Here is a 173,974-nt window from a genome sequence, read left to right as displayed (position 1 = left end):
CCCCCGCATCCAATCAGTAGCTCTACCTCTAATAAACTAGAACACGACGCTGTACCTAAATACATTTCGGGGAGTACGAGCTATTTCCCAGTTTGATTGGCCTTTCACCCCTACCCTCAGGTCATCCGAAGTCTTTTCAACGACAACCGGTTCGGTCCTCCACGCTGTGTTACCAGCGCTTCAACCTGCCCAAGGGTAGATCACCAGGTTTCGCGTCTACTACTACTTACTATAACGCCCTATTAAGACTCGCTTTCGCTACGAATTCGCATCTGAAATGCTTATCCTCGCAAGTAAAAGTAACTCGTAGGCTCATTATGCAAAAGGCACGCCGTCACCCTAATGGGCTCCGACCGCTTGTAAGCGTATGGTTTCAGGGTCTTTTTCACTCCGTTATTCACGGTTCTTTTCACCTTTCCCTCACGGTACTAGTTCACTATCGGTCTCTCAGGAGTATTTAGCCTTACCGGATGGTCCCGGCAAATTCAGACAGGGTTCCACGTGCCCCGCCCTACTCAGGATTTCCCTATGATTTATTATACGTTACCTATACGCGACTTTCACGCTCTATGATGTGATTTTCCAAACACTTCTAGTTCCATATAACAACCAATATCGGGTCCTACAACCCCCATATTGCCGTAACAATATAGGTTTGGGCTATTCCAATTTCGCTCGCCACTACTCTCGGAATCACTTTTGTTTTCTTCTCCTCCGCCTACTTAGATGTTTCAGTTCAGCGGGTTCGCCTCCTTAACAGGATACTGCACCTTCAATGCAGTGGGTTGCCCCATTCGGATATCTGCGGATCAAATCGTATGTGCCAATCCCCGCAGCTTTTCGCAGCTTATCACGTCCTTCTTCGCCTCTGAGAGCCTAGGCATCCCCCATACGCCCTTACATAACTTATTGCGCTTGTAGTTGTTTTGCTATTGCAAAACATACCTCGTTCTCTTTGATTCTTTATTTATTTCTCGATTTAATCAATCTTATTTGATCTCTCGTGTTTTTTATCCCAATATGTCAATGAACTCTTTATAGCTTTCCGCTATTAGCCATTAGCTAAAGGCTTTAAGCATTATGTGGAGAATAAGGGAGTCGAACCCTTGACCTCCTGCGTGCAAGGCAGGCGCTCTAGCCAGCTGAGCTAATTCCCCATTAATATAGGTATTAGGGGTTAGGCAATAGGGAATAGTTTATATCAATCCCAAAACTCTTACCTATCTTAAAAGCAACAACCTCTAAAATTTCCTTTCATTCTATTTGTATGAACTTTTTAGCTTTTAGCTATTGGATATTAGCCATTAGCTATCTGCTCTGTAGTCCCAGGCAGACTCGAACTGCCGACCTCTACATTATCAGTGTAGCGCTCTAACCAGCTGAGCTATGAGACTGCATCTTTTTAGCTATTAGCCATCAGCAAATAGCAATTAGTCTATATAACTTCTAAACACTAATCACTAACCTCTAATTAGCCTAGAAATATCGACTGCACAAGATTTAAAGAATACCCTACAATTACTCTCGTAAAGGCATTTCTCTAGAAAGGAGGTGTTCCAGCCGCACCTTCCGGTACGGCTACCTTGTTACGACTTAGCCCCAGTCACTAGTTTTACCCTAGGCAGCTCCTTGCGGCAACCGACTTCAGGTACCCCCAGCTTCCATGGCTTGACGGGCGGTGTGTACAAGGCCCGGGAACGTATTCACCGGATCATGGCTGATATCCGATTACTAGCGATTCCAGCTTCACGGAGTCGAGTTGCAGACTCCGATCCGAACTGTGACCGGCTTTATAGATTCGCTCCTGCTCACGCAGTGGCTGCTCGCTGTACCGGCCATTGTAGCACGTGTGTAGCCCAAGATGTAAGGGCCGTGATGATTTGACGTCATCCCCACCTTCCTCACGGTTTGCACCGGCAGTCCCGTTAGAGTGCTCGACTTAACTCGCTAGCAACTAACAGCAGGGGTTGCGCTCGTTATAGGACTTAACCTGACACCTCACGGCACGAGCTGACGACAACCATGCAGCACCTTGAAAAACGTCCGAAGAAATACCTATCTCTAGGTACGTCGTTTCCCATTTAAACCTTGGTAAGGTTCCTCGCGTATCATCGAATTAAACCACATGCTCCACCGCTTGTGCGGGCCCCCGTCAATTCCTTTGAGTTTCACACTTGCGTGCGTACTCCCCAGGTGGGATACTTATCACTTTCGCTTAGCCACTCAGTCCGAAAACCAAACAGCTAGTATCCATCGTTTACAGCGTGGACTACCAGGGTATCTAATCCTGTTCGCTCCCCACGCTTTCGTCCATCAGCGTCAATCGGTCGTTAGTAACATGCCTTCGCAATCGGTGTTCTGTGTAATATCTATGCATTTCACCGCTACACTACACATTCCAGCTACTTCACAACTATTCAAGACATACAGTTTCAAAGGCAGTTACTCAGTTGAGCTCAGTGCTTTCACCTCTGACTTATACGCCCGCCTACGGACCCTTTAAACCCAATGATTCCGGATAACGCTCGCATCCTCCGTATTACCGCGGCTGCTGGCACGGAGTTAGCCGATGCTTATTCATACAGTACCGTCATCAATCTACTCGTAGACCTTATTCTTCCTGTATAAAAGCAGTTTACAACCCATAAGGCCGTCATCCTGCACGCGGCATGGCTGGATCAGTCTTCCGACCATTGTCCAATATTCCTCACTGCTGCCTCCCGTAGGAGTCTGGTCCGTGTCTCAGTACCAGTGTGGGGGACATCCCTCTCAGAACCCCTACCCATCGTAGCCTTGGTGTGCCGTTACCACTCCAACTAGCTAATGGGACGCGTACTCATCTTTTACCACCGTAGCTTTAATTATTTAATGATGCCATAAAATAATACTATAAGGTATTAATCCAAATTTCTTCGGGCTATCCCTTAGTAAAAGGTAGATTGTACACGTGTTACGCACCCGTACGCCGGTCTAGGGAGAGCAAGCTCTCCTTACCCCTCGACTTGCATGTGTTAGGCCTGCCGCTAGCGTTCATCCTGAGCCAGGATCAAACTCTTCATCGTTAAAAATCTTTAATATCGTAACCTTTAACAAATAAGTAATCGACTCTTAGGATAATTCTTTAAATCTTATTCTTGTGCTGTCAACAATTTTTTCAATGAACTTTATTACTCTTCGCTTTTAGCTACTAGCTAACAGCTATTAGCTCTCAAAGCGGGTGCAAAGATAATAACTTTTTACCTTTACTTCCAAATTTTTTTTCAAAATATTTTTTTGAACTTTTCGCTTCGCGCTGTAAGCTATACGCCACAAGCTAATAGCTAACTGCTTTTCGAAAGCGGGTGCAAAAGTAATACTTTTTTTTCTAAACTACAAAAACTTTTGCAAACTTTTTTTCAAAATATTTTCTTGAACTTTTCGCTTCGCGCTGTAAGCTATACGCCATAAGCTAATAGCTAACCGCCTTTCCAAAGCGGGTGCAAAAGTAATACTTTTTTCTAAACTACCAAAACTTTTGCAAACTTTTTTCAAAATATTTTTTTGAGCGTTTTGCTTTGTGCTGTAAGCTATATGCTATAAGCTAATAGCTAACCGCCTTCCAAAGCGGGTGCAAAAGTAATACTTTTTATTTAACCACCAAAAGTTTTACAAACTTTTTTGGAACTTTTTTTACCCATTATTTTTAAACCATTATATATCAAGGAAATAAAATACATTTGTTTTATTAAACATTTCTTAATTATCAAGGCTCTAAAAGTAGTTCTTGATTATTTTACATTTACAGAATTTATAAAACTATCTTTTTCAGCAACTGCTCGCGGACTATCATTCATCAACACACATTCAAAGGCTATAATTCGTCCGCGAATAAATAAAGCCAATTTGGCTCTCCCTGAAACATCACCCGTAGCAGGATTCACAGCTCTATATTCCATTTTTCTACCATAAAACTTTCCTTTTTTTATTTCCTGCACTTGTACTTTATTTCCTATACTCGCCATAGCTCCCTTTACGAAATTATTTAAAAAACTATCGGCAATAGTTTTTTTATCCGCTTCTGAAAACTTTTGCTCTGCTATCATATATTCCGCACGTTGAGGCAAATCTACTATTTGCACCATAAAAATCACATTTTCAGTTTTAGAGATATAACTACGATACCCTTCAACAGTTGTATACTCTGGTTTATTTGGAAAAGTAACAAAAATACCATTCTCTACTTCTTTTCTTACTTGGGCAAAAAGCCCCATTGAAAATAAGAAGAATACAACGCTTAATTTGTTTTTCATAGAATTATTTTTAATCAATTTATTAGGTTGAACATTGCCTTACAAAATACATTCAGTTATTATTTAAAATTCGAAATTTGTAGCACTACTTCCTCCTTGTCTTTTAGAATCTCCTGTTTCTATTTCCCAAGTATAAGAAGTGTCATAGCCTACACAACATCCCGCATCAGCTCTAAAATACATATTTCCTTTTTTCATAAGTAGTTGAAAGCTCTGTCTATCCTTCTTAAAGCCCCATCCTAAGCCTTGTTCTACAAGTTCTGCATAACTCCAAGTATTCCAACCAAAAGGGGCTTTTGTTACCTTATAACCTTGCTTTAATTTCATTTTTATGGTATTTGAAATAAACTCAGCTATTGAGGCTTTATGCTCAGAACTACCTTTAATGGTAATTGAAACAGGTTTGTAATTATCATTCATTTTAATAGTTACAATTCCTTGAAGGTCGCCTTGTGGAGTGAACAAGGTAATATTATCTGAATCTTTATATTTTTCATAAAGTTTATCTATTTCGGATTTCGTTGCCGAAGTTTTTTTATTTTGACCATTTACATAACCTGTAAATATAGCTAATGTTATGAATAAAATTATCTTTTTCATTGTTATAAAATTTTGAAGTTATCTACATACTCCACACGAACCACCGCTATTACAATGTTTACAATATTTGCAGTTTTTACAGGCTTTACAATTTTTAGCTCCTACACATTTTGCACAACATTCATCTTTGACGGTTTCTCGAACCCCCATATAAGCAGTAGCTCCCAATGAAACCACTAAACTCATAATCAATACTATTTTTTTCATTTTTCACCTCTATTTCTTTTTCTAAACGCCTTAATTATTAAATATATCACCCCAACAATAAGCGATAACATCAATAATTTCCCTAAAAAGTAGCCTATTACATAACCTAAATTATACGTATCCATAACTATTATTTATTTTAATTTTAGTGTATTTTTTAAATGATTAAAGTGTTGTTTTAGTTGTGTGGGAGATTTTGCAAATACCATTATCGTATAAGCCACATTGTTATAAAAAAATGCAATGTGTTTTGCATAAATCTGGTCTTCTTGTGAATTTAAATCAGCTATAATAGCTTCTTGACCTAAAAAATTTTGCCATTGATAGTTAAGCGTACCCGAATTTTTAATCGCTTTTAAAAAGTCTTTTTGTTCTGATTTATTTCTAAATGAAATTTCTCGTGTGGCAAATGTATATCCAAACCTTTGTTTTTCATTTACATAAGAATAATTATTTGAACTGTTTTTAGGTTCATAATAATTTTCTACCTCTGTGCAATCACAACTAAAATCAAAATGTTTTGCTTGAATCTTTTTCTGTGCATTTACACAGATAGAAAACCATATTAGCGTTATAAATAAGATTTTATACTTCATATTACTTCATTTTATTTAAAAATTCACAGGCTTGTTCTAATTGTCCTTCTTCGCAAGCCTCAATTAACCATTCGATTGCTTTTTCGGCAGATTGTTTAACGCCTTTTCCGTCTCGATAGGCAAGAGCCAAATAAAATTGAGCCTCGGCATTGCCTTGCCCAGCTGATTTTTGATACCAATACACCGCCTGTTGATACGATTGAGCCACGCCTACCCCTTGATAATAAGCATTCCCTAAATTGAGTTGAGCGTGAGCGTTGCCTAACTCTGCCGACTTTTGATACCAAAACAAGGCTTCGGTGTTTGATTGCTCAACGCCTTTTCCTTTTTTATAGGCATCACCCAAGTTAAGTTGAGCATAAGTGTTATCTTGTTCGGCTGATTTTTTCCACCAGTAGATACCTTGCTGATACGATTGAGCCACACCCACCCCTTGATAATAAGCACTCCCTAAATTGAGTTGAGCGTGGGCATTGCCTAACTCTGCTGATTTTATCCACCAATATACCGCCTTTTCATAGGATTGGGCTACGCCCGTTCCTTCAAAATAAGCAAATGCTAAATCGAACTGAGCATCGGCATTGCCTTTCTCAGCTTTTTCTGTCAAAGTGCTTATGTCTTGTCCGTAAGACAAAACTGTTATTAAAGCACTTATGGTCAATAGCATATTTTTCATCTTTTATAAAATTAGACGTTATTCTATATAATTCATTTACAAATAAAAACTTACTTGCTTTTAATTTTATTAAACATACGGCAAGCTTCCTCTTCTCCTTGTTCACAAGCTTTTCCTAACCAATACGTAGCCTGTTCATACGATTGAGTTACGCCTTCTCCCTTATAGTAAGCAAGTGCTAATAGATATTGTGCATCGGCATTTCCCTGTTCCGCTGATTTCCTAACCCAATATACTGCCTGTTCATACGATTGAGTTACGCCTTCTCCCTTATAGTAAGCAAGTGCTAATAGATATTGTGCATCGGCATTTCCCTGTTCCGCTGATTTCCTAACCCAATATACTGCCTGTTCATACGATTGAGGGACACCTTGTCCATAATAGTAAGCAGTTCCTAAGGCAACTTGCGCTCGGGCATTTCCTTGCTCTGCCGATTTTCGTAGCCAATATATTGCCTTTTCATACGATTGGGCTACGCCTACTCCAAAATAGTAAGCAAGTCCTAAAAAATCTTGTGCGTTGGCATTACCTTGCTCGGCTGATTTTGTCCACCAATATACTGCCTTTTCGGAAGATTGTGCTACGCCTTTTCCTTCATCGTAAGCCTTTCCTAAATGATATTGTGCTGCGGTATTACCCTGCTCGGCTGATTTTGTCCACCAATATACTGCCTTTTCGGAAGATTGTGCTACGCCTTTTCCTTCATCGTAAGCCTTTCCTAAATGATATTGTGCATCCGCATTGTCCTGTTCCGCTGATTTTCTCCACCAATATACTGCCTTTTCGTATGATTGTACTACGCCTTCTCCTTTATCGTAAGCATTTCCTAAATGATATTGTGCATAGACATCGCCTTGATTGGCTGATTTTCTCCACCAATATACTGCCTTTTCGTATGATTGAGCTACACCTTCTCCTCTATAATAATTAGCCCCTAAGAGTACTTGTGACTTAGCATGCCCCTGTTCTGCTGATTTTTGATACCAATATACCGCCTTTTCATACGATTGAGCCACACTTGTTCCCCCAAGATAAGCAACCCCTAAAACATATTGTGCATGAATATTTCCCTGTTCCGCCGATTTTGTCAACCAATACACCGCCTTTTCGGGTGATTGAGCTACACCTTCTCCCTCATAATAAGCATTTCCTAAACGATATTGTGCATCGGCATCGCCTTGCTCGGCTGATTTTTGAAACCAAAATAGTGCCTTTTTATATGATTGTGCTACGCCTTCTCCCTTATAATAAAGGAACCCTAAATTATGTTGTGCTTCAGCATCTCCCTGTTCTGCCGATTTTGTCAACCAATATACTGCCTGTTCGTACGATTGAGATACACCTTCTCCGTTATAGTAAGCATTTCCCAAATTATTTTGTGCATCAGTATTTCCCTGTTCTGCTGATTTTGTCCACCAATACACCGCCTCTTCGTACGATTTTGCGATGCCTTTTCCCATATAATAAACATTTCCTAAAATATATTGTGCAAGGGCATTGCCCTGTTCCGCTGATTTTCTCCACCAATATACTGCCTTTTCGGAAGATTGTGCTACGCCTTCTCCTTTATCGTAAGCAACGCCTAATTTACATTGTGCTTCGGCATTGCCTTTATTTGCTTTTTCTGTCAAAGTGTTTATGTCTTGTCCGTAAGACAAAACTGTTATTAAAGCACTTATGGTCAATAGCATATTTTTCATCTTTTATAAAATTAGAGTTATTCTATATAATTCATTTACAAATAAAAACTTACTTGCTTTTAATTTTATTAAACATACGGCAAGCTTCCTCTTCTCCTTGTTCACAAGCTTTTCCTAACCAATACGTAGCCTGTTCATACGATTGAGTTACGCCTTCTCCCTTATAGTAAGCAAGTGCTAATACATATTGTGCATCGGCATTTCCCTGTTCCGCTGATTTCCTAACCCAATATACTGCCTGTTCATACGATTGAGTTACGCCTTCTCCCTTATAGTAAGCAAGTGCTAATACATATTGTGCATCGGCATTTCCCTGTTCCGCTGATTTCCTAACCCAATATACTGCCTGTTCATACGATTGAGGGACACCTTGTCCATAATAGTAAGCAGCTCCTAAGGCAGCTTGTGCTCGGGCATTTCCTTGTTCTACTGATTTTCGTAGCCAATATACCGACTGTTCATACGACTGTTCTACAACAGCTCCCTTATAGTAAGTAATCCCTAATTCATATTGTGCGTCGGCATTTCCCTGTTCCGCTGATTTTCTCCACCAATATACTGCCTGTTCATAGGATTGTGTTACACCTTCCCCATTGTAATAAGCATTTCCTAAAATATATTGTATATTCATATTTTCTCTTTGCTCTGCCGATTTTGTCCACCAATATACAGCCTTTTCGTGTGATTGAGTCACACCTAATCCAAAACGGTAAGCAATTCCTAAAATATCTTGTGCATCCGCATTCCCCTGTTCCGCTGATTTTATTAACCAATATACTGCCTGTTCATAGGACTTAGCCACGCCTTTCCCTTCAAAATAAGCACTTCCCAAATTATATTGTGCAATAGCGTCTCCTTTTTGAGCTTTTTTCTCGATTTCTTCAATATCATTTTGCCCATAAGATAAAGAAGTAATTGCCATCATTAGTGATAAAACTATCTTTTTCATTTTTTACATCTATTTCTTTTAAATTTATCCCTACTCTATTACAGGCTTTTCGGGTTTGCCTTTTCTTTTTAGTTCCCCTTTTTTGGTGTTAAATAAATAGTTACTTTATTAGTTCTTTCTGTTGGTATGAGCCATTTTTTTAAACTTTCAACTTGGTCTAAAACCTTTTTTTCTTCATTATTTTCTAATTCAGAAATGATTTCTATCTTTTCATCAGACATTTTTAATTTTATCTTGCTCAATTTTTCATAATCCTTAATTCTTTTATAAGGTTCAATAGTGTCAATCAAACATAAGAAGAAAAAGAAAGGATATTCTTCTAACGTAATTTTATACTTATCTCCTAACGAATGATCAAATATAAGTTCATCCATACCATATTTTCTATATTTCCCTTGGTCATTTTTATCACCAAACCAAATATTATGTGCCAAAATATTCCACGCACAGAAATTATATATATCTTCTAATCCTTGCTCCCAATTAAAGGTAGCATCGCCTGACAGCTCAGTCCAATACCTTATCTTACAGAGACTATGAAACATTAAATAAGCTGCGGTAATCCCGTGATCATTCTTTCCTCCTTCTCTTATTCTATAATCGTAATATTTTGGGTGAATTTCTTTATAAAAAGGAGGGATACCTTCTACTTCTTTTAAATCGGAAGTTTTATTTTTTAATTCTTCTAACGAAATATACTTTATTCCTGTACTTTTTTCAATCGCATATCCTAAATCGTGGAATAGACAAGTCAAAAACCAAACAAATGTAAACAGACGATTATCTGATGATATTTTCAATTTTTTTATAAGCTCTCCAAGCTGTTTGTCTATCAAATCTTTAATTTTTTCATTGTTTTGATAGATATAATGCCCTATGAAAAATGTAGAAACTATATGTGTAGCTCTATCTTCTATCTTATCAATCTCTTCGTTAAGTGCATTTTCCTCCTTGCCCGAAAGTTTAATAAAGTTTTTGATAAACTCCTTGCTTTCTTCAATACTCAACATCGGATTTTCTGTAAATTCTTCTTTTCCTTTATAGTAATTCCAATTTTGTTGTTGAAATGTTTGGTCAATTGCATCTTTAAAACTAATTGATTTCATCATTTGTTATTTTACTTCTACTCTGTTGCAAATCTTAAACACACCTTATTAGTACCTTTTTTTTATTTCATTTAATACCTCACAAGCTCTGTCAGACCCCTCTTCACAAGCCTTACGTAACAATTCTATGGATTTTTTTACAGAACGTCTTACACCATCTCCATTGATATAAGCAATTCCTAAATTAGTTTGAGCTTCTACTATTCCTTGTTCTGCTGCTTTTTCCCACCAATACACTGCTTGTTTATAAGATTGCTCCACTCCTTCTCCCTCATAATAAGCAAGTCCCAAAACACTTTGAGCACTTGCATCATTTTGTTGTGCTGCTTTTTTCCACCAATATACTGCTTGAGTGTAGGATTTTTTTACTCCATTTCCATAATAGTAAAGAATTCCTAAATTATATTGGGCAGAGACATAATCTTGTTCAGCTGCTTTCTTATACCAATATGCAGCCTGTTCATAAGATTGTTCTACTCCCTCTCCTCTCTCATAAGCAACTCCCATATTAAATTGAGCTTTTGGGTACCCCAACTCAGCTCCTTTTATCGTAAGATTTATATCTTGTCCGTAAAACAAAACGGTCATTAAAATGTTTATAATCAATATTATCTTTTTCATTGTTTTAAAATTTAAAATTCCCCCTACTCTGTTACAGGCTTTTCGGGTTACGCCTTGTTTATACTTATCACCTAAAAGAACATGTCTTTTCCTTAGAAACAAATTTGGAATACCTCTATTCAAAAATTTTCTTGTACCACTCGCCTACATCTTTTCGTATCATATCATAATATTTATAAAGATAAAGAGCTAAATCAAAATTGGCTCTTTTATCTTTGTACTCATTGATCGTAAAATATCCATAAAAATTACCTTGTTTATCCACAATTACAGGAGGATTACTTGCATATTTATTCCAAGGAGATGTATCCGAATACTGACTTCCATAATTTCCGTATTGATTCCATATAGAATTAGAATTGTATGAGTTTCCATATTCTCCATATTTATTCCATATAGAATCTGAGTCATAATGATCACAATTCAAACAACCCAAATAGACATCGTGGTTTTTTCCTCCATAGATATGTAAAGTTTGAGCAGAGATACTCCCTGTAACAAGTAACAGCAAATAGATTATCTTTTTCATATACTACTTTCTTTTAGGTACATAGGTTTTATTTCCGTTACTATTGATATAATACTGCCCTCCACGACTTCCTGTGCGAATGGTCTGTCCCGAACCATAATTATATGCCCCTGAGGAATAGTCCTTAGCACGATAGCCTGAACTTCCTGTATAATAATTGGTATTTCCTTTGGTAGAAAAATTATCGTGATTAGTTTTGTTAATATCGGTTTTGTAGTGAGGTACTACATAAGTACCATTCGATTTTTGATACCCTCTTTGGTAACGTACACTTTGAGCTGAAACCATCATTGTCACAGCTATAAATAAAAACAAGGTTAAAATTATCTTTTTCATTGTATAACTTTTTAAAATTTCCCCTACTCTCTTACAGGCTTTTCGGGTTACGCCTTTCTTATTATTGACACTTGTAAAATAAATCTTAAAATTTAAAATAGGTATTTTAATTTTTTTCTGGTTTTAGAAGTGAATTAAATTATACTGTATTCCTATACCAACATAAGGTAGAAAATCTCCTTTATAATTTATGCCATAAGATAAATTAGGACCTACACCCCATCTTTTTATAATAGGTTTTTCATTATTAAGTTTATAATAACTTCTTATGGCTTCTGTAGTTGTATAAGGATTTTTATCAAACACTTCTACATATCTACCTTTTTTATCCTTTTTATGAACTATAGATAAATCATTTTTTATATTTACATTTACTCCTGTAGAATCTCTATAAGATATTATTGAACCATATACCCAACCATTAAAATCATAATTAACTTTTCTAATAGCATTATCATCTTTTACTATAACTTCTTTTATAATAGTGTCTACCTTAGTAATTATTTTAGGCTTCTGAATGGATTGCAATTTTTTAACTAATGCCTGCAAATGTTCAATTTCTTTGTTAAGAGATTGTATTTCAAAAGTATCTTTCTCTACAAGAATGGTAGTTTGATTTTCAGAAAGCGATTCTTTCTTTGCTTTTAGCAAATCTTGTAATGTTTTTATTTGTACAGAATTTGTTTCATATTTTTCTTTATATTGACTACAGCTTCTATACGAAAGCAAACAGAAAACAACTGCAATGACCAAAATACCGATTGAAAATGTATTATTGTATTTCATAACATGAGTTATTTATAGTTAACATGTAAAATTAATCACAAATGACAAATTGCACTGATTGTTCATTGTTCATTAAAAATTTGTCCATTCTTCTGTTGTTTATCCACCCAAGCTCTACCCAAGGTGTATCCAAGCTCGGGAGGAGGAAAGTTCAAGGTTCAAAGTTCAAGGTTCAAGGTTCAAGGTTCAAGGTTTAAAGTTAAAGGTTTAAAGTTAAAGGGCTGAACCTTGAACTTTGAACGGGCGAAGCCTCTCAAACCCTTGCTTATAAGTTTTTGGTTGCCTCAGTGGTATTGGCAGGTATATCGGTTGCTCGTACTACAATTTTGTCACCTGAAAGGTCTGCATTGGTTTGCGTAGCGGTATAGACCCAATCCAACCCATTATCCACTGCATTGCCTTCTTCCAGCAACGAACCATCGGAATTGTAGATATGTACCGTTACCGAAGCTACTTTGAAATCATCATAGGCTCTAACTTTAATGGTATCGCCTACCTGACCCGCATAGTCCGAAAGGTCAATCTGCTCAATCTTTGGAGCTTGTAACATATCGGCTACCGCTACGTTATAGGCAGTTACTCCTTGCTTTTTATCGGCTACTGATTGATATTCTTCCTTAACAGTAGGATTTTTGAGTGCCGTTTTGGCATAGATAGTTGCTTGTTGAAATTTTGCCATTTGTTCCTTTACCTTTTCGGAGGTAATCGCTTTCTTAGTAGGTTTTTGAGAAACTATCGTTTTTCCGTTACGCTGACTGAACACGAGCATATTACCTACTTTTCCACTTAGTCCGTGTGTGATGATGTTGTTTTTAGATTCTGCCATTGCTTTATGTTTTTTTTGTTAATTTCAGAAAGTTAGGGAATTAGAAAATCAGGAGATTAGAAATTAGGATTTTTAGGAATTAATAGAAAACGTTCCTTTAAGGAAAATAAAAAATCCGCTTGATGGAGATTGCTCTCCATCAAGCGGATTTATATTACAGAGTGTAGTAACTACACTATTTTGGCTGTTTAAGTGCTGTGCTGTGCTGTGCTGTGCTGTGCTGTGCTGTGCTGTGCTGTGCTGTGCTGTGCTGTGCTGTGCTGTGCTAAGGCACGTACAAATATACTGATTTTATGTGAATTACACAAGTTTTTCATAATATTTTTTTCTAAGTTAGGTGTATTTTATCTCCTATAATGAAAATAGACTTCCTAAATCTACGTTAGTGTTCAAAAAAGGAGGACAATTTTCTATAAGAGATTTTGCATGGGACAAAGCTAATTATTTTTTATTAACAAAACAATAGTTAATTCCCATGTAGAATGTTAAAATTTATATGAATATTTATTAGTCGGATTTCCAAAGTAGAATGGTTAGATGTCCCAAAATTCATATAAAAACACTATTTCAAAGGATTTAATCACAACTATCCGAAACTTTTATTTTAAAAGTTTCGGATAGTTGTGATTTGTAATGAAAAAATAACCAAAACTGATAACACTTTTATATCTCAACAATAAGTTTAAAGCTATCAGCAAATAATACCTAAGTAAAAAGTTTAACATTTAAAAATACTGCTATTTTCCACGACAATGAAGCAAAATTTACAGATAAAAACTTTTCTTGGCACGAGTGAAAATGCGGTGAAATGACAGATTTATATAGCTTTGATTTGCTATCTTCTGTTGGAGTTAATTAAGCGATTTTATAGCGATAAAAAGACGGCATTTAGTAATTTTTGCGAGAAAATAAGGGTCTGTCCGATGCACTATCTGACGCTGAATTATGTTTGCAACGAACTGAAACCCACCGTAAAAAAAGTGAAAAAACCACCCGAAAACACAGGTTGTGTTATAAAAAGTATGATGGTAGTTTTGATTGTCAGGCTGAGCGTAGTCGAAGCCTCGTAATTACAGGGCTTCGACTACGCTCAGCCTGACAGAAATATCCACTTTATTAAAGGTATCATACTTTTTACAACACTTTCAAAAAACACACTTTTTGACAGAGATAATTCCGCACAACAAACAAGTCTGCCCTTATAAATAAAGGTTGACAAGGTTTTTTATGAGTTTTCAAAAAACTTTCGGACAGCTGTGATTTGGCATATGTATATTTATCAGGCATAAGTTTTTCTTTATACTGCTATAAGAAAATTTTATACCTATATAAAACATTTCAATATGAAAGCCGATGGTATACTTAATTTAAAATTGTAACTTTGCGAACATAATAAATTTAAAAAAACAGAATAATATGTCTTTCGTAGGAAAAAAATTCCCAAACTTTGCGGTGAACGCTATGAGCGATTTGGGAGATACGTTTAAAATTAACGTATATGAAGAAGCAGTAAATGATAAGAAAAAAGTGCTATTGTTTTGGTATCCAAAGGATTTCACATTTGTTTGTCCAACCGAGTTACATGCTTTTCAAGAGGCTTTAGCTGAATTTGAAAAAAGAAACGTGAAAGTAATTGGAGCTTCGTGTGATACAGCTGAGGTTCACTTTGCTTGGTTAAACACACCTAAAGACAATGGAGGAATTGAGGGGGTTACTTACCCTATTTTAGCAGATTCAAACCGTAATTTGGCTCGTGCATTGGACATTTTGGATTCCAGAGAAGTTTATGATGAGGTAGCTGACACTTATCTGCAAGAAGGTGATGACGTACCTTACCGAGCTACTTACTTGATTGATGAGGACGGAAAAGTGTTTCATGAGAGTATAAACGATATGCCATTAGGTCGTAACGTGAAAGAGTATATTCGTTTGGTGGATGCTTACACCCATGTTCAAAAGCACGGAGAGGTTTGTCCTGCAAACTGGGAGGAAGGAAAAGAAGCAATGAACGCTAATCGAGATGGTGTTGCAGAATATTTAAAATCACACTAAAATGCAAGAATTAGCTCAAGATAATCTACAGGAAGTTGTTGCTTCAAATGATGTCGTTTTTGTTCAATATGGAGCAGGATGGTGTGGGAATTGCAAAATCATGAAGCCTAAATTCAAAAAATATGCTTCGGAAACTGCTGACGCGGTGTTTGTTTACGTGGATGCTGAGAAATTCCCTAATTCACGTCAATTAGCAAAAGTGGACAATTTGCCAACCTTTGCAGCCTTCAAAAAAGGTGCGTTGGTGAATCAAATTCAAACAAACAAGGCTGAATCCTTAAAACAGTTCATCGATGAGATTACCGCTAATTAAACATATGGTGCAATTCATCAGTGAAAATGACCAAGATTATGTTCATGAAACCATTGAGACACTTGAAAATTTAATAGAGTGTGATCATCTCAAAGATGAGGAGTTGGACGTAATTGGCGAATTGCTATCAAATTTTTATGGAGCCATTGAGGTTGACACTATGATTAAGGAGGGAATGCCCCAAAAAGAGGCACTCAACAGTTTTATGAAACGTGTTGTGGGGGCTATTGACAAGTAAGTAGCTATTGTAAATCACACAGTATTTTGTATCTTTGCCCTAGAAAAATATTCCTTTTTTTGAATCAAAAAAGAGGTAAAGAGATGAAATGTTTGTATAATTGCGTTGTATATAGTAAATAATAAAAAGGGAAAAGAGAGAGTCAAATGGATTCTTTCTTTTTCTTGTTTTTCAAACGTATATATTTAGTATAAAATAATTGTAAAATGAAAAAAAATTTATTATCAGTTAGTTTGCTTGTTGCACTTGTTTTTGGGAGTTGTACAGGAAACAAATCGCAAACTGGCAGTACGTCTGTAGAAAGTAGTACAGAATCTATCGTAGAAGTTGTGGAGCTTCCTGAAGAAATTAGTATCACACAATCAGAAGATGATATTCAGGTGTATACCGTAAAAATCGGAAACGACCCAGATAAAAGCCATCTTACGGCATCTTTCCCTATTACGGCATACGATTTCGTCAATAAAAATGAAAAGTCTTTTACGGAAAAACTTATAACCGAGTTTAAAACTGCAGCTAAAGATTATCAGGATTCTGAAACTTCGGTTTTGGATTTTAATCAACATTTTGAAGTAAAGTACCATTCCGAAGATTTTTTAATATTCCTTTATGAAAGAAATGTTTCCTATGGGAATAACTACGACAATAGCCATTTTGTTTCTGTTTTTAATTTAAAAGACAAGAAAAAAATGGAGCCTGTGGATTTTTTCAAAAATCAAGAAAGTTTTGAAAAGTTTGCTTCAGAAGTAAATCTTATTGCTACTGATTTGGTAAAGAAAAGAATTTACGAAGATACTAATTATGCTAATGACGGGGAACGCGAACAGGTTTTGGAATCGTCCAAAGATATGATTCAAGAAGGAACAGCCCCTACTTCAGCGAATTACGACGCTTTGTTTTTTGACCAAAAAGGAGAGTGGTATTTACTTTTTGATAAGTATCAAATTGCTAGTGGAGCTATGGGAGATTTTTCTGTAAAAATTCCACAGGATTTGGTAAATAAATACATGAATGAAACCTTTTTAAAAATTTTCAAAAAAGAAGATATTGTTGAACAATCTGCTGGAATAGAGGTTTCTGAGCCTAAATATTCGGAAGTGGATTGTTCCAAAGTACCGTGTGTGGCTCTTACTTTTGATGACGGACCTTCGGTGTATACAGCCCAGTTGTTGGACGCTCTTAAAGAAGAAAATGTAAAAGCAACTTTTTTTGTGTTAGGAAAATCTTCATCAGTACAAAAACAGACTATTAAACGTATGGCAGAGGAGGGACATAATATCGGAAATCACTCGTACGACCATAAAGATTTTCGTAAAATTTCAAGAGAAGAAGCTGAGCGTCAAATTCAATTAACAGACGAAGTTATTGCAGGGATTACAGGTCAAAAACCCAGATACTTTCGTTTTCCCTACGGGGCTCATACTAAAGAGAACTTAGAGATGGTGGGCAGACCTGTAATTATGTGGAATGTAGACCCTTTGGATTGGAAACATCGTGAAGTAAACCGAGTAGCAGAAGCTATGTCAAAAGCATCTCCAATGGGAATCATATTGGCTCACGATATTCACAAAACAACTGTGCAATCCATTCCTCAGGTGATTAAAAATTTGAAATCACAAGGATATCATATCGTTTCCCTTGATGATCTTTTTCGTCATAAAGAACTTCAAAACGGTCACACGTACTCCAGTGGGAAGTAATTTTTTTATACATCAATTTGATTAACAAAGATTTTAACCCTTTCTTTATCAACAAATTGAAACAGTTTAAATACCTATAAAGATGAGTACTCAATTATTTTATAGGTATTTAAACTATAAAAAATCTGTGGAAATATGCCTTTTTTAGAGAACAAAATACGATTGTTCGGTAATAAGAAAAGATAGGGAATTTTTACAAAATTCTTTATGCTACTCAAAATACAATAAAATCTCAAAATTGTACACTCCTATTCCATAGCACTTTGTTTAGCAGCTACCAAAAAAACATTTTGAAATATGCTAATAAATAATTTCCAAAGAATTAAAGCAGATCCACAAAACTTTGCTATGAGAATAGGTTTTCATCAATAACATGGATGTCGTTTTTTTGAATTTATTTCAAAAAAGCAAGGAAAAAACGCTTAAAAATTTGTATCTTTGCACCCCAATAGGGTTTATTTTATGTTTTTTGTAATAAATCAGTAAAAGTAAAATTAGCAATGAGATACAAATTTATTACTACGCTCTTTTTTGCATGTTTTCAGCTACTTTTTCCACAAGAAAACTTCAAAACACATCTAAAAACCAATGATTTAACAAGCGTTTTTTCTGCCAGTTCGTTGCAGTGGTCTATTCCTGTTTCACCTTCCGAAAAAGTCAATTTGCAATGGTACGAACGTAAAACTTCGTTCACCGAGAAGGAAGGTATCCGCACTTTCGTAGGATATGAAGGTGACTTGTTCGTAGCAACTCTGTCCATTTCAAAAGCAGGAGATGATATATCAGGAGATTTCACTTGGAAAGAACATCAATGGAAGATAGCAACCACTAATGATGGTTACCTTTTTATTTCGAAAGAGCATTCCGAAGGAGAATGTGGAGGCTGCCACAACGGACATTGTGGTACGCATAGCGATAAAAAATCCCTTCGAGGTCGCTTAACTGCCAGACCAGAAAAAAATGTTCGTAAAATCCCTACAGACAATGCGCTACGTGTGTTTCGTTTAGCCGTATTGGTGGATAAATATTATTATGACAGATATTATGGAAGCAAGGATGCTGTAAAAAGTTTTTGGAGTAGATTAGAAATTGCTCTTAACGAATACTACATTAGAGAAATAGGCATTAAACTTCAAATTGTGAATGATGATAGGCTTATCATTGATTCCAGTAAAGAAAAAGTTTTTGATGGAGAACTTTCTAACAAAATTTTAAATAAATCTACTGCGGCATTAGTAAAATTTTTATGATTAAGTTTGCGAAAAAAGAATGGACTTTGTAGATTTTTTGAGAGAGATGTTGGGTATTACAGATGATTTTGCGATCACTTCGATAGTAAAAGACGAAGAAAATAAGATCATTAAAATTCACTTGAAATACCTTAACACCCATTTTGTTAAAGAAGGAAAGCGTTACAAACTGTATGATACCACCCCCGAGCGAGAGTGGCAACATTTAAATTGGTTTGACTATCGGTGTTACTTGGTTTGCAGTCTACCTCGTTACCTTTCTAAGGATGGTAAGCCTAAGGTTATCGATATTCATTTTGCACCTAAATACAAGGGATACACGCATTTATTCGCCGCCAAAGTCATAGAGACTTTACATAAAGTAAAGGTACAAAACACCGTTGCAGAACTGATGCATACCACCCCATATATGATAAGAAGCATTATGGAATCAGCCGTAGAAAAAGCACTTTTGGAACGAGGAGAAGTAAATGATTTAGAGAATGTTAGCTTAGACGAAAAAGCATATTCTCACGGACATAAATACGCTACAATTCTTATCGATAGCGATAAAAATTGTGTAGTAGAAATGACCGAAGGTAGAAAGGAAAAAAATGTAAAAGCCTTGTTTTTCAGTGTTAATTCACAAGAGAAACAGCCCTCCCTAAAAAGGGTAAATATGGATATGTGGAAACCTTATATAAACGCTATTAAGGATATAGCTCCCCAAGCGATGATTGTACACGATAAGTTTCATCTATTCAAGAAGTTATCCGAAGCCATTGATAAGACCAGAAGAAAAGAGGTAAAAGAAACCGAATTGCTTAAAGGACAGAAATACACCGTATTAAAGAGCGAAGAAAATCGTACAGAAGAGCAACAAAGAGCCTTTGAGCAAATGCTTAGTGAGAATTTACTTACGGCAAAGGCGTGGCAAATACGAGAGAATTTCAAGTATTTGTTTAGTTTAAAAGATGGTATAGCAATCAATTACGAGCTATGGAAAAATAATGCAATAAGTCAATCCATAACCGCTGTAAATGAAGTGATAAAGACCTTTGATAATCATTTACAAGGGATTATCAATGCGATAGTTACTCAAACATCCAGCGGGAAGCACGAAAATATGAATGGAAAAATACAATCCGTTATTTCAAAAGCAAGAGGATTCTTAAACTTTGAGCGTTTCAGAATAAACACCCTCTTTTACTTCGGTAATCTCAAGTTTAGCTCACAAAAAAATTAGTAATGCCAAATATTTATTTGATGAAATATTATATCTATCTCATTTTTAGCTTTATCAGTTTTGGGCAAGTGGTTTTTGCACAAGAAACGATTAAAACATCAACAAAAGCCATTGATGTAATTCATTTATTTTCAGCAGGAAATAAGATTGAATGGGCAGTGCCTATATCTAAAAATGAGAAAATTTTATTACAGTGGGAAGAACGACATACTTCATTTACTCAAAGTGAGGGCATTCGTTCGTTTGTGGGGTATCACGATAAAAATTTAATCGCGGTTATTTCTATTTTGAATGGAACCATTTCGGGAAATATTCGTTGGAAAGAAAAAGAAATCGTTTTAAAAACGTCGGAAGAAGGCTTTCTAATCTTGTACACTGAAAGTTCCAATCACAAATGCGGTACGTGTGCTAACGGACATTGTCATTCTGAAAAACCTTCCACCAAACGTCCTGTACTTCTGTCAGGTTCGAACACCTCAACGCCCTCCATTCCCAACACAAATGTACTTAGAGTCTATCGATTAGCGATGGCAATCAGTTATGAATATTTTTCGGATACATATGTTGGCTTTAGTAGTAAGGTGGAAGAAGTGAAAACGTTTTGGGCTACCAAAGAAATGGAACTCAATGAGGCATATACGCGTGATTTGGGTATCCGATTTGAAATTGTAAAGGATGAAAATCTAATTTCGAAACAAAAAGATGAAATTTCTAATAAGAGTGCAAGTTATATTATTAACAATGCCACAAGAATAATCAGTTCAAAAATAGGCGAAAAAAACTATGATTTAGGAATATACATAGCCAAAGTTACAGAAGTAGCAGGACTTGCGTATTTAGAAAATGCCTACAAAACGGAAAAGGCTGCGGCGGTGGCTTTGGTCTCTCGTTCCGTTATTATGCACGAAATAGGACATTTATTTGGGGCAAGACATACGTTTGCTTTTACTATTAATAGACTTATTGACCCTGCCAGTGATAAAACAGAAATACTGACAGGACAGTCCATAATGTCGTATGGAAATCCTCGGGATTTTTTTTCCTTACGAAGCATACAAATGATTCGAGAAAAGTTGGTAAACGTACCTTATTTTTCGGACACCAATCGAACTCAAAAAGTAGGTAACAATTCGTTAGTGACTAATTTTCCGTACGGAATAGCTATTCAAAATCAACCTCCTACTATTGACAAAACGAAAATAAAAGCAAGTTATAAAATTCCGAAAGAGACTTTTTTTCAGTTTTATATTCCTGCTCAAGACCCTGAAAATAAGCCTTTGTTGTACGCAGCCCATCAGACGGATATTCGCAGAGGGGCTGAACGCTCAATAGCCAGTTTTTTAACACGAAAAGCCACTAGTAGCAACCCTGTTACATTTCAAACAGAATACAGCGAAAAATCTCGTAATTTGGTACATAATACGACGCCTAATGCCGTAGGTACGTTTACTTTTTGGTTGGGCGTGAGTGATGCACAACCTCAGCAAACCAGCGATTATATCAGTCAGTACGATATGGCTCAAACCCAAGTGATTATTGAGGAAGGAATACCTTTTAAAATTACTTCTTTAATGGAAAAAAATTATAAAGGAGGGGAAGATGTCCAGCTTACTTGGAGTGTAGATGAACAAATTTTTAACAAAAACACTAGCAGAGTTCGAATTTTGCTTTCGGACGATTTTGGAAAAACGTTTAAATACACTTTGGTTGCTTCTACGGAAAATGATGGAAATCATACCGTAAAACTACCAAATGTATCGGTAAATACCATTGCTTTTGGAGGACAAAAACCAGATGTATCAGCAGGAGTTATAAAAATAGAAGAAATTGATGGTATTGCTTATGCGCTTACCACTTTCGACCCTAAGAAAGGAGGTTTTACAATTACTCGTGACCCTTCTTTGCCTGAAACACTTGTATTTACAAAAACTCCTAAAACCTCACTTTCCGCTACTTGTGATGCTGTTCCAGATGCGGATAATTCGCAGTTTGAAACCAGTGGTTGTGATTTGGTAAACATTACGCACATCGATACAAAAATAAACGGAAGCTGTGCTAATACGTACACTATTAAACGTGTGTATACAGCAACAGGCTGCGGTCAATCGGTTAATTTTGAACAAACTATTTTTGTAAGAGATGATAAATCACCTGTATTCAAAGAACCTTTACCAACCAATGTTTCGGTGGAAGAAAGTAAAGTCCCAACACAAGTTGATTTAACGGCTACGGATAATTGTTCCGAAAATATTCAGGTGACCAAGAGCCGAGAAGAAAGGCAAGAAAACGGGAACAAAGTAATCATTTACAAATGGGAGGCTTCCGATGATTGTGGAAATAAAGTTACTCACACACAGAAAATTACTGTTATTCCGTCAGAAATCAATTTTGTGGGCGAATTGCCTAAGAATTTGACAATTTCCTGCGAAAAAGAAATTCCGTCAGTTCCTACATTGCAAGTATCGGGCAATTGCAATCCGAAAGCGGTTTATAATGGAGAAACAAAATCCAACGAAAAATGTAAAAATGATTACGTATTAACACGCTCTTGGACAGCTACTAACGACTGCGGAAAATCTATTACACATACACAGGTAATTACCATAAAAGATGATGTAAAACCTACATTTTCAGGAACTTTACCAACCGATATTTCTGTGGAGGAAAATAAAGTTCCAGCACAAGTTGATTTAACGGCTACGGATAATTGCTCTGAAAAGGTTGAAGTTGTTAAAAGCCAAGAAGAAAGGCAAGAAAACGGAAATAAAGTAATCATCTATAAATGGGAGGCTTCCGATGATTGTGAAAATAAAGCTACTTACACACAGAAAGTTACCATTATTCCTTTGGAAATACAATTCATAGGAGAATTACCTAAGAATTTGACAATTTCCTGCGAAAAAGAAATTCCGTCAGTTCCTACATTGCAAGTATCGGGCAATTGTAATCCGAAAGTGGTTTATAATGGAGAAACAAAATCCAACGAAAAATGTAAAAATGATTACGTATTAACACGCTCTTGGACAGCTACTAACGATTGTGGAAAATCTATTACGCATACTCAAATCATTACGATAAAAGATGATGTAAAACCTGTATTTTCAGGAACTTTACCTGCTGATATTTCGGTAGAAGAAAACAATATTCCAACACAAATAGATTTAACCGCTACGAATAATTGTTCTGAAAATATTCAAGTGACAAAGAGTCAAGAAGAAAAGCAAGAAAACGGAAATAAAGTAATCATCTATAAATGGGAGGCTTCCGATGATTGTGAAAATAAAGTTACTCACACACAAAAAATTACTGTTGTTCCATCAGAAATCAATTTTGTGGGCGAATTGCCTAAAAATATGACTGTTACTTGTGAAAAAGAAATTCCGTCAGTTCCTACATTGCAAATATCGGGCAATTGTAATCCGAAAGTGGTTTATAATGGAGAAACAAAATCCAACGAAAAATGTAAAAATGATTACGTATTAACACACTCTTGGACAGCTACTAACGATTGTGGAAAATCCATTACACATACTCAAATCATTACCATAAAAGACGATGTAAAACCTGTGTTTTCAGGAACTTTACCTGCTGATATTTCGGTAGAAGAAAACAAAATCCCAGAACAGATGGATTTAACCGCTACGGACAACTGTTCCGAAAAAGTTCAAGTTATCAAATCAAAAGAAGAAAAACAGGAGGGAGAGAACAAAGTAATTACATATAAGTGGGAGGTTTCCGATGAATGTGGAAATAAAGCTACTCATACACAAAAAGTTACTGTTATTCCGTCAGAAATCATTTTTGTAGGAGAATTGCCTAAAAATATGACAGTTACTTGCGAAAAAGAAATTCCAACAGTTTCTACTTTGAGCGCATCAGGCAATTGTAATCCAAAAGTGATTTATAACGGACAGACAAAATCCAACGAGAAATGTAAAAATGATTATGTGTTAACACGCTCTTGGACAGCAACTAACGATTGCGGAAAATCCATTACGCATATTCAAATCATTACGATAAAAGATGAGGTAAAACCTACATTTTCAGGAACTTTACCTGCTGATATTTCTGTGGAAGAAAACAATATTCCAACACAAATAGATTTAACCGCTACGGATAATTGCTCTGAAAATATTCAAGTAACCAAGAGCCAAGAAGAAAAGGAAGAAAACGGAAATAAAGTAATCATTTACAAATGGGAGGCTTCCGATGATTGTGGGAATAAAGTTACTCACGAACAGAAAGTTACCATTAAAAAATCTTCACAGCCCACACCGCCTAATGGTGGCTCTGAAATAGAAAAAGAAATGATTGTTTACAATGGGGTTTCTATCGAGTCAGGTTCGGAGAATTACTTGAAGTTTGAACCTATCGAGAATTATAAAAATCTTCAAATTGAGATTTTTAACGAATTAGGTCAGAAAGTGTATGAATCGAAAAACTACCAAAAAAATGGAGAAGTTTTCCGAGGATATGCTAACGTGAAAGGAGTTTTCCGAAAAGGCAAACGTCTTCCCACAGGAACGTATTTCTATGTGCTGAAATATCAAGACATTACAGGAGAATCAAATATAAAACAAGGCTATTTGTTTGTAAGATAATCATTATGTCTTCTAAAAAACACCTGAAGAACAATCAATCACATAAGATCAATAATAAAATGAAAAATATACGTCGTTTTTTAATATTTATCGTGCTATTTGGGCAATCGGTCTTTTCACAAGAGCAATTTAAAACCTCTTTGAAAGTGGAGCAAGTGCGACAGCAGTTCTCAAAAGGTGGCAAAATTTCGTGGGCAGTTCCGATTTCGCAAAGGAAAACCTTGTCTGTAGTTTGGCAAGAACGTCCAAACTCTTTGGCAGGTATCCAAACTTTTGTAGGTTACAAAGAAGATGAGCTTATAGGGATGCTGTCGATAGACGCTACTTCGGTGTCGGGAAATTTTAATTACGATGGAAGCACTTACAAAATAACTTCAGAAAAAAGGAATATAGTTGTTGTTAAGGAAGATGAAGACCAACACCAATGCGGTTTGTGTGCTTCTCATAAAGCAACTTCCAAAACCCAAAGACCCACAGGAAATGGTACGCCAGATGTATGCACTCCGAACACTCACGGATATTTGGACAACCATTGTTTGGATAATATTCAAATCTACACCGATGGAGTGTTGCGTATTTATCGATTGGCATTGCTTATCAATTACAACAAATTTGCAGGGGAGTTCCAAAGTGATAAAACCGCCGTACGCAGGTTTTGGGCAGAAACGGAAGCCTTTGCCAATGAACTTTATGTACGTGCTGTTGCCGTAAAATTCAAAATTGTAGACGATGATCGGCTTATTTTGGATACGCCCGAAAAAGAGGTGTTAAAAGAGTATCATTCGGGCACATCTATGCTTGAAAACCAACGCAGTACTCAGGCAATGAATACGGTGATAAGTCCAGAAGATTACGATGTAGGGCTAATCATAACCTTCCTACCTTGGGTAAATGGACAAGCTGCCTTAGATGCAGTGTTTGAGGAACACACCAAAGCCGATGGGGTAGTTGGTCGTGGAGCTCCCAGTACTGTTGCCCACGAGTTGGGGCATATGTTTGGAGCTGACCATACGCACAATACCCAAGATTCGGGCAAGGTAGAACCCGAAAGTGGGAGGTCGATTATGGGGTATGGGCATAGTTTTCCTCGTGATTTCTTTACCTTGTACAGCGTACACTCCATACGCAAGGGACTAACCCATAGTGCTGTGTATTTTTCCGATGAGCAACGTACACAAAAGGTAATACTCAGCAGGGGCAAAAATCCTGTTTATGGGATAAAAACTCAAAATCGCCGTCCAGTGATTGATGCCTCTGACCTGAAACCAAAATACGTAATTCCGAAAAACACCTTTTTTCAGTTTCGTATTAACGCTTCTGACCCTGATAACGATAAACTGCTCTATGCCGCCCATCAAACCGATATACGTTTGCAAACCAATCCGTCTAATGCCGTATATTATTCAGCCAAGCCGAGTTATAACAACTTGATACGTTTTCAAAAAGAATACAAAAGCAATAGGGTAGATGAATTCCCGAGCGTAACGGGTGGTATTTACCGTTTTTGGTTGGCGGTAAGCGATGGTATTTTAGGAACAGAGGCACTGACCAACCAAACCCACGCCACGCATTACGATATGGTAAAGACCGATGTAGAGGTAAAAAACACAACACCTTTTCGGATAAATCCTGCTTTAAAAAAACAATACGGAGCAGGAGAGGAGGTTACCTTGCGTTGGGATGTGGCAACCGATGTTTTTGGTACAGATAGCAGGGTGCGTATTTTGCTTTCCGATGATTTTGGTCAAACCTTTAAGCATATTATCACTCCCGAAGCCCCTAACAACGGAACGTTTACCTTTACAATGCCACATATTCCCGTAGGAAAAACGGGCAATCAAGGGCACGGGCTTATCAAAATAGAGGTGATTGACCACATTGCCTATGCCCTAAGTGAGCATAATCCTTACAACGGAGGCTTTGAGGTCGTTCCTTCTCAAATTGTTTTTGAAAACTTACCTGAACCCACCATTTCAGCACTTGAAGGGGCTATTCCAGAGCCACATTCCGTACAGGCAAGAACCAGCTGTAACGGACAGGCACAGGTGCAGGTAGCCGATGTACGCGAAGCAAACCGAATCAAACGTACCTTTACAGCAGTGGACGATTGCCAAAACAGGGCAATTTTCGTTCAGTATATTTTTGTGAAAGAAGATGTGCCGCCTTTGCAATTTGTAGGCAATCTTCCGCAAGATAGGGTATATCACTGCGATAACACCTTTGATAAGGCAGTGCCTAATGTACAGGTTACAGGAGGGAAGTCGCCCCAAATTACCCTAACACAAACCCGAATGGAATCGGATTATCATATCAATTACATTCTCAAACGCACGTGGCGGGTTACCGACCCTGTCGCTGCTCCCATTGAGCATACCCAATTGGTGTTTGTGTATGACAATACCAACCCCATTTTAGTTACTCAACCCAATGATATTGTTGTAAATGATGATGTTCAGGCTTATACCTATGCTGAAATCCCTCCTGTTGCCTTTGATAATTGTGGCAATCAATTGCAGTGGAGAAAGCCTATTTCGCCAGATTATACCTTCGGAGCTAATGGGCTTGAATCCATATTAGTAACTTGGGAAGCCCGAGACGGTACGGACAATCCTACGCGGGTTACTCAGAAAATTATTGTCGATAAAAATCATACGGATATTTATTTTCAAAATCTACCTGCCGATATGCAACTCTCTTGTAAAGACGGAGTCCCCTCGGCGGATATTGAGCTAAAAGTAGTTAATTGTGCTTCGGCAGAGGTAACACATACCGAAAATCAAACTTGGGAAGGAAATAAAAAAATCATCACTCGGGTCTATACGGCTACGGGCTGTGGTAAAACCTTGTCAGCAACCCAACGCATTGTAGTTACCGATGACGAAGCTCCTGTATTTACGGGAGATTTGCCTTTATCGGTGGAAGTGGCAACCACTGCCGAAGTTCCTCCCTTAGAAGATTTGACTGCTACGGACAACTGTTTTCAGGGATGTACGGGGCAACAAGTGGTAATAACAACCCAGTCCGACCCCCGAAATCAAGAATATTACAACACGTGGGAAGTTGTAGGTAACCAAAACTGCGTAAAGTCGGTGCCTGTAACCAAAGAGAGAAAGCAAAGTCTTGATGGTAAAACCCTTACCGATACGTGGACGGCTACCGATGAATTTGGCAACACACAAACCTATACTCGTATTATCAAAGTGGCTTCGGCAGATGTACCCACAATGGCATTTGTCAATTTTCCCAAAGATATAAATTTGCCTTGTAACGGTGTCTTACCACAGGCTGAAAATATAAGTATTTCGGGCTGTGAAAACGCTACTGTTACCCACACTGACGAACTGACAGGCAATTGTAAAGATGGCAAAACGGTAGTTCGCACCTATACGGCTTCCGGTTGTAGGCAAACCATTTCACAAAAACAGACCATTACCATTGCGGGGGACAATGAAGCTCCTACTTTTTCGGGTACGCTTCCGCAAGATGTTTCAATTACTGAAAATCAAACAATTCCTACACAAGAGGAACTAACCGCTACGGACAATTGTTCGCAAAGGGTTCAAGTAACCAAGAGCCAAGAGGAAAGGCAAGAAAACGGAAATAAAATAGTTATTTACCGATGGACGGCAACAGACGATTGCGGAAATGAAAAAAGGCATAGCCAAACCATTACCATCGTCCCCGCTCCGAAAATAAGTTTTATAAATTTTCCTACGGACGTGAATTTATCCTGCGGAGAAGATAAACCCCAAGCGGAAACCAAGCTACCAATTTCGGGTTGTGGGGGAACTACTGAAATTGCAGTAACCCATACCGACACCGAAACAGGCGATTGCAAAACAGGTAAAACCATCGAACGTACTTATACGGCTTCGGCTTGTGGGCAAACCATTTCACAAAAACAAACCATTACCATTGCGGGGGACAATGAAGCACCTACTTTTTCGGGTACGCGTCCGAAAGATATTTCGGTTGTTGAAGGTCAGAAAATTCCTACACAAGGGGAACTAACCGCTACGGACAATTGTTCGCAAAGGGTTCAAGTAGCCAAGAGCCAAGAGGAAAGGCAAGAAAGCGGAAATAAAATAATCATTTACCGATGGACGGCAACGGACGATTGCGGAAATGAAAAAAGGCACAGCCAAACCATTACCATCGTCCCCGCTCCGAAAATAAGTTTTATAAATTTCCCTACGGACGTGAATTTATCTTGCGGAAAAGCCAAACCCCAAGCGGAAACCAAGCTACCAATTTCGGGTTGTGAGGGAACTACTGAAATTGCAGTAACCCATACCGACACCGAAACAGGCGATTGCAAAACAGGCAAAACCATCGAACGTACTTATACGGCTTCGGCTTGTGGGCAAACTATTTCACAAAAACAGACCATTACCATTGCGGGGGATAGTGAAGCCCCTACTTTTTCGGGTACGCGTCCGAAAGATATTTCGGTTGTTGAAGGTCAGAAAATTCCTACACAAGGGGAACTAACCGCTACGGACAATTGTTCGCAAAGGGTTCAAGTAGCCAAGAGCCAAGAGGAAAGGCAAGAAAGCGGAAATAAAATAGTTATTTACCGATGGACGGCAACGGACGAATGTGGAAATACATTTGAATATGCTCAAAAAATAACTGTTTTGCCAAAAAGTACAGGTGGAGGAGATAATAATCAAGGTGGAGGGAACAGCCCTTCCAATGAAGATATTATTGTGTATAATGGTGTTTTTGTTGAAGAAGCATCGGATAATTACCTAAGAATCGCCCCAATTGAGCGTTATACGGACTTGTATATCGAAATTTTTAACGAGTTGGGTCAGAAAGTATTCCAAGCCAAAGACTATCAACGCAAAGGCGGTGTTTTCAGGGGGTATGCCAACGTGAAAGGCGTAGTGGGCAAGGGCAAACGTTTGCCATCAGGTACGTATTTTTACGTGTTGAAATACAAAAACCAAGATAAAAAAATGCATCAAAAATCGGGATACTTATATGTGAGGTAAATTCACGGTCGTGTTATAAAAAGTATGATAAAAGTTCTGATTGTCAGGCTGAGCAAAGCCTGCGAAAGCAGGGTATGTGACGAAGCTTTGTAATTATAGGGCTTCGACTACGCTCAGCCTGACAGACGCTCTCTTTTTTAAGACATCATACTTTTTACATCACCTCCAAATTCACATTTTGTTTAATGAAAAACTATAAATCAATGAGATATAATTTAATTACTATTTTATGCTTTTTGTTTTTCCAGCAATTGTTTGCACAGGTAAAAACATCGGAGGTTGTTCAACTATTTTCGAAAGGAGGCGAGGTTTCGTGGGAAATTTCAGTTGATAACAGCCCCAAACAAACGTTGCTTTGGCAGGAACGCCCCAATTCTATCAAGGGGATAAAAACCTTTGTGTGCTATCAAAATGGCGAGATGATAGGTGTTTTGTCAGCTGATAGTCAAGGAGTTTCTGGGAATTTGAAACTCTTGGGCAAATCGTATGACATTACTTCGCAGGACAATAATGTTATTTTTAAGCAAGAAGCAACAAAAGAGGGGAAATGTGGTACTTGTTGTGGAGGCGGAGAACATTCGCACACGGCACGTCCTGTGGCTCGTCCGCAAGGAGAAGGATTAAATCAGGAAAATGAAATTTTTAAATTGCACAGCGTTCGCTCCGATGGGGTGTTGCGGGTGTATCGCTTAGCATTGCTCATTACGTACAAGTATTTTTCGGATAAATTCGAACAAGATGTTGAGGAAGTAAGGAAATTTTGGGCAAGTACGGAGGCTTTTCTCAACGAGTTATACCACAGAGATGTATCGGTACGATTTGAGATAGTCAACGATGAAAGACTTATTTACAAAACCAGTAGTGCAGATCCGTTTTACTACATCAGAAGAGCTCGTCAAATACACGACAGGGGAACCACTGAAATTAATAAATTAATATCAGAGGATGATTACGATGTTGGGGTGGTTATTCACCCACAAACAGAAAATACGTATGGATTAGGAACCACTGGTGGGGTCTATGAAAAAAAAAGTAAAGCACTGTGCTTTGCTGTTGCCAGTAGATCAACTATTGCTCACGAGATTGGGCATTTGTTCGGTTCGCTTCATACTTTTACCACCGGAGGGAGTCAGACGTATTATTCCGAACCTAATCGAGGGATGTCGGTAATGGGATATAATTCGCGTTCCACGGGTGATTATTTTTCATTAGTAAGTATTGCTGTTATCAGAAAAAGGTTGTCGAGCGTAGGCTATTATACAGACGAAGAACGTACACAACTTATAAAAGGAGTGGAGCATATTGAAGGCACTACGAATGTTCCTTACGGGGTTAAGCCCAGTAATACAGCTCCAATCATCAACACGGCAAAAATCAAAAAAGAATATACATTGCCACACAGTACGTTTTTTCAGTTTTATATTCCAACACAGGATGCGGAGCAACAAAAGCTATACTACTACGCCCACCAAGTGGGTGGGAAAAATTTTCCGTATTTCGATTATGGTTCGGCAAAGTTTTTAGCTTTAAAACCCACGCAAACGGGCAGAGTTGCCTTTGAGAGAAGTTACTACCGAAGAGATTTAAGTTTGGTACAAAACTCTTCTCCAACTGCTACGGGCACGTATCATTTTTGGTTGGCGGTAAACGATGCCGACTTAGCTAACGACTCACACGGGGTTTTGTATGACCAAGCGTACACCAAAGTAAATATCGTCAATGGAACACCTTTTAAAATCAAGGACGGGTATAAGAACAAGTATTCCGCAGGGGAAAAAGTTACTTTTACGTGGGATGTAGATAATAATGTTTTTGCAAACGATAGTAAAGTACGTATTTTAATGTCGGACGATTTTGGTGAAACCTATAAATATACGCTTGTGGAATCAACAGACAATGACGGAAGTGCCGAAGTTACCATTCCACATATTACTTTGGGAAGGAAACCCCAATTCGGAACAATCACTTCTGGCTTGGGAATTATTAAAATTGAAGTAATTGACCATATTGCCCACGATATAACGGATAACAATCCTAATAATGGAGGTTTTGAAATTGAGGCTTCGCAAGTTACTTTTCAAAACACGCCCGAACCTACCATCGAGGTAAAAGAGGGGCAAATTCCTGAAAAAGCTGATGTTACAGCAGTTTCTACCTGTGGAGGCGGTTCGCAGCCCATAACTCCAACCTATCAGGAGGAAAAAACCGATACGCTCATCACCCGTACTTGGACAGCTTCCGATAATTGTAGTAATACAGCAACTTTTGTGCAGTATATTCACGTTCGGAAAAATCATCCCTTATCTTTTGTTGAGGCACTGCCTGAAAATCAAGTAATCTTGTACGGGCAAAACGTTCCTCAGGCGGCTACCTTAACCGTAAGCGGAGGTTGCCAAACCCCCGAGGTGAAATTTTCGCAAACCGAATTATATGGGCAATGTCTTAGAACCATCACCCGTATTTGGACGGCAGTCAGCCAATGCTCCGACCCTATTTCGCATACACAAATCATCAATGTCATCGACAACATTCCGCCTACCTTTATAGGAACATTGCCCGATGCCAACCTACACGTGAGTGATGAAAGTCAAGTGCCAATGCAAGAAAATATTTCGGTGATTGATAAACTTTCCGAAAATAAAAGAAATGATGGGTATCCTTTTAACGCAGAAAAATTCGAAGAAAGGATAAAGGACGAGCAAGGACGATTGGTAAAAGTGATTTACCGATGGAGAGCCAATGATCTTTGTTATAATGTGGTGGAACATACACAAACCATAACCATAGGTTCGAACCAACAAGTAGCGTTTGCCAACTTCCCTGCTAATGTGAATTTATCTTGCGGAAAAGCCAAACCCCAAGCGGAAACCAAGCTACCAATTTCGGGTTGTGAGGGAACTACTGAAATTGCAGTAACCCATACCGACACCGAAACGGGCGATTGTAAAACAGGTAAAACCATCGAACGTACTTACACAGGAGAGGCTTGTGGGCAAACCATTTCACAAAAACAGACTATTACCATTGCAGGGGATAATGAAGCTCCCGTTTTTTCAGAAGAATTACCAAAAAATATTTCGATTAATGAAAATCAAGCAGTACCAACGCAGGTAAATTTGACCGCTACGGACAATTGTTCTGCTGTTCAAGTTGCTAAGAGCCAAGAAAACAAGGTAGAAAACGGAAATAAAGTAATTATTTACCGATGGACAGCAACAGACACTTGTGGAAACGAAACAAAACACAGCCAAACCATTACTATTACTCCTGTACTGAAAATAGCTTTTATAAATTTCCTCGCGGATGTGAATTTGTCTTGTGGAAAAGATAAACCCCAAGCGGAAACCAAGCTACAAATTTCGGGTTGTGGGGGGGGGACTACTGAAATTGCAGTAACCCATACCGACACCGAAACAGGCGATTGCAAAACAGGCAAAACCATCGAACGTATCTATGAAGGAGAGGCTTGCGGGCAAACCATTTCCAAAAAACAGACCATTACCATTGCGGGGGATAGTGAAGCACCTACTTTTTCGAGTACGCTTCCGCAAGATATTTCGGTTGTTGAAGGTCAGAAAATTCCTACACAGGAGGAGCTAACCGCTACGGACAATTGTTCGCAAAGGGTTCAAATAGCCAAGAGCCAAGAGGAAAGGCAAGAAAATGGAAATAAAATAGTTATTTACCGATGGACAGCAACGGACGATTGCGGAAATGAAAAAAGGCACAGCCAAACCATTACCATCGTCCCCGCTCCGAAAATAAGTTTTATAAATTTCCCTACGGACGTGAATTTATCCTGCGGAGAAGATAAACCTCAAGCGGAAACCAAGCTACCAATTTCGGGTTGTGAGGGGACTACTGAAATTTCGGTAACTCATACCGACACAGAAACAGGCGATTGCAAAACAGGTAAAACGATTGTGCGTACCTATACAGCAACCATTTGCGGACAAACGATTTCCCAAAAACAGACCATTACCATTGCAGGGGATAATGAAGTTCCCGTTTTTTCAGAAGAATTACCAAAAGATATTTCGATTACTGAAAATCAAGCAGTACCAACGCATATAAATTTAACCGCTACGGATAATTGTTCTGCTGTTCAAGTGACCAAGAGCCAAGAAAACAAGGTAGAAAACGGAAATAAAATAATTATTTACCGATGGACAGCAACAGACGTTTGTGGAAACGAAACAAAACACAGCCAAACCATTACCATTACTCCTGCACCGAAAGTAACTTTTATAAATTTTCCCGCGGATGTGAATTTGTCTTGTGGAAAAGATAAACCTCAAGTAGAGAGCAAATTACAGGTTTCCAATTGTAATGGAACTACTGAAATTTCGGTAACCCATACCGACACAGAAACAGGCGATTGTAAAACAGGTAAAACGATTGTACGTACCTATACGGCAACCGTTTGCGGACAAACGATTTCCCAAAAACAGACTATTACCATTGCAGGAGATAATGAGGCTCCCGTTTTTTCAGGAGAATTACCAAAAGATATTTCGATTAATGAAAATCAGGAAGTGCCAACGCAAGAAACGCTAACCGCTACGGATAATTGTTCTGAAAAGGTTCAAGTAATTAAAAGCCAAGAAGAAAGGGAAGAAAACGGAAATAAAGTAATCATTTATAAATGGGAGGCTTCTGATGAATGTGGAAATAAAGTTCTTCACGAACAGAAAGTTACGATACGAAAAACTTCACAACCTACACCTCCTACCGGTGGAGTGCAACCACCTACAGGAACAGAGCCGACCCAAGAAATAATTGTTTACAATGGTGTTTCTACCGAGTCAGGTTCCGAGAATTACTTGAAATTTGAGCCTATCGAAAATTATAAAAATCTTCAAATTGAGATTTTTAACGAATTAGGTCAGAAAGTGTATGAATCGAAAAATTACCAAAAAAATGGCGAAGTTTTCCGAGGATATGCCAATGTAAAAGGAGTTTTCCGAAAAGGTAAACGTCTTCCAACAGGAACGTATTTCTATGTATTTAAATATCAAACCATTACAGGAGAATCTAACACAAAACAAGGATATTTATATGTAAGATAATATTATAACGGCTGTCCGAAAAAGTACATTTTAAACAAAAGTATATTTATAACACATTGATTATTAAGGATTATTTTTAAAATTATCAAAATTAGGCTTTTCGAACAGAATCCTAATTTTACAAAAATGATAAAACATGTTATATTTGCAAAAAAATAAATGAAATATGAAACATCTTGCCTTTGTACTCCTTTTAGTAGGACTTTCTCAGACTTTTGCCCAAACCGATACTTCGGGGAGAACTCTTCACCGAGCAACTCCCGAAATGAAAACCAAACTCCAACACACCAAACTGAAAGTAGGCTTTAACTTTGAGAATCAAACCCTAAATGGTGAGGAATGGCTCACGGCTTCGCCTTATTTTTATGCCACCGATAGCCTGATTTTAGATGCCAAATCAATGCTCATCCACGAGGTAAAACTCAATGACCAACCGCTGAAATATGCCTATGAAAACGATTTTCTGAAAATAAAATTGGATAAAATCTATCAGAAAAACGAAAACTACACCGTGTACATTCGCTATACGGCACAGCCTGAAAAAGCCATTGAAAAAGAGGGAGCAAGAAGTGATGCCAAAGGGTTGTATTTCATCAATCCGAAAGGCGAAATTCCCAATGTGCCTACCCAAATTTGGACACAGGGGCAGAGCGAATCTTCATCGTGCTGGTTTCCTACCATCGACCGACCCAACCAAAAAACCACACAAGAAATTTATATGACCGTTCCTGATAAGTTCGTAACGCTGTCCAACGGCGTATTAAAATCATCTATAAAAGAAGTAAATCACTTACGCACAGACCATTGGGTGATGGACAAACCTCACGCTCCGTATCTGTTTTTTATGGGCGTGGGTGATTTTGCCGTAGTGAAAGACACCCCGTGGCGAGGCACCATTCCCGTGGATTATTATGTGGAAAAAGAATACGAATCGGTCGCCAAAAAAATCTTTGGTCATACGGCGGAAATGATGGAATTTTACTCTAAAAAATTCGGTTATGATTTTCCTTGGCAGAAATACGCCCAAATGGTGGTTCGTGATTTTGTGGCAGGGGCAATGGAAAATACTACAGCCGTAAGCCACGCCGAATCTGCCCATCAATCGAGCGAGGTTTTAGCAGATGAAAATCATTGGGAAGCCATCATCGCCCACGAAATGGGACATCATTGGTTCGGAAACTTGGTAACCACCGAGAGCTGGGCAAACCTCACCATCAACGAATCTTTTGCCAATTATGCCGAATATCTGTGGTTCGAGTACAAATACGGAAAAGATGCAGCCGACTATCATCTTAATGATAAAATAGAACAATACCGCCACCGCTCAACGGATTTTCTGAAAAATCTGGTGCGTTTTGGGTACGATGATAAGGAAGATATGTTCGATTTGGTGTCGTACAACAAAGGCGGTGCAATTCTGCATATGCTTCGCGATTATTTGGGCGATGAGGCTTTTTTTCAAGGAATTACAGATTTTTTAAAAACCTATGAATTTGGCACAGGAGAAGCCCATCAGCTAAGACTTTCCTTTGAAAAAGTCAGCGGAAAAGACCTCAATTGGTTTTTCAATCAGTGGTTTTTCTCTCACGGACATCCTTTGGTAACCATTGAAAAAAATTACGATGCAAAGACGCAAAAAGTCCATCTGAAAATCATTCAAAATCAAGAGGAAGACCTCCTTTTTGAATTTCCTTTGGAAGTGGATATTTATGAAAACGGGACTTACCACCGACACCAAGTTTGGGTAAAAGCTCAAAAGGAAAACGAATTTTATTTTTCGGCGAAGAAAAACCCTAATTTGGTGAATATCAATCCGAGAGGTGTTCTTATTTTGGTAGAAGAATCGTACAAAACTCCTGCCGAATATACTTTTCAGTACCAACACGCCAAAGATTTCAAAAGCAGATGGCAAGCAGTAGAATTTGCAGAAGAAAATCAGGATAATCCATTGCTAATGAAAGCGATAAAAGACCCTTTCTATCAAGTTCGAATTAAAGCATTGAATGCTTTGGCAGGTCAGAAATTGAGCAAAAAAGAATTTGCCGAGATAGAAAAAATTGCCAAAACCGACCCAAAAAATTTGGTAAAATCGGCAGCAATGTGGACTTTGGCAGCGACCCAAAACCGAAAATATTTACCTGTTTTCGAAAACGCTTTGGGCGTACATTCGGCAGCCATACAAAATGCAGCACTCAACGGCATCGGCAAAATAGACCCTACACGAGCTAAAAACTTCCTATTAAAATCCGCTCCCGAAAATTTCACTTCCGACCAATTGGTTTGGGTATTTTCCGTAATCGTGGACAACAAAATGGAGAAATATTTACCGAAAGTGCTTCCGTACATCATTTATTATCCGTTCATAGAAAAGGACAACCCGAAACAAGCTGAAATTTTCCGCAAGGGCTACCTGTGGGCAATGAGTTTAGACGATAAGGCTTTGGTAGAAATCATTGCCAAATCTTTCAGAGCGGCGGCTCCGTATTCCGACAAAGGTTCAGAAGCCAACAAAGCCACCATCAGAGTTCTAGACGAGGGCATCGCCGCCAAACGAAAACTCAGTCCAACTGCCTCCGTGCAACAACAAATACAGCTATTGGAAGAAGTAAAAGCCTTGTTTTAATCGGGAAAAATTCCTTTAGTAGGGCTTTTGAAACGGGTTTAAAGCAACTTTAAACCAAGTAAAATAATTCAATGGAGCAATATCAAGTTTTGAGGTGTTGCTCCTTTTTTTGATTTTTCTTCACTTGAATAAGCTGTAATTGGTAATGTTTCATCAAAGGAAAGACCAATTTTTATGAATGAGGTTCTTCTACTTCTTTTGCACTATTTTGTCATTTTTTTGTAATGTTCCTCATAACCTGCAACTTTAAATAGTTCAGCAAAAGCATCTTTGAAATCCTGATAATTGAACTCTTTTATATCAAAGATATTGAGTTCCACACTTAACTACATATCAAATTCCGGTGATGAACAGGTTTCTTCTCAATCATTCGTTTGATGAGATTATTGAATATATTATCTTTCGATTGAGAACGGTTAATTCGGTATGAAAATTCAGCCAAATATCTATCCATATTGAAATCTGAAACTCGACAATAAATCGTTCTCAACCAACTTTTTACTTGGTGTATTATGGTATGTAAAATAGGGAAATTCTTCCCTTTATTACTCGGTATTTGTTTGATATTGAAATCTTTAATAGGTCTGTAACCTTTCCAATCATCAGTGGTCACTTGGGCGGATTTATCAATATGTTTATCAAAAATTGTCCGTAATGATTTGGCAGAATAATCTTCTATTTTATTAGCATAGAATCGTTTAACCTTCCCATCATCAGTTAGTTCTATGGCACAAACAATCTTTTTTTTCTTTGAATCGTAACTCCTACCTTGTTTGCCATCTTCTTTCCCTCCCACAGTAAACTCGTCCACTTGAACTTGACCATTCATTTTATGTAATTCATTGGATTTCATTGCTTCACGAACTTTGTGCATAAACAATCGAGCCGTATTTTCGGTAATTCCATAACGAACAGACATTTGTAAAGCTGATAGGTTTTTAGTGGTTGCACACATCTCAAAACAAATAAAAAAAGCCTTACGAAGCCCGAATTTTACTTTGTGAAAAAGTGTTCCTGCCGTAGGGCTTTCCGTATCAGAACAAATGTTACAAGTTCTTGAAAAATCCTTGCGGATTTGGCTTTTTGTATGCCCACATTTACGACAAACAAAGCCTTTTTCCCACTTCCAATGAGCTAAATATTCTTCACAATCTAAGTCGGTTTTGAAGCGTTCAGTGAACTCTAAAAGATTTTGACCGTTAAAAATTTCCATAACTACCTGATTTTATGAACTGCAAATATATGAAATTATATGAGGAACTCAACAAAGATATTTTGTCCTAACGAATGGGACTCTCTATTTATATACCTATAAAACGCCTGAAATCTATTATCTTTCAATGGTTCTTGTAGGAAAAAGTTATTCAAGTCTTTTTTTTCAACAAAGTTGAAGAAATATTCAATTATGTTTCTCATACAGTTAGCTATCAATGCGGGATGTTGAGATTCATCTTTTATGATATACCAATAGGCTTGGTAGTCATTTTGAATTTCTTCATATTTCATAGTAACAAACGAACTACCATCTTCGTTTTTTGAAAGACGAAAAAGGCTTTGTGTTTCCTTTCTTTCATCGTGTTTGGTTTCAGTAATTTCATAAAAGAAATACAAACTATGAGTTAGGATAAATATCTGTTCGTATTTAAATTCCCATTGAGTAATTTTCTCTCCTGTTTCCTTATCTTTTATTGTTTTTTTCTTTCCAAAAAATTCGTTTTTGATTAATCTCCCAATGTTGAAGACATAAATATGTGAAAGACTCGAAATTGGATCATCAATTACTATGATTTTCTTTTTTTCTATCTCTGTTGCCTCTTTTTTACCTCTACATAATTCAAGAAAATATAGGAAGCTAATAATCATTTTTTCTCCTTCACTTAAAGAACGAAAAATACCATTTTCATTCTCTCCTCTAACTATTTTATACCGATTATCAGAATGTTTTTTTATCTCAAAATCAGTAATTCCTAAATCAATTAAACCATTTTTTATGTTTTTGATGGCTTCGTCAATATTCACAGTTTGCTTTTGTTGCTCTGAAATAATTGTATTTTGAAAAGTAATTTTATCTGTAATATCTTTTAATTCTGAACTTAAGGTATCCGTCTTATTTTTTGAAATTATTTTATCATTTTTGAAAGAACTGATGGTTTGATCATAATTCCAACGCATTATTTCCCAAAAATCTGTTCTTATTTTCTCTCTTACAGCTGTTATTTGTTCTATATTTTTATTATGCTCATCAATAAGTGAATTGATTTTTTGAATAATTGCGTTTAATTCCTGAAGTGCTTTTTCAGAACTATTAAGCACTATAGGAACACTTGGTGTTTTTATTTTATTCTCAATTTGCTTTTTATTATCCTCCAGTATTTTTGAAAAAGCGTTGTATTTAATTTCGAAGTCTTTTTTGTATTCTTCAAATTTTGGATTAGTTTCAAATGTAGCTTTGTTTGGAATTGATAAAATTCCATTTGAATATTCTTCTAAAAATGTATTTAGATAATTTATGTCTGCCTCGTAAGAAGCATCAAAATAGTTTTTAATATTTTCTATCAATTCATTTGAAATGGTTTTTTCCTGACAAAACGGACAAATAGAATTTTCTTGTATTTGTTTTTCAGGTAAGTACTGTAAACCTGATTTAATCCAATCAGCATTTCCCAGTTGTTTAATCAGTTCTGAAATTGAGCTGTTTTCATTACCTACGATCTGTTTGCTAAGCAATTTTTCTGTTTCTATATTTTGTGGAGAAAATGTTATCTGAGGTAAATTTGAGTATTTTTGAGCATTATCCCCAGATATTGACTGTAATTTATTCTTTAAATCGTCAATACTTTTTGTTGGTTTTATCGTTGGTTTGGACAAGCTAATAATATGTTCAAATAGATTATCTTTCGAACCCTTATATCCCCCTAAACAAAATTCTAAGACTCTATCACCACCGCTATAATCTGTTTTGATTTTCCAAATCGTATTTTTAGCCGTTTCGTACTTCTGAGCGATTTCTTTTTCTTCATTACTAAGTTCCTTTTCTTTTTCGGTCTTTTGATTTTTAAGTTTTTCAATCTCTTTTCGAGCATCAGAAATTTTGGTTTCCGCCTCCTTATTCTCTTCTGAAAGCGTAAAAATTCCTTTTAGATTTTCCACTTCAAAAAAATTATCTTGAATAAAAGATTGATTGTAAACAAGTATTTCGTGATTTTCTCCTAATCCCTCAATTGAACAATTTTTGTACTCTTCATCTGTTTTTTTGTACAAATAGTCTGATAATGTACTTTTTCCTGTACCATTCAAGCCATAAATAAGGTTTATCTTTTTGTCTGTTTCTAAAACTGTAGGCTTTTTATAGCTTGCTACTTTGTCTATGCTTATTTTAGTTATCATTTTAAATTTCTTAAGTATGAAAAAACAAAATGCTTCTTAATATAATTTTGCGAAAATAGAAAAAATTCATAAAGAATACTTTTTCTTAATTCATTTTCTTCACCCTACTCATCCAATATTTACTCATTCCGAGCACTGAGGCAGTTCGGAACCAAGGCTTGTATATAATCGATAAATTTTTCCATTGTTATAATCTGTGAAATTGAGGTTTCAGCAAAAGTAAAGTGTTTTTGTTACATACTGAAATATTTAATCTCTTGATTCCAAAACCATTCAAAACTTGATACCTTTGCAAAAAAAAACAGCTAATCAAAAATGAATCTCCATACGATTTTTACGGAAAACTTTTCCTTGGAAAAGGAAATCGTAATCCCAAGAGGAGCGTTTTTAAAAACGCCCGATACGAAAGACACGCATATTTATCTTGTAAAAGAAAGGAGTTTGAAAATCGGATATTTTGTGAGCAAACTAATGCAAAAAGTTCCTCTTTTGACTCTCTATTGGGGCATCGCGAAACTGTACCTCGTACAAATTTCGGTAGTATCCGTTTTCGAGTTTCAAAAGTTCGTCATGTTTACCCATTTCTACGATTTTTCCTTTATCGAGTACAATGATTTTGTCTGCTTTTTTCACTGTTGTTAATCGGTGAGCGATGATGATGGAAGTACGTCCTTGAGTGATTTTTTCTGTGGCTTCCTGTATCAGTCTTTCGGAATGTGAATCGACGGATGAGGTGGCTTCATCAAGGATAAGTATCTGAGGTTTATTTACATAGGCACGAAGAAAGGCGATGAGTTGTCGCTGTCCTGCCGAAAGCATGGTACCTCGTTCTTTGACGTTATAGTGGTAGCCGTTTGGCAATTGCATAAAGAAATCATGTACTCCAATGCTCTTTGCAGCTTCGATTACTTCTGCTTCCGTGATATTCGTATTTCCGAGGGTAATATTGTTCAAAATACTGTCCGCAAATAGCAGTACATCTTGTAGTACGACTGCAATATGACTACGCAACGATGTTAACTGAACATCCTTTATGTTTGTATTATCAATATAGATTGCCCCTGCTTTAATATCATAAAATCGATTTAACAGATTGATAATCGTACTTTTACCTGCTCCCGTAGCCCCGACGATAGCAATGGTTTCACCTTGTTGCACCTCAAAACTGATTCCATGCAAAATTTCCTCTCCTTCAACATATTCAAAGTATACATCTTCAAAACGTATTTGCCCTTTAACTTCTGTAAGAATTGTAGTACCATTAACTTCACTGTCTTGTGTCGATTCCAAAATTGCAAACACACGTTGCGATGCTATGATTCCCATCTGCAAGGTATTGAACTTATCGGCAATATGTCGCAACGGACGAAAAAGCATCTGTGTCAGTTGAATGAATAAGAAAATAGTCCCTAAATCAAAAGTACGTTCAGTAACAGCGTTATAACCTCCATACCATACAATTAACGCAATGGTTACGGATACCGCCAAATCCCCAACAGGAAAGAAAATAGAGTTGTACCAAATGGTTCGTAACCACGCTTTTTTATGTTTTTCGTTGATGGCTTTGAACTTATCTAACTCGACTCCTTCTTGGGAAAATAATTGCAATATTTTGATTCCTGAAATACGTTCCTGCACGAACGAATTCAGATTTGCCACCTCTTTCCGCACTTCCACAAAGGCTGATTTCATCGATTTTTGAAACCAACGTGTCATGTATAAAATGAAAGGCATTGTAACAAAAGATATGAGTGCTAATCGCCAATCAATCACAAACATAACTACTGAAATCACTACCATTTTCAGCAGATCACTCACAATTTCAAACAACCCTGAGCTAAAAACCTCACCGATACGTTCCGTGTCATTCACCGTACGAGTAACCAACACTCCTACCGATGATTTATCATAGTATTTCATTTTGAAACCCAGCAAGTGAGCAAACAATTTTTTACGAATATCACGAATAACGGATTGTCCTGTCCAATTAGCAAAATAAGAAAATAAAAACTGAATGAACACCTCTAAAAGTAGTAGTCCTAATAAAATATAAGTAACAACCAACAATCCTTCATAATTTTTAGCCGTAATATAGTCATCAATAGCTATTTTTATCATATACGGTTGGGCAGCAGAAAGTATTGATGCCATTATGGCAAAAAGAGCTACAAGAAAAAACGTAAGACGGTAAGGTTTTACAAATTGATATAATTGTATTAAAGTTTGTTTATTATTTTGATGTATTTTTGACATTTTCTTACTTCATTTAAGAAATCATATTAAATAAGTTATCTTAAAATTTTGATTACAAGCTCTTTAAGTAAATCAGATTGTGACATGTTTACCGAACCAACTCCTTTACTTTTCATATCAATTTCTCGCAACTTTTCAATGATTCCACTGACAGTTTTCATTGGATAGTTCCGAGCAGCAATGTGATATTCTTTCACAAAATATGGGTTTTTACCGAGAACCTTTGCCACATTTTGGTCAGATTGATCCGTAAGTCCGTGATAAGCTAGTAATTCTTGAAAAAAAGTATAGAGTGTTCCAAGTGTAACCACAATTGGGTTATCTTTCGGATTATCAGCAAAGTAGTTAATAATACGCATGGTTTTCAACTCATCACGCTCACCTAAAGCTCTACGAAGTTCAAAATTGTTAAAATCCTTACTGATTCCTATATTTTTTTCAATTATCTCAGGAGTAATTTCTGAGTTTTGTGGTACAATGATAGTTAACTTATCCAATTCATTAGCTATACGACTCAAATCGGTTCCTAAAAATTCCACCAACATTTGAGTTGCTTTGGGTTGTATTGTATATTTTTTTTCTTTTAACACTTCTGAAATCCAAGGAATTACGTCTTTTTCATAAAGTTTTTTACTCTCAAGAAGCACACCGTTTTTTGCTAAACTCTTAACAAGTTTTTTGCGTTTATCCAAAGTTTTGTACTTGTAGCACATTACTAAAACCGTAGTAGGTGTACAATTCTCAACATAAGGAACCAAATCTTCAATAGAATTCCCTAAATTTTGAGCTTCTTTAACTATTATTACCTGATGAGAAGCCATCATTGGGAAGCGTTTGGCATTATTCACAATATCGCTTACCGACACATCTTGCCCATAGAGTATCATTTGATTAAACCCCTTTTCATCTTCCGATAGTACGTTGTTTTCGATATAGTTAGCAATTTCATCGATGAAATAGGGCTCATCTCCCATTAGGAAATAAATAGGGGCAATCTGTCCTTTTTTTATATTTGCGATAATGGATTTAGATTCTTTCATTTGTAGATAAATAGTAGAGTGCAAAGATAGTGAAAACTTCTTCGCAAACCCTCGCTGATTTCTAAAAATGTATATTAGGCTTCTAACAAAACAAAAAGGCCAACAAACAAAAGTTGTTAGCCTTTTTTATTATTCTTTCAAACTAATGATTACATCATTCCAGGCATTCCTCCGCCCATTGGTGGCATTCCTGCTCCTGCTTTCTCATCTTTTATATCAACCAAAGCACATTCAGTTGTTAAAATCATTCCTGCTACAGAAGCTGCATTTTCCAACGCTACGCGAGTTACTTTTTTAGGGTCAATGATTCCTGCTTTGAACATATCAGCGTATTGATCTGTTTTGGCATTATATCCAAATGTGTCACGCGATGATTCCGTCACTTTAGCTACAACTACTGAACCTTCAACACCGGCATTTTCCACAATCGTTCTCAATGGAGCTTCCAATGATTTTGCTACTATTTGGATTCCTGTTGCTTCATCTGCATTCACAGGTTTAAGTTTTGCTAAAACAGATTTTGCACGAAGTAAAGCAATTCCTCCACCAGCTACGATACCTTCTTCAACAGCAGCACGAGTTGCGTGAAGAGCATCATCAACGCGGTCTTTTTTCTCTTTCATCTCTACTTCCGAAGCAGCACCAACGTAAAGAACAGCTACACCTCCAGAAAGTTTTGCTAAACGCTCTTGCAATTTTTCACGGTCATAATCAGAAGTTGTTACTTCAATTTGAGCTTTAATCTGATTTACACGAGCTTTTATTTGTTCAGCATCACCAGCTCCATTTACAACAGTTGTATTATCTTTGTCGATAGAAACTTTTTCTGCTGTACCAAGCATATCGATAGTTGCATTTTCAAGAGTAAATCCTCTTTCTTCAGCGATAACTGTTCCTCCTGTTAAGATAGCGATATCTTCCAACATTGCTTTTCTTCTGTCACCAAATCCAGGAGCTTTTACAGCTGCAATGCGAAGTGTACCTCTCAATTTATTAACTACCAATGTAGCTAAAGCCTCTCCGTCAATGTCTTCTGCAATGATTAACAACGGCTTACCTGATTGAGCAACAGGCTCTAACACAGGAAGTAAGTCTTTCATTGTGGAGATTTTCTTATCGTACAATAAGATGTAAGGTCTGTCCAATTCAGCAACCATTTTCTCTGAATCTGTCACGAAGTAAGGAGATAAATATCCTCTATCGAACTGCATTCCTTCCACCACATCTACGTAAGTGTCAGTACCTTTAGCCTCTTCAACAGTGATAACACCTTCTTTTCCTACTTTTTCGAAAGCAGCAGCAATCAACTCACCGATAGTATCGTCGTTGTTTGCTGAAATAGATGCTACTTGACGAATTTTCTCAGAAGAAGAGCCAACTTCTTTGGCTTGTTTTGCTAAATTCTCAACGATTTTTGTAACAGCTTTGTCAATTCCGCGTTTCAAATCCATCGGGTTTGCACCAGCAGCAACGTTTTTCAAACCTTCTTTAACGATGGCTTGAGCCAAAACAGTGGCAGTAGTAGTTCCGTCACCTGCCAAATCATTGGTTTTTGAAGCAACTTCTTTTACCATTTGAGCTCCCATATTTTCAAGAGCATCTTCTAGCTCAACTTCTTTTGCTACAGTTACACCATCTTTGGTAATATGAGGAGAACCAAATGATTTACTGATAATTACATTTCTTCCTTTCGGACCTAAAGTAACTTTTACTGCGTTTGCTAATGCGTCAACGCCACGTTTTAAGCCTTCGCGGGCTTCTATATCAAATTTTATTTCTTTTGCCATTTTTATTTCTTTGCTTTTAGCGGTTAGCTTTTGGCCATTAGCTTTCCGCAGATTATTTTATTAATTTATTACGTAATGATACTAATTGTTTTTTGATTAAGATTAAGTCATTATTCAAGATTTCAAAATTATCTTGGCTGATGTAACCCAAATCCTTTGCTAATAACAATTGATTTTCAGCTTCATTTGATGAACCAAGAGCAATATTGATAAAAATTGCGAATTCTTTTTCGGAAACTCTGCCCGCTCCTTCCGATATGTTATACGAAATGGATGCAAAAGATCTTCTTATTTGTGAAGTGAGTCCAAAAATTTCTTCTTTTGGAAAGTTTTTAGTGACTTGATAAATATTTAAAACCAAGCTGTGGCTTAACTGCCAAACTACAAATTTTTTGAAATCTCTCATTTTATTTTGGTTCTTGCTAATAGCTAAAAGCCAACAGCCAACAGCAATGTTTAAATCACTGCCAAAACATCATTCTCTCTCATAATGAGATAATCTTTCCCTTCTAATTTAAGTTCAGTTCCTGCATATTTACCATAAAGGACTACATCTCCTACTTTCAAGGTAATAGGATTGTCTTTTGTTCCTGCTCCTACCGCAACCACAGTACCTTTTTGTGGTTTTTCTTTTGCAGTGTCAGGAATGATAATACCTGATGCCGTAGTGGTCTCAGCTACCGCTGGTTCAATGACAACTCGGTCAGCCAACGGTCGAATATTTACTTTTGCCATATTTTTATATTATTTTTGTGTTTAAATTTTATTTGCTTAAAGTCAGAAAGTATGCCAAATTAAAATATACTGACATAAAGTCAGTTTACTGCCCAAAACATTCCTCTCTTGATATTTTATTCAACTTCCTTAAATTCTGAGAAAAATCCGAAAAGCACCTTACAAAAATGCGAGGTGCTTGTAAAATAGATAAGACTTTTATACTTCTTTTAGTTCGCTGTTTCAGAAGTAGTTCCCGGTTGCTCTGAGCTGTTAGCAGGGGCATTCAAGATGTTATTTTCAATCGGAGCTCCGTCTAATAATCTTGAATCAGAATCTGTTCCTGTTTTGGACTGTAACAAAGTGTTAGCAATCAAAATCAAAGCTGCCAAAAGCGTTGCAAAAGTCCAAGTACTACGCTCTAAAAAGTCACCTGTTTTTTTAACTCCTCCAACTACTTGTGTGTTACCACCAAATGTTGAAGAAAGTCCCCCTCCTTTTGGATTTTGAACCATAATAACCAATCCAAGTAGCAAACATACTACTACGATAAGAACTAAAAAAATGTTGAATGCTGTCATTTTTTATAAATTATTTTGTTGTAAATTTTTTATTTTTTGTATTTGGGCTGCAAAGTAAGCACTTTTTTCTGGATTTTTCAAAATTAATATTTCATAAGCCTGAATTGCTAACTTAAATTTTCGCTGATTTACGTAAACCTGAGCTAATGTTTCGGTCATCAGTTGCTGTGGATCACTCTTAACTTCATCAGCTAAATTCACGTTTGACACATAATCTTTTGACGGCTCTATTTTAGGATTATTTTCCAAAAATTTGTCAATGAGACGAAACTTTTCTGCTATCTTATCCTCCTTATTTTCAATCTGTTTGTCATGATCTCGTTGCAAAACCTCGTTTTCTTCGGAAATTTGCTCTATCCACTTAGGAATAGACTCAAATGGCTTGCCCGTTTGTTTGTTTTGTTCTTCTTGAGATGAAGTTGTTTTAGCCTCTTGCTTGGGGACGAAGGTTGGATTAAAATCTTCCATTTTCCCAAATGGATTTGCAAAATTTTGATCTTGCTTTTCATTTTTTGGAATTTGAGGCATAAAATTCGGCACATGTGAGAATCCTTCTTGTCGCTTTGGAGGATTCATTGACTGTGGCTGTTGTGGTAAAATCACTGGTTGAGACAGCGGAATTTCTTGTTGTGAGGGCTTAACTATCGATTGTGGCTGCTCAATTCTACGTTCAAACAATTGCCTTGTAAATTCTTGAATTTGAGTGTTTTTGTCTGTTGAATGAATAAAATCATATAAAATGGAACGGTCCAACACGTGAACCGATGCTAATTTTAGTGCTTTGGAATAACGGTAATCTCCTTGTGTATGCAACAACTTCAGTTGCAACATTCGAGCCGCTTGAAAAAATGGATATTCCTGCACGATGTTATCTAACTCGTGTGCTTGCCGTTCATTAATGGTATGCGGATTTTTTAATATTTCAACAAACTCTTTGACAGTCATTGCGTTACCAATCTGCTAATGAGGCGTTAAAGATATCCTGAGTGATACGTTCAAAAATTTCAGGGATGGCTGTTCCTTTTACGGCACTGAGTTGACTATTCCCTGGATAGTCATAGTAATGAGAAAAACGTTTTTCAAAATCTTTATTCTCTTCGGTGTTGTTTGTGAAACGCACATTAACCGAAATTGTCAATCGGTTTTGGGCTGCTGTTTGTTGAGCTGTTGCCGTCATTGGGGCAATACTGAAATCAATAATTTCGCCCTCGTAAACCAAATCAGCATTCCGATCGGTCAAAGACAAATTGGTCTGATTGTTAATCAAATCCTGTAGTGCAATAGTGAAATCCCTATCTAAGCCAGGCTCTACAATGGGAGCATCATTACGAAAAAAATTCACTTGAAAGGTTTTCGCGTTTCCAGTACTACCTCCCGTAAAATTGTAAATTCCACAGCTAACCATGGCTGTTAGACACAGGGCAAATATCAAAAACTTTCTCATCAATCTACCTAAATAAGTTTCGCAAGGTACACCTTTTTTTTAAATTACACAAGATGTGATGCAAAAAATAGGCGCAAAAAATAAGGATTCATAGTGTTTGTTTTACTTTTTGTTGTATTTTTGCAACTAACAATTATTCCTGAATACAAATCCATGTCACTTCAAAAACATACAACCTTATTTGTTCGTCTTCTGCAAAAAGTGTTTTTTTTGTTGTTTTTCGTTTTATTTTCACTTGGAGGAACGGCTCAAAATAAACAGAAAGAGTTGGAAGAACGCAAAAAAGCACTCATTGAACAGATAAAACAGATGTCTGTACTGCGTTCACAACAGGCAAAACAGCATAAATCGACCGTTTTGCAGATTGAAGAAACCAATGAAAAAATCCAGATGCGCTCACGCCTTATTCAAATTACACAACAACAGGCAAATTTACTGTCGAAAGAAATTGATGAAAACGAAAAACAATTGGGCTCACTCAAAAAAGATTTGGATTTTCACAAATCAGAATACGCTAAACTCATCGAACAATCGTACAAAAGCAAATCCTCTCAAAATCGATTGATGTTTTTATTATCGTCGGAAAGCTTTTGGCAGGGATACAAACGTTTATCCTACATGAAGCAATATGTGGATTATCGGAAGAAACAGGTTTTTCTCATTCAAGACAAGTCGAAAAGAATCAAGGAAGTAAACCAAAAATTGGTTTCGCAACACCAAGAGAAAAAGGTAGTTTTGGAGGAAAATCGGCAAGAACAACAAACCCTTAAAGGTGAAAAAAAACAACTAGAGGAGTTAGCAACAACCATACGCAAAAAAGAGCGTGATTATGAAAAACAAATCCGAGAAAAACAAAAACAAGCTGATGCAATTGACCGAGAAATTCAACGATTAATTCGCCTAGCCATTATCGAAGCAAATCGAAAAGAGCGAGAGCGATTGGCAAAAAACAACAAAAACGCGAAATCTTCATCAGAAAACGCGGTTTTTATGCTTACACCTGAATCAAAAAAAGTTGCTGATAGTTTTGAGGCTAATAAAGGAAATTTGATTTGGCCTGTGGTGAAAGGATATAAATCACAAGGCTTCGGGGAGTATAGCGACCCTGTGTACCCAAGTTTGAAACACTACAATAATGGGGTAACCATAGCTACTGAACCTGGGGCTGAAGCAAGGGTAGTCTTTGAAGGTGAAGTGTCTGCTATTCAGTCTATTCCAGGAAGTAATAAAGTGGTACAGGTACGACACGGAAATTATATAACCATCTATTATAACCTAACTGATGTATATGTAAAAAAAGGAGATAAAGTCAAAGCTCGTGATTTTTTAGGAAAAATATTCACCGACAAAAACGGAAAAACGGAAATGAAATTCTTCCTTTATAAAAATACAACTCGTTTAAATCCAGAATTTTGGATACATAAAATGTAAGAAAATGATAAAAAGAATTGTAAATAGAATTACTAATAATCCTTTTATTAAACTATTAAAAACTTCGGGAATGGAATTCATGGATGATAATTGCCTCAAATTGAGTGCATCACTGTCCTATTCTACCATATTTGCATTGCCCTCATTAGCTATTTTGTTAATCTCTTCCGTAGGACTGTTTCATGATTCCAGAGAGGTTTCGGATGAATTCTTCCTACAGATAGCCAATTTGGTAGGCGAAAAATCGGCAGAGCAAATACAAGAAGTCATATTAAACATGAACTTTGATGGGTCAAATCAAATTGCTTATTGGGTAAGTATTGGAACTCTGTTGTTTACCGCATCAGCTGTTTTTGCGGAAATTCAAAGTTCTATCAACTATATTTGGGAACTAAAGGCTAAACCTAAAAAAGGAATAATCAGATTCATTATCAATCGATTACTTTCTTTTGCCATGATTGGAGCCTTAGGGTTTGTACTATTAGTGAGCTTGATTATCAATACGGTCATCGACCTCCTATCTAGGCAACTTGTTAGATTATTTTCTGAAAATACGGTTTATATTGCTCAACTAATTAATGTTGGTATCGTATTTTTGATCGTGACAATCATCTTTAGCTTTATATTCAAAACACTCCCCGATGGAAAACTAAAGTGGAAAGATACGTTTATCGGCGCAGCTTTCACTTCTGTTTTGTTTATGTTGGGTAAATTCATTATTGGAAATTATTTGGTAAATACAGCTAAATTAGACGTTTACGGGGCTGCAGGTTCAATTTTAGTATTGTTGCTTTGGGTTTATTACTCAGCAATGATTCTCTATTTTGGAGCTGTTTTCACGAAAAACTACTCCGAGCAGTACGGAACTCCTATTGAGCCAAGCAATTACTCTGTACGAGTAATCATAAAAACGGAGGAAGTTACCTATGCAAAAGAGAAAAATAAATCAGCCTAAGGAAAATGACTTGAAGATTATCTTACCTTCTGCAATTGATCTGTGCATTTATTTTTTTTATAATCGGATGCTTTTGGGAGAAATGAGCCTTTCAAAGTCGGAAAAGTAAAATATTAAAAAAAACATGGTTATTTTATATACAATAAGTATCTACTTTTTAGGATTTATTTTGCATATAGTAGCATTGTTTAATCCCAAAATACGCCTCTTTATCAATGGAAGAAAGGATGTTTTTGACATATTACAGTCAAAAATAGCTAAAAATCAGGATTATGTATGGGTTCATGTTGCCTCTCTTGGTGAGTTTGAGCAAGGATTGCCTGTGATTAAAGAACTCCGAAAACATTATAAGATTGTGGTGACTTTCTTTTCTCCTTCAGGTTATGAAGTACGGAAGAATAGTCCTGAAGCTGATGTGATTGTCTATTTACCATTGGACACACCTCGGAATACAAGAAAATTCATAGATATTATACAGCCCAAGATGGCTGTCTTCGTGAAATATGAGTTCTGGTATCACTATCTTATTACTCTGAAAAAGAGGAATGTACCTACTTTCTTATTGTCAGGAATATTCCGTGAAAAGCAGATTTTTTTCAAGCCTTACGGTGGCATGATGCGCAATGCACTACATTGCTTTAGCCATTTTTTTGTACAAAATCAAAAATCAAAACAATTATTACAATCGATTGGTTTTAAAAATATTACAGTTAGTGGAGATACACGATTTGACCGAGTTACTGAAATTCTACATCGAGATAATCACTTGGATTTCATTGAAAAATTTGTAGGTAACTCCCTCTGCGTGGTATTTGGCAGCTCTTGGGAAGAGGACGAAAGTATCTATGTGGATATAATCAACTCAGGCAAGGAAAACGTAAAATATATCATAGCACCTCATGATATACATACTGAAAAAATTAATGCTTTACGAGAAAAAATACACCTGAAAAGCGTTTTGTTCTCTGAGAAAAAAGACTTTAACACATCTGATTTTCAAGTGTATATTCTAGATACGGTGGGTATTCTAACCAAGGTGTATAGCTATGCAGATATTGCTTATGTGGGAGGGGGTATGGGCAACAGTGGTCTGCATAATGTTTTAGAACCTGCTGTGTTTGGAATTCCAGTCATCATCGGGAAGAATTATGAAAAGTTTAATGAAGCTAAAAAATTGGTTGAAAAAGGTGGAGTCATTTCTGTAGATAGTAGTAAAAAACTCCAAAAAGTATTATTCTCACTAATTGATTCTCCCATTAGACGAGCTGAGATAGGAAATATTAATAGAACATACATCCAAAATCAAAGTGGAGCAACTCAAAAGTTTATGAATTTCGTTAAAAAAACATATGTAAATCAGATAGTTATAAAAATTAACACTTTTTAAGATTGATTTTTTTTGATTATTTGTTGCAGAAATCAAAATTTGTTGTACCTTTGCAATCGCAAATCAGAAATGAAAACAAATTCCTCCTTAGCTCAGTTGGTTAGAGCATCTGACTGTTAATCAGAGGGTCACTGGTTCAAGTCCAGTAGGGGGAGCAAAGAAAATCAAGCACTTACAGAAATGTAAGTGCTTTTTTTATTTTTTCGTGTGAAATACAGACGTGTTTGTCTAAAAAACTATTTTCAAAAGGACGTAATTTGCTTGTTTTGAAAGAGGTTGTAAACTTCCAAAACTAAGCCTAGAATAGGCTATACGCATACATAATGTCCAACGTTTTTCAGTGTCTTTCAACGTCTTGTGACCCCGTTTTTCTCTTCTTTAATAATGCTTACAATCCCAAAAATAGTTTTTCGGCTTATGCAAGACATTTTTCAGCGAACACTTCTCAATTCTATAAAATTCTTCTTCAAAAAGAATTGATGTTTTCAAAAAACATAAATAAATTATAGCGGTTTTATTCGGATTCTTTTCAAGTCATTTTCTTTTAAATGAAAACCTTTATGCTAAGTGATATTTTTTTATTTCAAAGAGAATTTGCTCCGATGTAGGAGTGTCGTGATAAGTGATTTCTTTCAAATAAAATCCGAAAATAAGTGAGTTTTCTCATTGCTGAGAAGAATTTTTACTGTACTTTCTCTCTTTGAGGAGAATCTTTATCTTTTAGGAAAACAATATTTCTCATTCCCACAAATTCGTATGTAGTTCTTGATTTTAGGTGATACAACTCAATGGTTTGGTCATTAATTACTCGTAGTTCAAAAACCTCTGTATCGCGACCGTACAGCAAAATCAATCGTTTAACATCTTTAAAGTTAGTACTTTCAATGCGGTATGTTCCAAATCCGATTAAGTTACTGTTGTAAAGCGAATGTTTAGTTTCAAAGGCATATGCTCCTTTATTATTAAAAAAGAATAAAAAGTTTTCTTGATCAAACGGATTTTCTAATCCCTGCACACTAGTATGTGATTTTTGCCAAAATTCATACTCTTGCAGAAAATATGCGATATTATCGAAAAATAATTGATTGTAGTCAAATTTAGCTTTTCGGTAGCCGATCAATCGATATACTGCATCGGAATCCAAATCAATCAGATCAATTTCATTGGAAGATATTTGTACTACTTTGAAGTGGAAAACACCATCTCTGTCGTGCGAAATGGTCAGATGATCACCCGAAGTATTGTAACGACCAATCCTAAGACCATAGCCGTTCCCTATAGTGCCTAATCCTACCAAATTGTTATTTGCAGTCACTTCCGTGTTGTAGTGAAATGTCATTGTAAAGGCACGGCTAAGCATCGGAATACGAGCATTACCCATTGTTTGATTAATATCAATATGCCACAAATCAAATGAATGTAAAAACTCATGCAAATGTAGTCTATTGTCGTATTTGTCGTCCACAGAGCAACTTGACAGAGTTAGTAACATTAAAATAGGTATGATGAATATTTTTTTCATATCACAACGTATTAAGTAATTCTTTCTTAAATCGTTATATCAATAGGTATGCCAAAGTTGGAGGTGATTATTTTTTTTACAGTTCGCAAATCTATCATTTTTTTCGTATATTTGCCTATTACAATTCTATTTTTCATTACATTATGAAACAGTTTCGTTTTGCATTATCCTTGCGGAAATCAACTATATTTAAAACTTTCCTCTTTTTGGTGGCCTTAATTTTAATTGTCCAAGTGTTTCCAAAAAAAGCTAAATTTAAATATGAATTCCAGAAAGGTAAGCCATGGCAACATGAAACGCTCTACGCTCCATTTGATTTCTCTTTGAAGAAATCGGACGAACAAATCACAGCTGAAAAACGTGCAATAGAAGAGAAATCTGTGGTTTACTATAAAAAGGACACCACTGTTTCCCAAATTTCACAAGTAAAATTTGATGACAGAAAAAATCAGTACTTCCGGAATATTTCACAAGAGAAAAAAGAGAAGTTATTCAGCAAAGGTGCGGATTTTTTGAAATTTGCATATCAAAATGGAGTAATGATTTCTTCAGAATATGTCAAAGGAAGCAACCTAACGATGATTCAGCACAATAATGAAGTTTGTGAGTTGCCGATTGAACAGGTATTCTTTTTGGATGAATTAAATGCCAAAATCCGTGATTTTTTTGAAGAGAATGAATACGCTAATTTTACAGATGCATATTATGATTTATTTTTCGAAGTTCTGCAACCCGATATTAAAATTGATCAGAATTTCACACAAAAAGCCTTGGAGGAAAACCTTAAAGAAATTGTTTATACACGTGGATGGATAAAACAAGGTCAACTTATTATCGCCAAAGGAGAAATGATTGAGGGTGAAAAACTGAATGCTCTTAATTCGTTACAAGCTGAATATCAGTCAGAAAACTGGAATCAAAGCAACTACTATTGGTCGTTACTTGGCTATTATGTTTTGGTTGGGATGGTACTATTTCTAATGGGATTGTATTTGCGAATTTATGAACGCAAAATATTCAAGAACAACACTAAAATTTCAGTAATTCTGTTTAGTGTGTTGTCAATAATTTTGTTGGTAAGTTTCATCGCTCATCGGTTTCCAGACTACATTTATTTGGTACCTGTAGGGATTATTGTGCTGATTCTCAAGTCATTTTTTGATTTGAGAACGGTTATTTTTGTTTTTATAGTTACTGTTTTACTATTGGGCTTTGTTGCTCCAAATAGTTTCCAATTTATTGTAATTCAGATTATTGCAGCATTAACAATTATTATTACCCCAAAAGGACTACATTACCGATTGAATAGTTTTGTGTCGGCAGCTCTCATAACGGGAACCTATTTGATAACTTATATTGCTTTTCATTTTATCACAGAAGGAAGTTATCAGAATATAGACATTTCTTTGCTTACACTCTTTATTCTCAATGGGATAGGAATTCTTTTTTCCCAACCATTGACCTACATTTATGAAAAAGTATTTGGATTAGTGTCCGATGTTTCACTCTTAGAGTTGAGCGACACCAATTCCAAATTGTTACGAGAACTTTCCGACAAAGCACCGGGAACTTTTCAACATTCGATGCAAGTAGCCAATTTAGCTGAAGCCGCCGCAGCCAAGATTGGAGGTAACACTCTATTGGTTCGTGTAGGAGCATTATATCATGACATAGGAAAGATGCTAAATCCAATTTATTTTATTGAAAATCAAAAAACAAGCATTAATCCACATGATAAGTTATCTCCTTTGCAAAGTGCAAAAATTATTATTAATCACGTAACTGATGGTGTGGAATTAGCCCGAAAAAATAAACTACCAAAGCGAGTGATTGATTTCATACGTTCGCACCACGGAACAACACTCACGTACTATTTTTATAAAAAGGAACAAGAGCTGAATCCAGATTGTCAAGAAGCAGATTTTAGATATCCCGGTCCAGCTCCTTTTTCAAAGGAAACCGCTATTTTAATGATGGCAGATTCTGTTGAGGCTGCTACAAAAAGTCTCAAAAATCCAACTTACCAAATGATAGACGAGTTTGTAGATAAAATCATTAAAAAGCAATTGGATGAAAATCAGTTTGCTAACGCAGATATTACACTTAGAGAAATCGAAAAGGTAAAGCAAGTCTTTAAAAATAAATTAACGAACATTTATCACGTTCGAATCGCTTACCCAGAGTAGAAAGATTGTATCTCTTAGGAAATTTAGTAAACAAAAACGTTATTTGTATTTTTTTCAGGTAAGAACATTTTATTTTGCGGATAAGAATCTTTCTTCTATTTTTGCTTACTTGAAAAATGACTATGGAAGATACAAATAAAAATCAAGAGCTACGCAGGGGGCTATCCAACAGACACATACAGCTTATTGCTTTGGGAGGAGCTATTGGCACAGGACTTTTTTTAGGTATTGGTTCAGCCGCTGTTCTGGCTGGGCCTTCCGTTATTTTGGGCTATGCCTTGGCAGGCATTATAGCCTTTTTCATTATGCGACAGTTGGGGGAGATGGTAGTTGAAGAACCAGTTTCAGGATCGTTCTCCTATTTTGCCTATAAATACTGGGGAAATTTTGCAGGTTATATCTCAGGATGGAATTACTGGGTGTTGTACATTTTGGTTTCCATGGCTGAACTCACTGCCATTGGTGTTTACGTCCGCTATTGGTGGCCCGAAATCCCGTTATGGGCATCAAGCGGATTTTTCTTCTTAGCCATAACGGCACTCAATTTAGGTTCGGTAAAATTATTTGGGGAGGCCGAATTTTGGTTTGCTATTGTGAAAGTAATCGCGATCATTGCCATGATTCTATTTGGAACCTACTTGCTTTTATCAGGTACAGGTGGAGCAGAAGCTACGGTTGAAAATTTGGTAAATAACGGTGGTTTTTTTCCGAAAGGATGGTTTGAAAAAACTGACAGTGGCTACCAAGGACTTTTAGCTGTGATGGCAATCATTATGTTCTCCTTCGGTGGGTTGGAACTCATCGGAATTACTGCCGCTGAAGCCGAAAATCCAGAGAAGAACATTCCCAAAGCTACCAATCAGGTGATTTACAGGATATTAATTTTTTACATTGGAGCGTTGATAATCCTTTTCTCATTAGCTCCGTGGGAAACTATTACTACGAACACAAGTCCCTTTGTGACGGTTTTTGATAATTTGAAAGGATTGAATTTCTCTCTTTTTGGGAAAGAACATTCGGTTACTCATTTGATTGCTAATGCGTTGAATATTATAGTTTTAACAGCTGCTCTTTCCGTTTATAATTCTTCAGTTTATAGTAACAGTCGTATGCTTTACGGGCTTTCTGAGCAGGGCAATGCACCAAAATTTTTGAAGCATCTGAGTAAAAACGCTGTTCCAATCCGAGCTATCATAGTATCGAGTTGCTTCGTAGCGTTGTGCGTTATCATCAATAAATTTGTACCTGAACAGGCATTTAATATTTTGATGTCGTTGGTAGTTTCATGCTTGATTATCAATTGGGTGATGATTTCATTTACCCATATAAAATTCCGAAAAGTAAAAAACCAAGAACAAGTAAAAGTTAAATTCCCATCAATTTTATATCCTTTTTCTAACTATGTGTCTATTGCTTTTTTGACAGCTATTTTAGGCGTGATGACCCTAACGGGGATGTTGCTTTCTGTGCTATTGATTCCCGTTTGGATTGGAGTTTTAGGACTTAGCTATTTTGTAATCAAGAGGTCGTCAGATAGAAAAAAGACACGTAATAAATCAACCAATTTTAATTAGATTTTCTAGAATTTCAGTAAGTTTTTGTTTTATAAATTTTCGGATATATGTTCAACATCAATCGTTGCTGAATGATCTAATTTGCTTATTTGTTTAAAAAACATCTTATAACTTTTTCCAAAATTAGAGAAAGCTATATGTATTTTTTTCTTACCTTTGCCCTTATCGGCAATGGTTTTCACACGAATCATCTGTTAGTAATTCAAATTATTTTACAAACTCAGTGTGAGAATAAAAATATCCTATGAAAAAAGTAAAATATTATTACGACCCAGAAACGCTTTCTTACAAGCGTATTGCAAGTAAAAAGCGAACAAAGATTAGAAATATTATCCTTTTCTTGGTAGCTTCGGCTCTCTTTGGAGGGATTACGATGTTTCTGATGATAAATATGCGTTTTTTTTATACTCCTCGAGAACTTTCATTGCAACGAGAAGTAAAGCAATATGAAACCCAATACCAAATCCTAAATAAAAAAATGGAACAAATGGAAGAGGTGTTAGCCAATATTCAGGAGAGAGACAACAATATGTATCGTTTGTATTTTGATGTAGCTCCTATTCCTGAAGAGCAACGAAAAAGTGGTTTTGGAGGAATAAATCGCTATGAACACCTTGAAAATTTCGACAACTCTAAGTTGCTTATTGCTACCACCAAACGTTTAGAAATTTTACAAAAGCAATTAGTAGTTCAGTCAAAATCCTTAGATGAAATTGCAGGGCTTTCTAAAGAGAAAGAGAAATTCTTAGCATCCATTCCTGCGATACAACCAGTTGATAATAAAGATTTAACACGAATAGCTTCTGGCTTTGGGTGGCGAAATGATCCTTTTACGAAAGCGAAAAAATTTCATAACGGAATAGATTTCACAGCACCCACAGGCACACCTATTTACGCCTCAGGCGATGGGGTTATCACACGAGCCGATGACGCTTCCTCGGGGTATGGAAAGCATATTCGTATCGATCACGGCTATGGCTACATAAGTCTTTACGCCCATTTGAATGACTACAAGGTTAAGGCAGGACAACGCGTTAAACGAGGAGAACTAATTGGCACAGTCGGTAATACGGGACGCTCACAGGCTCCTCACCTGCATTATGAAATCATTAAAGATGGGGAGCATATCAACCCGATACATTTCTACTACGGTAATTTGTCACCTGATGAATATGCCGAAATGTTGAGAGTTTCAACTCATGAGAACCAATCTATGGACTAAGTATCTTTATGGAAATAAATTTACCTGAAAAGTTGTATTACACCATAGGTGAAGTTGCAAAAGCCTTTAATGTAAACACTTCACTACTACGTTTTTGGGAAAAAGAATTTGGAATAATTAGTCCAAAAAAGAATCTCAAAGGAAGCCGAAAGTTTTCTGCCGACGATGTGAAAAAACTACAGTTGATATATCATCTGGTTAAAGAAAAAGGATTTACCCTTGAAGGTGCTCGTCAAAAACTGAAAGAAGGGCATGAGCAGGTTTTATCTAATTACGAAATCATTGAGAAATTGGAGCATATTAAACGCAATTTAATTCGAATTAAAGAGGAATTGTAGCATGGATGTGCTTATCAACGGCTACTATAATTAGAGTGCTTTTTGGAAGCAAAACTTACATACTTCGTTGTCTCTTAGCTTCAAAAACTAATATGGCGGCGGCTACTGAAACGTTCATTGAGTCGATAACTCCTTGCATCGGGATGATTATGTTTTGGTTGGAATTGGATAGCCACTCTTCTGTAAGTCCTTCGTCTTCTGTGCCGACAACAATAGCAACTCCTTGATTAAAAGAAACTTCTGTGTAAGGTTTTGATGCTGAGAGAGCTGCACAAAAAATATTAATTCCTTGATCTCTCAAAAAATCTATGATTTCAGTAGTTGTTCCCATCGCAATGCTTGTTGTAAAAACGCATCCCACACTTGAACGGATGATGTTCGGATTATATAGATCCGTTTTCGGGTTTGCAATCAACACCGCATCAACTCCCGCTGCGTCTGCCGTACGTAACAGAGCGCCGATGTTCCCAGGTTTTTCAGGAGCTTCGGCAACTAAGATTAGAGGTTTTGTTTTTTTGAGGTGTAAGTCGCTCAATGAATGTGATTTAGCAACGGCTACAGCAATCACACCTTCTGTTGATGAACGATAGGTAAGTTTCTCGTAGACTTCTTTGGATATGCAAATGCACTCAGGGGAGGATTTGGTTTCCAGAAGTAGTGACTTCAGTTGGGCTTCCGAAAAAATATCTTGTTGAAAAAGAATCGTTTGTAAAGTATACCCACCCTTGATGGCCAATGTTATTTCACGAGTCCCTTCAATAACGAAAATACCTTCTTTTTTTCTGTTTCGAGATTTCTCTTGAAGCAAAAGTAATTGTTTAATTAAGCTATTTTGAGTGCTTGTTATCTCTTTCATAAGATGCTATGCTGTTTATTTCTTATTCATGTCCTATAACTAAGTAGTACTCCGAAAACGGAAGGGGTCATTTCAAATGTCAAAAACTCTAAATTATGATTATTTGACCATGCGTAAATCAATTGATATATTTTTTGTGAAGATAAAATCATTGATTTCCGTATTTTTAATTTCCGATGGAGTTCCATTTGATAGGAAGCGGTGCAAAGGTATGAAATATATTTTGTTTCACATTTCTAAAGTTGAATCACTATTTTTGCTATTTCTATTGTTTTTTCTATTTTTGTTGCTTTAAAACAGATATAATGAAAATAGCCATTGGGAATGACCATGCAGGTCCTGCTTACAAAAAAGCCATTGTAGATTATTTAGAAAGCCGAAGTATAGAAGTTATCAATTTCGGTACAGACACCTTTGACAGTGTTGATTACCCCGATTTTGGGCATAAAGTGGCTGAAGCCGTGACTTCCAAGCAAGTTGATTTAGGTATTGTCATCTGTGGGAGTGGCAACGGAATAGCCATCACGGCTAACAAACATCAGGGAATCCGGTGTGCATTGTGTTGGACAAAGGAAATCGCAGCATTGGCACGTCAGCACAATGATGCCAATGTGGTAAGTATTCCAGCCCGATTTACAGCCATTGAACAAGCTGTTGAAATTGTAAAAACTTTCATAGAAACTCCGTTTGAAGGAGGAAGACATACCAACCGAGTGAATAAAATTAGCTGTGCGTAACATACACCATACGTATATATTGTATGAAAAATTGGTTAGAACGCACAGAACTCTTGGTCAAATCCGAGGGAATTGAACGACTGAAAAAGGCAAACATTCTTGTTGTAGGTTTAGGAGGCGTAGGTTCATTTGCTGCTGAGTTTATCGCTCGAAGTGGTGTAGGTAAGATGACCATTATTGACGGAGATGTGTTTGATGTAACGAATATCAATCGACAGTTACCTGCCTTACAAAGTACCGTTGGTAAATCTAAGGCTGAGGTGTTGGCTTCTCGATTAAAAGATATCAATCCTGAGTTGGAGCTCACTGTTTTAACAGAATTTTTGTCCCCAGAAAGAGCTTTTGAAGTTGTTACCCCCGATTTTGACTACGTTGTAGATTGTATCGATAGTATTACCCCAAAGCTAAACCTAATTCTTTCTGCTCGAGCTAAAAGAATTAAACTCATTAGCAGTATGGGAGCTGGAGGAGCTCTTGATCCTTCCCAAGTGAAAGTCGCAGATATTCGAAAAACACGTGACTGTCCCCTGGCACGAAACATTCGAAAACGACTCAAAAAAGAAGGTATCCACTCTGGTTTTAAAGCAGTTTATTCCTCCGAAGTAGCTTCCAAAGATACTATGCAACAAACAGATGGTACGAATTTCAAAAAATCGTTCTATGGAACCATTAGTTATATGCCTGCTGCATTTGGTTTACATGCCGCTGCTACCGTCATCAACTATTTGCTTGAAGGAAAAAACGAACCAGAAGAGGTGTTGTAATAAAAAATGTAGTAAAATAGTTTAGAAATCTCCTGTTTTCTGAACGCTATTCCTTGACATAAATGAATATAAAAAACGCACAATTAGAAGTTGATAATTGGATAAAAGAACATGGGGTTCGTTATTTTAATGAACTGACCAACATGGCTCAACTTACCGAAGAAGTAGGCGAGGTAGCTCGTATCATTGCTCGTAGATATGGTGAGCAATCCGAAAAAGAAAGTGACAAACAGAAAGACTTAGGCGAAGAACTTGCTGACGTGGTTTTTGTGGTACTTTGTTTGGCAAACCAAACAGGCATAGACCTGCAGGAAGCCTTTGATCGAAAAATGGAGAAAAAAACCAAACGCGACCACGACAGGCATCACAGCAATGAGAAACTCAAGTAATTGATTCGCTTACAGTCTAAAGGAAGTGGTTTGGTAAACTTATGACTTTTTAATTTACAAAGATTGAGTCCTTTGCAAGACCCTCCATTTCCTTTTCCTAACTGGTTTTAAATAATTTTTGAAACGATTTTTTAGAAAATCACATATTTAAAAACAGAAAACAGATGATTTTTTGATGTTTTTTTGTCAATTTTTCGAGTGTTTTTCCTTAAAAAACAGTCTTTTTTTTACCTTTTTTTTCATTAAAAGGCGTAAAAAAAAGGAGATTTTAGTTAAAATTGCTTCAAAAAAATTGAGAAAAAACGATGAAAAAGAACACAAATTTGAATTTTCAGAAACACATTTTCTAAAAAAAATCATCTTAATACAAAAAAACAGAAAGTAAACGGTTCTTGTAAGGGTCTCTAAATGATTGAAACAATCTTTTAACGAATATATTTTCAAAAAGTCAAAATAAAACCTCGCTCCAAGAGTGAATTTGACGAGGTTTGTTTCACTATTTGTTTACCATTATTGTTAATCCGTAATTTATTTGGATATGATTTATCTAATTTAGTAGCGGGAGGCGTATTCTTTTATGCTTTCTTGCTTCTACCACTGATGGCAGCGTTGATGGTATTGATTATTTGTGCCACCGTGTCGGCAAAGTGCGTAAATGCTTGAGGATTGACGAAACTTGCCGAAGTTAGGTACGGAATTAGTCCGATGTTGATTTGCTTTAAAAGTTGCTTTTTAAGGTCGGCAGATTTAGGGCGTTTGCTCTGTGTTGCGAGGTTTTTGTCGTGGATTAAACGCTTTTGGTCAAAATCAGCCTGAGCTGTTTTAAGGGCTTCGATGGTGGAAGCGATGCCTTCGAGTGCCGAAATATCGGTTTGTAGCGTAGGTTCGGCGAGGTCTTTCAGTAGTGATTCGATATGTGCCGACTCCACCGCATAGCTTTCGCGAGTAATTCTTACGCCATATTTGGAAAACACCGCGTAGAGCCTTTCGCCCGATTTGCGAAGGTTTTCCACAGGAATGTTAGCATAACTTTTCAGATATTTTTCAAGCTGACGCACCAATTCATCACGCACATCATCGGCTTTATCTACCTCCGAAAGGATTTTGTCACTTTTGATGGCTTGTGAAAGGGCTTCGGCGAGGGGTTCAATCTGTGCGAATACGGGTTTTAGTATGGGGTCGTTAGCCAACGCCGTTTCGCTTTTATAGAGCATCACCAATTGCTTGGCGGTATCTGCCATTTCAGTGATGCGGACGGAAGGTTTTAAGATTTTTAACATAACTAATTTTGTTTTTAAGATTTATACTGATGTTACAAAGCTATGTAATTTGTTTTTAATAATCAACGATTTAGATTTATTTTAACATTTCAAAAAAACAAAATGAATTTATGCTTAAAGCGTTTTACATAAAATATTTTTTTATTTTACTAATCGCTGAAATACGCCGTGTACAATTGTATTTTTGGTAAATCACTAATGAAATGGGTTGTGTACAATTGTATTTTTAGTAAATCACGAGTGAAACAGGTTGTGTACAATTATATTTTTAGTAAATCATTGATGAAATGGATTATGTATCATTTTATTTTTAGTGAAACATTAGTGAAGTGGATTATGTATGATTGTGTTTTCTTGAAAAAGAAATTTGATAGACTTTACTTAAAGCATATTTTTTCAAATTTGTAAAGGAGAAAAAATTGTACATTTGCAAAATAAACATTTGCAGTAAATATGATAACTTTACGATTAGAATTTGGTCACCTCTTTCCTGAAGAAGAGAAAAAAACAGCTTACAAATATTTAAGAAATGTTTCAAAGGAAACTCTGCAAGAAATTATAGGTTTTTTTGCTTTGCCACAAAAAACAGATTATTATAATTTTTTTTATAACCCAGATAAGAAAAAAGAGATACAGAATAGAATCGAAAAATATTTATTTTCAAAAAAAGAACGAATAAATAATCATTCTCTATGCGTAATTTCAGAACACGGAATTTTAAAAATTCAAGAGCTTATTTTATCAAATAAATCTACATTACTTGATGAAAATTCGTTAAGTAAAGATACAGATAGAGATGAAATGAATTTATTTAAAGCCTTTTTAATCATAAATGAGGATTTGAATAGAGATGAATATTTATCTTCTAAAAAAAATCCTGATTCTCATATTAAGGAAGTTATACAGATTTTAATATCTCTAAAATTCGCAGATGCAGATTTGAATATGTATGAATTCTATGATCAGGAAATAAATAAACTTATATATACAACAATATATAGATTCGATAAATTAATTTCTTTTCTTGAATCAAATCCCAAATATAATTATCTATCAAACGAATTACTCACTTATTTTAAACAAAATTCTATTGATGAGTTGAAAGAGCAAGTATTTAATTTACTATTATTCATAGGGAAATACTTGAAAAAGAAAAGCACCTCATTTAAGATTGAAAAAAAGGAAAAAAGTACTATTGATTTTTTAGATAGTTTAGTTTCATATAATCTAACTATTGATACAGATTATATTTCTTTACGAAATTATCCATTGTATAGAAAAGAAAATAACGTGTATGTTATTATAAATCCTTTTTTTATATTAGATAAATTCACGATAAGTATCAAATTTTTATTGAAAGAGGCTTTTGAAAAAAATAATAAAAAAGAGGATTTTTTTAGCTGGTTTAATGAAGATTTTTCAGAGAATTTTTTAATGAAAGATGTGCTGGATTCTATCTTTAATAAGAAGTATTTTATAAAAAAACAGAATGTAAAGAATCGAGATAATGAACCTGATTATTATATTCGGCATAATAGAGATATTTACTTATTTGAACATAAAGATATTCTAATCAGTAAAGATGTTAAGACATCAAGAAATTTCAATAAAATAAACGCAGAATTGAAAAAGAAATTGCTAATTAAAGATAACGGAACTCCCGTAGGCATAGGACAGTTAATCAGACATATTAATTTAATATCTCAAGGAAAATTTCAATTTGATGTTGAATTTAGCAAAGAGGTTAACAAGAAATATGATATATATCCCATATTGTTAATTTCTGATAGATTATTAGAAGTACCTGGTATTAATTTTATTTTAAATCAATATTTTTTGGAAGAAATAAAAAAAATGACAAATATAAATCCTAAGCTAAACATTAAGGATTTGGTTGTTATTGACATGAACACTATGATTTTTACTCAACACTATCTTACCGAAAAAGACAGAAATTTTAAAGATAAGATAGAATGTCATATAAAGAAGATGAAAGAAAAACGAAAGAAAATAAATTCTTTTTCTTATAAAAACCTTGTAAATCATAAGCTATTGCCTTATAGTTACAGATTTGGTAATGATATATTTGAAAGTCAGTCCGTAAAAGATAAATTCGAAGATGATATATATATGAGATGTAGAGTTTCTAAATAATAAATCACGCCCTTTTGGGGCGTGATTTATTATTTCAAATGTCGACACTATCCCTCTAAGTGTGTAAGTTAAAAAGTTGGGGTTAAGTTTTTATAGTTTGAGTCTTTGTGCAAATATAAGCATAAATTGGTTCAAGACAATCCCCCAATTTTGGATAGGCATACTCCACTTTTTGGTAGCTTCTCTCAAAGCCAAGAAAACGGACTTTTGCACAGCTTCGTCTGTTGGGAAAGACAGCTTGTTTTTGGTGTATTTCCGAATCTTACCATTCAGATTCTCAATAAGATTGGTTGTGTAAATAATTTTTCTTATCTCTAACGGAAAATCGAAAAATACGGTCAATTCGTCCCAATTGTCATACCAAGATTTGATAGCATAGCCGTATTTTGACTCCCATTTTTGGGCAAAATCTTCCAAAGCAACCTTGGCAGCTTCCTTGTTAGGGGCAGTATAGATGTGTTTCATATCGGCTGTAAATTCTTTTCTGTCTTTGTAAACCACATACTTACAAGCATTCCTAATCTGATGAACCACACATATTTGCGTTTGTGATTGGGGAAAAACCGTGCGAATGGTTTGCGTAAATCCGTTTAAATTATCGGTGGCAGTAATGAGAATATCTTCCACTCCACGAGCCTTTAAATCAGTGAGAACGCTCATCCAAAAGGCGGAACTTTCATTCTTTCCGAGCCACATTCCTAAAACTTCCTTTTTTCCCTCTCGATTCAAGCCCACAGCAAGGTAAATGGTTTTGTTGACAACTTTTGAGTTCTCACGAACTTTAAAAACGATGCCGTCCATCCAAACAATCAGATACAGCTCGTCCAACGGGCGGTTCTGCCAAGCGACCATTTCATTGGTAACCGCATTGGTAATCCTTGATATTGTGGAAGTTGATACTTCAAAGCCGTACATTTCTTGGATTTGTTCTTCGATGTCGCTCACGCTCATTCCTTTGGCATAGAACGATACGATGATGTTTTCCAAACCATCGATAACGTTCTTGCGTTTAGGGACTAACATTGGGTTAAAACTACCGTCTCTATCCCTAGGAACTTGGATTTGTTCTTCGCCAAAGGAAGTTTTTATCTTCTTGGAAGTGTGTCCGTTACGATAATTTCCATCTTTAGTTTTGTCGTGTTTTTCGTTGTCCAAGTGAACGTCGAGTTCGGCATTGAGCATATGTTCCACCGCTTTTTTGTGGAGCTCTTTAAAGAAACCTGTCAAGTCCTCAGCAGTCTTAAATGACTTGTAAAATTCTTTGCTGTTGAGCAATTCTTCCTTGTTAATCATATCTGTTTAAATTATGGGTCAAAAATAGTTAAAAAGTTATTTCCGAAATTTTTTTTGAGCTTTTAAGGGCTCAAAAAATTTCAGAATAACTTTTCAACTTACACAGATTATGGGATACTCCTCAAATGTCGGCGGTAACTTACTTCACTTCCTCAAAATCTACATCTTGCACGTTGTCGCCGTTTTGTTGTTGCTGACCGCCTGTGTTAGGTTGTGGTTCGCTTTGGGCTTGTTGTGCTTTGTAAAGGTCTTCGGAGGCTTGTTTCCACGCTTCGTTGATTCTGTCCAAAGCAGATTGTATTTGTCCCAAATCTTGGCTTTGGTGTGCTTTTTTCAACTCTTCTAATGCCGATTCGATGCCTGATTTCTTATCTGCCGGAAGTTTGTCGCCAAACTCTTTGAGTTGTTTCTCGGTTTGGAAAATCATTGAGTCTGCTTCGTTGATTTTATCGGCTTTTTCTTTGGCTTTTTTGTCAGCTTCGGCGTTGGCTTCGGCTTCGCGTTTCATTTTCTCGATTTCTTCTTGTGAAAGTCCTGATGAGGCTTCAATTCGGATATCGTGCGATTTGCCGGTTCCTTTATCGGTTGCCGAAACTTTGATAATTCCGTTAGCGTCGATGTCAAACGTTACTTCGATTTGAGGAACGCCACGCGGTGCAGGCGGAATGCCATCTAAGTGGAAGCGTCCTATCGTTTTGTTATCGTTTGCCATTGGTCTTTCACCTTGCAACACGTGGATTTCTACACTCGGCTGATTGTCAGCAGCAGTTGAAAACACTTGTGATTTCTTGGTCGGAATGGTAGTATTGGCCTCGATAAGTTTGGTCATCACTCCACCCATTGTTTCGATACCGAGTGAAAGCGGAGTTACGTCCAAAAGCAATACATCTTTTACATCTCCTGTCAAAACTCCCCCTTGAATAGCCGCACCAACAGCTACCACTTCATCAGGGTTAACACTCTTGTTTGGTTTCTTTCCGAAGAATTTCTCTACCGCTTCTTGCACCGCAGGAATACGCGTAGAACCTCCTACTAAAATCACTTCGTCAATATCGCTTGTTGAAAGTCCTGCATTTTTAAGGGCAGTACGACAAGGCTCGATGGTTCTTTTTACCAAATCGTCAATCAATTGCTCGAATTTTGCACGAGTAAGGGTACGCACCAAGTGTTTTGGACCTGTTGCCGTAGCCGTGATGTATGGCAAGTTGATTTCGGTTTGTGTAGAAGAAGAAAGCTCGATTTTGGCTTTTTCCGCAGCTTCTTTAAGACGTTGCAACGCCATTGGGTCTTTACGCAAATCCATTTGCTCTTCTGCCTGAAACTCTTCGGCTAACCAATTGATGATTTTTTCATCTACATCATCACCTCCAAGGTGTGTATCTCCGTCAGTTGCAAGTACTTCGAATACGCCATCACCTAACTCCAAGATAGATACGTCGTGCGTACCACCACCGAAGTCAAATACCACGATTTTTTGGTCGTTGTGTTTTTTGTCCAATCCGTAGGCCAAAGCAGCGGCGGTAGGCTCGTTGATGATACGACGAACTTTAAGTCCTGCAATCTCTCCTGCTTCTTTGGTTGCCTGACGCTGTGCATCGTTAAAGTATGCAGGAACGGTGATAACGGCTTCGGTTACGGTTTGTCCTAAGAAATCTTCGGCTGTTTTTTTCATTTTTTGAAGAATCATTGCTGAAATTTCTTGCGGAGTGTACAATCTTCCATCGATATCCACACGTGGCGTATCGTTATCGCCTTTTACCACTTTGTAAGGTACGCGAGCCACTTCTTTCTCTGATTCAGAGAATTTATTTCCCATAAAACGCTTAATCGAATAAACGGTTTTCTTAGGATTGGTTACTGCCTGACGCTTAGCAGCATCTCCTACTTTAATTTCTCCGCCGTCCACAAAAGCTACTACCGATGGAGTGGTTCTTTTGCCTTCGGCATTGGTAATTACCACAGGGTCATTACCTTCCATTACAGAAACACACGAGTTGGTGGTTCCTAAGTCTATTCCAATAATTTTGCTCATATTCTTAATTTATTTTTAATTCAACATTTATTTATCACCTTAGGCGGAACTGCTCCGCTTTGGGCTTCGAGCATCTAATAGTCAATGATTGTGCCAAAGGAAGAAATATGACAAAATGTCACTCAGAAGAGGTGTCCGGATTTTGAAGTTTAAAATTTACGCCGAATTATTGCTGTGACAGAAGAAAAAAGTTTTGTAGAGTCACACAGAAAGGAGAAGGATTAAGAATAAAAACTGTCCGAAAAGTTGAATTCTTCGGACAGTTCTCTCGTTAAATTTCAATTATTGAACAAATTGTTCAGCCCACTCACTCCATTTTTTGAGGTCTTCGGACGAAACTTTCTTTCCTTGTTCTTCAATTTTTTTTGCCCATTCCTCCGACTTTGCTTTTAATTGATCGATTTTTTCTTGACTTCCCGCTTTGGTAGCTTCTTCTAACTCAAGTAAATATGCTTTATAGTCTGCAGCCATTTTCTGTAAATCACTGTCTTGAAAAGAAGGCACTTCAAATTCAGAAATTGATTTTTTTACTTGATCAACGGCTTTTTCAGTCTCTGTCTGTAGCGTTTCAACAACATTTTCTACAGAGTTTTGAGTTTCTTTCTTAATTTGTTTTACGTTCTCACAGGAAACTATTCCTGATAGAGCAATAACGGATAAACTTACTAAAATTTTCTTCATAATTACAGATTTATTTAATTAAACAATTGTCGAAAGATCGACGTACAAATTTATTCGCAAATATACATTAAAGTTCTGTAACAAAAAACATATCATTTTGCTATTTCGCAGATTGACCTCGTAAGACCAAAGATTCCTGCTCAAAACTGACGGAATTTTGTACTTAGAAACAATCTCTTTGTTTTTTGTAGGTATGAAAATAACAATAAGAAGAAGGCTCCTAAAAAATGGAATAATACGATGTCATTATTTAAAAGATAGATGTATACTTTCTAATCTGAACGCAGTAAAATAAATCCTCGTTTTTAGTTATTTTGTTAAAAACGAGGATTTGATGAATAAAACTAAGATTGATTATGCAAAAAAACTATTTAAAAATAGCTTTGTAGATGTCATTTCCATTAGCAAAAAGTAGTAAGCCTATCAAGATGAAAAAACCTACCATTTGTGCATATTCCAAGAATTTATCACTTGGTTTGCGTCCTGTAACCATCTCATAGAGCAAGAACATGACGTGTCCGCCGTCTAACGCAGGAATTGGCAATATGTTCATAAAAGCTAACATGATGGAAAGCAATGCTGTAGTATGCCAGAAAGCGTGCCAATTCCATTTTTCAGGAAACATCTTTCCGATAGCAGCAAATCCGCCCACTTCAGTAGCTCCTTTTTTAGTAAATATAAACTTGAATTGAGAAATATAATCACGGAGAGTCCAATAGCCGTAAGAAATCCCTTCCGACAAAGCTGATGCAACTGTATATGTTTTGTGAGTATATTCTACATTAGCGAGCTGGGTAGCAAAAAAACCTAATTTACCCTCGTCATTAGGCGTTACTTCTAAAAATTCCTTTCTTCCGCTACGTTCCACACCCACAATTATCGTTGATTTTTTCGGAAAAACCTTAATAATGTCTTGCACATCGCTATAATAGGTCACAGAAATATCATTGATAGAGATAATTTTATCTCCTGCTTGAAGTCCTGCTTTTTCCGCTGGGAAACCTACTAAAACTGAATCGACAATAGGCTTCAATCGTGGACGAAATGCCATCATTTCTCCTGCGTGAAACAATTGTTTACCAATAGAATCCGGTAAATGAACCATACGTTCATCACCATTTAACCCTTTAACTTTCAAATTGCTAACGTCTCGCAATAATACATATCGATTGATATCCAATAAATTTCCTAAAGGATTTCCATTAACTTCTGTGACGATATCTCCATTTTGGAATCCGTAAGTTTTCATAACTTCACTCACAGCAAACCCTCCTGTAAGTCCGTCTTCCTTAACTTGTTTTTCACCCCAGGTAAACAGAATAGCTGCGTAAATGAAAAAAGCTAACAACAAATTCATGGTAACCCCACCAACCATCACAATCAGTCGTTGCCATGCAGGTTTAGAACGAAATTCCCAAGGTTGAGGCGGTTGAGCCATTTGCTCCTTGTCCATACTCTCGTCAATCATTCCTGCGATTTTGACATATCCTCCCAAAGGCAACCAACCGACACCATAAATGGTCTCGCCAATTTTCTTTTTGAAAAGAGAAAATTTGACATCAAAGAACAAATAGAATTTCTCTACACGCATTTTGAAAGCCTTGGCAGGAATAAAATGCCCTAACTCGTGTAAAACAACCAATATCGAAAGACTCAGAATCAACTGAGCAGCCCTTATCATAAAAATCTCCATAGTAAACTTTTTAAAATTTCGGGCAAAAATACAAATTAACAATGAATAATTTATAATTTATAATTACAAATTACGAATGACCAATTACGGGTTGATGATTAGCAATTTACAATTAATAATTACGAATGACCAATTACGGATTACAACAATGAATATTTACGAATTAATAATTACGGGTTAGCAATTAGCGTAATTATTAATTCGTAATTAACTTTGGACTTTGAACCTTGAATCTTGTCACATCACTCGTTTTCTAAGTTTTTGGAGTTCAATAAAATAACCTGTGTATATTTCTGTATATGAATTAAATGTTCTATCTTTGCGTTTTCTAACATAAAAAAGATTCGAAATGAATAAAGGACCTATTTCTCAATTTATAGAGAAAAATTTTTTGCATTTCAATGCTGCCGCATTGGTGGATGCTGCTAAAGGATACGAAACGCACCTTTTGGAAGGCGGGAAAATGTTGGTTTCACTTGCTGGAGCCATGAGTACTGCAGAGCTTGGAATTTCTCTCGCTGAAATGATTCGTCAGGAGAAAGTGGATATTATTTCTTGTACGGGAGCAAACCTTGAAGAAGATGTGATGAATTTAGTGGCACACTCACACTATAAACGCGTACCTAACTACCGTGACCTCACTCCACAAGATGAATGGGATTTACTTGAGAATCATTACAATCGTGTAACTGACACCTGTATCCCAGAAGAAGAAGCTTTCCGTCGTTTACAAAAACACTTGGAAGAAGTATGGCACAAGGCAGAAAAGAATGGAGAACGTTATTTTCCACACGAGTTTTTATATCAAGTCGTAAACTCAGGCGTATTGGAGCAATATTACGAAATTGATCCAAAGAACTCTTGGATTGTAGCTGCTGCTGAACGTAACTTACCTATTGTTTGCCCAGGTTGGGAGGATTCTACTACAGGAAATATTTTTGCTTCAAACGTTATCAAAGGAAATTTGAAGGCTTCCACAGTCAAGTCGGGTATTGAGTACATGGTGTATTTAACCGAATGGTATAGAGCTAATTCAGGAGGAAAAGGTGTCGGCTTCTTCCAAATCGGAGGAGGGATAGCTGGGGATTTTCCTATTTGCGTTGTTCCGATGATGTACCAAGATTTGGAGTGGACTGATGTACCTTTCTGGGCATATTTCTGTCAGATTTCAGATTCTACAACTAGTTATGGGTCATATTCAGGAGCAGTTCCCAACGAAAAGATTACATGGGGTAAATTAGATATTAACACTCCTAAGTTCATTGTAGAGTCGGACGCAACTATCGTAGCTCCACTTATTTTTGCCTATATATTAGGACAGTAATGAATCATTGTAAAGTATGAAAACTTCAAAAGCCCTAAACTTTAGTAAAACAAAGTTTAGGGCTTTTTATTTCCATAAAAATCAGGTCAATTTCCTTAGATATTTATTGTCAGTTTTATAAAGCTATCAAAATTTAGTAAAAATTACTCCTCTTTGATTAGCGACTTTTCTCTCGTGGAAAAGGTTTTCTTAATTATATTCTGACTTTATTCGTTTCAATTGATTTTTAAGTAATTACTCCACATGGTAGCGTTTGTAATATCCGAAGAACAAAATGTATCCGTAGCAAACTACTAAGGTTAAAAAAGCCATTCTGAAACCTATGTTATCCGTGAAAAAGCCAATTACAGGAGGAATAATAGCCCCTCCAAAAATCATTGTACACAAAATACCTGAAGCCTGTGGACGTAAATCGGACAATCCTTCAGAAGCCAAAGTGAAAATGGTAGGAAACATAATTGAATTGAATAAACCAACCGCTAAAATACTCCACATAGAGAGCAATCCGTCGGTGTTTATTGAAATAAGAATCAGTAGAATAGCAATCAACGAGAATGCTATTAACACCTTTGATGGAGCTATTTTTTGGGTTAGATATGCCCCGATGAAACGTCCAATCATGGCTCCTCCCCAATAGAACATCACAAAAATCCCTACAATGGATTTTGGATCGCCATGAATTAGATCAGCTTTACCTAAAAGTCCTCCCATGCCACTCACCAGCGAGCGCATTGTGCTATTTTCGAGGATGTCACGAACGATATTTATATCTATAAAATAATTCACTAAATAACTTCCAATTGCTACTTCTGCACCTACGTAAAGAAAAATACCAATTGCGCCAAGCATCAACCCTCGCTTTTTAAATAACTCTCCATAACTGTGACGTTTTGCTTCCAAACTAATTACCTCTGGCAGTTTTACAAAAGCAAAAACAGTTGCTAATATTATGATACACGAAGCTATCCAAATAAACGGTGTTTGCACGGAAGCTGCTTCTGTCAAATAATAGGCCTCTTTTTCAACACTAGAGAGTACAGCAATTTCTTCCTCCGTTTTCACACGATCACTTAGGATGAATACAGCTCCAATAATAGGAGCTATCGTTGTTCCCAATGAATTAAAGGCTTGAGACAGGTTCAATCGGCTCGAAGCTCCCGATTCATCTCCCAAAATGGAAACATATGGATTGGCGGCTACTTGTAAAAATGTTATACCACTTGCCAAAATAAAAACGGCTAACAGGAAAACACCTAAAATGCGCTCAGATGCCGCTGGATAAAACAAAAAACATCCAGTTGCCATGGTTAACAATCCTAAGATAATACCTCGTTTATATCCAATTTTCGACAGAATAATACCTGCTGGAATCGACAATAACAAATAGGCCGTGAAAAAAGCAAATTGAACCAAACCAGCTTGAAAATAATTCAAGGTAAAAACATCTCGCAATCGAGGAATCAGCGAGTCAATTAGTACGGTCAAAAACCCCCAAAGAAAAAAGAGTGCAGTAACAAATATAAATGCTTTTTTATAGTTTTGTTTTGTGCTCATAGTGTTATGCTGTTAGAAACTAAACACAAAGCTAAATAATTACTTATAACTTCGTTAATTTTTAACATTTTATTTTGTTGTATTTAAAACAAAATAAAATATATACTTGATTTACAATGATGTAAATAAAAGAAAGTAAGGTTCAATGTTATACATCTTCAATCCAAGAAGCGTATTTAACATAGTTATCGGCGGTTCTTTGAATACCTTCTTTTTGTTCATTCGAAAGCGTTTTTATTTTCCGAGCAGGGACTCCTGCATAAATACTTCCTGATTCAACATGAGTATGCTCTGTAACTACCGCTCCTGCTGCTATGATACTATTGCTTTCAATAACACAACCATCCATAACAACACTTCCCATTCCAATAAGTACGTTATCGTGAATAGTACAGCCGTGAACGATGGCATTATGTCCAATTGAAACGTTGTTACCAATGGTTGTGGCATATTTTTGATAGGTTGCATGAATGACGGCTCCGTCCTGTACATTAACTTTATCTCCCAAGCGAATGGTATTCACATCACCTCGAATTACAGCATTATACCAAACAGTACACTGATTACCTAAAACCACATCTCCTGTAATCGTAGCATTTTCAGCAACAAAACAATTCAAACCTAACACGGGTGCTACTCCTTTAATTTTCTTTAATATCATTTTCTTATTTGTTTTTACGTCTACTTAACCTCTTTTTCTAATTGATTTTATTTGTAATAGAATAATTAGAGTTAAAACATTAGATGTATTCAAATATTTTTTTTAACTACAAAAACAAAAAAAACCTTAAAATGTTGTTTATCAACAAATTAAGGTTTTTACACTGTACCTGAGGAGGGAATCGAACCCTCACTCCGAAGAACACGAGTTTGAGTCGTGCGCGTCTACCAATTCCGCCACTCAGGCTTATTTCCTCATCATTTCGGGTGCAAAGATACACAAGATTTTTAAATGTGCAAAAAAAATATAAAAAAAATATCAATGTTTATTTTTAAATTCATACCTTTGCACCCACGATAAAGAGACTACGATTAAAAGTACAACACATCTATTTACTATTATGGCATATATTGTACCAGAATCTAAGATTTTTGCATGTACACAAAGTGTTGAATTAGCAAAAAAAATTGCTGAAAAATACGGAACTCACTTAGGAGAAGTAAATATTTCTCGTTTTAGTGATGGAGAATTTCAACCTTCATTTGAAGAGTCTGTACGTGGAACCCGAGTGTTCATTATAGGTTCAACCAACCCAAGTTCTGAAAATTTGATGGAAATGTTGCTAATGTTGGATGCGGCCAAAAGAGCTTCGGCTCGTCACATCACTGCGGTGATGCCTTATTTCGGATGGGCTCGTCAGGACAGAAAAGACAAACCGAGAGTGCCCATTGCAGCAAAATTAGTGGCTAACCTTTTGGAATCGGCAGGAGCTACACGTATTATCACAATGGATTTACACGCGGATCAAATCCAAGGTTTTTTTGAACGACCCGTGGATCATTTGTATGCTTCGACCATTTTCTTACCTCATCTTCAGAGTTTAGGACTTGAAAATTTGTGCATGGCATCACCCGATATGGGAGGTTCAAAAAGAGCTTACGCTTACTCTAAGTACCTGAACAGCGATGTGGTGATATGCTACAAACAACGCAAGAAGGCAAATGTCATAGAGACGATGGAGCTTATTGGAGAGGTGAAAGGAAAGAACGTAATTTTAGTGGATGACATGGTTGACACTGCAGGAACCTTGGTAAAAGCAGCTGAAATAATGAAAGAACGGGGAGCTATCAGCGTTCGTGCAGTCGCTACACATGGTCTTTTGAGCGGTGGAGCTTATGAAAGAATAGAAAAATCTGAATTAGAAGAACTTATCATTACAGATTCTATTCCTTTGAAACAGGAAAATCCCAAAATTAAAGTATTGAGTTGTGCCGATTTGTTTGCTGAAGTGATGCACCGCGTACATGAAAACAACTCTATTAGCTCAAAATTTATTATGTAAATAATTTAATAACTAAATATTTTTTAAATGAAATCAATTACAATCAAAGGATCTCAAAGAGAAAGCGTGGGCAAAGCAGCAACAAAAGCCTTACGTAATGCTGGACAGGTACCTTGCGTGTTATACGGAGGAGACAATGTTTTGCATTTTGCTGCACCAGATTTAGCATTCAAAAGCATCGTTTACACTCCAAACGTGTACACTGCTACGATTGAATTAGAGGGAAAAACGTATAGTGCTATTTTGCAAGATATTCAGTTTGACCCAGTTACTGACAAAATACTTCATATCGATTTCTATCAATTACATGAAAACAAAGAAATCACTATTGAGGTGCCAATCCAAATTACCGGAACTTCTCCAGGAGTTATGGCAGGTGGGGTGTTGCGTGTTGTTAACCGTAAACTGAAAGTAAAAGCTCTTCCTTCTAAATTGCCAGATTTCGTAAACGTTGATATTTCTGGTATGGAAATGGGTCAAAAATTCTATGTTACGAAATTACAACAAGACGATTACAAAGTAATGCATCCAGACAATACGGTTGTTTGTCAGGTGAGAATCTCACGTGCTGCAATGAAAGCTGCTCAAGAGGCTGCAAAAGCAGAAAAAGGAGGCAAGAAAAAATAATCTCCAAAATTGAATATAACGAAAAACCTCTCTTAAAAAAGGGAGGTTTTTTCATTTCATAAGAACTTGTTTTTCTGCAATGTTTACTAATCACCCATAATACTCTCTACATCGCTCCAAAAATCAGGGTACGACTTGGAAACCACCTCTGAATTATTGATTGTAATATTGCTTTTTAAACACAATGGGGCAAATGCCATCGCCATTCGGTGGTCATCGTAGGTATCTATTGCTATATTAGAACGAATTTCTTTACATCTGTTCAAATGCAAAGATTCAGCGGTAACTCTAACAACACCTCCAAGTTTGGTAAGCTCTGTTTTTAAGGCCTGTAAACGATCAGTTTCTTTGATTTTTAGCGTATGTAATCCTGTTAAATCACATGAAAGTCCTAAGCCAAAGCAGGTGATAGCAATAGTTTGTGCAATATCAGGAGTATTTCGTAAATCATACGAAAAATGGCTTTGTTTTGGAGTATGTTTTTTTTGCAAACGGATTTCATTGCCTAAAAAAATGGTTTCTACTCCAAAAAACGAATATATTTCTGACAAAATACTATCTCCTTGTAAACTGGATTGTTTATAACTCCGTAGATGTATGCTCGTTTCAATATCTGACAAAGCAATGAAAGAATACCAGTAGGAAACCGAACTCCAGTCAGATTCTACAACAAGTGTTTTATTTACAGTCAATTGTAGCGGATGTATCACTATTGTAGTTCCGTCAAACGATGTGGTAACTCCTATTTCATCAAGTAATTGGAGTGTCATTTTGATATAAGGCAAAGAAGTTGATTTTCCTAACAACCGAATTATCAACCCTTTATCTAAAGAAGGAGCTATGAGCATCAAGGCTGAGATGTATTGACTACTGACTTCCGATGGAATGCTGACCTCATTGTTGCAAAGTTTTCTTCCTACAATTTTCAATGGAGGGAATCCTTCACTTTCAAGATAGGTAATTTCTGCTCCCAAGGATTGCAACGCCTCAACCAAAATATGTATCGGGCGTTCTTTCATACGTGAAGAGCCTGTCAAAACGACTTCTTTCCCTTCTTGTGAGGCAAAAAAAGCTGTGAGAAAACGCATTGCTGTCCCTGCATGATGAATGTCAATGGTTCCATTTCCTTTTTCAAGGGCAGCAATCATCACTTGGGAGTCATCAGAATTGGACATATTTACAATTTCTAACTGCGGAAAAAGAGCTTGTAGAAGTAATAATCGATTGGTCTCAGACTTTGAGCCTGAAATAAAGATAGTCTTGCCTGATTTTAGGTGTGTTTTATTTAGCTTTTTAATCATAACTAAAATAGAATAACTCTTGATCCTTTTCCTTTGTTACCTCCTACTTTGTTGAGTTTATAGGTAAAAGTAAGCATAAAATATTGCTTCAACATGAGCCTTTGAGAATCCTGTACGTAATCCTCTGTAATAATTCGAGACGAATCGACAGTTTGATTCAAAATATCAAAGGCTTTCAACTGAATCGTTGCTTTATCTTCTAGGAATTTGTATCCAACACTCGCATTCCAATAGAGGTACCCTTTGCGGAAGCCTTCGCCCATGTAAGGCAAATAGGAGTAGGAAAAATCGCTTCCGACGACCACATTTTTAGGCACATAGGAGGTTATTCTCAAACCTGTACGATGTTGTGTGTAATTCTGATTTTCAAACACTTTCGAATCATAGCGAGCTACATTAAACACAGGATTATAGGTCAGTTCTATATTAATTTTTTCATCATAATCGTATCCCAAAGAACTTCTTAAACTTAAAGAATAATTGGTCAAAGCATAGCGAGTCCCATTACTGAATTGATTATTTTCTCGAATACTTGAAAAAGTACCCAAGCCGTATTTCAACTTATTTTTATCCCACTTATTGGATTTATTATAATCAATTCCAAACATGAGGGAATAATCGCCATCAATGTTGGTGTAAGTGGTTCTCCGGGTCAAATCATCATTGGTTAATGTGATGGAAGTAATCTTATCTTCGTTTAAATAAGCATTGAACCATAGAAAATATCCTGTACGGGTTTCCCAGTTGAAGTTACTAAAATCTGCTCGAATACTATGTTCAAAAGTTGGTCGTAAATCGGGATTTCCTGTGAAGGTGTGCAAAGGATTATTCACATTATCAATGGGTTGTAGCTGATTTACGGACGGCACTTGGGTACTGGAATCATAGCGAACCGACATATTCTTTCCGCGTTGAAACTCATAGCGAAGACTGGTTTCTACTGAGAAATTGGTAAAGGTCCTATCTAAGTCCAATTCTCTCAAGAAATCTTGATTTTCAATACGATTACTAACCAAACTCACTCCTCCACTCCATCGAACTTTATCCTTATTCCACTCTAATCCTACCAATGGGCGCTGTTGGGTGTTTTGGGTAATAAAGTCAGAACTCAACGCCGTATTGAAGTTCACATAGTTACCACTCAGATTTGCATCATAAGTGTCTACATCGTTTTTAATATTGGTTTTCGAAAAAACATATTCCCCTCTTACAAAAAAAGTCTTGGCTATGGGATAACGAAAGCTCGTTCGAAGTCTATACTGGTCACTTGTGTTGTTAGCTTCTTGTTGTTGATCACGAACTTGCACCGAAGGATTAGCCCCAAATACCTCTGTGCGATTATCAATTTGTTGGAATCGTTCCGAGCGACTGTTTGAGTTTTCAAAGCCAATTCCCCAAAAACCACGTCCTTTGAAACGACGACGCAGTGAAACATAGTTATTAAAATTCACATTGTTTGTCTGAGCTTGGTTGGTGGACTCACTGCTATTGACAAGGGTACGATTGCTGTTCAACGATTGCTCCATACTTCGGCTACTGCTATGTGCATTGTTAATCCCTAAATTAGGGCTTACCTCAATCTGTGTGAGTGAATCTAATTTGTATTCCAAGGAAGCTCGTACCGAATGATTATCATTCCACGAATTACCCCAATGTTCTCTATCTGAAAAATAATGACGATTGGGCAGAGTTGTTTCTCGCAGACTCTTGGTGTGATTTTCATTATCTGAATGTGTAAAAAGGTAATTTGCATCTACTTCCATATTTTTTGCATAAGTATCTGCATAATTCATACCCGCGGAGTGCGAAACATTAAGACCTTCGCTACTTCCTCCAAAAGAAACTCCATTAATCGAAAAACTTGATCCCGACATCGAAATGGTTCGTGTTCCTCGAAATCCACGTGACATCATTCCGTAAATTTCATCAAACTCAAAACCTGCGGAATTGATATTGTTGGAACTTGCTAAAACCGACACCCGAGTTTTATCTTTAAAATAATTCCCAATGCCACTGAATTCATAACGATCTTTGGTTCCATAACCTGCCGTTACACGTCCAAAAACACCTTTATTTTTATCTTCTTTAAGTACAATATTAATTGATTTATTATCGGAAGTACTTTCCTGACGAGTAAATTTCTGCTCTTTAGTTTTGGTGTCACTTACCTGAATTTTCTTCACAATGTCCTTTGTAAGATTTCGTGTAGCTGTTTTTACATCATTAAAAAAAGGCTTCCCATTTACCAAAAGCTCGTTCACCGCTACCCCATTTACAGTTATATTTCCACTGGCATCAACCTCTACTCCTGGTAAATTTTTAAGTAATTCCTCCACGGTAGCATCGGGTCGCAATTTAAATGCGTCAGCGTTAAATTCTAATGTATCTTTTTTTACGGTAATAGGAATTGCCTCCGAAGTTACTGTGACACTTTCTAATTCAAAAGCTTTTGCTTCTAACTCTATTTTTCCTAAATCAAGGCGTGGCTTCGGAGTTTCGATACGCTTTTTAAACGTCGCATTTCCGACATGGGAAATTATCAAATTCAAAAAATCATCACTTGACTTTCCTTTTAATGTAAATTTACCTTTGGCATCTGAAATAGTATAATTCACTAAGATAGAGTCTTTTACCGTCCTCACAAAAACCGTTGCGGCCTCCACAGGCTTTTGGGTTTCTTTGTCATAGATTTCTCCCACAATGGTAAATTGCTGAGCTGACATTCCTATGCTCAGTAAAAAAAAACATATTCCGATCAATCTCTTCATAGTAAAATGTTTTTATTGGTAATTTGATTGTTTAAAATATAGATTTTGCAAAATAAATGAATTTAAATGATTTCATTGTATTGCAATTCATTTTTTTTGTTACATTCACAACAAATAGTATTTTTTTAAACTGTATACAAATTCCAAAGAACTCTTACTTTCCATAGAACCCCACTTTTTGTAATTAAAAAAAGCTCTGGAAAATAATCATTGAAGCATATTTTGTTTTTACAGTCAAAAATATTTCATTAAACTTAATATCAAACTTTTTATTTGATTATTAGCTTCCAAACTTTAGCAAATAAAAAAAGAGATTACCCATTTAGGATAATCTCTCTTTCACTTATTCAGTCAGCGGTTACTTCTTAATATACAACCAACTTCCTTTCGTATGTTTCTTGTTGTTGTTATCGGTGTATTCAATGATATAGTAATACGTACCTTGTGGCAATTTCTCAGCAGCTTCAATCGTTACTCGTCCGTTTGAAATCGCTCGGAATACTCTATTAACATTATCATAGCCCTTCGTCTCAAATACCTTAACTCCCCAACGATTGTAAATACGAACCGTATTATTAGGATATCTCTCTATACCTTGAATATGGAAGTAATCATTCAATCCATCTCCATTCACAGAAATACCATTGTGAGGAATTACATCATTCAACACCGTTATCGTTACCTTAGCTATAGAACAGTTACCCATCGTATCGCAAAGCTCATACTCGAAACTGTCTACTCCTGCATAACCTCGGTTAGGTGTGTAAACAACCTCATCATCTGACGGATCATTAGTCGTTCCATTGTTATTGATAACAACCGTTCCGTTTTTAGGTTGCGTAACAATAGTCAAGGTTCCTTGCGTAGGCACATGCTCATCATTAGATACTACTTTAACCGTAACAGGTGTATCAACTACCGTCTGTTCAACATCATCTTTCGCTACTACAGGTGTCGTTGGAGTTGTTACCTCTGTAACTACTATCGTTACTGTAGCAGTATCGCATGTAATCGTTCCTGATTTTGTACAGATGCTATAACCTATCGTATACGTTCCCGTTGGCGTACCTGACGGCACCATAACATTTCCTGTTACAGGGTCTAAGTTCGGTACGATTGCTCCCGTTGGGGTTGACGTTACAGTTATCGTTACATCAGATGTTGTTGGTGTGTTCGTACCAAGCCTATCATTATCCAACACGTTTCCTACTGTTTGCGTGTTGGTCGAAGTCGTAGCTGTAAAGGTATCTGTATTCGCTGTAGGCGTAGCTACAACTCCTTTAACCGTAATGTAAACCGTAGCTTCATCACATGCCTGTGGAGTTCCACTATCACAAACTCTATACGTAAAGGAGTCTGTCCCTACAAAGTTCGTAGTCGGTGTATACGTAAACGTTCCATCTGTACTCAAACTCAACGTTCCATTAGAAGGAGTTGTTACCACTGTAGTAGTTACTGTATCGCCCTCTGGGTCGGTGTCATTATTCAACACATTTCCTACTACTGCTACATTAACATCTGTATTGTAAGCATCGTCATTAGCAACTGTAATATTAGTTGTTGTAGATACCACAGACACATGTACTCTCGCTGTTTTACAAGTAGACGTTACATTACCATCACAAATGATGTAAGTGAACTCATCTTCTCCTACAAAGTCTGTTGTTGGTGTATATGTGAATGTTCCGTCAGCATTCAAGGCAACTGTTCCATGAGATGGATTGGTATGTGTCGTTACACTGAAAGTATCTCCTTCTGGATCAAAGTCATTCGACAACACGCTTATCAAAACACCTGTATTTACTTTAGTAACAGCTGTGTCATCATTCGCAACCAAACTATTGATTCCTTTCGGTAATACTTGGATACTTATCGTAGCTGTTGCACATGCCTGCGGTGTTCCGTTATCACATACTTCATACGTATAAGATACCGTTCCTACAAAGTCTGTCGAAGGAGTAAACGTATATCTTCCGTCTGCGTTCAACACAAAGGTATGTCCTCCTACTGTATTTGTTTGTATTGTCCATACTTGCGTATCTCCCTCAGGATCTAAATCGTTCGTTCCTACACTTCCTGAAACCGGTGTATTAACATACGTATTGTTAATATCATCTTTCGCTATGGTCGTATTTGTTGGTGTTACTACCTCCGTAACTGTTATTACTACAGTAGCCGTAGCACAAGTAATCGTTCCTGATTTTGTACAGATGCTATAACCTATCGTATACGTTCCCGTTGGCGTACCTGATGGTACCATAACATTTCCTGTTACAGGGTCTAAGTTCGGTACTATCGCTCCCGTTGGGGTTGACGTTACAGTTATCGTTACATCAAATGTTGTTGGTGTATTAGTACCAATTTTATCATTATCCAATACGTTAACTACAGTTCCACTTTGAGTGGTCGTTACAGTTACAGGGTCGTCAGTAGCCGTGATTACCGTAGGGGTTGTTACCGCAGTAACTATTACAGTTACCGTAGCTGTGTCGCACGTAATCGTTCCTGATTTTGTACAGATGCTATAACCTATCGTATACGTTCCCGTTGGTGTACCTGATGGTACCGTAACATTTCCTGTTACAGGGTCTAAGTTCGGTACAACCGATCCTGTTGGGGTATTCGTTACAGTTATCGTTACATCAGATGTTGTTGGTGTGTTCGTGCCAAGCCTATCATTATCCAACACGTTTCCTACTGTTCCACTTTCTGTGGTCGTTACAGTTACTGGGTCGTCATTAGCGATTAACACTGTTGGTGTTACTACCTCTGTAACTGTAATCGTTACTGTGGCTGTACTACAAGTTACTGTACCTACTTTTGTACAGATCTTATAACCAATTTCATACGTTCCTGATGGTGTTCCTGATGGTACGGTTACATCTCCTGTCGATGGGTCTAATATCGGTACGATTGTTCCCGTTGGGGTTGACGTTACCGTTATCGTTACATCAGATGTCGTTGGTGTTTTTGTACCAAGCTTGTCGTTATCCAATACGTTTCCTACTGTTTGCGTGTTGGTCGAAGTGGTAACTGTAAAGGTATCTGTATTCGCTGTAGGCGTAGCTACTTGCTTCACTGAGATGTAAACCGTCGCCGTTGCACATGCCTGCGGTGTTCCGTTATCACATACTTCATACGTATAAGATACCGTTCCTACAAAGTCTGTCGAAGGAGTAAACGTATATGTCCCATCCGATTTCAACACAAAGGTATGTCCGCCTGTGGTATTTGTCTGAGTCGTCCACACTTGGGTATCTCCCTCTGGGTCTGTATCATTCCCTCCTACGCTTCCTGTTACAGGTGTATTAACAGTAGTATATTTAAAGTCATTCATCGCATTAGTCGTATTCGTTGGCGTTACTACCTCTGTAACTGTGATGATTACTGTGGCTGTACTACAAGTTACTGTGCCTACTTTTGTACAAATCTTATAACCAATCTCATATGTTGCCGTTGGCGTTCCTGATGGTACGGTTACATTTCCTGTCAATGGGTCTAATATCGGTACGTTTGTTCCTGTTGGCGTGCTTGTTACCGTTATCGTTACATCCGACGTCGTTGGGGTGTTCGTTCCAATGCGGTCGTTCTCCAGTACGTTTATTACAGTACCGCTTTGCGTGGTCGTTACCGTTACTGGGTCGTCATTAGCAACTAATACAGTAGGTGTTGCTACCGCTGTAATTGTCACTGTCACCGTAGTGCTTGTACAGTTGCTCGTATTCACTCTATCACAAATCGTATAAGTACCTGTGTACGTACCTGATGGCGTGTTCGGTGAAATCGTTATGTTTCCGTCCGTACCCATTGTGATATTAGGATGTGTAAACGCACCCGGAGTTAAGGTCACCGTTGAAGTGCTTACGGAAGCTCCGCCTAAACTATCATTATCCAATACATTACCTACCGTTTGGGTCGTGGTCGTTGTCGTTACCGTATAGGCATTTGGCAATGCCACTATCTCAGGTGCGGATACTGTCACTGTCACCGTCGCTGTTTTGCACGATGGTGAACCCGTAGCAATACCTTTCGGACATAATTCATACACTATCGTATAAACTCCCGCAGGGGTATTAGCTGGTACTTCTACATCTCCCGTAGTGGTCGATAAAGTAGGTGTCACTCCGCCTCCGATAGGTGTCGCCGGTTGTTTAACGCTAATGTTTACAAACGAAGGCAATACAGGGGTATGACCATTAATAGCGTCATTGCTCAACACATTACCCACTACCCTAGGAGTAGCAATTGTCGTAGCCGTATAGGTATCGTTAGCAACTGTTAATGTAGGTGTTCCAACTACAACTTGTACTTCCGCAGTATCACAATCCGTAGAACCTCCTGACAAGCATATCTCATACGTTATCGTATAAATATTCGGTAAAGTTCCTTGAGGGATCGTGATATTTCCATTTGTATCCAAAGCAGGTACATTCGAACCCGTAGGATTTTGGATATTGCCGATAGTTACCAAAGTAGTCGTAGCAGTTTGCGTCCCTACCTTGTCATTATCCAATACGTTACCCACAGTTTGAGTTACCGTGGTATCAGTGATTGAGTAAGAATCATCCGTAGCTACTACTTTCTTAATCGTAACAGTCGCTGTAGCTGTATCGCAAATACTTGTATTTGCCTTATCACAAATAGTATACGTAAACGTATGTGTACCCGATGAAGCCGTATTTCCTATCGTTAACGTACCATCCGAATTAAGTGTTACTCCAATTGGTAAATTATTTGGGGTTACACTTACCGTCGCACTCGTTGGTACTACTCCATTCAACTTGTCGTTTTCAAACACTGTCTTGGTGGTCGTTCCTACAGTTTGAACTCCAAAATCATCATCAACAGCGTCGATATTCTTAACAATGAAAATAACTTTTGCTATATCACAGTTCGCTGGTGTGACGCCTTTTTCACAAAGAGTGTAAGTAAACGAATGTAATCCCGTAGGGGTATCACTACCAATGGTTACTTTTCCGTTAACATCAATAGTTACTCCAACAGGCAATGACGTATGTGTGGTTATGGTGACAGTTTGTGAACTCACTCCTTTTCCGTCTAACCTATCATTAGCAAAAATATCTATCGTACTGTTAGGTACTAAATTATAACCGTTTACAGAATCTCCATTGTCGTCATCATTGGCTTCTATCCTATTTTTTACTGTTATAGTTACAGTCGCCGAATCACAAACGTCCGTAAGTACTTTCGAACAAAGCTGATACGTAAAGGTATATATTCCACTTTTAGCGTTACTTACAAGAATATCACCCGTTGGACTTACTGTTATTCCCGCTGGTGGCAAAGTAGTTAAAGTTACTTCCGCCGGTATGCTCGGAATCGTTCCGTTATACTTATCATTATCCAATATATTTCCACTTCCTGAAAGAGATCCGTTTTCATACGTAAATTCATCATCTCCTGTCTTGATGTTTATTACTTTCACCGTTACCGTTGCTGTATCACAAGGCGTACCGTTTACTTTTTCACAGATACGATAAGTAATCGTATATATTCCTGTAGGAACAGAATCACTGTTCACTTGTACTTTACCCGTTGCCGTGTCAATTGTTACACGCGGGTCGGCAGCAGCTATTTGTGTAATAGTTACATTGGTAGACGTTGCCGATGCAGTTCCCAAAGTATCATTCGACAATATCGTCGTTGTAGACGTACGCAAAGGACTAAGTGCATCAACCTCTATAAGCAAATCATCAACAGCATCAATAGTACAAGTGTTACTTACTACGAAATTTTGTATAGCACTACAACCTCCATTGGTTACTTTTACTTCATACGAGGTTCCGTATGTATATCCTGTAATTGTACCATCCGTTGCTATGGTCAAATTCGGTGTTATGGTATATGTAAAAGCTGTATTATATCCATTAATTTTTACAGATGGTGCTACACCACAAGAAGCATCCGTTTTAGCTATATTTAGTACAGGTAATTCATAGATGGTTATATTTAACTTATCGCTTTCGCATTTACCGTTTTCGGTATTGGTAATCTGATAGTTTCCTACGCCTAAATTACCCGATGTAACCTCAGAAGTTCCATTGTATACTTTGACAGTTGAAGGTGTTGGGAATTTGGCTTTTAACTGATCAACGGTCATCTGTCCACAAAGAACTTCTGATAATACAGGTGTCGGTGTTTTTCCTATAATAAGCGTAATATCTCTACGATCACTCTCGCATTTCCCAGCTTGAGTACGAGTGTACTGATATAATACACCTGAGGTTAAAATATCAGTGTCTAACTTAGCCGTACTTCCTCCATTATCATAAACTTTAATAAGACCTTCTTCGTAATTATTGTTTATTGTTTCTTTTAATTTTTGAACTGTCAGCGAAGAAATATCACAGAATTGTCTTCTACTAATATAACCTCTTTCAGAGATTTCTTTCACAGTAACCGTGACAACTAATCGCTCTGCACTTTCGCAATCCGTAAGGGCATCTTTAAGTGCTAAATAATAGCTTGTTGTTCCGGTAGGAATTTGAACGTTAGTTGCCAAAGGAACTCCTCCTGTTTGCGTAGCATACCAAACTAAGTTTGCATTTCCTGTAACCAAAGTATTTAAATCGGCTATAGTTTTAGTGCCACACAAATCAGTATTTGCATCCGTTTTCAATTTAGCCTTTGGTACTTTATTTACTAATAGCTGTTTACGGTCTACAATAACTGTTTTCAAATTACACGTTGGTGCAACGCTACAGTTAGAACCAAAAGTTCCTACATCCACCACGTAATACAATTGTGTTTGTACCTCTCCTGCATTATCGCAATTCATGGCACCTGTAAACTTCATGGAAATATCGTTTATTTCCAGAGCCTCACCTTTAGGCATTGAGGTCAGTAATTTATATACATAGAAACCATCCTCCAAGCTCTCATACTGTAATTTGCCACCCGATTTAGTTTCTATTTCTTGTTGATCAACAAACGTCCAGCCTGTCGGTAATTTAACGGCAAACTTAGCATTGGCATTTATGGCATCAGAGTTAATATCACTTCCCTTATTAACAAATTTCACCTCATATTTAGCCATTGGAGATCCCGTAGCCCCTATTTCAGCGAAAGTCACGGTTGCTGTTCCTTTTTCTATAACTACGATAGGTCTGTTAGAATTATCTCCTTGGATAATGATGTTATCACTGGTAGCACTCTTGATATCGGTTATATCACTACCACAGAAATTTTTACCCTTTGGAATAAAGGTCAACTGCTGGTGACTGTTAAACTTACAATCATTTGTAGTTTGTACTTTAAAACGCACACGGATTTTTTCCCCTGGTAATAAAACATTATTTCCTAAACTAATAGAAATGATATTGTTATTGGAAGTAACATTTGCATCTTCCCAGTTATTTGTTGTACCTTGTGTCCCAGAGGTATACTTTTGTGAGATACGAGCACTTCCATTAACAAAGAATAATCCTTGGTCAAGCCCCATTGGAATGTCCAAATGAACCTCTTTTGTAATACCAATCCCGGAGTTATTAATCTCAATATCGTACTCTATTTGATCACACAATTTCGGACGATAATTTGCTAGTGGTTGGCTTTCAATTTTCACCTGAAACGCACCTTCTGTTTTTCTGTATGAAACGGGTAACGAAGTTACGCAAGGTGAGTTAGCATCAATAGTTGTTGGATAGCCCTCACAACCTTGTCCAAACAAAATATTCTTGCTACCTGTACCACAGTCGATTATATTTGCTTTTACCAAGAAATAACGGGTTTTAGTAGGATCTAATTTATCCAATTTAAAAATACCCGAAGTCTCTTTTGTAAAAGGAATTCCCATAGGAATATTTCCTGTAGCGTTAGTAACTTCTTGTACCGAAGTGATTTCCATATCGGTTGATGCTATCCACAAATTGGTAAATTTATGGAAAGTAGAACTATTCGCTGCTTGTACTACCCAACGTACCTCATTCGTATTACCCACATAATTAGGCTGAGCTACCGAAGTTGTTATTTTATCGTTGTCCGCAAGATATTTTATTTCTCGTCTAATGGTTCGTATATTAGTCTGATTAAAATGCGTAAATCCAGAATGGTTTACCGAATGCCCTGTACCCTCAAGTTCCATTTCCATAGATAGTACTTCTGCTTCTCCAGAGTAACAATTAAGTTTTACCTCTGGGACAATAAATATGCGGTAACCCTCGTCGATATGCAAAGGTTTGTCTCCGTGACCTACTTTATTGTTTATAAGGGTACGTAACGCCTTTTCTAAATCAAACCCATAATTAGCATTATCGGTAACTTGAGCGTCATTGCCGTCATTGCTATCCGCATCTATATCAATGTGGGTATCATGAAAATTGGCACTGCCCTGCCCATCTAATCGTATTTTAACTCCTGTCAAAATAAGTCCTTTAGGTACATTAAACCATATTTTTTTAGGACGTAAGAAAGTTCGGTGCTCATTAGGAAACATTGCATTAGTGGCAATTATCTCGTTCATAAGCGTATCAAAATAAAAATACGAATGGGCGCCTCGTTCACATTCTAATATTTGACGATTTGTTGGATACTGATCTCCATAAGGATACACATTTAGTGTAAATCTAGTAATTCCATAATAGCTATTAGCAATACCTGGAGGTCCACAAACTACATCCGTTCCGTTGTGAATCAATTTAAAATTAGGATAAAACAGTTTCTGCCCTTGACTTGTGTGACCAAATTTATTAGGAGTCATATCCATTGAGATTGTAAGAACGTCTCCATTTTGAAAATCTGCAATAGAAGGGGGAAATCCTTTGGCTTGTAAAGTCGGAATATCAAAATTAACGGTAATGGTTTTATTACCCGTCTGAATAAGACCTAAAGCCGTTGCCGTATAGGTTGCACCAGCACGTTGAAGAGTTAAAATAACACTTTGTGGATCAATGATAGTCAAAGGATTTGCATCAGCATGTAAATTTTCAGGCATCGGAAAAGAAAACTGACCCTGAGTCCATTGATCAGCAGTCGTTTTGTTAACCTTACCACTTTGTTTAAATCGGATTCTGTCTCCAATATGGAAAGAAGATTTTTGTAAAGTTCTTGTATAGGTATCGGGATTTATAGGAATAAGATTTCCCGAACCATCGTACTTAGGCACTCCTTGATTATCAGGATCGGTGGGCTCAAAACCATAAACGGTACGCTCAATTGTAGGAATTTCACGTACAAACCCATCGGCACAGCCTGAAGAACATCCATAAGGTGTTAAGTCAACTTTAATGCAGCGAGTTGGCATTGTAAATGAGGTACCACAAGACTCGGTTCTTTTAAGTTCCATATTTAATTTGTACCAGGCGTCATCCCCTCCTGGTTTTGCACCACAATTATAGGTAGCGTCAAATTTAATCTTCAACCCATTAATACTGAAGTCAGCACCTGACCATACTTTGTTATCGTATGGTTTAATATCATTCTGATATTTAAATCGGAAACGCACCTCATTTCCGTTTACAATAGGAGGTTGACTGGGATTTACTGGAACTCCTGTATTTGTAAAAAGTTTAAGAGAACTTTGTTGTATGTTAGTAAACGAAGGTGAGAGTTGTAAAACAATATCAAAATAATCGTCTTTTTTAAGTCCATTCCAAGTAGCTGATACTTTATTAACGTTAAAAGAACCATTATAAACTTTCCCTCCTTCTACAGAAACACTTGCCTCATTAAATCCTCTAAAATCAATTTCTTGTCCAACATTTATTGATGTTTGATTTGTCGTTACAGGTGCAGAGGTTACGCATTGATTGGCATTGCTATATCTCACTTTTGAAACAATATAGCCATATGCTAAGTTAGATGGTGTAGTAGTACACCCTGCTGTAGCAGAGTTATTACGGGATTTTATACGTACATATAATGCACCGCCCGCAGGTATATCACGCAATCTCATCTCATAAAGCCAATGTTTTCCTGTGGTCCCAAAACGACCTCCCCATTCCGCTTTCCACTTGTAACCGCCTCCTGCCATAGGAGTCGTTAGTATAGGCGTTTCTACATTTTGAGTAAATGCATGGTCATCTGCCATTTCGTAACTGTTCTCTATAAAATAAGTAGAGCCAAAACGATCACCAGTGGAAGTTTCGATAGTAAAAATAAGATCTTTTGCAACACCTTGACCTTTATTTTCAATTTTGATGTAATGATAGATATCCGTATCCAAGCACAAGCCTCCAGGTTTAGCTACTGTGAGTGCATTACCATCAGCCCCTATGTGAGTGATCTCTAAAATCGGTTTCTTAGTATTGTCCAAACTAATTCCTGGCGACTTTGTAGCCTGATTAATCTCATTGTACTGACAAGATTCATCTCCACCACATCCATAACTTGCAGTATATGAACTGGTAAAATCAGTACATCCTTTAAGTTTTAAGGTTTGGGTGATGGTTACAACATCACCCTTAGCAAGGTCTTTCCCTGAAAATTGATACGTCCCGTTCGAATTAGTTATTACCCAGCCATTGGTTTGTTCAGCAGAAAAATCAGAACCCGTAATTTCTAACCCTGCACCTAAAGTAGTGGCTATCTTAAATGAACTGATAGCAGAGTTACCTGTGTTTGTGATAACTATGGTACGCTGAACCGACTCACCCGAAGGCAAATTAGCTGACATTGGGTCAACTTTCATATTTAGTACTGCATACAATACGTTAATATCCTTACCTTCTTTGAGTTGCTCAGCTCCTGCGCCAGTGAGCTTGTAACGCATTCGAGGTTTTGTTGCTCCCACTGCTGTTGTTGCAATACTACCACAAAGGGCTTTAGCCTTAAATGTTACGTGCATCTGTGGCTGAGTTGCTGTATGGGCAGGTATGTTCAAGTTGAGGGTTACTTTATTACCCGTTTGGGAAACAAAGTTTACGGCACCTACATTGGTCTGCTCTCCATTAACATACTCAAAATCATTAGGAATAGTAATTTCCAACTGTGCATTAGGATAAGCTGTAGTTCCCAAATTCAAAGTCACTGTAAAAGTGGCCGCATCACCACATGCACCAAGCTGTGGTGGATTGGATTGAGCGTCCAACACAGGAGTAGAATCTTGCGAAAAACCTAACATTGTAGTAAAAAACATTACTACAGCCATAAATATGCGAACCCTATGTCGCACTACAACACCATAATTCTTCATAATTGAATTCTTTATTTGCTCTATTGATATTTGGGAACAAAGGTACAAAGAAATTGAGAAAAATAAAGGATTTTAGTTACATTTTTTCACGCAACTTAGATTCAACCCCAAGTACAATTTTACTACTTACGAAATTCTTATACCAATTCAACAAAAATTAAATTGAACGCATGAAATTTTTCAGGATTTAATTCGTTTATTTCAACCATTTTAAACTTAAAAGTAAGTGAAAGTATAAAGTTTCAGTAAATTAGAGTTTAAGCCATATTGAAACATAAAACATATCCTATATTTATGTATGGTTGGTAAAAATAACTTTTTTTTCGTAATTCATTAAAAATAAACTACATATCCACAAAGTCCCTATGTATTACAATAGCTCTAGAAATATGATTTCGTACGTCTAACCTCATAGAAAATGAACTTCTATTGAAAAAAACTTAACCTTAAAGCGTACTCCTAAAAATTAAAAAGTAGAAATTATAATTATTTATGTCGTTGTACTTTTCTACAAATTCATACCACCAAAACACGCCGCTTTGCTAAACAATTCGATTGACTCTGAAAAAACCTAAATCATAATTTGCTTTTCGCTTTTGATTTTATATCTTTGCCTGAAAACGTTTTCTATGCAAGATGTTATGATAAAATACCTCAGTTTTGTAAAAACACTTTGCCCAAAACTTACTGAGGAGGATTTATGTTATTTTGCAAAAGGGCTTTCAATAGAAACACTTCATTTAAAAGATTTTTATATTAAAGCGGATGAAGAGCAAACCCAAATTGGTTTTGTAGCAGAAGGTTTGCTACGAGGTTTCTACATAGACGAACAAGGCAATGACATTACCGTAAGTTTCCATCAAGAGGAAATTTTCGTAGCCGATTACACCACCTTGGACTCTCCTCGAAGAAGTCGATTTTACTTCCAATGTCTCGAAAAAACGACTATTATCAACCATTCATACGAACATTTACGCAAATGCTCTGACAAAATTCCTTTTTTTGAACGCTATATGCGTCTGGTTGCTGAAAATGCTTTCAAAAGAGTGTACAGGCGCGTAGAAAGCTTTCTGTTTAATGATGCTGAAACACGCTACTTGGATTTGATGAAAGAGAATCCCGAATTGGTAAATCGCGTATCTGTTTCCCACCTGTGTTCATATTTGGGTATCAGTAGGCAGGCTTTAACACGAATCCGAAAAAACATCCTCAACAAGGAATGATTATGACACATTTGTGTCACATTAGCATTTAAAAAAAACTTACTTTTGCACCGAATTTTATTAGCCATTAAATCATATTTGATAATGAATGCAAAAAAATCATTTTTAATAATCGGAGCTACTCTTTTATCCATATGCTCAAAAGCACAGGTCATTGTTTCTCAATCTCTTGACCAAGCCATACGTTCAGGATTGAAAAAAAATGAAACTTTAAAACAAAAGGAAATTGAACAGGAAAAGTTAGCGTTAGAACGTAAGGATGTATTACAGAAATACATCCCCAGAGTGGAAGCTTCGGGAGCCTATCTGTATACCGATAGCAATACAAAGATGGAATTGGAAACTCAACATCTACCCTTATTGAAGCTACCTCTTTTTAATACGATTTTTAATACAACAAAACATTCCGAGTCATACGGAAATGTTATGATGGGGGGCGTTACAGCTAAAATGGTTCTTTTCAGTGGTTTGCAAATCCCATATGGAGCTAAAGCTTTGGAAAGCAAACGAATAGGAACTGAATATTTAGGAAAAATTGTAGCCGACGAATTAATACAAGAAATAGTAACGAGTTTTGACCAAATCAAAGTATTGGAAGCGATTCAAAAGCTCATTGACGACAGTACAAAACGATTAGAAAACGAAGCCAAACGAGTTGAAAAAGGTATTGAACAAGGATTAGCTATTCCTTTTGATAGAGATAAGATAAAATTGGCTCAGTTAGAATTAGCCTCGAAACAAGCTGAACTTGACGGAAACAAAAGCCTTATCTACAAAAAAATCAATTACTTAACAGGACTTGATTCGGCACAAATCGAATCTGTAGTAAATGATTTTGAGCCTTTTATTATGATTGACAATACAAATTTATCTATTGAAAACAAACACGAAATAAAAGCTTTACAATCTTTCATAGAAGCTCAAGAATGGTTGCTTAAAAAAGAAAAAGGTTCTTTCTTACCACAAATGATGGCTATGGGAGGAGTTCGTTATACATCTTTATTCGATGCTAATCTTGACTTAGGAATGTCACCCTTAACAAAAAAACACATACACATCGGCGTAAACGAAATCACTTTCTCACCAACATGGTTTGTTGGAGTTGGCGTGAAGTGGGAGTTATTCGGTGGAATGAGCCGAATTAATAAAATCAAGCAAACCAAGTTAGACATTGCAACCACAAAAAGTAAATTGACTGATGCTCATGACAAACTTTCGCTATTACTTGATAAAAACATGGTTAATTATCGTATCGCAAATGAAAAAATGCACATTAATCAACAGAAAGTAGTCGTTGCTAAGAACAGTTTGGACACTGCTATAAGGCAATATACGGAAGGTTTGATTGATATTTCAGACCGATTGGAAGTTGAAAATGAATATTACAAGGTAGTAATTGAGCAAATACAAGGTATTCAGCAACAACGTCAAGCAGCCATGGAAATGTTAAAAACTACAGGTACTTTAAGCAACTATTCCGTACGATAAAACTCGTAAGGATAAATAGTCAAATATCCCATACAACCTAAAAAAAAATAGAGATTAAGAATTATAAAAAATAATTAAAATGAAAGGAAAAAGAATTTTTAAATTAATACCAATCATAATCATTATCGTCATTGCTATTATTGCCATAAGTTCATTATTCCGAGCAGAAGAGCATTATTGGCAAGGTCAAGCAGAAGCAAAACAAATTAATGTAGCTCCAAAAATTCCAGGACGTGTTGATAAGATTGTAGTTCAAGAAGGACAATCCGTTAAAAAAGGAGATTTGCTTTTAAGCATTGAAACTCCTGAAATTAATGCAAAATTAGAACAAGCTAATGCTGCTCACAACGCTGCTCAAGCTCAACTTAACAAAGCTAACGCAGGAGCTAGAAGTCAGCAAATACAAGGTGCGTACAGTCTTTGGCAACAAGCCAAAGTTGCTGCTGATTTTGCAGAAACTTCATACAAAAGAGTTGAAAATATGTTCAAAGAACAATTGGTTTCTGCTCAAAAAAGAGATGAGGTCTACACCAAATACCAAGCAGCCATACAACAAGCCAATGCGGCAAAATCACAATACGACTTGGCTTTGGCAGGAGCTCAACAAGAAGATAAACAAGCAGCTAAAGCTTTGGTTGACAAAGCTCAAGGAGCGATAAACGAAGTTACTTCCTACAAAAACGAATCGAATCTGTACGCCCCTTTATCTGCTGAAATTCAAAAGATTATACCCAACGAAGGAGAATTGGTCAATACAGGCTATCCCATTATTACCTTGGTTGATTTATCAGATATTTGGGTAGTTTTGAACATTCGTGAAGATTTTATGGGTCGTTTCCAAAAAGGGACTAAATTCAACGCTTTTGTTCCTGCTTTGGACAATCGAGAAATCACCCTTGAGGTTAAACACATTGCCGTAATGGCTGATTTCGCTACATGGACAGCAACCAAATCACAAGGCGATTTCGACCGGAAAACCTTTGAAATCAAAGCATATCCAGTAGAAAAAGTAGAGGGATTGTTACCCGGAATGTCTGTTTTAGTTAAACAATAACCAAAAGTAACAAAAAGTATCGGAATGAAGAGGGAACGACTTCTAAATTTTAGAACAAAAGTTCATAGAGAGATGACAATGATGACTGTGGAAGAGTCGTAATGAAGAGGGAACGATAACTTTTTGTTTGCAAATATATTATACTGTTTTATTTTCAAAAACTATTATGTAAAATAATGAAAATGTTTCAGATACATTCGTATTTTAATTACTTTTGAAACGTCTATGCATTTTCACAAAAACAATGAATCAAGAGGAAAAATTTGAAGAACTCGCCAAGCAATTGAAGAATCCTTTTGGAGAGAAAGGACTACAGGTGGCTCAAATGATGAGCGACACCAATACGGCAATGACACTCAATACAGTGGATTTGTTAAACCTTCGTCCTGATGATTTGCTTTTGGAATTAGGGCACGGCAATTGTCAGCATTTGAAAAATATTTTTGAAAGAGAAACGGATATAAAATACCATGGATTGGAGGTGTCTGATTTAATGCATATTGAAGCTAAAAGAATCAATCAGGAGTACATAAAATTAGGAAAAGCCTTTTTCCATAAGTATGGAGGGGGAGTTCTGCCTTTTGCTAAAGAATCTTTTGAAAAAATATTTAGTGTGAATACCATTTATTTTTGGAATGACACGCCACGGATGTTTGATGAACTTTTCCGAGTGTTACGTCGTTTTGGTATACTGAATGTCACTTTTGCCGAAAAAATATTTATGACAACGTTGCCCTTTTCAAGATTTGGTTTTACACTATATGACCAAGAAGAGGTCATTGAGTTTGCTCTAAAGTCAGGGTTTAAACACCTGAAAACTCAAATTCACACCGAAAGTATTCAAAGTAAATCAGGAGATATAGTGAACAGAAAGTATTTGATAACAAGTTTTCTAAAACCCGAGTGATATTTTCATAAAATGAACTTTTCTTCCGAAGGAATAAAATAAAAATCTATAAGAGGAAGAAACTAAATGCTACAAAATGGGATTACGTACAATTTTTATAAAAGAAGCTAAACAATTATTGACATCGCCCAAACGGTTGATGATGGCTTTAGGGCTTCCAGTTTTGATTTTCGGCTTCTTTGGATACGCTTTTCAAGAAGACACGCCAAAAGATTTGCCTGTATTAGTAACTGATTATGACCAATCGGCAATGTCAAGGCAACTGATACGATGGCTTGACGCAACCAGTATTATGCAAATTTCAGAACAGGCAGAAAGCCCTAAAAACGCTGAAAATCAACTGCGAAAAGGAGAGGTCTATGCCTACATAATAATTCCTTCAGGATTTGAAAAAGATATTTTGCAGAATAAAACCACTCAAGCTATTTGTTATACTAACGGAGCGTATTTACTTCCTTCGGGGTTCATACAGTCAGCTTTTATCAACACCGTATCGACGCTTTCTGCTGGGATTAATCTGAATAAACGAACTAAAAAAGGAGCTTCCTACCAGCAAGCCTTTGCCGAAGTTCAATCCATAAAAAACGATGCCCACTCACTTTATAACCCTTACAAAAACTATAATTATTTTTTGAGCTTAGGGTTCATTCCCATGATGTTTCAAATGGTTGTAATGATTGTTTCCATTTTTGCTTTGGGGCAAATGTTTAAATATCGTACAGCTGAAATACATTTCGAAGAAGCAGGGCAAAATGCGTGGATTCTATTAATCGGCAAGTTACTCCCCTACACCATTGTTTTTATGGTTTTAGCGTTATGTATGGATATTTACCTATTTAAAGTAATTGGCATTCCTGCCAAGGCAAATTATGCAGGAGCTACTATTTTGCTTTCATTGCTTTTAGTTATTGTTAATCAGGTGTTAGCTGTATTTTTCGTATCCTTTTTTAAAGATTTACGAATGGCTCTAACCTTTGGTGGAGGCTTTACGGCGATTGCTTTTTCTTTTTCAGGATATACCTTCCCGTTAGAAGCGATGCCTGTTTTTATACAGTATGTAGCTAAAATTTTTCCTTTCACACACTTTCTACAAAGTTACATAAATACCGCCATACGTGGTCTTTCGTTCTATTATTCTTGGGAAAACATTCTAGCCTTTTGCTTGTTTATCAGTACAATAATCATTTCTTTCCCTAAATTTGTAAAACTTATTAAACAAAATGGCTATGAGAAGAATTAGCAGAGTGACATATGCTTATATGCAGGAAATGAAGCGGATTATTTCAGATTCTGCCGTATGGGCGTCGTTTTTTATCATTTCAATAATCGTTGCTTGGGCATATACCTATGTGTACTCATACGAGGTGACCAATGACGTTCATATAGCTGTAGTAGACGAGTGTAGAACTAGCGAAAGCAGACAGCTAATACGAATGATAAATGCTACCGAGCAGGTTTCGGTAAGTGAAAGTCCATCGGATTTTGATGCAGCTCGAGAACTGTTCTACGAAGGGAAAGTTCACGGTATAGTTGTCATCCCACGTGATTTCTCTGAAAAGATTTATAAAAAAATGCGTCCCTCTGTTTCGGGGTATTACGATGTAGCCTATTTTATTTACTACAAACAAGTATATAAAGCTGTAGCTACCTCCATCGCTTATATGAATGCAGGTATTGAACTAAAGGGACTTACGGCACAAGGGGTTTCAAACCACCAAGCAATGAATACAATTAAAGCAATCAATGCACAGACTGTAACGCTTTTTAACCCTAACGGAGGATATGCAACCTTTGCAATGCCGATGGTGTATCTACTTATTATTCAAACTCTTTTACTCACAGGAATTGGACTGCTCGGAGGAACACAACGCGAAAAGAAAGAGTTTTTGCAAAATCATTACACCGTCAGAACCATCCGTGGAGTCATTGCAACTTTACTCGGAAAAGCAGGAAGCTACTTAACTATAGCGCTACTGTACATTACCATCGTACTGGGAATTATTATGCCTTTTTTCGATATACCTCAACGAGCTAAGCTAATAGACGTATATCTGTTTATGCTACCGTTTTTCCTAAGTGTTGCCTTTATGGGCTTATTCTTAATTCGGTTTTTTAAACATCGTGAAGATGCCGTAATGACCATTTCGTTCACGTCTATCCCCTTTTTGATACTCAGCGGTATCTCTTGGCCTGTGGAATCATTGCCCAAATTATTACAATTTTTATCGCAATTTATCCCCAGCACAACCGCTATCAAAGGGTTTGTATCACTAACGCAAGGAGGCGTTGCGCTTACTGACATTCACGATATGTATTTAAAAATGTGGTTAATATGTCTTTTTTATTTCGTTTTATGCGTTTTTTTCTTTAATAGTTACCGCAAGAAAAATGAAAACGAACTTATTTAAAAGTTAATTAAATTCGACGTGTTTAAAATAATAAAAGCGAAGCTACCCGAAAAATAAACTTCAAACAGAAGCTTATAAAAAAACATTGATTATCAATCATTTATTCTTTTTAGAATTTTATCAAAATTAAACTTTTCGGACAACTTCTAAAACTATCATCTTGAACATCGATTGTATTGATAACTAGTTGCCCTCAGCAGAACTTGCTTCCTCTTCCAATCAACGCACTGAGTTTACAACTATTTAAGCAAATAAAAAAACACCATTTTTTAGCACATTGCCAAAAAAAGAAGCCGTCCTCTTCGGACAGCTTCTTTTCATTAACTGTTTTGTAGACAAGAAACTTCTTCTAATCAAGTCTCTGTGTTGGTAACCGATTGAAAAGTATGTTAAATCAACTTCAATTAGATTTACACACAGAGAAAAGTCTGGTTAGTCATCAATTCTAACAAATCTTCCTTTGCTATTGAACTCTAAATCCAAACCGTTTGAAAGCTCCACTTCGTACCCTCCAGACTTACGACGTTTGATTTCTCTAACAGTCGTATTTTGAAAATACTTGGTAATATGTTGGCTTATAGCTACAGGAATGATGTTTGCGGGAACATTTCCTGTTCTCGATTTCACCTCTTTCCAATCACCATTAGAACGGAATTCAATTTCTGAGCCATCGTTGAACGTCACATTGTATTCTTTTTGAGAAAAATATTCAGTTTCTTCCCAAATTGCTGCGATGTCCAAACCTCCAAAATTTTCTTTAAGTAAAGTTTGTGCCTTAGCGGGTAGTTGCTCCAAAGTAAGGATTTTGTGCTGAGCTGTTGCTACAGAAGTCGCAAAAAGAACAACCATTAGTGTTCCAAGTTTTTTCAGTGTTTTCATGTTATATCTGTTTTAAATAAATTATGGGACAAATTTAGAAAATAATTTTGAAAAAACAAAAATGATTAAAAAAAAATAAGGAATTTTTTTTTGAAGATAAAAAAAAGACGTACTTTTGTAGGCAAATGAAAATGATTGGTTAGGTATGAAAATAGGCTTCGATGCTAAAAGAGCGTTTCACAACATGCGGGGATTAGGGAATTACAGTCGTGATTTGATTCGCATACTTCAAGAACAACAAATGTTTGAATTGGTTCTATTCAACCCGAAACCCAAAGTACACTCTGGTGTTAGGATTGATGGACACACGAAAGTTATCACTCCCAAATCGTTTTTTTGGAAAAAAATGAAAAGCCTTTGGCGTATGCTAAAAATAAGCCGATTGGCACAGACAGAGTCTTTAGATTTGTATCATGGACTTTCCGGAGAAATTCCGTTTGGAATCCAAAAACACACTCGAACAATCGTAACCATTCATGATTTGATTTTCGTTCGTTATCCGCAGTGGTATTCATTTTTTGACAGGAAGATGTATTTTTGGAAATTCCGTCAAGCAGCTCAAAAGTCGCATCACATCATCGCCATTAGTGAACAAACTAAACGCGATATCGTTGAGTTTCTTGGAGTACCATCTGAAAAAATTTCTGTCGTATATCAGGGATGTCATGAAGCTTTTAAAAAAAAATATTCTCCTGAAATTAAAAAACATACGCGTAAAAAATTTGCTCTTCCCGAGCGTTTCGTACTTTATGTGGGAGCCATCGAACCTCGCAAAAATGCCTTAGAAATAGTCAAAGCCATCAAGGATTTAGACATCGCTTTGGTATTAGTTGGTAAAAAAACAAAATACTACGATCAGATTGAAGCTTATTGTCGTAAACACCAAATGAAAAATCGAGTGATAGCACTTAAAAATGTTTCTATGGAAGAATTAGCTGTAATTTATCAGCTATCCACCATCTTTTGCTATCCGTCTATTTTTGAAGGATTTGGAATACCAATTGTGGAGGCTTTGTTTTCAAAAGTGCCAGTGATTACTTCACAAGGAAGTTGCTTTTCAGAGGCTGGAGGAGAGGATAGTATTTACATCAATCTCAACAATGCTACTGAAGAAATCAAACGGGCGATTATTGCAATTACTTCAGATGATGAAAAACGCTTACAGATGATTGAAAAAGGATTTAAACACGCTCAGAAATTTACAGACAGCTCTGTTTATCAAGAACTTATAAGCGTATATAACAGAGTAAGAACAATTGATTAGGATATGTAGAACATTTCATCCGTAGTTGTTCTTTATTTCATATCTTTGCAAAACCAAAAATATAAAACGTATGTTTGTCCTTAATTTTTTAGAAGCCTACACCAATCAAATAATAGCTTCTGTTGTATCCATCGTGATTTTAGTGATCGTCCGAAGTATTTCTTTCTCAATTGTGGAGCGCGTAGCTAGAAAAGCGAGTTTTCTTGAAAATCGCACCAATTTAGTTAAACGATACATCAGCTATCTGATTTTCACATTTATCGTTATCTTATTGATTTCGGTTTGGGGAATTGAGCGTGATAAATTATTTTTATTTCTTTCCTCTGTATTGACAGTTATTGGAGTGGCTTTTTTCGCTCAGTGGTCTATTTTGAGTAATATCACTGCGGGGGTGATAATTTTCTTTTCGTTTCCGTTTAAAATAGGTGATAAGATTAAGTTTATTGACAAAGAATTTCCTATTGAAGGCGAAATCTTGGATATTAAATCTTTTTATACTTTATTGAGGACCTCTGAAGATGAGGAAATATGTTTACCTAACAATCTTTTGTTACAAAAAGGAATTTCCATCGTGTCGAATGTTAAGAGATAGTTTATACTATTTTTTTATCTCAAATTTACTGTTTTAACTACATAGATACATAAATTTTATACATTAAAAACTTCTCAGAAGCTCAACTTGGGAGGCTTCTGAGAAGTTAATACAATTTTGCTTTAAAGTATTTGAACGATGTTTTTTCTGATTTCTCAAATTAGCGTTTAGGGTATAAATCGAATATCGCCACTGCCCATTACTTTTGAGTCTCTCTTTTTTGGATTTCCTTTTATGGCAATATCTCCCGAACCTGAAACCCGAGCTTCAACGTTTTCTGTCACAAAAGTTGTGATGTCGCCAGAGCCATTCACTGTAACTTTTGCGTTCGTAGCAGTAAGTTTTTCTGCATCCAAATCTCCCGAACCCGTCAATTCGGCTTGAAGTTCTGTAACAGAACCTTTGGCTTCAAGATCTCCTGAACCGACAACACTTAGGGATAATTGTTTTGCTTTAACGTTGATTTTTAAATCTCCCGAACCCGCCAATTCACAAGAGAGTTGTTCTACTTTCAAAAGGTCTTTTAGCTCTACATCTCCCGAACCTTTCTGTAATATTTTTTGTAGCGATTGATCAACGGGAACATACACTACAACTTTGTGTTTCAGGGTGTAATTATTTTTCGGATCAAGCCTGATGCTGAGTTCCCCATTTTCAACTTTAGTGAGGATATACTGCAGAATATTATCCGAAGCCTCCACACGAATGCTTCCAACCTTACCCTCTGTGAGTACTACGTACAGATTCCCGATATTGCTAACCTTGGTGTATGCCTCCGTGGTGCGATTTTCTACCTTAACGTTTCCGTTATCTTTGATAGTTTCTTTCAAAAAGAATTGACCATAGCTTGTCGCTGAAAAAGCGATAAACAAAAATGTAAAAATGTTTTTCATGATTTATCTGTTATTTATTTGATTATTAGAAATTTATATGTTTTTTTATTCTTCTGTAATGGAAACACCTCCATAGTCAGATTCAATCCGAAACAGATTGTTTGCCTTTCCTTTGCTTCCTTTGACGTATTTGCTCGTTTGCCGATGGTCTCTTTCAGTAAATGGAAGATTATCAGGGGTTCTCAAACTTGCGTACGAAGTTGAAAAATAATAATTGAACGACCAATTCCGATGATAGTTAACAGAAATACTAGCGTAGCTACTTTTCATGCTTACCGATTTTGTTGTAGGTAAAACCTCCTTAACAATAACCCTTCCGTAATCAGAATCGACCGAAAGTTGGTTGCTAATTTTTCCTATAGAAACGTTGGTGTAATCACTTTCCAAGCTCAGAAAATCAGCTTCATTAATGTCAAAATTTCCGTAAGAAACGTCAGCTTGGAGTTGTTTTATGCTACCCAGTTTTAAGTTCGTATAACTTGCTTCCAAGTCTACCTTATCAGCTTTTTCAACAAAAATGTTTGAATATGAGGCGTCCATATCAATATATTTTATTGATTCCATATTTGCTTTTGAGATATATTCCAAATCAAGTTTTGCATTAGCCAACACCTCTCCCAATTGTAGGTTGCCGTACTGAGCGTCAATTTTCACATCGTGTTCAATTCTGTTTAAGAAAATGTTTCCGTACTTATTTTCGAGTGTAAGATGTGTTTTCACAGGTAACGAAACTTTGTAATTTATCTTCATTTGCACCGATGATTTTCTGCCTCTTAATCCAAAAAAACTATTACTTTCAGCAATTTGTGTTTTAGCCCATACGTCCGAAGCATTTTGGCTAAAATTGACCGAAATTTCTTTGATTCTACTTTGAGCAACACTCGGATCATTAGCACTTACTTTGATTTCGACCTCTATTTTGATTTTATCTTTTAGATTTTTATCGGTCAGCAACGTAATATCCCCATATCTATTGGACACATACAAACTCGGCGAACTACTCACCTGAAACTCTTTGCTGATTTTTTGAATTTCGGTATGTTTTTGTTCTTTAAAATAAGGTTCGTTTGCCCAGATGGACAGCGAGAACAAAAGCAGAATCGCCACTCCCCAATTCCTATTCTCAAGTAAATTTAGGAACATATTGTTTTTTATTTTAATCATAATATCTTTCATAGTTTCTAAAATTTATTTTCTGTTTACTATTATTTAAGTTTCATTTTCTGCTCCCTGTAAAGGATTTATCATCGTTATCACGCGATTGGAGAACTGCAATTGTGTGTCAAAATTGGTGTGAATGGCAGTTATCAAGAACTCATTTTCTCCTTGAGCAATGATTTCATTTCGCAATCGTTCGTAGTCGGTTTTCATTTTATTTAGTTGATTGAGAGCGTCTTTTGCTAAGAGTTCGTTGTTTGAATTTTTGATAATTTCAATATTTTCCTCAATCATCGGTAGGTAATACTGCTCCGATTCGTAAGCAACTTGAGAGGCTATTTCAAGCCGATCACCAGCATTGTAATTCCATGTGAAAGCTACGAAGATCAGCACTGCTGCAGCTATGTTTGTATAGACAATTTTACGAATAAGCGATCTTCTCTTTGTTTTTTTAGTAATATTTCTTTCCGATAGCTTTTGCAAGAAACGCTCTTCGTGTCCGTCTAAAGGTTCGTATATGTCAAATTTATTTTCGATCATGTTTCATCTGTATTATGGTTTCTCGTAATAATTTTTTAGCTCTCGAAAGCATTGTTCGGCAATTTTGGTCAGTAATATTCAAAATTTCACAAATTTCCTCATTGTCATACCCTTCGATTAGAGATAAATTCAATATAACACGTTGTTTTTCGGGCAGATTACCTAAACATTTTAATAAAATTTGTACTTCTTCTTGTTGAAAATTCCAAATTTCTTGCGGATTATCGTCTATCGCTTCGTAGGGAATCGTATCCAAAGAAACTGATACCTTTTCTTTTCGCAACAACATCAATGACTCGTTAACTACAATTCTCTTAAGCCAACTCCCGAAAGTACTTTCTGCTCGGTACGAATCCAACATTTCAAAGGCTTTTATAAACGACTCCTGCACAACATCTTCTGCTTTGTCGCTCTGTTGCAATATCCGAAAGGCAGTGTTGTACATCGCCTTTACGTACTGCCGATAGAGTGCAGTCTGTGCTTTAGGATCTCCCCGCTTACAACCTTTTAGTATGTCTGAAAATTCGGTGGTCAAATCTGTTTTTTGGTATAAAGATGCTAAAAAAAAGAGAATGTTACAAGTTTTAGAAAAAAAACATTTCGCTGTATTTTCTTTAAGGCAGATTTCAAAAGAAATTTGAAGGGTGTTTTTTTGAAATCTAACACCTGAATTTGAATATTAATTTACATACCCCTATTTTTTTGAGGGGTGTATGTTGTATTTTCATCTTCTTTTTGTAATTTTGCCCCATAAAAATCATACAACTATGCCAAATTTACGATTTCATGCCTTGAAAGAAGTGGGCAAAAGAAAGCCCGTTGTTATTACAGAAAAAGGAAAACGCTCCGAACTTTTTGGGGAAAATGTTTTCAATGAGGAAACCATGCGTCAGTATATGACTAAGGAAGCCTTTGAAAGCGTGATGAACGCCATTCAGTATGGAGCAAAGATAGACCGCAAAATTGCCGATCAAGTTGCTACAGCCATGCGTGATTGGGCAATTTCAAAAGGAGCTACTCATTACAGCCATTGGTTTCAGCCTTTAACAGGTTCAACGGCTGAAAAACACGATGCTTTTTTTGAACCGATAGGAAGAGGCAGGGCTATCGAAAAATTTGGTGGAGGTCAGTTAGTGCAACAAGAGTCAGATGCGTCGAGTTTTCCAAATGGAGGAATTCGCGACACTTTTGAAGCTCGTGGATATACGGCTTGGGATCCAACATCTCCTGTATTTATCTATGGAACAGCACTTTGTATCCCAACGATTTTTATTTCTTATACGGGTGAAGCTCTTGATAATAAAACTCCCCTATTGAAAGCCCTAACGGCGATTGACCAAGCGGCGACCGAAGTAGCTAAATATTTTGATAAAAACGTAACCAAAGTTATCTCAACCTTAGGATGGGAGCAAGAGTATTTTTTGATTGACAAAGATTTGGCAAGTACGCGTCCTGATTTGATGATTGCAGGACGTACTTTGTTGGGACATACCCCTGCCAAAGGGCAACAGTTGGATGACCATTATTTTGGGTCAATACCAGGTCGTGTTTTAAGCTATATGCGTGATTTAGAGCAAGAATGTCTATTGCTGGGTATTCCTGTCAAAACACGTCATAATGAGGTGGCTCCTAATCAGTTTGAGTTAGCTCCAATTTTTGAGGAAGCCAATTTAGCGGTAGATCAGAATTCCCTTTTGATGGATGTGATGAACAAAGTTGCTGAGCGACATGATTTTATAGTTTTATTTCACGAAAAACCATTTGCAGGAATTAACGGTTCAGGGAAGCACAACAACTGGTCATTAGCAACGGACACAGGAGTAAACCTATTAGCTCCAGGAAAAACACCTATGAAAAATCTACAATTCTTGACCTTTTTCATCTGTACGATCAAAGCGGTATGTGAATATGAAGAATTATTACGAGCTTCGGTAGCCTCAGCAAGTAATGACCATCGTTTGGGAGCAAATGAAGCTCCTCCGGCTATCGTTTCGGTATTTATCGGGCAGCAGTTGACTAAAGTGCTGGACGAATTGGAAGATGTTTCCACAGGAAAGCTATCTCCCGAAGAAAAAACAGACCTAAAACTCAATGTTGTAGGAAAAATCCCGGATTTATTTTTAGACAATACGGACAGAAACCGAACCTCGTCATTTGCTTTCACTGGAAACAAATTCGAGTTTCGTGCCGTAGGCTCAAAAGCAAACTGCGGAAAACCTGTAACAATCATCAACACCATCGTAGCAAAACAATTGATAGACTTCAAAAAAGAGGTGGATGTTTTAATCGAGGAAAAAGGATTGAAAAAGGACGATGCAATCTTCAACGTGCTACGTGAGTATATCAAACAATCCAAAAAAATACGTTTCGAAGGAGACGGATACAGTCAAGAATGGGAAGAGGAGGCGATGCGACGTGGGCTAAGCAACAATAAAACTACGCCCGAAGCCTTGAAAGCTAATGTCTCAGAAAAAACAATACAACTTTTTGAATCCATGAACGTTATGACGAGAGTTGAATTGGAAGCTCGTTATGAGATTGAGTTGGAAGAATATGCTAAAAACATCCAAATTGAAGGACGTTTGATCGGGGATATTGCTCGAAATCACGTAGTTCCCACCGCAGTCAAATATCAGAACACACTTATCGAAAACGTCCGTGGGTTAAAAGAAATTTTTGGAGATGGTTATATGGACGTTGCTTCAGAGCAGGTAGAGCTTATTAAGCGAATTTCTGAACATATCAAAGTGATTCACAGTAAAGTAGATGATATGATAGAGGCTCGTAAAAAAGCTAACAAAGCCAAAAACGCAGAGGAAACCGCTAAAATTTACTGCAACGAGGTGAAACCGTTTTTCGATCAGATACGTTATCACTGTGACAAGCTTGAGATAATGGTTGATGATGAACTGTGGACATTGACAAAATATCGCGAGTTGCTATTTACGAATTAGGGAATAGTGAGTAGAGGCGTACTGTAAGTACGCCTCTTATTATCTTACGAGATTTAAAAAGTTTTTTTGTAACAAAATGTTACAGTAAAAACAAAAAGTTACTTTTTTGAATAAATCGCAGAAAATTCTTTTTCGTATTTCGATTTTATGTACTTTTGTGACGAAATCAAAACAAATAATTTTTTATGCAAATATTCAAATTCGGAGGGGCATCTGTGAAAGATGCTGCTGGGGTTCGCAATGTAGCCTCAATTTTGGAACAAGTTGGATATTCTGACACCCTCATCGTGATTTCCGCAATGGGGAAGACTACCAATGCATTGGAAGATGTCATTTACGCTTATTTTAAGGATAAATACATCCTTAATGACACCATTAAAGTCATAAAAGATTTTCATTATAACATCATAAAAGAACTTTTTTCGAATGAAAATCATCCCGTTTATTGGAAAGTAGATGGGCTTTTTGCCGAATTAGAATCTTTTTTGGAAAGAAACAAGTCTCCAAAACACAGTTTTGTGTACGACCAAGTGGTAAGTTTTGGGGAATTACTTTCTACAACCATTATCAGTCAATATTTGAATGACACTGGCATAAAAAACACCTGGATTGATGTGAGAAATCTCATAAAAACCGATAGTAACTATCGTGATGGTAGTGTGAATTGGGAAGAAACCCAAGAGAACATTACCAACAGCGTCAACAAATCATTATTGAACATTACTCAAGGGTTTTTAGGGAGTGATGCTAACTTTTTTACCACCACGTTAGGACGCGAAGGATCGGACTATACAGCCGCTATTTTTGCCTATTGCCTGAACGCAAGCAGTGTGACCATCTGGAAGGACGTTCCAGGGGTGTTGAATGCTGACCCACGCTATTTCGAAAAAACACAATTGTTGCACAAAATCCCGTATAAAGAGGCTATCGAATTGGCGTTCTATGGAGCTTCGGTAATTCACCCGAAAACCTTACAGCCTTTGCAACAGAAGGAGATACCGCTATACGTTAAATCATTCATAAACCCAACGGCTACAGGAAGTGCTGTTTGCAATGTAGCGGAACTGGAACCAAAGGCGCCGTGTTTCATCTTGAAAAAAGGACAAGTGATGATTTCCCTTTCGTCACTGGATTTTTCGTTCATTATGGAAGATCACATAAGCTACATTTTCAAGCAACTGCATGATGCTAAAATGAAAGTGAGCGTTATCCAGAACTCAGCTATTAGCTTTTCCGTTTGCGTGGATAATAAATTCGATACGCTCACTCATCTGTTGGAAAAGTTAGAAGCTAAATTCAGAGTATCGGTAGCGGAAAACGTGGATCTTTACACCATCCGACACGCTACGGAAGAGGCTATCGGTGAGGTTGAAAACAACAAGAATGTATTGTTAAAGCAAGTGCTAAAAAACACGGTACAAATTATCGTTAGCAATAATTCGGAAAAATAATCAGTTTTGTTTCCTACAATACTGAAAATGAGGTTTTACCGTTAATTTACAGGTTCTTTGGAGGTGTAAAAATCGAACAACAGATGTTAGATTTAGAGAATCATATTACCCGTTACTCGTTGCTAAGCAAACGAGTGTTGGTCGCCATTAGTGGGGGACTTGACAGCGTTGTGCTTACGCATTGTTTGTATCGGTTGGGGGTTGATATTATTTTGGCTCATTGCAATTTTCAGTTGCGAGGTGCGGAGAGCGATGCCGACCAACAGTTTGTTGTTGATTTTGGAGATAAACTCAACATTGAAACCTTGGTGAAGCGATTCGATACAAAAAAATATATATCTGAAAATCAAACAAATACACAGTTAGCTGCTCGGAAACTCCGCTATGAATGGTTTGAAACTGTTGCTACCGAAAAGCAGTGTGATTACATTGCCGTAGCACATCATGCGGATGATAATTTGGAAACTTTCATCATCCATCTTTCGCGAGGCACGGGCTTAGACGGACTGCTGGGAATACCTCCGAAAAACGGTAAAATTATCCGTCCGTTATTGGCTTTTTCTCGTGATGAATTGTATCAATATGCTGTTGAAAATCAGCTTTCTTGGCGAGAGGATAGCTCCAATGCTTCCGATGTGTATTTGAGAAACAATATCCGGCATCATATTTCGCCAAAATTGAAAGAACTACACCCTACGTTTATTCAAAATTTTCAACAAACTCTCTTTCATTTGCAACAAACGGCGGATTTCGTTGATTTTCATATCTCTGAACTCAAAAAAAACATATTTACTGAGGAAAATAATCGTATCTTTGTGGATTCGGAAGCATTGAAACAACTCCAAAACATTGATTTTGTGTTGCATAAGTTGTTTTATCCGTATGGATTTTCAAATCTTCAGGATTTGAAACAATTGTTAGAATCCGAATCGGGGAAGCAATTATTCTCTTCGTCTCATCGTCTGCTAAAAAATCGGAATCAATGGATTTTAGAATCTAAAACCGAAATTTCTGAAGAAATTTATCAAATCAAAGAATTTTCCGAATCCATTGATTTTCCGATAAGGTTGCATTTTGATTTTGTTGAGGAAGTTGGTGAGTTTTCCGACAATCAAATTTTTGTAGATGCCGATTTGATAAACTATCCCTTGGTGATTCGCCACAAAAAAGATGGAGATTATTTCTACCCATTTGGGATGGTCGGAAAAAAGAAACTCAGCAAATTTTTTAAGGACGAAAAATATTCTTTGATAGAAAAGGAACAACAATGGCTACTTTGCTCGGGAGCGGACATCGTTTGGGTGGTTGGTAGACGTCTTGATAACCGATTCAAAGTAACCAAAAATACGCGAAAAATCCTAAAAATTCAATTTTTCGAAAAAAAAATACAATTTTATTTGGAAGAATAAAATGTTTTTTCGTACATTTGCACAAGTTATTTGAATCGAAGGAATGATTTATACATTTACATATAAAAATTGGTGGAACAATTACAATCTCAACAAGGGAAGGTAATTGGGTTTTTGTATTGTAATCATATCGCTCACATAATTAAAGTTAAGAACAAACAAAAGTCGTTAGGTCTTCCTAACGGCTTTTTTTGTTGTCAAAAATAAAGAAATTAACAATTAAAACGCATTTAAAATGGAAAATCAATTCAAAAAACAGCCACAAACAGAGGTGTCACCTGTGGCTAAAATGTTGGAAAACAACGGAACTTATGGCGTTTATGGCGGGGCGTTTGTGCCTCCTGTTTTGGAAACTCAACTGAAAAAACTCAGTGACTTTTTTGATCAGATCACCCAAACGGATGAATTCAGAACCGAATTTATCGATGTGTTAAAAGATTTTGTGGGTAGGCCATCGTCGCTTTACTATGCTAAAAACCTGAGTGAATATGTGGGGTCAAAAATCTATTTGAAGCGTGAAGACCTGAATCACACTGGCTCCCATAAAATTAACAATGCCGTTGGGCAAATTTTGTTAGCTAAAAAAATGGGTGCTAAAGAAATTATTGCCGAAACAGGTGCAGGACAACACGGCGTGGCAACCGCAACGGCTTGTGCTTTTTTGGGATTGCCTTGTAAAATATTCATGGGGGCTGTGGACATGGAACGCCAAGCTCTCAACGTTCGACGAATGCGACTATTGGGAGCTGAAATCGTAGCTGCAACCACAGGAAATCAAACACTTAAGGATGCTGTAGACTCCGCTTTGGACTATTACATCAATCATCCAGATAGTTTTTATTTGTTAGGCTCACAAGTGGGGCCTCATCCGTATCCTAAAATGGTGGGATATTTCCAAAGCGTGATTGGCAACGAGGCTCGGCAACAAATTCTAAACAAAGAGGGACGTTTGCCCGATAGCGTTATCGCCTGTCTTGGTGGAGGGTCAAATGCTATTGGTCTGTTTTCAGCTTTTATTGACGATCCTCAGGTCAAAATGTACGGAGCCGAAGGCGGAGGAAAAAACATAGCTAACAACACCGCCGCTACGCTCAATTATGGAACTCCAATCGTTTTCCAAGGAACGTACTCCTACTGCTTAACTGATACGGACAAAAATCCAATCGCTTCAAAATCAATAGCAGCAGGATTGGATTACCCCGGAATTAGTCCACAACATGCCTACCTAAAAGACAGCCAAAGAGCTTCCTATTTTTCCGTGACCGATGAGGAGGCAATCGAATCCTTCAAACTCCTTGCCCGATTGGAAGGTATCATTCCCGCCATTGAATCGTCTCATGCGGTGGCATTGGCCGTAAAACTATTGAAAAACAAAAACAGCCTTTCAATCGTAAATCTGTCAGGAAGAGGAGATAAAGACGTGGAGAGAGAAATGTAAAAGCATTCATTATCCGAAAACTACCGAAAATTTCAAATAAACCACATAGAAAAAACTATATATCTATGTGGTTTATTTTTAATATATTACATATGAAATATTGAAATACTTATGTTTTTCAAAAAAAAGAATAATCACAAAGTATTTTACTTCCCTAATCTTTTGACAGAGGCTACATTAGCACTAATAGTAGTAAAAAGAACAATGGTTATTGAACTTAAAGGCATCAAGATGGCTGCCACCAAGGGCGAAAGTAACCCCAGAACAGCAAAGGTTATTCCCACCATATTATAGAGGAACGATAGCACAAAACTACCTTTAATGATTTGCATTGATTTTTTCGTAAGTGCCATAAAAACATTCAATTGCTTGATTTTTGAAGCGTCCATAATACCATCACAAGCAGGTGAGAATACATTTACATTTTCAGAGAGAGCGATGCCTACATCACTTTGTTTTAAAGCTCCTGCATCATTCAATCCATCGCCTACCATCATCACTTTTTTACCTTTTTCTTGCAAATGTTTGATGTAAAGCAACTTATCTTCAGGTTTTTGATTAAAAAGAAGAATAGAACCCTTAGGTAATATTTTTTCCAAGTTCATCTGTTCGCTTTCATTATCACCTGAGAGAATAACAATTTCATAATCAGATGATAATGATGTAAACAACTCCGAAATCCCATCGCGATAGGAATTGTGGAACACAAAACATCCTTTATAAACATTATCTAAGGACACGTGTACGCTGGTCTTCAAGTTGTTGTGTTCTACGTGTTTCCCTACAAAACTCGCTGATCCAATTTTTACAGCAATACCTTCAACCGTAGCTTGGATTCCTTTTCCTGTAATTTCTTCGAAATTATCAATAAGTTTGGAGTTGTCCGAAACCTCCAAAAAGTCATAGACCTGACGGCTCAACGGATGATTAGAATTTCGCAATGTATTCTTTACAACTCGCTGTTCATTAGGGGTTAAGCTAATACCTTCGTAGGTTAAATCAGATTTATTAGCTGTGGTGATAGTTCCTGTTTTGTCGAAAATAATGGTGTCAATTTTTGCCATTTTTTCGATTACTTTACTGTTTTTGAGGTATAATTTACGCTGACCAAAAATCCGAAGCATATTTCCCAAAGTAAACGGAGCTGAAATGGCTAATGCACACGGACAAGCAATGATGAGTACTGCTGTAAATACGTTTAGTGCCATCACAGGAGCTGAAATTCCCCAGTAAGCACGTAAAATCCAAACGAGTAATGAAATTAACGAAATGGACAAAATGATGATGGTAAAGTATTTACTAACTTTATCTGTTAAAGATTTAAAATCATCATCTTTGTCTTTGTTGAATACATCATTGCTCCAAAGTTGGGTCAAATAGCTTTGTGAAATTCCTTTAAGAGCTTCTATTTCAATGGCTCCTTGCGTTTGTTTTCCACCTGCAAAAAGTTTATCTCCACTGAGTTTCTGCATCGGATCAGCTTCACCGGTTACGAAACTGTAATCGATATGTCCTTCACCACGGATCAGAATTGCGTCCACTGGGATAAGTTCTTGATTGCGAATCAGTAGCCTATCGCCTTGTTGAATATCGTAAACCTGAACGCTTTCTTCCTTTCCATCGGGGTGAATTTTGGTTATTCCAATCGGAAAATAACTTTTGTAGTCGCGCTCAAAGGAGAGAAAGTCATAAGTGCGTTGTTGAAAAAACTTGCCTATTAACAATAGGAAAACCAAGCTGTTAAGGCTGTCGAAAAATCCTTGCCCCGAATCTGTTAATATGTCGTAGCAACTACGGACGAACATTGCTAAAATTCCTAAAGCTAAAGGGATGTCAATATTCAAAAAACCACTTCTGATACCCTTATACGCTGAAATAAAATAATCCGAAGCCGAGTAAAACATCACGGGTAATGAAAGAAAAAACATCAGCCAACGGAAAAAAGGCTTGTACTGTTCAATCCAAAATTCATCAGCCTCAAAATACTCGGGAAAGGACAGTAACATCACGTTTCCAAAAGCAAAAGCTGCCACCCCTAATTTGTAGTAAATATCGCGATTTGGATTGTTTTTTTTGGATTGATAATCATCCAAACTGATGTAAGGTGAATAACCAATATGAGCTAACAGAAGTACTAACTCTTTAAGGGTTAGCATGTCAGCGTTATAAGTGATGCGTACTGTTTTCTTAGGGAAATTTACCAAAGCTGTGGTTACTCCTTTGTGCAAACGATCCAAGTTCTCAAGAACCCAAATACATGAACTACAATGAATATGAGGAATATACAAACTGACAACTTGAACGTTGCCGTCGTTAAATTCCAGTAGTTTATCTACAATTTTTTCATTGTCCAAGAAAGCATATTTTTCCGAAGAAGCCTCCGGACGGGCTCCTGGGGTTTTTTCAAGGTCGTAGTAGGAAGTTAAATTATTTTCTGATAACAGTTCATAGACCGTTTTACAGCCTAAGCAACAGAAAATCTTATCGTCAAGTTCCAACGGACGACTATCGCATTCATTGCCACAATGATAACAAGTATTCGACATAAATTACATTAGAGGTTAGGTAATAACATTTCCCGATTAGGATTGAGAAAAACCTTGCAATTCTCCTTTCGCTAATTTTCTTTCGGGCACATTACCTACTATATAAAGTGGCAAAGTTACAAAAAAATTATGACTTCTATTACTAATTTTATATCTTTGCGAAACTAAACAAAATCAAATCTGCTTATGCCGACTCGCTGTGAGAAATGTTCTGTTAGAAATCAGAATGCGTTAAAAACCTTAAACGAAGGGCAACTTTGCTGTATATCAGAACATAAAACATCCATAGTCATAAAAAAGGGAGAGGTTATTTTTGAGGAAGGTGATATGCTACCGGGGGTCTATTGCATCAGCGAAGGCTTTTGTAAACTTACTAAGTTGAGCTTTGGAGGAAAAAACCAAATAGTGCGATTTGTTACCAAAGGTGATATCTTAGGGCAAAAAAGTATTATTACCAAACGTCCCGTAAGTCTTACCGCAACAGCGTTAACCGACGTACAGGCGTGTTTGATTCCAAAAGAAGACTTTCAAAACTCTTTTGCCGAAAATCACTTTTTTTCATCGGAACTCTTTAAAAATATATGCGATGAACTCAAACAAGCCGACGATGCTATCCTCGACTTAGCACAAAAAACTGTTAAACAGAGACTTGCACATACCCTTATGTTTTTGGAAGAAATCTTTGGAAAAGACCATGATGGATATATCAATATGCAACTTTCAAGAGAAGAAATCGGAACAATGATAGGCTCTGCCACTGAATCTCTCATCAGGATGCTATCTGAATTTACCAAAAACGGATGGATAGAAACCAAAGCAAAACGAATCAAAGTGTTGAATAGAAAGCAATTAGATAAAACTTCACAAGGAATGTAAAGGCTAATATATTGCATCTCTGAACTTGGTTGTCAAAACTTAATTTTAATATGACAAACAGACTTCTATACTTACACGGATTGGACAGCCTATTGCAGGACGACCGAAGAGCTGTTTTGCAAACCTATGGAACGGTCGAAGGCCCTACCATTGACTATAAAAACACGCCTAATTTGTTTCAAAAACTCCAACAAAATTATGCTGACATCGAAGCTATCATAGGGTCGAGTGCGGGAGGATTGGTGGCGTATTACTTGGCTCAATATTTACAAAAACCATGTCTATTATTCAACCCAGCATTGACATTCAGAGCCGAAATGCCTATACCCACCGCGTTCAACAAGAACTATAAAGAGTATATGCAAATTGTAGTTGGAGGACAAGACAAAATTATCTCAGCGTGGGAATCTATCGAAATTATAAAAGAGGATATATCTGAAAATCAAAACATTAATATTCATTTCACTAATACAATGCAACATTCGTATGACATTGATATTTTCCGAAAGGAAGTGGAATTTTTCTTTACTCAAATCAGATAGAACAGATTGTTTTTTTTGAAAAACAGAGCGATTTTAGCAAGAAATGACTGTTTTGAAATGAAACACGAAAAATAAAACCAAAAACCATAAAATAAAATGAAAAAAGCGTATTTTGTAAGTTTATGCGTTCTTCTATCAGCTTGTAATCAAACGGTTACGAAAAATACAGAGGAAAAAACTATTGTTAAACCTGTGGTTATCAGTACTTGGAATCATGGATTACCTGCTAACGATGCTGCTTGGAAAATTCTCGCCTCGGGCGGAAGTGCCTTAGATGCGGTTGAAAAAGGCGTGATGACTGCCGAAGCCGACCCCGAAGAAACATCGGTAGGTTATGGCGGATATCCAGACCGAGAAGGAAACGTGACGCTCGACGCCTGTATTATGGACAGCCAAAACAATGCGGGTTCGGTAGCTTGTTTGAAAAATATCAAGCACCCCATTTCGGTGGCTCGTTTGGTAATGGAAAAAACGCCTCACGTAATGCTCGTGGGTGACGGAGCTAAGCAATTTGCTCTTTCACAGGGATTTAAAGAAGAAGATTTACTAACTGAAAAGTCAAAGAAAGCTTATGAAGAATGGCTGAAAACCTCTCAATATAAGCCTATTATCAATATTGAAAACCACGATACGATTAGTATGTTGGCATTGGACGAAAACGGAAATCTTTCAGGGGCTTGTACCACCAGCGGAATGGCTTGGAAAATGGCAGGTAGAGTAGGCGATTCACCCATCATCGGTGGAGGGCTGTTCTTGGACAATGAGGTAGGTGCAGCCGCAGCAACGGGTTTGGGCGAAGCGGTTATCCGTACGGCGGGTAGTGCGATAGTGGTAGAGCTGATGCGACACGGAAAATCTCCGCAAGATGCTTGTGAAATCGTGACCAAACGCATTTATGATTTGTATAAAAATACCCCCGAATTGGAGCATCTGCAAGTAGGATTTATCGCTTTGAGTAAGAGTGGTGAAATTGGGGCATTTTGTGTTCGTAAAGGATTTAACTATGCATTACAATCTAAAAACCAACAAAATACACTCATTGATGCTACGTATATGATGGAGTAAAACGATTTTATAAATGTAAAAAACGCACCAAATAAATTGAGCTATTTGGTGCGTTTTGTATTTTAAAAAATTAAAGTGATTGAGCGTATTTTTTGTTATTTCGAATTGATTTTATGATAACCTTGGCTATTATAGCAACGGCACATACCAAGCCGTATATTGAAATGGATGTTCCAAATCTATCGGAAAGTCCTGTTGTTGCAGATATAATAGGTATAAAAAGAATTATAAATAGAAAGTCATAGTTCCTACCTACTTTATCATTTTCTAGGAGACTTTCAGAAATTAATTCTTGTTGAATAAACGTTAAATTATTAGGATTGAAAGCGATGACTCTTTCTTTAATACGTTTTCCGTCTCTATAAATCACGATGAAGTTAGCAGAGCCTAAGCTCATCTTTTCAATTTTTGTTGCTACAATACGTTTACGTTCAATATATGGAATTCCTGAAGAAAATCGCATCATAAGGAAGGCAGTGATGAGAAATGTGATTGCTAAACTTGCTGCAAAAATAGCCAAATCAGTGTTGTCTAAAAAGAAAAGTACAACGGCTATTATAGAAAATAATAATGTTCCAATAAATACAACACCTAACGTCTTAAACAAATACGAAATAGATTTCTCATAAGTTTTTGTGATATTTTCAGGAATAACAGACCTATTGATTATCAGTTTATCATTGAAAATATGCAGATACTCTTTTACACCTTGTAGGGTTCGTAAGGGTTTTTCGGTTATAGTCTCAGCAATAAGTGTTTCGTATGAAGTACCCAAAGTGGTTAGTATACGTTTTAAAGTTTCTCCTGACGGTGTGTTTTCTGCTTTTTCCACACGCTGAATGGTTCGGAGAGAAACTCCTGCTTGGGTTGCTAATTCCTCTTGCGAAAGACATTTCATTTTTCGTAATTCCTTAATTTTTTGTGATAGTTTTTCAATATTCATAGGTTTCCTATTTTTCGCAAAGATATGAGGATTTCAGCTTTTTACTCTAATTTTTAATACGCCTTTTTTACGTCATTTTGCAAAGGTACTGATAAGAACAGAAGCGTCTCCCCTCACGAAAAAATAGCATTGGAGGCAAAGTCGGCGAAAGGTAATGTGGAAGCATTCATTTTCAGCATAATACATTTTCTTAAAAACAAACCACATAGAAACATCGTTTTTTCTATGTCCCTATGTGGTTTTATCATAAATCTAAGATTGAAATCCGTTCTATTTTTCTAATATCGGGAATACAAAGTACTGTTTTTTATCCTCCGAAACCAAATAAACCACCAAAGGCAACCCTTGCTGACGATACAACTGCAACACAGAGGCTTTGATCGGGTTGGGTTGAGTAGCCGATGCATCTTTGTAAAGCACCGTAGTTGCCTCGCCCTCTTTCCACGCCGTAGGAAGCTCTAATTTCAAGAAATGCGTCTTTCTGTCGGTTGCGGAAACTGCCGTGTGCAACGTTTTCGGGGTTTGATACCGATATTTGGTCTCTACTTTCATCACGCCGCCGATGTTTTCCATAATTCCGAATTTGACAGGAACTACATTCACTTTGAGGCTTACCGAACGTTTGCTATTGGTAGCATCGGTTATTTTAAAGGTAACGCTTCCGGCTTTTGTTGCCCGTATGTTGAGTTGTCCTTTTTCGTGGGTTAGGGTGGCAACATCGGAAGTGTTGGGGGTGATGCTCACCTGCGAGGCATTGCTAAGCCCCACCTGTGTGTATAGCCCTTGCATAAGTGACACTTCCGTAAGGGTCAATTGCATATCGGGGGTGTGGGGGCAGGTGTGGGAGTATCTTCTTCTTTACTACAAGCCGTTAAAGCTACTACAAAAAGCAATAATAACGATTTTATGATATGTTGATGTCTCATTTCTTTATAATTTTTAGGATTACTATTTAACTACAATACCGTCATAACTTACTGTGTAAGAAACGCCTAACACTTCAAAGTGAATCATAAGGGTAAAAGTACCTGCTTTGGCAAACTCAAGTTGCGCTTGTGTGGCGTCAATTGTGCTTACAAGGGCTGTGACTGCCGAAGCATTGCTCATATCGATAAGCGTAGCTTTGAAGTTGGTCGCATTTTGAGGCATTTCTTCCCACACAAAGGTTTGAGGCGTTCCTGTTTTCAGTACAGCCGTGTCTAAGTCTGTCAGATGCGGAAGTACCGCATTAGGGTCAAGTAAAATCACTTCCTCGAAAACAGCCGTAAGCGATATTTCTTCGTTTACGGTAAAGCTATACTCCGCTTGGGTAGAAACCACCGCTTGAGTAGCCGTGTTTATCCAATGTTTGAATTTATGCGGTGCTACGGGCGTAGCTGTTACTTTTGCGGTTTGACCTGCATTAAGGGTTTGATTTTCAGGAGATACGCTACCCCACGCCGTGTTGTTACTTTTAGCCGTTACCTTGTAAGTAGAAACGCCCTGCTCAAAAACAGCGGTAAAACTGCTATTTTCGTTTACGGTAAAGCTATACTCCGCTTGGGTAGAAACCACCGCTTGAGTAGCCGTGTTTATCCAATGCTTGAATTTATGCGGTGCTACGGGCGTGGCTGTTACTTTTGCTGTTTGACCCGCATTAAGAGTTTGATTTTCAGGAGATACACTACCCCAAGCCGTGTTGTTGCTCTTAGCTGTTACTTTGTAGGTAGAAACACCCTCCTCAAAAACAGCGGTAAGACTGCTATTTTCGTTTACGGTAAAGCTATACTCCGCTTGGGTAGAAACCACCGCTTGAGTAGCTGTGTTTACCCAATGTTTGAATTTATGCGGTGCTACGGGCGTGGCTGTTACTTTTGCGGTTTGACCTGCATTAAGGGTTTGATTTTCAGGAGATACGCTACCCCAAGCCGTGTTGTTACTTTTAGCTGTTACCTTGTAAGTAGAAACGCCCTCCTCGAAAACAGCGGTAAGACTGCTATTTTCGTTTACCGTAAAGCTATACTCCGCTTGGGTAGAAACCACCGCTTGAGTAGCCGTGTTTATCCAATGTTTGAATTTATGTGGTGCTACGGGCGTGGCTGTTACTTTTGCCGTTTGACCTGCATTAAAGGTTTGATTTTCAGGAGATACGCTACCCCACGCCGTGTTGTTGCTCTTAGCTGTTACCTTGTAAGTAGAAACACCCTCTTCGAAAACAGCGGTAAGACTGCTATTTTCGTTTACGGTAAAGCTATACTCCGCTTGGGTAGAAACCACCGCTTGAGTAGCCGTGTTTATCCAATGTTTGAATTTATGTGGTGCTACGGGCGTAGCTGTTACTTTTGCCGTTTGACCTGCATTAAGGGTTTGATTTTCAGGAGATACACTACCCCACGCCGTGTTGTTACTTTTAGCTGTTACCTTGTAAGTAGAAACGCCCTCCTCGAAAACAGCGGTAAGACTGCTATTTTCGTTTACCGTAAAGCTATACTCCGCTTGGGTGGAAACCACCGCTTGAGTAGCTGTGTTTATCCAATGTTTGAATTTATGCGGTGCTACGGGCGTGGCTGTTACTTTTGCCGTTTGACCTGCATTAAGGGTTTGATTTTCAGGAGATACGCTACCCCAAGCCGTGTTGTTGCTCTTAGCCGTTACGTTATACGTAAATACGCCCTCCTCGAAAACAGCGGTAAAACTGCTATTTTCGTTTACGGTAAAGCTATACTCCGCTTGGGTAGAAACCACCGCTTGAGTAGCCGTGTTTACCCAATGTTTGAATTTATGGGGTGCTACGGGCGTGGCTGTTACTTTTGCCGTTTGACCTGCATTAAGGGTTTGATTTTCAGGAGATACACTACCCCAAGCCGTGTTGTTACTTTTAGCTGTTACCTTGTAAGTAGAAACGCCCTCCTCGAAAACAGCGGTAAGACTGCTATTTTCGTTTACGGTAAAGCTATACTCCGCTTGGGTAGAAACCACCGCTTGAGTAGCCGTGTTTATCCAATGTTTGAATTTGTGCGGTGCTACGGGCGTGGCTGTTACTTTTGCCGTTTGACCTGCATTAAGGGTTTGACTTTCAGGAGATACACTACCCCAAGCCGTGTTGTTGCTCTTAGCTGTTACTTTGTAGGTAGAAACGCCCTCCTCGAAAACAGCGGTAAGACTGCTATTTTCGTTTACGGTAAAGCTATACTCCGCTTGGGTAGAAACCACCGCTTGAGTAGCTGTGTTTATCCAATGTTTGAATTTATGTGGTGCTACGGGCGTGGCTGTTACTTTTGCGGTTTGACCTGCATTAAGGGTTTGATTTTCAGGAGATACGCTACCCCAAGCCGTGTTGTTGCTGTTGGCAGTAATTTGTAAAGGCAAAGGCTCAAAAACAGCAATAAAACGCACGTTTTCATTGATGGCAGGTTGGTACGGATTGTCATTGGCTACGATAAAAGAAGGCGTACCCACAGCCCAACCCACAAAGCGATAGCCCGTTTTTGGGGTAGCCTGTAAGGTAACCTCTGTACCTGCATTTACGGTTTGGGTGGCGGGTTGTGCCGTACCCCACGTAGGGTGATGGCTTTCGGTGGTAAGTGTATATTGAACGGTACGCTCATCTTTGAGAGTGAGATATCGAAATGTATTACCTCCATAAGTTCCGTTGTTTAAGAGATTGCTTGTATTGTCATCAAAAGATAATCGTAATATAAAATTACTTTCTCCAGGAAACTTATCCTTAGCATCCGATAAAATTTTGTGTATTTTTTCATTACTTTTGTCTTCATACAAATATACAAAATTTGTTGAACCTTCTGGAGCAATATCCCACCATACAGCAGAACTTTTATTAGTTGAAACATTAATTGTCTGATTATCAGAAACTTGAGAAGCTGATCTTGAGTGTGTATTTGTACTGTTTTTGATGCGTAAAATAGCATTATCATCTAGGTCTTGTCCATTAAGTTGCCAAATCCAATAATAATTGACATCTCCAGCGATTCTTCGGACTTTGGTCACTCCTCCCACAATGGTCTCATAGCTACAGCTAAAGCCTCCAGCTCCAGTAAATCTGAGGCGCGTTTTCCCATTTGTTCCAGTAATAATAGTAAATTTTCCATAGTTCCTGTATACATTGGTATAGTGAGATGGAAATTCTACCTCAAAACTCATGCCATTTTTGACAAGCACTCGTGTAAAAATGGATTCTGTTGTAGAGAAGTCTTCCTCAGCAAATTCAGTGATTGACTTTACTGTGTTTGGCTGATCAATTGTGATCGTCTTGGCGTAGCTCGTCTGAGCATAGCCGAGTTGTCCTGCGCTGAATGCCACCACAAGGGTAAGCACCAACAAAAAGATATGTTTTTTCATATTGCTTAAGGTTAATATATCAAAAAAAAGTAATAAATCCTGCAAAAGTAAACAAAAAAGCAAGAAACTTCCAAAAAAATAAGTGGGTTTTGTGTTTTGAGCCTTACAAAAGGCTACCGTCAAACAAAAAAGGCAGTAAATCCTTAATGGAATCCGTTTGAATGATTTTTCCACAGGCTCCCATAAAATAAACGGGAATGGCTTTTTTTTGTCGTATTTCGTACTCCGAAAGTGATTGCCTACACGCACCACAAGGCGACACGGGTTGGTCGGTGGGTGCTTTCGCCGTACCGGAAATGGCAATGGCTTGAATCGTTTCGTTTGGAAACTGAGTCGATGCTTGATAAATTGCCACACGCTCGGCACACAAGCCCGACGGATAAGCCGCATTCTCTTGGTTGGAGCCTATGCAAATGGCACCATTCTCCAACCGAACAGCCGCACCAACCTTAAAGTTGGAGTAAACCGCATACGCATTTTCCCTTGCCTTTACAGCCTCAGCCATAAGGGTTTGCACCTCTTCCGGAAGTTCAGAAATATGTTCGTAAGTTGTGTAGCGAATGGTCAATTGTTGTTTCTCCATAACAAAAAAACCGTTACTCAAAACCAACACTCTTGCCACAAACAGAATTCAGCAAGGCTTGTAAATTGGTTTAAAATACGTTTGACTAAATGATTACTTTCGCAAAGTTACGTATTATTTTTGAAAACAGGAATATTTTATGTGATTTCTTTAGGTGAAACGCAGGAAAATTATCAGCCTCTGATTCGTTTATTTGAACCGTTTTTCGATCTTTCAAGGTCGAAAAGAAAACATATCATTTCCATAAATTGGATTTAAAAACCCCGTAGGCTTTCTATTCAAAGCACTTTGCCAAAGTTTTAAGACTTTGGCAAAGTACCAAAAACACAGAAGAAAAACAAAATCCGTGTTACCTGTGGAAAGTTATTTCTATTTGGTTTTTACTTTAATTACAGCAGTTTTCAATCCTTTACTTTTGGCTTCGAAAGTGATTTCTCCAGCTTTTTCGCTTGATTGTACGATGGCTACCAATTTTCCGTTGAAAAGATGCATTTTTGGCAAATGGAATTGGTCGGTTGAGGTGGCATCGCCATTAGCTGCCGCACGATACGTTCCGGCTCCACTTACTTTGAAAGTAACCAAATCATTTACATTAGGGCACAGATTTCCGTCTTTGTCCACCGCCTCTATGGTAATGAATGAAAGGTCTTTTCCGTCGGCAGTAATTACATTTCTGTCGGCAGTAAGGCGAAGTGAATGTGGTTTCCCTGCTGTTTTTACAATTTTTTCAGCTACGGCTTTTCCGTTTTTGTCGTAAGCGACAACCTTTACTTCACCTGCTTCGTATTTGGTGTCGAGCCACATTAGGCGATAACGTTTCTGACGCTCAAACGATTGCTGCGCTTCTTTGGTGTAACTTCCATCAAGCGGAATGTTCAAATCTTTACTGCGTTTCCCTTGACTTTTTCCATTGATGAAAACCTCTGCCGAAGGATAATTTGTATAAACAAAAATCGGAGTTACTTGTCCTTCACGTCCTTCCCAATTCCAATGTGGTAGAACGTGTAGCGTTTCGGCTTCTTTGTTCCAATGGCTTCTGTAAAGGTAAAATCTATCTTTAGGAAGTCCTGCCAAATCCACCGCACCAAAGTATGAGCTATGAGCAGGCCATTCTACGTAATACGGAGTCGGTTCACCCAAATAATCAAATCCTGTCCAAATAAATTCGCCAATAGTGTAAGGTAAATCTTCGTGTTGAATCCAATCATCTTCTGGCAAATTTGACCAACCGCAATGTTCTACATCATAGGAAGAGGTTTGTTGGTCTTGATATTTTGGCATTGATTTTCTTTCCACAGGGAATTTGTAAACACCTCGTGAACTGATAGTTGAAGCGGTTTCACTTCCCAAAATAATCTGTTGAGGCAACAATTTGTAGGCTTCTTGATAACGGAACGGACGATAATTGAAACCTGCCACCTGCATAGTTGCCGCCATATTGTTTTTGAAAACGTGGTCGGGTCTGTCCATTCCGTTGGAAACAGGTCGTGTACCATCGTGTTTGTGGATAATATCTTGTAACCAACGTGCTACTTTGGCTCCTTCCTGAACGCTTTGTTCTTCTACTTCGTTACCGATGAACCACATCACCACACTCGGGTTGTTACGAAAATGACGTACCAAATTGGTTAAATCTTTTTCTGCCCAATCTTTAAAATAACGATTGTAGCCATTTTCTACCTTCGGAATTGCCCATTCGTCGAAACTCTCCAAAGCCAACATCATTCCCATTTCATCGGCAATACGCACATATTCAGGAGCTGGCATATTATGAGCCGTACGAATGGCGTTCACGCCCATATCTTGCATAATTCGTATCTGACGACGGATAGCCGCTTCATTGATCGCTGCCCCAATCGCTCCCAAATCGTGGTGCATACACACGCCTTGAAACTTGATTTTTCTTCCGTTGAGATACAATCCGTCGTTGGGTTTGATTTCGATTTTTCGGATACCAAAAGTGGTTGTTTCGGTGTCTTTCAGCGTTCCGTTTTCATATATTTTTGTAACTGCTTTGTACAAATTAGGTTGCTGAATGTCCCACAAAACAGGATTTTTTACATAAATATCTTGTTGAATTTTATTATTGACAATAAATTCATTGTATTTTTTTCTGTCAGAAGCAATTTTTTCTCCTTTCGGATTAAAAATTTCGGTTTCTACTTCAATGTTAGACAGATTTTGACTTTCTATCTCGGTTTTTAGCTGAATTTTAGCGAAATTCTTCTCAATTTCAGGAGTTGTTAGCTGAATTCCCCAAATCGGGATATGGGTTTTGCTCTTCACAATCACGTGTACATTTCGGTAGAGCCCTGCACCTGGGTACCAACGTGATTGCTGCGTCAAATTCTCCAAACGAACTGCCAAGGTATTGTTTTTGGCTTTCACAAAAGGAGTAACATCGAGGAAAAAAGTGTTGTATCCGTGGTGCCATTCTCCTGCTTTTTCCCCGTTTACGAATACTTCGGCGTTGGACATTGCTCCATCAAACTTGATGAAAACTTTTTTGTCGGAATTGAAATCCGCCACATCAAATGAAGTTCGGTACCAACCCACACCTACGAACGGAAGTCCGCCCGTACGCCCCGAATGCTCGATGGGAGCTACTTGTCCGTCCTGCTTAATGGCGGTGCGTTGCACATCGTTTTCAATGTCAAAAGGTCCGTAAATCGCCCAATCGTGAGGCACAACTACATTTTGCCATTTTTTGTCATTTACGGAAATTTGCGAGAAGTTTTTGTTATCCTCACGCGTGAATTTCCAATTCTTTTCGAGAGTTTGCGAGGTCTGTGCGATACTCATGGAACTCATTCCCACTAAAATGGTTGATAAAAATATGTTTTTCATAAGAAAATGAATGATTTTATGGTAATTTCTTTGATTTTATTTCTATAAGTTCGTAAGAAACGGAAAAAGGAGTGGCTTTTGTAAGTTTATTTACCTTTAAAAGATAATGATAGCCCGTTTCAAACTCAAAATTTTTGATTTCTTGGAGTATGACGGGCTTTTTCGTTTGGTTGTCCAGACAGAAAAGAGCGTCATATAATATAGGTTTTCCGTTGGCGTCTAACTCAATAGGATACGATTTATAAAATTTCACTTTCTGCGGGTTTACCACCAACTCTATTTCTTCGGAAGTGTCTTGGGTGATTATTTTTTCTTTTTTTAGAAGTTCTAAAAGTTCATATTTGATGGGAATAACATCTTGCGGAGGATTTTTTTTCATCCAAGTTTTCTTGGCTTTGAATGTATATTGAAATCCTCGTTCGTATGATAATTTATCTTTTCCTTCAATGATGGTATGGAAAGCATCTTGTTTTCTATTATCCTCATTATCAGAATAAACGATGGCTTCTGTCCAAATATCAGAAAGCACGTGCTTGCCACTTTGTGTCTGCGGATAGATTGTCAATTCAACTATCGTCTCAACATCTTCTGCTTCATTTTTCAAGCAACCCACCCAAACAAAGTTCAGAAGAAAAACCAAAATAAATATACCTCGCTTTTTCATATCATTTTTTGGTCGTGTTGTAAAAAGTATGATGGAAGTTCTGATTGTCAGGCTGAGCGAAGTCGAAGCCTTATCATTACAGGGCTTCGACTTCGCTCAGCCTGACAGAAATGTCCTCTTTTTTTAAGGTATCATACTTTTTACATCACTTCCCATTTTTTATTTGGTCACAAAGATAACGTATTTTTTCAGAAGAAGCAATCTTAAAAAAACAAAAGCCTATAAAATAGCTATTTGAGAGATAAAGTGTTGTTAATCAAATAGTTGCTTTTTAGATATAGCGTTTACTAAATGCTTTAAGCATACGGACTATTTAAAAAAACGCATTTCTTTCGTTAGGATATTTTCATGATGAAAAATAGCTTACAGATGTTAAAACTCAAAACCAGGTCCTTTTACGTATAGATACCCTGTTTTTTGTTTTCCATCTTCAAAGGTAATTACAAAGAAATAAGTACCATCAGGCAAATGAGTTTTGCCAAGGGTTCTTGAATGCTCTGAACGACCTCCAAATCGCTGGTTGTCAAGCATATAATTTTCTTTTTCATATACTTTTACGCCCCATCGGTTGAAGATACGCACCACGTTTTTCTGTTTGCAACTTTCGTAATATTTTTTAAGGTCTTCCACCTCCCAAGTGTCGTTAGCACCATCTTGATTAGGCGAAATAGCATTGGGGATAAACATCTTATCAAATAAATCATCGCAAGGCGGTTTTGCTACCACCTCTAATAGTAGGCTTACCACATCGCTTTGGCAACCCGTATCGGTTTTACAAACCACATAATAAGTCGTATTTCGGGTAGGATGGATTTCCGAAGCCGTAATTTCCTGCGTAAGAGCCGAATCGGTAAACCATTGTACTTTATCGTTACCGCAAGACACACTTGCCAAACTTACCGATTGCCCCAAATAAATTCGGGCTGGGAAATTGGACGCATTGGGCAGATTAGGTGGTGTATTTCGTTCGATAGCTACCGAAGTAGGTTCGCTTTGTACTCCGTTAAGTGTCTGACGCACCCAATAAGTAACCGATTGCCCTTGTGGAATATCTTTGGTATTAACGCTAATAGACGAGGTGGTCTCGCCCGTACTCCAAACCAAAGCCCCAGTATATCCAGAGGCGTTTAGTTGGGCAGTACCCTTATGGCAATCGTACGTAATTTGTATTTTAGGAGGAGTAACCTCACCCATTATGGTGATAACCCCTATTTTGGTGTTGTTACTACACCCATCATTGACGTTTACTTTGTAGTAATACGTCCCCGCTTCAAGCCATTGTACTTGCACTTGCGGACTGCTATTGCCACCCACAAACACGGCTTTTGACGGCGGGCAGTTTCCTGCCGTTTTAGTAAAATCAAGGTTCGGCGTAGGCACATAGAGTTCCCACGTGTATGTACCATTAGGTACATCACTTATTGACAATGTGGTGGTTTGCCCTACTAAGCCTGTGTTTTGAGCCGAAACACCGCCCCAAAAACAAAGCCATAAGCAAAACCACAACAGCAACGAAACGCTATGTCTGTTATGCCGATACATATTGTTTATACAAAGGATATAATTTCCCGAATACTGAAAATCTTCGGGAAATTATACCTTGTATAGAGAAAGTTTTTTAAGTTTTTATTGAATTTGGATGATAAACCCTCCTGATTGAGCTTGAATTTCAGGTCTTGCTAAAATGACTTGTGTTCCTTTTCTATTGTCGCTGTCATTTGTTATATCAGAACAATCGTCCTTAACGTCTCTCGCTCCTAAACTATTGTTTGCAAGAATCATATTACCTTTGGTTGACAAGGATATATTCTCATCTGTAAGCCCCTCGTATGTCCCGTTATTTACCACTATTTTTAATATAAACGAACTTTGCGTGGTAGCCGTTTTTGCCAATAGATTTGTTACAGAAGCTCCTGCTACAAAATCATCGCTAAAAGTTTCAAAAGTACTTCCTCCTGCTTTCCACTCTACGGATTCGTACTTTCTTCCTACAAACTCAGCGTCTGTTCCTGTTTTTCCTTGAAGTTCGGGAAGTGAAATCGTAGGTTTCCAATTACCTACATATCCACTCATTTCTACCTTATAGTAGAGTGTTGTTTTTCCGTACTCGTATTTCACTTTTCCGTTAGCAAGAACCTGAGCAGAAGAGATACCTGCCGCACATACTTTTTCTTCTCCTGCATTAAACGCAGCCCCGTCAGCGTCTTTAACAGGTGTTACCTTTAACTTGAAATTATTTAACGGCTTTATTCTCATAGCTTTCATATTGTTGGACTCACAATTATTTTTGGTTTCTGTATATTTAATAACCAAATAAAAGGGATTCCCACTGGTTAAGGCATCGGGTTTCCAAGTTAATTTTAATCGTTTGTTAGCGTTGTCTGCATCGTCATAAGTTGCGTCACCAGCAACAACATCAAAAAAATTGTTTGTAGCACTCTCTTTTGTTCCGTTAAGTAAGTCTGCTTGTTGGGTAATATACCAGTGATATTTACCATTTCCTGTAAACCCATTGTTTGTGGTATTTACCTCATACGTGTAAGTAGTACCTATTTGAGGTTTGTTTTGGTCAGCGGTACAAGGTGTCGTTTGTGCATAAGCACCTGCCGATACGATGGCAAAAGCCATACTTAATACTAACTTTCTCATAATAATAAAAATTTAAAAAATGAATATTTATATTTAATTGTTTACGTTAAAAATTACTTATGTTATAAAATTCTGGTTGTCAGGCTGAGCGAAGTCGAAGCCTCATCACTAAAAGGCTTCGACACATACTCCGTTTTCACGGACTTTGCTCAGCCTGACAAAGATACTTTCATCATACTTCTTATAACACAATCAAAAAATTATTTGTTTTTCTATGTATCATACTTTTTTAAATCAATTCTCAAAATCATTCAAATTGCAAAACGGGTCGTGGTGTAATCCGTACTTGTCGGGTTACATAGTTGTATTTTTGTCCGTTACATTCCAGCCAATAGGTAATATTATACGTTTTATCGGTGGAAGTATCGTTTTCAAAAGAAATACCCGTATGGGTAGAGGGTTGCCCTGTTCGTACGTTGCTCAAATTGTTATTGATAGTCCATTTCAAAACGGGGTTTGGGCAACAAGGCACGGAGTTTATGGTTACGTCAAGTGCTGTATCCCCTGTGGGCAATACGTAACTATTTTCTGCTACGTTCGTATTTCCGCTACCCTCATCATAAACCGCCGTTACCACATCGGGCAAACATAACGTAATGTTTTCGGGTGGAACAATGGACGGGGCGGTTACGGTAACAATGAAACTTTTATCGGTATAAGTTGTCCAACAACCATTTTGATTGCGAAGCCCCGTGATTTCGTATTTAAAAGAACCTATATTAGAAGTGTGATGGTATATATTTATGCTTTGATGATGAGGTGGAAGGCTGTGAAATTGCGTGGTACTTTCTTGCGAATTTTGTAAGTTTGTTATTTTTACAGATACCATAAACGGAGACTGACCGCCCGTAATATTGGAAATAAGCATTACATCTATTGACGAATGGACTTGGCACAACGTAGTATTCAGTTCTGTAAATGTAGCAGTAGGCGGTGCTATTATATTGATATTATCCGTTTGATGAATTTGAGTCGTGCAACCATAACCATCAGTAACGGAAACGTATTGATATTTAAGTGGTGGTGTTCCCGCTTGGTTCGTGTTAATGGGAATATTAAAATTCCTAACATTTGAGGTGTGTTGATACTCAACGCCGTTAATTTTGTAAGTAAAAACAAAAGGAGGCTGTGCAGGGTTTGCTATCTGCACTTGAATTTCTGCACCGCTTTCCCCTTGGCAAAACGATTTTTTATTAGGGCTTACGCTGATATTTAGTTTCTTTATAACATCTATTCGTATGGGGTCGGACATAATGCTCTCTGGTTTAGAGGGTACACCTATGTTATTGATAGTGATTTTCGCTTCTCGGAAAAAGTAATAACTTCCTCCTGCGGGATTATTAAAAGGATGCACGTTGGTATTGACCACATAGTGCCTTGTATTCCCTCCGATGATGGGGAGTTTCGTTCCTGTGGGGCTTGTGGCGTAGTGCCATTGAAAAGTAGGGTTGGTAAAGGTATTGGGCAAAGCCGCTGCAAAGTCATCACCATCAAGGGTGGTGGAGCTACCCATACAAATCTTTGTTCCACTAATGGGACCACTAATGGGTGTCCCGTTGGAAGAAGTTAGGTTCGTATTTTCGATGATTTTATCGGCGGTAGGGTCTATCTGAAAAATATATCGCAAAGGAATATTATTGTTGAAGTATTCGTATTTCAGTTGGTCGTTGTTGCCAGTGAGTTTAATAACCTGTGTTTTCACGAAATAGTCCTCCGCAGGATTCCATCGGTCATATACCTTTTCGTCGTTTATAAAAAGTCGTGTTCCGTCATCGGAGCCTAATTTTACGTAATAAAACCCCTTCAAAGATGTGTTTTTCATCAAGGAACGTGCTGAAAAATAGCGTAATATTCCCGCTCTCATAGCTCCTTGCGAACGAACCTCTATGGGGGTGCTGTTGCCACTTGGGTCTCTTTGTTCGTCAAATGAATGGCTGTTATAGTCTTTATATCCTAAATAATTGGTAAAATTGTTCATCTCTCTGTAAAAATGGGTTCGCCATTTATTGTTCGAATTATATGAATTTTGATTGTCGATATTGTTTGCCCCACCGATTATTTTTATTCGCATATCACTTCCTGAACCCCAAAAACGGGTGTAATATACACGAACTTGACCTGAAATAGGAGCTATAAAATTTTTTTTCGGATTTGAAAAAGTACTACCATCACTATCGGATAAAGGAATTTCTTGTGTTCCATTACAAACCATTATGAATCGGGCATTTATCTCATACTGCACTCCTCTTATGACATTGATTAAGGCATATCGATTTCTACTTGTACCATCGGGAATAGGCACTCCTTCGGCTTCTCCGTTTTGCTCTCTCCAATAGGGCGTAACAACGCCACTCCCCACCTGTGTGCCTGTGCCACATTGTTGTGCAGACAGGGGGTGTATCGCCAAAAAGGAAAGGACGAAAATAAAAATGATATTAAACGCTCTTAAAAGGTTCATACTTGGGTACAAAGTTAGTGAAATAGCATAAAATTTTCAATTGCTCAAGCACACGAAATTTTGGGTCAGCACAAAGATAGTAAAAAAAACAAGGGGAAAACGTATGGAAAACAAAAAATATCTTTATGAAGTATGAAGTTTTTGTTTGTAGGCGAATATAAAAATAATTTGTTTATTTTTTGAGATTACAACTATTTGAAAACCAGTAAAATGTTTATTTAGAGAATTTTGATAAAAGGAAGAGCATTACAGTATATCCTTTTGGGTGTATACTGTAATGCTCTTATATGGATATGTAATTTATATTATAAAAAATCTAATTCTGCAATGGTTAAAATATCTCCGTTTTCTGCAATTTCAGTGGCTTCGATACGTACGTAACGACTGGTAACGCTTTCTGGAAAATAGAAAGTTCTGGGGGTTGGGTCGTTAATTAGGTTTCCGAATTCAAAATTGGCTACGGTTTGCCAAGTTTTACCATCGTTACTCACTTGAATTAACCCCTTGGCTAACATACCTTTACTATGGAAAGTTTGTGGTGTATAGACCAAAGCCTTCAAGGTCTGTATTTTGCCTAAATCAATGGCTATGAATGATTTTTCAGAGCTTTTTTGTGATTGCCAATAGGTATTGGGTTGGGCATCAAAAGCCATAGTGGTTTTTCTGTCATTTTGTTCAGAGCTGAAATTGAGTACTTTCCATTGTTTTTTTAGAATTCCTAAATCTTCTGAGCGTACCGCACCTTTCATTCCTTTATTGAAAGAAACGGCTTTGAGTTGTTTATTTTCTACGAAAAAAGGCTCGGTGTATTTGGTACTGTTTTCATTAGGTTCTGAACCATCTAAGGTATAGAAAATTTCATAACCTGTATTTAAGTTTTCCGAGGCATTTTGTCCGTGGGGTTTCCAATTGAATTGGGTTTGCATTGGTGCAATGGTTACCATTCCGTCCAAGTTTCTGAAAAAAGAAAGCTGAGGCGGACGAGTTTTGTAATAATGCGCCGAAATGTGACTGATTGCAGGGGTATTACGCGATTCCAACACTCGAAAACGAATTTTAGAGGTGGTTACTTCCGGAAAACGTAAAATACGTTTATAACCGATGTTGGTTGCCGAGGCAATTTCTTGCCACTGATTGTTAATCCAAGCCTCTACGCTGTGTTTTTCTACGCGTTCTCCGTGAGTGCGAATGGCTTCTTGTAAAACAATTCGGTTGAAGGTTATCGGCTTTTTGGAAGAAATAATAATCTCCTGATTTTTTTTATTCAAAGTCAGGTAAGTGTCGGGGTTATTATCCAATACTTTTTTGCATCCTTTGGCTCTGTAAAGCAAATTGTTATCATAAGTTTCTCGTATGCGTTGTCCCACTTCTTTAAGTACATCAACATCGGTTTGTGGAAATTTTCCTTCCCGATTGGGTGGAATATTCAATAAGAAGGTGGTATTTCCGCCAACGGTTCGTTCGTAAATATCAAAAACATCATCAGCACTACGTACTTTTTGGAAGGTATCATCTCGGTAGAACCAACCTTCACGAATGGAGGTATTGATTTCGGCTTGTTGATAGTGTAGGTATTTGGCATTATAGAGCTTTTCGCGTGACCCCAAATCTTTTCCGGTCATATCGGGGAAGCGTTGAGCCGTTGCAGGATTCATCGGCATAGGAATTACATTCCATTCGGTTTCTCGGGTGGCTCCGGATTCGTTTCCTCCCCAACGGATATCTTCTCTTCCGAAGATAACCGCTTTGGGAGCCAACGTGCGTATAAGTTGCTTCCAAGCGGTGTAGTTGTACTGTTGACCGCCCTTGGTTTTAGGATGCGCCCCATCGAACCATACTTCGTGTACAGGGCCGTATTCGGTGAGTATTTCAAAAAGTTGGTTGAGGAAATACTCGTTATAATCGTCAACCTCAAATTCAAAAGTGGTTTTGTTTGCAAAAGGTCTGCCTGGCACCTCTCGCGGAATGGTTCTTTTAGTGTATTTGCTTAAATTACCATATAATCCTTCAGGGTGTTCTATTTGATAGAGGTCAGCAGGAGATAAGTATACGCCTAATTTCAGACCGTATTTTTGACAAGATTCCGAAAGGTCTTTCAAAATATCGCCTTTTCCACCTCGAAAATCTGTAGACATAACTCCGTGATTGGTATATCGGCTTTGCCAAAGCACGAATCCATCGTGATGTTTTACCGTTAGAATAACCATTTTCATTCCTGAATCGTGCATTGCTTTACACCATTGGTCAGTATCTAAGGTTTTTAAATCGAATATTTTAGGGTCTTCCTTTCCGTTACCCCATTCCATACGGGTAAACGTATTCGGCCCAAAATGCACAAAGGCGATGTATTCATTACTTAGGGCTTCCCATTGGTTTTGGTTAGGCACCACTCTTGAGGCTTTTTCGATAATGACCTCTTTTGAGTCGTTTTCTTCGATTTTAATGGTGTTGTGCACTTTTTTTTGCTGGGCATATCCTGATGCACCGATTAGAAAACATAAAAGCAAAAATGTTTTTGATTGTTTTGTGAAAAGTTTCATCATTTTATAATGTGTTTGATTGTTTTAAAGGTTCTTTTTTATGGGTTCGGCAACCAATTTAGCGATAAAGGCAGGTTTGGTTTGTTCGGACTTTTTACCGCAGAAAAAAACAGTGATTTTTTCGTCCGATTCCAATATGGGGGTACTCGAATATCCCTGAATTTCATCATTGTAAAAGGTTTCCGACAAGAAATTGATGTCATATTCTTTGATGACATAATTCTTATGATTTTTCAAAGAAAGCATATCAAGTACCCATTGCGAATATTTTATGTTGTTCACGTGGAGATTGACGTCCAAGTCCGAAATGCGTACGTTGAATTTTTTTATCAGTTCTAAATCTGAGGGTAGGTCAATACGTTCGGTTTTGAAGTCCAACGCTCCATCGGTACGCGCATAGAAAAGCTCTTGCCTATCCGATAGGTCAATAGGTTTGCGTGATGCGATATCCAAAGTAATCCAAGTACTGGAACAACTCCCAATGACTTCTCCTTTTTCTGAAAGGATTTCAAACTCACGGAAAGCATAAACCCCCATTACGGGTAGCGACCACGTTTTTACTGTAATTCTTTCATTCCATTTGGGCCAACGTTTCATTTTTAGTTTTTGCTGAGTAAGCACCCAAAAGAAGCCTTCTTTGACTAATTGTTCGTAGCCAAAGCCTAAATTTTCAGCGTGTTCGGCGGCGATATCTTGCAATATGCCCAACACTCCGTAAAGCCCTAACTGATTGTTTACGTTGAGTTGTGTACTTCGTACTTTGTAGGTTTCTGTAAAAATGGTTTGTTTCATTGGTTTACATTGAATGAAAGGCAAAGATACTAATTTATAAAATATTAAAAAAGTAACGTTCAAATAGTTTTCAAAAAATCGTGAATACAAGTGTGTGAATTACCAAACTCATCTTGATTCTTTACTTTGTAAGGATAGTTTCTATAAATAAAAACCATATAAAAACATAGCATTTTTCTATGTTTCTATATGGTTTTAAATTTAATTTCTAGTATTTATCTTTAAAAGGAGTGTTGTTCGTTGAAAACCAATTGCATCACTTTTAAGGCTTGATGAATAGTATTGATACTATTGAAGTGAAGCAACAACCGCAGTCCGTTGCGGGTTTCTTTTTCTTGCATTTTGCATCGGTCGGGGTGGCGTTGCACAAATTGCAATACTTTTTGAAAACGAGAACTTTGATAAAACGGACTTTCTTGGTCGGAAATGAAATATCCTGTCATTTTTCCGTTTTTCATTACTAATTTTTCGATTCCCATTTTGGTCGCAAACCATTTCAGACGTACGCTATTGAGTAAATCGACAGCCTGAGGAGGCAATTGCCCAAAACGGTCAATCAGATTCTTTTCGTAGGTTAGTAAATCGGCTTCCGAACTGATGTTACTTAGCTCATTGTAAAGATTTAATCGTTCCGCAACTCGGTTTACGTAAGTATCCGGAAATAAAAGCTCAAAATCGCTATCAATTTGTGTATCATTCAGATATGATTTGTCTTCTTCCTTCGTTTGATACAATTCCGAAAACTCGTTTTCTTTCAACTCTACGATGGCTTCTTGCAAAATTTTCTGATAGGTTTCAAATCCGATTTCGTTAATGAAACCACTTTGTTCCCCACCGAGCAAATCACCCGCTCCTCGTATTTCCAAATCCTTCATCGCGATATTGAATCCGCTTCCCAAGTCCGAAAACTGAGCAATGGCTTGTATCCGTTTACGAGCATCATCGCTCATTGCTACAAACGGAGGTGTGATGAAATAACAGAAGGCTTTTTTGTTGCTTCGCCCCACACGTCCACGCATTTGATGTAGGTCGGACAAGCCAAAATTATGAGCGTTATTGATGAAAATCGTGTTGGCATTTGGCACATCTAAACCACTTTCGATGATGGTCGTTGCTACCAAAACGTCATAAGCTCCGTCCATAAAGGCAAGCATTGTTTCTTCGAGTTTTTTGCCGTCCATTTGTCCGTGACCTACGGCTATTTTGGCATCAGGAACGAGTCGTTGTAGCATTCCTGCCACTTCACGGATATTTTCCACGCGATTGTTAATGAAAAATACTTGTCCGCCTCGCTGAATTTCGTAAGCAATAGCATCACGGATAATTTCTTCATTGAAATGGATAACTTGACTATCAATAGGATATCGATTCGGTGGAGGCGTATTGATTACTGATAAATCCCTTGCTGCCATCAAACTGAATTGCAATGTTCTTGGAATTGGAGTTGCCGTAAGTGTCAGTACGTCAAGATTTTCTTTCAATGTTTTGAGTTTATCTTTCACACCCACACCGAATTTTTGCTCCTCATCTACGATTAGAAGCCCTAAATCTTTGTACTTAACACTTTCATTTACAATTTGATGTGTCCCAATGATGATATCTAGCGAACCTTTGGCGAGTTCTTCCAGAATGTTTTTTTTCTCTTTTGCCGTTCGGAACCGATTTAAGTAATCAATTCTCACCGGAAAATCTTTCATTCTGCTGCTAAATGTCTGATAATGTTGAAATGCCAAAATGGTTGTAGGTACCAAAACGGCTACTTGTTTTCCGTTATCAACCGCTTTAAAGGCTGCGCGAATAGCAACTTCCGTTTTTCCAAAGCCAACATCGCCACAAACGAGCCTGTCCATTGGTTTCGGACTTTCCATATCGGCTTTAATTTCGGCAGTAGCTTTGCTTTGGTCGGGCGTATCTTCGTAAAGAAATGAGGCTTCCAATTCGTTTTGCAGATAACTGTCGTGAGCAAAAGCAAAACCGCTTGATTCTTTTCGCTTGGCATATAATTGAATAAGGTTGAAGGCGATTTCTTTAACCCGAGCTTTTGTCTTCTGTTTCAGGGCTTTCCACGCTCCCGAACCCAGTTTGTAAATCTTCGGGGGCTTGCCGTCTTTGCCGTTGTATTTCGTAATTTTATGTAAGGAATGAATGCTGACAAAAAGTACATCGCGGTCACCATAGATAAGTTTGATGGCTTCCTGCATTTTGCCTTCTACTTCAATTTTTTGTAATCCTGCAAACTTTCCGATGCCGTGGTCGATATGCGTAACATAATCACCAACAGTAAGTTGAGTGAGCTCTTTAAGCGTAATGGCTTGTTTTTTAGCATATCCATTTTTTAGGTGGAACTTATGATAGCGTTCAAAAATTTGATGGTCGGTAAAGACGTTGATTTTATTGTCCGGATCTACAAACCCGCTGTGTAGCGATAAAATGGCGGTTTGATAATGCACTTTTTGTTCCATTTCCTTGAAAATATCGTCAAAACGCTTTGCTTGTTGCTCGGTGGAACAAATAATGTAATTGGTGAAACCTTCTTCGTGTTTTTCGTTTAAATAGCTGATTAATAGTTCAAATTGCTTATTGAATGCAGGTTGCGGATTAGTTCTAAAAACGATTTTTTCTGAAGAAAATAATAAGTTTGTTCCCGTAAAAATGGATTGAAAGGAGCTGATACGTCCCAAAAGTTCATTACTTTGACAGAAAAGTACTTCGGGAGCGATATGTTTGACTTCGTTTGATAGTTTTTCGTAAATTTCGACGGATTTATTGAATAATTTATCGATTTTTTGAGGGAAACTATCAATATCTTTGGCAATAAAAAGTGTTTCTTCCGAAATGTATTCCAAAATGGACTGCCTTACTTCTTCATTTTCCTTATTTTCGATGTTTGGAATAATCGTGATTTTTGATAATTGTTGTGTAGAAAGCTGTGTTTCAACATCAAAAGTACGGATACTTTCGATTTCATTGCCGAAAAACTCAATGCGATAAGGTTCGTTGTTTGAGAAAGAAAAAACATCGACAATACCACCACGAACTGAAAATTCCCCAGGTTCGGTGACGAAATCTGTTCGGTTGAAATTGTAAGTAAAAAGCATTTCATTGAGGAAATCCAAAGATAAAGAGTCTCCTTTTTTAATTTTTAAGGTGTTCTTTTCGAGTTGTTTGCGAGTGATTACCTTTTCAAAAAGAGCCTCAGGATAACTCACCACAATCAAAGGTGTTTGATGTGAACCCAATCGGTTTAACACTTCGGCACGAAGCAGAACATTGGCGTTATCTGTGTCTTCAATCTGATACGGACGGCGGTAGCTATCGGGGAAAAATATTACGTGCTCATCGCCCAACAGGCTTTCCAAATCATTCAGAAAATAGGCTGCTGCTTCTTTGTCCGAAAGCATCACAAACAAATTTCGTTTCGTGTTTCGGAAAAGATTGGCAATGACAAATGATAATGAAGCTCCTGATAAATGATTGATTTGCAGAGAGGATATTCCTGCTTTAATTTTTGAGTTTAGCTCAATAAATATCGGATTTTCACTTATTTTGAGAAGAATATCGTTTGATTTCACTTATTTTTTCTTGCAAAAATACGATTTCTAATAAACTTTGCAAAATATGTATTAGCTGTTTTAAAAGCAAAATTTCAAATATCGAATAGCTTTTCAGAGCCTTTAAGAACAAACGATTTTAAACAAACTATAAAAAATAGTTGCTTAACTAAATTTTTTAGTTTACATTTGCACTGTGAATTAATAAAGCTATCTTCTGGTAAGAAAGAGGCGAAATGAAAGTTTATAGAAACAATCAGATAAATAGGTAAAATCAATAAATAAAACACAAAAAAATGAAAGAATTGACAGCAAAAGAAGAAGAGATAATGACATTTTTTTGGAAACATAATAAGCTCTTTGTTAAGCAAATCGTAGAGCAGTATCCTGATCCAAAACCACATTTCAATACCATATCTACATATGTACGTATGCTTGAAGAGAAGGGGTTTTTGGCACATGAGCCGTTTGGCACCTCTTACCAATATTATCCACTGATTTCCAAAGAGGAATACAACAACCGAACGTTAAAAAATATTGTAGCAAAATATTTTCAGAATTCGTACTTGAATGTAGTCAATACGTTCATAAAATCCGAAAAATTATCCATTGAAGAAATTCGACAATTGTTGGATGATATTGAAAAAAAACAATAAAGTATGGAAAATTTAGTATTGTACCTGCTCAAACATTTTGTTTTTATGGGGATATTATGGGGAGGCTATCGTTTGTTTGTCAGTGGTAACACTTTTCATAGAACTAATAGAATCACCCTATTGCTGATTTTTGCAATAGGAATGATGTGTCCTTTAGTAAATATTCCACTTCCTTATGATAGTATATTCGCTGAAAAACAAATAGTTGCATTTGAGCTATCCTCTTCAGAGACTCAAACAGAGTCAATCGTAGCAACAGGAAGTGATAATAGCTATAGCTTTACAACTCTCCTATGGATTGTTTATGTGGTAGGTATTTTGCTCTTTTTACTTCGATATCTTATCGGAATTATATTCATTGGTCGAATTGTTAGCAGAGCCACACTTGAAAAAACAACAAATAACAAGAATATATATGTGACCAAGAAAAAGGTATCTCCATTTAGTTGGTTTGGTTATGTAGTTATTTCTGAAGAAGATATGACGAAAGGAGCTGATAATATTATCAAACACGAGTTGGCACATGTTGAATTTGGGCATTCGTGGGACTTACTTTTTGCACAGCTTTATTGCTTAGCCTTTTGGTGGAATCCTTTTGTGTGGTTGCTTAAAAATCAACTAATTACTGTACACGAATTTCAAGCTGATCAGCGAGTAATTGAACAAACCACCCATCCTAACGAGTACCGAAAGCAACTCATTCACCTATGTGTAGGAGCTGAACGAATAGCTATGGCACATAATTTTGAAACAAGTAACCTAAAAAAACGTATTTATATGACAATGAAAAACAAATCAACCGCAAAAGCCAAATGGGGCTATGCAGCTCTGGCGTTGGCTGCCACTTTAACCATGTCGTTAACTTCAACAGAAACGATACAAGCACAAGAAAAAGAGCCTCAGATAGTAGTTTTAGGCTATGTCACTGATGATAAAAATCCGCAACCGTTGTTTTTCATTGACGGGAAAGAGGCAACAAAGGAAGCAATTTCAGGAATACCTGCGGACAACATTGGATGGATAAACGTACTCAAAGATGAAAAAGCGACAAAAATGTATGGCGAAAAAGGTAAAAATGGCGTTGTTGAAATCTACACCCAAGGAAATGTTCCAGAGGAATTTGCAAAAAAAGCAAAAGACAAAAAGACGTTTAAACTTTCAAAATCCTCGGGAAAAGCCCCAGTTACAAGTGGTAATATCACCGTTCTAAAACTAAAACAAGAGTCCGATACCCTTATGTCTGATTCAAAAGTTGTTGACGTTAAGGAAGTTCAAGTAACACAAAAAGTAACAGCCTTTAAAATGAATGGAAAAAAGGCAAATGACCCTTTGTTATTAGTTGACGGAAAAGAAATGGAATATACAAAATTAGCCGATCTTGGCGCTGAAAATATTCAATCCATAGTAGTAGTGTTGAAAGACAAAAAAGCTCTTGAAGCATATGGTGAAAAAGGAAAAAATGGAGTTATTTTAATAACTTTGATAAAATAATCAAAAAATATTTAAGAGTTAATATCTTGATATTTAGTTAATTAAATAGGTTAATCAGATAATAAAAATATTTTTATCGTTATTTTATTTGGAAGTTTAAAAAACTTACGTATCTTTGCACCGCAAAAATAACGATTGGCTCATGGTGTAATGGTAACACAGCAGATTTTGGTTCTGTTATTCAAGGTTCGAGTCCTTGTGAGCCAACAAAAGCTACCCTACAGTGGGTAGCTTTTTTATTTTAATCTTGTTTAAATAAACAAAATCGATACGGATATAGTTAAAATTTATATAACATACTGTGTATATTGAATTTGATTTATTATCTTTGCCTCCATTAACACTTAAAACAATTTAAAAATGGCTTTAGAAATAACAGATGCTACTTTCGAAGAAGTGGTTTTGAAGAGTGATAAACCAGTATTGGTAGATTTTTGGGCAGTTTGGTGCGGACCTTGTCGTATGTTAGCTCCTGTGGTTGAGGAAATCTCAAAGGAATATGAAGGAAGAGTGGTTGTAGGAAAAGTGGACGTAGACAACAACCAAGAATTTGCTTCTAAGTATGGAGTGCGAAACATTCCAACAGTATTAGTATTCCAAAATGGAGAGGTGGTAGGTAGACAAGTGGGTGTTGCCCCTAAAAAAACATACACAGAAGCTCTTGACGGAATCTTAGGTTAGTTTTTTTTATTTTTAAATACTTTTCATTGTGTTTGTGGTGTAATCCAAAGTCTATGTCGGACAATTTTTGCAATTTTACTTAATGCAGAAATTAGAATATACCACAAGCACAATTTGTTTTTTTGAGTTCACTACTTAATTGCATATATTTTTTAATGGTTAAATGCTGATTTTCAGTATTTTGACCACTTTTCATCGGCATTGGAGATTTGGCGTTAAGAAAATCAACGAATAAAGCAAAGTAAGCGAAAACTTGGAGCTTAGTATGTGGAAAATTTTCCATTGTTCGAAGCGACCGTAGGAAGCAAGTTTGGAAAATTTTAGCGACATGAGTCTGATTTTTAGGCAAATATCCAAAGTATTGATTTTTGGTTCTTTTCATCTAAGGAAAAGAACGATGTATGAAAATAAATAATGAACTCAATTGTTTTTTTTTAACAGCTTCAATCTCTTCTGATAATTAATACATCTTCCTTTAGATATTTTTACTGGTGCATAATCCGACTTAAACTCTAATGCCTTTTGTGTTTTAATTCAATGTTTTAAAGCTACATAGTACATTGAGTTTTATCCATTATAGCTTGCCAAAAAATTCAATTCGATGTGGTATTATGGAAGATTTTGTTGTATGCTTTTGCCTTTATGAGAACTGACTGTTAGTATAGCGTCGTATTTTTGCTTATAAATGAAAAAGGAGTATATTTGCGGAAATTTTTAATCATATGGAAAGGATAGCCAGTTTTTGTATAGATCATTTGAAATTGCAACGTGGTATTTTTGTTTCGCGTAAGGATTTTGTTGGCAATGAAGTAATTACTTCGTTTGACATTCGCATGAAATTGCCTTATCGTGAGCCTGTATTGGGAGGTGCTGAAATTCATACTATTGAACACTTAGCAGCTACTTGGTTGCGAAATAGCGATTGGAAAGATAAAATCATTTACTGGGGGCCGATGGGCTGTATGACAGGGAATTATCTTATTTTAGCAGGTGATTACACTTCAGAGGATATTCTGCCACTTATCACGCGATTGTTTGAATACATGACTCATTTTGAAGGAGAAATCCCAGGAGCATCAGCCTTAGAATGTGGTAACTTTTACAACAACAATTTACCAATGGCAAAGTTTGAGGCAAAGAAATATCTTGAAGAAGTGCTTTACAATATGAAGGAAGAAAATCTGAATTATCCGTTATAGAATTGAAAATTAGACTATTGAATGATTCGTTAAATAATCTATAATTGGTAATAAAACAAAAAAATATTTGTATCTTTGCACCGAATCCTCAAACCAATGAGGATTTTTCGTTTTTTTTAAATTTACATAAACTATGAATAATATATCGTATTATACAGCTGAGGGATTAAAAAAATTAAGAGATGAATTAAACCAACTCAAAGACGTTGAACGTCCGAAAGCATCACAGGCAATTGCTGAAGCGAGAGATAAAGGAGATTTGTCGGAAAACGCTGAATATGACGCAGCGAAGGAAGCACAAGGGCTTTTAGAGATGAAAATCGCTAAATTGGAGCAATTGTTAGCGAATGCACGTTTGATTGATGAGTCTCAATTAGACACCTCAAAAGTGTTGGTGCTTTCAACAGTGAAAATCAAGAACTTAAGCAACAATATGCAAATGACATATACGTTAGTAGCTGAAAGTGAGGCAGATTTGAAAACAGGCAAAATTTCGGTAAGCTCCCCTATCGGGAAAGGTTTGCTGGGCAAAGCTGTGGGAGAAATTGCTGAAATCCAAGTGCCTAATGGCATATTGAAAATGGAAATTTTAGAAATTAGTCGATAAATCATCTAAAAAACAACTGACCAATGGCGAGTATTTTCACAAAAATCATTCAAGGAGAAATTCCTGCGTATAAAATCGCTGAAAATGAGGGTTTTATCGCGTTTTTAGATATCAATCCCAATGCGATAGGGCATACCCTTTGTGTTCCCAAAAAGGAGGCAGATAAATTGTTTGACCTGGATGAAACCACCTACAACGAATTAATGGCATTTTCGCGAAAAGTTGCTCAAGCCTTGGAACGAGCTATTCCTTGTAATCGTGTAGGGGTGGCTGTCATAGGGTTGGAAGTACCTCACGTACACGTACATCTTATTCCTATCAATGAGATGAAAGAAATGACTTTTGGGCACAAGGTCTCGCTCACTGATGCTCAGTTCAAGGAGGTAGTTGAAAAAGTACAAAGAGAACTAAAATAACATGAAAATGAAAAAAATATCCGTAATAATATGTTTAGTTTCAATACTTTTTTCTTGTACCTCAAGAAAGAATGTTGCGTACTTTTCGGATATTGAAAACAATAAAACAGAGATTTTAAAATCCTATGAAATTAGGCTCCAACCTGATGATTTATTAAAAATAATTATTAATTCACAAACGGAGGAGCTACTTTCGGATTTTAATAAAACTCAAAATACAGGCGTAGCTGCGGTAGGATCTTCACCTCTACAAACCTACTTGATTGATAAGGATGGATATATCACTTATCCAGTTATTGGAAATATTAAATTAGGAGGTCTGACTCGTAATGAAGCGATTGATGTATTGACCAAAGCGGTCCGCACTTTTATCAAGGATGCAACTGTGAATCTGCGAATCGCTAATTTCAAGGTAACTGTGCAAGGAGAGGTACGAAAGCCTGGTACGTTTACTATTGAATCGGAGCGTATTACATTATTACAAGCGTTGAGTATGGCGGAAGATATGACCATCTATGGTAAGCGGAGTCATGTGGTTGTCATTCGTGAACAGGATGGGCAGCGAACATTTAATGTCGTGAATCTGTCTTCCTCTGAATTTATGAATTCGGATTTTTACTATTTAGCTCAGAACGATGTGGTGTATGTTGAACCTAATAAAACACGAATAAACTCTTCTGTATTAGGTTTAGACACGAACACTATCTTACATGCAATTTCGATTACGATCACTGTAATCGCTTTATTACTAAAATAATTTTAGACTATGGAAAATCAATTGTCCTTTAATGAAAAAGATGAGAAGATAGATTTTTCAAAGATAATTCAGCCTTACCTTTCTCGTTGGGGCTGGTTTGTCGTTGGTGTGGCTATGGCTATGACTTTGGCTTGGGCTTACTTGCGATATGCTCCCTCCATTTATAAGGCTTCTACTACGGTGATGCTCAAAGATGATAAAAAGGGAGGCATTGCTAATGAATTTTCCGCTTTGTCAGATTTGGACATACTCAAAGACGTTAAAGATAATGTTGAAAATCAGGTAGAAGTACTGAAATCACGAACCTTATCCGAAAAGGTAGTACAAAAACTAAATCTTCATATCTCTTATATTTCGGAAGGAAAAGTAAAGACGTTTGATGTTTATGACCGTACTCCTGCTTTTATTTCTATTGAAACTTTAGCTCAAATACCCGTAAAATTAAAGGTCGTTGGCGAAGAAAATCGGTTTACGTTGTTTGAAAATGAGCAATCTTTAGGGACGTTTCTCTATGGAGAGACCATTGAAAATCACATTGGGCAGTTTTCCATATACAAATCAGAGCAAAACACAAATTTTCCGTTCACAATAAGCATTGACATTGAAGACCCTATCAGAGTGGCATCGGGCTACAGAAGTAGTTTGAACATCAAATTGGTCGGAAAAAACACATCAGTATTAGAACTATCTGTAAATCACCCAAATAGACAGAAAGCAGAAGATTATCTGAATACGCTTATCGAAATATACAACGCAGAAACGATTGCTGATCAGCGATTTATATCACAAAACACCTCTGATTTTCTCACAAAGCGATTAGAGGTTCTTACCAAAGAGTTACACGAGGTTGAAAAACATGCCGAAACATTCAAGAAAGAAAACAAAGTCACTGACATTCAAACAGATGCTCGCTTTAATTTGGAAAACGAGAATTTATTTGACAGAAAATACGTAGAAGCAACTACTCAAATTGAGCTTATAGAAAACACCATAAAAGGATTTATTGATGTAAAAAGTACGGGAAAAACATTCCCTCTTTTGGACGTATTTACATCAAATCAAGTGCTGTCGGCAGCTATTGAAGAGCATAATAAAAAGACGATTCATCGAAATCAGATAGCACTTCATGCAGGCGAAGGAAACGTTATGCTTAGGCAAATAGAGGAAGAAATAGAGACTCTTAAGAAAACCATCAAAGAAAATCTACTACTCATGAAATCGAATTTGTTGATTCAGAAGAATGAAATCAGCAAAAAACAAGCCTCGTTAAGCGGACGTGTACGAACGATTCCTACTTTGGAAAAAGAATTACGAGAGATAACTCGACAACAAAGCGTGAAAGAATCCCTATTCCTCTATCTGTTAGAAAAACGAGAGGAAGCCGAAATTTCTATGGCAGCTTTAGCTCCCAAAGCCAAAGTCATCGATAAGGCCTTAGGGGCATCTTCTCCTATTTCTCCTCGGCGAATGATTGTGCTGTTGGGGGCAGTTATTTTGGGGTGTGTGATTCCTTTTTTGATTATCTACATCGCGGAGCTATTTAACATAAAGGTACGAAGCAAATCAGATATTGAAGAACGAGTGTCAATTCCTTTTGTGGGGCAAATTCCTCATTCGGACGATGGCAAACAAATTGTGACAATAAACAGTTTTTCTCCTCTAACAGAAGGATTTCAGATGGTTTGTACTAACATGGATTTTATTTTGAACGACATCCCTCAGGAACAAAACAAAACGATTCTTGTTACCTCCTCATTTCCAGAAGAAGGTAAAACATTCGTATCAGTCAATTTGGCGGCTACATTTGCTGTTTCTGGAAAAAAAACACTACTTATAGGAATGGATATCCGAAATCCAAAAATAGGGGAGCAATTAAATTTACGCTCGGTTGGTCTTACTAACTATTTGGCTTCGGATATCGATCTGTCGTCGGTGATAGTGAAAATCCCTAATTTCAGGGAGTTTTATGTGTTGCCAACCAAGGTAATTCCTCCAAATCCAGCAGAATTGCTAACCAGTTCAAAAATAACAAAAATGTTTGAACAACTTAAGCAAGAATTTGATTACATTATCGTTGATACAGCTCCTGTTAATGTGGTTGCCGACACTCTATTGATAGCTAAATATGCGGACGCTTGTGTTTATGTAATTCGTGAGAATTTTTCTGATAAGCGAATGCTTGAGTCCGTTCAAAGATTGTACGATGACAAGAGGCTGCCTAATATGGCAGTGGTTCTCAACGATGTTTCTTTAGGAAACATGACACCCTATTATGGTTATAACTATGGTTATGGTTACGGGGCTAAGAATCAAAAGAATAAATCACCATTCAAGAAAATTTTACATAAATTCAGGTGGTAGTCTGATAGCGTAGAACAACACTCCTCAGTCAAGGTGTATTGTTTTGCTAGATTAATCACCACCCATCACAGGAATACGCCTCTCGAAATCAAGAGAGAGGTGCTATTCGGACTTGATACAAGCGTAGATTTATACAACTGAAATATTTCTATATCTCTTTTACAACCTGTTCTAAGGGTAACCGTAATTTTGGATTTCGGTCTGGCTGGTTTGCGTCATCTTCATGGCGATAACCGATAGCGACCGCAAATAAAGTTTGATAACCTTCTTCTTGTAAGATTTCATCGTATTTCTCATTTTGGATGCCCTCCATAGCCGTAGAATCAATGTTCATTGATGCACAAGCACTTAAAAAGAATCCTAATGAAATGTATACTTGTTTGTTTAGCCATATATGAACTTGTTCATCGCCTTTGGGTTTTAGTACTTGGTGATAGTAGTTCACCGCACCTTCTGGGAGAAAATCAGTGATTTGTTTTTCAAATTTACGAAGGTCTTTAAAACCTAAAAAAACTACTAAATGACTAGCTTCGTTGATTTTACTCTTGTTAAAATGAGAAATATCAGCTAAGGCTCGTTTTGTCTTTTCGTCTGAAACAATGATAAAGCGCCAGGGCTGTGAATTGATTGATGAAGGACTTAAACGCAAAATCTCTTTCAGTTCGCAAATGAGATTTTGGTCAATTTTCTTGTTATTATATGCTTTTGTTGTATATCGGTTTTGTGCTAATTCTATAAATTTCATAAGATTGTTTTTACATATGCGCACAAAATTACGATATTCAATACTAAAAAACTATTTTTCGAGCAAAGTTTTTTTACTTCGAAAAATAATGTATCCCAAAGTTAGCAATAGCAACAAGTGTAAATAAACAGCATATAGTACCAATTCGGGATAATTTATAGTGTTTTTACTCAAATAGATAAGTCCTAAAACCTGGGCTCCGTAGGGGATGATTCCTTGCACGTAGCATGAAAAAATGTCCAAAACTGAAGCTCCATTGCGAGGTGCGATATTGAATTTTGTGCTGATTTTTCGACTGATTTTCGATACAATTAGGATTGAAACTGTATTGTTTGCTACGCACAAATTCGCAGAACTCACCAAAGCTCCTATTCCTAAAAGTGCTGTTTTATAGGATTTTATGTATTTTTGAATACCATTCATAAGAAAACGAATACCTCCGAAATATTCAACTAAAGTTGCTAATCCTCCAGTGAAGAAAAACAGTAAAAATACTTCAGACATACTCATAAAACCTTCATAGACATTAGTTGTAAAACCAAGAAAATCAAACTTTCCGTAGATGATACCCAGAGTTCCAGCAAAAATAATTCCTGTGAATAACGAGGCGAATACGTTTACTCCCAACAAAGAAAGTACAACTACGGCAATATACGGTAAAATAAGTACCACATCAAAGTCAGCAGTAGCTTTACTTACAGCTGGTTGCACGTCCGAATTTCCTATGAAAATTAGAATAATCATTGTCAATATAGCGGCTGGTATAGCTATCTTACTATTTGCTTTCATCTTGTCGCTCATTTCGGCTCCCATCGTTTGTGTAGAAGTAATGGTAGTATCTGAAATCAAGGATAGGTTATCACCAAACATGGCTCCCGAAAGCAAACAGGCTCCCACCAATGATATGTTGGACTGTGATTGCGTAGCCAAATCAATAACTATAGTACCCAAAGTCATAATGGTTCCTACGGATGTCCCTGTGGCAAAGGACAAAAAGGATGACACGAGGAATACACCCAACGGCAGATACGCAGGAGAGATGTAGTACGTTCCTAAATTTACAATCGAATCGACACTTCCCGAGGCTTTCGTTACGAATGAAAACCCTCCTGCAAGTAAACTTATGACACACATTGCTAATACATTACTGTTTCCTGCTCCTGTGAAAAAAATCTGTATTTTTTCTTTTAAAGTCGATTTGTAAATTAATAGAGCCACTACCACACCTGCCAAAGCAATCAGTGGAGAAGGAATAGAGTAAAAATTATTGAAGTAAATACCGCTCCATAGGAATATCCCTACGAAAATTAAAAGAGGTAAAATTGAAATAATGGAAGGTTGCTTATCAGTTGACATTGCGATCTTTTATAGATTAAGGCTGCAAAAGTATGCATAAAAAAACAATTAGTAAAATATATTTTTACAAAAAATTGTTTTTTCATTAAAATATACTTCTAATAAAAGTATTTATAAAATAACAATGCAATCAACTAAGTAGCCCTTATATTTACAGAAATGCTCAAAAATATAAAATCTTAAGCCTTGCTTTGTTGACTTATAAACTTTCGAGGATGCCCAAAAAAGTCATTCTTTCAAAGTTCATAAAAGGTATAAACTACTCTCTATTTCTCCACCAAATACTTCCAATAGCGTTTAGGAACATATTGTCGGTGGAGTTTTGGGTTGTATCGCTCCTTGATATTCACACTTTGAAAGTAGTTTTTCCAAAGCGTTTCGTAGGAGCGCTCCTCTTCGTGGAAAAAAGCCTCAGGATTTCTAAGTTTTTGCTTGGTAGCAGCATCGGGAACTACGGGAAGTACTTCTTCTAAGTCATAATAAATACCATAACCGCGTTTGAGGTCGTAAATCATCCACTTTTGGTCGGCATATCGGTCTTTAAAATGCTTGATGATTAAAGGTAGAACATCAAAATCGGGAGCTATTTGAGCGAAAAAACTCTCATCTTGCAGTTTTTGGAAACGCACAAAGGCCTTCATTCTGTGAGATTCCCTTTGAACTGACTTTACCAAACGAGCAATGCGCATCATTTGAGCATCGGCATAATTTTCGAAAATATTTTCCTTGGTACTTACTAAATAGCGTACGGCATACAGAATCAAAGACTCTCGCTGAGGGTCTTCCGATAGAAATACTTTCAGAAGTTGGTTTACTGCGGATTTATCGGCATACTTTTCAATGCCTTTCACTACGCGTTCTGCTTTTTCGAAATGGGTTACCACCTCTTGTTCTTCCGAAAAAAGTGCACCAAGGGTATGAGTGCTACATACAATCTCAACGTCCGCATAGTGGTATTCAAAAACTTCGAAAACAGCCGTAAGCAATCCCTCGAAACTGCCATCATAGATCAAACGTATCATCAAAATAAACTCAATTGCTGGGAAAAATGATTTTTATATTTAGATTTCATACTACTGATAACTAATTGCCTAAGTTCAAGCTGGTCTAAATATTTTAGAAACGGATTCTTTTCTGCCAAATCAATGAAGAATTTAGCTCGATTTACGGTAACCCCCATTTTTTTCAGATGTTCCATTGTAATGGTCTGAAATCTTCTGGAAATCACGATTTTGTAAGCCGAAGTTCGCCCAATACCTGGAACACGCAAAATCATTTCATAGGCTGCTGTTTGTAAATTCACGGGAAAAAGTTGGGGATTTCTAAGTGCCCAAGCTAGTTTTGGGTCTATCTCTAAATCCAAAAAAGGATTTTGAGGCGTTAAAATTTCGCGTGCTTCAAATCCGTAGAAGCGCATCAGCCAATCTGCCTGATAAAGCCGATTTTCCCGAATCGTGGGAACAGGCGTGGTAAGTGCAGGTAGTCTGCTATCGGCCGTAACAGGAACATAGCCCGAATAATATACCCTTTTGAGTTGAAATTGCTTGTAAAAATGGTCGGCACTGAGGATAATTTGTACGTCGTTTTCGCCCGCTGCACCGATGATAAACTGTGTACTTTGTCCGGCAGGAGCGTATTTAGGAGTTGATTTTATGATTTTTCGTTCCGATTGAGCCTGTACGATGCTGTTTTTTATATGGTTCATTGGTTGAATCATCTGCTCGTGGCTTTTGTCAGGAGCCAATAGCTTTAAGCCCGAAACGGTAGGAATTTCCATATTGATGCTGAGTCGGTCAGCCCACAAACCGGCTTCTTGCAAAAGCTCTGGCGAGGCATTTGGAATGGTTTTCAGGTGAATATACCCATTGAAACGATGCTCGGTTCTTAATTTTTTGGCGATAAGAATCAGGCGTTCCATCGTGTAGTCGGCATTTTTGAAAATTCCCGAGCTGAGGAATAGCCCTTCGATGTAGTTACGACGGTAAAAGTTGATGGTCAAATCCACCACTTCATCTACAGTAAAAGCAGCTCGTTTAATGTCGTTGCTTTTTCGGGATACGCAGTAGATACAATCGTAAATACAGTGGTTGGTGAGTAATATTTTGAGCAGAGACACACAGCGTCCGTCTTCGGTGTAGGTGTGGCATATGCCCGAGGGTGCCGAATTTCCTAAGCCTTTATGAGTATTTTTTCGGTTGCCTCCGCTTGAAGAACAGGAAACATCGTACTTGGCGGCATCGGCAAGTATGGTTAGTTTTTCGTTAATGCGGTCGTAGTTCATCGTGTAAGGTTTTGAGGTTTTGATGAAAAAGAGAATATCGTCCTTTGCTGAAAACTTCTCTTTTTTCTCTTTTTTAAAAAAGAAAGTTCACTTTTTATTACTGATTTTTAATTGAATAAAAAGAATTTCAGCATTAAGAGTCCCTCGCAAATATAGAATAAACAAACTATTTATACAACAAAGCAAAGGAAGGATTCTTCTAAAAAAGACGTTAGCCTTTGTGAATTTCTGATGTAAAACAAGTGTAGGAACACTTCAAATCATTATTGAATTTACTGTAATCATCACTGATGCTTCGGTTCCACTTAGTAAAACAAACGGTATGCCAATTTGAGCGAAATAGCAGAATTTCACCTTAGTAGTTTTACATTTAAAAAGCTACGACTTTTCTTTTGTCACGAATTTGCGTTGGTTTTTTATGGGATACTGTTGTTACTAAACCCAATCCGTTAGTTCTTTTTTTGATTTTTGATGTCGGAATAAATTTGGATTGTCTGTAAAGTTTCGAAACTTTTCAGTTTGTTTGACAGAAATTCTGCGTGTGGACTATCAGAATTGTTAGGAGCAAGTTTCCGTTTTGTACTGTCTTTCCACGTAAAATATAATGGCTTTTGGTTTCCTTTGAAGAGTACTCCGAGAGAATCTGCAATGAAGTTATAATCATTTATACCAAAGCGATAATTTAAAGATTTTGAAAATAAATCATCTCCCGAATACATATATTTTTGATTGGAAAGGCTCAAATGAAATAACGTAGGGAAAATATCTTTGTGCGAAGCCATAACGTTTGCATCAAAGAACAGGGGTTTATAATCTTCTGGAACGTAGAAAAGTATCGGAACACTTCGCTGGAGAAAAGCATTCTCACTATCGTATTCAAAAACTTGTCGGATATTATGGTCGCCAGTTACTGCAATAATTGTATTTTTTCCCAAAGGAGAATTTTTAATAAATGCAATGAATTTTGCCAATTGCGAAGCTGCATACTGATGAGCGTAAAAGTTATCTGAAGCCATTTGCTTGTCCACTCTAATGGTTTCTTCAAGACCTTTTATATCAATCGGATAGGGGGTGTAGTGTGAAGGTACTTGGTAAGGCGTATGATTGCTTACAGTTAATGAGAAGATAAAACGTGGCTTTTGCGAAGGAGCACTCAATCGTTCAACAATATAATCAAAGAGATATCCGTCGTGAACCCCCCAAGCAAAGGTTTCGGCACTGGGGATTTTATCTAAAATATGTGAGCTTCCTTCAATAATATCAAAATATTGATGCTTGATGAAATTGTCCACATTTCTCCACGAGAGGTTCGCTCCTGTGATAAACATCGTTTCATATCCTTGTTCCTTAAAAGGCTTTGCTACTGATGATGAGTATGAAACATCAAAGTAAGGCGACTGAGAAACGATACCCTTAGGGGTGTTTATCAATAAATTCTCTAAGGAATTGATTGTTCCATTATGAGAAGACAAGCAATTCTTAAAGTAATATAAATCAGAGAGCATTGGAGATAAATCACCCAATAGGTTTAATTCTTTGGAATGAAGCTCAAAATAATGATTACTCATACTTTCCATCAAAAAGAAAATAACGTTTGGTGGATTCTTTTCCAAGAAATCATTTTCCTGAGTTGTCGAATACATTTCTGAATTAAATAATTTGCTATCAGGCTGTTGATACGCTTCTTTTACTTGTTCGACACTTTCAAATCCGTTGTCCTGCAAGGTTCTTTCAATATTAGGATTTAGGTAGTTCTCTTTAAGTTCAACGTTAGCAAACTGCAAAGCATACGGAGCATTATAGCAAAGCGAATTGATAAAAAGATTGGTGCTAACGTTCGTATGCTCACGGCGAAGCGTAAAAACACCTAAACTTCCACGCATACCGATAACAAATAAAGGAAATATTATCAGTAAAAGCATACTTGCTTTTTTCGAGATTTGATTTGTATTTTCAAGAAAACCACGATAGATATACTTATGAACAACTATGAAACTTATAAAAATGAAAGCGAAAACCAGTAAAATCTTAAATATGGGATAGTCTGTCCAAACGGAGTGAAGAACGGCAGACGTATCATCATTAAATATACCAAAAAAGAGAATATTTATATGTGATTGGAAGAATTGATAGAAAAAGAAATCAATAATCTGCAAACTTGTAAAAACCAATAAAACAAACAAAAGGTAATATTTACTAAAAATCAAATAAGCATTTTCAAATTTTCTACTGAAAGATTTTCGAATACATAATGAACTTAGCCAAAAGAGAGCTAAAGGTAAAAACCCATAGCAAATGACAGATACATCAAATCGAGCTCCCATTAAGAAGGCTCGAAACAAATCTGTTTTATGAGAGGATAGTTGCTCATAATTACCATATACGTACAAAAATAGGAAACGATTAGCAAGAAAAAATAAAAAGAAATAAGCAAAATATTTAAGTCCGCTGGATATAATTTTTCCAAATAACGAAAGATTCATTATATAATATGTGTTGGTTATTAAATGTTATCAGTACAAATCAAGAAAATAAAAGGTGAAGTTTAATAGTTTTCAGCCTTCTATCAAAAGGAATTCATCGTACGAAAATGCAAAATAAAACATAATTTTAGAAAATTAAAAATGGTTAAGGTGTTTTTGTTGACGCTACATCCAACTTATAAAGGTAATTTTTCTTTGCAAAGAGAAATCTATTTCGTATATTGCCAAACTTTTTAACGATTTATACTTTTTTAGATATGAAAACAGAAAAATTATCTTCACAACAAGCGATGGAGCTTGAAGACAAATATGGAGCCCATAATTATCATCCACTACCTGTAGTACTCAGCAAAGGCGAAGGTGTGTACGTGTGGGATTTGGAGGGGAAGAAATATTTTGACTTTCTTTCCGCATATTCAGCTGTGAATCAAGGGCATTGCCACCCTAGAATTATCGAAGCGATGACTAAACAGGCACAAACTTTAACGTTGACCTCACGCGCGTTTTACAACGATAAGTTAGGGGTATATGAGAAATATATTACCGAATATTTCGGATTTGAAAAGATGTTACCGATGAACACTGGTGCTGAGGCAGTAGAAACAGCTATCAAAATATGCCGAAAATGGGCGTACGAACGAAAAAATCTCCCTGAGAGCCAAGCGATTATCGTGGTTTGTGAGCAAAATTTCCACGGACGTACTACTACAGTCGTTTCTTTTTCTTCGGACAAAAACGCACGTAAAAACTTTGGACCTTACACACCGGGATTCGTAAGCATTCCGTACAATGATTTGAGAGCTTTGGAGTCTTTTTTGGCTGAAAATCCGAATGTTGCAGGATTTTTGGTGGAGCCTATTCAAGGGGAAGCAGGTGTATACGTTCCTTCGGATGGATTTTTGAGTGGAGCCAAAGCTATTTGTGAAAAATACAATGTACTGTTTATCGCCGATGAGGTACAGACAGGAGTTGCTCGTACAGGAAAACGTTTAGCTGTTGATCATGAAAACGTAAAGCCAGATATTTTGGTGTTAGGAAAGGCTTTGAGTGGAGGAACTTATCCAGTGAGTGCGGTTTTAGCAGATGATGAGGTAATGCACGTGATCAAGCCAGGGCAACATGGAAGTACCTTTGGCGGAAATCCTATAGCCGCAGCTGTAGCTATCGAAGCGCTACAAGTGGTAAAAGACGAAAAACTGGCCGAAAATGCACAAAAAATGGGTGAAATCTTCCGTAAGGAAATCGGTGCGTATATCGAAAACTCAAATATCGCTACAGCAGTGCGTGGAAAAGGATTGCTTAATGCGGTAGTTATCAACGATACAGAAGAAAGCGACACCGCATGGAATATATGTTTACGTATGCGCGATAAAGGTCTGTTAGCAAAGCCTACTCACGGAAATATCATTCGTTTTGCTCCTCCATTGGTTATTAACCAAGAGCAATTGAAAGTGTGTATTGATATCATTATAAGCACTTTAAAAGAATTCGAACGCTAAATTCTTTGCTAAGAGATTCGGCTTTTAAAATCATTGTTAATTAGAAAAAGTTATACGAAAAAAAATGGAGAATCAATATTTGAATGCTGACAAATTAGAGTTTACACAAAGCATTCAGGAAAATCTAAAAGAAATTGCTAAATGGGCGAAATTTTTAGCTATTCTAGGGTTCGTAGGCATAGCGATTCTTGTGCTAGTATCTATTTTCACAATTATTTTCGGAGTGATTGCTTCCAGCATGGAGGATACTCCTTTTCCTCTTGCTTTTGTTGGAGTTCTATATTTAGGTATGGCGGCAGTCTATTACTTTCCCATAAAATATCTGTATGATTTTGCTACAAACATGAAAGATTCATTGAAAACGAGCAACAGAATTGTTTTTAGTAGAGCTTTTGAAAATTTGAAGTCTCATTACAAATTTATGGGAATCTTTACCATCGTGATGCTATCGTTGTACATTCTGATTCTTATAGGAGTGTTATTAATCGTAGGATTTCTCGGAGCGATAGGAGGGTATTAATATCTTTGTTTAAGCAGTCATAAAATGAAAAAATATCTGATCGTAGGACTGGGAAATATTGGCGAGGAATACAAAAACACACGTCATAATATTGGTTTTAAAGTGGTTGATTTTTTAGCATCTCAACATACTACAACTTTTTCTACACAAAGATTAGGGGATTTGGCTGAGGTAAAGCACAAAGGAAGAACCTTTATTCTATTGAAACCATCTACCTATATGAATCTGAGCGGGAAAGCCATTCGCTATTGGTTGGAAAAGGAAAATATTCCCATAGAAAATCTGTTAGTAATTACTGATGACTTAAACCTGCCTTTTGGAACAATTCGCATCAAATCCAAAGGGAGTGATGGAGGTCATAACGGACTGAAAGACACACAAGCCCAATTGAATAGTACCAATTACGCACGACTCCGTTTTGGAATCAGTAATGATTTTGCTAAAGGAAAACAGGTGGACTACGTATTAGGGGAATGGAGCGACGAAGAAAACACGGCCTTACCCGAACGATTGGAAAAATGTGTTCAAGCGGTACTTTCTTTTGGTTTGTCCGGTATCAACATAACCATGAATACGTTTAACAATAAATAAACCCTTTTCGATAAAACAAAAAAATGAAACGATTTTTAAAATTCCCAACACCTTATACGGTTCTGATGATAGTGATTATGTTTGCCGCATTGCTAACTTATTTGTTGCCATCGGGTTCGTATGACACTCTAACCTATGACGCTACTCAAGATGTTTTTGTGTTAAAATCGAAGGAAATAACCAAAACTCTCCCAGCTACGCAACAGACTTTGGACGAAAAATCCATAGCTATCAATATTGCCAAATTTAAGGAAGGGAAAATTAAAAAGCCTGTATCAATTCCAAATACCTACACAGAAACATCTCCTCACCCTCAAGGAGTTAAAGAGGTTTTATTCGCTCCCATAAGAGGAATTTATGAAACTATAGACATCATCTTATTTGTACTGATTCTGGGGGGATTCATTGGAGTTTTTAACAATTCAGGAACGTTAAACGAAGGGGTAGGTTATTTGTCTCATAAACTCAAAGGACGTGAAGGTATATTGATTATCATCGTGTGTACACTCATTGCTTTGGGAGGAACTTCTTTTGGACTTGCCGAAGAAACTTTGGCTTTTTATCCGATTTTGATTCCTGTCTTTTTAGCCGCAGGTTATGACCTGATGGTTCCGTTAGCGGTTATTTATTTAGGTTCCTCTATAGGAACGATGGCGGCGACCATCAATCCGTTCTCAGTCATTATAGCTTCTGACGCAGCAGGTGTGGACTGGACTACAGGAACAACCATTCGTGTCATTATGCTTATTGCCTCTTTGACTATCACCATTGCGTATGTCATACGTTATGCGGAGAGAGTAAAAAGAAACCCACAACTGTCAATTGCATACCAAACACCACTACCTGATTCACTGACTTCGCAAAAGGTAGCTCCTGTTGAAAGATTGAAATTGTCAAGCAAATGGTTACTTCTTGTTTTCGCTTTGTCGTTTTTGATAATGATTATAGGGGTAGCTCGTTGGGGATGGTGGTTTGAGGAGATGACTGCCTTGTTTTTGGTAGCATCCGTATGTATTGCCTTGTTCTTACGAATGAGTGAAGAGCAATTCATCGCTGATTTTATCGCAGGAGCAAAAGATTTGCTTGGAGTAGCTTTCATCATTGGGATTGCTCGTGGAGTAACTTTTATCCTTAATGACGGACAAATTTCGGACACTATTTTACATTATTCAACAAACTTAGTGGGAGGTATGTCGCCCATTCTTTTCTTGCCTGTATTGATGTGTGTATTCGGATTATTAACATTGTTTATTTCTTCCTCATCGGGAATGGCTGTAGTAACGATGCCCATCATGGGGTCATTAGCAACGGTAGTAGGTATCGAAGGGCAACACGTTGTAAATGCTTATCTGTTTGGAATGGGTTTGATGAGTTTCATTACCCCCACAGGGCTTATCCTACCTTCTTTAGCGATGGTGAATTTGAATTATAAACAATGGTTAAAATTCGTGTCACCTTTGTTGCTAATGCTTTTGGTACTGTCCGTAGGAATGCTTCTATTGGGGTATTATTTGTAAGTTTTTGTTCATTTTACATAGCAAAAATTCAAAACAAACAAAATCAGATAACTTGTAATTTTACGTGAAAGTTTAAACACTAAAATTGACACCTTTAGTATTGATTCAGTAGGTTTTTGAGAGAGAAATGAGAATCTATAACTATTAATAAGGATATTATTTTGCGTTAAAAAGATTCAATCGAATTATTATACTTGAGATTGAATCTAAGCTCTCAACTAAAAAACACTTTTCTTTTTTAGTTCGGTAAAAATACGTAAGTTTGTCCATTAAAACTTTTTTTATGATAAGAGCATTTTTTGTTACTATTCTTTTAAGTGTTTTTTGCCCGTTTTTGATGGCTCAAAGCACTGAAACACACACCAATTCGTTGGTAAATTTTGAAAAAGCAATGTTTTTGTACAACCGAAATTTGTACAAACCTGCTCAGCATTTGTTTCTAAAAGAAATCGCTGAAACTACTGATAGTGATTTACGGACAAAATCAAAGTTTTACGTAGCTTCAATTGCTGTCATTTTAGGAGAGCCAGGGGCAGAATCCTTAATGCGAAATTTTATTGAAGAACATCCCGAATCACCATTGGCTTCAGGAGCCTTTTTACGTATGGCCGATCTTTATTTTCAACAAGGAAACTACAAAGAAGCTCTAAAATGGTATGATCAGGTCAAAGAAAGTGGCATCAGCAAAAGTGAACGCTCCAAATATTACTTCCAAAAAGGATATGCTTTGTTTGCTACGAACAAAAAGGCAGAATCGGAAAAATATTTCAACTTTGTAAAAAATCATCCCGACTACAGCACGGATGCTAACTACTATTTAGGATATATCGCTTACGACTCCGATGATTATGAAAAAGCATCTACTTACTTCAGTCAAGTACAAGACGACCCAAGTGTGTCATATTTTCAAGCAAATATGAACTTTAAGCAAGGGCTTTTCCAAGAGGCTATAGACGAAGGTTTAAAGCAAAAATCCAAAACTAAAAACGCACAAGACTTATCGGAAATCAACAAAATCATTGGGGAAAGTTATTTCAATTTAGGAAAATACGATGAAGCTATCCCGTATTTGAAGGAATACAAAGGAAAAAGAGGAAAGTTCTCAAATACTGATTATTATTATTTAGGATATGCTTACTACAAAAATAAAGACTATGCCAATGCCATCGACCAGTTCAACAAAATCATTGACGGACGCGATGCCGTAGCACAAAATGCTTACTATCATTTAGCGGAATGCTATCTGAAAACAGGACAGAAACCACAGGCTTTGAACGCTTTTCGTAATGCATATCAGATGAACTATGAGCCACAAATTCAAAAGGATGCTCATCTGAACTACGCTCGTTTGAGTTATGATATTGGAAACCCATACGAAAGTGTGCCTGGTGTGTTGTTGGACTATTCCAAAAATTATCCAAACGACAATCAGCAAGAAATCCAAGCTTTGTTGGTGGATTCGTACATTTCTTCGCGTAGCTACCAAGCTGCGATTAATCTTTTAGAAAAATCAAATGACCCAAAAGATCAACAGATTTACAAAAAAGTAGCCTTTTACCGAGGGTTAGAACTATTTAATGAATTGCAATACGCCGAAGCATTGGTGTTTTTACAAAAAGCCGTTGGTGGCGACCCTAAACTATCGGCTCGTGCTCTGTTTTGGAGTGGTGAATCGGCTTATCAACTGCATGATTTTGAAAGTTCTAAAAAATATTACACCGAATTTATCAACCATCCGAATGCAAAATCAACCTATGAATACAAAAATATTCATTACAGCTTGGCGTACAGTGATTTTAATTTAAAAAATTACGGAGGAGCTGTAGATAATTTTGAGGCATATTTGAAACAAAATCCGAAAGCAAATTCTTGGACAAACGATGCTTTATTGCGTTTAGCAGACTCTTATTTCGTACAGGGAAAATATTGGCCTGCCATGGAACGTTACAATAAATTAATTGATTTAAAATCAGCCGACGAGGATTATGCCGCCTATCAAAAAGCTATGAGCTACGGATTTGTGGACAGACCACAACGCAAAATTGAAGACTTAGAAAAGTTCGTGAAAACATATCGCAACTCAAATCTACGCCCAAACGCGTTATTCGAATTAGGAAACAGTTATGTGTCCGCAGGAAATTCCGAAAAAGGCACAAAACTCTACAAACAGGTACAAACCGAATACAAGAATAGTAATTTAGTTCCTCGTTCCATGCTTCGCGAAGGATTGGTTTACTACAACAAAAATGAAAATCAAAAAGCGTTGCAACTTTTTAAAGACATCGCAAAACAATATCCAAACTCAAACGAAGCAATTCAATCCATTGCATCTGCAAAACAAATTTATATGGACATGGGACAAGTGAACGAATACGCTTCTTGGGCAAAAAGTTTAGGCTATGTTGAAGTGTCAGATTTGGAGTTAGAAAATGCCACCTATGAAGCTGCCGAACGACAACACATTCAACAAAATGAAAAAGAAGCTATTGCAGGATTTGAAAAATACATCAAAGAATTCCCTAACGGAATGCGGATTACAAACGCTCAATTCCATTTAGCACAACTTTACAACGCTTCAAACCAAAAATCAAAAGCTGTAACTTTATACGAAAACGTAATCAACAGTGGTTCAGAAGAATATTCAGAACAGTCATTAGTGCGATTAACACAGATTTTGTTGGATGCGGGGAGCTATCTGAAAGCAAAACCTCATTTGGAGCAGTTGGAAAAAACAGCCACCATCGCACAAAATAAGGTCTATGCACAATCAAACTTAATGCGAGTTTGCTATACCGAAAAATTGTACAGCAACGCTATCCAGTATGCTCAAAAGGTATTAGCCGAAAAATCGGTCGACACACGCATTAAAAACGACGCTTACAGCGTTTTAGCACGCTCCTACATCAAAACAGAAAATGAGGCAGAGGCTCGCAAAGCATACCAAGAAGTAGCAAAAACCGCTACAGGAAGTTTGGCTGCCGAAGCTATGTACTATGATGCTTACTTCAAACATAAAGACGGCAAGTTCAAAGAATCGAACGACGTAGTACAACAGTTGGCAAAAGAATACGGAGGACATAAAGAATTCGCTTCCAAAGGGTTGGTAGTAATGGCAAAGAACTACTACGGACTGAAAGACTCCTATCAAGCCACTTATATCCTTGAGAACGTGATAAATAATTTCAAGGATTACCCCGAAGTGGTTGCAGAAGCTAAAAAAGAATTGGCTGTAGTGAAGGCAGAAGCAGCGAAGAGTAATTCTTCTGTGAAAATGTAATTGATTTGTTTGAAGACAATTCAAAGCCAAGTGAACAAAAACAAAATATATTAATGGTATATTTCTAAAAAAAAGAACAATGAATAAACATATATCCTACCGTAAATCCCTATTGATAATTGCGTTATCAACTTTTGGAATAGTTACGGGTCAAACTAAACGTGACAGTTTAAGCACCAAAGTAGTAGACGTAGTTCGTTCCTACACAGCCTCGATTGCCGATGCTTACAAAAAACGTGAAGATGCTAATCTCAAAGCCGATTCGTTGTCAATCGCTAAACGACAAATCAATTACTCTATTTACTCTGTACCTGTGGCATCAACTTTCGTACCTGAAAAGGGAAAGGCAAGTGCCATGAGAACCAACATAAAAAGAGAACGTTACTTGGATTCATACATAGGAGGAGCTTTTGGAAATGCAAACACGTTATATGGTGATGCGTCCATAACCTTACCCGTAAATAACGAAAGTAATTTGGCTTTCATAGCTGAACATCTGTCTTCCAATGGTGACATAAAAGGAGTGATTCCAGATAACAACTATGCGAAAACAACAGCTCAATTGCGATACGACTTTTTGAATAGTGATTACAACTTCGGTATAGCTGCCGATTTCGGGAGAAGATCGAACAATTGGTACGGAATCCAAAAAGGATTCTACGCTTCCGAAGAACAGCTGAAAGCCCTTACCGGATTAAAGCAAACCTATATCGATTATGGTGTAAATGCTTACATAAAACTCGCAAACCCATACTTTAAAGGACTTGATTTTGAGTTTAGTGGATTATCAGATGCGTTTGACACTAGCGAAATAAACGTGAAAACATCACCTTCTTTTGAGCTACCTATCAGCAGTGAAGAACAAAAAATACATTTTGGAGTCTCATTGGATTACTACAATAGTAAATTCAATCGGGCTACCGCTCTTACTCCAAGTGCAATTGAAAATAAATGGTTAATTTTTGGTGCTAATCCATCGTATAATTTAACCATGGATAACCTGGATTTGAAAGTAGGACTTGCTATAGCTTATTTGGGAGGAAATCAAACCAATGAAAGTCGATTCAAGGCTTACCCCGACGTAGAAATTTCGTATAAACTTTTGGAAGGGAATACTATTTTTCACGGAGGTGTTCGTGGGATGATGCAGCAAAATACCTTTGAGAAACTCTCTAAAAACAATCCTTTTTTAGCCCCAATACAGCATATTGCACCTACAAATATTGGCATTGATGCTTTCGGAGGAGTCAAGGGAGAGGTGGGTACAGGATTGTACTACAAAATTAAAGCTGGTTACAAGCAATGTGAGAACTTGCCAATGTTCATAACCCACACAGAAACAGGAAACCTTGGATATCAACATAATAATGCTTTCAGTTTGGTCTATGACAAAGTCAATATGTTTAACCTAACAGCAGGTATGGAGGGTAGCATCGCAGAACGATTTTTCTTTGATTTTGAAGCTCAATACAACCGCTTCACACCCGACATCCAAACTCAGGTATGGAACTTACCAGAAACCAAAGCATCTTTGTTTACGGATGTTAAAATCATAGAAAACCTCTTTGCTGGAGTAGATGCATTTTATGTAGGGAATCGGTATGACTTAAACTACTCCACCCAAACTTTAACTGTTGATGGATATTTCGACCTCAACTTCCACGTTGATTATACGATCAACAAACAATTTATGCTTTTTGCTAAAGTAAACAATTTATTATCAAACAACTACAACCAATGGGCGTACTACCCTGTTCAAGGTATACAAGCCTATGCAGGACTACGTTATTTGTTTAGCTTAAAGAAAAAATAATACTTTCATTATAGGATAAAATATTTTATAGTTTTTTGTTCATATCTGATTTATAATGGGAAAACTTTTAATCGTTGGAACCGTAGCCTTTGATGCAATTGAAATGCCTTTCGGAAAAACAGACTGTATTATGGGAGGTGCTGCAAACTATATTGCTTTGGCAGCATCGCACTGTTGTGGAGAATCGGCGGTCGTTTCAATTGTAGGTGAAGATTATCCTTCCGAATATTTACAACTTCTTAGCGATAGAAACATCAAAACTTCAGGTATTGAAATTGTTAAAGGAGGCAAATCATTCTTTTGGAGAGGTAAATATCATCATGATATGAACAAACGTGATACACTCGAAACCCAACTGAACGTTCTTGCTGATTTTAAGCCCGTAGTTCCTGAAGAATATAAAAAAGCAGATGTGCTGATGTTAGGGAATTTGCACCCAAGGATTCAATTGGATGTGTTGGAACAGATGCAGCAGAAACCAAGTTTGGTGGTTCTTGACACAATGGACTATTGGATGATTCACACATGGGATTTACTGATGGAAGTTATCCAAAAGGTAGACCTGATTACCATCAACGACCAAGAAGCACGTCAGCTTACGGGAGAATACTCGTTGGTAAAAGCTGCACAACGGATTATGAAAATGGGAGTCAAATATGTAGTTATCAAAAAAGGAGAACACGGGGCATTATTGTTTCACCAAGACAAAGTGTTTTTTGCTCCTGCCCTACCTTTGGAAGAAGTCTTTGACCCCACAGGTGCTGGGGACACATTCGCAGGTGGGATGGTAGGCTTTTTAACAAATACGGCAGATTATTCCTTTGAAAGCATCAAAAACGCCATCGTCTACGGTGCTGTTTTGGCCTCGTTCTGCGTGGAAAAATTTGGTACTGAACGAGTTCTCAATCTAAGCAAAAATGAATTCTCACAACGTTTACTACAGTTTAAAGAACTGACAAAATTTGAGATAGATACACCATAAAAATAACATTACAAAAGAAAGCAGATGTGTGATTTGCTTTCTTTTTTGTATTTTTGCCCGACAATTTCAAAACAAAAAACTTTCTTATTTAGAGGGATAGGAGAAAAAGACAATGAGTGACAATTTAAAACACGAATGCGGTATCGCGATGGTGCGACTGCTAAAACCTTTAGAGTACTACAAAGAAAAGTACGGAACCCTTTTTTATGCTATCAACAAAATGTACCTGTTGATGGAAAAACAACACAATCGCGGACAGGATGGAGCGGGTTTGGCGAGTGTCAAATTTGACATGCAGGCAGGTGAACGCTACATCAGTCGAGTACGGTCAAACGAATCACAACCGATTCAAGACATCTTCAAGCAAATTAACACTCGGATTAGTAATTTGCTAAAAGAATATCCAGAACTAAAAAACGATGTACAGGAACAACGTCGCATGTTGCCTTATCTGGGTGAGATTTATTTAGGACACGTTCGGTACGGAACTTTCGGGAAGAACAGCATAGAGAGTGTACATCCATTTTTAAGACAAAACAACTGGCAATCGCGCAACTTGATTGTAGCAGGAAATTTCAACATGACCAACGCCAAAGAACTCTTCCAACGTTTGGTAGAACTCGGTCAACATCCGAAAGAAAACACTGATACCGTTACGGTTATGGAGCGTATCGGACATTTTTTGGACACCGAAGTAGAAAATCTTTACCGTAAATTTAAGGACGAAGGACTTTCAAAGATAGAAGCCTCCAAACGCATTGCTGAGGAACTGGACGTGGCGAAAATCTTGCGAAAATCAGCACGGCGATGGGATGGCGGATATGCAATGGCAGGAATTCTCGGACACGGTGATGCGTTTGTGGTTCGTGACCCGGCAGGTATCCGTCCAGCATACTATTATAAAGATGAAGAGGTTGTAGTTATAGCTTCGGAACGACCTGTAATTCAGACGGCCTTCAATTTGGAATTCGAACAAATCCACGAACTTGAACCAGGCTCAGGAATTATTATCAAAAAAAATGGAGACCTCAGTATTGAGCAAATCGTAGAACCGTTGGAACGAAAAGCATGTTCGTTTGAGCGGATTTATTTCTCACGAGGAAGCGACAAGGAAATTTATCGAGAACGTAAGAAATTAGGAGCTTTATTACTGCCTGATGTTTTAAAATCAATTGATAATGACTTGAAAAACACCGTATTTGCCTACATTCCCAATACGGCAGAAACCTCTTATTTAGGATTGGTGGAAGAAGCTAACACCTACCTCAACCAACTGAAACAACAACTCATTTTAGCAGAGAAAAACATAACTCCCGAGCGATTGAATGAAATCCTTTCTGAAAAAATCCGTAAGGAAAAAGTCGCTATCAAAGATGCTAAGCTGCGCACATTCATCACTGAGGATAGTTCGCGTGATGATTTAGTGGCTCACGTCTATGACATCACCTACGGTTCGGTAGAAAAAGGAGATAATCTAGTTATTGTTGATGATAGTATCGTACGTGGAACAACTCTAAAAAAGAGTATTTTGAGTATACTTGGTCGCCTACATCCAAAGAAAATCGTGGTAGTTTCCTCCGCTCCTCAAATTCGTTATCCCGATTGTTACGGAATTGACATGGCTCGTATGGAAGAATTGATTGCTTTTGAGGCTGCGTTAGCACTACATCGCGAACGAGGAACATACAACATTGTTGATGAGACGTATAAAAAATGTATTTCCCAAGTAAATTTGAGTGACGATAAGGTAATTAATCATGTAAAAGAAATTTATGCACCATTTACCGATGAAGAAATTACTCGAAAAATCACACAGATGCTATTACCTGATAACTTTATGCCAGAGGTAGAAATACTTTTCCAAAGCGTTGAAAATCTACACCAAGCTTGTCCACAGAACTTGGGCGACTGGTATTTCACAGGCGATTATCCTACCAACGGCGGAAATAGGGTAGTAAACCGAGCTTTTATCAACTATTACGAAGGAAAGAAAGATAGAGCGTACTAATTTGGTGAGTTATGCGTCCTATTTTATTTGTCTTTTCGGGACTTCCTGCTTCTGGAAAATCAACACTCTCCAAATGGATAGTATCAAAATTTATTGCAGTGTATCTTCGTATAGATACCATTGAGCAAGGGCTTCGTGACTTGTGTAATGTTAATGTAGAAGGAGAAGGATATCGAATGGCATATCGAATCGCCAAAGACAATTTACTATTGGGAATGAATGTAGTTGCTGATTGTTGCAACCCAATCGCCTTAACTCGTGATGAATGGAAAAATATAGCTCATAACACAAATTCTTTTCTAATTAACATTGAAATTGTGTGTTCAGATAAAGAGGAACACCATAGGCGAGTTTTTAATCGAATATCTGAAATAGAAAATTTGAAATTACCCAATTGGGAAGCTATATCAGAATATCATTACGAAAATTGGACTGAAAATAGAATACAGATTGATACTTCGCATAAAACCATAGAAGAATGTGTCAGGGAACTATTTTCAAAAATAGAACTAATTTTGGAAAAATAATTAAAGGGCAAGAACTAACTTGTCCTTTCTACTTTTTTATAAAGAAGTAATTATTTTCTGTAAAAAACCGATAATAATTTATGTATCACAAAGCATTTTTTATTTTTCTTGTTTCATTTGCGACAATGACAAAAGCACAAATAAAAGGAACTTACCCAGAAAAGGATAAGGTCTTAGTAGAAGGAGGTTTTTTCCTGATGGGAAGCCCAAAATCGGAAGGAGAAACCATTGAGCATCCGCAACATAAGGTATTTTTACAAACTTTTAAGATAAGTAAATACGAAATCACTAATGTACAATATGCCGAGTTCCTAAATGCAAAAGGCAATCAGATGAATGGTGACATTCCTTACATAGAACTAAAAGAAGGTTGGAGCCAGATTGAAAAAGTAAACGGCAAGTACATCGCCAAAAAGGGATATGAACAGCATCCTGTGGTATTGGTATCGTGGTACGGAGCAAATGCGTACGCTCAATGGGTTGGAGGCAAATTACCTACGGAAGAACAATGGGAATATGCAGCTCGTGGAGGAAATAAAACTCAAAAGTACACTTATGCGGGGAGTAATACGCTTGATGAAGTAGCTTGGCATCGGCAAAATACAGATTATCTTCAGCCAGTTGGTAAGAAAAAACCTAATGAACTCGGTATTTATGATATGAATGGCAATGTTTCAGAGTGGTGCGAAGATGATTTCACGTCGTATGACTATAAACTCGGGAATACAGAAGAGAAAAAAGAAAAACCTTCAGTTTTCAGTGCGTTTTTTATGGCAATAATGAGCAAGACACCAAGCAACCACTCGTATCCAGAGGATAGAGTTACACGTGGAGGGCATTACAATCAGCAAAAAATGAATATACGCATAGCCAGAAGAGATAATCGCAATGCATTGGGGCAAATCTTCGTTGGTTTTCGGGTGGTTTTTATGTAACTGAAGTATTTTTTAACATATTCTGTTTGTAAAATATGATAAATTACTGAAAATCAATCTTATCAACAATTTTAGTTCTGCTAAATCTAAATGAAAAAGGAAAGAAAAGAATAAGAGACCACCTGAAAAAGTTGGTTTTCAATAGGAGTATCCCATAATCTGTGTAAGTTGAAAAGTTATTCTGAAATTTTTTGAGCCCTTAAAAGCTCAAAAAAAATTTCGGAAATAACTTTTTAACTATTTTTGACCCATAATTTAAACAGATATGATTAACAAGGAAGAATTGCTCAACAGCAAAGAATTTTACAAGTCATTTAAGACTGCTGAGGACTTGACAGGTTTCTTTAAAGAGCTCCACAAAAAAGCGGTGGAACATATGCTCAATGCCGAACTCGACGTTCACTTGGACAACGAAAAACACGACAAAACTAAAGATGGAAATTATCGTAACGGACACACTTCCAAGAAGATAAAAACTTCCTTTGGCGAAGAACAAATCCAAGTTCCTAGGGATAGAGACGGTAGTTTTAACCCAATGTTAGTCCCTAAACGCAAGAACGTTATCGATGGTTTGGAAAACATCATCGTATCGTTCTATGCCAAAGGAATGAGCGTGAGCGACATCGAAGAACAAATCCAAGAAATGTACGGCTTTGAAGTATCAACTTCCACAATATCAAGGATTACCAATGCGGTTACCAATGAAATGGTCGCTTGGCAGAACCGCCCGTTGGACGAGCTGTATCTGATTGTTTGGATGGACGGCATCGTTTTTAAAGTTCGTGAGAACTCAAAAGTTGTCAACAAAACCATTTACCTTGCTGTGGGCTTGAATCGAGAGGGAAAAAAGGAAGTTTTAGGAATGTGGCTCGGAAAGAATGAAAGTTCCGCCTTTTGGATGAGCGTTCTCACTGATTTAAAGGCTCGTGGAGTGGAAGATATTCTCATTACTGCCACCGATAATTTAAACGGATTTACGCAAACCATTCGCACGGTTTTTCCCCAATCACAAACGCAAATATGTGTGGTTCATCAGATTAGGAATGCTTGTAAGTATGTGGTTTACAAAGACAGAAAAGAATTTACAGCCGATATGAAACACATCTATACTGCCCCTAACAAGGAAGCTGCCAAGGTTGCTTTGGAAGATTTTGCCCAAAAATGGGAGTCAAAATACGGCTATGCTATCAAATCTTGGTATGACAATTGGGACGAATTGACCGTATTTTTCGATTTTCCGTTAGAGATAAGAAAAATTATTTACACAACCAATCTTATTGAGAATCTGAATGGTAAGATTCGGAAATACACCAAAAACAAGCTGTCTTTCCCAACAGACGAAGCTGTGCAAAAGTCCGTTTTCTTGGCTTTGAGAGAAGCTACCAAAAAGTGGAGTATGCCTATCCAAAATTGGGGGATTGTCTTGAACCAATTTATGCTTATATTTGCACAAAGACTCAAACTATAAAAACTTAACCCCAACTTTTTAACTTACACACTTAGAGGGATAGTGTCTTTTCAATGTAGTATTGCTAAAAACCAAACTCTTCGGATAGTCTCATTTCTCTTGTGTTACATTTAAAGTGATATACAATCGATTATTTACAAATCAAACCCTATATCTTTTCTGAAATACATGTTATCGAAATGAATTTTTTCGATATTCTCATACGATTTTTTTAAGGCTTCTTTAAAATCTTTTCCGAAAGATGTCACCGCCAGTACGCGACCTCCTGAAGTCACTAAATCATCACCTTTACGCGCTGTTCCTGCGTGGAAAACGATACTTCCTGAAACGTTTTCTACGCCTGTAATGATCTTTCCTTTTTCATAGTCTTCGGGATATCCTCCAGAGACCATCATCACTGTAGTAGCACTTTCTGGATTGATTTGCAGGGTTAATTCATCCAATGTTTGACTTTTAAGGGACTGAAAAACAGCTACTAAATCACTTTCAATACGAGGTAGTACGACTTCTGTTTCAGGGTCGCCCATGCGTACGTTGTACTCAATCACATAAGGTTCTCCCTTAACTTTTATTAATCCTATAAACACAAATCCTTGATATTCAATGGAATCTTTTTTGAGCCCTGCGATTGTCGGTTGAACGATGCGTTCCTCAATCTTTTGCATAAAATCCGCATCCGCAAAAGGCACAGGCGAAACGGCTCCCATACCTCCTGTGTTAAGTCCTTGGTCATTCTCCCCTATTCGTTTGTAATCCTTAGCTGTAGGTAAAATTTTGTAATTTTTACCGTCAGTCAGTACAAAACAACTCAATTCGATACCATCCAAAAACTCTTCCACAACCACCTTTTGACTTGCACTTCCAAACTTTTCGTTCAGTAACATATTTCTCAATTCAGATTGTGCCAGAGACAAATCATTGATAATCAACACCCCTTTTCCTGCTGCCAGTCCATCAGCTTTCAAAACATAGGGAGGTTGCATCGTGGATAGGAATTGGCAACCCCGTTCAACAGTTTCTTTTGTAAAACTTTCATATTTTGCCGTAGGTATGCCGTGACGTTGCATAAATTGTTTGGCAAACTCCTTGCTACCTTCGAGTTTTGCTCCTTCCTTTGAAGGCCCTACTACTTGGACATGCTGTAAATCAGAGTCATTTTTGAAGAAATCATACACTCCGTGTACCAAAGGATCTTCGGGGCCTACCACAAGCATAGTAATCTGATTGTCCAAAACAAATTTCTTAACCGATTGAAAATCAGTAGGAGAAATACTCACGTTGGTAGCCACTTGATGCGTTCCACCATTGCCCGGAGCTACGTACAAATTCTCACAAAGTTGACTTTGACTAATTTTCAAGGCAAAAGCGTGTTCACGTCCACCCGAACCTAATATTAATATGTTCATTTCTATATGTTTTTATTATTTTTGTTTCACACATAAATTTGTATCATTCACGATTTGGCAATAAAACTTCCATTTTCACTCTCGGAACGGCGTAATATTCCTTTTTAAAAGTCGATTTTTTACTATTTTTATACCATTCCTTACCTCGAAATCGTGTTATTACGATGTTTTTATCCGCATGTGTATGTACTAAACTCGGCTTTGTCACGTACAAACTCCCTTTTGGTTGTTTTTCTGTCGGATTAATCACTTCTACTCCAACAAAAATCCCTTTTTCCGGAAAAGGTAATCCATAATTTGATAAATCTACCCTAATTTTTTGCTGTTTTACGCCAGGTTTTATCAAAAATAATTCCTTTGAAAGCGTTTCTTTTGGAAAACCTCTGTCGTCCACGTTGTAAAAATTCAATCTGAAAAAGGCTTCAAGTTGTTCATAAAGCTCGTTCGTTTCTGACTTAAAATAGAGCGTAACAGCGGTTATTTGTCCCGATTTTCGTGTTTTATTCTCAATAAAAACCGCTTTTTCATATCCGAATGGAACAGAATTCAGAAAAACATCCTTTTTATGGAACGTCCCTACATCCGTTTTTTTTGCCTTTTGCAATTGTTTTTCTACCAAAACGACCTCTTCTAAAACTTCAGTTGCAGGCAATAAGTTTATTTTTTGCGTATATTTTCTGTTTTCAACATATTTTTCTAATGAAATAACCTTACTTTCATAACCTACAAACGATATTAATACGTTTTCAGACTCTTTTCTTGATATATCCAACTTAAAAAATCCATTTTCATCTGCTGAAACTCCAATATTTCTATCCAAAAAAGAAATATTTGCATACGGAAGCGGTTCTTGGGTCAGAGAATCAATAACAAAGCCTTCCAATGTTTGGCTATACATCGAAAAACTTATGATAAATAACAATATAATTCTCATTTATTCTTCAGAAAAAACGACTGTATTCTTCAATATACTTCTAATCTAACCCTTTTTCACGCTATTCTCAACTTTACAAATAGGTATCGGATTCATTTTATGCTGATTAGCTCGGTTTAGCCGTTGATAAATCTCGAAAACCTCTTTTTGTCTGTCTGAAAAATCATTGGCAGTTTTGCCGTTTTCGTGTTGTAACATTGCCCATTCGAGTTCGTCATAATTCGCTTTGAGTTGGTCTTCATCACTTCGGTCATCGCCAAAAAGCCCATCGGAAGGCTTCGCTTTCACGATAGATTCCACAACGCCTAAATAACGTGCCAACTCATAGACTTCGCTTTTCATCAAATCGGCAATCGGACTGACATCCACCCCGCCATCGCCATATTTCGTAAAAAATCCTACGCCAAAATCCTCAATTTTGTTGCCCGTTCCAACAACCAAACGTCCGTCCAAACCTGCAAAATAATACAGCGTAGTCATGCGAAGTCGAGAACGTGTGTTTGCCAATGCCATTTCATAGGAATGTTGGTCGGTGGTGGGAATTTGTTTTACAAACTGGTCAAAAACGGGTGTCAAATCTACTTGCAAATCAGTGATGTTACTGTATTTTTCTTTCAAAAAAGCGATATGTTCTTTAGCTCTACTCACGTGATTTTCTGCCTGATGTATTGGCAATTCCAAGCAAAGTGTCGGCACGCCCGTCTCGGCACAAAGCGTAGAAACCACCGCTGAATCAACGCCCCCAGAAATTCCGATGACGAAGCCTTTTACTTTGGCATTTTCGGCATAGGTCTTTAGCCAATGTACTATATGATTAGTAACTTTCTCTGCATTCATTTTTAATATTTTTAACATAAGATGTTTACAAATTCAAACACATATTTGAGTGCTTATCCCAAAAAAATAGGACATTTATCCGTAATATTTTTTACCTTTGCAACACAAGAAACAAATGTACGAAAAAAATATTCAGCGACAAGATATGACAAAATTTTTTCACAGTAGAGGCAAACTATTACTCACAGGAGAATATGCCGTTTTGGATGGAGCGTTGAGTTTAGCTTTCCCTACGCGTTTGGGACAATCCTTATGTATTTCGGAAACAAATCAAGGATTTTCGTGGAAAAGTTTTGACTTTCATAAAAAAGTATGGTTTGAACATCAGGAATTAACATTCAGTGATTTCGAGCAAAATACAACGCTTTCAACAACCGCCAAAACCTTGTTGAATATCTTAAAAACCGCCGTAGAGCTAAACCCTAACTTCGTCCCTCAACTAACTCATTGTCAAGTGGAAACATATTTAGAGTTCGAGCGTCAATGGGGTTTAGGAACGTCCTCTACGCTGATAAACAATGTAGCCCAATGGGCAGAAGTGAACCCATTTGAGTTGTTATTCAAAAGTTTTGGAGGTAGTGGCTATGACATCGCTTGTGCAATGCATAAAACCCCCATACTGTACAAACTGACGGAAAATCGCCCCAGCGCCTATCCGTTACAATTTTTACTGCCACAGACCGACCAGTTGTTTTTCGTATATCTGAATAAGAAACAAAATAGTAAGGAAGGTATCGCCCTATATAAATCCATCAAACGAAGTAAGAAAAACTTGGTAAGTCGCATTACAGAAATCACGGAAAATATTATCCGAACGACTTCACTATCTGATTTTTGCCAATTGATTGATAATCACGAGCAAATAATAGCCGATTTTCTCAAAATCCCCACGGTCAAAGAAACTCTTTTTCGAGATTTTTCAGGAAGTATCAAAAGTTTAGGAGCATGGGGAGGGGATTTTGTCTTGGCCGTGGGCGAACGAAACTACGTATTCGATTATTTCCACAAAAAAGGATTTTCAACAGTAGTTCCGTTTCAAGAAATGGTATATATAGAACCTTAAACAACAAATACATTTTCATGATTTGACATATAAAACACTAAAAAATCAACAGAATAATATAACCAATACCATAAATACTTATGACCACAGTTGTAAAATTTTTTGCATCGACTTTGTTGTTATCCTGCTTTTCAGCAAACTTACATGCACAAGACCAACCCTTTTTAGACCCTATTTTTGAAAATCCAGCGGTTCAGGAAATTAACCGTATGCCCATGCGTAGTCACTACCTGCCTTTTGAATCCTCAGAAAAGGCTGAAAAGAAAAACTACAAAGCCTCCAATCGATACATTGACCTGAACGGGAAATGGAATTTCCTTTGGAAAGAAGATTACAAACAATTACCAACGGACTTCTTTAAAACCGATTACAACGACAGTTCTTGGGACAAAATACAAGTGCCTTCCGTTTGGGAATTGAACGGTTATGGAACAGCAATTTATGTAAATGAAAAGTTCGAATTTGCAACAAAAAACCCAAATCCACCAGATGTCCCAGATGGAATCAATCAACCTGCGGGACTTTATCGTAAAGAATTTTCAATACCTTCGGATTGGAAAAATGAAAAGGTTTATCTTCACTTGGGAGCCGTAAAATCAGCTTTCAAATTATATGTAAATGGGAAATTTGTAGGTGTAGGTAAAGACAGTAAATTAGCTTCAGAGTTCGACATAACTGACTACGTTTCAGCGGGGAAAAATCAAATTGCGATGGAAGTTCGCCGATGGACAGATGGAAGTTTTTTAGAAGCTCAGGACATGTGGCGACTTTCAGGTATCACTCGCGATTGCTATGTATATGCACGTCCGAAAGTACATCTCTACGATATTGACGCTAAAACAGGACTTTCGAATGGATATACCGACGGAAAATTGGATTTGCTAGTACAAATTTGGAATGAAACTGATGAAAACAAAGGTAATTATCAGTTAGAAACTGCTATTTTCGACGATAAAAACCAAAAAATATGGCAAGAAACTAAAAACATTACCCAAATTCAACGAAAAAACAGCAAAACAGAGCTTTACTTTTCAGCTAACTTACCTCTGGTAAAGCAATGGAGTGCCGAAATACCAAACTTGTACCGCTTGGAAGTTCTACTTAGGGACGATAAAAATCAAATCAGCGAAGCAGTAAGTATGCACATCGGATTTAGAAGTATCGAAATCAAAGGTAGCGACTTACTGGTGAATGGAAAACGAATATTCATCAAAGGAGTAAATCGTCACGATACCGATCCTGTAACAGGACAGGTTATCAGTCGAGAAAGTATGGAAAAAGACATCCTACTGATGAAGCAATTGAATGTCAACAGTGTACGTACTTCACACTATCCTAACGACCCTTATTTCTATGAATTATGTGATAAATACGGGCTTTATGTGATGGACGAAGCCAACGTAGAAAGCCATGGTATGGGTTACAAACCAGAACGAACACTTGCCACTAACACCGCATGGGAAGAAGCTCATAAACAGCGAATTATGCGAATGTATCAACGAGACAAAAACCACCCAAGCATTATTATTTGGAGTTTAGGCAACGAGGCAGGGAACGGTTGGAATTTCTACCAAGCTTATAAAATGCTAAAAGCTCTTGATCCTCAAAGACCTATACACCACGAACTAGCTCACTATGATTGGAATACTGACATAGAATCACGAATGTATCGTCGTATCCCATTCCTGATTGACTACGGTTTGTCTCACCCAAAAAAGCCATTTCTACTCTGCGAATACGCTCACGCAATGGGTAACAGCATTGGGAATTTTAAAGAATATTGGGATGTTTTTG

At 37.1% G+C, this 173,974-nt stretch carries 124 protein-coding genes, 5 tRNA genes and 2 rRNA genes (2 of these 131 cut by a window edge); 63 read left to right on the top strand and 68 right to left on the bottom strand.

All coding sequences use genetic code 11. The annotated features are described in order from the left end of the window. From CGC49_RS07170 to CGC49_RS11340, 18 genes are all read right to left on the bottom strand, one after another. A 23S ribosomal RNA gene (locus CGC49_RS07170) occupies window positions 1–912 on the bottom strand (it extends 1,922 nt beyond the left edge of the window). A gap of 171 nt (window positions 913–1,083) precedes the next feature. Beyond that, window positions 1,084–1,157, bottom strand: a tRNA-Ala gene (locus CGC49_RS07165). Window positions 1,158–1,320: 163 nt separating this feature from the next. Continuing rightward, a tRNA-Ile gene (locus CGC49_RS07160) sits at window positions 1,321–1,394 on the bottom strand. A 150-nt stretch (window positions 1,395–1,544) separates the two neighbouring features. Then, window positions 1,545–3,062, bottom strand: a 16S ribosomal RNA gene (locus CGC49_RS07155). The 16S and 23S rRNA genes sit together here with 2 tRNA genes alongside, the layout of an rRNA operon. Window positions 3,063–3,767: 705 nt before the next feature. Beyond that, window positions 3,768–4,289, bottom strand: coding sequence for a hypothetical protein (locus tag CGC49_RS07150; RefSeq protein ID WP_095912726.1), 522 nt, complete (start codon window positions 4,287–4,289; stop codon window positions 3,768–3,770). A 63-nt stretch (window positions 4,290–4,352) separates the two neighbouring features. Then, window positions 4,353–4,889 carry a hypothetical protein gene (locus CGC49_RS07145; protein WP_042007841.1) on the bottom strand — a complete coding sequence of 179 codons (537 nt, stop codon included), beginning with the start codon at window positions 4,887–4,889 and terminating at the stop codon, window positions 4,353–4,355. An 18-nt stretch (window positions 4,890–4,907) separates the two neighbouring features. Further along, a complete protein-coding gene (locus tag CGC49_RS07140; protein WP_082021457.1) occupies window positions 4,908–5,096 on the bottom strand; it encodes a hypothetical protein in 189 nt (62 codons plus the stop codon). 134 nt (window positions 5,097–5,230) lie between these two features. Continuing rightward, window positions 5,231–5,692 carry a hypothetical protein gene (locus CGC49_RS07135; protein ID WP_042007838.1) on the bottom strand — a complete coding sequence of 154 codons (462 nt, stop codon included), beginning with the start codon at window positions 5,690–5,692 and terminating at the stop codon, window positions 5,231–5,233. Between the two features lies 1 nt (window position 5,693). Next, window positions 5,694–6,368, bottom strand: coding sequence for a tetratricopeptide repeat protein (locus CGC49_RS07130; RefSeq protein ID WP_095912247.1), 675 nt, complete (start codon window positions 6,366–6,368; stop codon window positions 5,694–5,696). Between the two features lie 50 nt (window positions 6,369–6,418). Then, entirely contained in the window at window positions 6,419–8,068 is a 1,650-nt protein-coding gene (locus tag CGC49_RS07125; protein WP_095912246.1) for a tetratricopeptide repeat protein, read from the bottom strand. A 49-nt stretch (window positions 8,069–8,117) separates the two neighbouring features. Further along, window positions 8,118–9,017 carry a tetratricopeptide repeat protein gene (locus CGC49_RS07120; RefSeq protein WP_095912245.1) on the bottom strand — a complete coding sequence of 300 codons (900 nt, stop codon included), beginning with the start codon at window positions 9,015–9,017 and terminating at the stop codon, window positions 8,118–8,120. Window positions 9,018–9,085: 68 nt separating this feature from the next. After that, window positions 9,086–10,123, bottom strand: coding sequence for a hypothetical protein (locus tag CGC49_RS07115; RefSeq protein WP_095912244.1), 1,038 nt, complete (start codon window positions 10,121–10,123; stop codon window positions 9,086–9,088). Window positions 10,124–10,171: 48 nt separating this feature from the next. Beyond that, window positions 10,172–10,744 carry a tetratricopeptide repeat protein gene (locus CGC49_RS07110; protein WP_042007831.1) on the bottom strand — a complete coding sequence of 191 codons (573 nt, stop codon included), beginning with the start codon at window positions 10,742–10,744 and terminating at the stop codon, window positions 10,172–10,174. Between the two features lie 115 nt (window positions 10,745–10,859). Further along, window positions 10,860–11,273: a hypothetical protein gene (locus CGC49_RS07105; protein WP_042007829.1), complete on the bottom strand. Its 414-nt coding sequence runs from the start codon at window positions 11,271–11,273 to the stop codon at window positions 10,860–10,862. Window positions 11,274–11,276: 3 nt separating this feature from the next. Continuing rightward, window positions 11,277–11,609: a hypothetical protein gene (locus tag CGC49_RS07100; protein WP_052461540.1), complete on the bottom strand. Its 333-nt coding sequence runs from the start codon at window positions 11,607–11,609 to the stop codon at window positions 11,277–11,279. Between the two features lie 123 nt (window positions 11,610–11,732). Continuing rightward, on the bottom strand, window positions 11,733–12,395 hold the full coding sequence (locus CGC49_RS07095) for a DUF6808 domain-containing protein (protein WP_095912242.1): 663 nt from the start codon (window positions 12,393–12,395) through the stop codon (window positions 11,733–11,735). A gap of 265 nt (window positions 12,396–12,660) precedes the next feature. Then, window positions 12,661–13,221: a hypothetical protein gene (locus tag CGC49_RS07090; protein WP_042348521.1), complete on the bottom strand. Its 561-nt coding sequence runs from the start codon at window positions 13,219–13,221 to the stop codon at window positions 12,661–12,663. A gap of 188 nt (window positions 13,222–13,409) precedes the next feature. Beyond that, complete coding sequence (locus tag CGC49_RS11340) at window positions 13,410–13,538, bottom strand: hypothetical protein (RefSeq protein WP_255407619.1); 129 nt, start codon at window positions 13,536–13,538, stop codon at window positions 13,410–13,412. Window positions 13,539–14,048: 510 nt separating this feature from the next. On the opposite strand from CGC49_RS11340, the gene CGC49_RS11205 reads away from it, so the two are divergent. From CGC49_RS11205 to CGC49_RS07035, 11 genes are all read left to right on the top strand, one after another. Next, the gene (locus tag CGC49_RS11205; RefSeq protein WP_157909016.1) at window positions 14,049–14,291 is read left to right on the top strand and encodes a hypothetical protein; all 243 of its coding nucleotides are present in this window, start codon (window positions 14,049–14,051) and stop codon (window positions 14,289–14,291) included. A 346-nt stretch (window positions 14,292–14,637) separates the two neighbouring features. Continuing rightward, a complete protein-coding gene (locus CGC49_RS07085) occupies window positions 14,638–15,273 on the top strand; it encodes a peroxiredoxin (RefSeq protein ID WP_042005908.1) in 636 nt (211 codons plus the stop codon). A gap of 1 nt (window position 15,274) precedes the next feature. Continuing rightward, window positions 15,275–15,586: a co-chaperone YbbN gene (locus tag CGC49_RS07080; RefSeq protein ID WP_042005910.1), complete on the top strand. Its 312-nt coding sequence runs from the start codon at window positions 15,275–15,277 to the stop codon at window positions 15,584–15,586. Then, window positions 15,567–15,824: a hypothetical protein gene (locus CGC49_RS07075; protein WP_042005911.1), complete on the top strand. Its 258-nt coding sequence runs from the start codon at window positions 15,567–15,569 to the stop codon at window positions 15,822–15,824. The genes CGC49_RS07080 and CGC49_RS07075 overlap by 20 nt, the downstream gene beginning before the upstream one ends. 206 nt (window positions 15,825–16,030) lie before the next feature. Then, window positions 16,031–17,524, top strand: coding sequence for a polysaccharide deacetylase family protein (locus CGC49_RS07070; RefSeq protein WP_095912241.1), 1,494 nt, complete (start codon window positions 16,031–16,033; stop codon window positions 17,522–17,524). Between the two features lie 500 nt (window positions 17,525–18,024). After that, window positions 18,025–18,774: a reprolysin-like metallopeptidase gene (locus CGC49_RS07065; protein ID WP_095912240.1), complete on the top strand. Its 750-nt coding sequence runs from the start codon at window positions 18,025–18,027 to the stop codon at window positions 18,772–18,774. Window positions 18,775–18,793: 19 nt separating this feature from the next. Then, window positions 18,794–19,999, top strand: a complete 1,206-nt coding sequence (locus CGC49_RS07060; protein ID WP_095912004.1) for an ISL3 family transposase — start codon at window positions 18,794–18,796, stop codon at window positions 19,997–19,999. A gap of 20 nt (window positions 20,000–20,019) precedes the next feature. Continuing rightward, the gene (locus CGC49_RS11285) at window positions 20,020–24,600 is read left to right on the top strand and encodes a reprolysin-like metallopeptidase (RefSeq protein ID WP_232745209.1); all 4,581 of its coding nucleotides are present in this window, start codon (window positions 20,020–20,022) and stop codon (window positions 24,598–24,600) included. Window positions 24,601–24,659: 59 nt separating this feature from the next. Further along, entirely contained in the window at window positions 24,660–29,597 is a 4,938-nt protein-coding gene (locus tag CGC49_RS07045; RefSeq protein WP_198540622.1) for a reprolysin-like metallopeptidase, read from the top strand. Window positions 29,598–29,800: 203 nt separating this feature from the next. Continuing rightward, the gene (locus CGC49_RS07040) at window positions 29,801–34,666 is read left to right on the top strand and encodes a reprolysin-like metallopeptidase (RefSeq protein ID WP_198540621.1); all 4,866 of its coding nucleotides are present in this window, start codon (window positions 29,801–29,803) and stop codon (window positions 34,664–34,666) included. A 166-nt stretch (window positions 34,667–34,832) separates the two neighbouring features. Next, complete coding sequence (locus CGC49_RS07035; protein ID WP_095912237.1) at window positions 34,833–37,289, top strand: M1 family metallopeptidase; 2,457 nt, start codon at window positions 34,833–34,835, stop codon at window positions 37,287–37,289. 322 nt (window positions 37,290–37,611) lie between these two features. Here the strand turns inward: CGC49_RS07035 and CGC49_RS07030 are convergent, their stop codons facing one another. The 10 genes from CGC49_RS07030 to CGC49_RS06980 all read right to left on the bottom strand — a co-directional run bounded on the left by CGC49_RS07030 (window position 37,612) and on the right by CGC49_RS06980 (window position 48,495). After that, window positions 37,612–38,502 carry an IS1595 family transposase gene (locus tag CGC49_RS07030; protein WP_095894058.1) on the bottom strand — a complete coding sequence of 297 codons (891 nt, stop codon included), beginning with the start codon at window positions 38,500–38,502 and terminating at the stop codon, window positions 37,612–37,614. Window positions 38,503–38,537: 35 nt separating this feature from the next. Continuing rightward, window positions 38,538–40,676, bottom strand: a complete 2,139-nt coding sequence (locus tag CGC49_RS07025) for an AAA family ATPase (protein WP_095912236.1) — start codon at window positions 40,674–40,676, stop codon at window positions 38,538–38,540. 468 nt (window positions 40,677–41,144) lie between these two features. Beyond that, complete coding sequence (locus CGC49_RS07015) at window positions 41,145–42,929, bottom strand: ABC transporter ATP-binding protein (RefSeq protein WP_095893842.1); 1,785 nt, start codon at window positions 42,927–42,929, stop codon at window positions 41,145–41,147. A gap of 35 nt (window positions 42,930–42,964) precedes the next feature. After that, complete coding sequence (holA, locus tag CGC49_RS07010) at window positions 42,965–43,969, bottom strand: DNA polymerase III subunit delta (RefSeq protein ID WP_095912235.1); 1,005 nt, start codon at window positions 43,967–43,969, stop codon at window positions 42,965–42,967. Between the two features lie 149 nt (window positions 43,970–44,118). Continuing rightward, a complete protein-coding gene (gene groL, locus CGC49_RS07005) occupies window positions 44,119–45,756 on the bottom strand; it encodes a chaperonin GroEL (RefSeq protein ID WP_042010526.1) in 1,638 nt (545 codons plus the stop codon). A gap of 52 nt (window positions 45,757–45,808) precedes the next feature. Next, window positions 45,809–46,162 carry a four helix bundle protein gene (locus tag CGC49_RS07000; RefSeq protein ID WP_095912234.1) on the bottom strand — a complete coding sequence of 118 codons (354 nt, stop codon included), beginning with the start codon at window positions 46,160–46,162 and terminating at the stop codon, window positions 45,809–45,811. 50 nt (window positions 46,163–46,212) lie between these two features. Further along, window positions 46,213–46,491 (bottom strand): co-chaperone GroES, encoded by a 279-nt coding sequence (gene groES, locus CGC49_RS06995; protein WP_095893841.1) that lies wholly within the window; start codon window positions 46,489–46,491, stop codon window positions 46,213–46,215. A gap of 209 nt (window positions 46,492–46,700) precedes the next feature. Continuing rightward, window positions 46,701–47,051 carry a preprotein translocase subunit SecG gene (gene secG, locus CGC49_RS06990; protein WP_042010518.1) on the bottom strand — a complete coding sequence of 117 codons (351 nt, stop codon included), beginning with the start codon at window positions 47,049–47,051 and terminating at the stop codon, window positions 46,701–46,703. 3 nt (window positions 47,052–47,054) lie between these two features. Further along, window positions 47,055–47,996: a hypothetical protein gene (locus CGC49_RS06985; protein ID WP_095912233.1), complete on the bottom strand. Its 942-nt coding sequence runs from the start codon at window positions 47,994–47,996 to the stop codon at window positions 47,055–47,057. Window positions 47,997–48,000: 4 nt separating this feature from the next. Further along, complete coding sequence (locus tag CGC49_RS06980; protein ID WP_042010513.1) at window positions 48,001–48,495, bottom strand: LptE family protein; 495 nt, start codon at window positions 48,493–48,495, stop codon at window positions 48,001–48,003. A 153-nt stretch (window positions 48,496–48,648) separates the two neighbouring features. On the opposite strand from CGC49_RS06980, the gene CGC49_RS06975 reads away from it, so the two are divergent. The 4 genes from CGC49_RS06975 (at window position 48,649) to CGC49_RS06960 (ending at window position 52,423) form a co-directional block, all read left to right on the top strand. After that, window positions 48,649–49,926, top strand: coding sequence for a murein hydrolase activator EnvC (locus CGC49_RS06975; protein WP_052458194.1), 1,278 nt, complete (start codon window positions 48,649–48,651; stop codon window positions 49,924–49,926). 4 nt (window positions 49,927–49,930) lie between these two features. Beyond that, complete coding sequence (locus CGC49_RS06970; protein ID WP_232745164.1) at window positions 49,931–50,881, top strand: YihY/virulence factor BrkB family protein; 951 nt, start codon at window positions 49,931–49,933, stop codon at window positions 50,879–50,881. A gap of 124 nt (window positions 50,882–51,005) precedes the next feature. Continuing rightward, window positions 51,006–52,268 (top strand): 3-deoxy-D-manno-octulosonic acid transferase, encoded by a 1,263-nt coding sequence (locus tag CGC49_RS06965; RefSeq protein WP_095912232.1) that lies wholly within the window; start codon window positions 51,006–51,008, stop codon window positions 52,266–52,268. Window positions 52,269–52,349: 81 nt separating this feature from the next. Beyond that, window positions 52,350–52,423, top strand: a tRNA-Asn gene (locus CGC49_RS06960). A gap of 527 nt (window positions 52,424–52,950) precedes the next feature. Here the strand turns inward: CGC49_RS06960 and CGC49_RS06955 are convergent. After that, complete coding sequence (locus CGC49_RS06955; protein WP_042344692.1) at window positions 52,951–53,790, bottom strand: hypothetical protein; 840 nt, start codon at window positions 53,788–53,790, stop codon at window positions 52,951–52,953. Window positions 53,791–53,933: 143 nt separating this feature from the next. Between CGC49_RS06955 and CGC49_RS06950 the strand changes: the two genes are divergently transcribed. The 4 genes from CGC49_RS06950 to CGC49_RS06935 all read left to right on the top strand — a co-directional run bounded on the left by CGC49_RS06950 (window position 53,934) and on the right by CGC49_RS06935 (window position 59,110). After that, on the top strand, window positions 53,934–55,976 hold the full coding sequence (locus CGC49_RS06950; protein ID WP_095912231.1) for an HD family phosphohydrolase: 2,043 nt from the start codon (window positions 53,934–53,936) through the stop codon (window positions 55,974–55,976). A 122-nt stretch (window positions 55,977–56,098) separates the two neighbouring features. Further along, entirely contained in the window at window positions 56,099–57,550 is a 1,452-nt protein-coding gene (locus CGC49_RS06945; protein WP_095912230.1) for an amino acid permease, read from the top strand. Between the two features lie 244 nt (window positions 57,551–57,794). After that, window positions 57,795–58,772, top strand: coding sequence for a M23 family metallopeptidase (locus tag CGC49_RS06940; RefSeq protein WP_095912229.1), 978 nt, complete (start codon window positions 57,795–57,797; stop codon window positions 58,770–58,772). An 8-nt stretch (window positions 58,773–58,780) separates the two neighbouring features. Beyond that, a complete protein-coding gene (locus CGC49_RS06935) occupies window positions 58,781–59,110 on the top strand; it encodes a MerR family transcriptional regulator (protein WP_095912228.1) in 330 nt (109 codons plus the stop codon). A 55-nt stretch (window positions 59,111–59,165) separates the two neighbouring features. On the opposite strand, the gene CGC49_RS06930 is transcribed toward CGC49_RS06935, so the two are convergent. Then, window positions 59,166–59,966, bottom strand: a complete 801-nt coding sequence (locus CGC49_RS06930) for an RNA methyltransferase (protein WP_095912227.1) — start codon at window positions 59,964–59,966, stop codon at window positions 59,166–59,168. Window positions 59,967–60,271: 305 nt separating this feature from the next. On the opposite strand from CGC49_RS06930, the gene rpiB reads away from it, so the two are divergent. The 3 genes from rpiB to CGC49_RS06915 all read left to right on the top strand — a co-directional run bounded on the left by rpiB (window position 60,272) and on the right by CGC49_RS06915 (window position 61,856). Continuing rightward, the gene (gene rpiB, locus CGC49_RS06925; protein ID WP_095912226.1) at window positions 60,272–60,703 is read left to right on the top strand and encodes a ribose 5-phosphate isomerase B; all 432 of its coding nucleotides are present in this window, start codon (window positions 60,272–60,274) and stop codon (window positions 60,701–60,703) included. A 23-nt stretch (window positions 60,704–60,726) separates the two neighbouring features. Continuing rightward, window positions 60,727–61,467 (top strand): ThiF family adenylyltransferase, encoded by a 741-nt coding sequence (locus CGC49_RS06920; protein ID WP_095912225.1) that lies wholly within the window; start codon window positions 60,727–60,729, stop codon window positions 61,465–61,467. Window positions 61,468–61,529: 62 nt separating this feature from the next. Further along, window positions 61,530–61,856, top strand: a complete 327-nt coding sequence (locus CGC49_RS06915) for a nucleotide pyrophosphohydrolase (RefSeq protein ID WP_042344076.1) — start codon at window positions 61,530–61,532, stop codon at window positions 61,854–61,856. 575 nt (window positions 61,857–62,431) lie between these two features. On the opposite strand, the gene CGC49_RS06905 is transcribed toward CGC49_RS06915, so the two are convergent. Further along, window positions 62,432–63,136: a DUF6261 family protein gene (locus tag CGC49_RS06905; RefSeq protein ID WP_095912223.1), complete on the bottom strand. Its 705-nt coding sequence runs from the start codon at window positions 63,134–63,136 to the stop codon at window positions 62,432–62,434. 453 nt (window positions 63,137–63,589) lie between these two features. Here CGC49_RS06905 and CGC49_RS06895 point away from each other — a divergent pair, with 453 nt between their 5' ends. Then, on the top strand, window positions 63,590–65,290 hold the full coding sequence (locus CGC49_RS06895) for a hypothetical protein (RefSeq protein ID WP_095912221.1): 1,701 nt from the start codon (window positions 63,590–63,592) through the stop codon (window positions 65,288–65,290). Window positions 65,291–65,380: 90 nt separating this feature from the next. Here CGC49_RS06895 and CGC49_RS06890 read toward each other — a convergent pair whose 3' ends face one another. From CGC49_RS06890 to rseP, 4 genes are all read right to left on the bottom strand, one after another. After that, window positions 65,381–66,583: an IS256 family transposase gene (locus CGC49_RS06890; protein WP_095893597.1), complete on the bottom strand. Its 1,203-nt coding sequence runs from the start codon at window positions 66,581–66,583 to the stop codon at window positions 65,381–65,383. A gap of 139 nt (window positions 66,584–66,722) precedes the next feature. Next, window positions 66,723–68,615 (bottom strand): molecular chaperone DnaK, encoded by a 1,893-nt coding sequence (gene dnaK, locus CGC49_RS06885; RefSeq protein ID WP_095912220.1) that lies wholly within the window; start codon window positions 68,613–68,615, stop codon window positions 66,723–66,725. 282 nt (window positions 68,616–68,897) lie between these two features. Then, a complete protein-coding gene (locus tag CGC49_RS06880; protein WP_042005802.1) occupies window positions 68,898–69,296 on the bottom strand; it encodes a hypothetical protein in 399 nt (132 codons plus the stop codon). 367 nt (window positions 69,297–69,663) lie between these two features. After that, a complete protein-coding gene (gene rseP, locus CGC49_RS06875; RefSeq protein WP_095912219.1) occupies window positions 69,664–70,989 on the bottom strand; it encodes an RIP metalloprotease RseP in 1,326 nt (441 codons plus the stop codon). A gap of 349 nt (window positions 70,990–71,338) precedes the next feature. Between rseP and CGC49_RS06870 the strand changes: the two genes are divergently transcribed. Beyond that, window positions 71,339–72,313, top strand: a complete 975-nt coding sequence (locus CGC49_RS06870; protein ID WP_095912218.1) for a deoxyhypusine synthase family protein — start codon at window positions 71,339–71,341, stop codon at window positions 72,311–72,313. Window positions 72,314–72,547: 234 nt separating this feature from the next. On the opposite strand, the gene CGC49_RS06865 is transcribed toward CGC49_RS06870, so the two are convergent. The 3 genes from CGC49_RS06865 to CGC49_RS06855 form a co-directional block, all read right to left on the bottom strand. Then, window positions 72,548–73,867 carry a sugar MFS transporter gene (locus CGC49_RS06865; RefSeq protein WP_095912217.1) on the bottom strand — a complete coding sequence of 440 codons (1,320 nt, stop codon included), beginning with the start codon at window positions 73,865–73,867 and terminating at the stop codon, window positions 72,548–72,550. 148 nt (window positions 73,868–74,015) lie between these two features. Beyond that, complete coding sequence (locus CGC49_RS06860; protein ID WP_095912216.1) at window positions 74,016–74,528, bottom strand: gamma carbonic anhydrase family protein; 513 nt, start codon at window positions 74,526–74,528, stop codon at window positions 74,016–74,018. Window positions 74,529–74,694: 166 nt separating this feature from the next. Continuing rightward, window positions 74,695–74,774: transfer RNA gene (locus CGC49_RS06855), tRNA-Leu, on the bottom strand. Between the two features lie 154 nt (window positions 74,775–74,928). Here CGC49_RS06855 and CGC49_RS06850 point away from each other — a divergent pair. Further along, window positions 74,929–75,870 (top strand): ribose-phosphate pyrophosphokinase, encoded by a 942-nt coding sequence (locus CGC49_RS06850; protein WP_095912215.1) that lies wholly within the window; start codon window positions 74,929–74,931, stop codon window positions 75,868–75,870. A gap of 27 nt (window positions 75,871–75,897) precedes the next feature. Next, on the top strand, window positions 75,898–76,497 hold the full coding sequence (locus CGC49_RS06845; RefSeq protein ID WP_042008273.1) for a 50S ribosomal protein L25/general stress protein Ctc: 600 nt from the start codon (window positions 75,898–75,900) through the stop codon (window positions 76,495–76,497). A gap of 86 nt (window positions 76,498–76,583) precedes the next feature. Here the strand turns inward: CGC49_RS06845 and CGC49_RS06840 are convergent, their stop codons facing one another. The 3 genes from CGC49_RS06840 to CGC49_RS06830 form a co-directional block, all read right to left on the bottom strand. Further along, window positions 76,584–77,798 carry a 3-phosphoshikimate 1-carboxyvinyltransferase gene (locus CGC49_RS06840; RefSeq protein WP_095912214.1) on the bottom strand — a complete coding sequence of 405 codons (1,215 nt, stop codon included), beginning with the start codon at window positions 77,796–77,798 and terminating at the stop codon, window positions 76,584–76,586. A gap of 2 nt (window positions 77,799–77,800) precedes the next feature. Then, window positions 77,801–80,566 (bottom strand): outer membrane beta-barrel protein, encoded by a 2,766-nt coding sequence (locus CGC49_RS06835; RefSeq protein ID WP_095912213.1) that lies wholly within the window; start codon window positions 80,564–80,566, stop codon window positions 77,801–77,803. Between the two features lie 358 nt (window positions 80,567–80,924). Beyond that, a complete protein-coding gene (locus tag CGC49_RS06830) occupies window positions 80,925–91,718 on the bottom strand; it encodes an Ig-like domain-containing protein (RefSeq protein ID WP_157909015.1) in 10,794 nt (3,597 codons plus the stop codon). 641 nt (window positions 91,719–92,359) lie between these two features. Here CGC49_RS06830 and CGC49_RS06825 point away from each other — a divergent pair. The 6 genes from CGC49_RS06825 (at window position 92,360) to CGC49_RS06800 (ending at window position 98,798) form a co-directional block, all read left to right on the top strand. Then, entirely contained in the window at window positions 92,360–92,941 is a 582-nt protein-coding gene (locus CGC49_RS06825) for a Crp/Fnr family transcriptional regulator (RefSeq protein WP_231550003.1), read from the top strand. A gap of 84 nt (window positions 92,942–93,025) precedes the next feature. Further along, the gene (locus tag CGC49_RS06820) at window positions 93,026–94,429 is read left to right on the top strand and encodes a TolC family protein (RefSeq protein WP_095912211.1); all 1,404 of its coding nucleotides are present in this window, start codon (window positions 93,026–93,028) and stop codon (window positions 94,427–94,429) included. Between the two features lie 79 nt (window positions 94,430–94,508). After that, window positions 94,509–95,483, top strand: coding sequence for an HlyD family secretion protein (locus CGC49_RS06815; RefSeq protein WP_042006737.1), 975 nt, complete (start codon window positions 94,509–94,511; stop codon window positions 95,481–95,483). Window positions 95,484–95,727: 244 nt separating this feature from the next. Further along, window positions 95,728–96,390 carry a class I SAM-dependent methyltransferase gene (locus CGC49_RS06810; protein ID WP_095912210.1) on the top strand — a complete coding sequence of 221 codons (663 nt, stop codon included), beginning with the start codon at window positions 95,728–95,730 and terminating at the stop codon, window positions 96,388–96,390. Window positions 96,391–96,466: 76 nt separating this feature from the next. Then, window positions 96,467–97,630: an ABC transporter permease gene (locus CGC49_RS06805; protein WP_095912209.1), complete on the top strand. Its 1,164-nt coding sequence runs from the start codon at window positions 96,467–96,469 to the stop codon at window positions 97,628–97,630. Next, on the top strand, window positions 97,617–98,798 hold the full coding sequence (locus tag CGC49_RS06800) for an ABC transporter permease (RefSeq protein ID WP_095912725.1): 1,182 nt from the start codon (window positions 97,617–97,619) through the stop codon (window positions 98,796–98,798). The genes CGC49_RS06805 and CGC49_RS06800 overlap by 14 nt, the downstream gene beginning before the upstream one ends. Before the next feature lie 432 nt (window positions 98,799–99,230). On the opposite strand, the gene CGC49_RS06795 is transcribed toward CGC49_RS06800, so the two are convergent. Then, the gene (locus CGC49_RS06795) at window positions 99,231–99,677 is read right to left on the bottom strand and encodes a PepSY-like domain-containing protein (protein ID WP_042006730.1); all 447 of its coding nucleotides are present in this window, start codon (window positions 99,675–99,677) and stop codon (window positions 99,231–99,233) included. 145 nt (window positions 99,678–99,822) lie between these two features. On the opposite strand from CGC49_RS06795, the gene CGC49_RS06790 reads away from it, so the two are divergent. Both CGC49_RS06790 and CGC49_RS06785 read left to right on the top strand, forming a co-directional pair. Next, on the top strand, window positions 99,823–100,941 hold the full coding sequence (locus CGC49_RS06790; RefSeq protein ID WP_095893811.1) for a glycosyltransferase family 1 protein: 1,119 nt from the start codon (window positions 99,823–99,825) through the stop codon (window positions 100,939–100,941). A gap of 70 nt (window positions 100,942–101,011) precedes the next feature. Then, complete coding sequence (locus tag CGC49_RS06785) at window positions 101,012–101,533, top strand: mechanosensitive ion channel domain-containing protein (protein WP_042006727.1); 522 nt, start codon at window positions 101,012–101,014, stop codon at window positions 101,531–101,533. A 167-nt stretch (window positions 101,534–101,700) separates the two neighbouring features. On the opposite strand, the gene CGC49_RS06780 is transcribed toward CGC49_RS06785, so the two are convergent. From CGC49_RS06780 to CGC49_RS06765, 4 genes are all read right to left on the bottom strand, one after another. Next, complete coding sequence (locus CGC49_RS06780; RefSeq protein WP_042006726.1) at window positions 101,701–102,426, bottom strand: head GIN domain-containing protein; 726 nt, start codon at window positions 102,424–102,426, stop codon at window positions 101,701–101,703. Between the two features lie 45 nt (window positions 102,427–102,471). Next, window positions 102,472–103,569, bottom strand: a complete 1,098-nt coding sequence (locus CGC49_RS06775) for a hypothetical protein (RefSeq protein ID WP_157909014.1) — start codon at window positions 103,567–103,569, stop codon at window positions 102,472–102,474. Window positions 103,570–103,635: 66 nt separating this feature from the next. Continuing rightward, window positions 103,636–104,124, bottom strand: coding sequence for a hypothetical protein (locus CGC49_RS06770; protein WP_042006724.1), 489 nt, complete (start codon window positions 104,122–104,124; stop codon window positions 103,636–103,638). Then, the gene (locus tag CGC49_RS06765; protein ID WP_232745163.1) at window positions 104,111–104,659 is read right to left on the bottom strand and encodes an RNA polymerase sigma factor; all 549 of its coding nucleotides are present in this window, start codon (window positions 104,657–104,659) and stop codon (window positions 104,111–104,113) included. Before CGC49_RS06765 ends, CGC49_RS06770 begins: the two co-directional genes overlap by 14 nt. A 232-nt stretch (window positions 104,660–104,891) precedes the next feature. Between CGC49_RS06765 and CGC49_RS06760 the strand changes: the two genes are divergently transcribed. The 4 genes from CGC49_RS06760 (at window position 104,892) to trpB (ending at window position 111,376) form a co-directional block, all read left to right on the top strand. Beyond that, window positions 104,892–107,078 (top strand): glutamine synthetase III, encoded by a 2,187-nt coding sequence (locus tag CGC49_RS06760; RefSeq protein ID WP_042006720.1) that lies wholly within the window; start codon window positions 104,892–104,894, stop codon window positions 107,076–107,078. Window positions 107,079–107,263: 185 nt separating this feature from the next. Continuing rightward, window positions 107,264–108,529, top strand: a complete 1,266-nt coding sequence (locus CGC49_RS06755; protein WP_095912206.1) for an aspartate kinase — start codon at window positions 107,264–107,266, stop codon at window positions 108,527–108,529. Window positions 108,530–108,612: 83 nt separating this feature from the next. After that, window positions 108,613–109,938, top strand: coding sequence for a tRNA lysidine(34) synthetase TilS (tilS, locus tag CGC49_RS06750; RefSeq protein ID WP_095912205.1), 1,326 nt, complete (start codon window positions 108,613–108,615; stop codon window positions 109,936–109,938). 235 nt (window positions 109,939–110,173) lie between these two features. Then, window positions 110,174–111,376, top strand: coding sequence for a tryptophan synthase subunit beta (trpB, locus tag CGC49_RS06745; RefSeq protein ID WP_095893808.1), 1,203 nt, complete (start codon window positions 110,174–110,176; stop codon window positions 111,374–111,376). 146 nt (window positions 111,377–111,522) lie between these two features. Here the strand turns inward: trpB and CGC49_RS06740 are convergent, their stop codons facing one another. Continuing rightward, window positions 111,523–113,922, bottom strand: coding sequence for a heavy metal translocating P-type ATPase metal-binding domain-containing protein (locus tag CGC49_RS06740; RefSeq protein ID WP_095893807.1), 2,400 nt, complete (start codon window positions 113,920–113,922; stop codon window positions 111,523–111,525). A 186-nt stretch (window positions 113,923–114,108) separates the two neighbouring features. Between CGC49_RS06740 and CGC49_RS06735 the strand changes: the two genes are divergently transcribed. The 3 genes from CGC49_RS06735 to CGC49_RS06725 all read left to right on the top strand — a co-directional run bounded on the left by CGC49_RS06735 (window position 114,109) and on the right by CGC49_RS06725 (window position 116,405). Next, a complete protein-coding gene (locus CGC49_RS06735) occupies window positions 114,109–114,798 on the top strand; it encodes a Crp/Fnr family transcriptional regulator (protein ID WP_042005336.1) in 690 nt (229 codons plus the stop codon). Between the two features lie 50 nt (window positions 114,799–114,848). After that, a complete protein-coding gene (locus CGC49_RS06730) occupies window positions 114,849–115,340 on the top strand; it encodes a YqiA/YcfP family alpha/beta fold hydrolase (protein ID WP_095893805.1) in 492 nt (163 codons plus the stop codon). Window positions 115,341–115,436: 96 nt separating this feature from the next. After that, window positions 115,437–116,405 (top strand): N(4)-(beta-N-acetylglucosaminyl)-L-asparaginase, encoded by a 969-nt coding sequence (locus CGC49_RS06725; protein WP_095912204.1) that lies wholly within the window; start codon window positions 115,437–115,439, stop codon window positions 116,403–116,405. 70 nt (window positions 116,406–116,475) lie between these two features. On the opposite strand, the gene CGC49_RS06720 is transcribed toward CGC49_RS06725, so the two are convergent. The 12 genes from CGC49_RS06720 to mfd form a co-directional block, all read right to left on the bottom strand. Continuing rightward, window positions 116,476–117,348 (bottom strand): helix-turn-helix domain-containing protein, encoded by an 873-nt coding sequence (locus tag CGC49_RS06720; protein ID WP_232745162.1) that lies wholly within the window; start codon window positions 117,346–117,348, stop codon window positions 116,476–116,478. 270 nt (window positions 117,349–117,618) lie between these two features. Beyond that, on the bottom strand, window positions 117,619–118,167 hold the full coding sequence (locus tag CGC49_RS06715; protein WP_157909013.1) for a hypothetical protein: 549 nt from the start codon (window positions 118,165–118,167) through the stop codon (window positions 117,619–117,621). Window positions 118,168–118,296: 129 nt separating this feature from the next. Beyond that, window positions 118,297–121,686 (bottom strand): hypothetical protein, encoded by a 3,390-nt coding sequence (locus tag CGC49_RS06710; protein WP_157909012.1) that lies wholly within the window; start codon window positions 121,684–121,686, stop codon window positions 118,297–118,299. A 103-nt stretch (window positions 121,687–121,789) separates the two neighbouring features. Then, entirely contained in the window at window positions 121,790–122,269 is a 480-nt protein-coding gene (gene cdd / locus CGC49_RS06705) for a cytidine deaminase (RefSeq protein ID WP_042009606.1), read from the bottom strand. Window positions 122,270–122,638: 369 nt separating this feature from the next. Next, on the bottom strand, window positions 122,639–125,116 hold the full coding sequence (locus CGC49_RS06700; RefSeq protein WP_095912201.1) for a DUF4982 domain-containing protein: 2,478 nt from the start codon (window positions 125,114–125,116) through the stop codon (window positions 122,639–122,641). A 16-nt stretch (window positions 125,117–125,132) separates the two neighbouring features. Then, a complete protein-coding gene (locus tag CGC49_RS06695) occupies window positions 125,133–125,780 on the bottom strand; it encodes a hypothetical protein (protein ID WP_095912200.1) in 648 nt (215 codons plus the stop codon). Window positions 125,781–126,152: 372 nt separating this feature from the next. Next, a complete protein-coding gene (locus CGC49_RS06690) occupies window positions 126,153–127,322 on the bottom strand; it encodes a gliding motility-associated C-terminal domain-containing protein (protein ID WP_095912199.1) in 1,170 nt (389 codons plus the stop codon). Window positions 127,323–127,406: 84 nt separating this feature from the next. After that, window positions 127,407–128,429, bottom strand: coding sequence for a hypothetical protein (locus tag CGC49_RS06685; RefSeq protein WP_157909011.1), 1,023 nt, complete (start codon window positions 128,427–128,429; stop codon window positions 127,407–127,409). A gap of 247 nt (window positions 128,430–128,676) precedes the next feature. Then, window positions 128,677–130,887, bottom strand: coding sequence for a hypothetical protein (locus tag CGC49_RS06680; RefSeq protein WP_095912197.1), 2,211 nt, complete (start codon window positions 130,885–130,887; stop codon window positions 128,677–128,679). 305 nt (window positions 130,888–131,192) lie between these two features. Then, window positions 131,193–133,430, bottom strand: a complete 2,238-nt coding sequence (locus tag CGC49_RS06675) for an alpha-L-fucosidase (RefSeq protein ID WP_095912196.1) — start codon at window positions 133,428–133,430, stop codon at window positions 131,193–131,195. Between the two features lie 21 nt (window positions 133,431–133,451). Continuing rightward, window positions 133,452–134,219 carry an acyl-[acyl-carrier-protein] thioesterase gene (locus tag CGC49_RS06670; protein ID WP_095912195.1) on the bottom strand — a complete coding sequence of 256 codons (768 nt, stop codon included), beginning with the start codon at window positions 134,217–134,219 and terminating at the stop codon, window positions 133,452–133,454. Between the two features lie 221 nt (window positions 134,220–134,440). Beyond that, a complete protein-coding gene (mfd, locus tag CGC49_RS06665) occupies window positions 134,441–137,749 on the bottom strand; it encodes a transcription-repair coupling factor (RefSeq protein ID WP_369801118.1) in 3,309 nt (1,102 codons plus the stop codon). A 317-nt stretch (window positions 137,750–138,066) separates the two neighbouring features. Here mfd and CGC49_RS06660 point away from each other — a divergent pair, with 317 nt between their 5' ends. The 4 genes from CGC49_RS06660 (at window position 138,067) to trxA (ending at window position 140,598) form a co-directional block, all read left to right on the top strand. Beyond that, window positions 138,067–138,426, top strand: a complete 360-nt coding sequence (locus CGC49_RS06660; RefSeq protein WP_042009579.1) for a BlaI/MecI/CopY family transcriptional regulator — start codon at window positions 138,067–138,069, stop codon at window positions 138,424–138,426. A gap of 3 nt (window positions 138,427–138,429) precedes the next feature. Continuing rightward, a complete protein-coding gene (locus tag CGC49_RS06655; protein WP_095912193.1) occupies window positions 138,430–139,917 on the top strand; it encodes a M56 family metallopeptidase in 1,488 nt (495 codons plus the stop codon). A 136-nt stretch (window positions 139,918–140,053) separates the two neighbouring features. Beyond that, a tRNA-Gln gene (locus CGC49_RS06650) sits at window positions 140,054–140,124 on the top strand. A gap of 153 nt (window positions 140,125–140,277) precedes the next feature. Further along, window positions 140,278–140,598, top strand: a complete 321-nt coding sequence (trxA, locus tag CGC49_RS06645) for a thioredoxin (RefSeq protein WP_042009583.1) — start codon at window positions 140,278–140,280, stop codon at window positions 140,596–140,598. 91 nt (window positions 140,599–140,689) lie between these two features. On the opposite strand, the gene CGC49_RS06640 is transcribed toward trxA, so the two are convergent. Then, complete coding sequence (locus CGC49_RS06640) at window positions 140,690–140,980, bottom strand: hypothetical protein (protein ID WP_095912192.1); 291 nt, start codon at window positions 140,978–140,980, stop codon at window positions 140,690–140,692. Between the two features lie 340 nt (window positions 140,981–141,320). Here CGC49_RS06640 and CGC49_RS06635 point away from each other — a divergent pair, with 340 nt between their 5' ends. From CGC49_RS06635 to CGC49_RS06615, 5 genes are all read left to right on the top strand, one after another. Then, the gene (locus CGC49_RS06635) at window positions 141,321–141,797 is read left to right on the top strand and encodes an S-ribosylhomocysteine lyase (RefSeq protein ID WP_042009588.1); all 477 of its coding nucleotides are present in this window, start codon (window positions 141,321–141,323) and stop codon (window positions 141,795–141,797) included. A 133-nt stretch (window positions 141,798–141,930) separates the two neighbouring features. Beyond that, window positions 141,931–142,404, top strand: a complete 474-nt coding sequence (gene greA / locus CGC49_RS06630) for a transcription elongation factor GreA (RefSeq protein ID WP_042009591.1) — start codon at window positions 141,931–141,933, stop codon at window positions 142,402–142,404. Window positions 142,405–142,427: 23 nt separating this feature from the next. Beyond that, window positions 142,428–142,820: an HIT family protein gene (locus tag CGC49_RS06625; protein WP_095912191.1), complete on the top strand. Its 393-nt coding sequence runs from the start codon at window positions 142,428–142,430 to the stop codon at window positions 142,818–142,820. 7 nt (window positions 142,821–142,827) lie between these two features. Next, window positions 142,828–143,577 (top strand): polysaccharide biosynthesis/export family protein, encoded by a 750-nt coding sequence (locus CGC49_RS06620; RefSeq protein WP_232745161.1) that lies wholly within the window; start codon window positions 142,828–142,830, stop codon window positions 143,575–143,577. A gap of 9 nt (window positions 143,578–143,586) precedes the next feature. After that, entirely contained in the window at window positions 143,587–145,938 is a 2,352-nt protein-coding gene (locus CGC49_RS06615; RefSeq protein ID WP_095912190.1) for a polysaccharide biosynthesis tyrosine autokinase, read from the top strand. A 148-nt stretch (window positions 145,939–146,086) separates the two neighbouring features. Here CGC49_RS06615 and CGC49_RS06610 read toward each other — a convergent pair whose 3' ends face one another. From CGC49_RS06610 to CGC49_RS06590, 5 genes are all read right to left on the bottom strand, one after another. Further along, window positions 146,087–146,683, bottom strand: coding sequence for an NAD(P)H-dependent oxidoreductase (locus CGC49_RS06610; RefSeq protein WP_095912189.1), 597 nt, complete (start codon window positions 146,681–146,683; stop codon window positions 146,087–146,089). A gap of 51 nt (window positions 146,684–146,734) precedes the next feature. Next, entirely contained in the window at window positions 146,735–148,039 is a 1,305-nt protein-coding gene (locus tag CGC49_RS06605; RefSeq protein WP_042009601.1) for a Na+/H+ antiporter NhaC family protein, read from the bottom strand. A gap of 266 nt (window positions 148,040–148,305) precedes the next feature. Beyond that, on the bottom strand, window positions 148,306–149,061 hold the full coding sequence (locus CGC49_RS06600) for a TIGR03915 family putative DNA repair protein (protein WP_095912188.1): 756 nt from the start codon (window positions 149,059–149,061) through the stop codon (window positions 148,306–148,308). After that, complete coding sequence (locus CGC49_RS06595) at window positions 149,061–150,320, bottom strand: putative DNA modification/repair radical SAM protein (protein WP_095912187.1); 1,260 nt, start codon at window positions 150,318–150,320, stop codon at window positions 149,061–149,063. Before CGC49_RS06595 ends, CGC49_RS06600 begins: the two co-directional genes overlap by 1 nt. A gap of 449 nt (window positions 150,321–150,769) precedes the next feature. Continuing rightward, the gene (locus CGC49_RS06590) at window positions 150,770–152,803 is read right to left on the bottom strand and encodes an LTA synthase family protein (protein WP_095912186.1); all 2,034 of its coding nucleotides are present in this window, start codon (window positions 152,801–152,803) and stop codon (window positions 150,770–150,772) included. Window positions 152,804–153,060: 257 nt separating this feature from the next. Between CGC49_RS06590 and rocD the strand changes: the two genes are divergently transcribed. From rocD to CGC49_RS06535, 11 genes are all read left to right on the top strand, one after another. Then, window positions 153,061–154,302, top strand: a complete 1,242-nt coding sequence (rocD, locus tag CGC49_RS06585; RefSeq protein ID WP_095912185.1) for an ornithine--oxo-acid transaminase — start codon at window positions 153,061–153,063, stop codon at window positions 154,300–154,302. Between the two features lie 64 nt (window positions 154,303–154,366). Beyond that, window positions 154,367–154,822: a hypothetical protein gene (locus CGC49_RS06580; protein WP_095912184.1), complete on the top strand. Its 456-nt coding sequence runs from the start codon at window positions 154,367–154,369 to the stop codon at window positions 154,820–154,822. A gap of 24 nt (window positions 154,823–154,846) precedes the next feature. Next, complete coding sequence (gene pth / locus CGC49_RS06575; protein ID WP_095912183.1) at window positions 154,847–155,413, top strand: aminoacyl-tRNA hydrolase; 567 nt, start codon at window positions 154,847–154,849, stop codon at window positions 155,411–155,413. A 23-nt stretch (window positions 155,414–155,436) separates the two neighbouring features. Next, on the top strand, window positions 155,437–156,930 hold the full coding sequence (locus CGC49_RS06570; protein WP_042346824.1) for a YfcC family protein: 1,494 nt from the start codon (window positions 155,437–155,439) through the stop codon (window positions 156,928–156,930). Between the two features lie 283 nt (window positions 156,931–157,213). Continuing rightward, entirely contained in the window at window positions 157,214–160,207 is a 2,994-nt protein-coding gene (locus tag CGC49_RS06565) for a tetratricopeptide repeat protein (RefSeq protein WP_095912182.1), read from the top strand. Between the two features lie 79 nt (window positions 160,208–160,286). Then, window positions 160,287–162,020, top strand: coding sequence for a TonB-dependent receptor (locus CGC49_RS06560; protein ID WP_095912181.1), 1,734 nt, complete (start codon window positions 160,287–160,289; stop codon window positions 162,018–162,020). A 55-nt stretch (window positions 162,021–162,075) separates the two neighbouring features. Continuing rightward, window positions 162,076–163,002: a PfkB family carbohydrate kinase gene (locus tag CGC49_RS06555; protein ID WP_095912180.1), complete on the top strand. Its 927-nt coding sequence runs from the start codon at window positions 162,076–162,078 to the stop codon at window positions 163,000–163,002. Between the two features lie 112 nt (window positions 163,003–163,114). Continuing rightward, window positions 163,115–165,010 (top strand): amidophosphoribosyltransferase, encoded by a 1,896-nt coding sequence (locus CGC49_RS06550; protein ID WP_042006346.1) that lies wholly within the window; start codon window positions 163,115–163,117, stop codon window positions 165,008–165,010. A gap of 11 nt (window positions 165,011–165,021) precedes the next feature. Beyond that, complete coding sequence (locus CGC49_RS06545; protein WP_041987690.1) at window positions 165,022–165,537, top strand: AAA family ATPase; 516 nt, start codon at window positions 165,022–165,024, stop codon at window positions 165,535–165,537. 80 nt (window positions 165,538–165,617) lie between these two features. Continuing rightward, window positions 165,618–166,472, top strand: coding sequence for an SUMF1/EgtB/PvdO family nonheme iron enzyme (locus tag CGC49_RS06540; RefSeq protein ID WP_232745160.1), 855 nt, complete (start codon window positions 165,618–165,620; stop codon window positions 166,470–166,472). Window positions 166,473–166,737: 265 nt separating this feature from the next. Beyond that, window positions 166,738–167,940: an IS256 family transposase gene (locus CGC49_RS06535; RefSeq protein ID WP_095893597.1), complete on the top strand. Its 1,203-nt coding sequence runs from the start codon at window positions 166,738–166,740 to the stop codon at window positions 167,938–167,940. Between the two features lie 134 nt (window positions 167,941–168,074). Here CGC49_RS06535 and purD read toward each other — a convergent pair whose 3' ends face one another. From purD to nadE, 3 genes are read right to left on the bottom strand one after another with little or no spacing between them, the layout of a single operon-like run. Next, the gene (gene purD, locus CGC49_RS06530; protein ID WP_095912178.1) at window positions 168,075–169,346 is read right to left on the bottom strand and encodes a phosphoribosylamine--glycine ligase; all 1,272 of its coding nucleotides are present in this window, start codon (window positions 169,344–169,346) and stop codon (window positions 168,075–168,077) included. Between the two features lie 43 nt (window positions 169,347–169,389). Continuing rightward, a complete protein-coding gene (locus CGC49_RS06525; protein ID WP_095912177.1) occupies window positions 169,390–170,280 on the bottom strand; it encodes a carboxypeptidase-like regulatory domain-containing protein in 891 nt (296 codons plus the stop codon). 45 nt (window positions 170,281–170,325) lie between these two features. Further along, window positions 170,326–171,117, bottom strand: a complete 792-nt coding sequence (gene nadE, locus CGC49_RS06520; protein ID WP_095912176.1) for an NAD(+) synthase — start codon at window positions 171,115–171,117, stop codon at window positions 170,326–170,328. 145 nt (window positions 171,118–171,262) lie between these two features. On the opposite strand from nadE, the gene CGC49_RS06515 reads away from it, so the two are divergent. Together CGC49_RS06515 and CGC49_RS06510 are read left to right on the top strand one after the other, a co-directional pair. Then, a complete protein-coding gene (locus CGC49_RS06515) occupies window positions 171,263–172,180 on the top strand; it encodes a GYDIA family GHMP kinase (protein ID WP_095912722.1) in 918 nt (305 codons plus the stop codon). A gap of 209 nt (window positions 172,181–172,389) precedes the next feature. Beyond that, window positions 172,390–173,974 carry the 5' portion of a glycoside hydrolase family 2 TIM barrel-domain containing protein gene (locus CGC49_RS06510; protein ID WP_095912721.1) on the top strand. Its footprint extends 1,487 nt past the window's final position, so only the first 1,585 of its 3,072 coding nucleotides appear in the window; it begins with the start codon at window positions 172,390–172,392; its stop codon lies off the right edge, out of view.

The organism is Capnocytophaga sp. H4358, assembly GCF_002302515.1.
Lineage (GTDB): Bacteria > Bacteroidota > Bacteroidia > Flavobacteriales > Flavobacteriaceae > Capnocytophaga > Capnocytophaga canis.
The sequence above is the reverse complement of the archived record's forward strand: the minus strand, read 5'-3'. Positions and strand labels throughout refer to the sequence as shown.

Coding starts and splice junctions, on each gene's coding strand:
- CGC49_RS06870 (WP_095912218.1), top strand. CDS start 71,339: ATGAATAAAGGACCTATTTCTCAATTTATAGAGAAAAATTTTTTGCAT.
- CGC49_RS06780 (WP_042006726.1), bottom strand. CDS start 102,426: ATGAAAAACATTTTTACATTTTTGTTTATCGCTTTTTCAGCGACAAGC.
- CGC49_RS06670 (WP_095912195.1), bottom strand. CDS start 134,219: ATGAAACAAACCATTTTTACAGAAACCTACAAAGTACGAAGTACACAA.
- CGC49_RS07075 (WP_042005911.1), top strand. CDS start 15,567: ATGAGATTACCGCTAATTAAACATATGGTGCAATTCATCAGTGAAAAT.
- CGC49_RS06965 (WP_095912232.1), top strand. CDS start 51,006: ATGGTTATTTTATATACAATAAGTATCTACTTTTTAGGATTTATTTTG.
- CGC49_RS07120 (WP_095912245.1), bottom strand. CDS start 9,017: ATGAAAAAGATAGTTTTATCACTAATGATGGCAATTACTTCTTTATCT.
- CGC49_RS06660 (WP_042009579.1), top strand. CDS start 138,067: ATGAAAGAATTGACAGCAAAAGAAGAAGAGATAATGACATTTTTTTGG.
- rpiB (WP_095912226.1), top strand. CDS start 60,272: ATGAAAATAGCCATTGGGAATGACCATGCAGGTCCTGCTTACAAAAAA.
- CGC49_RS07035 (WP_095912237.1), top strand. CDS start 34,833: ATGAAACATCTTGCCTTTGTACTCCTTTTAGTAGGACTTTCTCAGACT.
- CGC49_RS06905 (WP_095912223.1), bottom strand. CDS start 63,136: ATGTTAAAAATCTTAAAACCTTCCGTCCGCATCACTGAAATGGCAGAT.
- CGC49_RS06550 (WP_042006346.1), top strand. CDS start 163,115: ATGAGTGACAATTTAAAACACGAATGCGGTATCGCGATGGTGCGACTG.
- CGC49_RS06565 (WP_095912182.1), top strand. CDS start 157,214: ATGATAAGAGCATTTTTTGTTACTATTCTTTTAAGTGTTTTTTGCCCG.
- CGC49_RS06605 (WP_042009601.1), bottom strand. CDS start 148,039: ATGTCAACTGATAAGCAACCTTCCATTATTTCAATTTTACCTCTTTTA.
- CGC49_RS06830 (WP_157909015.1), bottom strand. CDS start 91,718: ATGAAGAATTATGGTGTTGTAGTGCGACATAGGGTTCGCATATTTATG.
- holA (WP_095912235.1), bottom strand. CDS start 43,969: ATGAAAGAATCTAAATCCATTATCGCAAATATAAAAAAAGGACAGATT.
- CGC49_RS06770 (WP_042006724.1), bottom strand. CDS start 104,124: ATGATCGAAAATAAATTTGACATATACGAACCTTTAGACGGACACGAA.
- groES (WP_095893841.1), bottom strand. CDS start 46,491: ATGGCAAAAGTAAATATTCGACCGTTGGCTGACCGAGTTGTCATTGAA.
- CGC49_RS06890 (WP_095893597.1), bottom strand. CDS start 66,583: ATGATTAACAAGGAAGAATTGCTCAACAGCAAAGAATTTTACAAGTCA.
- CGC49_RS06590 (WP_095912186.1), bottom strand. CDS start 152,803: ATGAATCTTTCGTTATTTGGAAAAATTATATCCAGCGGACTTAAATAT.
- CGC49_RS06775 (WP_157909014.1), bottom strand. CDS start 103,569: ATGTTCCTAAATTTACTTGAGAATAGGAATTGGGGAGTGGCGATTCTG.
- CGC49_RS06865 (WP_095912217.1), bottom strand. CDS start 73,867: ATGAGCACAAAACAAAACTATAAAAAAGCATTTATATTTGTTACTGCA.
- CGC49_RS06690 (WP_095912199.1), bottom strand. CDS start 127,322: ATGTATCGGCATAACAGACATAGCGTTTCGTTGCTGTTGTGGTTTTGC.
- CGC49_RS06720 (WP_232745162.1), bottom strand. CDS start 117,348: ATGAATATTGAAAAACTATCACAAAAAATTAAGGAATTACGAAAAATG.
- CGC49_RS06825 (WP_231550003.1), top strand. CDS start 92,360: ATGATAAAATACCTCAGTTTTGTAAAAACACTTTGCCCAAAACTTACT.
- CGC49_RS06700 (WP_095912201.1), bottom strand. CDS start 125,116: ATGAAAAACATATTTTTATCAACCATTTTAGTGGGAATGAGTTCCATG.
- CGC49_RS06860 (WP_095912216.1), bottom strand. CDS start 74,528: ATGATATTAAAGAAAATTAAAGGAGTAGCACCCGTGTTAGGTTTGAAT.
- CGC49_RS06760 (WP_042006720.1), top strand. CDS start 104,892: ATGCCAAATTTACGATTTCATGCCTTGAAAGAAGTGGGCAAAAGAAAG.
- CGC49_RS06595 (WP_095912187.1), bottom strand. CDS start 150,320: ATGAACTACGACCGCATTAACGAAAAACTAACCATACTTGCCGATGCC.
- CGC49_RS06540 (WP_232745160.1), top strand. CDS start 165,618: ATGTATCACAAAGCATTTTTTATTTTTCTTGTTTCATTTGCGACAATG.
- rocD (WP_095912185.1), top strand. CDS start 153,061: ATGAAAACAGAAAAATTATCTTCACAACAAGCGATGGAGCTTGAAGAC.
- CGC49_RS07105 (WP_042007829.1), bottom strand. CDS start 11,273: ATGAAAAAGATAATCTATTTGCTGTTACTTGTTACAGGGAGTATCTCT.
- CGC49_RS06560 (WP_095912181.1), top strand. CDS start 160,287: ATGAATAAACATATATCCTACCGTAAATCCCTATTGATAATTGCGTTA.
- CGC49_RS07115 (WP_095912244.1), bottom strand. CDS start 10,123: ATGAAATCAATTAGTTTTAAAGATGCAATTGACCAAACATTTCAACAA.
- groL (WP_042010526.1), bottom strand. CDS start 45,756: ATGGCAAAAGAAATAAAATTTGATATAGAAGCCCGCGAAGGCTTAAAA.
- CGC49_RS06725 (WP_095912204.1), top strand. CDS start 115,437: ATGAAAAAAGCGTATTTTGTAAGTTTATGCGTTCTTCTATCAGCTTGT.
- CGC49_RS07040 (WP_198540621.1), top strand. CDS start 29,801: ATGAGATATAATTTAATTACTATTTTATGCTTTTTGTTTTTCCAGCAA.
- CGC49_RS06820 (WP_095912211.1), top strand. CDS start 93,026: ATGAATGCAAAAAAATCATTTTTAATAATCGGAGCTACTCTTTTATCC.
- trxA (WP_042009583.1), top strand. CDS start 140,278: ATGGCTTTAGAAATAACAGATGCTACTTTCGAAGAAGTGGTTTTGAAG.
- CGC49_RS06815 (WP_042006737.1), top strand. CDS start 94,509: ATGAAAGGAAAAAGAATTTTTAAATTAATACCAATCATAATCATTATC.
- CGC49_RS06795 (WP_042006730.1), bottom strand. CDS start 99,677: ATGAAAACACTGAAAAAACTTGGAACACTAATGGTTGTTCTTTTTGCG.
- CGC49_RS07030 (WP_095894058.1), bottom strand. CDS start 38,502: ATGGAAATTTTTAACGGTCAAAATCTTTTAGAGTTCACTGAACGCTTC.
- CGC49_RS06785 (WP_042006727.1), top strand. CDS start 101,012: ATGTTTGTCCTTAATTTTTTAGAAGCCTACACCAATCAAATAATAGCT.
- CGC49_RS06580 (WP_095912184.1), top strand. CDS start 154,367: ATGGAGAATCAATATTTGAATGCTGACAAATTAGAGTTTACACAAAGC.
- CGC49_RS06615 (WP_095912190.1), top strand. CDS start 143,587: ATGGAAAATCAATTGTCCTTTAATGAAAAAGATGAGAAGATAGATTTT.
- CGC49_RS06840 (WP_095912214.1), bottom strand. CDS start 77,798: ATGATTAAAAAGCTAAATAAAACACACCTAAAATCAGGCAAGACTATC.
- CGC49_RS07140 (WP_082021457.1), bottom strand. CDS start 5,096: ATGAAAAAAATAGTATTGATTATGAGTTTAGTGGTTTCATTGGGAGCT.
- CGC49_RS06805 (WP_095912209.1), top strand. CDS start 96,467: ATGGGATTACGTACAATTTTTATAAAAGAAGCTAAACAATTATTGACA.
- CGC49_RS06790 (WP_095893811.1), top strand. CDS start 99,823: ATGAAAATAGGCTTCGATGCTAAAAGAGCGTTTCACAACATGCGGGGA.
- CGC49_RS06835 (WP_095912213.1), bottom strand. CDS start 80,566: ATGAAGAGATTGATCGGAATATGTTTTTTTTTACTGAGCATAGGAATG.
- CGC49_RS06915 (WP_042344076.1), top strand. CDS start 61,530: ATGAATATAAAAAACGCACAATTAGAAGTTGATAATTGGATAAAAGAA.
- CGC49_RS06515 (WP_095912722.1), top strand. CDS start 171,263: ATGACAAAATTTTTTCACAGTAGAGGCAAACTATTACTCACAGGAGAA.
- CGC49_RS06715 (WP_157909013.1), bottom strand. CDS start 118,167: ATGCAATTGACCCTTACGGAAGTGTCACTTATGCAAGGGCTATACACA.
- CGC49_RS07070 (WP_095912241.1), top strand. CDS start 16,031: ATGAAAAAAAATTTATTATCAGTTAGTTTGCTTGTTGCACTTGTTTTT.
- CGC49_RS06850 (WP_095912215.1), top strand. CDS start 74,929: ATGGCATATATTGTACCAGAATCTAAGATTTTTGCATGTACACAAAGT.
- CGC49_RS06525 (WP_095912177.1), bottom strand. CDS start 170,280: ATGAGAATTATATTGTTATTTATCATAAGTTTTTCGATGTATAGCCAA.
- pth (WP_095912183.1), top strand. CDS start 154,847: ATGAAAAAATATCTGATCGTAGGACTGGGAAATATTGGCGAGGAATAC.
- CGC49_RS06940 (WP_095912229.1), top strand. CDS start 57,795: ATGAAAAAAGTAAAATATTATTACGACCCAGAAACGCTTTCTTACAAG.
- CGC49_RS07090 (WP_042348521.1), bottom strand. CDS start 13,221: ATGGCAGAATCTAAAAACAACATCATCACACACGGACTAAGTGGAAAA.
- tilS (WP_095912205.1), top strand. CDS start 108,613: ATGTTAGATTTAGAGAATCATATTACCCGTTACTCGTTGCTAAGCAAA.
- CGC49_RS07095 (WP_095912242.1), bottom strand. CDS start 12,395: ATGAAATACAATAATACATTTTCAATCGGTATTTTGGTCATTGCAGTT.
- CGC49_RS07125 (WP_095912246.1), bottom strand. CDS start 8,068: ATGAAAAATATGCTATTGACCATAAGTGCTTTAATAACAGTTTTGTCT.
- CGC49_RS06895 (WP_095912221.1), top strand. CDS start 63,590: ATGATAACTTTACGATTAGAATTTGGTCACCTCTTTCCTGAAGAAGAG.
- CGC49_RS06845 (WP_042008273.1), top strand. CDS start 75,898: ATGAAATCAATTACAATCAAAGGATCTCAAAGAGAAAGCGTGGGCAAA.
- CGC49_RS07025 (WP_095912236.1), bottom strand. CDS start 40,676: ATGATAACTAAAATAAGCATAGACAAAGTAGCAAGCTATAAAAAGCCT.
- rseP (WP_095912219.1), bottom strand. CDS start 70,989: ATGGAGATTTTTATGATAAGGGCTGCTCAGTTGATTCTGAGTCTTTCG.
- dnaK (WP_095912220.1), bottom strand. CDS start 68,615: ATGAGCAAAATTATTGGAATAGACTTAGGAACCACCAACTCGTGTGTT.
- CGC49_RS06740 (WP_095893807.1), bottom strand. CDS start 113,922: ATGTCGAATACTTGTTATCATTGTGGCAATGAATGCGATAGTCGTCCG.
- CGC49_RS06980 (WP_042010513.1), bottom strand. CDS start 48,495: ATGAGAAAGTTTTTGATATTTGCCCTGTGTCTAACAGCCATGGTTAGC.
- CGC49_RS06610 (WP_095912189.1), bottom strand. CDS start 146,683: ATGAAATTTATAGAATTAGCACAAAACCGATATACAACAAAAGCATAT.
- CGC49_RS06695 (WP_095912200.1), bottom strand. CDS start 125,780: ATGAAAAAGCGAGGTATATTTATTTTGGTTTTTCTTCTGAACTTTGTT.
- CGC49_RS07110 (WP_042007831.1), bottom strand. CDS start 10,744: ATGAAAAAGATAATATTGATTATAAACATTTTAATGACCGTTTTGTTT.
- CGC49_RS06880 (WP_042005802.1), bottom strand. CDS start 69,296: ATGAAGAAAATTTTAGTAAGTTTATCCGTTATTGCTCTATCAGGAATA.
- CGC49_RS06945 (WP_095912230.1), top strand. CDS start 56,099: ATGGAAGATACAAATAAAAATCAAGAGCTACGCAGGGGGCTATCCAAC.
- CGC49_RS07080 (WP_042005910.1), top strand. CDS start 15,275: ATGCAAGAATTAGCTCAAGATAATCTACAGGAAGTTGTTGCTTCAAAT.
- CGC49_RS07000 (WP_095912234.1), bottom strand. CDS start 46,162: ATGAGAGATTTCAAAAAATTTGTAGTTTGGCAGTTAAGCCACAGCTTG.
- CGC49_RS06640 (WP_095912192.1), bottom strand. CDS start 140,980: ATGAAAAGAACCAAAAATCAATACTTTGGATATTTGCCTAAAAATCAG.
- CGC49_RS07060 (WP_095912004.1), top strand. CDS start 18,794: ATGGACTTTGTAGATTTTTTGAGAGAGATGTTGGGTATTACAGATGAT.
- CGC49_RS06970 (WP_232745164.1), top strand. CDS start 49,931: ATGATAAAAAGAATTGTAAATAGAATTACTAATAATCCTTTTATTAAA.
- CGC49_RS07045 (WP_198540622.1), top strand. CDS start 24,660: ATGAAAAATATACGTCGTTTTTTAATATTTATCGTGCTATTTGGGCAA.
- CGC49_RS06545 (WP_041987690.1), top strand. CDS start 165,022: ATGCGTCCTATTTTATTTGTCTTTTCGGGACTTCCTGCTTCTGGAAAA.
- CGC49_RS06985 (WP_095912233.1), bottom strand. CDS start 47,996: ATGACTGTCAAAGAGTTTGTTGAAATATTAAAAAATCCGCATACCATT.
- CGC49_RS06755 (WP_095912206.1), top strand. CDS start 107,264: ATGCAAATATTCAAATTCGGAGGGGCATCTGTGAAAGATGCTGCTGGG.
- CGC49_RS06735 (WP_042005336.1), top strand. CDS start 114,109: ATGCCGACTCGCTGTGAGAAATGTTCTGTTAGAAATCAGAATGCGTTA.
- CGC49_RS07100 (WP_052461540.1), bottom strand. CDS start 11,609: ATGAAAAAGATAATTTTAACCTTGTTTTTATTTATAGCTGTGACAATG.
- CGC49_RS06730 (WP_095893805.1), top strand. CDS start 114,849: ATGACAAACAGACTTCTATACTTACACGGATTGGACAGCCTATTGCAG.
- CGC49_RS06620 (WP_232745161.1), top strand. CDS start 142,828: ATGAAAAAAATATCCGTAATAATATGTTTAGTTTCAATACTTTTTTCT.
- CGC49_RS06930 (WP_095912227.1), bottom strand. CDS start 59,966: ATGAAAGAGATAACAAGCACTCAAAATAGCTTAATTAAACAATTACTT.
- CGC49_RS07065 (WP_095912240.1), top strand. CDS start 18,025: ATGAGATACAAATTTATTACTACGCTCTTTTTTGCATGTTTTCAGCTA.
- secG (WP_042010518.1), bottom strand. CDS start 47,051: ATGACAGCATTCAACATTTTTTTAGTTCTTATCGTAGTAGTATGTTTG.
- CGC49_RS06920 (WP_095912225.1), top strand. CDS start 60,727: ATGAAAAATTGGTTAGAACGCACAGAACTCTTGGTCAAATCCGAGGGA.
- CGC49_RS06570 (WP_042346824.1), top strand. CDS start 155,437: ATGAAACGATTTTTAAAATTCCCAACACCTTATACGGTTCTGATGATA.
- greA (WP_042009591.1), top strand. CDS start 141,931: ATGAATAATATATCGTATTATACAGCTGAGGGATTAAAAAAATTAAGA.
- CGC49_RS06955 (WP_042344692.1), bottom strand. CDS start 53,790: ATGAAAAAAATATTCATCATACCTATTTTAATGTTACTAACTCTGTCA.
- CGC49_RS06635 (WP_042009588.1), top strand. CDS start 141,321: ATGGAAAGGATAGCCAGTTTTTGTATAGATCATTTGAAATTGCAACGT.
- cdd (WP_042009606.1), bottom strand. CDS start 122,269: ATGGAGAAACAACAATTGACCATTCGCTACACAACTTACGAACATATT.
- CGC49_RS06535 (WP_095893597.1), top strand. CDS start 166,738: ATGATTAACAAGGAAGAATTGCTCAACAGCAAAGAATTTTACAAGTCA.
- CGC49_RS07150 (WP_095912726.1), bottom strand. CDS start 4,289: ATGAAAAACAAATTAAGCGTTGTATTCTTCTTATTTTCAATGGGGCTT.
- purD (WP_095912178.1), bottom strand. CDS start 169,346: ATGAACATATTAATATTAGGTTCGGGTGGACGTGAACACGCTTTTGCC.
- CGC49_RS06935 (WP_095912228.1), top strand. CDS start 58,781: ATGGAAATAAATTTACCTGAAAAGTTGTATTACACCATAGGTGAAGTT.
- CGC49_RS06555 (WP_095912180.1), top strand. CDS start 162,076: ATGGGAAAACTTTTAATCGTTGGAACCGTAGCCTTTGATGCAATTGAA.
- CGC49_RS06685 (WP_157909011.1), bottom strand. CDS start 128,429: ATGAGAAAGTTAGTATTAAGTATGGCTTTTGCCATCGTATCGGCAGGT.
- CGC49_RS06710 (WP_157909012.1), bottom strand. CDS start 121,686: ATGAAAAAACATATCTTTTTGTTGGTGCTTACCCTTGTGGTGGCATTC.
- CGC49_RS06675 (WP_095912196.1), bottom strand. CDS start 133,430: ATGATGAAACTTTTCACAAAACAATCAAAAACATTTTTGCTTTTATGT.
- trpB (WP_095893808.1), top strand. CDS start 110,174: ATGGAAAATCAATTCAAAAAACAGCCACAAACAGAGGTGTCACCTGTG.
- CGC49_RS11340 (WP_255407619.1), bottom strand. CDS start 13,538: ATGAAAAACTTGTGTAATTCACATAAAATCAGTATATTTGTACGTGCC.
- CGC49_RS06655 (WP_095912193.1), top strand. CDS start 138,430: ATGGAAAATTTAGTATTGTACCTGCTCAAACATTTTGTTTTTATGGGG.
- CGC49_RS06975 (WP_052458194.1), top strand. CDS start 48,649: ATGTCACTTCAAAAACATACAACCTTATTTGTTCGTCTTCTGCAAAAA.
- CGC49_RS06600 (WP_095912188.1), bottom strand. CDS start 149,061: ATGATACGTTTGATCTATGATGGCAGTTTCGAGGGATTGCTTACGGCT.
- nadE (WP_095912176.1), bottom strand. CDS start 171,117: ATGAATGCAGAGAAAGTTACTAATCATATAGTACATTGGCTAAAGACC.
- CGC49_RS07145 (WP_042007841.1), bottom strand. CDS start 4,889: ATGAAAAAGATAATTTTATTCATAACATTAGCTATATTTACAGGTTAT.
- CGC49_RS11285 (WP_232745209.1), top strand. CDS start 20,020: ATGAAATATTATATCTATCTCATTTTTAGCTTTATCAGTTTTGGGCAA.
- CGC49_RS07085 (WP_042005908.1), top strand. CDS start 14,638: ATGTCTTTCGTAGGAAAAAAATTCCCAAACTTTGCGGTGAACGCTATG.
- CGC49_RS06680 (WP_095912197.1), bottom strand. CDS start 130,887: ATGAACCTTTTAAGAGCGTTTAATATCATTTTTATTTTCGTCCTTTCC.
- CGC49_RS06950 (WP_095912231.1), top strand. CDS start 53,934: ATGAAACAGTTTCGTTTTGCATTATCCTTGCGGAAATCAACTATATTT.
- CGC49_RS06625 (WP_095912191.1), top strand. CDS start 142,428: ATGGCGAGTATTTTCACAAAAATCATTCAAGGAGAAATTCCTGCGTAT.
- CGC49_RS07130 (WP_095912247.1), bottom strand. CDS start 6,368: ATGAAAAATATGCTATTGACCATAAGTGCTTTAATAACAGTTTTGTCT.
- CGC49_RS07015 (WP_095893842.1), bottom strand. CDS start 42,929: ATGTCAAAAATACATCAAAATAATAAACAAACTTTAATACAATTATAT.
- CGC49_RS06800 (WP_095912725.1), top strand. CDS start 97,617: ATGAGAAGAATTAGCAGAGTGACATATGCTTATATGCAGGAAATGAAG.
- CGC49_RS07135 (WP_042007838.1), bottom strand. CDS start 5,692: ATGAAGTATAAAATCTTATTTATAACGCTAATATGGTTTTCTATCTGT.
- CGC49_RS06810 (WP_095912210.1), top strand. CDS start 95,728: ATGAATCAAGAGGAAAAATTTGAAGAACTCGCCAAGCAATTGAAGAAT.